Below are 230,686 nucleotides of genomic sequence, written 5' to 3'. Positions count from 1 at the left end.
TATGCAACCATTGGTTCTGAGAGATGTGGCTGAACACCTGAACTTACATGAATCGACCATTTCGCGCGCTACAAACCAAAAGTACATTCAAACACCACGCGGCACGTTTGAATTGAAGTACTTTTTCTCTTCGGGCGTAAGTCAGTACGGCAGTGCCGACCAATCAGCCATTGCAATCAAGGCGCACATAAAAAGCCTTATCGAACAAGAGGATCCTAAAAAACCTCTTAGTGATAGCAAACTGATGGAACTCCTTGAAAAGGAAAAGGGAATCAGCGTGGCTCGAAGAACCATTGCCAAATATCGCGAATCACTTGGCATCCCATCTTCCAGCGAACGTAAAAAGCTTAATAAATTTAAACTTTAACCCTATTTTCTATTGGGTGATTTTTCACCCACATCGCACTATAATCCACACTAATTTAATTAAAATATAATTTTAGCAGGTGTTTTAAACCATGAATCGAGTGAATGTAGAACAAGTTCAACAGGCAGCCCAACAACAGTGGGAGCAGCAAGCAGACTTTAAAGAATATATGTCCGCCGTGAACCCTCCAATGCCTAAAATCGATGTCATTGCTTACCCAAGCAGCCTGCATGAAGAAGGTGAAACTCGAGTCATCCCTTTCGACCTTTCAAAAGCGATCACAACTCAATATCCAGCCACATCACCGAACCTATTGGCCAACTTCATCCGCATCCGTGGAAATGAAACAATTAAAACGGACGCTAAGGCCACATCTCAAATGTTTTACGTTATCCGTGGTTCAGGCAAAACTCAAATGAAACATGGAACCATCGAATGGAAAGCAGGTGACCTGTTTACCCTTCCAGCTGTTCCGGATGCCCTTCACCAGGCATCCAGCGATACCGCTATTTATTGGGTGCACGACGCTCCATTACTGAACTATCTTGGCGCCCAACCAAATGAAGAAAAATTCACACCGGTTCTTTACACCAAAGAAAGATTGGATAAAGAACTTGAAAAAGTCCGTCAAGAAGCGGCTGGCAGAAACCGAACAGGTATTCTTCTGTCTAACCCTAACTTCCCTCTGACGATGACTTTGACACATACTTTATGGTCTCTATACAACGCTTTGCCGGCTGGCGTCATGCAAAAGCCACACCGCCATAACTCGATTGCATTAGACTACTGTGTATCAGCCGGACCGGATACCTACACGTTAATCGGCAAAGAGGTTGATGACGAAGGCAATATCATAGATCCGATCAAAGCGATGTGGACACCAGGTTCGGTATTCATCACGCCTCCGGGCTGGTGGCATTCACACCACAATGAATCGGATCAAGATGCAATCGTATTGCCGATTCAGGACGCTGGTTTGATCATGAATATGCAGGTACTTGATTTCCAATACATCCGTTAATCGAGCTTATCGGGTAGCTTGAATTTTTAGCCGAATCGGCAGGAGGAAGGGTTTTATGCAAAACACAGATTACAAAATCGCAATCATCGAAGACGACCCGATTCAAAGGGAAACCCTGGTAACCGCCTTGGAACAGCAAGGTTTCAGTATTGTCTCTTTTGCTGACCGTCGTTCCGCAGAGTCCTATTTCGACAAAACCCTGCCCGACCTAGTCATTTCGGACATCATTCTTGGACAAGAGATGGATGGTGGATTCGACCTTGCGAAACACCTATTAAGCTACAATAAGCCCATTCCAATCATTTTCCTTTCCGAAAGACAGTCGGAATTCGATATCTACACCGGACACGCACTGGGAGCCATTGATTATCTTCCCAAGCCGATTAGCCTGAACGTTTTGATCGTGAAGGTCAAAAACCTTCTCCGCATCACAACTCCTTCCAAAGAAGCCAATTCAGCCAACGGAGAAAAATCGATAATACCGGACTTGGAAATCGTTCCAAACCAATTCAAAGCGTACTGGCACAATAAACCACTCGACCTGACCGCGACTGAATTTGAAATGTTGAAACAATTCGCCACCAGTGGCGAAGGCGGCGTCGTCACTTACGATACGCTACAATCATCCACACAGGGAGTGGTCGAACGTAACACAATCAACACCCATATCTGCCGTATCCGTAATGCATTCAAAAAAATCACTCCGGATTTCAATTTGATTCACAATGAATACGGACGTGGTTACAGCTGGCAAAATAAAGATGACTGATCACACCATACTTTCCAACACCGAACGCTCGGAAAACTAGACTCCAATGGTTTTCAGACCGTTCAATATCCGTCTATCGATTCGAACAAGATTCTTTATCTTGTTGTTATTTTTGACTTTTCTTCCTTTTTTGGCTTACCGTTTCGCAATCGACCTGCATCGTTTGCTACTTAACAACCAGGCAATCATACAAAAACAGACTGTAGAAAACCTGGCTTTAATTTTGCAAAACCGAACTGATTTATGGGCACTGCAAATTCAATCAGGAAACCCGACTCGCCTGAGTCACCTCAACCTACAGAACTCGGTAATATGGATCGTCAACGAATACGGACGAACGACCTATGTAGTAGGCAACCTGCCAGAAAGTAGCCACACCATCGTTGAAGAGGACCTATTCACCGCCATCGGAAAAAGCCTGATCAAAACGTTCGCTACTGTAATCCCCTATTCGCTTCCATACCCCTACCCTCAGAGCCGAACACCGGAACAGTACCTGATAGTAAACGCCCTTCAGGGTCAAACAATTCAACAATACCGCATGGACAAGGAACACCAACCCATCTCGCTAATGTCCGCCACGCCACTGATCTTCAAAGACAAGATCATAGGTGGTCTGATCCTAGAGGAAAAAATGGAAACCCTGTTCAGTGACTCCCTGGACTATTTCTACCGACTGATGGGGATCGGTGCAATGATTTTTCTAATCGTCACCATCGGCGCCATCTTACATACTGCCTCTGTCTCTAACCGGATACTAAGGTTGGATAATGACGTTAAAAAAACCTTCAACATCCAAGGTCGCCTCAAGGATCACATCTTCCCTGATCGCTATCAACGTTTCTACAATGACGAGCTTTCGGATCTACGCCACCACATTCATGAAATGTTGGGGCAGCTTGGTGCCTATGAACGATACCTGAAACAGTTACCGAAAACACTTCGCCACGAACTGCATAACCCGCTAAACAGGCTCTCAATGGCGTTGACCTTGCTGGAAAAAGACACACAACACACCCAACTTGAATATGCCCAGCACGCTGTACTTCAGTTGAAACAAATCATCGCATCCCTATCAGAAGCCACCAGCATCGAAGACAGCCTGAATCATCAGGAACCGGAACCTTTCCCTATCGGCGAAATGTTGGAACACTATTTGAAAAATAGCGAAACCCTACATCCTGAATACAGCCTCGATTACCACAACCTGATTCCGAAAAACGCCTTGGTACTTGGTGACGGGTTCATGATTGAGCAGCTTATGGATAAACTTCTGAGCAATGCGAAAGACTTCAGCGACGGCAAACATCCGATTGAAGTCATCTGTAGACAAGACGGCCGAAATGCATTAATTTCAGTGCAAAACAGTGGACCTAATCTACCTGCTGGATACGAAAAGCAAATATTCGACGGCATGACATCGATCAGAACACTTAATCAGGATGACCAAGCACACTTAGGATTAGGGCTTTATATCGTCAAGCTGATTACCGACTATCATAAAGGTGAGGTTTACGCTGAAAACATCTTCCTGGATCGTCAGCATAATTTGCCTGGAGTAAGGTTTACGGTTGAACTGCCTCTAATCAGCCAGAAGGCATCGTAACAACTTATAAACCAATATATTCAAAAAGATAAGACAAGATTCTTAGACATGTCATCTAAGATTCAACAAAGGTTTGCGTGATTAATATGAGCGCTATTCCGCTTTAACAACGGTTAACTCGGCTGACATACCCGATATTAGAATTAGGACTACTAAACCGACCAAAACAATCGAAAACCCATCTATTGAAAATAATAGTGCTCTCTAAGTTCAGCCCAGAGTTTGAAACACTCCGAGCCGACTGGCGGTTATTAGATCAAGGAAGCTTTGACGTTAGATCTTTTACTTTTCTCACCCAGGGAGAAATCCCGAACTCCGACTTGATTTCTTTAGCGAGTTTATCGGCATCGGACTTTTTCGCATAACTTCCGGTTACCAGCACGTAACGCTGATTATCACCTCGTTTCTGCAGAACAATACGGGTATCCATCAGACCTTTTTGTCTCACCATCCCCTCCAGCGTCTCTTTTTCAACCATGCTTGCCAATTGCAAGGTATAGTGCTGTGCAGGTTGCTCTAGAAGCCACTTCTCATCGGAGCTATGAGCCTCCAGAGATTTGGTATCGATTTCAGCCGGCTTAGGTTCGGCGATCTCATCAACTAATTTTACAATCGGCTGCTCGATTCTCGGAACATCAAGGCTAGGTGTTTCCGGCTCATTTGGTTGTTCAATTTTCTCATCGGGGACAACCTCGGCTTCTGGTGCCTTCACCTCATCCGGTTTAAGCAACACCTGATCACTCAAATCAATTTTGTCGTCGCCTTTAGTAAGATGCTGCAAAATTACCTCAAGCTTCTGGTCGATACGCTCTTCCAGCTTTGAGGTATAAGTCTTTAATTTCTCTTCCAAAATAGACTCGGTCACCACCTTATCACCATCTTCGGAAACCATGGTTTGCATAACTTTCGACTGGTCGGTTTCCGTTGCGGGCCGAGTTAGCTCAACTTGCTCAGAACCCTCTTCTGAGGCAACCCCAGACTTGGCGGATGCTGCTACTGAAGACGACGGCATAGCTTCCAGTCTGGCAATCAACGCCTGTTGCTGTTGCTGGATATCGTCCAATTGCTTTTCGAGATCCACAACACGCTGCTCAAGTGCCGTAAACATCTCTGGCTTGCCACCCGTAACTAACTTCTGTTGAAGTTCATCCATCGACTTTTGAAGTTGCTGGGTTTCTGCCTGTCCCTTTTCTTTAATTTCAATGACGCTCTGCAATTCTTTATTGATGGTTGTATAGGCTATGTAAAGTACACCCAGAATCGTCAATAACAACGTAAGTAAGATGATGATGCCGAAGAATGAGGTTTTGTTTGGAGTCGGTTTTGTCTTTGTACTGTGTGAACTGCTCGTGGCTTTAGTGGAATTCGATGACGATTTCGTACTGGGCATAACTTCCTCTGCGGCATTTAACCAATCGTGTAATGAGTGGCCTGATTCGTTATTGATATCGCTGGAACGTTGCGACGAGATATTTTGTGCTTGGCTTTCGATCGCTTTTAATAATTCAGCGCGCTCTTTTTCTAGTTCCGAAATTGTTTGGGCCATAAAAATAAGACAATGTCCGAGTCAAAATTAGAATTTATTGTAAAATGCTTTACCGTAAAAAGATACATCATAAACGCAAGGATTGATAAAAAATGCCGGATTTAGAAAACATTGGTTCCGCCCTATTACTGACCCTGAGTTTACTCGGCGTATCGATTGTAGTTGTTGCCATAGCAATGTGGCTGGTGTACCGCTTCTTTCGCCACGATGACACTCCGTCAAATAAAGACAATTAACATCGTCCGACACCAAACCATTTAATTAAAATCCAGACTATTCGAATTCGCCTTCAACGTACACCCAGTGTCCGTTGTCATCGCGTTTAAATTCACTTTTTTCGACCAATTTAAATCGCTCTAACCCGATCTGGTATTCGGCACAAAAGGTCACCCAGCCTTTTTTGTCTTTCTGACGCCCCTTTTTGGTTTTCAAAACCGTCAATTTCTGCCAACTCAACGCTTCTTCAACGTCCATTCCAACAGGCCGGGTAGATTCCGCCCAAGTTCTCAAAAGATACTCATCCAGATGTTTGACGTAAGCCGTATAACGCGAACGCATTAACTGTTCCGCCGTTTCTGCATGGTTTTTCCCCTGGTGAAAAGGTTCGCAGCACTGACTGTAAGGTTTACCCAATCCGCACGGGCATATCTCCGTTCCTAATTCAACCATTGAAGCGCACATCAAACTGTCCTCTCAAGCGTATCGTCAACAGAATCGCGGCCAATAACAATCCCATAACGATCCCAAACCAAAATCCTTGCACGCCCATTGGTGTCTCCGTCAACCAATCGGTAAAGGCTAAAACGTACCCGCCGGCGAGCCCGACCCCCCAATAACTGAAAAAAGTAACCACCATTGTCACTCGTGTATCGTGCAGCCCCCTTAGTCCGCCGGCACAAGCTACCTGAATCGCGTCGAAAACCTGATAATAGGCAGCATAAATCAATAAAGTGCTGGCCAACAAAAGTACTTCATGATCTTTGGAGTACATCGTAACAATCTGATCGCGCAAAAGGTAGGTCACCACAGACAACAAAGCACCGATTACAACGGCAAATCCGATACCGGTATACAAACTCACCAATACCGCCTGACGGCTATTCTCTCCGTACCCTTTTCCAACTCTTACTGTGATTGCCATGGCAATACTCAACGGCAACATGAACGTCAAAGAGGTAAAACTGATCGCCACCTGGTGCCCTGCAATAACAACAGACCCCAACTTTGCAATGAACAAAGCGATAAAACTGAATAGGCTGACTTCAAAAATCAACGCCAAGGCATTCGGCACACCCAAATTGACAATATCAGCAATCCCCTGCTTCCAGACTGGCCAGTCAAACTGTTTGAAATGCACTAAGGAGCGGGTCAGAGGAGCACGAACGGCATAGACAAAGCCGACCACAAACATCAACCACATAACAATCGCGCTGGCGACACCACAACCGGCAGCTCCCATCGGTTCAACCACGCCGTATCCATAAATGAACAAAGCGTTTAAAGGAATATTCACCAGAAGCGCCAGAAAACTGATCCACATGGTTGGCAAGGTCGTCCCCAGGCCTTCCCAAAAAAAACGCAGCGCCTGATAAAGCGCAACACCGGGCAGTCCAAAAGCGATATAGAACAAGTAGTCACTAGTAAGTTTATAAACCGGTTCAGAAAGGTCCAACCAGACCAGAAGCTCATCCAGATTCATCAGAATATACATAGAGAGCAAACCTAAAGGGACAGATAGCCAAAGCCCTTGGTGCAAGTAACGCGTCACAGCCTGCAAGTTGTGTCCACCGAACTGCTTGGAAATCAAAGGCGTTAATGCCAATAGAACACCGGTCGAGAAAATGAATACCGGCAACATGATGCTCGAACCAAGACCGATAGCAGCCAAGTCGTCGGTTCCCACCCAACCGGACATAATAGTGTCGATAAAGCCCAGTGCAGTCAATGCCAACTGAGCTAGAAAGATGGGCAAAGCCAACTTGAAAAGCAATTTGCTTTCATCAAGTACTTGATGAATCATGCTCATACTCAGGATGAGTGGCGATCAGCGCCCGAATCGGCTTTACGGTTAGACTCGCCGGAATCAGGAGTTTCCGCACCGGCCTGTTGGGAGCTCTTAAACGAGTCTAGAGCTTTTTCAGCATTCGACGCTTCATCTTCTTGTTGTTGCCAGTACTCCTCTCCGTATTGAGACTCCAGCTCTTTTTGAAAAGACTCGTCATCCAATGAATCCGTCAAATCCTCCTGGTTTGCAGGAATCACAGCATGAGGAAGCAAATAGATAATAAGTAGCTTGAACAGCCAATAGATGGTCGCATAGACCACAACAGCCAACATCAATACGAGAGGAATGCCGAGCAACAGATCAACCATAACGGCATGACCTTTGAAAAGCTTCAAGACCAGTTCTTTTTCAATAAATGCAAAATAGAGCCAGGCGACCACTCCCAACCAGCTCAACAGAACGACATAACGATTCAGAGCAGGATGGATGTGAGAATTTTTAAATAAACAAAACATAGACTTATCGAAATATCCGTTATTGATTCGAGCTTAATTCGCCCTGTTTCTGCAACAGCAACCACTGCAATGCAATGATGGTACTGGCCACATTAAACTGCCCTTTAAGCAGTTTTTCTTTCGCTTCCGTAAAAGGCAAACGAACGATTTTGATGTCTTCGTGATCGTCGACCAAGCCGGCGTACTCCGGCAATTGCCCACTGTCGACTTCAGCGGCATATAAATAAAGAATCTCGTCACTTCCGCCCGGACTCGGATAAAACTGACAGACATATTCAAGATTATCCAGCTGAACTCCAGCCTCTTCCTGAGCTTCTCGGTAGGCAGCCTGTTCCGCTGTTTCACCCGGATCAATCATTCCAGCAACCGGTTCCAACAACCAGGCCTGCTCGGTTTGTCCGGAAGCATGGGCATGCCCTAATGCGCCGGCGCGACACTGCTCAACCAATATAACTACCTGTTTCTGTAGATCATACAGCAAAACCAATACAGCCTGCCCTCGACCAAACAGTTCGCGTCGGATATTGCTTGTCCATCCACCCTGATAGAGCGTATGTTTGAAATCGATCAAGTCGATCTTAAAAAAGCCGTCGTAACCACTGTCTATGCAATTGATTTCAAAGGATTTATTCTCTAACTGCTGTTCAGACATTCTTTATCCGTTATTGTTTGGATTACTGCACTTCAATGATTGGAACCCTTTGCGTGATACCGCAAAGCAGTTCGTAACCGATGGTACCGGCAAATTCGGCAATCTCATCAACTCCCAAGGATTCATCCCCCCACAATATCGCCTCGTCACCAATACGTACCTGCCCTTCAAGTTCGGTCAAATCAACACAAATCATATCCATAGAAACGCGGCCAATCAGAGAGACCCGCTGTCCGTTGACCAATACTGGCGTGCCGGTAGGTGCATGGCGGGGATAGCCGTCACCATAACCAATCGCAACGATGCCGACATACGAATCCCTTTGCGCCTGCCAGGTATTGCCGTAACCGACATACTCCCCTTTTTTGACTTTCTTTAGTGCCGTGACCTCGGATACCAATTTCATCACCGGCTTTAGTGCTGGACGACAACTTTTACACTGCCCGGCACCGTAGAGCATGATACCAGGACGAACCCACTGATACTGAGCCTGTTTAAATTCTTGAAGCCCCGCGGAATTCGCAAGGCTTTTGGGATACGTATACCCTTTACTGGCGTCGTTGAAACAATTGATTTGCTTTAGAGTAAAGTCTTCCGACTCATCAGCCGAAGCCAAATGTGAAGCCAAATGGATCTGGAAAGGTTTGTCGCTCTTTTCAAGCTGATTAATGACATCAGCTACCTCGTCAGGATGAAAACCAAGACGGTGCATTCCACTATCAATCTTCACCCAAACATTGATGGTCGCTTGGTATTGAGACTCCAGCAGCCATTTAAGTTGATGAAAAGAATGCACCACCAGATCCAACCGATGCTGGTAAACCAAAGGAATTTCCGCTTCGGAGAACAGCCCTTCCAGCAACAGGATTCGGTGTAGAAAACCTTTTTGCCTTAAAATGATAGCTTCGTCGATACAAGCCACGCCATAACCATCTGCAGAACTGAACTGGTGCGCGACGCGATCTATTCCATGACCGTAGCCATTCGCTTTAATTACCGCCAGCACCTTGCTATTAGGCGCCATTGTTTTCACAACTTGAAGATTGTGTCGTAAAGCAGGCAGGTGAATATAAGCTTTAGTTGGTCGATACATGCAACTCTTCTCCCGATTTAATAATGCGCTTCATCAGGATCGAAAGCAGCATGATTTTCAAATCGGGTGTATTCTCCGATAAAGGTCAGGCGTACCGTTCCCAGGGCACCGTTACGGTGTTTACCGAGAATAATTTCAGCAATACCCTTATCTTCACTCTCTTTGTTATAGACTTCGTCACGATAGATGAAAATGATTAAATCGGCATCCTGCTCAATCGCACCAGATTCACGCAAATCCGACATAACCGGGCGTTTGTTCGGACGTTGTTCCAGGCTTCGGTTCAACTGAGACAAGGCAATTACAGGGATCTCGAGCTCCTTGGCAAGCGCTTTCAAACCTCGTGAAATCTCGGAAATTTCATTAACTCGGTTTTCGGCTCCAGCGGAACCACGCATTAACTGTAGATAATCCACCACAATCAATCCCAAACCAGTTACTTTGGAATCTGGATCTTCAACACCTTCCCGAATTGCTTCCTTGCGTTGAAGATCTCTTATATCTTTATCGATACGACGGGCACGGGCACGCAACTCGGTGATCATCAACGCGGGTGTATCATCGATATAAACTTTGGCTTGGGAGAGGACATTGATCGCCTTATTGAGCTTCGGCCAGTCTTCTTGCTGTAGCTTACCGGTACGCATACGTCCGGCATCGATACGGCCAATCGAACTGATCATACGCATCGCCAAAGCCTCGCCCGGCATCTCCATACTGAAGACCGCAACAGGGGTATTGTTCTTGGTAGCGATGTTTTCCGCCATGTTCATCGAGAAGGTCGTTTTACCCATCGACGGACGACCCGCGACGATAATCAAATCCCCTTTCTGCAAACCGGACGTAATTTCGTCGAATTCAGTCAGATGCGTAGCTTGGCCGGTAATAGTCCCTTCTGTATTGAACAGCTCATCGATCTTATTGATGGCGGCTTCAAGAAGGACATCCATCGTTTTGTATTGACGTTCTTTACCTTCACCATGTTCTGCGATCGACATGATTTTAGATTCCGCCACATCCAGCACTTCGCGAATATCTTTTCCTTGAGGGAAATAGGCCGTCTCTGCAACTTCATTACTGGCCTGAATAAGGCTCCGCAAGATGGATTTATCTCGGACGATTTTGGCGTAGTAAAGAATGTTTGCGGAGCCCGGAGTATTCTTGACAAGTTCCGCCAAATATTCCTTATCTCCAGCAAGATCAAGCTGACCGACGGAAGTCAGATATTCAACCACCGTAACCAGATCAAACGGCTTGTTATTGCGACTTAACTCGACAATTGCACCATAAATCGCCTTATGTTGCTGGGTATAGAAATCGCCCGCATTAACAACCACGGCAACGTCTTCAAACACATCATTCGAGAGCATCAAACCACCAAGAACCGACTGTTCGGCCTCTATGGAATGTGGAGGAACCTTAAATAAGGTTTCAGCGGTATTCTGAGTCGAGCCTGAGATTTGCTTAACGTTTGTCGAATTCATATTCACCAGGTAAAGGTAATCACAATAAAGGAATCGTTATTATAGCGGAATGTCTCTCCGAAGTGTTTAAGCTCGGAAAAAATAACCGGACGTACAAACCGATTGAAAAAGATGAAATTTTGACAAAAAAAAAGCGATAGCGCATTGAGCGCTATCGCTTTTTCATCAAGATAAAGTCGAGGAAATTATTCCTGAACAGCTTTGATCTCAACAGTGATTGACGCAACTACATCTGAGTGCAATTGAACATCGATCTCATAAGTACCAACGTGACGCAATACACCTTCAGGCATACGGATGTCACGACGAGCAACTTCGAAACCTGCTGCAGTCAAAGCGTCCGCGATATCCTGGGTACCAACAGAACCGAACAATTTACCTTCATCACCGGCAACCGATTCGATTGTAACAACTTGACCGTTAAGGTTCTCATAAACGCCCTGAGCAACGGCCAATTCAGCTGCTGCAGCCTTTTCAAGCTCGGCACGAATTTTTTCGAACTCTGCAACGTTCTCTTTTGTTGCTGGCTTAGCTTTACCTTGTGGAATAAGGAAGTTACGTGCATAACCAGCTTTTACTGAAACTTGGTCACCCAAAGCTCCTAAGTTTTGTACTTTTTCAAGCAGAATAACATTCATAGCTTAAACCTCTTTATTTATTCTTGCACCCATCGGCTTCTGAAGTTGATCCAAATATCCAACAAACCAATGGTTGCGAGTATCAGCATAGCTTGAGGAAACAGAAATAACAGCACATACAATGCAACCAACCACGCCGTATGGAGTTTTTTAACCGAAACCGTCTGATGCGCAATGGCCAAGCCTTGAAACATCAAACCGGCCACCATCACACCGGACAGATCATAAACAATTCCGTAACCCGTACTCAAAAACAATCCTGCAATCGCCAATACCACGGCGACGTATGCAGTCGTTTTCGGTAACGCCATCTGATAGAAATCAGATTGGAATTGCCCTGGATGATACAACCCGCCTTGCCACCAACGTGCCATAACCAAAATTGAAAACCATAGTGCAACGGCAAACATGGCCAACAGCATGGTTACCATATTTGCCAATGCTTGGATCGCGTCGGATTGATATTCAACCCCTGACGCTTCCAGCAACGGTTTCACTTGTTGGTTAAACAGGTCTAACCACCATTCCGCCGGATTAGGAACGAGCAAATGTAACGCTACTACTCCCAAACCGGCCATAATCATTGCCAACTGTAATGACAAAGCCAATGAATTGGTGTTTCTCAACACCACTGCCATCAGCCAAACCGGCAACATATACTCGATGACCGAAATCCAAGCCGGAAACAAGGTTCCCGTCATGACAAAGGTCAATCCAATGTTTGCCAATATACTCCATACAAGTAGTTTCAATCCGTCGACCACCCCGACTCTCAGGGTTACCAGACCGATCACCGCACCAACGAACATTCCGAAAGGTGCGATCCACACGCTTAGCGCAGAAAATAGAACCGCTGCAATCAGAGCCTGCATCGGCCCTTTCATAACAAACTTTGCGATTCCTAGCATGTGCTACCTGTTAATTCAATTTCTTCAAAATTATTTGTGTTGATCAGTGTATGGCAACAAAGCGATGTAACGAGCACGCTTGATTGCTGTTGCCAATTGGCGCTGATACTTAGCACTTGTTCCAGTAATACGACTTGGAACAATCTTGCCTGTTTCAGTGATATAAGATCTCAAAGTATCTAAATCTTTGTAATCAATCTCTTTAACGCCTTCTACTGTAAAACGACAGAATTTTTTTCTTCCAAAGCTTCTAGCCATCTCTTACTCCTTAGAATCTTTTTTACCAACCATAACAGAAGGCTCAGTAACGGCTTCTTTACGCTTGATAAACATGCTACGAAGAACTGCATCGTTGTAGTAAAAAGCATTCTCAAGCTCATCAAGTGCTTCTTGGTTACACTCGATGTTCATTAGAATGTAGTGAGCTTTGTGTACCTTGTTGATAAGGTAAGCAAGTTGACGACGTCCCCAGTCTTCCAAACGGTGGATTTGACCACCAGACTGCTCGATAAGGGCGCGGTAACGCTCTAGCATTGCAGGAACCTGTTCGCTTTGATCAGGGTGCACTAGAAATACGACTTCATAATGACGCATTCATATTCTCCTTATGGATGATAATACAGTCTCCCGACACCAATAAGGGCACGGTGAGACAAGGAAATTCAAACACTTAGTCTGAAAGGCGCGAATTATAACCGAATAAGCACCCATTTTCAAACACTTAATAAAGCACAAGGCCTTTAATCAATTCAACCGCGTAAATTTAACGGTTAGTAGATCAAACAATACTCTGATTAATCTCTTTCAACACATCAACCGGGCTATCGGAACGAGTAATCGGACGACCGACTACCAAGTAGCTCGAACCCGCTTCAATCGCATCTTTAGGGGTCATGACACGCTTCTGGTCATTAAGATCACTACCAGCCGGACGAATCCCGGGAGTCACCAAGCAGAATGCCCCGCCCAACAAGTTGCGCAATTCGGAAACTTCCTGAGCAGAACATACAACACCATCAAGCCCCGAATCCTGAGTCAACTTGGCAAGACGAAGCACATTCTCTTTAGGAGAACCACTCAAACCCACCTCTTCCAGATCCGCCTGCTCCATACTGGTCAAAACAGTCACGGCAATCAGCAACGGCTTACGCTCCATATCCAGCTCTTCTAAAGCCTGTTGCGCCGCCTGCATCATCTTTCGACCACCCAATGCGTGAACATTCACCATCCAAACACCCAGCTTAGCCGCAGCCTGAACGGCTTTGGCAACGGTATTTGGAATATCGTGATACTTCAAATCAAGAAAAACATCAAAACCCTTAGCAACCAACTGTTTAACAAATTCAGGCCCAGCTACGGCAAATAATTCCTTACCCACTTTCAACCGGCACAAATCAGCATCCAGACGATCGACAAACGCAATCGCTGCATCTGCATCATTAAAATCCAACGCCACCAAAACCTTTGGGTCCACATCTTTACCTTGAATGAAACTCATCTATTAAACCTATTATTTATCATTTTGAATCAATGCATTACGATTCTTATCTAAAGCTGACAATGAACGTGCATGAGTCTTCTTTAACTGAACCACTTGATCCGCTTGTTTCTGGCATTCCCGTTTTTTTTGCGACAACCGCCACTTGAGACGCGTTACCTGAAACAACATAATCACTGATGCCATCAACATCCCGGCAATAAATACGACTGCCATCACGACGCTTAATGCAACCGTCTGCTGAAACCAGAACAAATCAATCGTGACAAGCTGAGGGTTTAACACTCCTAGAGCAACCCCGGCCACAAGAAAAAGTGCGGTTCCTATTAAAGAAATAATTTTGAACATTTGTTATGAAATTCTCTATCGGAAGTATAGGGAAATTATAGAGGAATAATAAAAAAGGGGCTACCAAACGGAGCCCCTTTTTTAAATTAAGCTATGATATCTGTCGTATCTTTAGAAGAATCGACGCGCTCCCTTAAAGTCTTTCCAGGCTTAAAGTGCGGTACGCGCTTATCCGATAACTTGACCGTTTCCCCTGTTTTAGGGTTGCGGCCGATCCTAGCTTTTCTATGATGCAGACTAAAACTCCCAAAACCGCGAATTTCAATCCTCTCTCCTTGAGATAAGGTGTTGATCATAGAATCGAGAATTTTATTTACTGCAATCTCAACATCTTTTTGACTGAACTGAGTCTGCTTTCTTGCAATAAGTTCAATAAGTTCTGACTTGGTCATACGATAATGCTCTTATTATCTTTTTATTCTCGAAAAAGAGAGATTTCAATGAATCTGAGCATTCAATCGAAGAATTGAACACCCAGAAAGACCAAAATGTGACTTTAAAAAATCAAAAGTCACAAACACAACAGCCTAAAAGATTAGGCTGTTACTGCCAGACTACATTTTGTCTTTGAACAAATCACCTAGGGTGCTTGCAGCAGAAGCTTGCTGACCGGTGTAATCTTTGATTGCATCGGCTTCTTCTTGAGCTTCTTTCGCTTTAACAGAAAGAGAAACAGAACGGTTCTTACGATCGATGTTAGTGATCTTCGCAGAAACCTTATCACCTTCCTTAAGCACTGAAGATGCATCACGAGTGTCTTCCAACAATTCAGAAGCACGCAAGTAACCTTCAACTTCAGGAGCTAGATCGATAACAGCACCTTTTTCGTCTACAGACTTAACAGTCCCTTCAACGATGCTGTTTTTACCGTTGTCCGCAACAAACTGACCGAACGGATCTTGTTCCAACTGCTTAAGACCTAGAGAGATACGCTCACGCTCAGGATCGATAGAAAGGATAACAGTTTCTAGCTCATCACCTTTTTTGAACTCACGGATCGCTTCTTCACCAGTCTGATTCCAAGAGATATCAGTCAAGTGAACCAAACCGTCGATACCACCGTCTAGACCGATAAAGATACCGAAGTCAGTGATAGACTTGATGTTACCAGAGATTTTGTCACCTTTAGCATGAGTTGCAGAGAAGCTTTCCCATGGGTTAACAGTACACTGCTTGATAGATAGAGAGATACGACGACGTTCCTGATCAACATCAAGAATCTTAACACGCACTTCCTGACCCAAATGTACAACCTTAGATGGGTGAATATTGCGGTTAGTCCAATCCAATTCAGAAGTATGAACAAGACCTTCGATACCGTCTTCGATTTCGATAAACGCACCGTAGTCAGTGATGTTTGCAACCTTACCAGATGCTTCAGCACCGATTGGGTAACGAGCAACCATATCCGCCCATGGATCTTCTTCAAGCTGCTTAAGACCTAGAGAAACACGGTTACGTTCTTTGTCGAATTTAAGAACCTTAACTTCGATCTCATCACCAACCTGAACGATTTCAGATGGGTGGTTAACACGACGCCATGCCATATCAGTGATGTGAAGAAGACCGTCAACACCACCAAGATCGATGAATGCACCGTAGTCAGTAAGGTTCTTAACGATACCTTTAAGAACGCTGCCTTCTTCCATGTTAGATAGAAGCGCTTCACGCTCAGCAGAGTTTTCCTGCTCGATAACAGCACGACGAGAAACAACAACGTTGTTACGCTTACGATCAAGCTTAACAAGCTTAGTTTCAACTTCTTTCCCTTCAAGGAAACCGAAATCACGAATCGGACGAACATCCACAAGTGAACCAGGTAGGAAACCACGAACACCGTCAACATCAACCGTAAGACCACCTTTAACCTTACCGGTTACATAGGCCATAACCACTTCACCATCTTCCATGGCAGACTCAAGGCGATCCCAAGTCTTAGCACGCTTGGCTTTTTCACGCGACAAACGAGTTTCACCCATACCGTCTTCTAGAGACTCAAGGAAAACTTCTACTTCATCGCCAACAGCAACTTCTAGCTGGCCTTCAGCGTTCATGAACTGGCTCTTAGGAATAGCAGACTCGGACTTCATACCCGCGTCAACCAAAACGGTTTCTTTGTCGATGCCGACAACGGTCCCAACAATTAAAGAACCTGTGTTAAATCTGTCTTGTTCTAAAGACTCTTCAAATAATTCAGCGAAAGATAATTCACTCATGGATAAGTACCAATAGTTGTACATAGCCGACTATCATTTTCGAATTGGGGTTTCCAAAAACAATCGGGTCAGTTAAACAATTGTCGATTTCCCAAACAATCGACAGAAAAAACAAAATCCCTGTTTTGAACACAAAACAAGGATCAGTAAACTCTTTTAATTTCAATAACTTATATTACAAAGTCACTATTCAAGACATTATTTCAAGATGCCTCTATCCCACAGCAGGCTTTCTGCTTTACGACAGACCTGATCGATATCCAAATCACTGGTATCAATGATAATCGCATCATCCGCAGGCTTCAAAGGCGAGGTTGAACGGTTCGAATCACGTTCATCCCTTTCTTTTATGTCTTGAGTAATTTGGTGAATGTTAGCACTAACTCCTTGGTTTTTCAACTGTTTAACACGTCTTTCTGCACGCACTTCCGCCGAAGCCGTCAAAAACAGTTTCACAGCCGCATCAGGGAAAACAACCGTCCCCATATCACGGCCATCCGCCACCAAACCAGGAAGCTCTGCAAAATCCTGCTGGCGAGCCAATAAGGCTGCACGAACCTCAGGAATGGAGGCCACTTTTGAGGCGACTCCCGCAACTTCTTCAGTACGGACCTTTGAAGTGACATCTTCACCTTCATAAAGAATGCTGGTGGCAACGAACTCCACCGGCAACTTTTCCGCCAAAGCCGTCAGAGCTGACACATCATCCAGTGCCAATGCATGCTTTACAGCACCATAGGCCAGAGCACGATAAATCGCGCCGCTATCTAATAGATGGAAATTCGTTTTACACGTCAGATATTGGGCCAATGTTCCTTTCCCGACACCACTTGGTCCGTCAATAGTGATGACCGGAATTGCTTGCTGCTGAACTGTCATTCAATCTTCCTCAACCGCTTCAACCTGCATCCCGACCTGATTAATCAAGTCCAGGAATATCGGAAAAGAAGTATTTACATTGGCACAATCGTCAATCACGATCTCGGAAGCCGCATTCAAACCGGCAATCGTCATCGCCATGGAAATCCTATGGTCGTGATGACTCTGAATCTCGCCCCGCTGGGCACTCTGTCGTCCACCGTTGATGATCATACCGTCCGGCGTAGGCTGGGCATCGACGCCAACCGCGTTTAAAGCATCCGCCATCACCTGAATACGATCCGACTCTTTAACTCTAAGCTCCTCGGCACCAGTCAATATCGTCTGACCTTCCGCGCTGGCAGCTGCAACGAACAACACCGGGAATTCATCAATCGCTAACGGCACCAAGTACTCAGGGATATCGATTCCCTTCAAAGGCGCATACTTGATATGCACATCGGCAACCGGCTCACCACCAACCTCATGTGGATTTTCAAGCGTGATGTCAGCCCCCATCAACTTCAGAATTTCAACTACCCCAGTACGCGTCGGGTTCATACCGACGTGCTCGATCACCAAATCGGAACCTTCCGAAACAGCGGCGGCCACCATAAAGAAAGCCGCTGACGAGATGTCCGATGGTACGTCAATATGGCGTGCGGTCAAACGTCCACCACCTTGCAAACAGGCCTTAGTGCGGCTCTCATCCAACTGGTTCGAGACCACCTCATAACCAAAACCGTTTAGCATGCGTTCAGTATGATCACGGGTCGGCGCAGGTTCTTCCGCACAGGTTCTCCCCTCTGCATACAGGCCTGCCAACAATACACAAGACTTAACCTGAGCGCTCGCCATCGGCAAAACGTAATCGATCGCTTTAAGCGTCTGGCCATGGCCGAATATTTTCATCGGCAAAGTACCACCCTCGGCGGTTTCGATCTTAGCCCCCATCATAGCTAAAGGGTCGGTCACTCGCTTCATCGGGCGTTTAGATAGAGAGGCGTCACCAATTAATTCGCAATCGAAGTCCTGCCCTGCAAGTATCCCCGCTAACAAACGCGTAGACGTTCCCGAATTCCCCATATCCATAGGCTTTTCAGGCTTCTTCAAACCACGCAAACCAACTCCGTGAATGGTCACATTTCCATTATCAGGGCCTTCGATCTGCACTCCCATATCTCTGAACGCCTGTAACGTAGCCAGCGCGTCCGCACCCTCAAGAAAACCGGTTACGGTCGTTGTGCCTTCGGCGATAGCGCCCAACATGATACTACGGTGAGAGATCGACTTATCACCCGGAACTCGGATACGGCCTTGAATACGGCCACCCGGTTGAACAATGAATTTTACGTTTGCCATAAACTTTTACTTTTATCTTCTAATAATTAAATGGTTCGACTGAATCAATCCTTGTTCACGATATGCAGATCACGCGCCTGCTTCGCTTCATTGAAAAGGTGATACAAACTGTCGGAATCTTTCTGCTCGACCATAGTGATCAATTCGGTCAACGACTGCTGATAATGTCTCAACCACTTGGCTATCGCCTCGGAATTATTCACGGCGATGTCTCGCCACATAACCGGGTCGCTGGAAGCGATGCGGGTGAAATCACGAAAGCCACCTGCCGTATACTGGAAAACATTTCCAAGCTCGGGATGCTCGTTCAACAATTCAACCAAGCTGAATGCCAGTAGATGTGGAAGATGGCTGGTTGCTGCAAGTACTTCATCATGATAACCCGGATCCATAGAAACCACATTTGCACCCAATGCCTTCCATAAATTTTCAACGACTTGCAAAGCTTCAATGGAAGTTTCAGCAGTCGGCGTCAGAATCACTCTGTGATCAACAAACAGATCCGAAGTGGCCGCCTCCACACCACTCTTCTCCTTACCCGCAATAGGATGGCCGGCGACAAAATTGGGCGGCAATTCTCCAAACACCTCTTTGACGGCTTCAATGACACTCATTTTGGAACTACCAACATCCGATAGGATGACCGATGATTTCAAGTGTGGCTTCATGGACTCCAACACCGATGACATTGCCCCCAAAGGCACGCCAAGCATAACCAGATCACTCTCTTTCACTGCTTCGGCTATGTCGGTCGAATAAGTATCCAAGACGCCCAATTCAACCGCCTTCTTCAAATTGGATTCATTATGACCGAACCCCGACACCTCTTCGACTAGACCGGCTTCTTTAATTCCTTTTGCAAAAGAGCCGCCAATCAACCCGACCCCTACTACTGTTATTTTTTTTAATTTCATTTAATTCTTTATTTTCCAGGCGACTTTCAAGCCGCACTCAATTCTTTCAAAACGAACTTCAAAGCTTCGATAAAGTGTCGGTTTTCTTCACGGGTTCCAATCGAAATACGCAACGTCTCCGGCATCTTGTAATTCCCCAGAGGTCGAACGATCACCCCTTGATGTAACAAGGCTTGATTGACTTCTCCCGCATGCTCACCGAAATGCGCACAAACGAAGTTGCCGCTTGAAGGGATCCATTCAATACCCAGCTCGGCCAAGGCATCACAAATCTGCTGCATACCTTCGCGGTTAACTTTGACGCTTTGACGCACAAAATCCTGATCCTTAATCGCTGCCATCGCCGCAACCTGGGCATAATGATTAACATTAAAAGGCTCTCTCAACTGGTTGATATATTGAACAACCTCCTTACACCCAACCATATAACCAATCCGCAACGAAGCCAATCCGTAAGCTTTTGAAAAAGTTCTTGATACCAATAGATTCGGATAGTCTGCAATATAATCCATACCGTTCGGATAGCCGTCGAATTCACAAAATTCCAAGTAAGCCTCATCCAAAACCACAACCACTTTTTCCGGAACACGGGAAATGAAACGCTCCCATTCAGTCTTTCCAAAAACCGTTCCGGTCGGATTGTTCGGGTTTGCGATATAGACAATCTTGGTTTTATCCGTGATTGCTTCAAGCATCGCGTCCAGATCATGCCCCCAGTTTTTTGCGGGCACTTCAACAGCCGTTGCGCCTACAACCTGTGCGGAGATCGGATATACCGCAAATCCGTATTGAGAATAGACTACTTCATCACCCGGCCCGGCAAAAACCCGTGCTGCCAACTCCAACAACTCATTAGAACCATTCCCTACAGCGATCTGCTCACTGCCTACAGACAAAAATTCCGACAATTCCTGCTTAAGACGGTAAGCACTACCGTCTGGGTAACGTGCGATCTCGGTAAGCTCGGACTGCACTGCTGCCACTACTCGAGGACTGGCACCAAGCGGATTCTCATTCGAAGCCAACTTTGAAACCCGGGTCAACCCCAATTCACGTTGCACCTCCTCCACCGGCTTACCCGGAATATAAGGGTGAATGCCCAATATCTGAGGCTGTACAGCATCACAAAATTGACCCGAAACGTTTTTCATAATCATCCATTCTCAATATGAGTGTTTATTTCTGACGGCCTTCAAATAAGCCGCGCCTATCAAGCTTCCAGAGGAGAGACTGGAAAAGATCCCAACAACTTGAAGAAAGAAGATTTAGCTTCCACTTCCTGCAAGGCCTGCTTCACATTCTCTTCTTCTTGATGCCCGAGAATATCGATAAAGAACAGATAATCCCATTTCTTATCGGACGAAGGACGTGAAATAATGCGGGTCATGCTGATATTGCGATTCGCAAAACAGGACAGTAATTCCAACAGAGCTCCAGACTTATTCTGAATCGAAACGATCATTGCAGTCTTATCCTGACCACTTGGCTGAGTGGTTTCACGGCCAATCACCCAAAACTTGGTGGTATTGTCGCGATGGTCTTCAATATGAGATTCCAAGATTCTCAAACCGTACAATTGAGCAGCCTGCTCGGAAGCGATCGCCGCCAGAGAATCATCCTCTTGAGCCAGCTTCGCCGCCAAAGCATTTGAGTCAACCGCTTCAAGCTCTGCCCAAGGCATATTATTCTTCAACCAATGCTCGCATTGCCCCAACGCCTGGCTGTGGGCAACGACCTTACGAATCTTTTCCAGGTCTTCACCTTTAGACAGTAAACAGTGATGAATCGCCAAATCCACTTCTCCAGAGATAGTGAGTCTGGTATGAATCATTTCGTTTTCGGTATTCTTTACCACACCTTCCGATGAATTCTCTACCGGAACGATTCCGTAATTAGCATCACCCTTCTCAACAGTGGCAAACACCTCTTCGATTGAAGAGACCGCCAAAGGATGTGCGGAAGAGCCAAACTGTTTAATGACGCTGGCGTGGGAATAACTGCCTTCCGGCCCCAAATAGGCGACCGAAATCGGTTGCTCCAAAGCCAAGCAAGCTGACATGATTTCACGAAACAGACGAGCCATCTCATTATCAGGCAAAAGACTGGTGTTTCGATCTTTCACGGCACGCAAAACCTGGGCTTCACGCTCAGGACGATAAAAGATGGTTTCCACCTTTCCACCCTGGGTTTTGATATCCGCCACTTTCTGCGCACAAGCTGCTCTTTGCCCGATCAACTCCTGAATCTGCGCATCGATCGAATCGATCTGATTACGAATGTCCGTTAACTGCTCTTGCTCTGTTCTCTGATCTGTCATCTTGCCTGACCTGGTCCACTCTCTGAAATTAAAATTAAGCGTTTTCAGCTGCGAATTTGCGCATAAATTCAATCAGCGCATCCACACCCGATTCAGGCATTGCATTGTAGATACTGGCACGCATGCCACCAAATGCCTTATGACCTTTCAAACTCAACAGGCCTGCCGACTTTGACTCTTCCAAAAATTTCGCATCCAAATCCGAATCCTTCAAGCTGAAGGTCACGTTCATCCAAGAACGATTGTGAGGAACAATGCTGTTATGATAAAAATCCGACGAATCAATATATTCATACAACTTCTGAGCTTTCACCTGATTAATCTTGGCGATTTCAGACACACCGCCAATCTCTTTAATCCAGGCAAATACCAGACCGGCCAGATACCATGCAAACGTCGCTGGCGTATTAAACATCGACTCATTATCTGCATAAACCTGCCAGTTCATTAGAGTTGGCGTCATTTCACGAGCTTGACCCACCAAGTCTTCACGCACGATAACGATTGCCAATCCAGCTGGTCCGATGTTCTTCTGAGCACCTGCATAGATCATGCCGTACTTGCTAACGTCGATCTTGCGGCACATGATATTGGATGACATATCCGCGATAACCGGCTTGCCTTGAGCAAACACCGCTTCCAGATCGTCTTCCTGAAATTCAAGACCGGTAATAGTTTCATTGGCACACAAATGGATGTACTTGGCATCCGGACTGAACTTCCACTCCGAACGATCCGGAATCGCAGTCGGATTAGCGCTCTCGCCGCCAGCAACCACATTCACATTCACATAACGACTCGCTTCTTTGATGGCCTTGGTCGACCAGACACCGGTATTGAAATAATCAACCGTGTCGCCTTCCTGAGTCAAGTTCAATGGAATTGCCGCAAACTGAAGTGAAGCGCCGCCATGAATGAACAATACCTTATAATTGTCCGGAATCTCCATAACCTCTCGCAGGTCGGCTTCCATCTGCTGTGCCACCTGCATGTACTCTTTACTGCGGTGACTCATCTCCATAACCGACATTCCGGTATGATTCCAATTCAAAAATTCTTCGGATGCTTTGCGCATCACCACTTCCGGCAACATAGCCGGTCCGGCACTGAAATTGTAGGCACGTGTCATTCTAAATTTGCTTCCTTGGTAACAAAAACAGGGCGGCTCCATAAATGGAGTCGCCCTACCTTATATTAAATTAAAGGGATTGATCAGGACTCTTCGCTGTCGTCCGCCTGCTCTTCAACTGTAGGCGCATCTACACTCTCGTCCGTTACGGTGGCGCCGCTTTCTACATCGGCGCCCTCCAAATCCATATCGTCTTCTTCTTCGATATCGACAACCGCCAGACCGACAACCTGCTCGCCTTTGCCGACATTGATCAGCTTAACGCCCTGAGTATTACGCCCTACTACCGACACCTCGGATACACGGGTTCTCACCAGCGTTCCTTTATTGGTAATCAAGACCATCTCCTGATCAGGAGTTACCGACACGGCTGAAACCACATCGCCGTTTCGATCCGTTGTTTTGATGGAGATAACACCTTGCCCGCCACGATTAATGGTCGAATAATCATCTACCGGTGTACACTTACCGAAACCGTTTACAGTCGCGGTCAAAATCAGTGAATCCGGCTTGGCGATCTGCATACTGATCACATGTGCGCCTTCCGGCAGTTTCATACCTCGAACACCACGTGCGGTACGACCCATGACTCGGACATCACTCTCCTTGAAACGGATCGCTTTACCGATGTTGCTGAACAACATCACATCCTGATTACCATCAGTCAAAGCCGTCCCGACCAGTTCGTCATCATCCAGCAGATCCACTGCGATAATACCGTTGGCACGAGGGCGGGAGAAATCTTTAAGCGCAACACGTTTGACGACCGAGTTACGGGTCGCCATGAACACGACGCGCTCATCATCAAACTCGTCAACCGGCAATACCGAAGTGATATGCTCACCATCTTCCAGAGGCAAAACGTTCACGATCGGCTTACCGCGGCTTCCACGGCTTGCCAACGGCAACTGCCATGTTTTCTGCCAGTACAACTTACCGCGGTTCGAGAAACACAACAACATGTCGTGCGTACTCGCCACAAAAAGCTGCCCGACTTCGTCTTCTTCTTTCATCGCCGTGGCCGACTTTCCTCGTCCACCACGCTTTTGCGCACGGTAGTCGCTTAATGGCTGAGTTTTGATGTATCCATCCTGAGAAAGAGTCACGATACGCTCTTCAACCGCGATCAAATCTTCAGCATCCAAGTCCTGGTAATTGAAATCGATTTCGGTACGACGAGTGTCACCGAAGGACTCGATTACCTCCTGCAACTCTTCTTTGACCACTTCCGTCAAACGATCCGGATTTCTCAAGATTTCAAGGAATTCTGCAATTTTCTCGATCAATCCCTTGTACTCTTCAACAATCTTATCCTGCTCCAAACCGGTCAAACGGTGCAGACGCATTTCCAAAATCGCCTGAGCCTGAGCCGGAGACAATTTATAGACATCCCCGTCAGCTCCGAAACCAGCTGGCAAATCTTCCGGACGGATATCGCTCATATCGACACGTTCAAGGAAGTCGATAACATTTCCAACCGGCCAGGATTTCTCCAACATGCGCTCTTTCGCGACTGCCGGACTTGGTGATGCCTTGATCAACTCGATCATCTCGTCGATGTTATTCAACGCAATCGTCAGACCTTCTAAAATATGTGCTTTTTCACGCGCCTTACGCAGCTCAAAGATCGTGCGACGAGTTACCACTTCACGGCGGTGCTTCACAAACGCTTCAATAATCTGCTTCAAGTTCAATAACTTAGGCTGACCGTCAATCAAGGCAACCATATTGATACCAAACACCGTCTGCATAGACGTCTGCTTGTATAAGTTATTGATAACGACTTCCGGAACCTCGCCTCTACGCAATTCGATAACGATACGCATACCGTCCTTATCGGATTCGTCGCGTAGCGCCGTAATGCCTTCGATTTTCTTCTCCTTAACCAACTCAGCGATTCGTTCGATCAGACGCGCCTTGTTGACCTGATAAGGAATTTCCTCGACGACAATCTGGCTCTTACCACTCTTATCCGTCTCGACATTGGTCTTGGCACGGATCTGGACACGTCCACGACCTGTTTCATAGGCTTCGCGAATTCCTTTGTTACCGTTGATGATACCGTGAGTCGGGAAATCCGGCCCCGGCAAGTACTCCATCAAACCAGCGATATCAATTTCCGGATTATCGATGTAAGCCAAACACGCATTGACCGTTTCATTCAGATTGTGCGGAGGGATGTTAGTCGCCATCCCAACGGCAATCCCGGAAGAACCGTTGATCAACAAATTAGGGATACGAGTTGGAAGAACAACCGGCTCGGACTCGGAACCGTCATAGTTTTCCGCAAAATTCACTGTCTCTTTATCAAGATCGGCTAACAAATGATGGGCGATCTTTGCCATACGAATCTCGGTGTAACGCATCGCAGCGGGAGAATCGCCGTCAACCGAACCGAAGTTACCCTGTCCGTCCACCAACATATAACGAAGCGAGAACGGCTGCGCCATACGGACGATCGTGTCATACACTGCAGTATCACCGTGGGGATGATATTTACCGATTACGTCACCGACAATACGTGCCGATTTCTTATAAGGTTTGTTGTAATCGTTGCTTAGTTCGTTCATCGCATAAAGTACGCGACGGTGAACCGGTTTTAAACCATCTCTTACATCGGGAAGCGCTCGTCCTACAATAACGCTCATCGCGTAACTCAGGTAGGACTGTTCCATTTCATCTTCAAGCGAAATGGGAATAATTTCACGTGCAAATTCAGACATCAATCATCCAATCTATTTGTTAACCAAATTAAAGCCCACATTATACTCAATTTCTTCATTCAAAGCGACATTAATAACAAGCTTTCAACGCCCTTCGGACCACTTTTTGAGCGTTATTCAAGACACTTATAGCCACACAAAGACAACTCTGGAATTTAGGCCGACAAAACACGCTCAAAAAGGTATAATTTTGGACTTATTTTTTCAACACTGTAAGCTGACGTTCGGACCTCGGGAATACGTGTCCGACTAAAGCAAAACAGGTTAGCAAAAGAGACACTATGACCGAATCGACTTTTCACAAAGGCAATGCCGATCAAGCCGAACTGGATAACTTCAACCGATTGTCCAACACCTGGTGGGACACGGAAGGTGAATTCGGTGCACTGCATAAGATCAACCCTTTCCGTCTCGATTTCATCAGACGCCACCAAACGATCGAAAACCAGAGCATTCTGGACATCGGTTGCGGCGGCGGAATCCTGTCGGAATCGCTTGCGGTTGCAGGTGCACAAGTCACGGGAATTGACCTGGCCGATGAAGTTTTGACCGTTGCGAAACTGCACGGCTTGGATTCGGGTGTGAAAGTTGACTACCAGCTGATCGCTGCCGAAGAGTATGCCCAGAGCAACCGTGAACGCCACGACATCGTCACCTGCATGGAAATGCTGGAACACGTACCGGATCCGGCCTCCATCATCCAGGCGGCGTCCGACTGTGTCAAACCAGGTGGCTGGGTGTTCTTTTCCACCCTTAACCGTAATTACAAAGCCTACCTGCTGGCGATTTTCGCCGCCGAACAGGTCATGAACCTCGTCCCCAAGGGCACGCACAGCTATGAAAAGTTCATCACGCCAGCCGAGATGGACGAGATGGCTCGTCAGGCCGATCTGTTCTTGCGCGACAGCAGCGGCATCGAATTCAACCCGTTATTAAACCGTTACGGCCTGAGCGACAAGGTCGACGTCAACTACTTGCTTGCTTATCAGAAAGCGGAATAATCCATGACCACAGAATGTATTCTTTTTGACCTGGACGGCACCTTGCTGGACACTTCTTACGATTTTGCGTATGCGCTCAACCGTACACTGAATGATTTCGAACGCCCTCAACTGCGTTATCAAGACATCCGTAAAACCGTTTCACAAGGCGGTCTGGCTATGACCAAACTCGGCTTCCCGGATTTGGAAGGTGATGAACTGGAAGAAAAACGCCAGCACTTTCTGAAAATCTATTTTGAAAACATCGCCCATCACACCCAGCTGTTTCCGGGATTGCTTCCGGGTCTCGAATTTCTGGCCGAAAACAAGATTCCTTGGGGCATCGTCACTAACAAACCCGGCTGGCTAACGGAAAAACTGCTGTCGTACTTCACATTTCCTAGCCGCCCATTGGCGGTGGTCAGTGGTGATACGCTTGAAGTCCGCAAGCCGCATCCGGAACCGATGTATCTGGCAGCAGAACAGTGCGGCGTCTCACCCGAGAATTGCCTGTATGTAGGAGATCATCCTCGCGACATCGAAGCGGGCATCAATGCCGGCATGAAAACCGGAGCCGCCCTATTCGGCTACCTGCCGGAGTCAGCCGACGACAATAGCTGGCCTGCCGATTATTTCTTCGCAACGCCGTATGAGATCAGCCAGTTTCTGCAAAGCATGAAAACACCCTTCAATACGAAAACAGAAAATTAAGAGTTAAAGTTATGAGTGTATATTTAGTTACCGGAGCCGCCCTTGGTCTTGGAAAAGCCCTGAGCACCCAACTGATTGAACAGGGTCACGACGTCATCCTGCTGGATAAAGACCTTGGCGCTCTCAACAAGCTCTATGACGAACTGGACTCAGAATTAGCGGCACTTTATCCAATGGACTTGTTAGGCGCCAACATCGACCACTACCAGCAGTTGCAGGATATTCTCACTGAAAACTACGGCCGTTTGGACGGTGTTTTCCTGAATGCCGCTACCCTACCGGCATTTACGCCGATCGCGCAATTCGATTACAAACAGTGGTATGAAGTACTGCACACCAACCTCAACGCCAACTTCCATCTGATGCAGGTTACTCTGCCATTACTGCTTAAATCTTCGAAAGGTCAGCTAGTGGCCGTTTCGGATCAAAACATCGAAGAGCATCCTGCGTTTTACGGCGCCTACGGCGTTGCCAAAGCCGGTTTGGAACAAATGATAAAAAGCGTGGCGGCCGAACATAGAGAGTTGCCGCTCGAATGCTATCTGGCCAAGCTTGAGGCGTTTGCCACGGAAGCCCGCGGCAGACTGTTTCCGGGCGAAAATCCTTTAAACCTACCAACACCGGAAGAGATGGCCAAGCACATCATCGACATCGTCCTGCATGGCCTGAATGCAGAGCTTGTCCATAAACACTAAAAATTAAGACGGCCAAACTCTAGACATAAAAAAACCAGCAGGCCTGCTGGTTTTTTTATGTCCGAAAAAGACGGTTCAGCGAACCTCTTCAGGCTTCTTCGTTTTCTTGACCGGCTTATGATTCGATGTCGATGCCACACCGGCAGTCAAAGTGAAACGCATCGCCTCCTCCATGGTCATATCTACCGGCTCAACTGCCGAACGCGGCACCAGCACAGCATAACCGCCGATCATATAACTCAACGGCAGGTAGACCAAAATACTCTCTTCATCATTGAACCCTTGCGGCAACTTGTTCGAATCGTTCTGGGTGATGAATCCCACCAATTTCATGCCATTAAAGGTCACCGACACCACCTGGTCAAATTCCTGCTCTTTTTTAGGCGAAAAGTAATCGAAGAAATCCTTCATCGCCCGGTAGATCGGTTTGACCACCGGCATATTGGAAAATAACGCCTCAAATTTGGAGAAAACCGTTCGCACAATATAGGCGTGCATCAACATACCAATGATAAACAGCACGGCCAAACCGGCAATTACACCCATGCCCGGCCAATACATCTCTTCCGGCATAGTGGCTCGAATAACGCCGCCCAACATCGATTCTGCGGTCACTGCCATCCAATACAGTAGATAAAAGGTCAAAAACACCGGTAAAATCGTAATGATTCCGGTCAACACATTGCGACTGATAAATCCAAACACCATTAATCCTTTAATTCATTATTCATTTCATTCTGTTGAATGCGCCCATCCTTTAGGCTTCTCTCAACGATTCCCGAATCAGCTTCGGTGCTGAACTTAACAATTTCTGCGTGTATTCATGCTGCGGGTTTTTCATCACAGCTTGAACCGTGCCCTGTTCGACGATCTTACCTTGCTGCATCACGGCTACGTGATGCGCAATAGCCGGAATAATAGACAGGTCGTGAGTGATGAACAGATACGACATCTGATACTCTTTCTGTAAATCTTCAAGCAACGCCAGCACCTGGGCACGTACGGTCACATCCAAGGCACTAGTTGGTTCATCACAGATAATCAACTCCGGTTCCACCGCCAACGCACGGGCGATTCCAATGCGCTGACGCTGGCCGCCGGAGAATTCATGCGGATAACGGTGCTTGTGCTCGGCCAACAAGCCAACCTGTTCCAACAATTGTTCGATACGCTTGTCCTGAGACGCCCGGTCTTTCGGTCCGACCTTCAAGCTGTTCATGCCTTCTCGGATGATTTCACAGATGGTCATACGAGGATTCAAGGCCGAAAACGGATCCTGAAAAATCACCTGTACTTTCTTGCGTAACGGTTTCATCTGCTTTTCGCTGAGCTGCGTCAAATCGATCAAGTCGCGACCGTCGTCATGAAAATCGACCGAACCGTCGGTCGCATCCACCAGCTTTAAAATCGCCTGACCAATTGTACTTTTACCACTGCCGGATTCGCCCACCAGTGCCAACGTCTGCCCTTTCTGGATATTTAGGGTCACGCCGTCCACGGCTTTGACATAACCGACCGTTCTTTGGAACAAACCTTTCTTGATCGGGAAATGCACTTTCAGGTCGTTTAACTGCAACAATGTCTGGGTATCCTTGATCGGGCGATAGTCGTGTTTCGGCATCGCATCGGCCAGCAACTTTTGAGTATACGGATGCTCCGGACTCTCGAAAAAATGTGCCTTAGGCGCCTGTTCGACGATTTCGCCGTGCTTCATGACCGCCACTCGATCAGCCATTTCATTGACCACACCCATATCGTGCGTGATAAACAGAATCGACAGACCTCTGGCATCGCGAATCTGTTTCAACAGATCCAGCACCTGGGCCTGAATGGTGACATCCAACGCCGTGGTTGGTTCGTCGGCAATCAACAAGTCCGGCTCACAAGCCAACGCCATTGCAATCATCACACGTTGCTTCTGACCACCGGAAAGCTGATGCGGATACCAGTCGTAACGGTTGCCTGCATCGGGAATCCCAACCTCTTCGAACAGCTCCACCACTTTCTCTCGCGCCTGCTTGCCGGATAAACCCAGATGCACTCGCAGGACTTCGGCAACCTGATCACCCACCTTCATGACTGGATTCAACGAGGTCATCGGTTCCTGAAAAATCATCGCAACCTGCTTACCTCGAACCTTCTGCATTTGGAATTCCGGCAATGCGAACAGGTCCTGACGATTCAAATAGATGCTTCCAGCGGTCACATCCAAGGCTTCCGGCAATAGGCGCATGATCGCCAGACTGGTCAATGACTTGCCGCTACCCGACTCCCCGACCAGTGCGAAAATTTCACCCGCCTGAATATCAAAACTGATGCCTTTGATCAGAGCCGACTGCCCGACGGCCACCTGAAGGTCTTTGACTTCTAATACCGGTTGAGTGGATTGCATTATTTATGCCCTCTTGGATCTAACACTTGCTGCACCCGATCCGAAAACAGGTTGGCAGCCAAAACTAAAATAAACATGAAGAAAAATGCCGAAAACAGCGACCACCAGACCATCGGCTCACGCGCCATCTCCAAACGGGCCTGATTGATCATATTTCCCCAACTGTGCATGGTCGGGTCTACACCGACACCGACGTAAGACAATACCGCTTCCGCCAACACCAAGCCACTGAAATCCAGCACCACAGCAATCAAAACAATGTGCATGACATTCGGCATGATATGGCGGCCGATGATCTTGAATCGACTGACACCGAACGCCCGGGCAGCCGTCACAAATTCTATCTGGCTGATCTTCAAAGTCTCGGCACGCAACAAGCGGCACAGGCCGGTCCAACTGGTCATCCCCAGAATCAGAATCAGAAACAGCAAGCGAACGTCGGCACGCTCTTCGGTGGTACTGAACCAGTCTGGATGATTATTCATCACCACCTGCATCACCAACACGGCAGCGGCGATCAACAGCACGCCAGGAATCGAATTTAAGGTGGTATAGAGGTACTGAATCACATCGTCCACCCAACCTTTGAACAGGCCTGCCGAGATTCCTAGAATCAAAGAAACCGGCAACATCACCAAAGTGGTCAATACACCAATCAAAACCCCTGTTCGAATACTCTTCAGGGATTCATAAAGCACATCACCACCAACCTTGTCCGTGCCCAATACATGATAAGAAAAACTGAGCACATACAACCAACTGAAAAACAGGATCACCACCAATATCGTGGCGTAAGCCGTACGCCAAGGCAATCTCGTCTCCTCGCGCCAGACTTTTAGCGCATAAGCAGAAAAGCCTTCACCATACTGTCGGCTGCGCCACCAAAGGTGCTTGCCGATAAAGACGGTACCAATCAACAAACCCAATACCATCGCCAACAAGGATTGCTGCCAGACGGATGCAGCAGGGTCGATATTCACCAACGGCAGATAGACCTGGGCGACTTCGCCGCTTGGCAGAACCTGCATCGAACGGTTGTACTCAACCGTCGCAAACGGCGCCGAATAGGTGCGTTCCGCGCTATCTGCCAAGTGCGAAAACAATGCATCTAGAATGCTTTGCGAGGCCTGCCCGTTCTGTGAAAAGTGAATCGAGTCCAATAGCGCAATCGACACATAGAAAACCAATAAAATGGCCGCCACCATCGCCACTTTGGATTCAAACACCTGCATCCACTGCTTTCTGACCTGTATCGAACGGCTGATCAAACGACCCCAAGCCGCCAAGGCGATCACCAAGCCCCAGATCATCATATCCGTCCACAATAGCGAGACTGTCATTACTGCAACCTCACTCTTGGATCAAAATAGGTATAGGAGATATCGGTCAGAATCAGACCGACGATATAAAGCACCGAGCCCAGAAACACCATCGCCTTCACGATCGAGAAATCCTGAGCATTAATGGCATCGATGGTATAGCTCCCCAGCCCCGGAATCCCGAAGAACGATTCCATGATCAGACTACCCATGAACAGGGTCGGAATCACCACAACCACACCAGTCAGGATTGGCAACAAGCCGTTTTGAAGCACATGCCCGAACAGAACTTTGATTTCCGATAACCCTTTCGCACGAGCGGTACGCACGTAATCCTTATTAATCTCCTCCAGAAACAGACTGCGATACCAGCGGATACCGCCGCCTAATCCGGCAAATACACCGATCAGAATCGGCAGAATCAGGAACTTGATGCCTTCCCAACCACCTTCATAACCTGAAATCGGTACCCAGTGCCAGACCTTACTGAATACTACCTGTCCGGCGATGATATAGAAAAGACCGGAAATCGACATGATCGCCACCGCAACCATCATCGTCGCCGTATCCAGAACCGACCCTCTGAACAGTACGATCAACAGCGCCAAGGCGATGTTGGTGATCAGACCAATCATGAACGTCGGTAGCGCGATTGCCAAACTCGGCCACATACGTTCGTAGATGTCTGCCGATATCTGGCGCCCCGAATCCGATTGCCCGAAGTCAAATACAAACAGCTTTAAGGACTGCTCAACAAACAAGGTATCACTAATTTTGGACAGGCCTGTCGATTCCGAATTAAAGAACAGCGGTTTATCGTAACCGTGTTCTGTTTTCCACGACTGAATCATTTCGGGTGTGGTCTGCTTGGCACCCAGTTGCGCACGCGCCATATCATCAGGCGTATTGACCATGAAGAACAGTGCGAAAGTGATCAGATTCACACCGATCAGAATCGGAATAGCAAACAGAAGACGTCGAATGATATAAGCAAACATCAGGCCTCTCCTTCAGTCGATTTATTGGTCAAAACTACCGAGCCCTGGCGTGAACGATAAGCCCGAACCAGAGGATAAATCGAACCGAAAACCACTAGAAACAAAATCAACAAAGGCCACATAACCGGTTGATTCCATTCTTTTTGTTTTTCCAATCTCGTTTCAAAATCGACACGCTTGTACTTGATGGTATTGTTCGCCAAGGGATTCGGCCAAACATTATGATACCAGCCGTGATAAAGCGCCAACGACTTCGGATAGAAGCCCCAAACCCAAGGAGCATCCTTCTGGGCGATTTGAACCATTTCTTTGATCAGTCGCAGTCGCTCGGGCGTATTATCCATTGTCTTGATGCGCTCGAACAAACGGTTGAATTCGGGGTTATCGTAGTTGGCACTATTGATTCCGGAACCATTTGTATTGATCACCGCATTTCCGCCATAAAGTAAAAACAGGAAATTCTCCGGATCGGGATAGTCGGCATTCCAACCCCAGACAAACATCTGCGCTTTGGCACCACGTACTTTATCTTGAAAACGGTTGTAATCCGTAGCACGGATTACCAGCTGAATCCCGAGCTTTTCAAACTGTTTGCGATACCAGTTCAACATCGACTTGCTGTCCGGCCCGGTCGCCGGCGTATCAAAATATAGGGTTAAAGCCGAACCATCCGGCTGTCTACCATCCGGATACCCCGCTTCGGCCAACAGTTTCTTCGCGGCTACCATCGATTTTCTCTGCAAAACGCCGTTGTGCCACTCACTTATGTATGGATTGATACCTTCCTCACCTTCCGAATAACCGAAAATACCTGGAGGAATCGGCCCCTGAGCCGCTACTCCCCGACCATTGAGGAAAATGGAAATGTACTCCTCGTAATTGATGGCAATGCTCAGTGCCTGACGAAGTTTTCGCTGTTTCTCGGAATAACCTCCCACCACCGGATCGGCCATATTAAAACCTAGGTACATGATCGTCGGCTGGATGACATTCAGAAACTGAATATCCTTCTGCTTCATCTCATCCGTCAACTGCATTCCGCCACTGGCCGTCACCGCCACAGCTTGGTCGAAACTGTCGGAACTGACACCTGAAGCGTCGTAATAGCCTTGCAGGAATTTATTCCAAGAAGGGACATTCTCTTTTTCCAAGGAGTAAATCACTTCCTTGACCAGAGGTAGCCTCTTACCAGCATCCTGCAACAAAGCCGGATCGGCGCCTTCCGCCAAACCGGATTCCGGGTAATATTCTTTATGAAAGTTCGGATTCGCCAACAGACGCATGCGTTTGTTCGGGTTGTTCTCGGCCAGCATATAAGGCCCGGTACCAACCGGTGATGTATCCAGCGTTAGATTTTTCTCAACCAGACCGGGCTGCTTGTAGAATCGATCCACTTCCCATGCAATCGGCGCGAAGAAGTTCATCGCCAACCAGTATTTGAACTGAGGATAACGACCATTAATTCGAATGGTAAAGTTATATTTATCAACAACCTGAACACCCTTTATTTGAAAACGATTCAGGTCAAAAAAGTGCTGTTTGAAACTGGTCGTGCCGTCCATTTCGGACTGACACGCCGAACTCACCGTATCCGAAAAATCTTTCAGGCCGACGATATAATGATTCATGGTATCCAGAATCGGGGAATGGTTCTGGCGCAACGCCATACGCTTAATGGCATACACATAATCCGACGCCTCAAGTTCACGTGTCGCCGTTTCATTGAAATCCGAAATCTCGTGAATTTTTTCAAGTTGCGCGTCAGATAGGTTGGCGTACTTCTGCTCTCCACTTGTCGTCGTAACAAACGCAGGATGCGGTTGAAAACGGATTCCAGGTTTCAACGTCAGATGGTACTCACTATAAACAGCGGCGCTTTCATCGGTAACCGGATTGCCGCCTGCATCCAGGTAACGGATTTTCGGCATTGTGGTCAACGTCAAAGGCTCAAGTTCATAAGGACGTTTCAAATAGTGATACTGCAAAGGCGGCTCATAGATTTGACCGAGAATGGATGCTTCGTTGGAACTGTAGGAAACGACAGGATCAAGATGTTTCGGCGGTGAGGAAAAAGAGCTAAACAGTGTCGGAGATTCGATTTGCTGGGTACTGTACGGCTGATTCCAAAGACCGGATTGGCAACCGGACAACAACGCCGTCACGACCAAGATAACAGAATAAACACCGCATCTAAGGAAACTCTGTAACCTGAATCCGTTAAGCATAATGTAATGAACCCAACCTCTTACAAACAAACCGTTTTAATATCTTCAAGAACTGTCATTATAGCGAATAAATTCAAGTTGATTAGCGTTATAATGCCACTATTGAATCTTAATGTTAAAACTTAAATCAATCAGCAGAACGGCCGCTGAGAAACCTAATTTTTTATGGGTATACAGTCAAGCCGTCATACATCAAATGGAGAAATCGTGATGGGATTCCTAAGCGGAAAAAAAGCCTTAATCATTGGAGTAGCTAACAATAAATCGATTGCTTACGGTATTGCTAAGCAAATGCAGGAACAAGGTGCCGAAATCGCCCTGACCTACCAGAACGAAAAACTAAAAGGTCGCGTCGAAAAGATCGCTGAAGAACTTGGCTCTTCAATCGTTCTTCCATTAGATGTTGCTAATGATTCAGAAATCGACACCGTATTTGCCGAGTTGGGTAAAACCTGGACGGACGGTTTGGACATTCTAGTTCACTCGGTCGCATTCGCACCTCGTGAAGAGTTGGAAGGCCGCATGATCGATGCTTCAACCCGTGACGGCTTCAAAATCGCCCACGACATTTCTGCATACAGCCTGACAGCTTGCACAAAAGCGGCTTACGAAATGCTGAAGGCTAAAAATGGTTCAGTCATGACCGTCTCTTACCTAGGTGCGGAACGCGCTGTACCGAACTACAACGTAATGGGCATCGCCAAAGCGTCTCTTGAAGCAACTGTTCGCTATCTGGCGGCTGACCTTGGTCAAGACGGCATTCGAGTAAACGCGGTTTCTGCCGGCCCTATCCGCACCTTGGCGGCAGCTGGAATCAAAGACTTCCGCAGCATGCTGGACAAGGCAGCGGCTTCAACGCCGTTACGCCGTAACGTCACCATTGAAGAAGTCGGCAACACGGCGGCATTCTTGTGTTCAGACCTTGCTTCCGGTATCACGGGTGAAATCACCTATGTGGACGGTGGTTACAACATTACGGCTTCCAACTGATCGAAGCCCGTCGACGGTGCATCACCCAATGCACCGAACACCAGAAAAGCCGCATCTATGAATGCGGTTTTTTATGCCTGCCTCTTTCCTAAATGCCTTCTGTTATATACAAACACCTACCTGCCTCTCTTCCAGATAAGACTCTACCTAGAAAGACGACCGTTTTAAACAATACGGACTCAACAGGCCTGCTTAGTTTGAAAGAATTGAATAAAAAAAGACATGCTATAGAAACGAAAAAAGCAGCACCCGATTTTTCGAATGCTGCTTTTCATATAATGGCGGAGCGGACGGGATTCGAACCCGCGACCCCCTGCGTGACAGGCAGGTATTCTAACCAGCTGAACTACCGCTCCTAATTGTATGGTGGGTGATACTGGGCTCGAACCAGTGACCCTCGCCTTGTAAGGGCGATGCTCTCCCAACTGAGCTAATCACCCAGAATAAGACCAAAACGACTTAAGGTTTGCGCTTTGGTTTTATTATTGCAAACTCCTGAAATTTGCAATAAAAAAGGTAGTTTAAAACTACCTTTAAAATTTGGCGGAGCGGACGGGATTCGAACCCGCGACCCCCTGCGTGACAGGCAGGTATTCTAACCAGCTGAACTACCGCTCCATGGTGGGTGATACTGGGCTCGAACCAGTGACCCTCGCCTTGTAAGGGCGATGCTCTCCCAACTGAGCTAATCACCCAGAATAAGACCAAAACGACTTAAGGTTTGCGCTTTGGTTTTATTATTGCAAACTCCTGAAATTTGCAATAAAAAAGGTAGTTTAAAACTACCTTTAAAATTTGGCGGAGCGGACGGGATTCGAACCCGCGACCCCCTGCGTGACAGGCAGGTATTCTAACCAGCTGAACTACCGCTCCATGGTGGGTGATACTGGGCTCGAACCAGTGACCCTCGCCTTGTAAGGGCGATGCTCTCCCAACTGAGCTAATCACCCAGAATAAGACCAAAACGACTTAAGGTTTGCGCTTTGGTTTTATTATTGCAAACTCCTGAAATTTGCAATAAAAAAGGTAGTTTAAAACTACCTTTAAAATTTGGCGGAGCGGACGGGATTCGAACCCGCGACCCCCTGCGTGACAGGCAGGTATTCTAACCAGCTGAACTACCGCTCCGTGGTGGGTGATACTGGGCTCGAACCAGTGACCCTCGCCTTGTAAGGGCGATGCTCTCCCAACTGAGCTAATCACCCAATCAAGCCGCTTCAGAAGGCCTTTCGGCTTGTCTTTAGCGCTGTGCTTAATTGATGTGGCGTATTATAGGTTGTTGGGAGAACTTGTCAATTAAATTTATCTGTTTTTTACAATTTTTTGACAGATTTTAATTAACAGCATCCTTAAGGGCTTTACCAGCTGAGAACTTAGGAACTTTAGCAGCAGGGATTTGCATTTCAGCACCAGTTTGAGGGTTACGACCAGTACGTGCAGAACGCTCACCAACTTTGAAAGTACCGAAACCGATGATCGCTACAGAATCACCCTTGCTCAACGCACCAGTGATTGCAGAAACAGTTGCATCCAATGCACGAGCCGCATCTGCTTTTGTTAAACCAGCTTCTTCTGCAATTGCACTTACTAATTCAGATTTATTCATTTGTTTATCTCCATGAGTACCATTTATTTTGTTTGATTCTAGCTCCAGTCAAGGGCTAGCAACATTTATAGCAATCCTTGCTTCACAGTGTCAAGTAAAAAACAGTGAATTTATCAATTAATGTCGTTTTGTGCCCTTTTCGACCGCTTTACCCTTGCTAGAGCCCGAAAATGCGGGCATCTCATTACTTTCCTTTATAGGCTTAGGCAAAGTTTCTAATGCGACCTCAAACACCTCTTCAACCCATCTAACTGGTCGAATATCAAGTTGCTCTTTAACCTCTTCCGGAACATCAGCTAGGTCACGGACATTGTCGTACGGAATCAATACGGTTTTGATACCACCACGCAACGCCGCCAACAATTTCTCCTTAAGCCCCCCGATCGGCAACACCTCTCCTCTCAGAGTAATCTCACCGGTCATGGCCACATCGGCTCGCACAGGTATCTTCGTCAATACAGATGTAATGGCTGTACAAATGGCTATCCCTGCACTTGGACCGTCTTTTTTAATCGCTCCTTCCGGAAAGTGAAGGTGCAGATCCAGATTCTCGTAGAAGTCTTCATTTAGACCGAGGTCAGCCGAACGGCTGCGTATCACGCTCATAGCCGTGTCCACGGACTCTTTCATCACACTACCCAACTGACCGGTACTGGAATACTTGCCCTTACCTGGCATGGCTGTCGCTTCAATGCGTAGCAAATCCCCGCCGACACGTGTCCACGCCAAACCGGCTACCTGTCCGACACGGTTCATCTCGTCTGCCAAACCGATACGATAACGCGCAACGCCCAAATAGGCCTCCAAATCATCCGGAGTGATGACGATTTTTCCACTCACCTCTGCAGTGACCAGTTTCTTGACCGCTTTACGGCAGATCTTCGCCAATTCGCGCGCCAACAAACGTACACCCGCTTCGCGTGTATAGGTTTCAATGATCGCTTTCAATGCCTCCTCGGTAATCTCCAGCTCTCCCGCCTTCAAACCGTGATCCTTCTCAGCTCTCGGCAGCAGGTGCTTACGGGCGATATTCAACTTTTCCGGCTCGGTATAACCAGAAAGGTTAATCACCTCCATACGGTCCAACAAGGCTTCAGGAATGTCCATCGAATTGGATGTCGCAACAAACATGACGTCCGAAAGATCATAATCCACTTCCAAATAATGATCATTGAATGTGCTGTTCTGCTCCGGATCCAACACCTCCAACAAGGCACTGGCAGGATCACCACGCATATCGCTCGACATCTTATCAATCTCATCCAACAGGAACAGCGGATTTCTCGTCCCGGCCGTACTCATTTTCTGGATGATCTTACCGGGCAATGCACCGATATAAGTCTTACGGTGACCACGAATCTCAGCTTCATCGCGAACACCACCCAACGACATACGAACATATTTACGGTTGGTCGCTTCAGCAATCGAACGCGCCAGGGATGTCTTACCAACCCCCGGAGGCCCGACAAGACACAAAATCGGCCCTTTCATCTTACGTACACGTTTCTGGACCGCCAGATATTCGACAATGCGCTCTTTAACCTTTTCAAGGCCATAGTGCTGACTATCTAGAATATCTTCGGCTTTATGCAGGTCTTTAGAAACACGGCTACGCTTCTTCCAAGGAATATCCAACAACCAATCAAGATAGTTTCTCACCACAGTTGCTTCCGAAGACTGGGCGGGCATCATCTTAAGTTTTTTCAATTCCGACTTGGCTTTAGTCTTAGCCTCTTCGGTCAAACCAACCTCTTCGATCTTCTCTGCAATCTGATCGAATTCACTGGTCGTCTCTTCATCATCACCAGCCAATTCACTATGAATCGCTTTAATCTTTTCATTCAGGTAATACTCTCGCTGAGTCTTATCCATCTGTTTCTTGATACGCGTCGTAATACGCTTCTCGGACTCCAACAACTCTCTTTCGGTCTCAACGACCGTCAACATACGCTCAAGTCGCTCGTTAACCGCCACCAGTTCCAACAGAGACTGCTTCTCACTGACCTTCAAGTTTACGTTAGCGGAAACCAGATCCACCAGACGATCTGCATTTTCTTCCTTTTTAACCGAAGTTATCACTTCAGATGGAATCTTCTTTTTAAGTTCACCATATTTGACAAAACTGTCTTTCAAGGCGCGCATCAACACGACGGTATCCGCTTCATTATCATCAACCGATACAAACTCGGCGATATCGCCCATCAAAACATTCGTTTCATGGTTAAGGCTCAACAATTTAAAACGCTGAACACCTTCCACCAACACCTTAACAGTACCATCCGGCAACTTAAGAAGCTGAAGAATATTCGCCATGGTACCTACGGAGTACAAATCTTCCAAGCTCGGGACATCCAGCTCCGCACTCTTTTGCGTCACCAGAAAAATCTGCTTATCCCCCTCCATTGCTTCATTCAGTGCTTGAATCGATTTCTCACGCCCCACAAACAACGGCATTACATTGCCGGGGAACACCACTACATCACGCAGAGGCAGCACTAATACATTCATTTTCATTGTTACTTGGTCGAGTTCCATGTTTTTCCTTCCTACTAAAAGGGTAAGCGCCAAAAAAAATACCCAGCCAAGCTGGGTATTTTTAAAGGAAATTTGCCGTTCTGCTTATAGTAAATCGTTATTCACTAGAGGCTTTCTTAGGCTCTTCTTCCTTATACACCATCATTGGGGGCTTCTTACCTTGAATCACTGCTTTATTAATAACGACTTTCTCGACATTTTTCAAGCTCGGCAGATCATACATTGTGTCCAACAACAACTGTTCCATAATCGAACGCAATCCACGAGCCCCGGTTTTACGCTCAATCGCAAGCTTGGCGATTTCTAAAAGCGCATCTTTTCTGAACTGCAATTCAGCACCTTCAAGCTCGAACATCTTCTGGAACTGCTTCACCAAAGCGTTCTTAGGCTCAGTCAGAATTTGAACCAACGCTTCTTCATTCAATTCTTCCAAAGCAGAAATCATCGGCAAACGCCCGACGAATTCCGGTATCAAACCGAACTTGATCAGATCTTCCGGCTCGATGCTCTGGAATTTTTCCGAAAGCGTCTTTTTCTTATCCTCTGATTTCACTTCAGCAGCAAAACCGATACCAAGATTGGTTTCCATACGTTGATCGATAATCTTATCCAAACCTTCGAAGGCTCCACCGACGATAAACAGGATCTTGGAAGTGTCTACCTGAATCATATCCTGATTCGGATGCTTACGCCCTCCTTGTGGAGGAACCGAAGCCTGAGTACCTTCAATCAGCTTCAACAATGCCTGCTGAACACCCTCACCCGATACATCACGGGTGATCGAAGGGTTTTCGGATTTGCGGGTGATCTTATCGATCTCATCGATATAGATGATTCCGCGCTCCGCCTTTTCAGGATCGTTATCACAACGCTGAAGCAGTTTAAGAACGATACTCTCAACGTCCTCACCCACATAACCGGCTTCAGTCAAAGTTGTGGCATCGGCAATCGCGAAAGGTACGTCCAACAATCTCGCCAACGTCTGCGCCAACAAAGTCTTCCCGGAACCGGTTGGACCGATTAGCAGAATATTACTCTTGGTCAATTCGACATCGTCTTTGACATGAGCGTTCTGCAAACGCTTATAGTGGTTGTATACCGCTACGGAAAGTACCTTCTTCGCAGAATGCTGACCAATGACGTAATCGTCCAGGATATTGCTGATCTCGTGCGGAGTCGGCAAGTTCTCAAGCTCGAAGTGAGACAACTCTTCCCCACCGAACTCTTCTTGCAAAATGTCGTTACATAACTCAACACACTCGTCACAAATATAGACCGACGGACCAGCTATGAGTTTACGGACTTCATCCTGCCCTTTTCCACAAAATGAACAATACAGTGTCTTTTCATCACTCATCAATCTAATCCTATCGTTGTGTCAATACTTGATCCACCAGACCATACTCGTAAGCCTCTTGCGCACTCATGAAATTATCACGGTCCGTGTCTTTTTCGATGGTCTTGAGGCTCTGCCCAGTATGATCCGCCAAAGCCTGATTTAAGGTATGCTTAATCTTCATGATCTCTTGGGCGTGAATCTGAATATCACTCGCCTGCCCCTGAAAGCCACCCAAAGGCTGGTGAATCATGACGCGGGAATTAGGCAATGCATAACGTTTGCCTTTTGCGCCGGCCGACAGCAGGAAAGACCCCATACTGGCCGCCTGACCGATACACATTGTGCTGACATCCGGCTTGATGAATCGCATAGTATCGTAAATCGCCATACCTGCGGTCACACTCCCGCCTGGAGAGTTAATGTATAAATGGATGTCTTTATCTGGATTCTCTGATTCCAAAAACAGCATCTGCGCTACGATCAGATTAGCCATGTGGTCTTCGACCTGACCGACCATAAAAATAACGCGTTCTTTTAATAAACGAGAGTAAATATCGTAGGAACGCTCCCCACGGCTCGTTTGTTCAATGACCATTGGAATTAAAGCGTTTTGAACCAAATTACTATCCATTCTGTATACCATGCCTCGTTTATTTCAATTTATTTATGTTCTTTGAAAGGTATCTTAGCCTTTTCTAGAGCAAAAAAAAACTTAACCCCGAAGACAAATTAAAAATTTCCTTCGGCAGGTTAAGTTTTCTTTAAAACCGGAACCAAATAAGGCCCGGTTAAAATGTGTGCGGAAAAACCATTAAGCAGCTGTATTAACAACTTCTTCGAATGACTTCTTCACTTCCTTCACTTTCGCTTCAGACAAAATCTTCTCGGCAATAGAGTTCTCAACGATAATTGCTTTGATCTCGTTCATAGCCTGAGGGTTCTGCTTGTACCAGTTAACCACTTCAGATGGATCTTCATAAGAAGAAGCCTGCTCTTGGATGAAAGCGTCAACATCTTCGTCAGAAGCTACAATGTTGTTTGCACGGATGATGTCACCCATAATCAAACCTAGCTTAACACGCTTCTCAGCATCCGCTTGGAAGTGGTCCGCAGACATATTTAGGTCTTCCGGCTTCATTCCTTGCTGCTGTAGGTTTTGAGCCATGTTGTTCATCAAGTTCTGAACTTCTTGGTCAACCAACGATTTCGGAAGCTGAACGTCAACGATCTCCTGCAACGCATCTAGTGCGGCAGTACGGTTTTGGTTCTGAACGGCACGCGCCAGTTCTTTCGCCATGTTTTCCTTGATTTCGTTACGAAGCGCTTCTTCAGTACCAGCTTCGATACCGAAAGACTTAACGAACTCTTCATCAATCTCAGGAAGTTCTTTAGTCGAAATCGAGTGAACAGTGATATCAAAAGTCGCAGTCTTACCTTTCAACTCTTCAGACTGATACTCTTCAGGAAAAGTCACTTCGATCGTTTTCTCTTCACCTTTCTTCATACCGATGATGCCATCTTCGAAACCTGGAATCATACGACCGCTTCCAAGTTCAAGAGGAACGTTCTCGGCAGAACCGTTTTCGAATGCAACACCGTCAATCTTACCGACGAAATCCATAATGACCTGCTCACCCTTCTTGGCTTTCTTAGCAGCGCTCTTAGAAGGCTTCCAAGCCATACGCTGTTCACGCAGACGGTTAATCATGTTATCAACGTCTTTGTCCGTTACTTCGGCAGTGATTTTTTCCGCTTTCACGCCAGAGAACTCAGGAACCGTGATTTCAGGGTAAGTTTCGAAACGAGCGGTGAAAGTAATGGAACCATCCTTGTCATCCAACTCATCAAACATTGGGTAACCAGCCACTTTCAAAGACTCTTGTGCAACCGCATCGTAGAATGTCTGCTGGATTTTCTCGCCCATCACTTCCTGCTTGACCTGTTCTCCGTGGCGTTGTTTGACGACACTTAGAGGCACCTTACCAGGACGAAAACCATCCATTTTCACTTTACGGCGGATTTCGTTTAAACGCTTCTCGATCTGACTGTTCATTTCATCAGAAGGGAATGTGACAGTAATCTTATGCTCAAGACCTTGTTCTGGCTTTTCTACAGTTACTTGCATGTTCTTTTCTCAAAGTTTGGTTATTAAAATAAGCTAGTGTGTATTCAACCACAGTAGCTATAAATAAGGTGCAAAATTATACTTTTTTATTGAAAAAAATTAAAGAAAAACAAATAAAAACAACAAGAAATATTTCTAAACACTTTGTCGAGCACGAAAAAAGTGCTAGAATTTCGATAATTTTTTTGTATAGACCAATCAGATATTTCTTTAAATTCAACCAAGAAATACCTGACAAATTCAAGGACATAGCATGACTATTGAAAAAATCATTTTATTAGTAGCCGGAACCATGGTGCTTGGTAGCTCAATCTTGAGCGTATATCACTCACCTGAATGGATTTACCTAACTGGATTCGTAGGTGCCAACTTATTGTTTGCAGGCATTACCGGATTCTGCCCGATGGTTAAATTCCTTCGTAAATTCGGAATGAAGCACGGTATCGCATTCAAATAAGCGCCGCTTCGTTTCTCCGAAATCAAAAAAGGCCTGAAATTCAGGCCTTTTTTGCATCTGCGAAACTCCGGATATTTAACTAAAAATTCTTTCCGGCTGTTTCAGACCGCTTCCTGCTCTTCAAATTCTTTGGTGATCCGCTCAATCTGCTCCTGGACCTCCAACCATTCCATCTCACTCTCTTCACTCTGCTGTTCGTATTCGGCCTGTAACTTGATGGCTTCGGTCAATCTGGCTTTGTTTTCCGCTTCATACATTGAATTGTCTTCCATCAAAGCGTGCAGTTTAGCCAACTCTGCCTGAGCATGATCCATCTGCTTCTCAATCTTCTTCAACGCCTGATTATACGGTTTAAGCTGAACATCAAGCTGCTTGCGGCGCTGAGCATTGAGCTGGCGCTGCTGTTTTTTATTCTGAACAGGCCTGTCCTCTTTGCTTTTCAACGCTTCCTGTGACTGCTTTAAGGTCTTGAGACGGGTTTGCAGATAAGATTCCAAATCTCCGTGATACAAGCTGACTTCACCCTCGTGAACCCACCAGAACTGATCAGCGATACTGGCTAACAAGTGCTTATCATGCGTGACCAGTATCAAGGCCCCACTGAATTCCTGCAAAGCCATATCCAGAGCGTCACGGGTGTCCATATCCAAGTGGTTGGTCGGCTCGTCGAGAATAATCAGATTGGGCTTTTGGTACACGATCATCGCCAAAGCAAGACGCGCCTTTTCACCACCGGAAAATGAACGTACCGCCGTAAGAGTCTGCTCGTTCGAAAAACCAAACTGTCCCAGAAAATCACGCGCCTGCTGGTCACTTATTTCATCACTTAATGCCAGCATATGCTGTAACGGACTGTGATCCAGATCCAAAGCTTCCAACTGATGCTGGGCGAAATAACCGATACTGACTCCCTTGCTCATCTGAATAGTCCCGGATTTCGGTTTCAACTCACCGACCAACAATTTGATCAATGTCGTTTTACCCGAACCATTCACCCCGACCAGACCGATTCGATCGCCAGCACGCAACACCAAGCTGGCATCTTTCAGAATAGGCTTATCACCATAACCAAATCCGACCGATTCGATTCTCGCCATGGGATCAGGCTGGTGTTTCGGTTCGAAAAACTCGAAATGGAACGGATTGGTCGCCTGAACGGCTGCAACCTGTTCCATACGCTCCAACGCTTTCACACGACTCTGTGCCTGTTTGGCCTTACTGGCTTTTGCCTTAAACCGCTCGATGAACGTTTTCAGGTGCTGCATTTGCTGCTTCTGCTTTTCGTGCAACGCCTGCTGCTGCATCAACTGTTCGTTACGCTGTCTTTCAAATGCGGCGAAATTACCGGAGTAGTAATAAATCTTCTGCTGGTGGATATGAGCGATACCCTGCACCACCTGGTCGAGAAAGTCGCGGTCGTGGGAGATGATCAGCACAGCGCCTTGATAGGATTTGAGCCATTGTACCAACCAGGCGACGGCTTCGATGTCCAGGTGGTTAGTTGGCTCATCTAGCAACAACAAATCGGAACGTTGCATCAAGGCACGACCCAGCTTAAGACGAACCTGCCAACCACCGGAAAATGCTTGAATGGACTTAGTCAGGTCCTCGACGGAAAAGCCCAGTCCGGCCAGAAGCTGCTGCGCTTTTTGCGGAACATCATAACCGGCAATGCGATCCATCTCGTCATAAGCCTGAACCAATGCATCATGATTACCGATCTCTTGAGCCTCATTAATCCGTCGGGTCAACTGTGCATATTGAGTATCGCCGAAACAGACATAATCCAAGGCGCACAGTTCTGAATCCGCAACTTCCTGTTCCACATACCCGATCAACCAATTCGCTGGAATGGATATCTGCCCCTCTTCCAATGGCACTTCACCCATAATCGCTTTGAACAGGGTTGTTTTACCAACGCCATTCTGGCCGATCAAACCGATTTTCTGCCCGGGATGGATAGTCAGACTGGCCCCGTCAAAAAGCGGTTTCAGTCCAGCGCGAATGGAAACACTTTGGATTGCTAACATTAAAACCGAACCTTATTCAACTGGATGCAACAAACCATCCACCAAACTTAGCTGACGATCCATTCGTTTGGCCAAGTCCAAATCATGGGTAACGATCAACAACGCAGTCTGTAGTTCCTGATTCAGTTCCAACATCAATTCAAACACCTGTTCGGCGGTTTCGTGATCCAGGTTACCGGTCGGTTCATCCGCCAAAATGATAGCCGGACGTGTAATCAATGCTCTTGCAATCGAAACTCTCTGACGCTCTCCACCCGACAACTCGCTCGGTTTGTGGTGAATACGCTCTCCCAACCCGACGCGCTTCAACAACGCTTCGGCCTTCTGTTGAGCGGTTTTAGCAGACTCACGTCGAATCTTCAGGGGCACCATTACATTTTCCAAAGCGCTCAATTCAGGCAGCAAATGGTGAAACTGATAGATAAATCCCATATGGCTGTTACGCATATGGCCGCGCTTGATTGCGCTCAAAGTAGAGAACGGCTGCGCCATCAACGAGACGGCCCCTGTGGTAGGCTGATCCAGTCCTGCCAACAGATGAAGCAAAGTACTCTTACCGGAACCGGAAGCGCCTATGATCGCGACCTTTTCACCCGCCGCAACGTCGAGTTCTGCACCATTAAGCACCTGAGTTGAAATCACGCCTTCCTGATAAATTTTCTTCAATCCTTGTGCGGACAGTACCATCTTATCCATTTCCTTATTCATAACGTAGAGCCTCCGCAGGATGCACCTTGGCGGCTTTTCTGGCCGGATACAGCGTGGCAAGCAACGTAAGCAGGAACGCTAATCCTGTTATGTACCAGACATCACCCCATTCCAGCTTGGACGGAACTTGGCTGATGTAATAGACATCTGCCGGGAAGAACTTGAACCCGAGCAGGTTTTCGATAAACGGTACGATCACATCGATATTCAAAGAAAGCGTGACACCGCCCAAAAGGCCGAAAATCGCACCGGTCAAACCGATCACCAACCCCTGGATGATGAAAATTGACTGAATACTGTTCGGTGTCGCCCCCAGCGTTCTCAATACGGCAATATCACTCTGTTTATCGGTGACCACCATCACCATGGTTGAAACGATATTGAAAGCAGCCACCATAATGATCAATGCCAAAACGATGAACATCATGCGCTTCTCCATCTCGATCGCCTTGAAGAAATTGGCGTGTTGCTGTGTCCAATCTCGAACATACAAAGGTCTATCCATATGCTGCGCGATTTCGTGGCGTACCTCACGAACATCGAACATGTTTTTTATGCGGAGCTGTAAAGCACCGACAGCGTCATTGTATTTGAATACTTTTTGCGCATCCTTAATGTGAATAATCGCCAATCCACTGTCGTATTCGTGCATACCCGCGTTAAATAAGCCAATGACGGTAAAGCGCTTAATTCTAGGCACCATCCCTACAGGAGAAAAGGTTCCCTGCGGGGCAATCAAAGTCACCTTGTCGCCGACCGAAACCCCAAGACTGCCGGCCAGTTCGGACCCCAGAATCATCCCGTATTCCTTGGAATGCAAGTCCGCCAGTTTGCCATGCAGCATCTTGCTGTCGATGTCGGCCACCTGATCTTCGTAATCCGGATTAATCCCTCGGATCGCGGCACCTTTCACCTCACGACCACTGGTCAGCATCCCCTGTTCCATAATGTTCGGAGCAGCCCCCTCAACATCCGGCAATTTAATCACCGTTTGATACAGGCTCTCCCAGTCGCGCAGACGCGAATCGCTTTCGGTGAGTGTCAAGTGAGCAGTCATCCCCAGAATCCGATCACGCAATTCCTGTTGGAATCCGTTCATGATCGACAACACCGTGATCAAAGCCATCACACCCAGTGCAATACCGATAATCGATGAAAGAGAGATGAAGGAAATGAAACCGTTACGCCGTTTGGCTTTGGTATAACGCAGTCCTAAAAACAGTTCGTAAGGCAGTTTAAACATAATCAGTTTGAAGTTCCGTTTGATGTGTTTCAGTCATGATCACCACGGTGAACAGGATTGAAGATAGGTAAACTATAGTTGTATACAATAGCCGAAATTCTCATTATCAAAACGACTAAAATCGAAATGGTGATCGCCAACTCCTGACTTTCGATGTTTTGCATAAGTACCAGCAAAACACTCGCCCCCATAAACGATGCGGTCGCATAAATCTCTTTTCGGAAAATCAGTGGCACTTCGCCCACTAATACATCTCGTATCACCCCGCCGGCCGCCCCGGTCATTATACCGGTCATGATGACAATCGGATCGCTCAATCCTAAAGCAAGCGCTTTCTGCGAACCAATCACGGTAAACACAGCCAATCCCAACGCATCCAAAAACAGCAAAAGCCGCATCGGAACAGGTCGGAAACGAGCATAGAAAAACATGAACAGGGCTGAAATGACAATTACATAAATGTAAACCGGCTGGGTAATCCAGAAGACGGGTTGTCCCAGAATGACGTCGCGGAGAGTTCCACCACCGATGGCCGTTACCATTGCGATCACGATTGCACCGAACAGGTCGAGCTGTTTACGGCTTGCCGCCAAAAGGCCGGTAAACGCAAACACCACCGTTCCAAGCAGATCTAGATAATGTAGAGATAGGACAAAACTCATGGGCGTATTATAAAGCAAATAAAAAAAAACACCCTCTAAGTTGAGGGTGTTTTCATCCGGAGTCAAATCACTATCCGATTCGATTCCAGTTCAGGCAGTCAAACGCAATTATTTATCGGACTTCAAGCGGTTGATACCCAACATTTTCATAATGTACTTCTGGTAAATCGGCTCGGAGTTACCGGCTTTCATATTACGGATGAAGTATTTCTCAAATGCAATCTTCGCCAAGTGAACCCACTTACCTTTCTTAGCCCAAGTCAGGTTACGCGGAGGAATCTGAGGCAAGGCAACGAAAGCCGCACCGGAATCACCCATATCCGCCAAACAAACCGTATTCCAAGTTGGTTCCTCGTGAGGCTCCTTACCTTCAAGGTTAGCTTCGATGTTATGACAGATCGCCGTTACCATCGATTCGATCATCAGACCGGTTTTAGGCGTACCACAAGGCACCGGACACTTGGTATCTACCGGAGGAATCGCAATCCCTACACCCAAAGCGTAGATGTTATGGAAAGTCGGGTTACGGCTGAACTTATCTACTTTCACAAAACCTCGTGGATTCACCAAAGGTCCACCCATTTTCTCCGGATCGGCATCAACCATTTCCTGCAAGAACTTCGAGCCCTTGAACGCAGGCAACATCATTGAATATTTGAACGGCAATTCGTGCTGATTGATAACGTCACCCTGGTTATTGTGTTCGTCGACGTACATCATACCGTCTTCAATCTTGGTGACTTTCGCGTTACAAATCCAGTTGATGTGTCTCGCACGCATTTCAGATTCCATCAAACCTTTGGAATCACCAACACCACCAAGACCCAAATGGCCGATATAAGGCTCAGCTGTAACGAAGGTCATCGGAACCTGGCTACGGATTTTACGCTTACGCAAGTCCGTTTCCATGATCATTGCGAATTCGTAAGCAGGCCCGAAACAAGATGCACCTTGAACCGCACCGACAATGATTGGTCCCGGCTCTTTACAAAATTCTTCCCATTGGTCGTAAGCTTCTACAGCATGAGGTGTGGTACAAACCGAAACTGTGTTACCACCATGGCTCTTAGGCCCGAAACCTTCTACTTCATCGAACGCCAAAGCAGGACCGGTCGCAAGAATAAGATAGTCATAATCCATCTCGGTACCGTCGTCCAATGTAATTTTGTTGTTTTCAGGATCCAAACCAGTACAAGTCTGGTTATAGAATTCGATTCCCTTGCGAGTCAGATATGGCTCTAGTTTGAAAGAGATGTCTTCCGGCTTTCTCCAGCCTACCGCTACCCATGGGTTTGACGGAACAAAATTGAACTCGTCAATGGCGTTTACTACTTTGATTGTATGTCCCTTATCCAGATGCTTACGAATATCGTAAGACATTGGTAATCCACCTGTACTCGATCCAACCACAACAACTGTTGCCATGCTTCTTTCCTTCTGATTTTTTTATGCGTTATTTAATTGCGATGTATATTTTCGTTATATTTTTTATCAGTGTTATACATTCTATTAATAGTAGTTAATTAGGCTTACTTATTGACAAGCTCTACTTAACTTCCGTTACAGCATAATGGACTATAGAACCTTAAATTAAAAATAAAATTTACATATCACTAATATTAATTATCTTAATTAATGAACAAATTAATTTTCGATCACCAGAAATCTAACGCACCCTGAACAAAAGGTAAGCCGGAACCAGAAAAAGCGTGATAAACGTGGCAATCACCAAAGCCGCCATCGTCATCAGACTGGCCTGCTGAACCAGCGTCTGCCCGCTGAATAACAGAACCGCCATGCCCAGCATCATAATCCAACTCGTCATCCAAATCGGACGACCGACACTCGCCATTGAGTAACGAACCGCCGACTCGGGGTCGGAAAACAAGCCCTGCTTAGCCCGAACATAGCGTGAAAAGAAATGAATGCCGTCATCCACAATTAAGCCCATTGGCATCATAACCAGCAGCAAAGACAACGATGATTCAGGAGTGAGCAGAACAAATACTAAAATGGAACAAACCAACGCCAACAAGTTCGACAAAGTATTCAATAGCGACAGCTTGACGTCTTTCCAAAACAATGTGAACAGCACCAGCAGCAACGATACCACCCCCCATAACCCGTTAAAGGATGGCAGCGCTTCGTTTTGCAACCACAAAAGAACTGCAAACAATACTGCAAACAAACCCGTAATCGCCTTTACCTTATTCGGCGACGCCTTCATCCATTTGACTACGGAGACATAACCGTAACGGTCGTCACTGTTACCGACCCGGAATTCCAGCAGCCAACTCAATAAAATCATCGGCAACAGAGTCAGCGTCGCCAGATAGCTCATCAAAGCGCCGATGCCGACAATCCACGCCATACCAGCCAGTTCCGGCTCATACCAAGCGGCAAACGCAAACCCGAGCATGGAAGTGAAATTGGACAGAAATATTGGGGAATTATTCAGTTTCAAAGCCTCGGCGACCGCATCGAACTGGAACAGGCCTCTCGCCATCTCACGCAACAGAGTGCTCAAGATGTGAATCAGGTTACTGGTCATGATGGTAACAAGCACCACCAACCCAAGCAGACTATTTGCATCCAACGACTTACCTAGCCAACCAAGCGCGCCGAGGCTTATCGCCAATATGTACAGACTCAATCCGACTTGTAACAGAGCAGTCTTCATCGAATCCAGAAACTTTGCGACCGCCGCCCCCATCAATACAATCGCCAATAACAAGAGGCCCCATGACTCTGCGGAAACCTGCTGCTGTAAATTCATTGCACCGGCAGCAATAAGCAGACTCAGTCCTCCCCAAACAACACCGAACACCACCTTGTTATGTGCAATGATCTGCACCCAGCTAAAAGCCCAATTTCCGTACATAAGGTTCCTTGCTTTGTTATTTATTTCTCTACTGCCACATAAAACTAAGGAGAATTGCAATTCAGTCCCCACGGCTCCAGACGGTAGTTTAAAATATTGAGCTTTGATATTTTTACAGAATTGATCGTTGAACATGAAATCATTGAGATCCCTGCTGGCTCTAGACCCGATTCCGCTTAAAGGCAACCGCTCTTACTGGGCGCCCCTGAACCCGTCGGAACAAACCCTTGCCATCGCAAACCAAAGTCTAAACTCAGCAGGCCTGGTAGTTGTGCTCACCGCCGACTCGCAAACTGCCAACCGCCTCATCGACGAGCTGAAGTTCTTTACTCTTGGCTCGCAGACACTTCTTAATTTTCCGGAATGGGAGACCCTGCCCTACGATCAGTTCTCGCCGCATCAGGATATCATTTCGGAACGCCTCAAAACCCTGTACCAACTACCGGATACGGAAAAAGGCATTCTGATCCTGCCAATCGCCACTTTGATGCAAAGGGTCGTGCCGCACGAATACATCCAGAAGTTCACCTTCCTGTTGTCCGTCGGCGAACAATTGAATATCGAATCCTTCGCCCAGAAACTTGAAAACGGCGGCTACCAGAGAGTCAGTCAGGTCATGGAACACGGTGAATTCGCCATTCGCGGATCGATCATCGACCTCTACCCGATGGGCAGTAAACTACCCTATCGCATCGACCTTTTCGACGACGAAATCGAATCGATCCGCAGTTTCGATCCGGAAACCCAGCGTTCCATCGGCCAGATCGAAGACATCCAGCTATTGCCGGCCAAAGAGTACAACTTCACTCAGGAAGGCATCGACCTATTCCGCCAGAAGTTCAAGCAGGCATTCGGTGACGACAGCCGGACTTCCCAACTCTATCAATCGGTCAGCGAATCCAAAACCGTCAGTGGGCTGGAATATTACCTGCCGCTGTTCCATGAACAGCTCACCTCGCTGTTCGATTACCTGCCGGACAATACCCTGTTCTTCGATTTCGACCAGATCGAAACCACCATCGACCAGGTACAACACGACTTCGACGAACGCTACCAGATCGGACAACACAATCCAGACTACCCGATTCTGAGACCGGAAGAACTCATTCTATCCAAGACGGAGTTCCTGACCGCAATCAAGCCATACCATCGCATCAGCTTGCAAGCGGATAAAAACGATAAGAGCACCACAATTTTCGACACCTTGACCCTGCCACCGCTGAATGTGCAAACCGACAGTGAATACCCTCTGGCTCGTCTGAACGCTTTCTGCGATCAATACAAAGGTCGTGTCATCTACAGCGCGGAAAGCACCGGGCGTCGCGAAACCTTGATGACCCTGCTCGGCAAACACAAACAGCATCCGCAGATTGTCCATAACTGGACCGAAGCGCTTGAGTCGGATCAGCCATATACAATTGTCGTCAGTCCGCTGGAACACTCAATTCATACGCCGGAACTGAGCGTCATCTGTGAAGCGCAGATCTTCGGACAGACCGTCGTGCAGAAACGTCGCAGAAAACGCAAGCACAGCGATTTCGATGCAGCCATCAACAACCTGATCGAACTCGACATCGGCAGCCCGATCGTCCACATCGATCACGGTGTCGGCCGTTATCAGGGACTGGTAACGCTAGAGATTCAAGGTGAATCACGCGAATTTCTGATGATCGAATACGCCGGCGAAGCCAAACTCTATGTGCCGGTAACCTCGCTTCACCTGATCAGCCGCTATACCGGTGCCACGCCGGAGAGCGCACCTTTACACAAGCTCGGCAGCGACAAGTGGGAAAAAGCCAAGCGCAAGGCGGCGGAAAAAGTGCATGACGTCGCCGCGGAACTGCTCGATATTTATGCGCAGCGTGAAGCGCGTCCGGGTTACGCCTTCCAAACCCCAGAAGAAGCCTATCAACGCTTTTCCGCCAGCTTCCCGTTTGAAGAGACACCGGATCAGCAACAGGCGATCGAAGCCGTCATCCACGACATGCACTCTGCTCGACCGATGGACCGTCTGGTCTGCGGCGACGTCGGTTTCGGGAAAACCGAAGTGGCCATGCGTGCTGCCTTCATAGCTGCTTACGACGGTAAACAGGTCGCCATGCTGGTGCCGACCACCCTGCTAGCGCAACAGCACCTTGAAAACTTCCGCAACCGTTTCTCCGACTGGCCAGTTCGGATCGAAGTGCTTTCACGCTTCCAGACGGCCAAAGAACAGAAACAGGTGCTGGCCGATTTGGAAGCAGGCAAGGTCGACATCATCATCGGAACCCACAAGCTGATCCAGAAAGATGTCAAATACGCGAATATCGGCCTGATCATCATCGACGAGGAGCACCGTTTCGGCGTACGCCAGAAAGAACAGCTCAAAAAGCTTCGTACCGAAGTCGACGTCCTCACCATGACCGCGACGCCGATTCCACGTACCCTGAACATGGCGATGAACGATCTGCGCGATCTTTCCATCATCGCCACACCGCCTGCCAAACGTCTGGCGGTGCAGACTTTCGTGCAGGAATGGAACGAAGATACGGTACGCGAGGCCTGTCTGCGAGAAATCCGCCGTGGCGGTCAGATCTATCTGCTCTATAACAACGTCGACCGAATCGAGAAGATGGTCGAAGACATGCAAGCTTTGATTCCGGAAGCCAAGGTCGATTACGCCCACGGGCAGATGAACGAACGCGAACTGGAAACGGTGATGGAGAACTTCTACCACCGCCGTTTTAACATCCTCGTATGTACCACCATTATCGAAACCGGTATCGACATCCCGACCGCCAACACCATCCTGATCCACCGTGCCGACAAATTCGGTCTTGCTCAGTTGCATCAGTTGCGTGGCCGTGTCGGTCGTTCGCACCACAAGGCCTATGCCTACATGTTCACGGCAGGTAAATCCCTACTGACCAGTGACGCGGAAAAGCGTCTGACCGCCATCGCCAAACACGACACCCTTGGTGCCGGATTCATGCTTGCCAGCCATGACCTTGAAATCCGTGGTGCCGGTGAACTGTTGGGAGACGGCCAGTCCGGCCAAATACAGGAAGTCGGTTTCGGACTCTACAGCGAACTATTGGACCGCGCCGTCAAAGCGCTCAAGTCCGGTAAACAGCCCGAACTGGACACCACTTTGCATACCGGCTCGGAAGTTGACCTCGGCGTACCGGCACTGATTCCAGAAGATTATCTGCCGGACATCCATACCCGCCTGGTGTTCTACAAACGCATCGCCAGCGCGGCGGCGGACAATGCCCTGTACGAACTGGAAGTCGAAATGATCGACCGTTTCGGATTATTGCCTCAACAGGTCAAAAACCTATTCGCGGTCACCCAGATCAAGCTGATCATCGAACCGATCGGCATCATCAAACTGGATGGCTCCGAAGCGATGATTCGCGTGCAGTTCAACAACCAACCGAATATCGACCCGATGAAGCTCATCAAACTGATTCAGGCCTACCCGAAAAACTACCAATTAAAAGGCCAGACCGAATTGAAGTTTTTCGATACAATGCCCACTATAGAATCCAGAATCGCCGCCATCGAACATATGATTAAATCGATCAAAGCCGACTGAGATAAAGATGATTTTTAAACCCATGAATTCAACAGGCCTGTCCAAAATGCAAAACCGCTTGGCTAAGTTCCTAAACGCTTCCCTGATTGCCGTACTGTTCCTATTCAGCAGTGTCTTTTCAAGCGCACACGCCGAAGAAGAGATTCCAAACTACACCATCGAAGTGATTATTTTCGAAACCTTTGCTTTGAAAAGCTGGACCGAAGAATACTGGCCGGAAGAGTTCGAATCGCCGGATTACGACAACGCATTGATCCTACAGGACTTGCTTAGCGGCGCCACCGACAGCGGAGCGATGAACATCAAACCGCAAGCCAATGAACTCACTTCCGAAGCCGAAAAATTATCGCCACGCAAAGGTTACCGAATCTTGTACCATCAAACCTGGTCACAAAACACCACGGACGACAAGAACATGCCAAAACTGGCCATCGACAACAGCAACATGGACGGAGCCGGTTCCATGGTCAGCGGAACCATCAAACTCTATAAGAGCCGCTATGCACACGTCGACTTCGACTTGGATTTCGAACGCAAAATTCCGGATCGCGTTAAAGAAGATTTCATGTCCAACCAGAAACTGACGGAAGAAGACATCCTTCCTGAAACCTGGCACTTCCACCTTAAGGAATCACGTAAAATTCGCCCTAACCAACTGCACTATATCGACCATCCGCTGTTCGGTATTCTGGTTCAGATGCGCTATAACGGTCCGGCCTCAAGCACCGTTCAGAACTAATAAAAAGAACGCATATAAAAAAAGCCCTTAACGGGCTTTTTTCTTTTACAACGGCCGAGAGCCGTAAAGTATTCTTAACGCTTGCAACGATAGACGTCAAAAACCATCTGACCGTCTTTGACTGGCGCACGGGCAACGATCGTGTCTCCGCCCATCACTGCCGCCTCGTTCTTGGCCAAAACAATCAACTCCTCGGTCATCTTATCGGCGTCACGCTCGATAAAACCGATCTTATCCTTGACCAGAGAACGCGTGTAACCTAACTTCTTACACATCGTCACCTCTTCATAACCGCGCAACATCACCTGATTTCCCTCTTCGGTGACCTTAACCCAACTGCACGCCGTCAGACTCAACACGGCAACAGACAGTAACACGCCTCTAAGCAACATACCCTCTCCTTATTTTTTAAAAACCGCCGCTAAAGCGATTAGAATAGAATTTAGATTCCTATTTAACCATGTCTGTAGAGAACGATGCAAAAGCCTTACGCCCAATCCAGTGAAGAAAACAAACAGGTCATTTTAGAGGCCATCCGTCCACTTTTACATGATTGCCGCCGGATACTCGAAATCGGCAGCGGTACCGGACAACATGCCATATTTTTCGGCGAACATATGCCCTTCCTGACCTGGCAGACTTCCGAACTACCGGAAAACCATCCGGGAATACTGTTATGGCTTGAAGAAGCCGGGCTTGAAAATGTTCTGCCGCCGATAGAGTTGAACGTCTCCGGAAACGATTGGCCGGAAACAACTTATGATGCCGTCTTTACCGCCAACACCTTTCACATCATGAGCCACCAAAACGTCAGCGACCTGTTCGCAAACCTGACAGGCCTGCTCAATTCAAACGGTTTACTGGTGGTTTACGGCCCGTTCAATTTCAACGGTGATTACACCAGCGACAGCAACCGGCAGTTCGACCAATTTCTGAAGAACCGTGATCCAGATAGCGGTATAAAAGATTTTGAATGGCTCAACGAATTGGCGGCAGAAGCCGGACTGATGTTCAAACAGGACATCGCCATGCCGCAGAACAATCGTATTCTGTGCTGGCAGAAACCCTAAATTAGAGAGGATAGTGAATGGCGCGTTGGTTCATCATCGCAGGGTTGGCACTGGTCGGAATCGGCTTGATCCTGCACTTCGCTCCTTGGATGCTCAACTGGTTCGGCCGACTGCCCGGCGACATCGACATCAAATCTGAAAACGGCCGCGTCTTCGTGCCGATCACCTCAATGATCGTCGTCAGCTTGATACTGACAGTCATCATCAATCTGTTCAGGCATTAAGAAACCAAGTCCGGACACTCACTGAAGTTTTGGCGTTAGCTTGCAGCTAGCGCCATAGATTCAAAAGACTTATGCCTTCAGAGGCTTCACGTTCAGCAAGGAAACGAACAGGGACAGAACGATCGTACCAAAGGCGAAACAGAACATACCTTGCGCTGAAACCAGCAACCAGGTGGTCACATTCGCCGGATCGAACGGCCCGGAAAGCGTAAAGTGGATATTGACGGCTTCAATGAATCCGATCAGGTGCAAACCGCCCAACAGATAATCCGGTACTTCTTCAAACACGCCGATGATCTGGTAAACCGTCGAAAACAGTAGCATCGCGGTAATGTAGTTGACGATTGCCAACACGATTACCCTTCCGGTCGCCGAAATCGCTGCGCCCTCGGTAATTTTACAAATACCGAACAGAATTACCCCGATCTCTTTATTGATGATTCCCAGGATACGGAAGAGCGCCAGTACGGCAATCCAGCCTGGCAGATGGTAGAAAAAGGTCGACACCAACAATCCGGCAGACAGGAACAGCCAACTGACGATATAGAATTCGGACAAGAACAGACGCTTGTCCCTCAAGGCCTGCCATTCGCTTGATTCGGGATGATAGTTTTTTTCACGCTGTTTGTAATAGTGATCTACCCAATAATATGGGGACAACGCGAAAATGAATCGGATCAAATTTTTGACCACTTCGGTAATGTTCACAACCTCTCCTTTAAAGGTTAATTGCCGAAAGCGATACGGTCGCCCTGCCATAGCAAAGGCCAACCATCCTGCTTATATTGTTTTGCATTCTGTTCGTTTAAGCCGTGACCCAGAATATAACGCCCTCTGTCCAGCCACGGTTTCACATCTTCAAAACTCGCATGCCATCTATTCGGTTTCGGGCGGGCATCCATGATGAACACCTCGGCTTCATCCAAAAGCGTATACAGCTCCGGTACTAAAGTTGTATCACCGCTATAGGAAAGCAACGGCTCGCCGTCACGCCGGACCAGAAAACCGCAACTGAATTCGGAATGGCTCCCCGGATAAAATGTAATATCCAGACCATGCGCTAAATCAATTGTCTCCGCCGTTTCCGGAGAACGCCAATCGGCCAGTTCGTCGGCCGTAATCAATTGTAAATGTTCGGCCACTCTATGAAGTTTGAGCTGCTCGGCCACCTCACAATGGGAAATCACTTCAAGCTTACGCCCTTGCGCTTGCTCAACCCTCAATACCACCGGTAATTCACCTGCATGGTCACTGTGATTATGAGTGATGATGATCTGCTTAGGAAATCCGCCGAAAGCCTCCAACACCTGTTGGCCAACGCCTAACCCCAAGTCCACCAGACAAAAAGGCTGACCATCTGCCAGCAACATGAAACCGCTACTGGGCAACGCATTGTAAACGGCCGAGTCTCCCGCCCCGCTTCCCAACACCGAAATTTCAAAGTTCATGTTACTCAAACTGTTGATTATCCAATCAAATAATATGGTTATCAGTTACAAATATAACTGCGATTTCGGTGAATGTCTTCTATTCGATAATTTTTTATCACTAAGCCCGTTAAATCGGCGCCTATTTTAGACAAAAACCCTTTCCTATATAAGAGGGAATTTTACACATTCAATATAAAAAACCCGCTAAATCGCGGGTTTGTATAGAAAGAACTCAACATTCAAACCATGAATCAGAGCATTTCCAAACGATCCTCGAATTTCTCGAGTGCTTCGACCACACAGGCCTCGTCCTTTTCTCCGCCCGGCGCGCCGCTCACACCGACCGCTCCGATGCGAACCCCGCCACTGACGATTGGTACCGCACCCACCATCATCAAAATGCCGTTCACATGATTCAACTCCGGACGGATATCACCGCGCATTTCCCGGAACTGACCCGATTTCAAACCGGACATGATCGTCGCATTGGCTTTCTCTTCCGCGATCTGCAAAGTGAATCTCGAAGCATAATCATCTCGTAGAGCCGCGCGCTGATTACCGTGACGATCAACCACTACGGCACTCACCGAAAAGCCGTTTTTACGACACACCATAATCGCTTCCGATGCGATATCTCGCGCCAGCTCCATGCCGATACTCTTCTCCTGCACCACGTCTTCCGCCTGTACGGAAAAAGCCATGCAACCCATCAAAGCCACTAAACCAAACCGTTTCAATCCAGCCATGCTTCAATCTCCACTCTGAGTTAATCTTGGCTTCATTTTAGACAAGCTTTGGCATTTGTCGAGCAAACAATACGCCCTTATGGTTAAAATGATCACCATATTTAAAACATAGAAAAAAACAAACATGACAACCCAACTTTATACAGTCTGCAAACTTGGTAACGGCCAACTTTCGGTCATGCCTAAACCCGACCACGAACAGATGGAACGCGACGTCCGTCACTACCGTTCCCAAGGCGTCACCAAAGTGATCAGCCTACTGCTTCCTAAAGAAATTGAAGAACTGCAAATGCAGCAGGAACCTGAAGTGTGCGATGCCCATGAGATCGAATTTGTTAACTTCTCGATCAAAGACATGTCCGTACCTGAAATGGATGACCTTCAGACATTTAACACACAACTGAAACAGGATCTGGAAAACGGTCATCATCTCGCTATCCATTGCCATGGCGGACGCGGGCGCGCCGGAATCGTCGCCATCAGCTTGATGGTGGAACACGGCATTTCCGCCGAACAAGCGATTGAAATGGCCTCTAAGGCACGCGGTGACCGCATGCCGGTCAACGAACTACAAACCGAGTTCGTCAAAAATTATCAGCCAGCCTCTTAAAACCGCATAACCGGACAGGCCTGTCCGGTTGTCAAATAACCTTAATTTTTCTCTCTGTATTCAGCCCTGCATTGCGTGTTAGTATTGCCCTTAAATCAATATGTAATGCCCGCTACTATTTTCTTAACAAGAAAAACGAATGTAGATTCATCAACGATCCATTATTGAGGACTATTATGGAACACGCTTACCCGAACCTTTTATCCCCCGTTAAACTGGGAGCGATCGAACTGCCCAACCGTATCGTCATGGCGCCTTTAACCCGTGCCCGTGCAGGAGTTGAACACATTCCAAACGACTTGATGGCCGAACACTATTCACAGCGTGCAAGCGGTGGTCTCCTTATTGCCGAAGCCACCATGGCGATGGAAGGTTGCAGCGCATTCTGGAAAGAACCTGGCATCTATTCCGACGAACAGGTTAAAGCATGGAAAAAAGTCACCGATGCCGTACACGACAAAGGCGGCCGCATCTTCCTGCAAATCTGGCATGGTGGCCGCGCCTGTCATCCAGCCCTAAACAACGGTAAAGTTCCGGTTGCACCGAGCGCCATCGCCATTGAGGACGAAGTTCACACCCCGGACGGAAAACTGCCATACACCGTACCTCGCGAACTGGCTTTGGAAGAAATCCCGACCATCATCGAAGGTTTCAAACAAGCGGCAATCAATGCCAAAGCGGCCGGTTTCGACGGTGTCGAAGTGCACGGTGCCAACGGTTATCTACTGGACCAGTTCCTGCGCGACGGCAGCAATAAACGCACGGACGCTTACGGTGGCCCGATCGAAAACCGCGCCCGTTTGATGCTGGAAGTACTTGAAGTGGTCTGTGATGTTTGGGGCAGCGATCGAGTTGGATTGCGTATCTCGCCGGTAAACAGCTTCAACAGCATGCGAGACAGTGATCCATTGGCTTTAAGTAAATGGCTGAGTGAAAAACTGAACGAATTTGATTTAGCCTATCTGCACGTCATGCGCAGCGACTTTTTCGGCGTACAGAAAGAAGACGTACTTTCAGTTTGTGAACAACATTACCAAGGCAACCTCATCGGCAATATGGGGTATTCCGCAGAAGAAGCCGAAGTGGCGATTGCTGATGGTAATCTGGAAGCCGTCGCGTTTGGTGTCCCTTATCTTGCCAATCCGGATTTACCGGAACGATTCAAAGCGGGCGCGCCATTAAACGAAGCGGATCCAAACACCTTCTACACCGAAGGAGCAGAAGGCTACAACGACTATCCCTTTATGGAAGCGTAAACCTTTCAACAATATAAAACCGAACAGGCCTGTTCGGTTTTATTTCTCTTCCAATTCAAAGCATTACGATTGGTTCTTAACACCTTTAACCAACAAATAAATCGCGAATCCCAACTCGGCGATTAACGGAATCACGTAAACCGGTTCCATCATCGAAGCGTAATCCGGAAAGGCAAACCGCGTGAAGCTCCCCGCCAAATAAACAACTGCCGCGGCAATCAATCCATACCCCAGCAAAGACGGAAAATAATCGGCCTTGATTACAAGGTAACCCAGAATCAGATTAGAAAGCCCGAAGAATAGTAACCCCAAATCATAGCCGTGACTATGCAGCTCCAAAAAGAGCGACGCCATCGCATTCAATTGCGCTGTTTCAAAACCACCTACATAGACACTGCCGTTAAGCAGCAATGCCGCAGCATAGTAATTGAGTAGGTTGAACCCTAGAATTGAAGCCTGTGTCAGCCTGAACGCCGCCGCCATCAACGCCAACGTATTACTGACCGGTTTGAGCAAAACATAGAAAAGCACTGCAATGGCAACATCACTCAACAACATGATCGAATCAGCGACAAAACCGAGTCGGAACAGCGAATCCGACGCCACGATATTCGATGCCGTCGCCGCAGCATCCCCGTCGACAATCAAGCTGGAACGAATGAAAACTTCACTGCCGATGCCACAGACGATGATAATCAAATACAACCACCCCGCCGTTCTGGCGAGGGATGAAAACGATTCCGTATTGATGTTTTGTCCCGTCATTCCAATTCACTCCAATTGTCTTTAGGTTGTACTAAAATAAAATGAAACTCATTGAAAAACAACAAAATATATAATCAATTCAATGCACAGCCAAAACACAAGAAAGAGGATGTTATGAAAACACGAGTACAATCGGCCAAGCCCTCGGGCATCAAAGCGCTCTTACTCGATCTCAGCGGTGTTTTATACGAGGGTGACAACCGCATACCCGGTGCCGACAACACTTTGCAATGGTTGCGGGATCACGGTTATGTGGTTCGCTTCGTCACCAATACCGCCACCGAATCGCACACTCAAATACTGCACAAACTCAAAGGCATGGGACTGGACATTCAGAAACCGGAACTGTTCACGGCACCGCAAGCGGCCAAGAATTACCTGCTTGCTCACGGCATGACCCCTTATTGCATCCTACATCCCAATTTAAAAGAAGAATTCTCTGACCTTTGCAGCGGCGAACCCGATTGCGTGTTGCTCGGCGATGCACAGGATGGATTGAACTACGCCAATCTTAATCAGGCATTTCGCTTACTGGAACAAGGCATGCCGCTTTTTGGCATCGGCAAGAACAAATACTTCATGAACCACGACGGTTTGAAATTGGATGCAGGCGCTTTCCTGCACGCACTTGAATGGGCCAGCGGAACCGAAGCCGTCATCATGGGCAAACCCGACACCCACTTCTTTGCCGAAGCGGTTCGCTCCACCGGATTTGAAATGCATGAATGCCTCATGGTAGGCGACGACGTCGAAAGCGACGTGCAAGGCGCCATCAACGCTGGCTTACATGCCAGCCTGGTAAAAACAGGAAAATTCAAGGAAATGGACTTACAGAAACTGCCCGAACAGGCGCACTTAATCGAATCGATTAAAGCACTTCCCGATCTACTTGGTTCTTAATCTTTTATTTTTAAACCGAACAGGCCTGTTCGGTTCTGAAACGCCCACAAAATCAGGCTCGAGGTAGTCTTTTGAAATCCCCACGCTTCCAACGCCAAGCATACAGCACCATCAAACCGGCGATATTGGAATACCAAACCCAAGGATTACTCCAGGCAACGCCATCGTACACCACATCGGAAAACGGCCAGAAAAGCTGTGTCGGAAAGAATTCCGCTGTATGAAACGGAATATCCAACAGAATATGAAACGGCCACGCCAGCATGACGAAAGCAATCTCCTTACGCCAGAGCGCAACCAGACCGATGATTACAAAAGAAACGATCAAGCTGTGTGAAATGTTGTAGTTGATGCTCACCCAATCGGGGATACTGGCAAGCTCGGGCTTGCCGAATTCAAAGCCATTGGCGTACACCTGTGCGGGAAGCCACAAACCGAACGACACCAGATCGGGTAAAGCCCCGAAAAACATCGCCAGCATGAAGGTGCCCCGCTTACCGAATACACCTCCACCCCACAGAGTATGACTTAAGGTATCCATACAAACCGTCGATTATTAAACCGGGATTATTTTCCCGGCACTTTCCGAAGATTTTAAAACCACAGCCTGAGCGGCAATGACTTCTTTACCGTTGAACGTCAGCGCCGGCGAACCGTAAAGTTCGTAACCTTCTTCAAGCAACTTGGAGATTCTTTCGCAGAAAGTTGAATCGTCCGGCCCGGTGATCAGTTTGTAACCCAATTGTTTTTCCATAGAATTTGATTCCCTTTATTTTCCTAATGATTGCAACGGCATTATCAATGCATCCAATCACATTTTCAGTATATTATGCGCCCCACATTCTTCCAATGGCAATAAGCGGGAGTCTTGAATCGCAGCGCTTCTATGCCCCATTCCAATGAGGTAGGCGTCGTGCGAGGCGAATGCCACAAAACTCTCAAGAGAATTTTGCTTTACCAGCATCACAAGATCCCAATGCTCTTCTTCCGGCCCGATGAAAAACGGACCCCCATTACCGAGTAACAACACTTCACCGCCACTTTCTTTCAAAAACGGCATTGTATGATCAATATACTTTTGAAATGCCTCCCTACCGGAAATCGGTGACGGCGGTGCAATTTCCGGAAATTCCGTGTAATCGGCAACGTCTCTGAAGCGCAGCATATTCAACATGATCACTTCGCCCGCAAGGTTTCGTTTGAACAAAGCGGCTCCCGAAGCTTGCGTGGGTTCGAAATAAGTTCTTTCCATTTTTAAAACACCTTTGAACACAGTTCCAACATTTTCTCTTTCTGAGCCTTGCTTAAACCGCCGACCATCTCCTTGGCGATCTGTTCAAAACTCACTTTTGCCTCACCATAAAGGCGCTCTCCGGTATCGGACAGCTTGACCAGACTTTGTCTGGCATCACGTGGATTCACCACTTTTTCAATGAGATGGTTTTTTTCCATCGGTGCAATAAGGCGCGTAATACCAGATGCACTCATTCCCATAGATTCGGCCAATTCAATTCTGGCCACAGCCTTAAAGTCCGAACTGGCCAAATAATCCATAACCAGATATTCGGTGAAACTGATTCCATGCATACTCAAACGAGTACCCGCCCGCTTCGATAAACTGGATGCCAGTAATGCATTCTTGATTACAAGAGACGCATCTAACGATTCATTCGACATAAAAACCTCAAAATATTTACTTGACTAATCAAGTATATTTCAAGCTTTAATCAAATACAAGCACAAGAATTAAAACACAAAAAAGCCCGCTTTTAAGCGGGCTTTCGTTTTCAACAGGCCTGTAGAACAGAATGCATGATCTAACAAAAATTCAAAGTATCAGACAGAACCTTTATTAATTTTAGAAAGCGGTTCATTCACATCGAATATTTTGGCATTGACTTCATTCACACCAAACGCTCTTAGCCTTGCTGCATGCATTTCAAGATAAGCTCGTGCCGTTTCCTCATTTTCAAACAAGTAGATACCACCCGCTTCTTGCTTCTCTTTATTCTCTGTCCAGATTTTCCAGATCAAACCTGGTTCCTGGTTAATTGAGACCGCAAGATCATGAAGGCCCTCGGCCATCTCCTCTCCAAAAGGTCCTTTAAATTCAAAATCAATTTGCAATAACTTGGGCATATGAATCCATCCAAAAAACGATACGTAAGATTAAGGATGCGAATAGTAAATCAGGCAGCACAAGCATGTCAAACCATATTGCTGATTTATACTTACCAATAAATATCATTTAGAGCGTGTTAAGAATAAAAAAACCCGCTAAAAAGCGGGCAAACAAAGTTAAGAGACTTTTATTTTTATTGTTTGATAATCATCATGATTTTTCTCGGCCAATCATCCGGTAAGCCAAAGCTCCTAATACGCCACCGACAATCGGAGCCAACCAGAACAACCATAACTGTGCTGTGGCCCAATCGCCGACAAATACGGCAACACCGGTACTACGTGCCGGGTTAACCGACGTATTGGTCACAGGAATGCTGATCAAGTGAATCAACGTCAAACACAAACCAATCGCAATCGGTGCAAACCCGGCAGGCGCACGCTGATCCGTTGCACCCATGATGACCAGTAAAAACATCATCGTCATGACGACTTCCGCTACCAATGCCGCGGTTAAGCTGTATCCGCCGGGAGAGTGTTCGCCATAACCGTTTGACGCAAATCCGGCCGACACATCGAATCCGGCTTGCCCGCTGGCAATCACATACAAGACCGCACCCGCCGCGATACCACCCAATACTTGAGCAGCGATATAAGGCAATAATTGGCTGGCCGGAAAACGACCACCCGCCCAAAGCCCAATTGAAACGGCCGGGTTAAGGTGACAACCAGAAATATGACCAATCGCATACGCCATGGTCAATACCGTCAGACCAAACGCCAAAGAAACGCCTAGTAGTCCGATACCAAGCTGTGGAAACGCAGCCGCTAGAACCGCACTACCACATCCGCCAAGCACCAGCCAAAAAGTTCCCAGGAACTCCGCACCATATTTATTCACAACACCACTCCTCTTCTTATTTTTATAAGTACAAATACTCACTACATGAGCAATGTCGCGAAGAATACCAGATAAAAAATACAAAGACAACCGCCTAAAATAAAATAGTCATTATTTTTAGGGTCATAGCCTGAATATGAAAACGAATTAATGGAGTTAGTTACCGCTCACCATGCAGGTACAGTCAAGATAAAATCTTCCGATTATGCTAAAATTCAGCGTTTTTATTCGTAACTCAAAAGGACGACAGCAATGTCAGAAAAATATACTACTTCGGCTGATATCGTCAGCTACAGCCTAGGGCGTCAAATGGGCGACCAGTTCGCGGCAGATCCGTTTGATGGCATCAACCCAAGCGCGATTGCCGAAGGTGTGGTCGACTCTCTATCCGGTACACCAAGCCCGGTCAGTCAAGAAGCCTTGCAACAGGCCTTCCAGGAAATCAACGACATCATGCAGGCTAAAGAAGCTGAAAAAGCGAAAAAAGCCGCTGAAGAAGGTGAAGCCTTCCTAGCAGAAAATGCTAAGAAAGAAGGTATCGTCGTAACCGAATCCGGTCTGCAGTATGAAATCATCGAAGAAGGCACCGGCGAAAAACCTGGAGCGGAGTCTGTAGTTTCAACGCACTACCACGGTACTCTGATCGACGGTACGGTTTTCGACAGTTCTGTTGAACGTGGTCAACCTGCTCAGTTTCCGGTCAACCGAGTAATCGCTGGCTGGACCGAAGCATTGCAGATGATGCCTACCGGTTCGAAATGGCGCCTATACATCCCGCACAATCTTGCTTACGGCCCTCAGGGTTCCGGCGGCAAGATCGCGCCATACTCTGCATTGATCTTTGATGTGGAACTATTGGAAATCGTTTCCTAAAAACAAAAAGCGGGGCTAAGAAACTTAGCCCCGCTTTTTTAATCCTACGTTTATCACAACCTCGCCACAGAACTTCCCGACGATCATTCAGTGGAAGTAATCATTTTCAGCCCTGCTTCACGACACGCCTCCAACAACCTTTCCGCCATTTTCTCATCGGAAAAAGATCTGGCAAGTGCGACACCTCCCACCATCAAAGCCGATAATGCGAATGCCTTGTCGCTGTACGATGAATTCGCCATCAACTTATCCATATAAAGCACGAAGCGTTTATACACCTTGGTATAACTGTCTCGGACAGCTTCGTTTTTGTTCGCAACGTCCGTCGCCAGAAAAGCCAAAGGACAAGACGGATGCTCCGGTTTCAGATGATCCATATCCAGATAAGCCTCAAGCAATTGGGACATAAGATCCAAATCATTGTCGGAACTCTCCGGCAACTTATAGGAAAAACTCTTGCGGGAAGCGGTCTGGAGCGATTCCGCATACAACGCTTCTTTGGAATCAAAGTGAGAATAAAACCCACCGTGAGTCAGGTCGGCATTTTTCATTACATCTCCAATGGAAACCTGATCAAACCCTTTACGAGTAAACAGTTGCGCGGCACTTTCCAGAATTCTCTGACGCGTTTCCTGTCTCTTCTCTGCCGGCCAAGCCATAACCCTTCCTTTTTAAAATATTATCTTGAACATATTGTGATCCCATCTAGCATGAATAGGCAAATAAATTCCATTTTAGAAAGGAACACGATATGACTAATGAAATGATTTTATACCCACTACTGGCAATGGCACTGCTGACGTTTTTCGTCGGATTTTCATTACTGAGATTACGCTTTAAAGCTGTAAAACAAGACAGTTTGAACCCGCGATACTTTCTTTTGAATAAAGGCGGAAAAGCGCCCGAATATTTGGTTAAAACAGAACAACACTATCTGAACCTGTTTGAACTTCCAATCTTGTTTTATCTACTCGTCATCACACTTTACGTAACCCAACAGGTCGATATGGTTCAACTGGTACTGGCTTGGGGATTTGTATTCAGCCGTATAGCCCATACCGTAATCCATTTAACAATCAATCGTTTAGTTTGGCGAATGAGGGCTTTTGTAACAGGCGCCGTAATGTTGCTGCTATCTTGGATCTATTTAGGTTTGAATTTAATCAGTGCATCATAAAAAAGGCTAAAATGCAGCGGCATTAAAAAAGAAAAACCCGCAGAATGCGGGTTAATCATGGAGGATAACAGACAGGCCTGTTCGGTTTCTCGCTCCTTAGAAACCGGAGGTCTTCTGATTAGAATGTAAAGCTCTAACAACCTAGAAGGCTCTAGCAAAACCACTAAGTCTTGATGTATAGATTAACGATTGCCAGGCCGGATTACCAATCAAAATATTTTTTATTAGAGTTTAATAAACACTTGATATAAAAAGAAAAACGAAAACCCTAGAAACCCCTTTAAGTCATAGGATTCCTCTCCTTTTTCTAACCGGTAAACGCTTCCGGAGATGATAAGTATTCCTTTTCATCCGTTGTATTTTCCCGTTCCAAAATCACGTTCCGATGAGGGAAACGACCAAAGCGTCTAATGAGTTCTCGATGGTGACGAGCGAACCGTAAATTGCTCTCCAATCCAGACGCTTCAAACAGGCGTACCGATTCATCCTGATCTCTCAGGTTTTCGCTATGCATCAAGGGCATGTATAGAAACGCGCGGCGATCGACAGGCAGCTCAAGATCCAATCCATTCGAAACCGCATGCCTACTCACCTCCACCGCCTTGTCTTCGGAAGCAAAACCTTTCGCCTCACCACGAAACATATTCAATGGAAACTGGTCGAGAACAATGCACAAGGCCAAACACCCCTCCGCAGTCTGTTTCCACTCGTCCAATCCGCCATCCGCCGCTTTTTCCCATAACGATTCATAACGAGAGCGAATCTGCTCATCAATCTCAGGGGTAGAGCGGAACCAGTGTTTAGTCATGGGTAGTGTGTACCAAAAATCGATTATTTCACCGGGCATGGTCATGATGAATGTCTCTCAATGACAGTAAAAGATTATTAGTGATCAAGCTGTAACGATCCGGTTTTTACCATTCTTCTTGGCGGTATACAAAGCACCGTCCACACGCTTCAAAGTATCTTGGTAAGTCTGGTCTGTCGGCATAATGGTGGTAACACCAATACTGACGGATACATTGGTGCCGCCCTTTCGAAACGACTCCAATCCCTGTTTAAAGTGTTCCATCAGGCGTTCTGAAAACTGAACCGCATTTTCCAGTTCAGTATTCGGAAGGACAACAATGAACTCGTCACCCCCGAAACGGCATACCGAATCATTTTTTCTCAGTTGAGACTGACAGACATCGGTCATAGTGCGAATGGCTTGGTCACCAACATGATGCCCAAAGTGGTCGTTTACCTGTTTGAGATTGTCCAGATCGAACATCAAGATGGAAGTCGGCGTTGAATACCGTGAAAACGTCTCAAAATGCATCGAGAGTTCATGCTCAAGCTTTCTGCGGTTGAAGATACCCGTAAGCTGATCGGTGTCACTCAGCTCACGAAGCTTAATCTCTAATTTATGTCGCTCGGAAATATTACTCGCTACCCAAAGAACCACTTCATCGCCATCAACAAGAAAATCCAAAGCCTGAATACGTCCCTCAAACCAGATCGGTTCTTGAGGTCCTTCGTCCGGCAGACCTTTCACATCCTTATTGCTGAGTTCGTATTCCTCAATCAACAGTTTGCGGGAATCCAAAGCCTCTTCGATTTTTCCAATAAACCAGTTCGCCTTTTCCGTTTCAATCAGATCGGCGATATACAAACCGACCAAACCGCTACCGTCATGATAATAACGTTTGTCTCGACCACCAAACACCGCCACATACTTCCCGCTTCTTGAAAACAAAAAAGCCGGATCGGGCATCGCGTTGAGAACGGCGGACATCTGCTCAAAACTAATCATAGACACTTTCTTCAGGATTCATTCCAGCAACCATCAAATAAAAAACTCACTTACTTTTCATTATCTTAAGAATAGATGTTAAAGAAGCTTAACTCTGTTATGACCTCTAATATCGAGAGCAATAATATCACTACCTGTCTGATTCAATGATCATTTCGAATTATCCGGTCATCAACATTTTCAAAAATAGACAAGCTGCATCAATGTTTATCTGAATTGGTCAACCGATAGATATTGCCCGAATCCGTTCCAACATAAATCCGTCCTATTTCATCTACGGCCAGACTGCGGATTCGTTGATTCAGGTTTTGCAGATAACGGCTTTCAGAAACAGCCTGAAGCTTGTCGTTCAATGTGATACGGTTAAGATGTTGCAGCTTCAAGGCGCCTGTTAACAGATTGCCTTCCCAGTCTTTGAATTCCGTGCCGTGATACACCTGCAAATCGCTGGGGGCGATGGAAGGAATGTAGACCTTTACCGGCTCTTCCATTCCCGGCTTATGATTCACGCCCACATCAATGCTCGAAAAGTACTCCTTGCCCTGGGAAACAATCGGCCAGCCGTAATTCTTGCCTTTCTTAATCAGATTGATTTCATCGCCGCCTTGAGGACCGTGCTCAATCTCCCAAAGCCGATCGGTTTTCAGATCGTAATACAGGCCTTGCGGGTTTCGGTGACCGTAACTCCAGATTTCATCACGCGCTTTCGTATTGCCTACAAACGGATTGTCTTTCGGCACACTGCCATCCATATTCAAACAAATGATCGAGCCGGCATGATTGGTCAGATCCTGTGCGTTGGAACGTTCCCCTCGATCTCCAATTGAGAAAAACACATGCCCTTTACCATCAAACGCAATGCGGCTGCCGAAATGAATGTTCCTGAAACTGGCTGAATCGCTTACCAGCAGATCCTGCCAATCAATCAGCGATGTATTATGAAGCTTGGCTCTCGCCAAGGTGGTTTGTGCTTGAAGCAGATCAGGCTTGCTGTAAGTGAAGTAAATCCAACCGCTTTTGGCATAGTCCGGCGGAATCGCCACATCCAACAAACCGCCCTGACCTTCTGCATGTACTTCCGGCACACCCGAAAGCCAAGTTACCTGATTGTTGGACAAATCCAACAGGCCTGCCTTGCCTTCCCTCTGCGTGAAAATGATCCGGTTGGAATCCACAAAATCCATACCCCAAACCACCCCCAGATTACCGGCAAGTTTCTTTATATTGAACGGTTGTTCGCTTGCGAATGCAGGCTGAATTAAGAAAACGAAAAGCAAAACAAAAGGATGAATGAAACGCATGACTCACTCCTTTCAGAAGAGGTTCCTATCATCCTAACATTTTGAAAACGCACAAGAACGTAAAATAATAAGAAGCGATCGCGAAGTTAACTTAACGTAGCGTAAGTCTCTTTCAGACTGATATAAAGCTGGTCACCGGAGAAACTCGACATTCCGGCAATGATTTCAAACATCACCACATTGTCTTCCTTACCGTTCCACTCTTTGATGTAAGTGCCCTCTTTATAGCCGTGATCTTGTCTGAATTTGTTCAGAACGTTCTTCGCCATATAGATCTGATAAAGCTGCTCGAAGTTCAGTTCAGCGACTTTGCAGGAGTTGAAAAACGCTTCCGCCAGTGCGGCCAGGTACTCGCCCGATACGGCGTCTTTCTGCAAGGCGATGGCCATCATCATTTCATGGATACGCACCTGCTCGATCACTGTGAGTTTATTAAGCTCAAATTCCGGCTCCTCACTGTCCATCAAAGCCTTAGTCAACAATTCTGCCGCCTCTTTCTGCTCAAAATGCTCTAAAGCCAAGCTCAACAGGAAATGCCAGATGTCTACCAGTTCGACACGTACATTTTCCATGTCCGTTTGTGCATCCACGCTTTTCCAGTGCTTCCAAGGATAACTGTCGATCAATTCCGCGGATTCCATCACAATGCAACGACGCCAATCAATTTCCTTACCCAACTGCGTCACGCCGGAACGCCAATCGGTTCCATTGGTCGCTTCGTTCAGCGCATTTTGCATGGAAAGCATTTCATTGATCGAGTCTTGAATGTGCATAGGTATCCTCATTTCTTTTATCATCAAAAACCAAAAAGAATCATAGCATATGCGCAATAAAAAACCCGCTTAACCAAACGGCCAAACGGGTCTTATTTTAAAATGAACAGGCCTGTTCGAATTGGCAGCCTAGTTCGATTTACAGAACGGTAAAAATCTCTTCTTCCGGAAGTCGAGACTTAGGCAACTTGGCGTTAAAGTCGTCCTCCGCACGGTAGCCCAAAGCGACCAAGCCAACTGCGGCAAAACCTTTTTCCAGCAGGCCGAACTCTTCGTTCAGCGCGTCCTTATCCACTCCTTCGATCGGAACGGCATCAACGCCCAACACACCGGCACCCAACAGAATCGTACCCATGTTCAGATAAACCTGATTCTCCATCCAGCTTTGAGTGTCGTTATGTTCTTTTCTATGCAGATCGGCAAAAAAACTACGGACTTTTTTTGCCAGCTCCTTGCCTTCCGGCTGAGGGAAACGGCCGTCCTTGTCTTCGTTATCAATCAAGTGCTCTAGATACTCGTCACTCATATCGGTTTTAACACAGAACAGGATAACGTGAGAGGAGTCCAACACCTTGGCTTCGTTGGCGTTATAGGAACCTTGCGTTCCTTTGGTCAAGCGCTTTTTGGCTTCCGGGTTATCCGCAATGATGAAATGCCAAGGCTGAGAATTCACACTCGAAGGACTTAATCGCAACAACGCTTTAATCTGCGTAAACACATCATCCGGAATACGTTTGCTGCTATCAAATTTCTTAGTGGCATAACGGCTTTTAGCAATTTCTGCTAGATTCATCTTAAACTCCTGTCTAAACGGCTTTTTAATTAAAGCCAAATTAAAATTAAATTTCTTCTTAGGGGCTTAGGCCACCCGCGCTTTTTCTATGTTAATTATCAATCACTGGATGGCACGCTCAACTTCCCTTCTTCTGAAGCCACCAGGTTACAAACATTGCAACTATAGCACCAACAAAAGCCAAAGAAGTATCCTTTTGCGCATCCCATACATCGCCCTGCGTGCCAAGATATGCCATACCCAGTTCGGGGCTGACCACCATCGCCACGGCACTTTCCATCACTTCGTAAAAGCCACTGAAAGCCATCACTACGCACACAGCAAGGAAATAAGAATAAGCCGGCTTAACCTGTGCCTTACGTAACAGAATTTCCCTGAAAGGATAGGCGATCAACAAACCAAAACTGAAATGCACAAGCCGATCATAATGATTACGCTCAAGCTCAAACAACGATTGCATCCAGAAACCAAACGGTACTTCAGAATAGGTGTAATGCGCGCCGATCAAATGCAGACTCATGAACAGGGTAAACAACGCATAAGACAGATTGGAAAACGCAAAGCGTCGATAAGTGAAAATCAACAGCGCGGCATAGAAAAACACCAGCAGATTTTCAACCAGCCAGTCCCGGGGATACAGCGGATTGATGGCTGTGACCAACCAAAGCCCCACCAGCCAGATCAACATGATTTGTAATGGTTTATTAGAACTAAAGGGCTTGGATGTCATAATGTTACCGTCCTTGGTCAGATGCTATGATTAAACCATTATCGTCTTTCTAATGTCGCTAATAATTGCTCTCTGTGGCCTATTCTAAAAGATGGCTGCTCATTTTTACTATTTTACCTAATATCGTAATGGCCATGCGTGACTCAAAGGGTATAAGGTGACACAAAATCTTAAAAAAATGCAGGCGATAAATTGCGTTGCTTTATAATCAGGCCTAATTCTCTTCCATGATTTTCCTCAATTTGCGTACGCCGCACATTGATTGTTCCCAACTCGAGGTTTTACATGTCATTTTCTAAACTTGGATTAAGCGATCCTATTTTAAAAGCCGTTTCCGAGCTAGGCTACAAAACCCCGACGGAGATTCAGAAACAAGCCATCCCCATTATCTTATCGGGTCGGGATTTAATGGCGGCGGCGCAGACGGGAACGGGAAAAACCGCCAGCTTTGTTTTGCCCCTGTTGGAAAAAATCAAAGACTATGACGAACTACGCGGCCGATCTGTTCGCGCACTGATTCTGACCCCTACGCGTGAACTGGCCGTTCAGGTAGAAGCCAATATCGTCGAATATGCTAAGTATCTGAATATCAGTTCACTGGCCGTCTATGGCGGTGTGGATTTGGAGCCTCAAAAACAACGTCTGGCACAAGGCGTCGACATTCTGGTCGCTACACCCGGAAGATTGTTGGATTTAGCCTACCAACGTGCCCTGTTCTTTGATGATCTAGAATTTTTGGTATTGGATGAAGCCGACAGAATGCTGGATATGGGCTTTATTGACGACATCAATAAAATCATCGAACGCTTGCCGGGAGACCGTCAGAGTTTGCTGTTTTCCGCGACTCTAACTGATGATGTTCGCTACCTGGCCGATACCGTCTACGACGATGCCGCCGAAATTTCCGTTTCCCCTAAAACGAAAACCACACCCAAAATCGAGCAGTGGTTAATTACCGTCGACAAAGACACCAAGTCCGCACTTTTGAGTCATTTGATCAAAGAACAAGAGTGGGATCAGGCGCTGATTTTTGTCGAGAAAAAACACTCCGCAGCCAAATTGGTGGAACAGCTCGGCAAGCGCGGCATTATCGCCGACTCTATTCACGCTGGTCGAAGTCAAGCCTCTCGGGAAAAAGTCTGGAACGAATTTAAAACAGGAAAATTACAATTCTTAGTCGCAACAGGCATTGCTGCGCGTGGACTAGACATTAACAATCTAAGCCGAGTAGTCAATTACGACCTGCCTTATCCTGCCGAGGATTATATTCACCGCATCGGTCGTACAGGCCGCGCAGGCAAAACGGGCGAAGCCATCTCTTTTGTCTCCAAAGACGACTTTAAAAACCTTTGCGCCATCGAAAGTCTACTGGGTCATATCATCGAACGCCGGGAAATAGAGGGCTTCCCAGTCAGAAAACCTGTGCCTATTTCAATTCTGAACTACCACCTTCGATAACATTCCGTCATAAAAAAGCCTGCATCTACGGCAGGCTTATTTTGCTCTCCAATACTCTAGGGTTTGTCAACGTAAACCCCATCGAATCCGAACCCGTCGATTTAGACTAGATGCTCAGTAATCAACGTATTCATAAATTTCTCGTCAAAGCTGGAACTCAGTACATCGTCAATCCAAACCGGCTGAGGCTGATACCCTTCAAATAAGGCAAATCCAACTTTATATTCGTCTCCAAAACGCGCAAGCATGAACTTGAACTTATTGCCATTGCTGTTGTTCATCATCACGCAGGAACCATTTTCATCAGCCACGAATTTAATTGAGGCCTGCTCATTTTCTTTCACATACTTTTCAATTTCAGACGTAACCAGTTTATGTAAATCGTCGTAAGTTTCGATCACAGTCATCTCCCGCAATACTTTATTTGACGGAAATTATTATCGTTTATTTGTGAAAAAATCTGAGATAGATTCGAGTGGAAATTCCTATACAACCTATAGGATTTATCAATACATTAAAGGGTTGCTAAAGCCTATAGCATCAACAACCTATGTAAAACATTAATCCGGCCAAACTCGATTGGACGGCATGGCGGTGATTGTTTCCGATTCAGGAACCTCTGGCGTTGCAGGTTTCGTTGCAGACTTAACTTCCGATGCAGTTTCTTCCGCCGGAGTGGCCTTTGCACGGCGTACGCTATTGGCTAATTTTGAACCTGTGGTGCTTCTTGGTTTTGCGGTAGTCATAAAATCTCCTTGATGATTTCATCTATTTCTTGTGCCGCCGTTTCTCCACGCTTGCCGATGCAATATACGCTCAACCCTTCTATGGCCGCATTACGGTAAATCGCCCGACGACGAACACCACCTTGCAAAGCAGGAATATCAAATTCATCCAACGCCTCTTTCATGGCGGTAGACAAAGCGCTTCTTGGTTCCAACTGATTCACCACAATATAAGGTTTGAGAGATCGATTACGGATTCTGGCGTGCTCAATCGCATCCGTGATTCGGATACTCGCCCATAAATCCACCGGAGACGGCAAAACAGGAATCAAAACCGATTCCGACACACTCAAAGCGGATTGCATCACTCCGGTTTCAAGCGTGGGCGGACAATCGATCACAATAAAATCGTAATCCTCGGCAAAACGCCCCACTTCCCGCGACAACTGACCACCAACCGAAATCACCGAAACCGGAAACGGCTTATCGTCCGCAGACGATCTACTCCAATGACTTGCCGAACCTTGAGGATCCGCATCGATCAACAACGCCCGACCCCGTTGCGCCAACCCCGCGGCAAAATTCATACTCAGGGTCGTTTTACCCGTTCCGCCCTTTTGGTTGGCAATAGAAAAAATACGTGCAGACATCAACCTTCCAAACAATTAAAAATCCAAGCAGTTTAAAAGATTTAAGTATTACAGATTCAGAGAGGTTTAACGGAGTTCTTCCAGTTGAATATCGAATTGTTAAGTAGGGGAAGTAGGGAAAGTAGCTATGGATTAACGAATAGATACAGCACAAATAAAAAAGGGCCTCGCCCTTTTTTACTCACTATTTTATAAATATATGTTATAAATCAATTGATATATCAAGTTAACAAGCAAGCCACTTATCAATGTAAATAATGTCAGAGAAATTGATATATATTGCAGCTTGCTCTTTTCACTAATGAAATTATTGTGAACTGCTTCTGAGCGATTATTTATGATGATAAAACTCCCCATATGATAATAATTTATAGTTGACCTTACCCATAAATACAAAAATAAAAAAGGCAACATTACACTGAAGAGGATAATTAACAGCCCTGATGAAGATGTTAAAAATTCTGTTTTAGACTTATCTTTAATAATTTCATTAAAAGTCTTCTTAAGTTCATCACTTTCGATATGATTATCACTATATTTTTTCAAAAATTCAGAATTAAGATTTTGAACCGCCAATATAGCTAAGTTAGAATTATTAGACACTTGAGAATCTTGTAAAGATGCAATTACTTCATAGGAATACTCTTGGGGTATTTCTTTTACATACGATACATATATCATTAATGGGAAAAACAATAATACAAATATAATTGGTAAAGTTTCTTTTTGAAAAAGATACTTTTTAATTTTTAAGCCTGTTGAATATACATTATTGTATTTAATTGTAATTTCAGATGTTTTATCTTTAATTAACGTTAATATTTCATTAGCCCACACTTCATTTGTATGTTCAATTTCTGTGTACACTGCGCCAACTTTAACGCGTTTATACTTAGAGAAATTTGAAATATCTGTAATAAACTTTATACGTATATTTTGATTTTCAATTGTTGGTGAGTTAGGGAAATGTAAAACAATGTTCCAATTCAAAAGAACTTCTTGAGGTAAAACATCCCTCGTTTCATGAAATTTATTTAAATTCTCAATCCCTGTTATCTCTCTACTTGTACCATCATTATAAAAAATAATCACAGTAAAGTGCTCAATTGACGTATGATGCTCTTTTTCAATTTTTGTAGCAATTTTATAATAATATTGTTCAAGGTCATTTAACCTAAGAGTAAAATCAAATTCCTCATAATAATTTAACTCTTGCTTATTACCCAAAAAATCTAATATTATCTTCGCAAAATCTTGATTATTTAGAGCTAAAGACGTCTGACTTTCTGTATCTTTAGCAGTAATTATTTCACTCATAAACCCCTCATACAATTACTAAAATTAAACATTCTCTTGATAAAACTAAATTTCATGATTTTTCAAAAAATAAAAAAACTCATCACTGATTGAAGTTTAGTTACATCAGAACAAGCAACTTTTACAATCGTTATTTCTTTTTTAAAGGCTTAAGGATGCCAATCTTACCTTAAAGCCTTAATTTTGAATTGTTAATATTCTTTATCATTTCAAATTAGTTTAGTCTTCAAACCTCACTGTCATACTTACGCTCACCTTCTTTCAGCAAGTAAGTCTCAAAGCCAAATACCTTACCGGCCCAGATGAACATCAACCATACGAGTAAACCAAACGCTAAATAACCGAAGTAGCCTTCCAACGGCATTTCCGAGAAGATGTGAATGACATTCACATACGGCACGTCATACACTCAATAGTTGGGGTTTGAGATAGGGTCTGTTGGGTGGGCGCTGCCGTAGTTCCACATTTCCCAAAAGAAGCCGTTGAATAAGGATGACAAGGCAATCAGAATCATCGGGCTCCAATTACCTTTTGCCAGTTCACTGATTGGTGACGGAATATTCATGATGGCCAATACCCCGGCGAAAGCCAGCATGACGCCGATCCAAAGCGCCCAGAAGAACGGATATGGGTAGAAAACCATAATCGCCATCAACGCCAAGCCGATGATTAACATCGGGTAACCCGGCAGGTTGATTTTAGGTCCGTCCGAGTATTTCACGGCCAGTTTCGGGAAGGTATGCAACAAGGTGTACCATTCAAACACAGCAGGCCACACCGTAGTGTAAGCAACCAAGAAGAGTATCACAACGGTTGTATGGGACAGTTCCGGAATCAACACCGAATTTGGGTAATACCAGTTGCCTAACGCGAAGTAATCAAAATACTCGAAGTAGTACCAGGCAAACAGTGACACCACGATGGTGATTGCAAAGAGTTTTGGTTTCTTGCTCATGAGCGAGTAACCGCCACTTCTCGAATAAACCACCCCGTCAATCACGGTAATGAAGCCCCACCAAAGCGGTGTAAAGGCAAAGTAAACCAACTCCATTAACGGTTCAGGACGTGCCCACATGAGATACCAGAAAACCAGCATGACCGCCGCTCCCAGCCAAAACCACCAAGGCAATGCCTTGCGGTCGTAAGGTGCCGGTGCCGGAACGGGTTTGAAACCGAATTTTTGCGGGAACAATAAGAAAATGGTCAGGAATATCTCAACGGCCAACAACACAAGAAATACCCAGATACTGAAGCCAGGCGTCGGCGGATCAGTTATCTGCAAGGGAGGAAACACACCAAAGCCCGGTGGCAAGTGATCGGCATAGGCAAACCATGAGGCTATTAGCGGAATGATCGTTAAGAAGACTATCGGTAAGAGCAAACCTTTTTTTGATGCGCGCACAACTATCCTCCTATATTGAACCAGTGATGGCTTTTCGATTTGCGATGCTGTTTGTTTTCGTACATTCGTATATCGGCTAAGTGTTTCAGGTCCGAGGTGTTGGCCGCCTCGTGCATAAAGGCTGAACCCGCACTCACCCCGGCCTGTTCAAAACCGATGTGATGCATCTCATCTATGACGCGGTCGATGAGTTTCTGAACTCTATGCGCATTACCATCCGGACAAGTGACGGCAAATTCATCGCCCCCTACTCGGTAAATGCAGCCATCACCACCCAATCCTTGTTTCATTAGACTGGCAAACATCTTGAGCATCTCATCGCCCTTCGCGTGGCCGTAACGGTCGTTGTAAAACTTCAGGTTGTCCATATCGATATAAGTTAAAGAAGAGTTTTGCTCGAAGGAAGCCAATTCTATTTCCAATGCGTAGCGGTTTGGAATATCTGTAACGGCATCGGTATGAGCCAATTTTTTACTATGATCAAGGCGGAGTAGTATTCTCACGCGCTCACGATAAAGTTCACCGAACTGATAAGTTAGAACCAGCGCAAGCAGAATAACTTCCATTGCGATAGCCGCCAGCCCATAGTGTTCAACATAGATGGTATTTGAACTTAAATGAGTTGGCAGAGTGGCCATGCTGGCAAGCCCAATGAAGACGACCAGAGCGACTAAATACAAACGCGCTACAACGCTCCCCTGGATTGAACGAGCAACACCCGCTATCAGTCCATATAACAGGAACACCCATACGCCAAAACGAGCCATTTCATTAACCCAGTGTGGCGACAACATACCAAATAGCGCAAATACAGCCAGAACCAAAAGGGCCACGATTCCCATCAGATGCAATATTTTGTTCTTGGCCGGATGAATTTCCAAAAGCTTCATGACAAAGAGTACATAAATGAAATTGGAAATAACGATGGGGAAAGAAATCAGGTAAAAATTATGCAGATTAAATAGCTGCGCTAGAACCTGATGTGCACCGGCATTAAACAGCAAATTAGAGAATATGAAGATGGCATACAGCACTTCGGTATTACGCGAACGAGCAAAAGAAAGCGCACCGTAATAGATACCCATGGAAAGAAAAATACCAAGGCCGATCAATACGATGGCGTTACCAAGCTTGATCTCCTGCTGGTAATTGGCAAGCGGATCGACATAGGGAACCGGCTGGGCAATAAAATAGGGAGAAGACACTTCCGCAAGCAACTTATATTGCCCGGCTTTTAAATGAAATGTTCGTCCATGACGAAGAAAAAACGGGTTGGTCTCGGTGCTGCCAATGCCGCCTGAGGCGGTGGCAACCCGTCTGTTTTGTTGATCGTAAATATAAAAGGAAAAAAGGTCTATGGCGGAGGTATTTTTGAAATCGACCACATAAAAGCCTTCCTGATCAATATTCACTTCTCCGGAATAAAGATAGTGCCCACCGGTCAAAGAGATACCATCGACCTCTAATAAGTTGTATTGCGACTCCGGTCGCTGAGGATCAAATTGTTGGAACTTATCAATGCCGTACAGCTTCCATGCTATATTTTCGACTTGAGCAGCTTGAGCATAAGAGTGGCTTGAAAAGACAAGGCCTATTAATAAAAATGTGAACAGCAACGCCCTGTCTATTCGAAAATGTCGGAAGTCGTACACTCTTATTCCTTTAAGAATATTCGGATACAGGGAAAATTAAATTCCCTACACATACACAACGGTAGAGCAGAAACTGTTTTCACTTTATTCAATTCAACCTGTCAAAATTGTGATCATATAACCGCCTTAGCCAATATTCCGCAATGGACTAAAACGACATAAAATTTAGGCATAAAAAAACCCGTGCTTGTGGCACGGGTTTTAGTTATAACAGAATGAGTAATTTTTACAATTACTTTTTTATTTCAATGACTTCAGACCGGTAACTGTTTCACTTCAGCCTCGGTTGATTGTATTCTGAAGAAAGCCATGTCCCGGTTCAGACGTTCGGCCTGCTCACTCATGCTGTCGGCGGCTGCGGCGGTCTCTTCTATTAGAGCTGCATTTTGTTGTGTCACACCATCAATTTGACCGACCGCTTTATGAACCTGCTCAATTCCTTCCATCTGTTGACTGGATGCCAATTCGATCTGCTCTACCACTTCCACAACGTCATCAATTGACTTGTTAATAGCAGAAAGCACTTCACTTGATTCAGATGCCAGTTTCGTTCCTTGATCGATACGGTCGACACTTTCAGAAATCAAGGTGGTGATTTCTCTGGCAGCATCGGCAGATTTTTGAGACAGAGAACGGACTTCACTGGCGACCACTGCAAAACCACGTCCGTGTTCACCGGCTCGCGCGGCTTCAACGGCGGCATTAAGCGCCAATAGGTTAGTTTGGAAAGCGATGCCGTCAATCAAAGTGACAATGTCGGAAATCTTATGACTTGATTCCTGAATAGCATTCATGGCTTCGATGGTTTGCCCCATTACCTTGGAACCGGTATTGGACTGACGTTGTACAGTCCGCACGACATCCGAAGCGTCTTTAGCATGATGTGCATTGTGCTGGACGCTGGACGTGATTTCTTCCATGGTGGCGGATGTTTGCTCAATGGCCGCAGCCTGCTCCTGCACGCGTGAACTTAAATCCATGGCTCCTTGCGCAACTTCTTGTGCACCTTGAGAAACAATCTGCGAAGCTTGAACTGTCTGGTTAATGACACTCGACAGTTTGGCAACCGTATTGTTGACCGTTTGTTTAAACTCGCCCAGTTGGCCTTTGTAATCGCCGGTCACCGTCTTGGTTAGATTCCCCTGCTCGATTTCCACCAACACACCAATGGCTTCATTGAGCGGTTTTACCATACCGGCCAAAATCTGATTGACACCTTCGATCATTCGTTTCCAGTCACCCTGGAACTTATCGGAATTTGCCAACTTATCAAGCTCGCCATCTGCCACGGCCTGAATCAGCATATCGGTATCGGCGGTAATGGCTTTAAGATTACTTCGAACCGTCTCGATGCTTTCGTTGATAAAGGCTTTTTTGCCCGGCAATTTCTCCATATCGGCATCAAAGTCACCATTGCCGAAGGATTTGAATACGGCCATGGATTTTTTATTCATGCTGATATGGTCACTGACCATCGCATTGATCGCAGCCGCCATTTTTTTATAATCGCCTTGGAATTTGCTTTCGTCTACCACAACATCGATATCACCGGCATCATGTTCTTCGGACATACGGTTCATATCGTGCAAAAGCAATTTAATGGTATCCTGCATCCGCTTCATCGAATTCAATAACTGGCCTGTCTCATCCGTCGTATTCGTTTCGATTGTATTGGATAGATCACCCGCTGCAATGGCATTTGCGGCATCGATGGTTTTTTGTAGCTGTCTGGAAATATTTTTAGGAATGGAATAACCAATCCACAGGGCGCCGAGCAGAATCAAACCCAATATAACAATGGCAATCGTTTTGAATTGAGTAAGTTGTTCCTCAAGGCGTTCACGCATCTCAACAGACTTTAATAACGCGGCCTCACCTGCTACATCAAGATTGTCTCGTAATGCAGAAAACTTTTTTTCTTCATCTCTTCTCAGTGCCATGATTTCCGCTTCATCCGCTTGACCGATCGCGGCAACCAGTTTGTCCGATTGATTTTTCCAGGCCTCAAAGTCCGACTTAAAGCCATCCGATTTTGCCAATACATCAGGATAATCTTTCATATGCTCCATATATTTGGCGTAACGATCAGAAACCTGTTGAGCATTCTCAATCCGCGAACCTTCATTTTTCTCTGCCGAGCCGTAGTTGGCCAATAAATTTAACTCGGCTACTTTCGCTTGATAAAGGTCTCGATCCGCATTGAGCGTCAATGAAATGGAGTGAATAAATTTATCCGCCTGTAACTTTATCGAACGCTCCTGCATTTTTAACATCCAGTAAGCGACTACCAGCAAAACGATCATCGAAATCGCTAATGTCACTGTAGGAATCGAACTTTTAATTCGAATACTGTTCATTTTTTTATTTTTATACATAATTCATACCTTCCTTGATACGATCACTATTTTACTCAAAAACAATGGAACTAAACGTCTGTTCCATGTCGTTTCTAATCACTTGTTTTAATGGGACTTTTCATTATTTTTATTCGCCTAGCAATCCCACGATCACCTTAAGAAAATTGACTTAGAAAAAATGAAGAGTTCTGTAATTCAGACATAAAAAAACCCGCTTTTTACGGGTTTTTTCAAAAACTAAAATAAACAGGCCTGTTTATTTTTTCTTCTTCGGAGGCATCAGATCCGTAATGGTTCCTTCTGCCATCTCTGCCGCGAAGCAGATGGTTTCCGATAGCGTTGGGTGTGGGTGGATAGTCAGACCGATGTCTTGCATATCCGCGCCCATTTCAATCGCCAACATCGCTTCGGCGATCAATTCACCGGCGTTAGGGCCAACGATACCGCAACCTAGCAGACGATGGGTTTCAGAACAGAACAACGCTTTGGTCATCCCTTCGTCACGGCCCAAGCTCAAGCTACGTCCGGAAGCCGCCCATGGGAAAGCACCCTTCTCGTATTCGATACCTTCCGCTTTAAGCTGGTCTTCGGTCTTACCGGCCCAAGCCACTTCAGGATCGGTATAGGCCACCGATGGAATACCCATTGGCGTGAAGGCGCTTGGCATGCCCGAAATAACTTCCGCAGCCACTTTACCTTCGTGAACCGCTTTGTGCGCCAGCATTGGCTGACCGACAATATCACCGATCGCGTAGATGTGATCAACATTGGTTTTCTGACGTTCGTCAACTTCGATGAAGCCCCAATCGTTTACTACAACACCGGCTTTCTCGGCATCGATCAATTTACCGTTAGGCGCACGACCCACTGCAACCAAAATACGGTCGAAGGTATCGGTTTCAGGACAGTCTTTACCTTCAAACGTAACCACCAAGCCTTCTTCTTTGGCTTCGACGTTGGTCACTTTCGATTTCAGATAAATGTTTTCGTATTTCTTTTTGATCTTCTTAAGCAACGGCTTGGAGATGTCTTTATCCGCACCCGGGATAATGGTGTCGCCCAATTCGACCACAGTGATGTTCGCACCAAGTGAGTCGTAAACCTGAGCCATTTCCAGACCTATGATACCGCCACCGATAACCAACATGCGGTTTGGAACTTCTTCCAGTTCCAATGCGTCGGTCGAATCCATTACGCGAGGATCGTCATGCGGGATGAATGGCAGTTTCACAACACGTGAACCGGCTGCGATGATGGCGTTTTCGAATGCGATGGTTTTGGTGGAACCGTCTGCCATATCAACCGTAACGGTGTTGGCAGAGCTGAACTTACCGTAACCCTGAACCACTTCAACCTTACGCGCTTTGGCAAGACCTGCCAAACCACCGGTCAATTTACCGATAACGGAATCTTTATACTCACGCATTTTGTTGGTATCGATTTGCGGCTCGGCAAAGGTGATACCGTGCGCACCCATTTCACGGGTTTCGTTCAACACAACAGACATGTGTAATAACGCTTTAGACGGGATACAACCCACGTTCAAACAAACACCACCGATGTTCTCGTAACGTTCAATCATAACCACTTTCTTGCCAAGGTCGGCGGCACGGAATGCAGCCGTGTATCCGCCAGGACCGGAACCAAGAACCAACACTTCGCACTGCATATCCGCAGGTGGAAGATCAGCGGCTGAAACCGCTTGAGGTGCAGTCTGTTCCGCTTTTGGCTCTTCGGCTGGTGCAGCGGTTGCAGAAACGCTTTCTTCCACGTTGGCGGCAACGGTGTCGCTGTCTGCGATTTCCATGGTACCGATAATCGAACCTTCTGAAACCTTGTCGCCTACTTCCGCTGTAAACGTAACCAGTTTACCGGCGAAAGGCGCAGGAATTTCCATCGTGGCCTTGTCGGATTCCAATGTCAGCAGTGAATCGTCCTGTGCAACCTCTTCACCGGCGGCAACCAATACTTCAATGACTTCAACTTCTGCGAAATCACCGATATCAGGAATTTTGATGTCTACAATCTTGCTCATCCCAAACTCCTATTAAAGAATCAATTGACGCAGGTCAGAAAGATACTGGCCGACTGCGGTTGTGAAACGGACACCTTCGGCACCGTCAATCGCACGGTGGTCGTAAGAGACACTGAACGGCATGATCAAACGAGGAACAAATTCAGAACCGTTCCAAACCGGCTGCATCTTAGCCTTAGAAAGACCCATGATCGCTACTTCAGGCGCGTTAACAATCGGCGTGAACTGAGTACCGCCGATACCGCCAAGGCTAGAGATGGTGAAAGTACCGCCGGACATGTCGGCAGGCCCCAGCTTACCGTCACGCGCTTTGGCAGAGATTTCCATCAAATCGCGGGACAACTCGTAGATGCCTTTTTTGTCGACGTCTTTGACCACAGGAACAACAAGACCGTTCGGCGTATCCACCGCGATACCGATGTTGTAGTAACCTTTCTTGATGATCGATTGCGCGTCTGGAGACAAGGATGCGTTGAAGCTCGGGAACTCCTGCAAAGCTTTAACCACGGCTTTCATAACGAAAACAAGTGGAGTCAGTTTGATGCCCTGCTTCTCAGCCGCCGCTTTCTGATCTTTACGGAACTGATCCATTTCAGTAATGTCACACTCGTCAAATTGAGTGACATGAGGTACGTTCAACCAGCTTGTATGCAGGAACTTACCTGAAATCTTCTTGATGCGGCCTAGTTCTACGGTTTCAGTCTCACCGAATTGGCTGAAATCAATCGTTGGAACAGGAGGAATGCCCGCACCACCCGCAGCTTGCCCAGGAGCAGCCGTTTGACCACTCATGACCGCTTTGATTGCCGCTTCAACGTCTGTCTGCTGGATACGACCCTTTGGCCCGGTACCAGATACATTTGCCAGATCCACACCCAATTTACGTGCGAATGAACGAACCGATGGAGATGCGTGGGATTTCGCGCCCATAGACTGAGCGTTAACCAATTTGCTTGCCGCCGGAGCAACCGGAACCGGAGGCGCCGCTTGCGGAACTGGCTCAGGCTTAGGCGCTTCCGCCGCTGGCGCTGGAGTTGGTGCAGCTGCTTTTTCAGCCGGTTTCTCTTCTGCCGGAGCAGGCACTGCCGCATCACCAGACACTTCGATGTCCATGATGTAATCGCCTTCGGAAACTGAATCACCGATCGACACCGCCACTTTCGTGACCGTACCGGAAACCGGAGATGGGATCTCCATGGTGGCCTTATCGGATTCCAAAGTTAAAAGAGAGTCGTCCACGGAAACCGTATCGCCCGCAGACACAAGGATCTCGATGATTTCAACCGAATCGAAATCACCGATATCAGGAATAGTAATTTGCTGTGTAGCCATTGTTCAAACTTCCTTTGTAAATTCTATGTATCGGATTTTGCCCGAATTTAAAACGACTTGAATCTGTATGAAAAAGCCGCTGACTCCACCTTGAGTCAGCGGCTTTGACATTAAGCGTGAACCGGATAAGGTTTCTCGCTGTCGATACCGTATTTCTCGATCGCTTTAGCAACCACATCAGCTTTGATGCTGCCAGCATCTGCCAGTGCCTTAAGCGACTGAACCACCACATAGTAGCGGTCAACTTCAAAGAACTTACGCAGTTGTGTGCGGGTGTCGGAACGACCGAAGCCGTCCGTACCCAATACATAGTATTCACCAGGAACGTATTCACGGATACGCTCAGGGTAGTCACGGATGTAATCCGTTGCCGCAATAAACGGACCTTCTGCACCTGAAAGAGTTTCAGTAACATAAGGCTGTTTTTGCGTTTCATTAGGATGCAACATGTTCCAACGCGTGGTTTCGACACCGTCGCGACGCAACAGGTTGAAACTTGGCGCACCCCAGATGTCTGCAGCGACATCCCATTCGTTTTCAAGCATTTCAGCCGCAGCGATGACTTCACGGAAGATTGTTCCAGATCCCATCAACTGAACTTTATTTTTGTGCTTGGCTTCAGACTTCTTGAACGAGTACAGACCTTTCAAAATGCCTTCTTCGGCACCTTCAGGCATCGCGGGATGCGAGTAGTTTTCGTTCATAGCCGTAATGTAGTAGAACACATCTTCTTTTTCATTGAACATGCGCTTGATACCGTCACGGATGATGACCGCCATTTCGTAAGCGAAGGTTGGGTCATACGTCATACAGTTAGGAATATGGTCGAACTGAACAAGGTTATGACCATCCTGGTGCTGTAGACCTTCCCCTTCCAGAGTCGTACGACCAGCCGTACCACCCATAAGGAAGCCGCGTGCACGCGAATCACCCGCCGCCCATGCCAAGTCACCGATACGCTGGAAACCGAACATTGAGTAGTAGATGTAGAACGGAATCATGCTTACGCCATAGTTGGCGTATGCGGTCGCCGCAGCCACCCAGTTAGCCATCGCACCGGCTTCGTTGATCCCTTCTTCGAATACCTGACCGTTTGCGGATTCTTTGTACCACATCAACTGGTCAGCATCCATTGGCTCGTACAACTGACCGGCCGGATCGTAGATACCTACCTGACGGAACAGACCTTCCATACCGAAAGTACGCGCTTCATCCGGAATGATTGGAACAACACGTGGACCAAGGGTCTTGTCACGTAACAGGATGGAGATCAGACGAACGAATGCCATGGTTGTCGACATTTCACGATCGCCTGTACCGTCGGTCAACATTTTGAAGGTATCCAATGATGGAACCGGTAGCGGCTCAGAAACATCCTGACGGGACGGCAAAGAACCACCCAATGCTTCACGGCGCTCACGCATGTACTTCATAACGTCAGAATCTTCATCCGGACGGTAGAAAGGAACCGGTCCTTTTTCCAACTCTTCATCAGAGATTGGAATCGAGAAACGGTCACGGAAATATTTGTAACCTTCAACGTCCAACTTTTTCTGCTGGTGCGCTGTGTTAGCCGCTTCACCGTAAGCACCCATACCGTAACCTTTAACGGTTTTCGCCAGGATAACAGTCGGCTGACCGACGGTTTCAGATGCACGCTTATAAGCGTTATAAATCTTACGTGGAGAGTGTCCACCACGGCTAAGTTTAAAGATTTCGTCGTCGGTCATGTCTTCGACCAACGCCGCGGTTTCAGGGTATTTACCAAAGAAGTGCTTACGTACGAACGCACCGTCTTTCGCTTTATAGGACTGGTATTCACCGTCCACTACTTCACCCATACGCTCGATCAGCTTACCAGTCTTGTCTTTGGCCAACAGACGATCCCAACCGGAACCCCAGATGACTTTTGTGACTGACCAACCCGCGCCACGAAACACACCTTCCAATTCGTCGATGATACTTTCGTTACCACGAACCGGTCCATCAAGACGCTGTAGGTTACAGTTGATGACGAAAACCAGGTTATCCAGCTTCTCGCGCTTGGCCAACTGGATCGCACCACGTGATTCCGGCTCGTCCATTTCACCGTCACCCAGGAAAGCCCAGACTTTACGTCCTTCTGTTTGAGCCAAACCGCGTGCTTCCATATATTTCATGAAACGCGCCTGATAGATCGCCATAAGCGGACCAAGACCCATCGAGACCGTCGGGAACTGCCAGTAGTCATCCATCAACCAAGGGTGAGGATACGAAGACAGACCGTTGCCGTCCACTTCTTGTCGGTAGTTTCTCAATTGTTCTTCGGTTAAACGACCTTCCAAGAACGAACGCGAGTACATACCCGGTGAAGTATGTCCCTGGAAGAAAACCATGTCGGCACCCTGTTCATGCTTTGGACCTTTGAAGAAATGGTTCATCCCCACTTCATACAAGGTACAACTTGAAGCATAAGAGGCAATGTGACCACCCACACTCGTATTTTTATTAGCGCCCGATACGGTTGCCATCGCATTCCAGCGCAAAATAGCGCGCAATTTCTGCTCAAGTCCCATGTCGCCTGGGTAGTTGACTTGCTCTTCTTCAGAAATGGTATTGATATAAGGCGTGTTTGCCGAATAAGGAATGTCGATGCCGTGAACACGGGCTTTTTCGATTAAGCTTGCGATGATGTGTTGCGCTTTGTCCGTGCCTTCAAAATCGACAACGGCTTCTAGCGCATCGATCCACTCTTGTGTTTCTTGTGGATCTTGGTCTACAAAATTTTCGCTCATGATGTGCGTACCTCATGGGTTGGATCATTTAACCTTCAGGAGCTGGGTATGCCTGAAGCAAAGTCAGTACAGATAGGTCATATCCGTACCGCCAACAATATTAAACGTCTAGGGTTCCAGCTACTTAGTATTCCAAGACGCTGAACCCTCGATTCGATACGCCATAAAAGGCGTATTTAACCGCGCCGAGGGCTCAAGAAATTCGAAGCATAATAACATTTTTTAATGTATTTTTACATTTAAAGCGGCCTGAACAGGCCTGTTCAAAGGCTATCAGAATGCTAAGCGATTGAAACCATTGTAATTACACGTAAAAAAAATGCGACCTTTAGACATAAAAAAGCCCCGAAACCGGGGCTTTAAATGAACTTTTATCAGGTCAAAAACTCGATACAAACAACCTACCTTGGAAGCCAGAATTTATCCAGCGTCTCTTCCAGCTCGGTCAATGCTTGGTGGTAAACCGCCTGCTTGAACGAAACCACTTCCTGAACCGGACGCCAGTAGTCAACCCACGTCCAATCTTCGAATTCAGGACTGTCGTGCAAGCCTAGATTTATTCGCTCGGCATCCCCTTCCAGCCCCAACATGAACCAGATCTGCTTCTGACCGATGCAGACCGGTTGACTGTAGTGGCGAATGAGATGCTTAGGCAAGTCATAGGTCAGCCAATCTTCGGTACGCCCTAAAACGCGGACATCCGAAGGCTCTAGACCGACTTCCTCCTTGAGCTCCCTAAACACGGCTTGCTGAGGGGTCTCGTGTTCGCGAATCCCGCCTTGAGGAAATTGCCACGCATCCTGCTGGATGCGCTTTCCCCAAAAAAGCTTACCTTCCTTGTTTACAATTATAATACCGACATTCGGCCGATACCCATCTTCATCTATCACAAAAAACCTTAAATCTTTCAATATAAATATCGGTTATTATTGCCTGAGTTTTGTAATTTTTTCAATCTTAAATTTCTGTTTGTTACCAGATAACGGTTCTTTGCAAATTTCGTGCAGCGCTACTTGTCGCAACGCAATCAATGGTTTAGGATTGTGCCCCAATTCAATATTCGGATCAAAACGGCATGGCATTAGCGATTTTCGACTTGGACAATACCTTGATTGCAGGCGACAGTGATTACCTGTGGGGCGAGTTTTTAGTACAGAACGGCCTCGTGGACGGTGGCGCCTTTGCCAAACAGAACGACCAGTTCTATGAAGATTACAAAGCCGGAACGCTCGACATCATGGCTTATCAGCGCTTTGCACTCAAACCGTTGAGCGAACAGAGCATGGAAACCCTGGCGGATTGGCACAATCAGTTCATGAAAGATTTCATCGAACCCATCTTTCTACCAAAAGCCCAGGCTCTGGTAGACGAGCACAAAGCCAAAGGCGACCGCGTTATCATCATCACCGCCACCAATACCTTTATCACTCGTCCGATTGGAGCGCGCTACGGCATCGACGAGCTATTGGGAACCGAGGGCGAAATCGTTGACGGCCGGTATACCGGAGAAGTTGCCGGCATTCCTACTTTTCAGCAAGGCAAAGTTACTCGTCTTAAAGAATGGCTGCAGCAGGAAAATGAAACACTTGAAGACAGTTACTTCTATTCGGATTCACACAACGACCTGCCGTTGCTTGAGATTGTCGACCACCCGATCGTGGTCGATGCCGATGACAAATTGAAACAAGTCGCAGAGCAGAACAACTGGCCTGTAATCAGCCTGCGTTAAAATACAATTTTCAAAACCCAACAGGCCTGTTGGGTTTTTCGGCACTGTTTTCAAGACCGTTTTACAAATATTCAGGCATAAAAAAACCGCATTTAAGCGGTTTTTTATTCAGGGTAGCAAGCTTGAAACCGTTTAAAGTTCAAACTCTTCCTTGACCTGCTCAACCCAATCATTGACACGCTGCTCGGTCAATTCCGGTTGCTGATCTTCGTCGATACCCAGCCCAACAAAGAACTCACCGTCTTCCGTAATCGCCTTGGATTCGTCAAATTCGAAACCGTCGGTTGACGTATAGCCTGCCGGAATTGCGCCGTTTTCGACAGCCACATCGTGCATCAGCCCCATCGCATCCAAGAAGTACTCAGCATAATCCGCCTGGTCGCCCAAACCGAAACAAGCCACCGTCTTCCCGGTAAAATCGATGCCTTTGAAGTCTTCCCAGAAATCGTCCCAGCTACTTTGAAGCTCACCGTAATACCAAGTTGGTTGACCTAGGATGATCTTGTCGTACTTGGCGAAATCATCGGCACTGGCGGTTGCGATATCATGGACTTCAACCAGGTCTGCACCCATCTTTTCCATAATCATATCCGCAACACGCTCGGTGTTACCTGTATCCGTCCCGTAGAATAGGCCAACTTTACTCATGTCTATACCCTTTTAAATCAAATGAAAGTAAAATGAATTCTGTTACTAAAAGCCTCAAAGGCCATAAAAAACCTTATACAGCATAACTAATACTTATATATTGCGCATCATAGCACAACCTTTTTGAGAATTAATTCACTAAATTTTATAGTGCTTTATGAAAAAAACTAATTCGATCGACTGCTTTAAATGCCGGCATTTCTACATCACTTGGGACGCCAACCAACCGCGTGGCTGCAAAGCATTCGGATTCAAAAGCAAACGCCTTCCAAGTCAAGTGGTTCTGGAAACCTCTGGCGAAGCCTGCAAGAAATTCTCCCCCAAAGAAGAACCACCGAAGAAAACGCCACCAAAGACTGGATGGATTGCCTAAATTAACATTCCGGTTTCAATCAAACCTTTTTTGACGACTCTTCCAACATACGCTCCAAAGATGCCCATTGAAAATAGGCTCCCGGATCGGTTTTTCTACCCGGCGCGATGTCGCTGTGCCCGACTACCGGATTGGATTTTAATTCGGGATAAGCCTGCCAAAGCCCTTTAATCAGATCGCTCAAAGTATGGTACTGACTTGAGGTGTAACAGGTTTCATCGGTACCTTCCAACTCAATCCCGATTGAAAAATCATTACAGCGTTCACGCCCCTCAAAATACGAAAGGCCTGCATGCCACGCACGGAAGTGGAAAGGTACATATTGAATCAGTTGACCGTTACGGCGAATCAACGCATGTGCGGAAACCTTCAGCCCGTGAATTTTTTCAAAATAAGGATCTTCTTCCGGATTCAGACGATTGGTGAAAAGCTGGGTGATCGCGTCACCGCCGAATTGCTTGGGAGGCAGACTGATGCCGTGGATCACAATCAATTCCGGACGGCTTCCTTGAGGACGTTCATCATAGTTCGGACTTTCAATAAATTCCGCCTGTTTGCACAGGCCTGATTCCACATCCACTTGATACACTCAAAACTCCCTTAGAATAGGTTATAGCTTAGGCCTTTACTCCCCTCTCGTTGAGGTATAATACAGAAACCAAGCGATTTACAATATTCTTAATTATACCCCTAATTATTTAACAGAAAGTTCTATGCGCGAAATCAACTACTTCCAAAACCTGACCGAAACCGTTCGTATTGCACTTGACGAAGATGTCCGTGAAGGCGATTTGACCGCCGACCTGATTCCGGAAGCCAACCGCGCTACGGCCAACATCATCAGCCGTGAATCAGCCGTTGTTTGCGGACGTCCGTGGTTCGACGAAGTGTTCAGACAAGTCGATCCCGCGATAGCGATCAACTGGGTGGTAAAAGAAGGTGAAACCGTTGAAGCGGATCAATTACTGTGTACGCTTGAAGGGCCGGCCCGCTCCATTCTGACAGCCGAACGCACCGCATTGAATTTTCTGCAGACACTCTCTGCCACGGCAACCGTCACAGCACGTTATGTTGCCGAGTTGAATCAATCCAAAACCAAACTGCTCGACACCCGTAAAACCATACCTGGACTCAGACTGGCGCAAAAATACGCCGTCGCCTGCGGCGGTGGCACGAACCATCGCATTGGTTTGTACGATGCGATTCTGATCAAAGAGAATCACATCATGGCTGCGGGTGGAATTGCCAATGCCGTCTCCACCGCGAAAAGTTATCACCCAAACGTCACAGTGGAAGTCGAAACCGAAAATCTGGACGAAGTCAGCCAAGCGGTTGAAGCCGGTGCAGACATTATCATGCTTGATAACTTTACACTCGACATGATGCACCAGGCCGTTCAATTTGTAGAGGGTCGCGCGAAACTGGAAGTTTCGGGTAACGTCGAAATCGGTCAACTCGCCACATTAGCGACCACAGGGGTGGATTTCATCTCAACGGGTGCGATCACCAAGCACGTTCAGGCAATTGACCTGTCAATGCGCTTTCAAAACCTGTAATAAAACCTATATTTTTTAAGGTTAAAGGCTACTCTAAAACATTAAAATACTTTATAGTTAATACGACGTAGTTAATATTACTAATCAGAATTGAAATTTACCTTAAAAAACCAGCATCAACTCGGATAACCAAGGAACCCAGTGAACGACCACCTGCTGCTACATATCGTCTTACTCTTAGGGATTGCGGTCATCACCGTATCAATCTCCCGCCGTCTGCACTTTCCGCCGATTTTAAGCTACATCATCGTCGGTATCATCGTCGGGCCGTATGGCTTCGGCTGGATTCAGGAAGAGAAGAACATCAAGCTCCTCGCCGAACTAGGGATCGTATTCCTGCTGTTTTCGATCGGCCTCGAGTTTTCCCTCTCGCAGATGCTAACGATGCGCAAGCAGGTATTCGGCCTGGGAAGCATGCAGGTATTCAGTACCGGTATTATTATCTATATCATCGGCTGGTTCGCCGGCTTGGATAATAACACCAACATTGTGGTGGCCTCCGCCTTTGCATTGTCTTCAACCGCTATCGTCATCAAGCAGTTGACAGAGCAGGCCGAAATCCAATCCCGCCATGGACGTTCGGCAATCGGCATCCTGATATTCCAGGACATCATGGCAATTCCATTGCTGATTCTGATTCCCGCTCTGGCGATGAGCGAAGGTGAAAACGCACTCACCATGTCACTTGTAAGTGCTTTCGTGAAGGGTATCCTGATCGTCGTCGTCATGCACGCAATCGGCCGTTATCTTTTGCGTCCGCTCTTCCATGAAGTCGCTTCCGCAAAATCTTCCGAGCTTTTCACCCTGACCGTACTGCTGGTAGCCTTGAGTTCGGCCGCCCTGACTGAGGAAATGGGGCTTTCCATGACACTGGGCGCTTTCCTGGCCGGTATGATGCTGGGTGAAACCGAGTACCGCCACCAGATCGAATCCGACATCCGCCCTTTCCAGGACATCCTTCTTGGGTTGTTCTTCGTCACCGTCGGGATGCTCATCTCCATCGAGCGGTTACTGGAACATTTCTGGATCATCATCGCCGTCGCGGTAAGCATCATTCTTGTCAAAGGCGTAGTCATCTACGCGGTTGCCCGTCTATTCAACAAAGAGCCCGGTGTCGCCATGCGCACATCCATTTCTTTGGCACAGGTCGGTGAGTTCGGTCTGGTATTGATGACCCTCGCCTTTACCTATCGCCTGCTGCCGGAAGAAGAAGGTAATATCCTACTGACAGCAGCCGTCATCAGCATGGCAATCGCGCCGCTATTGGTCAAATTCAATGGCAACATCACCCGCTTCATTAATCGCGGCAGTTATGCGAAAAGCCAAAGCGAGATGGAAAAAGTCATCGCCCAGGAAAACATCTATCTGTCCAACCACATCATCCTTTGTGGATTCGGACGTGTCGGACAGACCGTCAGCCGCTTCCTGCATAAGGCTCCGGAAAACTTCGTGGCACTCGACATGGATATCCGCCGTGTTACCGAAGCAAACAATGCCGGCGAACGCGTCTACTACGGTGATGCCTCCAAAGAGCGAATTCTCCATGCAGCGGGAATCGACAAGGCGAAAGCGGTCATCATCACTTTCAGTGATTACCATGCTTCGATGAAGATTCTTCACACTATCCGCCACATTTCTCCGGACATTCCGGTTCTGGTTCGTACCATCGACGACTCGCACCTGAATGAACTGCTAGAAGCCGGTGCAACCGAAGTGGTTCCGGACACCTTCGAATCAAGCATCATGCTCTCCTCGCACCTGCTTCTGATGGTCGGCCAACCACCAAGCAAAGTCTTGCGGGAAACCCGTGAGATCCGGAAAAACCGTTACAAACTGCTGGAGAACTTCTATCCGGGTCAATATGACAACCCGTTAGATGAGCATCAGATCATGAACCGTGTGATTCACACGGTACTGATGTTGGATAAGGACTACGCCGTCGGAAAAAAAATCAAACAGTTACCATTTGACCAGTTGAACGTCAAAGTGGATGCCATCGCCCGCGGCCATGTCAGAGGTGAAAACCCGGACGTCGAAACCCGGATTCGCGTGGATGACCGAATTGTCATCTCAGGCTTGGCCGAAGACGTGGAACGTGCCGATTACTTTCTAAAAACAGGTAACGGGCTTTAAACAGAATCCAGATTGCCGAAGTCAATCGGCAATCCAGATCAAAGATGCCATGCGACCGGTCTGACCGTCACGACGGTAAGAATAGAAATCTTCTTGATTCTCGAATGAGCAGAGACCGCTGTCGTAGATGTGTTGGACGCCTAAATCCAACATTTCCGATTTAACCAGGCCTGCCAAGTCTGCCAAATACTTCTCGGCGCCCTCTTTACTCAACGGCTGAAAGTACTGCTCGTTCTCAGCTTTAAGTTTCACAAAGGCTTCGAGAACATCCTTGCCGACCTCAAAATAGTCTTGACGTATCGCCGGACCGATCCACACCATCAGATTTTCCGGATTTTCCGGCAAAGCAAGCAGGCTTTTAGTCACAATCCCTTCAGCCGCCCCTTTCCAACCGGCATGGATCGCCGTCACCAAGGTCCCTTGGAGATTCGTAACTAAAATAGGAAGGCAGTCCGCTGTCATGACCACTGCGACATGGTTCGGTAAACTACTCCAAGACGCATCCGCAACCACCGGTTCCCAATCCGATACATCCGAGTCATCCAGACAAATCAGTGTCTTGGTATGCTGCTGGTCAAGCCAAAAAGGCTCGGAAGGCAAGTCCGCCAAGCGTTTCAACAATAAACGGTTTTGTTCAACGTCGTCCGTTTGGTCGCCGACATGAGTGGCAAGATTGAAACTATCATAGGGAACCTTGCTGACACCGCCCTTTCGGGTAGTGCACAAGGCTTTGATCTGTTTAGGAGCAGGCCAGTCGGGATGGATAAACATAAGAAAGTATCTAGTTACTCGACTTACAGTGACTGGTTATTGAAATGCCAAACGGCTCAATCCGGAATATCGTCATCGGTCACCCATTCCACTTCAACACCGTAATCGTAATCGAATTCATCGTAGCCGGCATGTTGAGCTTCAAACTCGTCCATATCGTCACGAAGCATATCGATCAAGTTCAGCATATCTTCCGGCATATCGACCTTCCACTTCATCGTTTTACCGGTTACTGGATGAGTCAGGCTTAGCGCCCCTGCATGTAACGCCTGACGCTTGAAGCTTCTCAGAGTTTCCACGAACTCTTCAAGCATCTGCTTCGGAATCCGTAAACGTTTACCATAGACCGGATCACCGACCAAAGGAAAACCAACGGAAGCCATGTGAACACGAATCTGATGAGTACGACCGGTTTCCAACTTAACACGCACACGGGTATGTTCACGGAAGTGTTCAAGGACACGGTAATGGCTCACTGCAGGCTTACCGCCCATCAGACGAATCGCCATTTTCTTGCGGTCCTGGGAACTGCGCCCGATCGGCTTATTGACCGTGCCGCCGGAAATCATTTTGCCGACCACGACCGCATCGTAAATACGTTCAACTGCGTGACGTTGCAACTGCTCGACCAAATGGGTCTGTGCCGGAACGGTTTTCGCCACAACCATCAAACCGGAAGTTTCCTTATCCAAACGGTGTACGATTCCCGCTCTAGGCACTTCACGCAAACGCTTATCATGGAACAGTAATGCGTTCATCAACGTCTGATCCGGATTGCCGGCACCCGGGTGAACCACCAGGCCTGCTGGTTTATTGATGACCATGATGGCATCATCTTCATAGATGATGTCCAGCGGAATATCCTGCGCTTCCAACGAAGTTTCTTCTTCCAGCTCTGCAGTCAGTTCGACTTTTTCTCCGCCCAAAACGGCTTGACGGGGTTTGGTCCAAACTTCTCCGTCAACGGAGACCTTACCCTCTTTTATCCACTGCTGAATACGACTTCTGGAATAGTCTGAAAACAGTGGCGCGATCGCCACATCCAAGCGCTGTCCGATAGAAGATTGGGGAATTTGTGCGTTTAATATCTGCGTACTCAATTGATAGCCTTAAAATACTGTGAAGCGGTTAAACTATGATACAATTTTGATCTTATTCAATTTATGTATTGTAACCTAAGAAACATGAAAAAATCGCTGTTATCCGTTGCGCTGGTCCTGACATTTTCTTTACAAGGTTGTTCCTCCCTTCTTGAGAAACCCGATTCGGAGATGACTGTTGAAGAATTCTACTCCGAGGCCACTTCAGCGTTTGAAAACGAGAGCTGGGATACAGCCATTCAATACTATGAAAAGCTAAAAGCTTATTTTCCCTACGGTAGCTATGCCGAACAATCCTATCTTGAATTGGCCTACTCCTATTACAAATACGACGAACCGGAATCGGCCATCCGTGAACTGGATGAATTCATCAAACTCTATCCGAAGCATAAGAGCTTGGCTTACGCTTACTACCTAAGAGCGATCGCAGCGGATTCCGTTGTCAAAAGCTGGTTGGATCCTTTCATCACGGATCCGGCACACCGTGACATGAAGTCCAGTAAGCGTGCTTTCAAATTTTATGAAGAACTGGTCAAGCGATTCCCTAACACGGACTATGCGAAAAACGCCATGCAGCGCATGATCATTATTCGTAACCGTATGGCAAGGCACGAATTTCAAGTCGCCCAGTATTACTATGATAGAAAAGCGTATTTGGCCGCTGCAAACCGTTGCCGCGTGATCATCGAAGACTATCCTAGTGCCGTCATCAACATGAAAGCTCTCGAGCTGATGAAAGACAGTTATGCTGCATTAGGTATGAAGCAAAACTATCAGGACACCCTGAAGGTGTACGAGTACAACCAGAAGATTCAAGAGCAGGCGGCTCAAGAAGCTAAGGAAATTGAACCCCCCTTCAAAAACAAAGATTCCTGGTGGGACAAAATCATGGATGCAATCTAATCACCCTTAGCCCCATACTTCTCAAAATAAAGACAATAAAAAAGGGAAGCCCGTACGATACGGGCTTCCCTTTTTTAATTCATATTTAAATTAATGGCAGCTTATTCAGAATAGCCACTGGTGATCGGGTAACGACGGTCACGCCCGAATGCACGATGGGTGATTTTAATCCCCGGTGCCGCTTGACGACGTTTGTATTCACTGCGGTCGATCAATCGAATCACGCGGCGTACTTCTGCTTCGTCATAACCAAGTTCGCTAATCTCTTGCGGCGTCTTGTCCTGCTTGACGTAGGCCTTGATGATCGCATCCAACACTTCATAATCCGGCAAAGAGTCCTGATCTTTCTGATCTGGGCGTAATTCCGCCGACGGCTCACGCGTAATTACACGTTCCGGAATCACTTCCGATATTGTATTGCGGTAACGAGCCAAACGGTAAACTGTGGTTTTAGGAACATCCTTAAGTGGTGAAAAACCGCCGACCATATCGCCATAAAGAGTGGAATAACCAACGGCCACCTCACTCTTGTTACTCGTAGCCAACACCATCTTACCGGTTTTGTTAGAAAGCGCCATCAACAAGGTACCACGGATACGTGCCTGAAGATTCTCTTCAGTCACATCTTCCTCATAACCCGCAAACGCTTCCGACAAAGTTGTCTCGAAAGCGTTATACATCGGTTCAATTGGCATGACGCTGTATTTAACACCCATGGTGTTAGCTTGTTTTTCGGCATCTTCGATACTGATTGCGGCTGTATAGCGGAACGGCATCATCACGGCCTCAACCTTGTCCGCACCCAGAGCATCCACCGCGACCGCTAACGTCAGCGCCGAATCAATGCCGCCCGACAACCCCAGAAGCACCCCAGGGAATCCATTTTTACGGACATAGTCCTGAACGCCGAGAATCAAAGCCTGATAGATGCGAGCATCCCGGTCATGCAAAGGCGATATTTGCCCTGGAAGTACGGTCACGATACTGTCCGTTTTTGAGAATTCAACGGCAACCAAAGACTCTTTGAACTCTTCGGCCTGCGCCATTACCTCACCATCGGCAGACATCACAAACGAACCGCCGTCGAACACCAACTCGTCCTGACCGCCAACCTGATTCACGTAGACCACCGGCTTTTTCACTTCGTCGACTCGCCGAGTCACAACATCAATCCGGTCCTGATGCTTCTCAAAAGAGAAAGGCGATGCATTAAGGTTCAGCAACACATCCGCTCCCGCCTCGGCAGACTGTGCCGCAGGCGAGATCTTCCAAATATCTTCACAGACTAAAACACCAAACTTAATGCCTTTGAACTCTACCACGCAAGGCTGATTTCCGGCGGAAAAGTACCGGTATTCATCAAACACGCTGTAATTTGGAAGATTCTGTTTTATGTAACTTGCCTGGATCAGACCATCTTCAATCCAAGCTGCCATATTGAAACGCTCTCCAAGGTCGTCCATCATCGGATAACCAATCACCATAACCACATCTTTAACACGTTCGCAAAGTGTCGACAACGCCTTATTGATCTGCACATACAGACCTTCGCGCAGCAGCAAATCCTCCGGTGGATAACCGGTTAGAGTCATTTCCGGAAACACCACGATATCTGCATTCAAATCCTGTTTAGCCTGTTGAGCCGACTCAACGATTTTCTCGACATTTCCCGAGATATCACCCACAACCGGATTAATCTGTGCCATCACGACGGTTACATTTTGCGTCATATTCGTCTCTTTTCAGCCATTCATGAAAATAGCGGGTTGAAACAACCCGCCGTTATGTCCCTTAGGACAACTGTTCCAACATCGCAGAACCTAAATCGGCAGGTGAACGTACGACCGTCACACCAGCAGATTCCAATGCAGCAAACTTGGCTTCCGCTGTTCCTTTCCCACCGCTGACGATTGCCCCGGCATGCCCCATGCGCTTGCCTGGAGGTGCCGTCACGCCAGCGATGTAAGCTACAACCGGCTTAGTGACATGTTCTTTAATGAAGGCGGCGGCGTCTTCTTCCGCTTGCCCACCAATTTCACCTACCATGATGATCCCTTCGGTTTGAGGATCTTCCTGGAACAAGCTCAGACAATCGATAAAATTCATTCCCTGAATCGGGTCACCACCGATACCGACACAAGTCGACTGACCCAAACCGTTTTGCGTGGTCTGATGAACTGCTTCATAAGTCAGCGTTCCGGAACGCGATACGACGCCGATCTTACCAGGCAAGTGGATATGCCCCGGCATAATCCCGATCTTGCAGCCGTTACCGTCATTGCCAGGAGTGATCAGTCCCGGACAGTTCGGACCGATCAGATAAGCGTCCGATTTTTCAAGAACCGCTCGAACTTTCAACATATCCGCAACCGGAATTCCTTCGGTAATACAAGTAATGACTTTGATGCCCGCCGCAATCGCCTCAATGATCGAATCTGCTGCAAATGGAGGTGGCACATAAATCATCGACGCTTCTGCACCGGTCTGCTCAACCGCTTCACGAACGGTATTAAACACTGGCAGGTCAAGATGTGTCTGGCCGCCTTTCCCCGGCGTCACGCCGCCAACCATTTTGGTTCCGTAGGCAATTGCCTGTTCGGAGTGGAAAGTCCCCTGTTTACCGGTGAATCCCTGACAAATTACTTTGGTGTCTTTGTTGATCAAAATACTCATTATGCTGATACTCCTGCTGCTTCCACCACTTTCTTAGCAGCATCCGCCAAACCATCTGCGGTGATGATACTCAAACCGCTTTGCGCCAATTTTTCTTTACCCAATTCGACGTTGGTACCTTCCAAACGCACCACAACCGGAATCGTCAGTCCGACTTCTTGTACCGCTTGAATGATTCCATCCGCAATCAAATCACAACGAACTATTCCGCCGAAAATATTCACCAGAATCGACTTCACTTCCGATGAGGAAAGAATCAGCTTAAAAGCTTCCGAAACGCGTTCAGGCGTAGCGCCGCCACCAACATCCAGGAAGTTCGCAGGTTCACCACCGTTCAGCTTAATCAAATCCATAGTTGCCATCGCCAGACCGGCTCCGTTCACCATACAACCGATGTCGCCGTCCAGGGCGATGTAGTTCAACTGGTGCTCGGACGCCTTAGCTTCACGTTCGTCTTCCTGTGAGAAATCACGCATTTCTACCAGTGCAGGTTGACGGTACAAAGCGTTGGAGTCGATATTCACTTTTGCATCCAGAGCAACCAATTCATTATCCGCCGTACGGATCAAAGGGTTGATCTCGACCTGGGAGACGTCTTTATCCAATGCCAACTGATAGAATCGCTGCATCAACTGACCGATCTGCTTGAACGCGGTTCCCGTCAGACCCAACGCAAACCCGATCTCACGGCATTGGTATGGCATAACGCCGACAGTCGGGTCGATATGCACGCTCAAAATTTTCTCTGGAGAAGTTTCGGCCACCTCTTCGATATCCATACCACCTGCAGCGGAAATGATGAAAGTGTGCGTACGGCTGACACGGTCCACCACCAGACTCAGATACAGTTCTTCTTCAATCGCTAACGTCTCTTCAATCAACAGACTGTTGATCGGTAATTTCTTACCGGCAGTCTGAATCGTCGCCAAAGAACTTCCCAATAGTTGCGAAGATACTTCGTGTGCCTGTTCACGGCTCTTGACCAACTGTACGCCGCCCGCTTTACCACGGGCACCCGCATGAATCTGAGCCTTGACGACCCAAGCCTCTCCTGGCAATGCATCCAACGCCGCGTCCAGTTCGCTCAACTGGGTAATCAACTGCCCTTTCGGCACGCCGATACCATACTCTTCAAATAAAGACTTGGATTGATATTCGTGTAAATTCATTTAAAAAAACGTCTCCGGTTTCCCGTCCACCCTGACCGCTATCGACAGCCTTTTTGAACGATAACTAGTAATGAGCCTTCAAAAATCACGAGATCATCACGTGTCTTTTTCTTAAAGGCTTATAGCAAGATAAAAATTGCTTTTATTGTATGATTTTTGGACAATGATTGCACCAACAATTCATTGTGAGAGCGCCGTGAGAGCCATTGTTTTTCTGCTATTTGTAATTCTTGTTTTCCTGATCCTGAAATTCACCCTGAACCGGGTTATTGAAATCCGCCAACGCAACCGCGAAGCGGAGCAGAAAACCGATGGAAAAAAACCGTCCGATTCAGACCCGCAATCGATGGTTCGCTGCGCCGAATGCGGCATCCACCTACCACAATCCGAAGCCTTCTACGATGGCAAAGACACATTCTGTAGTGAAGGCCATATGCGTGACTTCCATAAAAAACACGGAGCCGACCGTACTTTCGACGACACCTCCGACTAAGAAACCCTATGAGCTGCCGTGTTCCGGTTAAGAGTGGATCGCGAGAATCTTAGCCTTAAAAATCACCGTCTGACCGGCAAGAGGATGATTGAAATCGATAATGACTTTGTCGCCGTCGACTTCATGAACCTTTCCGGGAATCTCTTCGCCGGTCGGTGTATTGAAACCGATCACATGCCCTTCTTCCAAAGGCATATCCGCCGGAAAGTCGCTTTTCGACATTGTCTGAAGGTTCGCCGGATCCGGCTGCCCAAATCCCTGTTCAGGCGGAATGGTAAAGGTTCCGGTGGTTCCTACTTCCAAACCGATCAACAGTTCATCCAGTTTATTCAAAAACGTCCCGTCACCAATGGTAAAACGGAAGCTTTCGCCCTCTCCGGTCTCCTCGACGACCACGCCATTAGGCATGGATAACTGAAAACTAATTTCTACGTCGCTATTTTCCTGAACCAACGGCGGCGTATCGCCATTAAGCTGATTTTGTGTTTCGTTTGCGGATTCTTGCACTTTTTTGTCCTTTCTTTAACGCTTGTTCGCTCGGATCTCCGGCGACCACCACACGGTTACGCCCCAACTCTTTGGCTTGATAGAGCGCCTGATCGGCCGCCTTAATAACTTCTTCCGGCGTTTTCATCTCTTTGGTCTTCTGAGCCACCCCCATACTCACGGTCACCTTGGTTGAGGTTTCCTTACCGTTATGTTTAAAGCTCAGATTGGTCTGCTCGACCTCTTTTCTCAACGCATCCATAACCGGACGCACCTGTTCCGGCGTCTTACCGACAAACAGCACCGTAAATTCCTCACCACCGAAACGGAACGCTTTCCCTCCGGAACCGACACCGTTCAGTACACGGCTGACTGTGCGTAAAACCAAATCACCGATATCATGCCCGTAGGTATCGTTGAACTTCTTGAAATGGTCAATGTCGATCATCACCACCGTATATTTTCGCGTCAGCCCCATGAACGATTCGAACAAGGCTCGACGTCCAGCCATACCCGTCAACTCATCGGTATAGGCAATCTTATGCGCATCGAACACCAGTGAAAGCATAATCATCAGACCGGAGATCGTCGCCATCCATTCCAACACGCCGTATTCGCCCGGCTGGTTCAGGCCATATGCCATCAACACCAAAACGAACAGGACAACGACATCCAGCACTTTCGCTTTGTGCATCATCGCCAGACGGATCACCAGAATATTCGCCACCAACAAGATCACCACACTGCCAACCATCGGAACCTTGATCGGGAAAGTCGGATCGATACTAACTGGCGTCGTCAGATGGGTGACGAACTCAACCGGCATATTCTGCATCACCCAGTAAATACCTGCTGCCTGAGCGGCGAAGCCCCCTAATAAGAGCAAGTTGTAGACATTATGCTTGACCCCTTTTTCAGGAACCAGCACCCACAGCAGCAGGTTAAGCGGAAGAAGTACACTTAATAAAGGGAATACCACTTGCATCGACGGGTCGGTCAACTGGGTTGGAACGAAATAGCTTAACGCCAGAACAACGATACTGACACTGACCAGCAACAAGACCGCCTGCATACGATTGAGGAAAACACTGATGAAAGCACCGATACCTGCAACCGCATAAGGTGCATAGAAGAGCAGGGATTGCCAGCCTAAAGGCCAGGATTGGATACTAGAGGCCTGCCAGATTGCGAAGCCGCTCAATAAAATCAACCAGATATAGTGTCGAACCAAACCAAGCACCTTTTTTAATAAGAATGAATGTTCAAATCAAAGCCGAACTTTACCATTTTCGGAACATTTCCGCTAAGGTTTGAAGGGATAAAAAACCACAATTTTGAAACACTAGGAATATTTCGTTCGTCTCAAAAACAAACAGGCCTGGAGGTTAGAACCAACCAGGCCTGTTCACTTTCAGAACACGTTCAACTGTACCAAAATAGAATTAACCGAAATCAAACGACCTTAACTCTTACCGAAGAACGAGAACTTCTCTTCCGGTTGGTCGGTACATTTGATTCGCCACTCCAAGGCGTACTCGCAATTCTTGCCGCCGATGCATTCAAAATCCTGCTTGGCGAATTCGGAAGACTTTCCGGCCTTACGTAATAGATATTTATAACCCGTCGGGCACAGGTCTTTTGCTTGACGTCTTAAAGACCAGCTGTCGTAACTGGTGAATGGCTCATGGTAAAACTCAGTGAGAAAAAAAGTTTCTTTATCAATCTCTTGGGTTTGTACCGTTGAACAGGCCGACATTGTCAGAACTGCCGCAACAATTGTGAACAGGCCTGTCAGTTTTAAAATTGGTTTCATCATCAAGACAATCTACATGTTTGGGTTAAAATTATTCGATTCAATGCCGCACAAAAAAGCCGACAACATCACATTCCGGCCGACGGCAACGTCGTAGGCAAAGGCTCTTCCTTAATGCCTTTTTCGGAAATAATATAACACATATTGGTGTGTAACTTTTTGCCGTTCACCAACAAAGAAGCACCGTAATTGTCTTCCGGGTTCAAACGGATATCGCCCTTGTAGACTTTCAACAACTTACCGCTCATACAACTGTAAACTTCAACCGTACGATTCAACCCGATCCAGTCCGACTGGATGTTCTTGGCGCTATTGGTCACCTTCTCGCACCCGGTCGTTCCCACTGCCAACATGGCAACGGCAGAAATCAAACCCACACCCTTGATTACATTCGATAACATCATCCTGTGTTCCTACTTATGGATTAATCTTGCGGAATGCCCGCTTCGTCTTCAGGCGCTTTATTCGGGTTTTTGGCCGAATGCTTCAGGCCTTCCCAAGCGTTGGTGTAGGTTTCCTTATCACCCAGTTTCTTCGCTTTCTCATAACCGGTCTTACTACCGTCGACCACATCATCAGCAACACCAGAAGCGGTTTCCTTGGTCGATTCCCAAGCTTTCGCGGCATCCTCTTTGATATTTTCCCAAACACCCGCCTGAGCGCCAGTCGCCACTTGAGTCAGCATCAAACCGCTAAAAACCAATCCAATCCACTTTGATTTCATATTTTCTTTCCCTTCTTTGGAAGCATCTAATAACAATGGTTAAAGAATAAGGCCAAAAGCCCGAATTTCAAGTCCCCAAAAACTACATTTCAATGCCGTCTTGCGCCTTGATACCCTTTTCAAATGCATGTTTTACCAATTTCATTTCAGTCACCGTATCCGCCACTTCAATCAATTCCGGCGGCGCACCTCGACCAGTAATCACCACATGCTGCTGATGAGGCCGGTTCAAAACGTCTTCTTCGATGTCGTTCCAATCCAGATAACCGTAACTCAAGGCGATGTTCAACTCGTCGAGAACCACCAGATCAAACGATTCGTCCTGCAGGTATTTACGCGCCTCATTCCAGGCAATGCCGCAAATCTCGATATCGCGGCTACGATCTTGAGTATCCCAGGTAAAGCCTTCGCCCATCGCCTTGAAGACAACCTCGTCCGGAAAACGCTTGAAGAACTTCTCTTCGCCTGTCGTCATCGCCCCTTTAATGAACTGGATAACCGCCACCTTCATGCCGTGACCCAGCGCTCTGGCCACCATTCCAAACGCCGAACTGCTCTTGCCCTTGCCGTCGCCGGTATTGACCACCAATACACCACAATCCTGGTCAGACGCAGAAATCCGACTATCCATATAAGCCTTTCGGCGTTTCATGATCTGATTATGCTTTTCATCCGTAATCGTAACGGCCATGGCTTTCTATCCGCTTAGAGGTCTGTTGAAAGGCCTCAGTTTAACACGTCGGCCGAAAACCAAAAACGCTATACTATGCAAAATACTCACATCTTGAGACTGATGAAAAGAAAGCTATTGATTATCGGCTATGTCTGGCCGGAACCTAAATCCTCCGCCGCCGGAACCCGCATGATGCAACTCATCGAGCTGTTTCAACGGCACGACTGGCAGATTACATTCGCTAGCCCGGCGGCCTTGGGTGAACACAGGGAAGATTTGAACACCCTGGGCATCGACGAACAACCGATTGAACTCAACAGCGCCAGTTTCGACGTTTTTGTCAGCCAACTCCAACCGGATACGGTTGTGTTTGACCGCTTCATGATGGAAGAGCAGTTCGGTTGGCGCGTCGAGAAACATTGTCCGAATGCTCTGCGGATACTCAATACCGAAGACCTTCACAGTCTGCGCGAAGCCCGTCAGCAACGCCTGAAAAACTTGCTCAAAAAAGAGAATGAAGACCTGTCGCCCTTATGGGACAACACCGCCGAAACCCTGTTCGACATAATGGCGGACAACGACTTGACGCAAAGGGAAGTCGCCTCCATTTTCCGCAGCGACCTGACCCTGATGATCTCCGAATTCGAAACCAGACTTCTACAACAGGCCTTCCAGGTTTCACCTTCACTGCTATTCACACTGCCGTTTCTGTACGATAGCGACCGTTTGCCGGAAATGCCGGACGATACACAACGCCAACACTTCGTTTTCATCGGTAACTTTCGCCACGCCCCCAACTGGGACGCCGTACTCTGGCTGAAAACGGCTATCTGGCCGAAAATCCGCCAAGCGTTACCGCAGGCAGAACTGCATGTCTACGGCGCTTATCCCGCTAAAAAAGTCACCGACCTGAACAACCCAAAACAAGGTTTTCTTGTCAAAGGCTGGGCCGAAGACGCTTTGCTGGTTCTCAGCCAGGCCAGAGTATGTCTAGCACCTTTGCGATTTGGAGCCGGCATCAAAGGCAAATTGGCAGAAGCCATGCTGTGTGGCACACCCAGCATCACTACTCCCATCGGAGCGGAAGCGATGCTGCCTCAAGATGCCAGCCGATCGGATTGGCCGGGATTGATTGCAACCGATGAAGACGCCATCGCTGAAGCCGCAATTGAGCTTTACCAAAACCAGACTTTATGGCAAAAAGCGCAATCCAAAGGCAAATCACTCGCTAAAGAACGTTACTGCAACGCCCAACAGGGCGAAGCTCTGATTGAACGGATCGAAGAAATACTTGCTGCCTTGGAAAGGCATCGAAAACAAAACTTCATAGGCTCGATGCTGCGTCATCACCAACATAAAAGCACTCAATACATGGCACAATGGATTGAAGCGAAAAACAGAAAACCGGAATGAAAACAGATGACTCAAGAAGATAAAACGGACAAACAGTCAGACAATACGCCGAAACGCCCGCAACCCAACAACCCGTTGCACGGCATCACACTAAAAGAAATCGTCACCCAATTACATTCGCAATACGGTTGGCAAGAGCTGGCGGAACGCATTCCGGTTCGCTGTTTCCAGAACAACCCCAGCATCAAGTCCAGTCTAACGTTTTTAAGAAAAACCCCTTGGGCACGGGAAAAGGTTGAGGAGCTCTATATCCAGGCCAGTCAAAACTGGGGCAAATACAAAAAACAGGGCAAAAAATAAAGAACTTACGAAGCCTCAAACATTCTAAAAGACAATAAAAAAGGGAGTTCGTTTAAACGAACTCCCTTTTTCTTTCCCCCTCTTAAAAAGCAGAGGTTCTCTTACGACTTATTTGAATTAAAGCGTCGAGATGTAGTCGGCAACCGCCTGAATATCATCGTCGCTCAAGCCGGACGCCATCGGCGCCATCATTGCAGTCATCGCGCCCATCTGCTCACCGGCTTTATACTTAGCCAACTTGCTGGCAATGTCCGCTTTGCTCTGACCAGCCAATTTCGGTCCTACACCACCTTCACCGTTCGGACCGTGACAGCCGACACAAGTTCCATAGATGCTCGAACCGTTCTTCGCCGCACTGACAGCTTCTGTAGCAGCCGCCTGAGCTTCTTGCTTAACCTCTTCTACCTTATCCGCAACCGGAGCAGCCGATTCAGGCATAGGTTCCGGTTCAGGCATGGCTGCTGGAGCTGGAGCCGGTTCAGGCATCGGAGCCGGAGCCGGTTCAGGCTGTTTTACATCCGCCGCTTTAGGCTGATCCGGTGCAGGAGCCGATACGCCAGCTCCGCTGTCCGATGAATAACTTCCTTCCTCATCACTTGAACAGCCCGTCAAAGCCAATGCGGAAACCATGCCAATCGCCAAACACAATGGCTTGATAGACGAACGATTCAATAAAGCGCTTAATTGTTCCATGTTCCTTTTCCTTCCTGGTTATTATGAATGGAGACCTGAAATAGGTTATATCTTGCAGTCATTATGCAGAAAACTGCCTCAAATTGTAAATCAATAATTCTAATTACGTATCAATTTAGATTTTGATGCCTATTTATTCTCTAGAAAGAATCCACCTTCTCCATTCAAAGCACTCTTACTCAAACCACTTTGCAACGACGTCTTTAGTCGGAACTGAACCGGAATGCACAACCTTTTCATCAATCACGACCGCTGGCGTCGACATAACACCGTAAGCGGCGATTTCAGCGAAATCTTCAACCTTAACCAGTTCGATCCCAACACCATGCTCAGAGGCTGCCCTCTCAATGAGCTTGGCAGTTGCATCACAATTCGCACAGCCGCTTCCCAAAACTTTGATGACTAGTTTATCCGACGAGTCGGAACCACAGCATCCCGTTCCCGACACACCTTTCTTAGAATCACCGGAACAACAAGCGCTCTCTTTTTCTGCAGGCGCAGACGAGCAACAAGAATCTTTACTCTCTTCACCACAACAACTGCTTTCAGTCGTGCAACACGATGCACCTTTTCCATCTTTATTGAAAAAGTTCGCTGGAGGGCACCACCCAGTGTATGTGGATTGTAGAGCGTTTAAGCCCGCCAACAACGTCAACCACAACCACGTCGGCTTTGTCAGATCCACTTGCCCTGTAAAATGCGCCAAGATCAGCGGAACCAAAATCATCAACGCCAACAGGCGCATCATTGCATTACCTTTCATTTTTTTACTCCTGAATAGCATCAAGCTAAATAAAAATTAAACAACCAACCCACCAACGTAAACGACACAGCCAGAATACCAATGAAAATCGCCAACGCAGGCCATTGAATCACTTTGCGAAGAATCAACAATTCCGGCAGAGACAGAGCTGCAATACTCATCATCAACGCCAGACTGGTACCGATCGGAACGCCTTTGTTTAGCATCGCTTCGATGACCGGAATCACCCCCGTCGCATTCGAATACAAAGGAACCCCCACCACTACCGCTGCCGGAACCGTCCACCAACTCTCCGACGAAGACAACGTTGATACGATCCACTCTTCCGGGACGTAACCGTGAAACCATGCACCGATGGCAATACCGATCAATACCCATTTCCAGATGCGTTTCACAATCTCTTTCACTTCAGACAGAGCGAAAGAGTGTCGCTGTGGCAAAGACATTTTTGAAGAGGCCTGTCCATTTTCGTCTGTCTGGCGGCTCTGGATATTCCAGACATAAGACTCCACGTAACGTTCCAGTTTGAAAAAGTCCATTATCCAAGAACCGACATAAGCCACCACCACACCGGCCAATACATACAACAATGCGACTTTCCAACCCAAAATACTCGCCAAAATCACCACGGCCACTTCATTGATCATTGGACTCGCAATCAGAAAAGCAAACGTCGTACTCAAAGGAATGCCCGCTTCAACGAAACCGATAAACAATGGAACCGACGAACAGGAACAGAACGGTGTCACTGCCCCCAAACCGATTGCCAAGCTTTTGGACATCCATTTGGGCTTACCTTTAACGATGTCGCGTACTTTTTCCGGCGATACCATTGCACGCAACAACCCCATCACATAAATGATCACAACCAGAAGAACGAAGATTTTCACAACGTCCATAACAAAGAATTGCACGGCCTGACCCAACTGCGATCCGGCATCCAATCCGATTACCTGATAAGCGATCCAGTTACCGAAACTTTCGAACATAACCCTGCTCTCCTTTGCTAGATTTCGTCAAAGGCTCTGAATGAATCATCACCTCTCTACCTTTATTATATTTGCTTAAACAAATATAATAAAGGGCGCGGATTTAAAAAAGCTTTCAATAAAAAACCAAACCGCAAAAACGCAGCGACGAAACCTAAAGAATCAGGTCACCAAATCCCCAGATCAACGTTCCGGCCACGACAGTAACATGTGAAAGAAACACTTTTTTTCTATGCCATTTGGACGGCGTCAAGTCCGGCATATCATCGTCCGCTTCCACTTTCTCCAAACGCTGGTAGAGCACATCCAACTCACCGTGCAATAACGCATACTCGCTCATCACTGAAAACAACACCACCAGACTCCCGAAGCGCGCAAACCACAATGGGTCCAAAACCACACCAAAAACCAGGCCGGTCAACCCCATCAGCCAGGCGATGACCAATAACAATCCGCTTTTCTTACGAAACATAACATCCCCAACCCCATTTTCAAACCCCGGCAGGCCTGCCCGGATTTGAAATGAGTTGTTTAAAAGTACAACAACTTGATTAGATTTTACCTTGAACAAATTGAAAAGTAAGGAATTGTGAAAGAATGTTGCCAAAGTTTATGGAGCAACAATCACGCGATTTCTGCCGGTTTGTTTTGCAACATAAAGAGCTTTGTCAGCCATATGCTCGACCTGACTAATGGTGCTGTGGTAGGACTTATACTCACAAATTCCGATACTGACACTGACTTTGATTTCCTGGTCTGCAACCTGAATGTTCGTCTTTTCTACAATGGCCCGGATTCTCTCAGCTGAAATTCTGGCCATTTCCTTACCCGTACCAGGAAACAAAACTAAAAATTCCTCCCCTCCCAAGCGGAAGACATAATCACTCTCTTTAACGGAATTTTTGATAATCCTTGCCACCCGTTGTAAAACGACATCCCCCGCTTGATGACCGTATGTATCGTTAACCTGTTTGAAGTGATCTATATCAAGCATCATCGCACTCAAAACAACGTCAGTACCTTTCATATCTCCTGTCATTTGGTGACACACTTCATCATAAGCACGGCGATTCATCAGACTGGTTAAAGGATCTGTTCTTGCCGACACTTCCGCAATATGACGTTCCTTTTCGTTCTCCTTCACACGATCAATTAGAGCAAAAGCCAACAAAATAGAATCTAAAACCATGCTGAACTCAATCGCCCTAAAACCAAGTACCGTATAAGGCATAACCGCTGTTATTGACAGCACTGTAATCACACCGCCAGTCATAGCCAATATTTTTCCAAACAGAACAAAACGCGAAGAAAAGTTTCCTTTCAAAAACGACAGCCAAGATACCAACAAACAATAGAAACCAAACACTAGTGCCAATATGATCGCAACCAAAATATGGTAGGAATAGCCTGATAAAAGAGTAATCACATAGATAATCAAAAACATGACAATCATCGTGTTTACCACTTTATGCGCCCACGGAATGGTATTTTTAAGGCTCAAAAACGATCGATAGAAAAACAACCCGGCGATAGAAAATGCAAAGATGGTGAAAGACAACATCCAATTCTGAACAGTTGGATAATCATTCCAAAATAACTCAAAGGTATAACCGTTATAGGCTGCGTTCATCAACAAAAACAACATCAAATACAGCACATAAAAGCCGTAATAGTTCAATCGAATAATGATAAAAATCACAAGATGATACAAAATCATCACAAAAATCATTCCGTACACGAATCCTGTCACAGTCGAATCTTCCGCCTGTTTTTGTAACAGGCTCTCCCGATCCAGAACCGAGATCGGCACAACAAACGGATCATGGCTTTTAACTTCCAGATAGACCGTCGATATTCCGGTTGCGAAATTATGTTCAATGTTCGGGAAACGACTCTCTACCGCTCGATTTTCAAAACGATATGCGTCTCCCGTTTTATATTTATCCACCCTGCCTGACGGCGATTCGATTCGAACCTTAATACTATCCAGCCATGGCATTTCAAAGACTAAAAGACGTCTAACAGGCTCTTCTTCATGATTCACAAGTCTGAAACGAAAATAAAATGTTGATGATGTAAAACTGCGTTCAAACACAGCACTGCCTACAGGCTTAAAAGACGATTCAGGCAAATAAGAAACTGTATTTAGATCCAACTGGTTATCAGTCTCTTCCAGATAATTGACTGATTTTCCGATATGATATTGCGGCTTTGAAATATCCAGTGCAATTTCAGAGGCTGAAACGCTACCTGAAAAAAACACAAAGAAAAGAATCAACACTTTCAAGAGGTTAAACATCAAAGCAACTACGACTTATTGTTAATGTGGTACGCAATATTACCACATAATTTTTCTGTATAAATCCTCTAAATTCTCTCCCTCCTTCAATAAAACTTATAGAAAAAACCGAAATACACTGTTTTTCATATTGAAAAACAAAGTGTTATGGTAGGTTTTTCTATAATTCCTTCTTTTTAAAAAAAACATAAATTTTTCTAATTAGTCACAAAAATCCATAAAAAACATCAGCTCTAGAAATTTGACACTTATTTTCCATTCAAATAGCATGGATTTGAGAATGGCTTACGACCGAATCATCTGACCACAATCAAAAACGGGAGATTCACCATGAAAAAATGGATTTCAATACTTTTCTCGACTCTCCTATGGCCTCTATCCATCTCAGCCTCTCCCCCGACTTACATCCAAGGTGAATCAATTTTTATAGAAACCGGTGTCACGCAACCCGACCGCACACCCACCTGGTACGCACCGATGGTTGCCAAACCCTATGCTCCAGTGTTCGAGATGCTGGCCACGCGAGGAACACGTGGCAGATACAATGCCTATACTTATGCCGTCACCATCAAAGACATGATCAAATGGCACGGTCACGACTGCGAAGGCACCTCTCATGCCGCTGCCGCTGCCAAGGTTGCATTCGGAATATTGTTTCCCGACGGTATCATTGATCGCAGTGTTCTTTGGGGAATCAGCGGTACCTCGCCTTGCTGGTCGGATGCAGTGGCGTTCTTGACCGGCGCTCGGCTTCAATACGGTAATTTGGGCTATTTCAAAAACAAGGATTACGGCCACGCCATCCTCCTCTACCGGGAAGATACCAATATGGCGGTTCTGGCAACCTGGAAGCAAGGCATCAATAACATTCCGGGCGAACCCGTCGTTTTGCCTGGGAAAATAAACTGGAAACCTAAAATAGACATGCAAAAGGTGATCGATTTGAAAAAAGAGGTCAAAAAAGCGGGAGGCAAACCCGACCCTTATCAGGTCGACCAGTTACGGTATTACCAATGGGCTCACGTCAACGACGTATTGAGCCACCCTTTGGAAGACAGCTACCAAGCCAAAATCATCAAAAACTTTAAATGGGAAGACTGGATAGATCCCAAGAAAGTGATTGTTTCACCACATAAAAGAGGCGACATTCCCCTTAAGAACTACCCATACCGTGATCGTCCAATCCAACAACCACCGGCTTCTGAATAGCCAAACGGATTCAACATAAAAACCCGACAGGCCTGCCGGGTTTCTAATTTCTCGGCTTGATCGAACGCCCGGCCTTTTCCAGCAAAGGCTCTTCCGGCCAACGATGTTTCGGGTAGCGACCGCGCATCTCCTTGGCGACCTCGAAGTAGGAACTTTTCCAAAAATTCTCCAAATCCGAAGTCACTTGAATCGGCCTTCTTGCCGGAGACAACAGTTCGAATGTTAAAGGCACCGCCCCCCAAGCCAATCTCGGCGAGGCCAACTCTCCGAAGAGTTCCTGCAACTGAACGGACACCGTCGGATTCTGGCCGACAGCGTAACGAACCGCCACCTTCTTGCCGGATGGTGCAACATAACGTTCCGGCGCTTCCTGCTCCAACACCTGCTGCATCTCATAAGGTAACTGCGCTTGCAGAATCGAAAGCAGATCGATTTTCTTCAAAGCCTTGACGCTGTCCACACCCGCCAGATAAGGCCCCAGCCATTCCTCAAGGTTTTCGAGCAACCAGGCATCCGAGAAATCCGGCAACCCTTTCTCACACGCTCCGTCCTGTGATGCCAGCCAACGAACACGGTTCAACCAGGCCTGGTTGGTTTCATTCCACGGCAAAAGCGATAGCTTTTTGGCTTTAACCGTTTCCAACAAACATTGCTGAAGAGCCGCTTCGTCTTTTTCCTGTAACCGCTCTTCCGCCAGGACCAACGCCTGATAACGACGCTGCACAGAACCGATGACCTCATTGCGCGCCTCGTCATACTGGTACACCGTTCCCTCGTCGATGTGCCCGGCGAACAGCGTTTCAATCTCATTCTTATCAAGTGGTGCCGCCAGAAACACCCGCCCTTCACGTGCCTGACCGTCGATATTCGCAACTGCCAGACAAGATTCCCGGCTCAACGGATCGGACTCTTCCAGAGTAGCGCCTCGACCGTTGGAAAGCAGATAACGATGCCCGCCCTTTCGCTGCAACGCCACGCGATCCGGAAACGCTTGCGCCACCAATTTTCCAACTTCGTTTTGCAGGAACGCCGAATCGTATTCTTCGGTCTTGCCACTCAAGCCCAACTGCCTCTGCCAGTTACGACTGTTCAACAAGGCCTGTTCCATGGCGGAAACCAGAATCGGGTATTCACGTTTGGCCCGGTTACGGTCGTCACGGTACGCCTGCATGGCCAAAACCCGGATGGTCAGGTCGGCACCGGAATCCCGGTCTTGCAGCACGTCCCGTTCCGACAGCAAGGCGGCGACATCGCACGCCAAACGTGTTATCTGTTCGGATTGCGTCTTCTTGGCAGCCAACAACAGTTTCGCCAACCTTGGTGAACAGGCAAACGCCATCGCCTGTTCACCCAGATCAGTGATCTGGCCTTTGTCATTCAGCAGATCCAACTGCGCCAGCAGTTGCTGTGCCTGCTGGAAATGCGTCGCAGGCGGTTCTGTCAGCCAACGCAATGACTTAACATCGTGCACGCCCCATTGCGCCAGCTCCAGACACAAATCGGACAGGTCTGTGACCAATATCTCTTCGGCTTCAAAAGGTGCCAGTTGAACTTGCTGAGATTCGCTCCACAAACGGTAACAGACACCGGCATAAAGACGCCCGGCACGTCCTTTTCGCTGTTCGGCCGAAGCTGCTGAAATACGCTGTGTCTGTAAACGGCTCATGCCGCTGTTCACGTCATAGAACAATTTGCGCGCGAATCCAGAATCGACCACGCAGTCGATGCCCTCTATGGTTAAACTGGTTTCGGCTATATTGGTGGTGAGGACGATCTTGCGTCGTCCTTTCGGATCCGGTTGAATCGCCTGATCCTGCTGTTCCGGCTTCAAACCGCCGTACAGCGGTAAAACCGTAAATTCGTTTTCATTGAGCGATTCCTGCAAGGCCTGCTGGGTTTGTTTGATTTCGCCCTGGCCTGCCAGGAATACCAACATGTCCTTTTCAGACTGTTGAAGCGCCTGCAAAACCGAACTCTTCAGCAAAGGCAGAACATCCCATTTGAATTTCGAATTGCTTGGCAAGGTTTGCGGCAGGTAATGCGTCGCCACCGGATAGGCTCGTCCTTCAGAACGAATGACCGGCGCACCGTCCAGAAATTCGCTGACCGCTTCGGTGTCAATGGTGGCCGACATCACCAGCATTTTCAGCTCTTCGTTCAAAGCAGACTGGCTGTCCAGACACAAAGTCAACGCCAAATCGGCGTGGATCGAACGTTCGTGAAACTCGTCAAAAATCACCAAAGCGACATCACCGAGTTCCGGGTCAGATTGAATTCGGCGAGTCAGAATCCCCTCGGTGACGATCTCCAAACGGGTCTTTTCGGAAAGCACCCTTTCGTTACGCACCTGATAACCGATCCTCTCACCAACCTTCTCACCCAACTGTTTGGCTAAGTAACGGGCGATCGAACGCACCGCCAGACGACGCGGTTCCAGCATAACGATTTTCTTGCCCGCATTTTGTTCGGATTTGAACCAGTCGGACAGCAAAATCGCCAGTGGAACTGCGGTCGATTTCCCGGCACCAGGATCAGCCTGCAACACCACATTGGAAGACGAAGCTACAGTGGAAACGATTTCGGACAGTAACGGTGAAATGGGTAGATTATTCATAAGAGACAAAGTCTTAGATCACATTCTTAAACTGCTATAACGCTTTCAACTGCTTTTCAAGGCGCTGAATCGAAACCGGTTTCAGGGTTTTCAACGGCTGCGCGAACATCGAAATCCGCAGCTCTTCAATCAGCCAACGGACTTCAATCAGCCCCGGATGATTATGATAGGCTTCGTTATGCGCAAACTCCGCATAACGATCCAATAACGGTTGAATCTGACGGATCGCCACCTGATCTTTACTCGGATCCTGATCGATCTTTTCAAGCCGCTTCTCCAAAGCCGTCAGATAACGCGGCAATTGCGACAGCCACTGCGACGGCGTATCCGCCACAAAATCGGGAGTGATCAAACCGGACAACTGGGTTTTGATATCACTGATCGACGCCAGCCAGCGTGGATTGACCTTGCCATTCACCTGTTTGGCGATCTTTTGATGGGCGGTTAGAATCTCGTTCACAAGTTTGGAAAGCTTCTGCGCCTCGGCCACCCACTCCGATTTCAATAATGCCGAAGCCTCCTCAAAGCCCTGTTGGGTTCGGATCTTCTGCGGCTCCGGCAACAGTTGGTTCAACGCCCGGTCGATGATCTGATCTTTCAAATGCTCACAGGTGCCGTAAGGGGCGTAAATCAAACACGCCTTTTGCAATGGCAACTGCTTCTTCAGGTATTTGACCTTGTCGTTCAAAATCTGCTTGAGCAAGTAGACCACCGCCCGGCTGTGACTTTCGTCCGCCTGTTCCGGATCGGACATCAACGTCAGGAACAGTTCGCTCCCTTTCTGCAATTCCAGACACGGATAGGCCACTAACTGGTTGCCGTTGGCTTTCAGTGACTGCTGATCCGGCAAGTCGCCAAAATCCCAATCGGTCACCCGACGCTTCTCGAAACCGCTTGTCTGCTCACGACTCTGCTGTTGGATTTTCTCGTCCACCAGATGCTGGTATTTAGCTTTCAGACTATCGAGCTCGTCGCTCTCGGCAATCTTGTGGCCCTTCTCGTCCAGCAGGATGAAATACGGTTTCAGATAAGACGGCAAATCCACTTCGCCGAAATCTACTTCACTGACTTTCTGGTTGGCGCGACGATTCAGCCCCAAGACCAACTGCGATTCAAACCGCCCCTTTTCACGGCTGTTATTCTGCTCCATCCATTCGATTACCGCATCGGCAACCGGCGGCACCGGCACAAACTGCTTTCTAAGTTGTTTAGGTAACGCTTTGATATAGAAAGCGATCTTCTCTTTCAAAAATCCAGGCGTCAGCCATTCAAACTGTTTCGACTCCAAAAGATTCAAGCCGTGCAACGGCACCTTGAACACCACACCGTCCTGAGCCTTGCCGGGTTCGAACTTGTAATCGATCTTAAGCGGTAACTGGTTTTTAAGCTGGATTTTGTCCGGGAACGCCTTGCTTAAATCCTCGTCAACCGACTGCTTCAACAACTGTTCTTCGGTCAAATAAAGCGATTTCTCGGTTTCCGGATCGACTTTCTTCAACCAGCTCTCAAACGCCGGCTGATTATAGATGTGCGACGGAATCCGCTCGTCGTAGAAACGGTACAACACTTCGTCGTCCACGAGATAGTCCGGACGGCGCAGTTTGCTCTCCAGCTTCTCGATATCGCCGATCAGCTTCTGGTTATGACGGAAGAATTTGGCGCGGGTGTTCATCTCGCCCTGAACCAGAGCGTGACGAATGAAAATCTTGTGCGATTCCTTAGGATTGATCGGCCCGTAGTTACATCGGCGGTTATTGACGATTGGCAGACCGTACAAAGTCACCGATTCGTAAGCGCCAACCTGACCGGCTTTCTTCTGCCAATGAGGATCGTTGTAGTTGTGTTTGATTAAATGTTTAGCAAGCGGTTCAACCCAACGGATATCAATCGTCGCGTTATTCCGCGCATACAGCTTACTGGTTTCGACCAATTCGCCGGACAGCATCCATTTTGGTTTTTGCTTGAACAGACTCGAACTCGGATGGATATACAATTTTGTATTGCGTGCGCCCAGATAGGATTTATCGTCTTCACGCATCGACACATTTCCGAGCAGGCCTGCTAATAATGACTGATGGACGGCAATACTGTGCATATCGCTCAAACGCTCTTTGGTTTCCTTGCCCTGTTTAACTTCTTCAAACAGATGTAACGGCGACACCTTGATACCGGTGCGCTTCAGACTTTGCTCCAACTGAACGTAAAGTTCGTGCCACTCTTTCATGCGCATATAAGACAGGAAATTGGTTTTGCACAACTTGCGCAGCTTGTTTTGCGTCAAGTGACGGCGCTGGTGCTCGTAGAAGTGCCATAGATTAAGGAAAAACAGGAAATCCGAACGTTCGTCTTCAAACGGCTTGTGTGCGGTACGAGCCGCCTGCATGTTGGCTTCGTTGATATCTCGCGGGTCTTGAATACTCAAAGCGGCGGCGATCACCAGAACTTCCGCCAGAACGCCGTTCTTGTCCGCCTGTATCACCATCTTGGCGATACTCGGATCGACCGGAAGCTTGGCGATCTGGCGACCTTCTTCGGTCAAACGACGTTTGTCGTCCAAGGCTCCAAGTTCGTGCAATTGACGGAAACCGTCGTTTACCGATTTGTCGCTCGGCGCTTCGATGAACGGAAAGTGTTTTACCTCGCCGAGTTTCAACTGCGCCATTGTCAGGATGATCGACGCCAACGAAGTTCGGTGAATTTCCGGATCGGTGAATTCCGGACGCGCCTTGAAATCGTCTTCCGAATACAAACGGATACAAATCCCTTCGCTAACACGTCCACAACGCCCTTTTCGCTGGTTGGCCGAGGCTTGGGAGATTTTCTCCACGGGGAGGCGCTGAACCTTATTGCGCACGCTGTATCGGCTCATGCGAACCAATCCCGGATCGATCACATACTTGATACCCGGAACAGTCAATGAGGTTTCAGCCACGTTGGTACTGAGAATGATGCGGCGCTTCTGTGAAAGCTGGAATACTTTGTTCTGCTCGGCCATCGACAGACGCGCATACAGAGGCACCACTTCGGTATTCTTTAGATTACGCTTGCGAATCGCCTCGGCCGTCTCCTTGATATCGCGTTCCCCCACCTGAAATACCAGCACGTCACCAAACGGATCTTCATGCGACAGCTCTTCCAGAGCATCCAGAATAGCGGTCGGCATATCCTGCTCGATCTCGTTGCCCGCATCGTCTTCATAACTGACCAACGGGTTGTAACGAACTTCCACCGGATAGGTACGGCCGGACACCTCCACAACAGGAGGTTTGACGCCGTTCATTGCAAAATGTTCCGCAAAACGCTGAGTATCGATGGTAGCCGAAGTGATGATGACTTTCAGATCGGGACGTTTCGGTAGCAACTGCTTGAGAATTCCCAATAGGAAATCGATGTTTATACTGCGTTCGTGTGCCTCGTCGATGATGATGGTGTCGTATTGGCTCAAGAAACGGTCATTCTGTATTTCCGCCAGCAGAATCCCATCGGTCATCACCTTGATCAGACTCTGTTGGTGTACCTGATCTTGAAATCGAACCTGATAACCAACCAACTCGCCGATGTTCGAACCCAACTCTTCGGCGATACGTTCGGCCACACTTCTGGCGGCAATACGACGCGGCTGGGTACAACCGATGCGCCCGAATACGCCTTGCCCCGCTTCCAGACAGATTTTCGGAATCTGGGTGGTCTTACCGGAACCGGTCTCCCCAGCAATCACCACCACCTGATGGTTTTTGACCAATTCGACCAGTTCGTCTTTTTTAGATGCGACCGGCAAGGCCGTGTCGAAATGAATCGGTTCCGGCACCGCCATACGGTTGCTCTTTACCGCTTCAATTGACGACTGCAAACGGTCACACCATTTCACCCAGGCCTGCTGGCTTTTCGACGCTTTTTCGGATTGCGACTTTCCACTTACGTCAGCCGTAATTTCCTCAGTAATTTCAGTGACTTCTTCAAGATTGATCACCTTCAAATCGCGCATCAAACGATGCCGATCCTTAATCAAACATTGGTCGATAAATGAGGTTAACTGATTCTTATTTCTGGGAAAGTTCATATTGACGGGGCAACTCAAATCTGCATAATGTCTATAAATTAGAAAACACTTATATTGATATAAATTTTATTTATATGACGTATAAGATAAGCCTATTATAACAAACTACGCGAAAGGTCTTTGCATATGAAAATCCGCCAGCTATTCGATTACGACACCTGGACATACACTTACTTGTTGTGGGATGAAGCCACCAAGGAAGCCGCGGTCATCGATTCGGTACTGGAGCAAGTGGATCGCGACATGCAACATATCGAAGAATTAGGTCTGAAAGTCAAATACCTGTTGGAAACGCACATCCACGCCGACCACATCACCGGTGCCGGACCGATCCGTAAACGCACGAACGGTAAAATCGTTGTTCACACGAACTCCGGTTCGGAATGTGCCGACATTCTGGCTGAAGAAGGTGATGTATTCAAATTGGGTGAACAGGAAATCCGTGTCATGCACACTCCTGGACACACCAACAACGACATCACTTACCTAATCGACGGAGCAGCTTTTACGGGTGACACTCTGTTCGTACGCGACTGCGGCCGTACCGACTTCCAACTTGGAAGCAACGAACAAATGTATCACTCCCTAACAGAGAAGCTGTTCAAACTGCCTGAAGACACAATGGTCTTCCCTGCGCACGACTACAAAGGGTTGACGCAGTCTACCATCGGTGAAGAAAAGCAGTTCAACACCCGTGTGGGATCAGGCAAAACGTATGAAGATTTCAGTACCATCATGGACAACCTGAACCTGCCGAACCCGAAACGTCTGGATATCTCGGTACCGGGTAACTTGAAGTGCGGTGATCTGGACGATTGATTCCAGCTGACTACAAAATTTATCCAATAAAAAAGCCTCATAAGAGGCTTTTTTTGTATCCGAGGTTAGCTGTGCACGCAGTGAGCGATTCTCGCTTTAGTCGATTGACTCGTCTTCTCGCTTATAGCATAGGACAACACCTTTAAAAGGTGCTACCCCCTCTTCCGTTTCCAAATCGGGCTTGTGCTGGCTATGGTCAAACTCCATTTTGACCATCTCCTTACTGAATTTAGCATGATTGCCACGACCGGGATCAACCAGAATCACTTCCGCATTCGGATTAGCATGCCGTTCAATGAATTGCGACAGTAACTCGATATGATTGCGTTCATAAAGTAAATCCGAACCGATAATCAAATCAAAACGCCCAATTCCCGAGTGCTCGTCTTTCCAATCGGTTCTTAAAAAGGGAATCGCGTCCCCCTGATTAAGACGAACATTTTCCGCCAAAAACTTTCCCGCTTCCGGATGGTAATCGGTGGCCGTGATATCCGCATTCCTCGCATTCAACAACAAACTGGACAGCCCTAAACCGCAACCAATCTCCAAAATGCGTTTTCCTTCGATATTGAAATCCTGCATTTTTTCGGCAAGAACCCGGCTAGACTGCCAAAGCACACCAAACAACGACCATTGCGCTGATGAAATACCTAAACGTTCGGCTTCGCCAAAGGGATCATGAAATTGCTGTTTGTCTTTTAAACTGCGAAGATGGATATCAAATTCATCGAATTCGATTGTCTGGTAGCGAATACGCGGTAATGCCATAAATTAAACCTTGGATTGCGTTAAAAAATAAAACGCAACAAGTTCAAGCATTTAAATCGCTACGCGTAGAATGGTGATTATACTCTTTATCCACACCAATGTCAGGTTTAAACACGCCTTTCGCGACCCAGACAAATGACCAGAGACACAAAAAAGTCACTATATTTCAGTTAATTACAGACCTGTCTACTGGGTATTTCTTAATAGATTACAACGAATCAATAACCGTCAATCACGATCAATTTCAGGGTATTCTTTGAGGAATCGCAGCCAATCCTTGACCACTTTGTATTTTGGAGGTTCTTCCCCTTTTACGACGCGAACAAATCTTTCCTGTTCCGGATAGAAAGGTTTGAGGATTCCCTTAGAAACTGCCATCCAATATTTCCCCATGGTATGGATGACATACTGACTTTGCGGGCTATAGTCGTCTGTTAATTTCACATCATAGCCACCTTGGCGAAATACCGCCAAATGAGATTCCGGAAAGAAGTTCTTCACCTGATTCATACGAGTAAAGAGAGAATCGATCATCTCTTCATTTTTCAAAATCCCCATATGACTACTTTCAAAACCAAGCTGTCCTGTCGCCTGCTGCTGTGCCTCAAGACGCAATTGGCTAGAAAGCGGCACAACACCATCGCTGTTTTTGCTGATTTTCAGTGCCGCTGGATTGTCATAAGCATAGAACAGTTGATGCTCGACTGTTTTCGGTAAAGGCTTCCTAAAGAGTTCTTTAATGAACCGACTGTCCGGGTTTAAGTCTCGCCATGAAGGCAATACAATCAACCCATGCTTTTCGCCTAAAGCCGCTGACGGGTGTCCGCCGAAGGGTGAGGCAATCGTAACCACCAGACCTATCTTGTTCTCCTTCTGGCCGCTCTCATATTTATTCAGAGCCTCTCTTACGACCAGCCCTCCCATACTGTGTGCGACAATAATCATCGGCATCTTATTCAGTTTAATGACTTTTCCGGATAGGAATATCCTATGGAAGAATTCTGCCAATTGGTTCAGATCACCACCGGAAGGATAGTAGAAAAACCAGGGTTTATAGCGTTCACGATCGAGCCGGTTAACAATCGTTTCAAAGTCTCTAACGGAACCGTTAATACCATGCACAAATACCACCGGAATCTTATAGGCAAGATCCTCTTCCAGGGCGTAAAACATGGTTGGTGCCTTTTCCAGAAAAGACGCTGGATCGTACATACCTAGCGTCGCCATGTTTTCAGAAAACAGAGGATCATCAAGACTGCATATGCTTCCGGTTGGAAAGTATAAAGATTGTTTAGGCTCGGCAAGGTTAGGCTTTGAAAACGCCATGGCCCAGTCAACGCGCTGGGGTGAAGATAACGGAACTTCAATTCGATCCAGTACCTTTTCAGGAGACGACACTTGATTCAAGGAAATCGTCTTCTGACCGACCACTTCCGTCGGATCAAAAACCTTATTGTTGTCACTGTCGGCAAAAACCAGCAGCTGATAATCCCCTTCAGGCAAATTCAACCCAAAATGGGTTCCAGCTCCAGCAAAGTACATCGTATCGACACGTTCGTTTGCTTTGTATTTGCTCGAATAGGCGGCTACGGCAAGGGGAATGTTGGTATATCTGGCTTTTCTATCGATAGTTTGACCAATAACAAAATAGGTCTGCCTATCAATCATATGCTTCAAGTTGACCTGCCCCGGATCCGCCTGTTGAATCTGAGCGTATTCAGCCTGAATCGAAGCATTCTTCATGTAGGAACAGGAACTGAGGGCAAAAAGCGTGAAAAGTACAAACAGGGATACCAAGATTTTTTTCACACTGAACTCCCTTCTCCCCAAATAACCACTCTAAAAACAAAAAACAACCTTATGAATACTACTTAAATATCCCTCTTTTTTCTAGAGCACAATCTGATATACAAGGTAATAACAATATACAAATGAACATTGTTATTTTAATAGGGTAGTTTTTATGAAATGTAGAGTATTTAAGACAATAAAAAAGCCTCACTAGGAGGCTTTTTTATTGTTCAGGTATCGGATAAACAATCAATCTACCGTAAGCACTTCCACTTTGTAATCCAACGTCTTACCGGCTAGAGGATGGTTACCGTCCAGATAGACTTTATCTTCACTCACTTCGGTGATCTTGAAGGTCAAAGTATTTCCGTCAGGATCTTCGGTCTCAACGGTTGAACCGACTTCGATCTCAACGTCGTCGTCGAAGTTTTCAGGACCGGCGAATACCAACAAATCATCGTTAACCGGACCGTAAGCTTTTTCTGGTTCCAAAGTCACTTTCGCTTCAAAACCGGCTTCTTCGCCCTGCATCAATTCTTCCAAACCTGGGATGATTTCACCTTCGCCCTGAATGTAGATAACCGGTTCACCGCCGAAAGTGGTGTCGATTACTTCACCGGACTCATCACGCAGTTCGTAATGAAAGCTAACGCGGCTGCCTTTTTTAATTTTCATATCTGTCCTTTCTATCAAATTTTGCTTTAGAATAAGTTGCAAATATTTTACAGCAAAGAGAAGTGGAATGCGTCAGATTATATTGGATACGGAAACCACCGGGGTTGAACCGCAAAACGGCGACCGCATCATCGAAATCGGTGCGGTGGAAATGATCAAACGCCGTTTGACCCACAACAATTACCACCAATACATTCAGCCGGAACGTGAAGTCCCGCAAGAGGTCATCGAGGTTCACGGGATCACCAACGAATTCCTGGTAGGCAAACCGGTATTCGCGCAAGTCGTCGACGAATTCATGGAGTACGTCTCAGGTGCGGAACTGATCATTCACAACGCGCCGTTCGATGTCGGCTTCATCAATAACGAACTCTCTCTGCTTCCCGACAATAAATGGGGGCGTCTGGAAGACCACTGTACCATCACCGATACTTTGAAAATGGCGCGTAAGATGTATCCCGGGCAGCGTAATTCCTTGGATGCTTTGTGTAAGCGTTTGATGGTGGACAACTCCAACCGTACGCTTCACGGCGCCCTGCTCGACTCCGAGATTTTGGCCGACGTATACCTGAACATGACCGGTGGGCAAACCAACCTGATGCTGGGTGCCGAAGAGAACGAAGGCGGCGAACGCGATGCTTCGGCACATAAAATCAGCCGAGACCGTCTACCGCTTAAAGTGCTTTACGCATCGGACGACGAACTGGGACGACATCAAGCGAAATTGGAAGAAATCACCAAGAAAAGCGGTGTTGAATTGAACTGGTAACCGATTAATTCTCGAATCCAAAAACTGAACAGGCCTGGTGGGAATCATTCCCACCAGGCCTGTTTAGTTTCAATTCGTTTAAATTGTTTTGAAATCTACTACTTATTGGACAGCAACTCGTCGATCGCTTCGTTCGCCAATTCATCCACTCGTTCGTTTTCCGGATGACCTGAATGCCCCTTAACCCAGAACCACTCAACCTTATGGCCGTCTAAAGCCTTGTCGAGTCGCTGCCATAACTCCTGGTTCTTAACCGGTTTGTTGGCGGCCGTTTTCCAACCCTTCTTCTTCCAGTTCGCCATCCATTGAGTGATGCCGTTCTTAACGTATTGTGAATCGGTCGTCATTTTCACATGACAAGGACGCGTCAAAGCTTCAAACGCCTGAATCGCCGCCATCAGTTCCATCTGATTGTTAGTCGTATTGTCCTGAGAGCCTTTCAGCTCTTTAACGTGTTCGTTGTAACGCAACAAAGCACCCCAGCCACCCGGCCCCGGATTGCCTCGGCAACCGCCGTCGGTGAAGATTTCTATCGTTTGCAATTTACATCCTCTTTCACTTTTATCTTATGGTGTTTGGCGCCCATGCGACCGGATATGACCTGCGCCGGTTTGGCGAATTTCAGCCAGCGCGCCCGTTGCCAGCTCAACCCGACCATACGCGGCGCATCGACGCGTTTGCGGGCAACAATACAATAGACATTACCGAACTGCAATCCGATTCGGTTCAAATACCCTTCAAATCGCTCCAGAATGCGCCAACCAAGCACGGAATCGGACTTGGTGGTTCCCGCATAACAAGAGATGGTGCTGTATTCGACCTTTTCGATGTCGTACCCCAAAACTTCAAGCCATTCAATCAGTCGGCCGCTGCGAACCAGATTCGCTTCCCGCAGCATCTTGTTCTCTTTGGAAAGCCGGCTCTTAACAATGGCGCAGGCGTAAGGGTTGAATCCGGTCAAGACCAGATGCCCTTCAGGCACCAACATTGCATCCACCTGACGCAGCAGGTAATGCGGGTCCTGAACCGTTTCCAGGGTGTGTGGAAGCATGACTACATCGGCGGATTCTTTAGCAATCGGCAGATAATCCAAATCCGCTTTCACCCAATGAACGCAAGTTTTGTCGTTTTGACTGCTCGACTCGTCGACACACCCTTTTTTTACCAGGTCGTAATCCAGTTGGTCGTCCAGAATCAGCTTATTCGACACCCGGCTGTACTTCACCCAGTCGTGCTCGGCAGTGCAGCCAAGCTGTACAAAGAAATAACCGAACAGATTCGTCACCGCGCGTTGAATCAAATGATGCTCCTGCTTGTAAAGCTGGTGACCGCTTGAGGTTCTGTACCACTGCTTCAAAAACCGCTGAAAACCTTGATTCACCGTATTTCTCCGGGGTTCATTTACCTGATAATTAAAGGATAATTTTGTTAGAATAGCTTCAATTATATCAACTCAATACGCAAAGAAAGACAAGGTTATATGAAGATCATTGGAATACCTGCCCTTGTCGGCAGTTACGACAATTACATCTGGGTACTGCATCAAGGGCGCAACGCCTGGGTTGTCGACCCCGGACAATCCGCTCAAGTTCTCGACTATCTCAGACAGCACGATCTTTCTTTGCAGGGTATTCTCATCACCCACTTCCACCACGACCACGTGAACGGCATTGCCGACCTTAAAGCGGATTTCCCGGATTGCGTGGTCTACGGTCCTGAAAAAACCGACAATGCGTTCATCCAAAACCGAGTCAAACAAGGCGATACGGTTCGATTGAATTCTGAATTGGAGTTCAAGGTATTGGATACGCCAGGCCATACCGATGACCACATCGCCTACTACAATGCAGACATGCTGTTTTGCGGCGACACATTATTCACAGCCGGTTGCGGTCGCAAATTTACAGGCACTTTCGTGCAGTTCGCGGAATCGATCCTGAAACTGCGCGAACTGGACGACAGAACCGGGTTCTACTGCGCACACGAATACACAGTGAGCAACCTGAAATTCGCCTATCTTGTGGAACCGGAAAATGCAGATTTGAAACAACGCATTCTCAACACTCATATCCGTTATCCGGAACTTCATGACGGTGCGCAATCGACAATGGGTGAAGAGAAAGCGACCAACCCGTTCATGCGTTTCGACACGCCGGTTATCAAAGCCAAATTGTTGGCTCGCGGTGCAGAAGATAATGCCGAAAGCCTATTCAAAACGTTGCGCCTTTGGAAAGATGAACTGGATCAGTCCGGCGAATTGGACAACATCGACCTGATGTCAATGGTCAACCCATGAACCGGCCGAACCGAGCGGATTAACAGAATAACAAAGACAGAGCTAACCAGAAAACCATGAAGTCCTTAAGACAGCACGCCAGAACCGCAATCCACTCAGTAGAAGCCCAACGGTTTATGAAACCGTTCATTGCGGGTTGTTGCTGTTTGGGGCTTCTAAGCGGGTGCGCCCTGACTCAAACGACGTCGCAGACCGATGACGCCATTCAGCTGACTCCGGCCTCACACTCGGACACCGTGACAAACACACAGGTTGCCCTTCAAACGGAAAAACCGCATGTCGACGTCCACGTCACCAAAGACTTGAATCTGCTGGACACTCCGAAACCGGCCATCACCCACTACGACAACCTATGGGACGAAATCAGCTCAAAATTGACGTTGGGCGATAACCATCTGGACGCTTTCGACAACTACCTCAACTTCTACTTGAGAAACAACAAACACCTGACTCGTGTATCAAAACGCGCCAAACCTTATCTGCATTACATCGTCTCGGAAGTCAAAAAGCGCAATATGCCTTACGAGATCGCTTTGTTGCCGGTGATTGAAAGCGGCTTCGTTCCGGAAGCGAAATCACACCAGAGCGCCGTCGGGTTGTGGCAGTTCATTCCACAGACCGCCCATCTTTACGGACTTAAGAAAAACTGGTGGTACGACGGCCGACAGGACATTGTGCAAAGCACACAAGCGGCGCTGAACTACCTGCAAAAACTCTACAAGCTCAACGATAACGACTGGTTACTGGCATTGGCTTCCTACAACGGCGGCATAGGGAATGTCTGGAAAGCGGTCAAACGCTACCAGAAAAAACACCCGGAAGACAATTCACCGGACTTCTGGAAAATCCGTCACTATCTGCCAAAAGAGACACAACACTATGTACCGCAACTATTGGCGGTGTCTTACATTGTCAAAAACCGAGACGAATACAACATCGCTCTCGAAGAGATCGAGAACAAGCCTTATTTCAATATCGTCGAACTCGATAAGCAGGTAGCATTGGACACGGTCGCTGACCTGTCCGACACCCCCAACAAACTGCTTGCACAATTGAATCCCGGCTATTTAAGACCGGCTACACCGCCTAACGGGCCATTCAACATTGTTTTGCCGCTCGAAAACCACATGCAGTTTGAGCACAAACTCAGTCAAGACGACTCGATCTTCGACATCCAATGGACCGAACACAAAATCAAAAACGGCGACACCTTAAGCGAGATTGCTCAGAAGTACAAAACTTCGACCAAAGCCATCAAAAAGCTCAACAACATGAAGAACAATTCGATTCGTGTCGGCAAGACTCTGATGATTCCAATTCCGCAGCACTACGCCAAGGTGTTCGCACAACAGGAAAGAACAAAATCCACCTACAAAGGACCTAAGTCCTACCATACCGTCAAGGCCGGAGAATCGCTGTGGACCATTGCACGCTATTACAACATCAGCACCCAAACCCTGTGCAGATGGAACCGTCTTGACGTTCGAACTCCTCTGAGTAAAGGTCAGCAGCTGGAAATCCGTTCCGACCAATACGGCTACAAGACCGAATACACTTTGAAAAACGGTGACAGCCTATGGACGGTGGCCAAAAAGTTCAACGTTTCGACCAGTGAATTAAGCAGCTGGAACAGAATCAAGCGTAGCCAAGTGCTTCAACCGGGTATGAAGCTAGTAATCTGGTTGCCGGATTCGGTTCAAACCAGTCGTAGTCCTGGCGCAAAATTCCGCAAGTATGTGGTCAAATCCGGTGACAGCCTTTGGGAAATCGCCAGAGCGAATAACCTTTCGACAAAAACCATTGCGCGTTACAATCAAATCACGGAAAAAGCCTTTTTGAAACCGGGTCAAATTCTGAAAATACCTTATGATCATGAAACCTGATACAACACTGGCACAGCCGCCCTATCATTTCAGGGTGCGGTTGCCTGCTGTCTTAGGGTTTTTCGTTTTTCTGCTTCAGCTGCCAGCCCTATTGCTGGGATTTTCACAACCTGCTTTAGCATCCGACAACCTCAGTACGGAACAGCAAGCCTTTTTGGATGCCTATCAGGCCATCAAAATCAATGACCGAAAAGCCATCGCCAAATACAAGGCACAACTCAGACATTACCCGCTGTACCCGTATGTGCTATACCATGATTACCGCCTGCACTTCGACCACACGCCAAAGTCACTAGTCCTCAAGTTCATCAAGGACAACAGTGACAACTACCTGGGCGACCGACTCTATACCAAATGGCTGTCTTACCTTGCAGAGAACCGCCAATGGAGCCAATATCTTAAACACTACAAACCGCAACAGGATCGCGACCTCCAATGTTATTTCGCACAAGCTCAGGCCAACCGCGAACAACTTGAACCCGCTTTAAACTCTGCCCAGAAACTCTGGCAGACCGGTCGCGAACTCAGCAAGGCCTGCGCTCCGCTTGACGGCCTTCTAAGAAAACATAAGCGACTTACCGGCCCGATGATCTGGAACCGTATTCACTTGGCGATGCAAAAACGCCGCACACAACTCGCGTCAAAACTCTCCAAAGACCTATCACGCAAAGAACGCAATATGGTCAAACACTGGCTTGAAGTATTCAAGAACCCAGAGTTAATCCAGAAGCCGCTTCCTAAAGAGATCAGTGCGGTCGTCAAAAAACAGATATTCATGCAAGCGGTAAAACGCCTGGCAAACAGCGAGCCGAATCAGGCTCTTAAAAGCTTAGAACGTTTTCATAATCAGTATGGTTTATCGGAGAAACAGTATCAGAGTTTGCAGCAGAGCATCGCCCTGCGAAGCGCCTACCGTTATGATCCAAAAGCAAGCGAATACCTACAGGAGGTCAACGGTAAAGGGGCTGCAACGGAAACCAGTTTACGCTGGCAGGCTCAGATCGCTTTGAAAAACTCCAACTGGCGTCTCCTGCTGGATACCATCGAACTAATGGACCACGAACAGCAATCGGAAAAACAGTGGCAGTATTGGAAAGCACGTGCTTTAGCGGCCTCAGGCCAAGAAAAACAAGCCAATGCCATTTACCGGAGACTTTCGAAACAACGTAACTTCTATGCATTCCTGTCCGCCGACGTATTGAAAACTGCCTATCAATTCAATCCCGATCCCGTCAAACCGATCGACAGCAAGGCATTAATTAAAAAGTACCCGCAACTGCAACGTATGCAGGAACTACTGGCCATTGACTGGACGGTCAGTGCCAAACGGGAATGGTACAGTTTACTGGATCGCCTCGAACCAACGGAACTGCACGCGGTCGCCATTCTGACCGACCAGTGGAACCAACACGCCATGGCCATCACGACCGCTGCCAAAGCACAAAAGTGGAATGATCTTGCCATCCGTTTCCCAACTCCACATAAAGCGCCAATCATGCAAAGCTCTGAAAAACACAATGTGGATCCGGCATGGGTCTACGGCGTAATTCGCCGTGAAAGCGCCTTTTCCGAAGACATCCGCTCGTCTGCAGGTGCCATCGGGCTGATGCAGTTAATGCCCAAAACCGCCAAATACATCGGCCGTAAGATCGGGATCAAGCGAACCAATTATTCCGAGCTGATCAAACCGGAGTCCAATATAGAACTGGGTAGCGCGTATTTAAGCTACCTTTATAAAAAATACGACGACAATAAGGTTCTGGCGACCGCCGCATACAACGCCGGGCCGCAGCGTGTCGACTCATGGCTCCCTAAAGAACATCCCTTGCCAGCGGATCAATGGATCGATTCCATTCCGTTTTCAGAAACCCGAGCCTACGTAAAAGCGGTGCTTGAATACACCACTATCTTTAAATCCCTGCTCAACAAGAAATACGACCGTCTAGAAAATGTCATGCCTTTGATCAGCCCGATGAAAACGGATGAAGCCGACAATGAAAATAATGAAAGTCGTAAAACTAGAAAGTCCCGCTGAAGCAAATCCAAACATCTCGTTGGATTTAGGATAAAAGCTAAAAACCTCGACCCTTTCACAGAACTAGATTCTTCTCTAATAGAACGTCTTTAACAACACGCTCCAATCTAAAATCCATTGAAACAAAACTGGTAGAAACAGTGTCGGAGAGATGGGTATAAATTTTGGACAAAAAAAACCCCGGTGGACAACCGGGGTTTAAACATTATCTCATATAGAAATAATCAGAGGAGGATACTCATGAAGAAACATGAATGGACGCATTATATTAGCGTTTTCTAATTTCGTCAACCCCTTATATTTATTTTTTTAAAATAATTTACGTTTTTTCAAACAGTTACAAAACATAAGGATATTAGCGTATTCTGAAATAGGTGCGGCTACGCAATAAACCTACCCCCTACGCCAAGTTGTCCCCTCTGCCGAATCCAATAGTTCGATGCCTTGTTCAAGCAACTGATCGCGAATCTCATCAGAACGTGCAAAGTTCTTTTCGGCACGTGCCTGTTTACGTTCTTCAATCAAAGCTTCAATCTCTTCGTCGCCCAACTCCGAGTCAGACGGTTGTGATTTGAAATAGCTTTCTGCATCTTCCATCAACAGACCAATCTGATTGGCCAACTTCACCAATAAACCGGACAGGCCTGCATCTTTCTGTTTATTGACCTCTTTCGCCAAATCAAACAGAATCGCCATCGCCTTAGGCGTATTGAAGTCGTCGTTCATCACATCCATAAAATCCGTCTCAAACTTCGAACCACTCACCGGCTCGCCCGGAGCAACCGCCTCGATGGCCGAATACAAACGCCCGACACTGGCTTTGGCCGCTTCCAGGTTTTCCTGAGAGTAATTGACCGGACTGCGGTAATGGCTCGCCAACAAGAAGTAACGAATGACTTCCGGATGATACATTTTCAATACTTCGCGAATGGTGAAGAAGTTGTTCAACGACTTAGACATCTTCTCGTCGTCGATGCGTACGAAACCACAGTGCATCCAAGTGTTCACATAGTGTTCGCCAGTCGCACATTCCGACTGCGCGATCTCGTTCTCATGGTGCGGGAAAGACAAATCCATACCGCCGCCGTGAATGTCGAAATGGTTACCCAAACACTTGGTCGACATCGCCGAACACTCGATGTGCCATCCCGGACGCCCGCCACCCCAGTTGGAATCCCAGGCCGGTTCATTTTCTTTAGACGCTTTCCACAACACAAAGTCCATAGGATCCTGTTTGATTTCATTGACCTCAACACGAGAACCGGCTTCCAACTCATCCAGATTCTTGCCGGAAAGACGACCGTATTCCTTGAACGATTTCACTTTGAAATAGACATCACCGTTTTCAGCCGGATAAGCGAATCCTTTGTCGATTAACGTCTGGATCATGTGTTTGATCTCATCCATGTATTCGGTCGCTTTCGGCTCCATATCCGGACGCAAAACGTTCATGGACGCTTCGTCGGCATGCATTTCCGCAATCATGCGTTTCGTCAGCTCCTGAATCGATTCGCCGTTTTCCAGAGCACGCTTGATGATCTTATCGTCGATGTCGGTGATGTTACGCACGTAATTGACATCGTAACCCAAGCTTCTCAGATGGCGCACCACCGTATCGAACACCACCATCACTCGGGCGTGACCGATGTGACACAAGTCATACACCGTGACACCGCACACATACATACCTACCTTGCCTGGGTGAATCGGAGTGAACGTCTCTTTTTGACGGGTTTCGGTGTTATAAATCTGCAATGCCATAATGCTCTCTATGCCTGTTCTTCAAGTTGGTCAAAGTGTATTCAAGACGGATTCGACAGGCCTGTCGACCGATCCGTAATCCAATCCTTGCCACAGCCACTAAGGAACAAAACGGCGAATTTCGCCAAAATTTTGCCGCGCAGTGGTTGCACCAAGGACACTAATGTTAGAATGTCGCCTATTGTACCTTAAATGACATTTTATTCGGAGTGAATCAGACATGACCAGACGACTATTTTTAGCGCTTCAGATCGCCCTTTTGGGGTTGTTTTTAAGTCCGGCCGCACACGCGGAATCGGAAACAGCTAAAAAGACAGAAAACCCTCAAGTTCTGCTTGAAACCAATATGGGTAATATCCTGATCGAACTGTATCCTGACAAAGCGCCAAAAACCGTCGAGAACTTCCTGGCTTATGTTCACGAAGGTTTCTATGACGGCACGATCTTCCACCGCGTCATTCCTAACTTCATGATCCAAGGTGGCGGTTTTACAGAAAGCATGAACAAGAAAATCACCCGTGCGCCAATCAAAAACGAAGCGGATAACGGACTACGCAACCAGATCGGTACCGTTGCCATGGCTCGTACCAACGATCCTCATTCCGCTACGGCGCAGTTCTTCATCAATGTCGCACAAAACAGTTTCCTGGACTTCCGTGAAAAAACCGCCCGTGCTTACGGTTATGCCGTATTCGGCCGTGTAATCAAAGGCATGAAAGTGGTCAACCAAATCCGCCAGGTCAAGACCGGATTCAAGAACGGCCACGGCGATGTGCCGGTTACAGCAGTCGTGATCGAAAAAGCGCGCCAGGTCAAATAACAACCAAATATCAAAAATAAAAACACATTAATAGGAGCTAGAATGCCTAAAGTCATTATTCAAACCACCATGGGTGACATCACTGTTGAGCTGGATGCGGAAAACGCACCGATCGGTACCGAAAACTTCATTCACTATGTAATGGAAGGTTTCTTTAACGGCACCCTTTTCCACCGCATCATCCCTGGCTTCATGGTTCAGGGTGGCGGAATGCTTCCGGGCATGGAAGACAAGCCTTCCGGCGATCCGATTGAAAACGAAGCCGACAACGGTTTGAAAAACGACCGTGGAACCATCGCCTACGCACGTACTATGGACCCGCACTCTGCAACGACTCAGTTCTTCATCAACCTGAAGGACAACTCGTTCCTAAACCACACAGGTAAAGACATGCAAGGTTGGGGTTATGCGGTATTCGGTAAAGTCGTAGACGGCATGGATGTCGTCGATGCCATGGCGAAAGTGGAAACCACCAGCCGTCGCGGTCATCAGGACGTTCCGGTGGAAGATGTATTGATCACCAAAACGACATTGATCGAAGACTAAACCTTCGTCAAACCGCTACTGCGGTGAAACGTTTGAAAACCGACAGAGTCCCAACAGGCCTGTCGGTTTTTTTATACCCTGTTTTTATGTCTTGTTTACAGCATAAAATACATTACGTTCAGCCACTCCGGCTTCGAGCTCTGGTAAAATCACCGCATGAGCACACATACCCTATTCATCGCCGACGTTCACCTACAGCTGGAGAACGACCATCCGATCAACTCGGCATTCATCAAATTCTTGTCCCAAGAGGCGCCGAAGGCGGAAGCCATCTATATCCTCGGCGACCTATTCGAAATGTGGGTTGGCGATGACGTCGGTATTCCACAATATAAAAGCGTCATCGAACGTTTCAAACAGCTAACCGACGGTGGCATCCCGATCTACCTGTTGTTCGGTAACCGTGATTTCCTGATGGGCAAACGTTTCTGGAAAGCGACTGGCATCCAACCGATCAAGCAATTGGAAGAACGCTCGATCCACGGGGTGGATGTACTGGTGATGCACGGCGATACCCTCTGCACAGACGACCGCGAATATCAGAAGATGCGCAAGATTCTGCGCCACCCGATCGTCACATGGTTGTTTTTGAGACTGCCGCAAAAAAAGCGTTTGCAGATCGGCCATAACATGCGCGAGAAATCCAGAAAATACAGCCAGAACAAACCGGAAAACATCATGGATGTGAACGCTCAGGCCGTACAAACGCTTTTTACGGAATATCCGCACGTAAACCACCTGATTCACGGTCATACCCACCGTCCGGCGCATCATGTGGTTGAAGTGAATGGAAAGGAAAAGCACCGCTGGGTGCTAGGCGATTGGCGCCCGGAGACAAAAATCATCAAGCTTTCCGGGGAAAACGGCATCGAATTGCTCGACTACCCCTCAGCCCTGTAAAGCCTTTAAAAATAATCCGGAATCAGATATCCAGCTTCAGGAACTTGAAGTGCAACTCACCGTTGTCATCCACGGTGAAACGCACTTTCTCTTTAACGCGTCCCGACTCCTGCGTACCCGAACAAGTCCAGGCGATCTGCCAGTCGTAAGAGTAGTCGCAACGATATAGATTGTCTTTAAGATAGACCACGTCATCCACCGTCATATTACCCGCAAAACTGGCTGCCTGGCTGATATGGGACATATCCTGAACGAACTCACTCTGTAATTCAGACAAATGCGATTCAATGCTGTTTTTCAACGTTTCAGCCAAAGCCTCGCCCTGCACCATTCCCGAATTCGCCAATTCTGCAAATACGACCTTCATATTTGATCTTTCCTAAAACTGAACAGGCCTGCTCAAAACCTGAAAACCTCAAAAATTAAAAATTCTTAGACACCAAGACGTCTTTTTCGCCTTCCGATTTGGCAATCACAACCGCACCGACCGAATCACTGAATATGTTCACAGCGGTTCGCATCATATCCAGTAAACGGTCGACGACCAACAGCAGACCAATCGCTTCGGCCGGCAATCCAACCGCCACAAGGATAATACTGATTGCCACCAGACTAGCCGAAGGAATTCCTGCCACCCCGATTGAAGTCGTAAGAGCGATAACCACAATCAACAACTGAGTGCCAAAATCCAAAGGCACGCCGAACAACTGTGCGATAAACACCGCTGCCACACACTCATACAACGCCGTACCGTCCATATTCACGGTAGCGCCAAGTGGCAAGACAAAACTGGTGATACGATTGGACACACCTGCACGATTCTCCAGAGAACTCATCGAAACCGGCAAGGTTGAAGAAGAAGAGCTAGTCGAAAAAGCCGTCAACAAGGCCGGTGCCATCGCCTGGAAATGCAACCAAGGGTTCTTGACACCGCCTACGAAACGCAAAATCAACGGCATCACCACCAACAAGTGTACAGCCAATGCCAATGTTACCGTCATAAAGAACAGCGCCAAATTGCCAAACTGGTCGAATCCGGTTTTGGCCACCGATGCAGCCACCAGGCCAAACACCCCGATCGGAGCAAACTTCATAATCCAGGAGGTCATCAACATCATCACATCAAACACGCCCTGCCAGAAATTCATCAGGGTTTCGCGCGGCCCGCCTTTAAGCTGAGTCATGAAAAATCCGAACAACAAGCTAAAGAAAATCAATCCAAGCATCTGCCCTTCTGCCGCTGCATTAACGATGTTGGTCGGGATCATTCTCAGAAACACCTCAACCACATCACCGGCTGACTTACCTTCCACCGCTTTGGAAACATGCTCGTTCGCCTCAATGACCGGCGGCGGATTGTCCGAAACACCCGGCTGGATGATATTGACCAGCACCAGACCGACCATGATGGCGATGAAACTGGTGGCTACATAATAAGAGAGGGTTTTTCCGCCCAATCGCCCGAAACCGCCTTGGGTTCCAATGTTTCCTATCCCCGTGATGATTGCAGACATCACCAAAGGCACCACGATCATCTTCAAAGCGTTCAGGAATAAAGTTCCGATAAAGGTGTACACTGCCAGCCAATGCATTCCCAGAATCGTACCTTCCGTTCCGGTATAGCTCCCCATTGCGGCCGCCAGACCCAGTGCGATTAAAATTTGCCAATGCAAAGCCAGCTTCATGTTCTTTCCTTTATTTTAAATCCGATAACCCAATACAAAAAAAGCGCCGTAGGCGCTTTCAAAAAAATACATTTACAACGGATTAAATATCCGGGCACTGATTCCATGCCATGAACGAACCAAGGTTATAAACCTCTTCAAAGTTCTGTGACATCAAAATCTGCATTGCCATATGCGAACGCTGTCCTGAACGACAGAATACGATTACCGGCAAATCCTTATCCAAAATACTCTCACCAACGCGATCGATATCCTGCAATGGAATATTAATTGCACCCGGCAACTTGCTCATCGCAAATTCTTCCGGAGTACGAACGTCCACTAATTGTGCATTTTTTTCTTTAATTAGACGCTTCGCGTCATCGCAAGGAATAAACATCTTTTATTCAAACTCCCACATACACTGATTTAACGTGCGGATAAATATACAGTACCGTCTTTAAAACAACCAATTCAAACTGATTGTTGATGCCCAAATAAATCCTATGGCAACAAGCGCAGCCAGTACATCATCCAGCATAATACCAAACCCGCCAGAGACCGATTTATCGGCCCAGCTAATCGGCCAAGGCTTGGCGATATCAAAAATTCTAAAGGCTATAAAGGCAAACAACCAATACCAGCCGGTCTGTTCGGGCAAACACAACAATACCAGCCAAATTCCGACAAATTCGTCCCAGACAATTCCACCGTGATCGTGCACTCCGAGCATCTCGGAAGAACGACCGCAGATCCAACTGCCTGTCACCGTCGCAAGCGCCAGAATGACCCATGCCAGTGTTTCACTCCAAAGCAAAACCGGCAGAAACAACAGCAACCCCAACAAGGTTCCAACTGTCCCTGGTCCCTTTGAAGCAAGACCGGAGCCAAAACCAAAACCCAGTAAAAGTACCGGGCTTTGAATCAGCTGTCTGAATGTCGGCGTGGATTGTGCCATAACCTTTTTAAAAAATTATGAACGTTTTTTTGCAGCGGTTCTCAAACGCAGTGCATTCAGCTTGATAAAGCCTTCCGCGTCCTTATGGTTGTAGGCGCCACCGTCTTCTTCAAACGTAGCAATCGCTTCGTCAAACAAGCTATTTTCAGAAGTACGGCCTACTACAACCACGTTTCCTTTGTACAACTTCAGACGCACGTTACCGGATACATTCTCTTGAGATTTGTCGATTAACGCCTGCAACATTTCCCTTTCTGGTGCAAACCAGAACCCGTTATAGATCATTTCGGCATAACGAGGCATCAATTCATCTTTAAGGTGCGCCGCGTTACGGTCCAAAGTCAAAGATTCCATCGCACGGTGCGCTTTCAACATGATAGTACCCGCTGGGGTTTCATAACAACCACGTGCCTTCATACCGACAAAACGGTTCTCGACGATGTCGTCACGGCCGATACCGTTGGCACCGCCAACCTTGTTCAAGTATTCCATAACGGTCGCAGGGGACATTTTCTCGCCGTTGATCGCAACGATATCACCCTTCTCGAATTCGATGTCCAGGTAAGTCGGCTCGTCCGGAGCGTTTTCAGGAGAAACCGTCCACAACCACATATCTTCTTCAGGCTCGTTAGCCGGATCTTCGATAACGCCACCTTCGTAAGAGATGTGAAGCAGGTTCGCATCCATCGAATAAGGCGACTTCTTACCTTTTTTCTTCTCGATCGAAATGTTGTGCTCTTCGGCATAGGCCATCAACTTTTCACGGGAAAGAAGATCCCACTCACGCCAAGGCGCAATGACCTTAACATCCGGCATCAACGCATAAGCGTTCAATTCGAAACGAACCTGATCGTTCCCTTTACCGGTCGCACCGTGAGAAATCGCATCCGCGCCGGTTTCTTTGGCGATTTCAACCAGACGCTTGGAAATCAAAGGACGGGCGATTGAAGTACCCAGACGGTACTCACCTTCATAGATGGCGTTAGCGCGCATCATCGGGAAAACGAAATCACGTGCAAACTCTTCACGCAAGTCTTCGATGTAGATCTCTTTGATTCCCATCGCTTCCGCTTTGGCGCGAGCCGGTTCAACTTCTTCACCTTGCCCGATATCCGCCGTGAACGTCACAACTTCACACTTATATTCTTCTTGTAGCCACTTCGCAATAATGGACGTATCCAGTCCACCGGAATAAGCTAAAACAACCTTTTTGACTTCAGACATAATTGTTTTCCTCAATGCGTTCTATTATTTGCGCGAATTATACATTAAAATCCATTCTTTAGATTAATTAAAAGAACGCCAAACATGAAGATATTCGACTTTTTCAAGGTCGCTCCGCAGTATCTGATCCCTAAGCATTTTCTCTCGCAGTTAATGCATTGGTTCATGCAGGTCGAAACCCCGTGGATTAAAAACACCACCATCAAAGTGCTTACCAAAATCTACAAGATTGATGTGAGCGAAGCACTGGAAGAAGACATCAACACTTACCCACACTTCAATGCTTTTTTCACCCGTGCCCTAAAACCTGACGTCCGTCCGGTGGATTACAGTTCCGATGTCTGGGTCAGCCCGGTCGACGGTCTGATCAGCCAGTCCACCCCGATCGACGGCAATCGCATCATCCAGGCCAAATGCCATGACTACACGGTAGAAGCCCTCGTCGGCGGCGACATCGAATACGCCAAACAGTTTCAGGACGGTGAATCGGCGGTCATCTACCTTTCGCCGAAAGACTACCACCGCATCCACATGCCGACCGATGCCAAACTTTTATCCATGACATACGTTCCGGGTGATCTGTTTGCAGTGAACCCGGCCACGGTCCGAAACATCGACGGCCTGTTCGCGCGTAACGAGCGTTTGGTGATCCGTTTCGAGAACGAACACGGGCCTTTCTGTCTGGTGATGGTCGGCGCGATTTTCGTGGGAAGCATGGAGACTGTCTGGGAAGGAAAAATCACTCCGGAATACGATCCTGTGCTACGTCATTGGGATTATAGCGACCGTAATTTGCATTTTGAAAAAGCAGATGAAATTGGGCGCTTTAATATGGGCTCAACCGTGGTATTATTAACACCAAATGGTCAATTACCGGAACTCGGGCAAATTCGCCAGAACACTCCCATTAAAATGGGAGAGAAAATTGCAAGCTATCCAACAAAAACAATAACAGACACTGACAACGATTATTCAACTGAGGAATAAATATGAAACAGATTACTGCCATTATCAAACCGTTTAAATTGGACGATGTACGTGATGCGCTACATGATATCGGCATTCATGGTATGACGGTTACAGAAGTCAAAGGTTACGGTCGTCAGAAAGGACACACTGAAATGTACCGTGGAGCCGAATATGTTGTCGACTTTCTGCCAAAGTTAAAACTTGAAATTGCAGTGTCTGCCTCGGTTGTAGAGTCAGCTGTTGAAGCGATCATCAATGCCGCTCAAACCGGTAAGATTGGTGACGGTAAGATCTTCGTTACAGAAATCGAACAGACTATCCGTATTCGTACGGGTGAAACAGGTGAAGAAGCGCTATAAGCACAATACATTTCATCTGAATGTCTTAACGCCGCTTCAATGCGGCGTTTTTGTATCCATCAACCGAAGTTATTTATATTCTTAGGCTTTGTTAGTCTTTTGATTTGTCCGTCTTAGGTGACTTCGGCTTACGACTTTTCCCAGCCTTCTTCTCCTTTTCGTTTGCAGGTTTTTTAGACTCGGCGAATTTTTCCCGCAATTCCGTCAACTTACGGATCTGCTGCTCGATTCTCCAATTCAGACTTTCTTTCGGATAGTCTCCGTTTTCATCCGCCTCGCCAATCTCCAAACCGGTCAACAGTGCCATCACCTCATCGATACTCGTCACACCGTAAACCGCGAACTTACCGCTTTCCACCGCCTCGACCACAGACGCTTTCAGCATCAGATGCTTTACATTCGATGCCGGTATGATCACGCCCTGATCTCCGGTCAAGCCGCGTGCTTCACAGATGTCGAAAAATCCTTCGATCTTTTCGTTAACCCCTCCAATCGCTTGAATCTCGCCGTGCTGATTCACCGATCCGGTCACGGCCAGACTCTGTTTCAACGGCACGTCCCCCAAGGCTGAAAGCAAGGCACACAGTTCAGCCGCAGAAGCACTGTCGCCTTCAATCATTCCATAAGACTGTTCAAATGCCAGACTGGCCGACAGCGCCAAAGGACGTTCCTTGGCATAACGGTAAGCCAAATAAGACGACAAAATCATCACTCCCTTGGAGTGAATGGCGCCGCCCAATTCGACTTCGCGTTCAATGTCGATTACCTTGCCGCTGCCCAGTCGAGCCGTCGCCGTAATTCTGGAAGGCCTGCCGAATGCGTAATCATCCAGCTGGATCACACTCAAGCCATTGACCTGCGCCACCGTCTCCCCACTGGTATTCACCAGATAAGTTCCACGTAAAATCGCTTCCTGAACCCGCTCGCGAATCTGATCCATGCGGTAAAGACGGGTATCGATCACTTTCTGGACGTCTTCACGGGTAATGCTCTCACGATCGGACTCCTTCGCCCAATAATCGGATTCCTTCAATAAATCGGCCAAGTGCCCCATGTGCAGCGAGACCTTTTCGGAATCCTGCGCCATGCGTGAAGCCTGTTCAATAATCCGCTCCACCGCTCCTTTATCCAAAGGCAACAAATCATTCTGCTTCTGTAAGGCAGCGATCATGCGTGCATAAAGCTCCATCGAAGCATCATCACGATCCATATCTTCGGCGAAATCGACCGCCACCTTAAACAGCAGGTCGAACTCAGGATCGTACTGTTTCAAAAGGTAATACAGCAGACGACTTCCGGTCAGCACAACCTTAACGTCCACTGGAATCGGTTCCGGTTGCAATGACGTGGTGCTGGCCAGACTCAATACCTGTTCCAATGATTCGATCTTGATCTCCCGTGAACGCAGTATCCGCTTCAAGCCATCCCAAGCATAGAGCGAGGTCAACACTTTACGTGCGTCCAACACCAGATAACCGCCATTAGCCAGATGTAACGCCCCTGGTTTGATCAAAGAGAAATCGGTCAGCAAGGTTCCGAACTGAGCGATATGTTCAATTCGTCCGATGAGGTTCTGATAGGTAGGATTGTCCTCGAAGATGACCGGTGCGCCTTCCGTTTTACTGTTATCCACGAGTACATTGACCTGATAACCGGTAAACTCAGGCGGTAACTTGTTTGACGTCTGACCGCTGGATTTCTTTTCAGCGCCGAATTTACGAAACAGCTCAACATTGTCGATGATGTCCTGCTTGGCGCTTTTAAGGAACGCCTTCACCTCTTCTTCCGTGTAATTGGCCTGAAGATCGTCCGCGTAATGCGTCACCGTCAACTGGGTGATTTCGCGGTTGAGTTCCTTGACCTTGTCCCGTGTCTCTTTCTGCCAAACCGGAATCTTCAACAACAACTGTTTCAAGTCATCTTGCATCTCTTCCACCACACGGGTGATGACCTGCTTCTCTTCTTCGGGAAGTTGCTCGAACTCTTCCGGGTGCATTGCTTTGCCGTCTTTATTCTTAGGCCCCAAATTCCAACCGGTTGAAGTGCGAACCATGATGATGTTGTTGCGCTCGGCCTTGGCTGCAATCTCTTCCAACGCCTGATCTTCACGCCGTACATATTCGTCGTGAAGCGCCTGAAAAGCCGTATTGTATTCGTCACTCTCAAACGCCGCCGGAATGGCAGCCAGAATATCAAACACGAACTGCTGCATATCCTGTTGCAACTTGCGGCCGACGCCTTTGGGTAACTTGAGAACAAGGGGTTTATGAGGGTGTTCGAAATTATTGACGTAACACCAGTCAAATGGTGCTTCAGCCTGCTTGGACTCTTCTTCAAGCAGCTCTTTGACCGTGGTGTGCTTTCCCAGTCCGGTGGAGCCCAGAACAAAAAGGTTATAACCTTCGTGTTTGATATCAACGCCGAATTTCAGCGCTTCCATCGCGCGCGACTGGCCGATGTGTTCGGTAATTTCTTCAAGCTCGTCCGTTGTGGTAAACGCCAGGTTTGAAAGATCGCAGACATGGTACAAATCGTCTTGAGCGATTTGATATGCTTGTTTATTTCCAGCCTTACCTTCTTTCATAACACCTCGATTCCCTTCAACGCTGTGAGATTATCGATACGAAACTGAGTCAATTTCGTACGGTTTGTTTCGAATGAACATGGATACAATTTAACGCTGTTTAACCATCATGTAAACAAGGGCATAAACTCAAAGAGAAACTATTTGTTACAAATCAAGAAAAGGTCGATGTCATTCCAACTTAAGGGCGATAGCCTTGCCCGATTCCAAATTCAGGGACAGGCCGAAACGACGGCACTCACGGTTAAGCACCTCATCAATCCAGTCCACATCTTTACAGCTCGGATAAACCAATTGAAAACGTTTCATCTGTAACGGCACCAGTTTAAATCCAAGCAGGTTGCCACTTTCAGGGTCCATATCCAAGAAATACATCAGCGCCAGATCGCCCCTGTAACTATCGTGACCGCTAATGCCTTCATAATCGTTTATAAAATCGCCACATCCGTAAAGGATCAGCTTACCCAGATAGACTTCCAGACCCTTAACATGATGCGAAGAATGACCATGTATCACGTCCACCCCCGCCCGTTCAATTAAACTGTGAGCAAACTCGATTTGTTCATCCGAAATCTCATACCCCCAGTTACCGCCCCAATGAATCGAAAATACGACAATATCATTGGGCTGTTTGACCGACCGAACCTGTTTGGAAATTCGCTCTACCGCCTGAGGCGAAAGCGCTTCCAAGAAATTAACCCCCGCCCGATTTGAACAGGCCTGCCAGGAATCCGGAACGCCGCTGGTCGGCAAGGCGTAGGACAATACAATCACCCGCCCTTTTTCACCGACCTCCATAATCACGGGTTCTCGGGCTTGCGATAGGTTTTCACCTGCTCCGGAACACTTCAAACCGGCTGATTGCAAAGCATCCAATGTTTGAGTCAGGCCTTTATATCCCCAGTCCAATACATGATTGTTAGCCAATACACAACAGTCTATTTTTGCCGCTTGCAGACAACCAACATTCTTCGGGTTCATCCGATAATGAATGCCCTTCTCTTTCCAATAATCCGAACGTGTCGTAACGGAGGTTTCCAGATTGATGATTCTGACATCCGGCTGATAGCGTTCAAATTCCGCCATGGCATCACCCCAGATGTATCGGTCGTCTACTTGACGGGGAATCGGGCCGTTAACGAGTTCGGCCAGATTGACATAATCGCCTGCGTTTCTGACGTAAGGTTCATGAAGTTTGGGATTGCATGGATGAAGAAGGATCTGGTCAATGCCTCTTCCGGTCATCACATCTCCGCAAAGAAACAGCCTGAGAGATTGAGAGGCTTGAGGCAAACGATTGGAATCTGAAGCGTTTTCGACCATGATGCACTTCTCGTTTTTTAAATAAAATCAAATTGATAAATTCGATTTTAAAAAGGTTTTTTAAACTGAACAGGCCTGTTCAAAACCATCAGAAATAGATCACTGAATGTTAAATCGCACTGTCTATAAACAGAACCGCCGCAACGGTCACGATAGCGATTAGCAATGTTCTTAAACCCGACCACAACCAGAAAGTCTGGCTGATTTTGCCTAAAAACACACCCAGAATGAAAATACAGACCATCGCTACGGCTATTGATCCAAGAAACGGAGAAAACGGCAGCTCGTTAAACCACTGAGCCCAAAACAACGGCGTTAGAATCAAAAGCGACAGAATGAAAGGTGAGAAACCGTTTACCAAAGCCACCAGAATCGGAAGATAACGGCTCGCTTCACCGTAATCGCTTTGCTTCAGATCAGTCACCAATGCCTGTTCAAGATCGTGCAATTCCTTCTTGCGTTCGGCCTTCTCGCTCAAATAGGCACTGCTGATCCCGCTGATGAACAAAGCGATCGTCGCACCCATGCACGCACTCAAAGCCACCGACAAATCGGTCATGCCACTGATGTAAAACCCCGTCACCATTCCAAGCACCGTTAAGGCACCATCAAAACCGTTAGTGACCATGTAGCGCCGGGCGATGCTTCTCGCCCGCAACAGGTGCAGCATTAAGTGCGGTTTATTCTCAGTGTTCATAAGAATGGAATTCCGTCGAATTCATAGGAATGAAAAAACCGGTCAGGCCTGTTCAGAACCGATGACTTCCACTTCGTCGATACTGTGGATGGAACCGCCCATCTTTTCAATGGCGGCCGACAAATCCTCAAAATGGATATCGTTTCCCTCGATCGTAATGACCGTGGTTTCCGTCTTCTCGTCCACCTCTGTAACATCCAGGTTCACCCAATAGTCCGGAGACAAGTCCGCCAATGTCGAAGCAAACGCAATGGCGTTAGGCTGATGGGGTTTGAGTACATCTAAAACCAATCTGCGGATTGTAGCCATGTTTCATCCTCAAAAATTACATTCTCAACTCTTAGTATTAGCGATGCCAAAAGGTATATGAACCATCGGTATATCACCGGCATCTGATTCCAAGTGACTCCTTTGATCATCAAAAAACATATGGGGTTTAAATGTATTTAAAATTCTATTTTTTGCCATTCCCCCAAGAAAAAACACTTCATTTGCACTAACCCCCCAATCTTCCAGTGTAGTAATAACACGTTCATGGGCCGGAGCATTTCTAGCAGTCACAATAGATGTCCTAATTATTCTTTTATAATCCCTATTATTTTCGACTTCTCTATCTTCCAACTTCTGTAAAAAAGATAATTTTTTAAACAAATCCGCTAAAGGTCCTGGCTTATGGGGAACATCTGATTTTGACATTTCATATTCATGAAATTCGGGTAAATTACCACCTTTAAAAACCGCTTCAGCTTCATCGTCAGCAATCACACCATCAAAGTCAAATGCAATTCTTAACTCTTCGTGATCATCATCATTGACAATCTTGCTTGGCAATACCACTCCTGCCGGATAATTTGAATCTATTGCTTTTTGAACATCCTCTTCATTAGCGGATAAAAATAAAGATGCATTAAACGCTGGAACGTATTCATATGGAGAGCTTCCCTCCATAAATGCCGCTCTCGATATATCTAAACCATAATGCCTAATTGAGCGAAACACCCTTTTACCAGTTGCAGCAGAATTTCTAGACAATAAAACTACCTCTACTGGGAGTTTATCTGGAAAGCGTTTATTAATTTCTAGGAATCTTTTAATAAAAGGAAATGCAACCCCCTTTTCAAGAACTACATCAATATGTTCTTCTTGAAACTCTTTATATGCTTTAGGGCCTTTCTCAACAAAAACAGCATGTGATTTTGATAAGTCAAACAGTGCACTTGATGAAACTGCAATGACAAGCTTCCTTTCGATTGGATACGGCATACTATTCCCTTAGATTTTTATCTTAACCGGTTATTTCCGAATGTCTCATTTGCAATCTAAAAACTTTATTAAAAATCAATTATACACACAATTTAATATCCCAAGCCTACCCCCCCAAATTTTAAACAAGCCTATCTGTTTTCCTAGCAGAGCCAACTATGAATGGTTATGATGAACCTGCGGTAAAACCAAATTCTCCACCGACAAGTGAGCTGAAATGCATAAAGCGCGCGATTTGATTGCGGAAATCAAACGACTCGAAGCCGAGTTACTTCAAGAAATTCAAAAGCAGGAAGAAAAATTCCTCTACAAAACTGAAAACCATAAGGTGATCTTCGATAAATCCACCTTGAAAAAACACAAAGCTCAAGCGACCAATCTATTTGCTTACTTGATGGATGTACCCATTTTGAACCTGCTCACCTTCCCGATTATCTGGTTCGGTATTTTTCCGGCGATGTTCATGGATTTAGTGGTGAGTATCTATCAATCCATCTGTTTTCGAGTGTATGGCATTCCAAAAGTTAAACGTAGCGATTACATCGTAATCGACCGTCATAGCCTTCGTTATCTCAACTTGATAGAGCGTATGAACTGCATGTATTGCGGATATTTCAACGGTTTGATGGCATACGTTCAGGAAGTGTCGGCGCGTACGGAACAATATTGGTGCCCGATAAAACATGCCACAAAACTCAAAAGCATGCATAATCACTATCATAAGTTTGTGGAATTTGGCGACTACGAAGATTATCAGAACAAACTGCTAGAAATCCGCAAGGATTACGAAGAGCTGAAAGCTAATTCCGAAAAGACTGAACACAAACCGACTTGAAGACGAATCGCCTGTAAACGCGGTTCCCGATTTTGAGGAGAGTGATATGGCTAAGCGCATCTTAATTATTCAAGGTCATCCGGATCCGGATAAAAATCATTACGGTCACGCTTTGGCGGAAGCTTATGCCAAAGGCGCGCAGGAAGCCGGACATGAAGTCGAATGGGTTTCCGTGGCGGATCTGGAGTTTCCGATTCTACGAACGGACAAGGATTTCGAAGAAGGCGAAGCGCCTGATTCCATCAAGGAAGTGCAGGAGAAAATCCACACGGCGGATCATCTGGTTATGTTCTACCCTCTGTGGATGGGTGATATGCCTGCTCTATTTAAGGCATTTCTTGAACAGACACTACGCCCCGGTTTCGCCTTCAGTTATGAAGGTGCCAACGGCTGGCCCAAAAAACTACTCAAAAACAAAAGCGCCCGAGTGGTCATTACCATGGGCATGCCGGGCTTCATTTACCGATGGTTCTATTGCGCACACAGCCTGAAAAACCTTAAACGTAACATTCTGGCTGCTAGCGGTATTTCACCGGTCAAGCACACGCTTGTGGGTATGGTGGAAGGTATGAGTGACGCCAAACGCGGCAAATGGTTGAATAGACTCGAAGAGATGGGGAAAAAAGGACTCTGATTCAAAGAATCGAAACACCGACCCGGTTAACCTGACTGTAATGTCGCGAGGCCTCGCCAAGCGGCATTATCTGCCAATCCCACTCTTTCTGAGTTTCCGGTTTAAGCACATCTCCCCAAGGATCGAATTCCTTGATGAGTTGACCATTCTTATCGAAACGTTGTACCCAACGATCGGAAATCAAACATATTAAAGGATTATCCCGCGAGTCGGCATGCTCGCTGAACTGTTGCAGATAGTGCAAATGCGCGGCCATCAGCATCTGTCCCAAATCGTCCGCTTCAACCTCGTCCAGTTGAAAGTGTGATTCCAACCATTTAACAGGCATCAACGGCAACTGAGTCATCAAGTTGAGAGAAACGACCAGATCAACACCAAAATCGTTCAACCACCTTTTGGGGATAGCAACATAATGGTTACCATGATAAAGATCATCCAACGATTCGGTCACATCGTATTCGATCAATTGAACGTTTGTATAAGCCGCCGCCTGATTACGGGCATCCGGCAGAAAAACCAAATCAACCAGTAATACCTGATCAAACAACTCACTAAGGGCGTCCAGAGGAATATCCTGTAAAGAACCGGCACCGAAAATCAAAACCTTACGTTTTTCCTCGCAAAGTTCTGCGATTTCAAGAATGGCATCCTGACAGGCCTGGTAGTGAGGTTGCCAAGTGGTTTGACAACGTTTTGCCCTGGCGGCCATGGCAATCGACTCTTTTACAAACCCCATCGGCTTGGCATAGTGCAAGGCCGTTGGAGTATTTAGATACTGCCAGATTTCCCAAATCATACCGAACTCCGATCAGGCCTGTCGGGATTAATCATCCAGGCCTAAAGCCTGAGTTTTACGAGTCAGGGTATTTCTTCCCCAACCCAGCAATACTGCAGCCTTCTGACGATGGTTATGACTTGCTTTGAGTGCTTCTTCGATCAAAACCTTTTCAAAGATCGGTTCCGCTTCGGTATGCACACCCTCTTTACCGGAAAGCAGATAAGCTTCGGCCCAACGACGCAAAGGTGCTTCCCAATCGTCACCATCGTCATCCGGAGCTTTGAATTCGCTCGGATTTCTCAAATCCAAAGGCAGGTCTTCCATGTGAACGGTTTTATCCGGCGCCATGATCGTCAACCAGGTACAAAGACTGCGCAACTGACGGACGTTACCCGGCCAAGGCAAACTGCTCAGGAAACGTTCCACGTCTTTACTTAGATGCTTCTCTTCAAGTCCTAACGATTTCGACTCCTTGTCGAGGTAAAAACGCAGCAGAAGAGGAATGTCTTCACGGCGTTCTCTCAGAGCAGGGACTTTGATACGAATAATATTCAAACGGTACAGCAAATCTTCACGGAAACTGCCGTCACGCACTAACTGTTCCATATTCTGGTGGGTTGCCGCAACGATACGTACATCGGTTTTGATCGGGTTTTTTCCACCCACGCGATAGAAACTACCGTCATTCAAAACACGCAACAAACGGGTTTGCAAGTCGACCGGCATATCCCCGATTTCATCCAGAAACAGGGTTCCACCGTTGGCTTGTTCAAAACGTCCGATACGCTGGGAATGTGCGCCTGTAAAGGCACCCTTTTCATGACCAAACAGCTCCGATTCCAATAATTCGCGTGGAATTGCGGCGGTGTTGAGAGCCACAAACGGATGTTCGGCTCGCGGGCTGAGTTCGTGCAAGGCTTGCGCGACCAATTCTTTACCTGTACCGGTCTCACCGTTGATTAATACGGTAACGTCCAACTGAGAAACTCGACCGAGTACGCGGAAGACCTCCTGCATCGCCGGAGCGACACCGATGATGTTCAACGGCTGCTTGTCATGCGCACGCTTTCGGCGGCTCTTCTGAACACCGCCGGACATCTTGCGCTTAATGGCACGCTCGATCAGGCCGGTAGCCTCGTCGATATCAAACGGTTTCGGCAAGTATTCGAAGGCTTTACTCTGATAAGACTTAACCGCTGTATCCAAGTCAGCGTGCGCGGTCATGATGATGACCGGAACATTCTTGTCACGTTCGTGAATGGCTTCCATGAATGTCAAACCATCCATATCCGGCATACGCACGTCACTGACGATGACTGTCGGCTGCATATCGTCAAATGCCTGTAACGCCATCAGAGGTGAATCGAACGCTTTTACAACATAGGGTTTATCTTCCAATGCCGTTTCCAATACCCAACGAATCGAGGCATCGTCATCAACAATCCAAACAACCGGCAATTCTTCTTCATTATGTTCTTGCACTAACTTCGTCCTCTGTTTTTATAACGGCAAATAGACGTTAAACACCGTCTTGCCCGGTTCACTTTCTGCCACAATCAAGCCGCCATGCTGACGCAATACGCTCTGCGCAACTGGTAACCCGAGACCGGTACCTTCTTTTTTACTGCTCACCATCGGATAGAAAATCGAATCGAACACCTCTTCCGGGATCCCCTCACCTTCATCCATAATACTGATGACGGCAACCAGCGGGAAGGTTTTGGTGCCCAAGGTGAACTTACGCTCTACTCGAGTCTTGATGGTCAACATTCCGCCATGTTTTTCCATGGCTTGAATCGCATTTTTGACCAGATTCAATACGGCTTGAACCATCGCTTCGAAATCGATGTCCACTTCCGGAATACTGGGATCGTAATCAAGTTTGATATAGACGTTTCCAGGTTTTTCGCCTTCAATGATCTGCAACACATAACGAATCAATTCGTGAATGTTATGTGGCTCTTTTTCAGCCGTCTGTTTCGGCCCGAGCATTCGGTCCACCAGGTTCTTAAGTCGGGAAACCTCTTTGGAGATAATGTCCAGAAAAGCCTGTTCTTTGTCTTTGGGCGAGTAACGTTTCTGCAACAGCTGGGCGGCACCTAAAATCCCCGCCAAAGGATTCTTCACTTCGTGCGCCAGAGTACTGACAAGTAGGTTACCAGCTTCATACTGGTGCCAGCGCTCGTCCTCTTCGACGATACGGTGGTGACGTTCTGTATTGAATATCTCCATCAACCAGCCCTTCTCACCATTCACCTCATAAGGCGCAAGCGTACAACTGACGCGAACCTTGGAGAAGTCGGGCAACACCAAAGCGTATTCATGGATGGTCAGTTTCTGTTCATCCGCCTTATGGACGTCTTCAACCAGATCCGGTAGGATCGCCGACCAATGTACGCCGACGATTCGGCTGGTACTGGTCTGGAACAGCTCACCTGCGGCGATGTTCATATAACCGATGGATTCGTCGCTGCGTATCCAGACCACCGCCGTGGTCAAACCTTCCAGCAGGTCTATAAACGTTTGTTTACTGTTCGTATCTGTCATTCGGATGGACTCACCATTATCGCCATCGCCAACCTATAGTCGATGGCATGAAATTTATTGCCGCTCACTTCAATCAGTAAAGGACCGTTCAAAGGCGCGATGTTCTCAATCGCCACCGAAACCCCGGTGGTCAGACCGATGGATGCCAAGTAGCGTAATTCTTCCGGACTGCGGTTCTTGATTCTTCTAACCTCCACCCACTGGTGCAGTGGAATCTCGATCAAAGGTACCCAGTCGTGCTGTTCCACTTCACCTTCAGGGGAAGGAATCGGGGAACCGTGGGGATCGTGGGTCGGATACCCCAAGTCTTCCCACATTCGGTTCACCAGCTTATCCGAGATGGAATGTTCAACCACTTCCGCTTCCGCATCCACTTCGTCCCAGGAATATCCAAGGCGCTCGACCAGGTACAGTTCCAGAATCCGGTGTTTGCGAACCATGTTCAAAGCGATCTTGCGGCCTGAGTCGGTCAGGCTGACACCATAATAAGGTGCGTATTCAATGTAATCCTGCTCGGCCAACTTCTTCAGCATATTGGAAACCGAAGCCTGCGAGATTGAGAGACGTTCGGCTATGGCGGAAGTTTGAACACCTTTACCTGCCGGAACCTTGCCTTCCAGCTTATAGATAATTTTCAGGTAGTCTTCTAACGCTTTGGACACCATGACTTTTAGTTGGTCTCCGTCATCATCTGTCGAATCACATCGGCTTCGGGAAAGGCAAAGATATAAAGGATGGTAAACAGGATGAGAAACACAAAGCGCCCGATTCCCTGAAACTTAATGACAGGATGGCACAATACAGCAAACGCCAACGCAGACACCACACCACCAATCGAACCGACTGTTCCCGCTAGCATCGCCATCAATGCACCAAAAGCCATGCCGTAATAGTGCCAGGTAAATTTTGCTTTTTGCTGTTTCACTGCTAATATCCTGTGCTATCAAATTTGAAAGCTATTTTATCAATAAAATCACAGCAAAATTTCCATTTTGGTGCAAAAAAATAAAAAAGAGGTCAAACAGATGAAAGATCCTATCATTGTGATCGGCTTGGGCGAGCTTGGAAGCGTCTTTGCCAGAGGGTTTCTAAGAACAGGACACCCCGTTTTTCCCGTTACCCGTGACATGGATATTCAATCCAGTGCGGACGCCTACCCGACTCCGAAAGCGGTACTGGTTGCCGTCGGTGAAGCAGACATCCATACAGTATTGAATAACTGTCCTGAAAAATGGAAAGACAAACTGATTTTGCTTCAGAACGAATTACTGCCTCGCGACTGGCAAGCCGCCAACATTTCCGATCCAACCGTGATTTCTGTCTGGTTCGAAAAGAAAAAAGGCATGGACAGCAAAGTGGTGTTACCGTCTCCGATCTATGGTCCAAACGCCCGTTTGGTCTTCGACGCCCTGGCCAGTCTGGACATTCCAAGCTACCTGGTCGACAGCGAAGAAGAGTTGAGCTATGAACTGGTTCGCAAAAACCTCTATATTCTGACCACCAACATTGCCGGTCTGGAAGTCGGAGGGAATGTAGAAGGTTTGATGAACCAGCACGCCATGGTCATGCAGACAGTCGCCAGCGACGTTTTGGACATTCAGGATTGGCTTACCGGAGAACAGAACAACCGGGAACGTCTGATGGAAGGTTTGATTGAAGCCATCAACGGCGACTTGGAACACGGTTGCATGGGACGTTCCGCACCGGCACGCCTGACCCGTGCGCTCGGTTTTGCGGATGAAGCCGGACTGGAAGTCTTCACGTTGAGAGAAATCGCTTCGAAACACCTGAAATAAGGTTATCCAGCTCGCACATCAAAAACACCTGTCCGGTGACGATCTAGAAACCGGACAGGCCTGTTTGAAAAGCAAAACAGTAAGCTTGTCGAATACCGGAAAATAAAAAACCCCATGGTGCGTCTGCAACATGGGGTTCTTAAATAATGGTGGGTCGTGAGCGATTCGAACGCTCGACCAATTGGTTAAAAGCCAACTGCTCTACCGGCTGAGCTAACGACCCAAACAAGTTTTCAGTGTTGCATCATCTGCAACGGTTCCCACAACTACCGGTAATCAAGCTGGGGAAAATTACCTGACGATTGTCAATTCAATCAAATCAGGCAATCCAGAATATGGTGGGTCGTGAGCGATTCGAACGCTCGACCAATTGGTTAACAGCCAACTGCTCTACCGGCTGAGCTAACGACCCAAACAAGTTTGCAGTGTTGCATCATCTGCAACGGTTCCCACAACTACCGGTACTCAAGCTGGGGAAAATTACCTGACGATTGTCAATTCAATCAAATCAGGCAATCCAGACTATGGTGGGTCGTGAGCGATTCGAACGCTCGACCAATTGGTTAAAAGCCAACTGCTCTACCGGCTGAGCTAACGACCCAAACACGTTTTCAGTGTAGCATCATCTGCAACGGTTCCCACAACTACCGGGCATCAAGCTGGGGAAAATTACCTGACGATTGTCATTTCAATCAACTAAGGCAATCCAGAATTTGGTGGGTCGTGAGCGATTCGAACGCTCGACCAATTGGTTAAAAGCCAACTGCTCTACCGGCTGAGCTAACGACCCGTTTCGGAATGGAGCGTATTATACAAGGCTGACCGATCTGTGCAAGCCTTTTTGAGGACTTTTTACAGTTTTTTTACGGACTCGCCGAATTTCAAGAACTTAGGGTTGATAGCGGGTCGGATCTTCGATTCCCGCATCGGCAAAGCCCTGCTTTCTCAGACGGCAGGAGTCACAAACGCCACAAGCACGCCCTTGGTCGTCCGCCTGATAACAGGAAACCGTCAAACCGTAGTCAACACCCAACTGAGTACCTGTTTGAATGATCTGCGCTTTGGTCAGATCAATTAATGGTGTCTGCACATGAAGCTTTTCCCCTTCAACACCGACTTTAGTCGCCAGATTCGCCATCTTTTCAAACGCCTCGATGAACTCCGGGCGGCAATCAGGATAACCCGAATAATCAACCGCATTGACGCCGATGAAGATATCGTTGGATCGGATCACTTCCGCCAACGCCAAAGCGTAGGATAAAAACACGGTGTTTCTGGCCGGAACATAAGTCACAGGAATCTCACCCGCTTCCACACCCGTTACCGGTACATCGATCGAACTATCGGTCAAGGCCGAACCACCGATTTGCGTCATATCCACCTGCACCACACGGTGCGACTTGGCATTTTGCTGTGCCGACAGGGCTTTAGCAAAATCCAATTCGGCACGGTGGCGCTGACCGTAGTCGAAGCTGATGGTATGGCACTCATACCCCTGCGAGGTGGCGATGGCAAGAACGGTTGCGGAATCCAACCCGCCCGAAAGTAAGATGACGGCTTTTTTTGGCATTATTTCACTGCTTTTACAAATTTCTTTTATTACTGATTACGGCAAGATACGTTTTTTGGCATTCTGAGCGGCTCGAGTCTCAGGGTAGTCGTTCATCACCTGTTTATACAAGGCGTTCGCCTCTGCACGCTTATCCAAGCTGACCAGACTGTCTGCGGCACGCAGCATAGCATCCGGAGTTTTGTTTGAATCAGGGTAGTGCTTAAACACACGTTCGAAAGAAGACAACGCCTTGGCGTAATCCTTAAGGATCAAATAACCCTCTCCCGCCCAATAGCTCGCATTGCTCGCCAGACTACTGTCAGGCGACTGTTTCAAAAACGCCTCGAAATCCTTGATCGATTCTTCGTATTTGGCGGCACGCATCAAAGCAAACGCTTTCTGATATTGTGCGTTTTCCTGAGCCGTTGCAGGATGAACCTTGATGGTTTCACCTGCAGTAGCTGCTGCCGGAGCCGGGGTTTCGGCCTGACCAGTCACTTCGGGTGTGACAGGAGGTGCGCCAGCACCAGGCCGAACAGAAACGGTGACACCTTGCTTTAACTGCTGTTCAAGCTCACTGATTCGCTGATCGGTTTCGGCATAACGCTGCTTAGCCTGATCAAGAAACAGTCGCTGATCGCGTTTCATGCGATCAATGGTGTCGTGCAACTGTTGAATTTCGCGTTGTTGTTGCGCCAAACGCTGACTAAGTTGCAACAACACCGGGTTATCCGCCATGCGCTCCAGACGTTGAATGCGCTCTTCGATCGAACCGACCGGTGCTGCATTGGCCATGGAAGTTGAAAACAACAGGGAACTGACTATCGCAATTTGAATCGTTTTTTTCATCATTCGACTGGTCTTTCTTGGTTCGTGAATCGGTTAGTGGATTTTGATCTCAACTCGGCGGTTTTTCATCCAGGCCTGTTCATCATGAGCCAACTCAGCAGGCTGCTCTTCACCGTAGCTGATGGATTCGATACGGTCGGCCTGAACACCAAACAGCATCATTACCTGAGCAACGGCCTTGGCACGACGCTCACCCAAAGCAAGGTTGTATTCCGGCGTACCTCTTTCATCGGTATGACCAACAAGGCTGACGGTTCTGGTTGGGTTATCCAGCAAAACTTGCGCATAATGTTTGACCAGCGCGGTGTTTTCGTCAGACAAGTTCGACTGATCGTAACCGAAATAGACGATCGGCTGATAGGTTGTAGCACCGTCAATCGACGTTCCATCGCCGAGGTTGCTGCCTTCGATACCTTTATCCAGCTCGACACCCTGAATTTCAACACCCAAATCCAAATCACTGCCATTTTGACCGGCACCCTGACCGGCTGCCCCTTCCACTGCCAATGGATCAAGATCGGTGTTCTTGGAACGGTCAATATCGTCGGAAGGCGTGCTGCTACAAGCTGTCAGGCCAGCAACTAAAGCCAAGGTGAAGAGAGATTTTAAATGCTCCATCAAAGTATCCTTTATTGTTATTGAAAAACGGGGTCTCTACTCCGTTCCCGGTTTATCGGCTGAGGAAAGGTCCCCAGGCCGGCTCTCTGACCTGCCCGTCCTTGACACTCAAGGTCTGGGAAGTGTTTCCGTCCAGCGAAACGACCGCCAATTTACCCTTATCGTTCTGGTTCATCGCATACAAAATCATTTCCCCGTTAGGCGAAAACGTTGGCGACTCATCCAGGAAGGTATTGGTTAAAATATTAAACTGATTTGTCTGAAGGTCAAGCAGACCGATGTGGAAACCACCACGCCCGTGAACCATTGCCAAATAGCGGCCGTCTGGTGAAATTTCAGGGTTGGCGTTATAAGGTCCGTCATAAGTCACACGCTGAACCTCACCGCTGTCCAGGAACACCTGAAATACCTGCGGCTTGCCGCGGCGGTCCGAATTAAAAAACAGAGAACGGCTGTCCGGCGCCCAAACGGATTCGGTTTCGATCGACCAGTTACTGGTCATACGTTTCAGATTTCTTGTTTTCAGATCCATCACATAAATATCCGCACTGCCGTCTTTGGACAAAGTCATGGACATCTTCGTACCGTCCGGCGACCATGCAGGCGCACCGTTAATACCTTTGAAACTGGCGACCGTCTCACGGGTTTTGCCGTCCAAACTCTGAACGATAATATAAGAACGCCCTTTCTCAAACGAGACATAAGCCAACTTCTTACCATCCGGCGACCATGCAGGCGACATAATCGGCTGCGGCGATCTCAAGATTGGCTGTGGGTTGTAACCATCTGCGTCCGCAACTTCCAAAGTATATCGGCGCTTGCCGTTAACATTTTTTAAGGTGACATAAGCGATCTGAGTATTGAACGCTCCACGAATACCGGTCAGTTCCTTATAGATCAGGTCACTCATGATATGAGCGATCTGGCGCAACTGTCTGCCCGGAATATTACTCCAACGCTTACCGATAATCTGAGTCTTACGCAACACGTCCAAAAAACGCATCTCGATCTGGTAACGGTCGTTCCCCTGATCGGTGACTTTACCGATCAGAATGTTATCGACATCCAGAGTACGCCACTTATCAAAATCCACTTCTTCCGGCAGACTTGGCAGAGCCGGCATCAATGTTGGAGAAACCGGCTTGAACTTGCCACTGCGTCGCAAGTTCTGGCGAATCACTTCCGAAAGATCTACCGGTGCCTGTTGCGCCTGCCCCTTCCAAGCAAGCGGCACGATAGCGATCGGCAACGCATTCTCGTAACTTTCGTTGATTTCGATGGTCAACTGCGCCTTGGCAGACATCGGCATGACAACCAAACCGAAAACCAACAGGCCTGCCCAGAACGAGGAACTCAGTAAACGTGATTCTTTTAGAACTCTAAACATAATCTTTCTCTAAACCTTTAGGGTTTGTTTGGGGTTTGAATTCAGGGTTTAAATACAAACTTGATATTACGTTCGAACAATTCGGGTACCGGCGGTTTCGGCAGAGGCTCGGAACGATATACCGCCTTTTCCGCCGCTTGTTTGAACTGTTCATTGGCAAACTGATTACAGTTGACCACCTTGACGCTGGTGACACGACCACCCGGCGACTGAGTGATATCCAGTTCGCACTGCGCCTGCTCCGAAATTCTGGCCGGAGTACGCCAGTTGTCTTTTACCTTGGCGGCAATCGAAGAAATATAGGTCTCTTTCAAAGAAAGCAACTGCTGACGTTTCTGTAGTTCACGCTGCATCGCTTCTTCAGCGGCCATCTGCTGTTGCAGTGCCGCTTTCTGCTGAGCCTGTTCCTGTTCCATCTTAGCCTGCAAGGTTGCAGCCTGAAGCTTCTCTTTTTCAGCCGCTTTTTTGGCGATTTCCGCCTCGATAGCCTTACGTTTGGCTTCTTCCGCCTTACGTTGCTGCTCGGCCTTGGCGATCTGCTCTTTGGCTTCCTGCTTTTTCTTCTCGGCTAACTGAGCTTCTTTGCGCAACTTCTCGGCTTTTGCCCTTTCCGTTTCGGCGCGTTTTTTCTCGGCTTCGACACGCTGTTTCTGAATATCGGCAAGACGCTTGGCTTCGTCGGCCTTACGTTTTTCAGCATCAGCTTTACGTTTTTGCTGTTCGGCAAGACGCTTGGCTTCATCGGCACGCTTCTTCTCGAGTTCCTGCTGTTTTTTCAGTTCGGCCAGTTTGCGCTTCTCTTTTTCGGACAAGGCCGCCAAACGTTTCTGTTCAGCCTTCTTCGCCTCTTCCTGTTCTTTAATCTGAGCCAGCTTCTCTTCCACAGCTTTGGAATCCACTGCGAAGGTTTTCATCTGCTGCATCTGTTTAACCGACTGAGTTGTTTGCGGCGTATCACCCTGACTGCTGATCTTGATCGCGTGCGGCGTCGATTCCCATTGGACAGCGACCGCAACGACAACGACAATGTGGATCAAAACCGCAAGTGATACCGAAACCGGATGTCTTAGAATGAATTGGATCATGACTTATCCTCCAATTCCGGTTCGGTCATCAAGGAGACATTTTCCACACCGTTCGCTTTTAAAAGCGTAAACAGGTGTACGACCTTACCGTATGGTGCGGCACGGTCACCTTGAATGTAGAAAGGTTGGTTCGCATTCAATTGCGCACGTGCGACCACCTCGGTCACCAGATCGGCCAACTCTTTGTTGCTCAACACCACGTTTGGCTGTTCGGAGGTTTTGTAAAGACCGTCACGTGTCACCGTAATCACGAATGGGGTCGGCTCTTGCGCTTGTGATTTGGAAGATGTTTTCTGCACGATTTCAGGCGTCTGAGGCAAATCGACCGTAACCGCCTGCTGAACAATCGGTGCCGTGACCATGAAGATGATCAGCAAAACCAAAGTGACGTCAATGTAGGGAACCACATTGATCTCCGCCATCAGACGCCTTTTCTGGCGTGAACTTCTAAAACCGTTACTCATACTTGCTACCCATCCACTCTTAAGCGTCGGTTGTCGATGAGGCAGCCGGTTTGTTTTCCAGGCTGTGGGCCTGTCTCTGCATGATGGTCAAGAAGCCTTCGGCAAAGTTTTCATATTCACCCAATAAACGATCCACCTGGTTGCTGAGACGGTTATAAGCGATAACCGCCGGAATCGCCGCAAACAGACCGATGGCGGTTGCAATCAACGCTTCCGAAATACCCGGTGCAACTGCCGCCAGCGTGGCGTTCTGAACATGCCCCAATGATTGGAAAGCGTGCATGACCCCCCAAACCGTTCCGAACAGACCGATATAGGGCGCAGAAGAACCGACCGTCGCCAACAGCGACAAACGGTTTTCCAGAACTTCGGACTCTTTGGAAAACGCGATTTTCATCGCACGCTGCGTGCCCGCAATCAAATCGGAAGTGTGTGCTACGCCCTGTTTTCTAAGGCGAACGAATTCTCTAAACCCGGCTTCAAAAATTGATGCCATGCCTTTGGATTTTTCTCCGCTCTGGGAAACCTGGTTGTATAGTGATGTCAGTTCCTGTGTCTGCCAGAACACTTGATCGAACTGTTGAGCGACCTTGCTCGCCTGACGGACCTGATGGGACTTGGCAATCGCCACCGCCCATGCGGAAATCGACATGATGGCCAAAATCACCATCACAGCTTGAACAACCGGACTCGCCAATAAAACAATATCAATTAAATCACTATTCATACTAATTACCCTTTTGCGGATAGATTCTTCCTAAATGCTCATACGCGCGACGTGTCGCCATACGTCCACGAGGACTTCTGATGAGAAAACCCTGTTGAACCAGAAACGGTTCAATCACGTCTTCAATCGTGCCACGTTCCTCACCCAGCGCCGTTGCCAGGCTGTCAATTCCGACCGGGCCGCCATCGAACTTATCAATCAAAGTCTCCAGATAACGTCCGTCCATTTTGTCCAATCCCAACGGATCGACTTCTAATAGATTCAGTGCTGCATCGGCGATTTCCGCCGTGATAATACCATCCCCTTTGACCTGCGCGTAGTCACGCACACGACGTAAAAGACGGTTAGCAATTCGCGGCGTACCGCGCGACCGCTTTGCGATTTCCAAGGAACCGGATAGCTCGGCATGCGTACCGAGAATATTCGCCGAGCGGCTGACGATCTGCGTCAACTCTTCATCCGAATAGAACTCCAGACGCTGCACCAGACCGAAACGATCGCGCAAAGGCGAAGTCAGCAGGCCTGCCCGTGTCGTCGCCCCCACTAGAGTGAATGGCGGAATGTCGATTTTGACACTCTGAGCCGCCGGACCGTCACCGATGACGATATCAATCTGAAAGTCTTCCATCGCAGGATAAAGCACTTCTTCTACAATCGGACTCAGGCGATGGATTTCGTCTACAAAAAGGACGTCATGCGGTTCCAGACGGGTCAGAATTGCGGCCAAATCACCCGGTTTTTCCAGGACAGGCCCCGACGTCTGACGCAAGGTCACGCCCATCTCCTGAGCGATAATATTTGAAAGTGTGGTTTTACCCAGCCCCGGAGGGCCGTACAACAATACATGGTCGAGATGCTCGCTGCGCATCTTAGCGGCGTCCATGGACAGCTGCAATTGCTCGCGAACGGCCTGCTGACCTATGTATTCGTGAATCTGTGTAGGGCGAACCGAAGGCTGTGTATACATATCATCTTCAGTTTCCTGGTTTCCTACAATGCGATCGGTTTCAATCATTTACAGTTTAATTCCTTGCAGCGCACGTTTAATGACCTCTTCCAAAGACAAGCTTTCGTCAAACACCGCTTGCACCATTTTCTCAGCCTGCTGCGGTTTATAGCCCAAAGCCACCAACGCATCGCAAGCCGACTGTTGTACGCTGTTCAGCATTGCCGGAGCATCTGCCGAAGCTCCCCCTAATCCCGTCATTGGTTCAAAACCGAACAGACCGGATTCCATAATCGGTTTCAAACGGTCCCGCATCTCGATCTGTAACCGTTCGGCGGTTTTTTTACCGACGCCGGGGATGCGGGTCAAAGCGGTTACGTCACCGGCATCGACATAAGAGCAGAACTCGTTCACCGACATTGCAGACAAAATCCCCAATGCCATCTTAGCTCCGACCCCGTTCACCTTAATCAGAGTTTTGAACAAAGTGCGTTCCGCCTCCGAAGCAAATCCGAACAGCAACATAGCGTCTTCACGCACATGCATATGAGTCAGGATCGTTACGGCTTCATTGGTATTTTCAAGCTGATAAAAAGTCGACATCGGTGCTTCCACTTCATATCCGACACCCTGTACATCCAACACCAACATCGGCGGTTGCTTCTGAACCAAAGTGCCTCTCAAAAATCCAATCATCCATCAATCCTTAAAACTTCGTGCCCTTCGAAAGGCTTTCGGGGTCAATCCCCAATGTCATATAACGGTCGTGGCACAAGGCGCACGCCAATGCATCGGCGGCATCTTCCTGAGGCGATTCCGTCAGCTTCAAAAGGTTTTGAACCATATATTGAACCTGCGTTTTGCCCGCATGACCTTTACCGACGATGGTACTTTTAATCTGTGTGGGAGTATATTCCATAATCGGAACATTTTTAATGGCCGCCGCGCATAAAATGACACCGCGGGCCTGTCCGAGTTTGATAGCCGAGTTGGGGTTTTTATAAACAAACACCTTCTCGATCGCCATAACGCTTGGTTGGTACTGATCGATAATTTGACAGACCGATTCGAAAATCGTTTTCAGGCGTTCCGCCCCCGACAGTTTCTCAACCCGAATCACGCCACTTACCAAATAATTGGGATGATAACGACCTGATTCAATCAGACCGAATCCGGTTTTTCTCGACCCCGGATCAATCCCTAACACACGTTTTATGGCGCTCAAAACAAACCTCAAACTTTAGTAAACCGACAGGTCTGGTTGCGTCGATGCCATGGCAAAACCAAACTTGCCAAACCCATCTAGCATTCTACAGAATAAATTGAGTTCTTACCTACCCAATATCGAAGTAATTCCGTTAATTAAATAGATAACAATTGGGACATCCGCTGATTCTTCCTTGAACGTGCGAATGCATAAGATTATTTTGATGCGTTGGCTGCAACCAAGCCCTGTTCACGTGAAAACGTCAACATGCGCTCGACCGACTCCAATGCTTTAACACGAACCTGCTCATCCAACACGATCTCGCCGGTCTGCTTCTCCAGACACTCGGCAAGATTCTTCAGGTTGTTCATCGCCATCCACGGACAATGTGCACAGCTGACACACTGATGCTCACGATCCGCGGTCGGCGCAACGATCAAGTTCTTCTTCGGCGCCGCTTGCTTCATCTTGTAAAAGAGTCCGTAATCGGTGGCGACGATAAAGGTATCGTCCGGCATGGTGGTCACCGCATTAAGCAGTACCTTGGTCGAACCGACAACATCGGCCATGGCGACAACTTCGGCCGGTGATTCCGGATGCACCAGAACTTTGGCTTCCGGATGTTGCTTGATCAACTGCTCAAGTTCATAAGCCTTAAATTCGTCATGGACGATGCAGTGACCTTGCCAACGAAGCATCTCAATCCCGGTCTGCTTTTCGATCCAATCACCCAAATGTCGGTCCGGCGCCCAAATAATCTTTTCACCTCTTTCTTTAAGGTGACTGACGATCTGCAAGGCGTTACCTGAAGTAACCACCCAATCGGCAAGCGCTTTAACTTCCGCACTGGTATTGGCGTAAACCACCACCGTGTAATCCGGATGTTCCGCGCAGAACTCACCAAACTCCTTGGCCGGACAACCGATATCTAAAGAACAGGTCGCTTCCAGATCCGGCATCAAGACGGTTTTCTCGGGACTCATGATCTTGGCGGTTTCACCCATAAAACGGACCCCGCAAATCACCAGTTCTTTGGCATCGGACTGTGCACCGAAGTTTGCCATTTCCAGGGAATCAGCAACAATCCCTCCGGTCTCTTCCGCCAAGGCTTGAAGATCGGCATCCACATAATAATGGGCAATCAGTTGCGCATTGTGTTCTTTCAGCAAACGCTTGATCTTCTCGCGAAGTGTCTCTTTTTCAGATTCGCTCAAAGGCGGCAGGATATTGGCATTCTCTGCAAGTCGGTTGATTCGAGTCTCCAAGCCGACAGGAATGTCATAAGATTGTTCAGACATGACTGACCTCACAAATTTGATGAAGGGGCACTATGGCCCCTTTTAAAATCAAGCTTTTTCTTGACCGAATTTTCTGAAGCGCAATGCCAATTCCGCCAACTGGGCATCGTCTACCATGCCCGGTGCCTCGGTCAAAGGACAGGCCGCCGATTGCGTTTTCGGGAAGGCAATTACGTCACGGATCGAATCGATCTTACCAAGGATCATCACCAAGCGATCCAAGCCGAACGCCATACCCGCATGTGGAGGACAACCGTACTTTAAAGCATCCAACAAGAAGCCGAATTTATCCTGAGCTTCTTCGTCAGAAATACCCAATAACTTAAAGACCGCCGCCTGCATGTTAGTATCGTGGATACGCACGGAACCACCACCAACTTCAAGACCGTTGATAACCAAGTCATACGCTTTGGAAAGCATCTGATGCGGTTCGTCGTGATTCAAAATCTCTTCCGTTGTTGCTTTTGGCTGCGTAAACGGGTGATGGATTGCTGTCATACGAGCCGTTTTCTCGTCTTCTTCAAACATCGGGAAGTCGACAACCCACAATGGCTTCCACTCACCTTCCAACATACCAAGATCTTCACCGATCCTAACACGCAACGCACCTAACGCTTCGTTAACAACTTTTGCCGTATCGGCACCGAAGAATACAATATCGCCATCCTGTGCCCCAACGCGATCCATGATTTCCATCACCTGATCCGGGAAGAACTTCACAATCGGTGACTGCAAGCCGTCAATACCGGCTGACAGATCATTAACCTTAATGTAAGCCAAACCTTTCGCACCGTAGATTCCAACGAATTTGGTGTATTCATCAATCTCTTTACGAGACATAGTGGCGGCACCCGGAACTTTCAAGGCTGCGACACGACCCTTAGGATCCTTAGCCGGCCCTGCAAACACTTTAAAGTCGATATCCTGTAGTAGATCAGCCACGTCCACCAATTGCATATTGATACGCAAATCAGGACGGTCGATACCATACTTCTGGATTGCTTCGGCATACGGCATACGAGGGAATTCATAATCAAATTCAACACCGATGGTCTCTTTAAAGATGGTTTTAGTCAAACCTTCCATCAAGTTCATAACCGCATCTTCGTCCATAAAGGAGGTCTCGATATCCAACTGGGTGAATTCAGGCTGACGGTCTGCACGCAAATCCTCATCACGGAAACAGCGCGTAATCTGATAGTAACGGTCAAAACCGGACATCATCAACAACTGTTTGAACAACTGAGGAGACTGAGGCAAAGCAAAGAATTTATTTTCGTGGGTACGGCTCGGCACCAGATAATCACGCGCCCCTTCCGGAGTAGATTTAGTCAGGATTGGCGTTTCGATATCCATGAAATTGTTGTCATCAAGGTAACGGCGCATCGTACGGGTAACCTGGTAACGCAACATCAATGTCTTCTGCATCTCTTCACGACGCAAATCGATATAACGGTATTTCAAGCGGGTCTCTTCACCGACGTTCTTTTCGTCCAACTGGAACGGAATCGGCTCTGCCATACTTAACACGTCCAAATCAGTCGCAACGACTTCGATCTTACCGGTCGGCATATTCGGATTGATGGTTCCTTCCGTTCTTGGAATGACCTTACCGGTGACTTTCAATACACATTCCACACGCAGGCGTTCCGCTTTAGCAAAAATCTCAGCCGTATCCGGATTCACAACGATCTGTACCAAACCTTCACGGTCACGTAAATCGATGAAAATTACCCCACCGTGGTCACGACGGCGATGAACCCATCCGGCTACCGTGACTTGCTGATCAATTAAAGCTTCCGTTACTTGCCCACAATAATGTGTACGCATAATATTTTTTACCTTTTTACTCAAAATGACTCTAATGTCGTTAATTTACTGCTCACAACCGCCGCACAACTTATTCGTGTGCTTCGTCTGTCGATAGCTTTTTCGGCTCGATAGCTTCCGAAGGAACTCTCGAGCGGTGATATTCCTGTTTTTTCAGTTCATCCCACGGCGGCACAACCACTCCGCCGGAGATCACCATCTTAAGAGCTTCATCCACACTTAAATCAAGCTCGATAATTTCGTTTCTGGACGCCATGATAAAAAAACCGGAGGTCGGGTTCGGTGTCGTCGGCACGAACATATTCACCACCTCGTTCAATCCGGTTCGGGCCTGCGCCTCCCCCATTTGGGTGCTGGTCTGGAACGCCAAAGTCCAAAGCCCTACTCTTGGGTACTGAATCAGGTAAACCTTCTGAAAAGTCTGCTCACCCGACCCGAATACCGCTTCGGAAATCTGCTTAACCGCCGTATAGATTGACCTTACCAGCGGAATTCTCGCTAGAAGCGACTCCCACATACTGATCATCTTACTGCCCAAAAAGTTGGCCACCAACATCCCGGTCAGAATGATCATCCCTAAAGAGAGCAAAATCCCCAGTCCCGGTATATTGAAGCCAATCAACGCTTCCGGGCGATAAGCCTCCGGCAACAACAACAAGCTCCGGTCGAAGAAATTCACTAGAAAAATCAGTGCCGCAATGGTTACGCCCAACGGCAGCCAAACCAAAAGCCCCGCAATCAGATAACGCTTAAGGATTGTCATTGCCCATTTCCACCCACATTTGCCATGCCATTAATCATGAGACCAAACGCAGTATTATAAATGAATTTAAAGGAGATTTGATACCGAAAGTAATGGAAAAACCGAGACAAAAACAATAAGAACCTAGGAAAGGAATAGCCGGGCAAAACAGACAGGCCTGTTTGCTTTGCCCGGTTTCATAAAAATGCTGTATAGCAGGCGCACTCGGCGGAGCGCTTAGGAAACCGTCACGACCCGGCTGATCTGGTGTTCGTTACCCAGATTGTCAATCACTTTTAGCGTAATCAGATAGGTACCGGCGCTGGTGATCGGCAGCACAGTCGTCGCCGATTCAACCGTCAGACGATAGATCACCGCATCGGTTTCCGCACCCACGGTGGAGACTTCCCAAACGTAATGATTGACTCCGGCGGCAACCGTACTGGAAGAAGCATCCACACCGATATTGACCGGAGCGGTACCCGAAATGGTTGCACTGAAATCCGCCACTAGAGTGTTCGCGGTATCGACCGAGAACATCTTCTCAGTAGTGGCCGTCTGAGACCCCGCGTCAACAACAGTCAGCCTGACCACATAAATTCCATCCTGATTCACAGTCACAGTAGTCACAGGGCTAATGTTCGGGCCGACCGTACTCACCAAGCTTTCATTACCGTCATCCTGCTTTAGACGAATTTGCCAGGTATAACTGACGATATCGCCGGTTTCGCCTTTGGTAGACGATGTAGCATCCAAATAAACATCGAACAGATTGGCTAAATCCGTGCTGGTCGTAAAATTGAAATTCGCGCTCAGATAAGGTGTATCCGAAATCGCCGTAGGTATGGCAATCACGAACTTCTGATCCTCTGCCACCTTGGAGTTGGCATCGGTTGCCGTTAATTTCACGCGGTAAACGCCGGCGCCACTATACAAATTAAAGTCTTTTGCACCACAACCACTGACCGTTTGAAGATTAGAAAAATCGGTAGCAACCGCCGACTTATAATCAAAACTGATCGAACAGGTCACACTGGAGCCTAAAGAGCCTACCGCGCTAGCGTTGACGGTCAAAGTGCTTCGTTCATTGTAATAACCGGAACTGTTTGCCTCAGGCGTCGAACTGACCACACTGACTGCGGCTGTCGGTTCGGCAAGATTCGATGATGAATCACTGCCACCATCGGCACTGTTTGCCATGTTGCAACCCGACAAAAGCGACACACTCGCCAAACACAGCGCCGCCAACCCCATAAACACGCGATTTTCCATACATTCCTCAATCGTCTTTATTCAGTATATTTCTCTTAGAACATTGACAAAGCAACTAACATGCCGCAAAACCTCCGCCCTTTTAAATCAACCTTGAGGAGAACATTGGTCTAACGTTGGCCTTAAGGATTGTTTTACTTTAGACTATCCGCTCTATCAAACAAGCTGATCCAACTCTATGAAACGTTCACTTTTGCCGCCCAGCAGCATCTTAATCACAGGCTGCTCCACCGGAATCGGTCATCATTGCGCACTGACCTTACATAAAATGGGCTACCAAGTCATCGCCACCTGTAGAGATCCGGAAGACGTGGAACGCCTAAAACAAGCAGGCCTGACCAGTTTTCAACTCGATCTGGCCGACAGCGACTCAATCCGGTCGGGTCTGGCAAAAGCCCTGGAAGCGACCGGAGGCACAATCGACGCGCTCTTCAACAACGGCGCTTTCGGCTTGCCGGGTGCGGTGGAAGACCTCAGCCGTGACGCGATGCTCCACCAGTTTCAAACCAATGTATTTGGAACTCAGGAATTAACCAACGCCGTAGTGAAAATCATGCGCTGGCAAGGCCACGGCAAAATCCTCTACAACAGTTCGATTTTAGGATTTGCCGCCATGCAATACCGAGGCGCCTACAATGCCAGTAAATTCGCCGTAGAAGGTTTCGCCGATACCTTGCGTCTGGAAGTCAAACGGGACAACATTCAAGTCAGCCTGATCGAACCGGGTCCGATCCTGTCGGATTTCAGGAAAAACGCCTACGAACAGTTCAAGCGTTGGATTCAATTGGAAGGCAGTGCGCATCAGGCACAGTATCAATCGATGATCGACCGATTAGAGACGGTAGGACCGAGCGCGCCGTTCACCTTAGGGCCGGAAGCGGTCACCGACTGCGTGATTCACGCTTTGCAGAAACCGCAAGCCAAGATCCGTTACCGGGTCACAGTGCCGACTAAAGCGTTTGCCGTTCTGAAACGCATCCTGCCTAACCGTTGGCTCGATCGTTTATTGATCAAAGCCGGCGGCGACGGCAAGCGTTAAGAAAAAGGTTAGGAGAAACGTTTTCCGTCAGTCGGAAAACATCATGGAATAAGGTCGTGCCAGATCCTGCATGACCTTTTGAAGACTGAAGCTGCGCACCTCTTCGATAAAACGTTGACCGGTGAAGTACACCTGAAGAGTCGGCAAGGTGAAGATGCTGTTCTGGGAGCAGATGTCGGTCACCACATGGCAATCCACATACACCAGTTTCACTTTCGGATAACTCTCCCCCATCAACTCGATCAGTTTTGGCTTGATCGAATGGCACACATTACACTCCTTGCCTCCGAACAACACCAACAAAGCGTCTTCCGACTGCTTCAACTGTTCCAACTCTTCAAGCGTTTCGATATTTTGCATCACAGAATTTCCACCATTCGTCTATTCGGTTTTCTCTGGACGCAAAGCATACTGGGCAAGTGCAATTTACACAAGCCCTACTGCATCCAAGCAATATCTCCAATCAATTGACAGGTGGGACGAGTTTAGGTGGATACTGAGCCATCACCTTACCCACCACTGCATTGACCAGCTCGGTGGTTTTCGCCGGTGTTCCCTGCTCCACCAGATAAGTGTTGCTCGAACCGCGCCACAACAAGTTTCCATCCAAATCGATAATATCGATAATCAAAGTACCGTCTTCATATTCATAGATTTCCTGAGGAGTGTGGAACATCACGCCTGTGTGATGCCCCCAGAAGCCAAACCCGAAAGTTGGCGAGACCGGATCGGAACGCAGCATTTTTTTAATCACCATGTGGTAGGTGATGTAAGCGTCTGCCTTACCCGGCGCGAGAATCATCCCTTTTGACGACAAGTTCGCCGCAATCGCATTCTCGATCCGCTTGGCAATCAGTGGATTCTGTTTGGCGTACTCGCTGGCCTTGGGAATACTTTGCTGAGATTCCGGCAACCATTGAAGAATTCGGATTTTGCTGAAATCCGCATTGACGTCGTAATCCTGATTGACCGGAATGCCACTGCACCCGAACAATACCAGTGTTAAAAACAGCGTTGAAATAATCAAAAACGTTTTATGGAAAAATTTCATGGCCCTTACCTCTAAAAGTAAACTTCAGCCATTTTATTCCTTTTCAACAGGCCTGTACAAATACGCTTAATACTTAGTCATCATTTATCAACACTCATCTGTTTCTTCGCCCTCCTCCTAATTTCATGTAAGGACAGACAAAGTTAAAAATCAAAAAAATGTGATAGCATGTCTAGCATTCAACTTGTTCCCTTTAAAAGCGAGTTTTGTTATGAATCCATCTTCCGACCCGACAGGATTACTCCACGCCTTTCTTCTGGACGGCCAAGGAGGAGGACGTTTTTTGACCTGGGATGAAGTCCAGAACTGGACTCCGGAACAAGGCCGAATATGGCTGCACTTCGACTACACCGATCCATTTTCATGCGACTGGATTACAAATCATAGCGGTTTAGAACCTTTAATTACCGAAGCCCTACTGACCGAAGAGACACGTCCACGCGTAATCGGCATCCGAGACGGCCTATTGATTGCGTTCCGCGGGGTCAACAAAAACCCAGGCGCGGATCCGGAAGACATGGTCTCTCTGCGCATCTGGGCCGACAACGAACGCATCATCAGCAGCCGAAAACGTAAACTGCTTTCAATCGGCGACATGCTTGAACAACTGCAAAAAGGGAATGGACCGGCCGATTCCGCCGAATTCATCGTTAGTCTGGCAGACCGCCTGGTCTGGCGCATGAGTGACACCGTCGACCTGTTCGAAGACCGCGTCGACGAACTTGAGGACATCGCTCTGTCGGAAGAGCGTTCTACCCTGCGTTTCGAGCTGGCCAATCTGCGTAGACAGACCATCACGTTACGCCGCCACCTCTCGCCTCAACGTGAAGCCTTCGCCCGTTTATTGGTCGAAAAAATAAGTTGGTTCGACGACACCAACCGCATGCGTATGCGTGAAGTCAGCGACCGACTGATTCGACACATTGAAGACATCGATGCCGTTCGTGAACGCGCCGGCGTTACCCATGAAGAGTTATTGAGCCGAATGTCCGAACAACTCAACGAGCGGATGTATGTCCTGTCGATTGTGGCGGCCATCTTCCTGCCGCTTGGTTTTTTCACCGGCCTGCTGGGAGTCAATGTCGGCGGAATCCCCGGAGCGGAAAACCCCTGGGCGTTCCTGATTTTCAGCTTGATATTGATCGCCATAGTTGTCGTGCAAATAGCCGTGTTCAAATGGAAAAAATGGCTATAATCGCAACATTGAATCCACGTGACTCAACAAACGGTCGACTTTTCAAAAAGTCGTCTTTCCCACCTCTTTAATGTAGAAACAAACATGCTTGGTGACGACTTTATCGATTTACTTAAGGCGCTGATCCGCCAACCCAGCGTCGTGGGTGCAGAACACTCTTTTTTCAGGGTCTTGCAACGTGAATTAGAAGAACGCGGTGCCAAGGTCACATGGTACGAAGGACTTCTGGTCGCCCAAGGCAATAAACCATTCAGCACCATGTTCTCGGCACACATCGACCGTCACGGCTTGGTCTGTACCGGACCGAACGAATTCCAATATGCTGCGTTCATTGCCGCTAACCGAACCGACCTGCTTGACAGCGCCGTATCCGAAGAACTGATGTCTAAAATTACCGAACGCTTTCAGTCTGTCCCCGTGTTCGCCTACGAGCCCTGGTCGGGAAGTTACCGCGGTAAAGGCTTCATCAACAACTCTTACATCTGCGAATTCCGCAACAACCTGATTTTTGAAATTGACGGACTCGACAGTGTCGTCGCCGGAACGCCTGTCGCCTTTGAAGACAAACTCAGAATCAAGGACAACCGTTTGGAAGGACAATTGGATAATGTGCTGACCGCTGCGGCAATCGTCTATTTGTTCAGCCAAGGCTTTCAAGGCACGGCATTTTTCACCGCACAGGAAGAAGCGGGTAAAAGCTGGCGCTACCTTTTAGAGTGGTTCCGCCGTTTCGGAGGCTCGACCAACCGACTGTTCGTGGTGGATACCAGTCCGTTCCCGAACATTGAAGCGGCCGATAACCAGCTTGTCGTGCTGAGGGAAAGAGACGCCAACGCTTCCTTCAACCCGCAAGCCACAAAACTGATCGAGGATTTGTGCAAACGCCACGATTTGAGTTTTCTATACAAAGACCGTTACGTGGAAGAAGAAAACGCCAAACTGATCGCCCAAGGAAAAATGCCGCATTCGCTCGGAAGTACCGAAATGGGTCGCATCATCGCTGCTTCGAACGGTCTGGTAGACGGAACGACGATCCAGATTCCCACCACCGGCTATCACACCATGGCGGAATCGGCATCCATTGAATCGGTTGAGGCGTTCATGAAGGTCCTGAGCGCGTTAGCAAGTGAATTTGACTGATTTGTTTTCAATCGGTTATTTTAACTTCCGTAAGGAATATTCGAGTGAACCTAAGGCAAGCGTAAACCTTTGGTCCGCTCCATTAAACAGGTAAAAGCCATGTCACACTTCACCCAAGAAATGCTTGAAGAACATCTTAGTGCAGAACACTACAGCCATCGTATGGGTTGGCTAAGAGCCGCAGTACTGGGAGCCAATGACGGTATCATCTCCGTCGTCAGTCTATTGGTCGGTGTCATCGCATCAGGGGCTAGCAAAGATGACATCTTACTGGTCGGCGTTGCCGCTCTCGTGGCTGGTGCCTTGTCGATGGCCGCCGGGGAATACGTTTCGGTCAGCTCCCAGGCCGATACCGAAGCCGCCGATCTGGAACTGGAAAGAATCGCGCTGGAAGAAGACTGGGACACCGAACACGCCGAATTAGCCAGAATCTACATGGAGCGCGGTGTCAGTGAAGAAACGGCACACAAGGTGGCACTGGAACTGATGGAACACGACGCCTTGGGCGCCCATGCTCATGACGAACTCGGTTTGACCGAAGTGCACACGGCCCGTCCTTTGCAGGCCGCTTTCGCTTCGGCCGCTTCATTTATCTCCGGTGCCGCAGTTCCGGTTCTTCTGGTCGCATTACTACCGATGGAAAACCTAGGGTATATCGTCGCCGGAAGCTCACTGGTTCTTCTTGCTGTTTTAGGTGCACTCGCCGCTAAAACAGGTGGCGCCAACATGTTCAAAGGTGCATTGCGCATGTCTATTTGGGGCTGTTTGGCTATGGCATTGACCACTTATGTAGGCCTCGCATTTGGAGCTGTAGGCTAAGCCGTACTCTAAAACAATCGCTAACAGAACCCACCGCAAAATGAACAGGCCTGTTCATTTTGCAACTCACCTTCTTTCACTTTCCATCCCACTTTTCATTGACTGAAAATTCCCACAAAAATCGAATTGACGTACCCCTACTATTTATATAGGATATTTTCTAATCACGTAAGTAAAACACAGATTTAACAAGATTAATTTTGTTGGTCGGAGAAATATGAGTGAAGCAACTTAAACGATTTCAAATATCCATCCGACTGACGGTACTTACAGTTTTCATTCTTGCCACCGCATTCACCGCCTTAATTGCCATCGGTCTTCAATATTATTTCAGCCAATCGATGGCCACTGAAAACGCTCTATCCAAATACCAGCTCACCGCATCCAACACCCGAGACCATCTCACCGCCATCGACGACAAAGCCATCCAGGCAACCAGACTATTATCAAAATACCCTAACCTTATCGAACACAACTGGATCAATCCGAACGCCCCGGAACTGTTTACTGAGATGATGAAGAACAACCCCCTGTTCTACGCAATTTATATCGGGTTCGATAACGGTAACTTTTATGAGCTGGTGAACTTAAACACCAATCACGCGGTCAGGCACCAGCTAAAAGCCTCCCTTTCCGATCGTTGGGTAATCATCACGGTCTCGGGCAAAGGAACGGAACGGTTCCGCCGGTTTGAATATTACGACGAACACTTTAACCTAAGGGTCTCACGCCAGGAACAGAGCGATTATGACCCGAGAAAACGGCTTTGGTTCACCAATGCGAAAACAGGCCATGTCTATAAAACCAAGCCCTATCTGTTCCAACACCTTCAAGCACCCGGACAAACCTATGCCACTGTCGTACCCTCTACTAACGCCGTGTTGGCGGTCGACATCGCTCTGTCTTCCATCTCAGATTACCTTTACCAACACCCCCTTAGCAACGACAGCGAAATCTATCTTTATCAAAAAAGCGGCGATCTTATTGCCACTAATCAGATCGATGACACGCAAAACAGCTTGCCTTCCGTACCTCCGCTTAAATTGAACGATCAACAGAAGGCCTACATCCAACAGCTCGGACGGATTCGCATTTCAAACGAAATAGATTGGCCACCGATCGATTATTCAATTGCCGGAGAACCAAAAGGCTACGCCGTCGATCTGATAAAAGTCATCGCCCAAATGACAGGAATGAAAATTGAGTTCGTAAATGGCTATAAATGGACGGAATTAGTGGATCAATTCAAAAACGATGAGTTGGAGATCCTGCAACCCTTGTTCCGCACTCCCGAAAACGAGCAGAACGGTCTGATGAGTCAAGCAATTCTCAAACTTCCGTACTCCGTCATCACTCGCCCTCGTCGACCCAAAATTGAATATCTAAGTGACTTGATTGGTAAATCCGTCGCCATCCCCAAAGGGTGGTCTATCATCCCGATCATCCGTCATAAGTTCCCCCTAATCAACATTGTAGAAGTAGAGTCCACCAGGCAGGCGATTCAAGCCGTCCAACAAGGGAAAGTCTATGCGACCTTGGATAGCGGCGTTATTTTGCACCACACGGCTAATCAATACTTCGTCAAGAACATCCAATTCCATGACAATATCAATACTTCGGCCGTGGACCTGCCCGACGAATTGCATGTAATGGTCAAGAAAGGAAACGAAGAACTCGTTCAAATCATCAATCTTGCGCTCAAAAATATCGGTACTAAACCAATACAGCAGCTGCAGGCGAAATGGTTGGATGGTTCTTTCAAAACCTCTACCGTCAAAGCTAAATCCACGGTTCCTTATCCACAACTGATCGAACTGCTCAAGCACCCTGAATCACAAAATAAGCTGCAAAAAACAATCATCAACGGAAAAAAACATTTCGTGTTCATCACGGATCTGTCGTCTAACCAAGACGGACAGGAATATTTTGCAGTCGTGGTTCCCAGTAAAAAAGTGCTTGCCGAAAGCCTCAATAAAGTGAAAATCTCGATTCTGATCACCGCAATCTGTCTGCTATTGCTATTACCGATTTCCTGGCTGTTCGCCTCACCGATCGTAGCGCCGATTCGCAAATTATCGGACGAAAACGAAAAAATCAAGCATCGTCGCTTCGACGACGTCGAACTCATCCCAAGCCACATTATAGAAATCAACGACCTCTCAAACTCGATGGTCGAAATGTCCCTAGCTATGAAACAACATGAATTCGAGCTGAAGGAACTGATGGACTCGTTCGTCCGTCTGATCGCCCAGGCCATTGATGACAAGTCTCCTTATACAGCAGGCCACTGTGCAAGAGTTCCCGAACTGGCCATCATGATTGCCAAGGCCGCTTCGGATTCCAACAACAAGCCGTTTGATGAATTCGCTTTCAACTCCGAAGAGGAATTAAGAGAGTTTAGCATCGCAGCGTGGCTGCACGATTGCGGAAAAATCACAACGCCCGAACACATTGTCGACAAAGGCACCAAACTCGAAACGATCTACAACCGAATCCACGAAATTCGTATGCGCTTCGAAGTACTATGGCGGGATGCCGAAATCCATTATTGGCAACAGTTGGCAGAATCCCCGGAAAAAGAGGGACAATTAAAAGACGAACTGAACCAAAAGCATGCTCGTCTTGTTCAAGACTTTAAATTCGTCGCCCGCTGCAATGTGGGACAGGAGTATATGGAAGAAGCCGACGCTTCTAGACTTAAACAACTGGCTAAAACGACATGGCAACGCCACTTTGACGATCGCATTGGTCTGTCTCCGGTTGAAGAGGATCGCATTAACGAACCACCTAAAACCTTGCCGGTCGATGAACCCCTGCTCAGCGATAGACCCGAACACATCATCCCGCGTACTCGAAATGGTCACTACGATCCGAAACTTCATATCAAAATGGAGATTCCGGAACATCAGTACAATTTAGGCGAACTCTACAATCTATCCATTTCCAGAGGCACGCTCACGGCAGAAGACCGGTTTAAAATCAACGAACACATCATCAGTACCATCAAAATGCTGGAAAACCTGCCTTTCCCATCCGAACTCGCCCGCGTACCGAAATACGCCTCCAGCCATCATGAAACACTGGATGGAACAGGGTATCCAAGAAAGCTAAAAGCATATGACCTATCCATACCGGAACGGATTCTTGCTGTAGCGGACATCTTTGAGGCTCTGACCGCCGCAGACAGACCTTATAAAAAAGCCAAACCGGTCAGCGTGGCCATCGACATCCTTTACCATATGACGCTGGAGCACCACATCGACTACGACATCTTTAAACTGTTCCTGACCAGCGGTGTATATCTGGAATACGCCAAACGTCACCTGACGCCGGAACAGATCGACGAGATCGACATAAAACGCTACCTTTTCAATTCGCCATCCTAAAAATCAACAGGCCTCGGTTCCGATTCAGCCCGATATGCCTAAAAATTTGCAAAACCACCCGGTTAAATGTTTAACTTAACAGAGTGGTTTCCAACCTAAAATTGCCTTTCCACCCAGCTGAAAAGCCAAGGAGGATGTATGCAAACCCAATCCGCTCAATCACACCAGCATGCCCATTCGACCCACCAACATGAAGGGCATCTCGGCCACCATCACTCTGCCTCGCAATCGGATGAGCATGGTCACGGCCATAATCACCACCATCACGATCACACAGCGCATCACAAAATGATGATTGTGGATTTCCGAAAACGCTTCTGGATTTCGTTAATTATCACCTTGCCGATATTGGTCTTATCTCCTCTGGTTCAAAGCGTACTTGGATATAAAGTCGACTTCATTGGCGCTAACTATGTTCTGTTCGGCCTTTCCGTGGTGATCTACTTTTACGGCGGTTGGCCATTCCTGACAGGCCTGTTCAATGAAGTAAAAAGCAAACAACCCGGCATGATGACACTGATCGGCGTCGCCATTAGCGTCGCGTTCGGATACAGCTCTGCAACGACTTTCGGACTGCAAGGAAAAACCTTCTTCTGGGAACTCGCGACACTGATCGACATCATGTTACTGGGCCACTGGATTGAGATGAAATCGGTTCTGGGTGCATCCAGCTCGTTACAGAAATTGGTCGAAATGATGCCGACCGAAGCTTACCGACTGGAAAACGGGAAACCGGTACAGGTCTCTATCGACCAATTAAATGCCAATGACCTCGTTCTGGTGCGACCAGGCGAAAAGATTCCTGTGGACGGTTCCATCACCGAAGGCGAAACCAGCATCAATGAGTCGATGGTCACGGGTGAGTCTAAGCCGGTCAAAAAAAGCACCGGAGAAAAAGTCATTGGCGGAACCATCAACGGCAACGGTTCAATTACGGTACTCGTCCAACAGATCGGTGAAGAAGCCTATCTGCATAAAGTCATCGACATGGTACGCCAGGCACAGAGTGAAAAATCAAAAACCCAACACCTGGCAAACCGCATCGCCTTTTGGCTGACTCTGATCGCACTGACCGTCGGTTTCGGTACGCTGGCTTCTTGGCTTGCACTTGGCAAACCGTTCGTCTTTGCACTGGAACGTATGGCCAGTGTCATGGTCATCACCTGTCCACACGCCCTTGGCCTGGCGGTTCCATTAGTGGTTGCCATTTCCACGGCGGTCTCGGCTCAACGCGGCCTCTTGATACGCAACCGCACCGCTTTCGAAAACAGTCGCAAAATCAGTCTAATGGTCTTCGACAAAACTGGCACCCTGACACAAGGCGACTTTGGCGTCACACGATACGCTTCGGTAGACGAGCAGTTCAACGACCGCCAGATTCTGGAAATGGCCGCTTCGCTGGAATCCCATTCGGAACACCCGCTTGCTCTGGGCGTCTTGCAAAAAGCCAAAGACGAAAATATCGAACCCGAACCGGTTCAGGATTTTCAGGCGCTGACGGGTAAAGGCATATCAGCCAATTTGGGAAGTCTCCGGATCAAAGTCGTCAGTCCGGGGTACCTGAATGAAAACGACATAAAACCACCTGAAGAATCCACCGGCAATTCCGCAGAAACGGTCATCTACCTTCTTGTAGATGAACAAGTGGCGGGCTACATTGCCATGGCGGATAGAATTCGCCCTGAATCCTATGAAGCCGTCAAAAACCTCCAAGAGCAAGGTCTCAAAGTTTACATGCTGACCGGAGATAACGACGCAGTTGCCCGCAGCGTCAGCGAAGAGTTAGAGCTGGACGGCTATTACGCCGGCCTGCTGCCGGACCAGAAACTTCAAAAGATCAAAGAACTGCAAAACCAAGGAGAGTTTGTCGCCATGACCGGTGACGGCATCAACGATGCTCCGGCCTTAGCTACCGCGGACGTCGGTATCGCTATCGGATCGGGGACAGACGTCGCAGCGGAAACGGCCGACATCATTCTTGTTAACAGCAACCCAAAGGATATCGCCTATCTGGTCTTTTCCGGCAATGAAACCTACCGTAAGATGATCCAGAACTTTGTATGGGCGACCGGTTACAACGTGATTGCAATTCCACTCGCCGCCGGAATTCTTTACAGTTCGGGCATCGTCATCAACCCGGCATTAGGTGCCGTACTGATGAGTCTGAGCACCATCATTGTTGCCATTAATGCACAACTATTGAAGTTGAAACTGCAAAACCAACCTACTTCGTTTTAAACAGGCCGGTTAGGTTTATAACCGCTTCGTGAGTTGATATAGTGACCGATACAACTATCTCAATTTAGAAGAACAAACCATGAACAAAAAACGATTACTGCTTTTACCGCTATTTTTCTGGGTGGTGTCCGTGCAAGCGGCGGACGGCGTGACTAATGTACCAAGCCAGTTTAGTGTGGAAGAAACGGCGAATCGCATGGAAACCATCCTGAAACAAAAAGGGATGACAATCTTCAACCGGATCAGACATTCCGACGGCGCCAAAGCGGTCGGTATTGACCTGAGAGATACTCAACTTTTGATCTTCGGCAATCCAAAAGTCGGTAGCCTGCTGATGCAGTGTCAGCAGAGCGTGGCCATCGACCTGCCGCTTAAAGCGCTGGTTTGGCAAGACGAAAACTCGAAAGTTTGGATCAGTTATAACCAACCGGCCTATTTACAGCGAAAACATCAAATTAAAGGGTGTGCGGATACTTTAACCAAAATGGAAAAGGCCTTGGCTGGCATTACCCAAGCCGCTGCAAATAAATAATGCTGTTGCCAATCTCAACAGGCCTGCTCAGAAACAAAAACAGAAAATCCAAACAATAAAAAAGCCGTCATTTGACGGCTTTTTACTTTTCTAAATCCAAAGGCGATTAAAAATCTTCCCAATCACCGGAATCATTCCTTTCTGTCATCGGTTTTAAAGGTTTAGTCGTTTGAACCGGTTTTTCAGGTTTCGATTCTTCTTCAACAGGCTTGGTTTCCTTCTTGGTTTCAATGGCAACCGGCTTAGGTTTTTCCAAACGAACCGCTTCATTTCGAACCACTGATGCCGAAGACATGCTACTTTCGGCCTCCTTTTGGAACCCATCAAGAATACTGAACTGCTGCATACGTGCTACCAGCTGCTCGGATTGTTTAGCAATGGTTTGTGCACTGCTTGCAGACAATTCAACCAAATGTGCATTTTCCTGAGTATTGCGATCCAAAAGCACAATCGCCTGATTCACCTGCTCAATTCCTTGCGACTGCTCAACCGAAGAGGCCGCCATTTCGGAAACCAGTTCGGTTACCTGAGAAATCGCCTGACTGATTTCAGACAATGCGTTACCCGACTGCTCTGCCAGTTTGGTACCCTCGTGCACCTGATGCGTCGAGCGTTCTATCAATCCTTTAATCTCTCTGGCCGCATCCGCCGACTTACCGGCCAGACTCCGAACCTCGCCTGCGACCACGGCAAACCCTCTACCGTGTTCACCGGCTCTGGCTGCCTCAACCGCAGCATTCAACGCCAACAAATTGGTCTGGAATGCGATCGAATCGATTAGTCCGATGATCTGTTCGATTTGCTCGCTCGATTCCCTGATGCTCGACATCGCTTGAATGGTCTGTTTCATGACCTCGGCGCCTTCCGTCGTCTTATGGCTCGCTTGAACGGACACTTCATTAGCCTGCTGAGCACTTTCCGCATTGCTACGCACCGCTGCTGTCAACTCTTCCATGGTTGAGGCCGTTTCTTGAATGGACGCCGCCTGCTGCTGAATGCGCCCCGACAGATCCGTATTGCGCTCGCTGGTACTCTGAATATCACCGGAAATCTGACGAATGGCGACATTCACCTGCGCCAGAATACTAGATAGATTGTCCAAAGAGCCGTTGATGGCGTCCTTCATTTCGCCAAGACCCGCTTCGTAATCCCCTTCGACTCGTTTGGTCAGATCACCCTGCGCCAAAAGCTGAATGACGTTCGAGATATTCAAGTTTGCTTCAGAGATTGAAGACGTCATCACGTTGATCTGTTCGCCCAGGTCGTGTACAAAACCATCCAGTACGGAAACGTCGATCTGCTCGCCGATATCTCCCTTGGCGGCTCGCTCTACGATCACTTTCAGGTTCTCTTCAACGTTTTTCTGCATCCTTTCCAGCTTCACCGTTTCGCTGACGTCTTTCCATTCGGTCACATAACCGATTCGTTCACCATTCTGACCCCAAATCGGGTTAACGATGATTAACAGATTCAACTCACCCAGGTTTAATTCAGCCGTATAGGTTTCTGTCAGGTTCCCCAATAAGTTGCGCTGATGTTCGGGACGCACATGGAAAATATCGATATTCTGTCCGATCAGATCATCCGCCGAAAAATGCGGCAACATTTTCTGAATGTCTTTTTCGACTTTTTTCAATGTATTGAGAATGGATTCATTCATGTATGTGATGGTCAGATCGGCATCCGCCAACATAATATTGGAACTGCTTTGATCCATAACCGTTTTCACCGTATTCAACTGATCAACCTGATCGTGAATCCGAACCAACATGCGTTCCAATAAAAATTCCATCTGCTTCAGTTCACGCGAACCTTCAAGTACGATTTTGGTCGACCAGTTCACGTCGGAAGGATCTTCACACATGTGAAGGAACGAATCCTGCAAATGCGTAATCGGCGTGACAATAGCGCGGCGAATGAAAAACTCGAAGGCAATCAAACTGACAATTAAAGAAACCAGAAAGACTGCAATGACGTTAATGATTTCCGCTCTAAACAATTCTTCATTAAGCTGTTTATTCTTTTCATCCGACACTTTTTTCAGATGCGCATACCATACTTTCAATGCATCCATGGCTTTACGGTCATCCACGATCACCTTGCTGTCGATCTGCGCAACAGACAAACCTGCTTGACGTAGTTTTTTCACCTCCGCTACACGGCTCACATACTTACTAACCACCGCTTCCATCTCATCAAGGCCTTTTATTTCAACCTCACTAAGATTTCCGAACTTACGGTATGCCTCGATATCTTCTAGAATCGTCTTTCCATTTTGCTCAACTTCTTTCGAGTAACTCTCCGTTCGGTAATCTTTCTCTCCACGAATTACGAAATTTTTGAAATTATGAATGAACTTTCCATACCCTAATTGAGATTGAATCTCGATCAGAAGCGCCTCTTTCTGGTTCATTTCTTTTTTCAAATTATCGAATTTATCTTCATACTTTACTTCAAGATAAAGATAGGACATGAAGCCGATTCCACTGATTAGAACCAGCATCAAAAAATAGATTCCGACATTCTGAAACGTCGTTCTTCCACGGATAGACTGTGCAGGCATAAATCCTTTAAACCTCTGAGTTATTATTTTTTTATCACTGTAGCCTAAAACCAAAACTAATCCATACAAAAATAGACGAATATAATCCGTACTAATTACGATAAAACTGCCTAAGAAAATATTTACTATCAATCAAAAAAAACAATAATATCAACAACAAAACATACAAATCTAATCAGAGTTATTTTTTTCACTCGCATATAAAAATTTAAAGCTGCCCAGTTGAGAAGTTTTTATGGCCAGATCTGAAATTTAAAAATTCAGGATGCGAAATCACTCAGGGGAAACAAAAGAACACCTAAGACATTGCCAAAATCACGTCTAATCCGCTATTGCAACGTTAGTGACCTTGTGAATTTAAAGGATAAGAAATGCAGACTATCGTTTGGTTGTAAACGACGTTAAAGAAAGGATAGAACCCAATTCAAGAGTTGAATAAATCGATTTTGAAAACTCCCGCTTTGTAAGAGGGAGTTAATTGCTTTCCTTTTGGGAAAATTAACCAGCGTTAAGCTTTGAAACACTCATACGTCTAGGCTGACAATCTCAGCAACTGATTGGCGCCGCCGTTTCCGTAAATGCTTTGCTCAATCTCCTCTATGCATTGAACAACTTGTTCAGATAAACGGTCAATCTCAGGCAATAAAACATACGCAGATTCTGTATCGCCACTATTTTTATACTCTATGGCTTGAGCGATTTTTTGGTGGAATTCTTCATGCACCAGATCCAACCTACCCATTTGTGGTAAATGATTATAAGCCTGCCCTTCTGTGTCCCGCCATTCTCCTAATGCACATAGATGATGATTTCTAACCGACTCAACATCATCGATTTGCTCAACGCCGGAAACCACATTCGCAATACGAATTCGCCAATTAAAATGCGCCTGTTTGTACTCAGCCAAAGGTGAACGCCCTTTTCTACTCACTTCCTGTCCTTCTGGAGACAATGAGAACGTGGCGGATAATTTGTTCATGTAATCTGCTTGTTCGGCCACGTGACGAGAAGACGAAGCAGCCTCTTTAACCAAGGCTGCACTTTGTTGAGCCATTTGATCCATCACCTCGATAGATCTATTCACTTCTAGAATGTCGGCTTCTTGTTCCTTTGACGCTTCTGAAATCTGCATAACCTGCTCACGCATCGTTTCAACCAAGCCTCTAATAGAGACCAGTTCGTCTCCCGTTTTTGTCACCAACTGAGTACCTTCATTAATTTGCGAAACCGACTGTTGAATCAAAGCTTGAATATCTCGCGAAGCTTCAGCCGATCTCTGAGCCAATGTGCGAACCTCACCGGCCACAACTGCAAAACCTCGCCCTTGTTCTCCCGCTCGTGCCGCTTCTACAGCCGCATTCAACGCCAACAAGTTGGTTTGGAAAGCAATACCATCGATCATACTGGTAATTTCGGCTATTTTTTCTCCGGATGACTGTATTTGATTCATCGACTCAATCGCTTGAAGCATCACCTGCGAGCCCTGCCCGACCTTTGTAACGACGCTGTTAGCCAACTCACTGGCCCGATCAACAATTTCATCGTTAGAGCGAACCGAAACAGCCATTTTTTGCATCGCAGAAGAGGTTTGTTCAATCTCAGACGCTTGCTGTTGAATCTTGCCTGCAAAATCGTTCACCCCGGCGGACAACTCTTGAGTCGCGACCGTCACCTCGTTAGAGTTAAACTGAACCTGACCGATGACTTCGTTCAAACTCTTAAAGGAAAGGTTGATGGCATTTTGCATTACTTGAAACGCCCCTTTATACTCACCTTCCATACGGCTAGAAACTCTCGAAAAGGCCAATTCACCAATCGCACGTCCCGTTTGAGACAGGGCTTTTTCCAAATGGAACACCATGTCATTCAGATTTTCGCCCATGCTTTTTAGAAGCGGTTCTTCAATATTGTCGGTTTGGATTCTCTTATTAAATACACCGTTAGCCGCGGCTTCAACCAATCCTGAGATCTCTTGCTCGATGGCAACCTCTTCCGATTTGTCTTCCCACTGCACCACCGTACCGTAACGAACACCGTTTTGCTCAATCGGAATGATCTGTAGGACCAGATGCATATTATCCAAATTGATCTTAGCCTCGTAGGGTTCCTTCAAACCATCAATCAACTGTCTTTGATGATCCGGGTGTTTATGAAAAACATCGATCGATGAACCGACAATTTTTGCTACATCAAAGTCCGGTAAATGGCTTTTTAAAGTCCCCTCATTGCGTTTCAAAAGAGAAATGACCATTGGGTTAGCGTATTGAATCACATGTCGTGCATCCGCAATCATGATTCCAATGGAAGCCGATTCAACCGCTGTTTGAACTTTGGAACTTTGACCCAACAAAGCTTGTATTTGATCCAGATTATTTGCCAAGTTGGATTGTATGATTCCAACCATTGCGCCCAATTTATCAACCGGTGCTTGCTTCATAAGCGAATGGCTAGGTGAGAAATCTACATTTGTATTAAAGTCTTCTTGAGACACCGCCAACAAAGAATCCGCGTAATCTTTTAATTTACGATTCATTTTTTGGAGTTTCCAAGCACCCACACCACCTAATAAAACGCCACCGGCCATCAAGCCACTGACAGAAGGTGTATAGATGCCAAACGCATCCAATAAGCCGATTACACTGGCGCCCGCCAGCATGAATGCCACTAAGTGTTCTGCTCTAGCCTTATAGATCGGACACTTATGCCACCAACGTACAGGCTTGCCACCCCAAATCTTAAAATCACCTCGTTTTAATTTAGGATAATTTTCTTCCGCCCAACTTACCTGCTCTCGGCTCGGCGCGTAACGAACAGATAAATACCCGGTCACCTGGTTGTCTTCATAGACGGGGGCAGCTCTCGCAACAACCCAATAATAGTCCCCGTTCTTTCTACGGTTCTTAACCAATCCAGACCAAGGCAGTCCTAGCTTCAAGCTACGCCACATATCGGCAAATGCGGCTTCAGGCATATCTGGGTGGCGCAAAATATTATGCGGTTCCCCAATCAATTCATCCTTCTCATAACCGGATACTTCGATAAACGCCTCATTCGCATAACGGATCGTCCCGTGCAAATCGGTTTCCGATACAAGAATTCTTTCATCTAAAACATATTCATTACGAGTAACTGGTTGATTATTTCTCATCTTTAAATACTTTCCTGCTAAATAATATAAAGAGGCGTTTCTAATAAGCAACCTCTTACCTAATGCTTTGATTTAATGAGCTTTCTCTATCGCTATGAATCAATGCATCAAAATCGTTGTTCACACTCGTTAAAAAAGGGAATCCTTTCTGAACGCATTCGTTTAATTATCAAAACCTACCCGGATTACACGTTGGTTCTCTGAACCTTATGGCCTAACTCAATCTCCATTAGCACATCTAATCCCGAATGTTTTTTAAGTCCATATGCATAACGCCCCCCGAAAGCTTTATGAAAACGGCTTAGCAATCCCTTGTCTTTGACAAATTATTAAGGCAAAGTCATTCAACTTTTCACCTAAAACTAATTACTCACTATGTGAGTAAAAATACTAATAATGTTTTTTGTGTGGTTATTCTATATGAAGTAAGAAAAATATTCTAGTAGATACGTAATTTTATTTACATTTGTGATTTTGAACTGGAATTTAGAATGTTTCCGAAACCCGAAAACAAAAAAACCGACCATAGTGGTCGGTTTTAATACATGACTTGAATTGATGCTTTAAGAGTTGAGGCTACTTGCTCGCTTTGACTTCTGACCGGTGAGAGGCGTTATCTGCTCTTTTTTTGGAATGCCAGGATCTAGAAGGTTTTTTGTCGGCGCCTTCGGGCTTTTGCCCTCTATGGCTGCTACCCGAACGAGCCCCATCTTTCCGGTCTTCACGTGGTTGCTTCGGTTTCTTAGGTTTTTTAGGCTTAATAGGACGAGTATCCAAACGTGAAGCCGGAACGCCTTCTACCGGCTCGAAGCCTTCAATCACTTTACGAGGCAATAAGGCCCCGGTCAGACGCTCAATGGCAAACAACAATTTAGCCTCTTCTGCGCAAACCAACGACAATGCTTCACCACTGGCGCCGGCTCGTCCCGTACGGCCAATGCGATGTACATAATCTTCGGCCACATTCGGCAACTCGAAATTGACAACATGAGGTAACTGATCAATGTCCAGACCACGGGCGGCGATATCTGTCGCTACCAGTACTCGGATTTCACCATTTTTGAAGTCGGCCAAAGCACGTGTTCTGGCGCCCTGACTTTTATTACCGTGAATCGCAGCAGCTTTAATACCGTATTTCTCAAGCTGCTTAGTCAAACGGTTGGCACCGTGCTTGGTTTTGGTGAAAACCAATACTTGCTCCCAACGGTTTTGGGCAACCAACTGAATTAACAATTCCGGCTTACGTTTTTTATCGACAGGATAGACCCACTGCTCAACCGTTTTAGCTGTCGTATTGGCTGGAGCCACAGAAATCTCAACCGGATCATTAACCAGACCTTTGGCAAGCCTGCGAATGTCATCCGAGAATGTCGCGGAGAAAAGGAGGTTTTGACGATTCTTGGGAAGCAGAGCCATGATTTTCTTGAGGTCATGAATAAAGCCCATGTCCAACATGCGATCCGCCTCATCCAGCACCAACACTTCCAGCTGGTCAAACTTCACGGCATTCTGGTTATACAGATCCAACAATCTCCCCGGTGTTGCAACCAGAACATCCACACCGGAACGCAAACGCATCATTTGAGGGTTAATTTTCACCCCTCCAAACACCACCGTCGATTTAAGAGGCAAGTTTTTACCATAAAGCTCTACACTTTCGGCAACCTGAGCTGCCAACTCGCGCGTTGGAGTCAGAATCAACGCTCGTGCCTGATTCGATTTAGCTCTTTGCCCTTTAGAAAGCCGTTCCAAAATCGGCAACGTGAAACCGGCAGTTTTTCCGGTTCCGGTCTGGGCGGCAGCCATGACGTCTTTGCCTTGGATAACCGCTGGAATAGCTTGTGTCTGAATTGGAGATGGCGTTTCGTAACCCTGTTCGGCTACAGCTTCAAGGATAGGGGCGGATAACCCCAGGGAGGCAAAGCTCATAAATGTGGTGTCTCTTTTATAATTATATTGTGATTGCGTCTTGCTTAAGGACTCGGAACACCTATAAAGGTATTCGAAGGAAAGGTGGGTAGCTTACAGTAAGTGGTTGATAATTACTATCTTTTCCTCTTCTTATTTGCAAATAGTCATCATCCATTCATCATCGCCCCCCTCTTTGCGTTTTTTTACTGTTAAAATTGCTAATCTTCCTAGGTTTTGTAGAATCGAACCAATAACGGCATTAAACGTTATTTTTTCTTAAATTCAACATGATAGGCATAAAGACGATATGAAAATCCCACTCAAAAAAACGCCCGCGATTCATCGCCCGCGCAACAAAGTTCTGGGCGTTCCCGAACTGATTGCGATTGCCTTGGGTGGCATGGTCGGAGGCGGGATTTTCACGATTTTAGGGATTTCGGTCTCCATGATTGGTGTTTATACCCCGCTTGCGATTGCCCTCGGTGGGATAGTCGCCGCCATGGCTGCTTATTCGTACATCAAACTCGGCGTCTACTATAAAGACGAAGGTTCAACCTACGCATTTTACAAAAAAACCTTTCCCAAATCGCCGTTTGCAGCCTCACTGATCGGATGGTGGGTGATTTTCGGTTACATCAGCACCCTGGCACTCTACTCCTACACCTTCGCCTCTTATGCGATCAGTGGATTTACATTCGCGGACAATGAATGGATCCGTAAACTGGTTGCCGGCGGCATCATTAGCGTATTCACTCTAGTCAATATCCTAAGCGTCAAAGGAATGGGAAAAATAGAAGACCTTATGGTCTACACCAAACTGGTCATTCTGGTGGTGATCTCTTTCGTTTTGATTAACAACAGCAACACCACCCTTCCGACACTGATTGAACATAACGGCACCATCTCAATTCTTGACATCATGATCGTTGCTTCCATTACATTTGTCGCCTATGAAGGGTTTGAGCTTGTCATCAACGCAGTCAATGAAATGGAAAAGCCGGAAAAGAACATTCCTCGCGCCATCTATGCCGCGATTTTCCTGGCGATCCTGATCTATCTGGTAATTGCCTTAGGCGCAATTCTCACCATTCCGTTCGCAGACATAATCCAAAACAAGGAATATGCACTGGCTTCCGGAGCCGATAAGATATTGGGACACTGGGGAACCGAACTGGTTATTATTGGCGCCCTGCTGGCGACGAGTAGTGCAATCAGCGGCACCGTTTTCGGTGCTTCGCGGCAAATGTCAGCCATCGCTGAAGATCGTTACCTTCCGGCCTACTTGACCAAACATTCACGCCGGATTCCAGTCTATGCCGTCCTGACTCTGTCCGCTTTGGCCTTTGTTCTGGTCTTATCCGGCTCCCTGCAACTCATCCTCGAATTCGGAAGCGTGACTTTCCTGATTATCTCCCTACTCATGGCTTTTGCCAACTTCCGAATCCGGCACCAAACGAATTCATCCGCTTTCATCACATTGACCTCCCTGTTCGGATTGGCAGTTGCAACCGTCCTTGTCTTCTACTCTGAGATCAGCACTCAACCCGTGCAGATGGCACTCATTCTCGGAACCTATATTTTATTGACCATCGGCGCCTGGCTTTACGCAAAAAAAGTGCGTCGGAAAAACCGATTGGGGGTATTGGGCTAGACCGTCCCCCAACTAAAAACCTATTAAAAACAAGGACTTTCTTTTTAATCGTTTTATTGACCACATTCCACGCATGGATTAGCATGTGGAAAGTATCAGAGAAACCCGTCACTGGAGGTGAATCATGTATTACGTAGTGGAATCAGACAAAACTTTCGAGCAAGCTTCAAACGACTTGGATGCCGCAGTCAAAAACAATGGCTTCGGTGTCCTTCACGTTCACGATCTGGGGGAAACCCTGCGCAGCAAAGGCTTCGACTTTACGGAACAGTGCCGTGTCTTTGAGGTCTGCAATCCCGGACAGGCATCAAAAGTACTGGCAACCGATATGCGACTTAACATGGCGCTTCCGTGCCGCATCTCGGTTTACACTGAACAAGGCAAAACCAAGATCGGGCTTATCAAACCTGCGGAGATGTTGGCGACTTTATCACTGGATCCTGCTTTAACTCAAATCGCTGGAGAAGTCGAAGCGAAAACGATACAGATGGTCGAAGAAGCCAAATAAACATCAGCGCAACGGAGTCCGAACATGAAACGTGTACTCACCTCGATTAGTACAGTACTCACCTGGCTGGCATTGTCATCAACGCAGGCACTTGCCACCTCCGGAGTCGTTAACATCACCCCCCTGGGAAGTCAAAAAGGGGAGTTCTGTACCCTTGACCGAGCCATGATCTTCGAAGATCCGAACGGTACCCGAATTTTATATGATGCGGGCCGAACCGTTGCCGGAGCGAACGACCCTCGACTCGGAAAAATCGATATCATCCTGGTCAGTCATGTACACGGCGACCACATTGGAGACAAGCACATCAAAGCCCTTGATGCCGGGAGTTGCGCCAAACCCGACGTTTCAGTCAGTGACACTCCAGCCTCTAACAGCGTCAAGATCGCCATCGCCAAACACGCTAAAATCGTGACTGGAAGTGAAATGCCGAGCCTGTTCGCGGCGAAACTGAAAGCCGCCGGCGGAGATCCCAAAGATTCCTTGTTGGTTCGTTTCGGTGCTATGAAAACCGTTGATGGTGTTGGCATCACCACGGTTCCTGCTATTCACAGCAATGGCCTTTCACCCGACATGATCGAAGGTTCGCTAGGCGAGTTCATGAAAGGTGCTGGACTCACAGCACACGTCGGCCCTGCTACAGGCTACATTCTGAAGTTCAGCAACGGCTTGGTCGTGTACCTTTCCGGCGATACCGGTATTACTGCGGAACAGGACATCGTGGTTCGCCAGCACTATGGCGCCAAACTGGCGGTCATCAATATCGGCGATACCTACACTACCGGCCCGACTGAAGCGGCCTATGTGATCAACGATCTAGTCAAACCGACTTCGGTGATTCCCTCCCATGCAAATGAAGAGGCAACCCTCGATGGAAAAGTCCTTCCGCACACTCGAACCAAAACCTTCATTGAGGCCACTGACGTTCCGGTTCACGTCCCTTTTAGTGGTATAACGATGTCTTTCGACAGCAACGGAAAATGTATTGCCGGCTGTTGATCCGAATTAAATTACGGATTTAACTATTTCATTCGCATGATTTTTCTTAATTTAAAACCATGCGAATTCAGTCAATCCATTCCTGAAAGCTCGTTGTAGAATTCAATGTAAACTCAACAGGCCTGTTGAGTTTCAACTCGCTAAAACCACGCGAAACCGTTACAAAAATGCTATGCTGATAGCCGTTTTCAGACAACAACAAAAGACATTTCGATGAAGATATGGGTAGATGCGGACGCTTGTCCGGCAGTCATCAAGGAAATTCTGTTCCGGGCAGCGGAGCGCTCTCAGGTCACGACGACGCTGGTCGCCAATCACAGCTTACGCATCCCGCCATCGCGCTTCATCCATTTTTTGCAGGTTACCAAGGGATTCGATGTCGCTGATAATGCCATCGTCCAGCGCATGAGTGCCGGAGATCTTGTCGTGACCGCCGACATTCCACTGGCTGCAGAAGTCATTGAAAAAGGCGGTACTGCCTTGAATCCTCGCGGCGAGCTCTATACACCGAGCAACATCCGGGCAAGGCTCAATATGCGCGACTTCATGGAAAGCCTGCGTTCCAGCGGCGTGGATACCGGCGGGCCATCCTCCATGAGCCAGAATGATCGGCAGGCATTCGCCAACCAACTGGATCGACTATTGACCCAATACACCAAAAAGCTCGATCAAACCAAACGGGATGCTTTATGAAAAAAATCAGTCCGGAAGAATTGGAACGGGAACACCGTCCCGAGGTCATCGCCGAACGGCTGGTTCAACCGCCTAAAACCCAGAACATCTCGGATGCCGTCCTGGGAGGAATTGACGGTTGCGTGACCACTTTTGCGGTGGTTTCGGGCGCTTTCGGTGCCGGGTTTTCTCCGATGGTTGCCTTGGTTCTGGGATTTGCCAACCTGTTCGCCGACGGTTTCAGTATGGCGGTCAGCAATTATGAAGCGAATAAGGCCCAAAAAGAATTCACCGACCAACTTCGCCAACTCGAAGAAGAACACATCGAAAGAATCCCTGAAGGCGAACGGGAAGAAATCCGTCAAATTTTCCAACAAAAAGGATTCAAAGGCGCGGTTTTGGACGAAATAGTGGAAACCATCTGCCTAGACCGTAAACTCTGGGTGGATACTATGCTAACCGAGGAGCACGGGGTACAGAGACATGCACCCAATGCCATTCGTGCGGCATTAACGACTTTTTTAGCATTTGTGTTTGTCGGCTCCATTCCTTTGATGCCGTTTCTGGTCTTGTCGTGGGAGATGAGTACGCAATTCCTGATCAGCGCAATACTAGCGGGAATCATGTTCTTTCTGATCGGTAGCCTCAAGAGCCTGTTTCTATTCAAACCCATTTTCCGTTCGGGCTTAAGCACCCTGCTTACAGGTGGTGCCGCTGCAAGTCTGGCATTCCTGACAGGCTACATACTACGGGAACTGTTTGGTATTGTGTGAAACCTTGCCGCTACTAGTGCAACAACGTGTTAAACACCCCAAAGCATCGTATAATGAATTCATCGAATTCGGAAAAGGTCAAAGTTGATTTCCGACTCTGAGACGAATGTCCGATTCAAGCAGGCCTGCCGACTTGCTATCCTTGAGGGAAATAATCATACATCGAAGTAGGTGCTATTATGCATTCAGCAAACCAAATCAAAGTCTGGGACATCGCGGTGCGGATTTTCCACTGGTCCCTTGTCCTGCTGTTCTTCACCTCCTATCTTACGGGCGATGACGAAAGCACGATCCATGTCTATTCCGGTTACGGCATCATAGGCTTACTGGTGTTTCGAATCCTCTGGGGGCTAGTCGGAACCAAGTATGCCCGCTTCAGCAATTTCATATATGGAAAAGAAGCCACGATCGAATACGCCAAATCAATGGCGACCCTCAAACCGAAACGTTATCTTGGTCACAATCCCCTCGGCGGCTGGATGATTATAGCTCTGATTATTTCATTAATTGCGACGACCTGGAGCGGTTTGTCCGTCTATGGTTCAAAAGGGCACGGGCCTCTTGCGGGCAATTTCGACATAGTGATTTCAAGCGCCATGGCTGACGATGACGAACATGAACACGAGTCCGGTGAAGGTGACGAATTCATGGAAGAAATACATGAGTTCTTCGCCAACTTCACCCTGTTTCTAGTATTCGTGCATATCGGCGGTGTGTTGATTTCCAGCCTCATTCACCGAGAGAACCTGGTTCGATCAATGGTCACCGGACTCAAAGACAAAGACGATACCTGAACCTCAGAGCGCAACCGTTAAGCAACCTAAATCTACAAAGGAAAGTCGTACAGATGGAATTAGAAGAACCACTCAACGTCTTTGGAGAGCCGCTTAAAAGTTGCGGTAACGACCCTTTGACGGGCTTTTACCGTGACGGCTCATGCAATACCTCTCTTGAAGATTTAGGTTCGCATACCGTTTGCATTCAAGCCACTTCCGAATTTTTAGAATATTCACGCTTCAGAGGCAACGATCTTTCTACGCCGGTTCCCGAATTCGGCTTTCAGGGTTTGCAGCCCGGAGACACATGGTGCCTCTGCGCAGCCCGTTGGCTGGAAGCCTACCAGCATCAAATGGCTCCCAAAGTCTTTCTGACCAGAACGCATCAAAAAGCACTTGAAGTGGTTCCACTGGCACTTCTCAAAGAGCACGCCGCCGATTTGAATTAACGACGGCTAAAACTCTAGAGCCAGGCGGCACCCCGGACTCCGCTGGAGTCGCCGTATACGGGCGGAACCAAGCGGGTATCGACAAGGTCACTGAACACCCAATCTCCCCATAACTCGGGGACATCGGAATACAATCGCTGGATATTGGACATGCCGCCGCCCAATACAATCACATCCGGATCCAAGACGTTGATTACACTTGCCAACCCTTTGGCCAACCAGAGCGTATAGTCCTGCATGATTTGTTCAGCAACTGCATCTCCTCGTTCACTCAAAGCGACAATCTCTTTCGCGGTTTTGAACAGGCCTGTTCGTTTTTGATAATGCACCTGCAAGCCACTACCGGACAAGAATGTTTCATTACAGCCTTTCAAACCACAATAACAGTCCATCTGAACATCATCCGCACTCGCCCAAGGCAGAGGATTATGCCCCCACTCTCCGCCAATGGAATTGATGCCATTAATAATCCGGCCGTTGACGACTACACCGCCGCCGCACCCCGTACCGATGATTACACCGAACACCACTTCCGCACCTTTTCCCGCACCGTCCGTCGCTTCCGATAAAGCGAAACAGTTGGCGTCGTTAGCCAATCTTATCTCACGATCAAGCCGCTGCTGAAGGTCACCACTTAAATCCTGACCGATCAGCCAGGTAGAGTTGGCATTTTTAATGCGACCGGTTTTACGAGACACCGCACCCGGAATGCCAATGCCGAGCGATCCCTTTTGACCCAACTCCGTTTCAGCACCTTTCACCAAACCGACTATCGCATTCAGAGTTGCCGCATAATCCCCTTTCGGAGTATCAACCCGTTTACGGTAAAGACTCTCTCCAGCTTCATCCAAAGCGATGATTTCGATTTTAGTTCCACCCAGATCCACTCCTAAACGCATGATCGTCTTCTCACTGTTTTTCCAAATAGACCGTAAAGTCGTTTTCCAGATAATCGTCCGCCCAACGAACTTTTACAGCAAAGGTTTCGCAGTATTCGACGATCTCTTCAGGCATGAAACTCTGCAAGTCTGGACGGCTTTGAATCCACGGATGACGAGCATCCAAGAGATTGAAAGCCACACCACGACGGCAAGTATCGTACATCTTGCGAATCACGGCCTTGGCGTAACGCCCACGGTACTGAGCGGTACCTTCAATTTCGGTTTCCACGACTTCATTCAAAGCACCAGACAAAAAAACATAATCGTAGGCATTATCGGCAGGATCAAAATCAAAGAGATCACCTAGACTGACCTGAATATCGGGACGTTGAAATTGTGCGCTCTCAACCATGGTTTCACTAAGGTCGATACCATGGTAATCGATTATGAAGCCTTGCTCCTGGAGAAAGCCTTTGAGATCACCAAACCCACACCCAACATCCAAAACCGACCAGACTGCGATATTGCCTCCCTCCAGCTTATGGTTCAAAGGAAGAATTTCACTGAGCTTACGGAAACGGATCTGTTGGATTTCCCGATTACTCCAATATAAGGCCTGAGGTTGATAACCAAACTTTTCAACGGAATCCTTGTGTCGAGTCTGGATTCGTAAACGCTGTTTATCCGATAAGAGTTTTGTCATTCAGTTATCCTTCTACAAGGTTTTTAGCCACTGAATCTCTTCTTCTGAAAAGCCAGCCTGAGTGCGGGCTTCATAATTGAAAGGTCCGCGTAGATCACCGTGGAAATAATTTTCGATAATAGACTGAAACTCCGTGAACGGATTCACGCCTTTTTCGGCGCACAGATAACGGAACCAACGAGTTCCAACCTCGACATGACCAATCTCATCACGCAAAAGAATCTTCAAAATCTCCACGCCGCGCTTATCACCGATCGCCCGTAACTTCTGAATCATCGGCGGCGTCACATCCAAACCTCTGGCTTCAAGCGTTCTGGGTACCAATGCCATTCGTACGATTGGATCGTGATCGGTTTCGTAGGTCGTCAACCAAAGGCCGTTATGTGCCGGCATATCCCCGTATTCATGGCCCAAATGGTTGAGATGCTCACGAATCATCTGAAAATGGAACGCTTCCTCTCCGGCAACACCCAACCAATCACGATAATACTCATAAGGCATATTCTGAAAACGATAAACCGCATCCAATGCAAGATTAACGGCATTGAATTCAATATGCGCAATCGAATGCATCAGGGAAGCATGTCCCTCCTGCGTACCTAATCCCCTACGCGGCAACTCCTTAGGAGAAACCAACAACGGGCGTTCCGGACGACCCGGATCGGGAATACGCTCAATGCTTTCTGTCGGCGTGAAATCAAATCGATTCTCCGACCAATCTTCCTGTAGCTGTGCCAATAGCTGAACCTTACGATCAAGGTCCTTTTCCATAAGGCACTCAAAAGTTGATTCAAAAAGATTCTTTTTCATTCACACAACCGCCATCTTTCCATTTTTGCATCCATAGAAAACAAAAAAGCCGGTAAAAACCGGCTTCTTCGTCAAAGGTGAATTACCAATTAACGGTAGTAAGACGCCATGTTGTAACGAGTACCAGTAAATTTCTTAGCATCGATAGCGTCAAAAAGCTTAGCCCACTTAGCACGATCTTCTGGAGTCATTACTGAAGAAGGGTTCAAGCCTTTAGTTTTGTCACCGTATTTAGCTTCGATTGCGCTTAATTCTGCCATGCAAGCTTCAACAGTTGTTTTTTGCTCAACGTCACGTGCAGCAGGACCACCGTCCTTCTTAGCTGTAGCAATAACAGTTTCTGCGTCTGCCAAGCACTGAGCGTAAGTATCGTCAGCTGCTTGAACGTTTAAAGATACTGCAGCAAAAGCAGAAATGAATAAAGCTTTAAGTGTTAAGTGTTTCATTAATAAACTCCAGGTTTGGTTTGTCTCTATAACGGGTCAATTTTGACGTTTTTCATCTTAAATTGCAACCCATATGACGTTAGAAAATAATTAAATGCTTATAAACTTTTTTTATCAATAGATTGGCGACCTAAAAACAACTTATTGAGGTTCAAAACTGACCAAACTACGAGAACTAGTATAAGAGCTAAAAAAACCAGTTGATAAACGCCGTGCAGGGTCATAAAGGTTTCCCATTGAGGCGAGGTTTTAGAGAGTCCCAGAGGGTACTGCTCTTTGATCACCTGCATCTTAGGAGACAACCAGAATTCACTCACACAAATTAAAATCACACTTAATACGAGTAACCCATTCGCAATCAGCCATTTAAAAACCAACCATCTCGCCACCAGCAAACCGAACAGGCCTGCCAACAATACGATATTACTGATTGAGAGCAACATACCTACCAGGTTGCCTGCCTTAAGCGGATCCAATTCTGAAAACAGCACTGGAGCAACCAAATAACCGATGACGGCCAGCCAAGTGGCAAAAATCAAACCGAATCCGGACACCAGCCCCATCATGCTCGAAAGAATCACGTTTTTTCTCATCGACACCGCTACAATCCCCTTAAATTGAAAAGCCTGCAAATCCGGATGGATGCAGGCTTTTCAAATTGGCTTCCGGACAAAACTCCGGTGCTTAGATATATTGGACCTCGATGATTTCGTAATCGATGTTACCACTCGGTGCGGCGACTACGATTTCCTCACCCTCTCCCTTACCGATCAACGCACGAGCGATTGGAGAGTTGACCGAAATCTTGTTTGCAGAGATATCCGATTCTTCATGACCAACAATCTTATAAGAGACCTCTTCGTCTGTGTCGATGTTCAGTACTGTTACGGTTGCACCGAACACCACCTTACCGTTGGGATTTAACTTGGTTACATCAATGATCTGGGCATTCGATAAAGTCGCTTCAATCTGTTTGATGCGCGCTTCCACCAGGCCTTGCTGTTCACGTGCGGCATGGTATTCAGCATTTTCTTTCAAATCACCGTGTTCGCGAGCTTCTGCAATCGCTTCGGTAATACGCGGACGGTCTTCTTTCTTAAGTTTATTCAATTCCGCCTGAAGGGCCTCGGCCCCTTCTTTAGTCATTGGATGCTTGTTCATACATCTTCTTCCTTTGTAAGCGTTACTAATTTAACACTCTATCAAAACACAAACGCCAAAGTCCATATTGAACGGACTTTGGCGTTATAAAAAACTAAATCGTAGATTACAAGTCTTGCAGACGGGTTACCGGCTGATCTTCCAGGAACTCCATGGCCGCAACCATTGCAAACGCACCGGCAATTGTTGTGGTGTAACAAGTTTTGTGCATCAAAGCTTCACGACGGATGCTTGAAGAATCCTGAATACTGACCGAACCATCTGATGTATTCACAATCAATGCGATCTCTTCATTGACGATCGAATCGACAATGTTAGGACGACCTTCCGTCACCTTATTGACAACTTCACACTCGATGCCTGCTTCACTCAAAGAGCTCGCTGTTCCGCGAGTCGCAACGATATTGAATCCTTTGGCGATCAACTGCTTAGCCAGTTCGATGACACGCTGACGGTCCGCTTTGCGCACGCTCAAGAATGCCGTTCCAGACTGAGGTAAGACAGTACCCGCAGCCAACTGCGCTTTCGAGTAGGCCTGTGCGAAACTCTCGCCCACACCCATAACCTCACCGGTCGACTTCATCTCAGGCCCAAGAATCGGATCCACACCCAAGAACTTAATGAATGGGAACACCGCTTCCTTCACAGAGTAATGCTTTGGTCGAACTTCAGTCGTAAAGCTCTGCTCTTCCAGTTTCTGACCAACCATGCAACGCGCTGCAATCTTCGCCAACGGTTTACCGATCGCTTTGGAAACAAATGGTACCGTACGCGAAGCACGCGGGTTCACTTCAAGAACGTAAATCTCGTCGCCCTTGATCGCAAACTGGGTGTTCATCAGACCGACAACGCCAAGTGCCTTGGCCATCTTCTCGACCTGAACACGAATCTCGTCCTGAATTTCAGCCGAAATACTGTATGGAGGCAATGAACACGCCGAGTCACCTGAGTGAATACCGGCCTGCTCGATATGTTCCATGATACCGCCGATCACGACTTGTTCACCGTCACAAATCGCATCAACATCCAACTCTACCGCATCGTCAAGAAAACGATCCAGCAATACAGGAGAGTCGTTGGAAACTTTAACCGCTTCAGTCATATAGCGAGACAAATCAGCATCCGAATAGACGATCTCCATCGCACGACCACCCAAAACATAGGAAGGACGGACAACCAACGGATAGCCAATTTCATTCGCCAAAACAAGCGCCTGGTCTTCGCTACGCGCAGTACGGTTAGGCGGCTGCTGCAATTCCAAAGTCTGTAACAACTGCTGGAAACGCTCACGGTCTTCCGCCAAATCGATCGATTCAGGCGAAGTCCCGACAATCGGCACACCCGCTTCTTCCAACGCTTCAGCCAGTTTCAATGGAGTCTGACCACCATACTGTACGATTACGCCCTTAGGCTGTTCGACTTCAACGATTTCCAATACGTCTTCCAACGTTAAAGGTTCAAAATACAGACGATCCGAGGTGTCATAGTCAGTCGATACGGTTTCAGGGTTACAGTTGACCATAATGGTTTCGTAACCGTCTTCACGCATCGCCATCGCAGCGTGTACACAACAGTAGTCGAACTCGATCCCCTGACCGATACGGTTCGGACCACCGCCCAATACCATGATCTTGTCTTTATCGGTTGGGTTCGCTTCACACTCATCATCGTAAGTCGAGTACATGTAAGCCGTCGACGTTTCGAATTCGGCCGCACAAGTATCCACACGCTTGTAGACAGGACGAATATTCAAGGTGTGACGGAACTTACGGATAAACGCCGCATCGGTATTCAACAACTGAGCAATACGGTTATCCGAGAATCCTTTACGCTTCAACTGACGCAATGAATCCTCGTCAAGCGCATCCAGACCACGCTGTTTGACGTCGTCTTCCATTTCGATCAATTCTTTGATCTGTGACAGGAACCATGGATCGATCTTCGAGCTGTCGAAAACGTCTTCCAAGCTCCAACCGGCACGGAACGCGTCCGCAACATACCAAAGACGCTCAGGACCAGGATTGCGCAATTCCTGACGCAAAATATCCTTAATCTCTTTCTCTTCCATCGTCGCCAACGGCATGATTTCGTCGAAACCGTTCTTATCAGTTTCCAAACCACGCAATGCTTTTTGCACCGACTCCTGGAAGTTACGACCCATAGCCATGACTTCACCAACAGACTTCATCTGTGTAGACAGACGCTGCTGCGCTTGCGGGAATTTCTCGAACGTGAAACGTGGAATTTTCGTAACCACGTAATCTATTGTTGGTTCAAACGAAGCCGGAGTCGCACCGTTAGTGATGTCGTTCTGCAACTCATCCAATGTGTAACCGACAGCCAGTTTCGCAGCAATCTTGGCGATCGGGAAACCGGTTGCTTTAGATGCCAATGCCGACGAACGCGATACACGCGGGTTCATTTCGATGATGATCATGCGCCCTGTTTCAGGATTGATGGAGAACTGTACGTTCGATCCACCGGTTTCGACGCCGATTTCACGCAATACCGCCAAAGAGGCGTTACGCATGATCTGATATTCTTTATCCGTCAAAGTCTGGGCCGGAGCAACGGTAATCGAGTCACCCGTGTGTACCCCCATCGGATCCAAGTTTTCGATTGAACAGACGATAATGGCGTTATCGTTCTTGTCGCGAACCACTTCCATTTCGTACTCTTTCCAACCCAGGATCGATTCTTCGATCAATAGCTCTTTGGTAGGAGACAAATCCAGACCGAATTTACAGATCTGTTCGAACTCATCCTTGTTATAAGCGATACCGCCACCGGAACCACCCAAAGTGAAGGAAGGACGGATAACCGTTGGGAAACCGACTTGCTTCTGGATCTCCCAAGCCTCTTCCATATTGTGGGCAACTGCAGAAACAGGCATATCCAAACCGATCTTAGTCATCGCCTGACGGAAACGGTCACGGTTTTCTGCTTTATCGATCGCATCGGCATTCGCACCGATCAATTCAACATTGTATTTTTCAAGGATTCCACGATCATGAAGATCCAACGCACAGTTCAAAGCAGTCTGACCACCCATAGTTGGCAGGATGGCATCCGGACGTTCAGTCGCAATGATGCTTTCAACCGTTTTCCACTCAATCGGCTCGATGTAGGTCGCATCGGCCAATTCAGGATCGGTCATGATGGTCGCAGGGTTCGAGTTAACCAAGATAACGCGATAACCTTCTTCCTTAAGCGCCTTACACGCCTGCACACCAGAGTAATCGAATTCACAAGCCTGACCGATAATAATAGGGCCGGCACCAATGATCAGAATACTTTTAATATCATTTCTTTTTGGCATTTCTTACTTTTCCTATCTATTATCGTTAAGCTTTTTTGTAAGCTTGAATATTGGCAATGAACTGGTCGAACAGAGGAGCCACATCATGTGGTCCCGGGCTCGCTTCAGGATGCCCTTGGAAGCTAAATGCCGCTTTATCGGTACGCTGAATACCCTGCAATGAACCATCAAACAACGACTTATGCGTTGCTACCAGGTTAGAAGGCAGGCTATCTCCATCCACAGCGAAACCGTGGTTCTGAGAAGTGATCATGACGCGCTTGCTGTTCATGTCCTGAACCGGGTGGTTGGCACCGTGATGACCAAACTTCATCTTCATGGTCTGTGCACCGCTTGCCAATGCAAGCAACTGGTGTCCTAGACAGATACCAAACACAGGAATTTCGGTTTCGAGCACTTCCTGAATCGCTTGGATAGCGTAATCACATGGTTCCGGATCACCAGGACCATTCGACAGGAAAACACCGTCCGGGTTCATTGCCAACACGTCTTTGGCAGGCGTCTTGGCCGGAACAACGGTCAACTTACAGCCACGGTCGGCCAACATGCGAAGGATATTCAATTTAACACCGTAATCGTAAGCGACAACATGATAATCTTGATTGGCGGAACAATCTTTGTGCCCCTCACCCAGAACCCAGGTTCCTTCGGTCCAGGTATAAGTTTCGGAAGTGGTGACTTCCTTTGCTAGATCCAAACCTTTCAAACCGCTGAAAGCCTTAGCTTGTGCAACGGCCTGATCGGCGTCGATGTTGTCACCGGCTACGATCACACCTGACTGGGCACCTTTATCACGTAGGATACGGGTCAGCTTACGGGTATCGATGTCGGCAATCGCCACCACATTCTGCTCTTTCAGGTAATCAGGCAGCGTCTTTTCCGCTCTGAAGTTACTCATCAGAGCCGGGCAATCTTTAACGACCAAACCTTGAGCCATGATGCGTGGAGATTCTTCATCTTCCGCATTCACCCCAACATTACCGATATGAGGGTAAGTCAAAGTCACAATTTGTTTGAAATAAGAAGGATCGGTGAGAATCTCCTGGTAACCAGTCAAAGAGGTGTTAAAAACCACCTCGCCCACGGTTTCCCCTTCTGCACCCAGTGAAGTACCCCAGAAAAGAGTACCATCTTCTAAAGCCAGTAAAGCCTGTGTCATGTAATGTGTCCGCCCAAGATAGAATGTCTGCTTCAAGACTAAAATCAGATCCGGTTGTTCGCGGCTAAAATGTTTCGCACATAAAAAAACGGAGCCAGCCCCCTCTCAGGGACTCACTCCGTTTCTAGTTGGCTAAATGACGATCAGTCATCTTTGCGAAATACCTCGTAAACAACCACTAAACATCTAATTTTAGTCGTAAATTTTAATTACGCGGATTTTACTTGATTACACCCTTAATGTCTAGGATGAAATCACCCTAAATTTCCTTAATGTCTTGAGTTCTCGCCTAGTCCGACCTCAACAGGCCTGTTCAATTTTGAAAGTTAAATCCTGTTCGGTTTTTTAAGAGTCAAACTTCACTCTTTTCAATGCAAATAAACGCATTTATAGACTTTTTTAAATATAGGGATTTAAAACGAATTAAATTTACTTAAAGAACCTTTCCAGCCTAATAAAAACAAAAAAGGCGTTCTTTTCAAAGAACACCTTTTTATTCAAACATCTGAATTGCGATTGGGCTTAACGTAAGTTCAATACATCCTGCATATCATACAGGCCAGTTGTCTTGTCCTGAATCCAGTTACATGAACGTGCCGCGCCTTTAGCGAAAGTCATTCGACTGGAAGCCTTATGCGTAATCTCGATACGCTCACCTTCCGTCGCGAATAATACAGTGTGGTCACCAACGATATCGCCGGCACGAACTGTCGCGAAACCGATGGTGTTCGGATCACGCTCTCCAGTAATTCCTTCGCGTCCGTAGACAGCACAAGCTTTCAAGTCGCGTCCAAGCGCATCCGCAACCACTTCACCCATTCTTAAAGCCGTACCAGACGGCGCATCCACCTTGTGTCGGTGATGCCCCTCGATCACTTCGATGTCGTAACCTTCATTCAAAACCTCGGCCGCCTGCTTCAACAGTTTCAGACACAGGTTCACTCCAACACTAAAATTAGCCGCGAAAATCACTGCGATCTTTTCTGCTGCACGATCAATCGCGGCAAGTCCCACATCGTCAAACCCGGTCGTACCGATAACAATCTTTTTGCCGTGTTCAACACACACATCCAGATTATGAACCGTCGTGGCCGGCGTCGTGAAATCGATCAACACATCAAAGTCGTCGACTGCAGATTCGATTGAACCGACGATAGATACACCCAATTTTCCGATACCGGCCAATTCACCGGCATCCGCGCCGATCAAACTGCTTTCCGGGCGTTCGATCGCTGCAGAAACCTTCAAACCTTCTGTCTGATCCACCGCAGCAATCAGATTCTTACCCATACGGCCTGAAGCGCCGATAATCGCAACTCTGTAATCACTCATAATTCTTCTATCCTTCTTCCTTTAAAACCGGGCGATCAATCGTTCCATGGGCCATTATCATCTTTTTTAGATGATTTACCACTCTCGTCTTCGCCAGTGAAGAACGATTTAACTGAATCAAAGAAAGAATGGGATTTTGGACTGTGCTGCTTATAGTGCTTACCTTGCAAGCTCTCTTCAAACTCCTGCAACAGTTCTTTCTGGCGTGTAGTCAGCTTAACCGGCGTCTCGATATTGACCTGTACAACCAAGTCACCCGTGTAAGAGGAACGCACCGACTTCACCCCTTTACCGGAAAGCTTGAAGCGCTGACCGGATTGAGTTCCCGCCGGGATTTTCAGACTGGCTTTACCGCCCAGTGTCGGCACTTCAACCGAACCACCCAGCGCCGCTGTCGTGAAGCTCAACGGCAACTCACAATATAAGGTGTTGCCGTCACGTTCAAAAATCGGATGCTGCTTGACGCGGATACGAACATACAAGTCACCACGCGGCGCGCCGACTTCACCGGCTTCACCTTCACCCTGAAGACGAATGCGATCGCCATTATCAACACCGGCCGGAATCTTGACCGAAAGGGTTTTATTACTATGCGTATAACCTTCGCCATGACACTTCTTACAAGGCGTCTTGATGATTTTACCTTGACCATGACAGGTTGGACACGTACGGTTGACCGCAAAGAATCCTTGCTGCATGCGCACTTGTCCCGCACCGTGACAGGTTGGACATGTCTGCACGTCCGAACCCGGTTCGGCTCCAGTGCCGTCACAGGCATCGCAAATATCCTTGGTCGGAATACGGATATCCACCGTAGTACCGGCCACCGCTTCTTCTAAAGAAATTTCTAATTCGTACTGCAAATCATTCCCTGGCTGAGGACCACGTTGACCGCCGAATCCACCGCCAAACATCTCACTGAATATATCACCGAACGCATCACCGAATCCGCCCCCACCGAATCCGCCATGACCACCACCGTGACCGCCTTCAAGTCCGGCGTGGCCGAACTGGTCATAGGTCGCACGTTTCTGGGAATCCGACAAGATTTCATAAGCTTCGGATGCTTCCTTGAACTTGTCCTCCGCTTCCTTGTTATCCGGATTACGGTCAGGATGATATTTCATCGCCATCTTACGGTAAGCTTTTTTGATTTCGCCTTCTGAAGCGGTCTTGGCCACACCCAGGACTTCGTAATAATCTCTTTTGCTCATAATAGTTATACAGTACTTGTTATCTTGTTAGATTTAAAAATTACCATTCAAAATCCGTCAGACCCAACAGGCCTGTTGGTTTTTGAATGGCAACTTGAAGACATAGAAAAACGGGCAACTCGAAGGAGTTGCCCGCCTGATTCAACGACGCATTATAATGAGATACGTCGTTTAATGATTACTTTTTAGAATCATCAACTTCTTCAAACTCGGCATCAACGATATCGTCGTCCGCCGCTTCTGCAGAACCTTGCTGCTCGGCTTCGGCACCACCCGCTTGCTGCTGGGCTTGTGCTTTCTGCGCAATAGACTGGCTTGCTTCCGCCAACTTCTGAGTCTTCTCTTCAATGACAGCCTTATCGTCGCCTTTGATCGCTTCCTCAAGGTCTTTGATCGCCGCTTCAACCGCTTCTTTCTCAGCCGCATCCACCGCATCACCAGCATCAGTCACCATCTTACGAGTTGCGTGAACCATCGCATCCGCCTGGTTGCGCGCTTCAACCAACTCTTTCATCTTGGCGTCTTCAGCCGCATGCGCTTCCGCATCCTTGATCATCGCTTCCACTTCTTCTTCTGAAAGACCAGATGAAGCCTGGATCGTGATGTGCTGTTCCTTACCGGAGTTCTTGTCTTTCGCAGATACGTTCAAGATACCGTTAGCATCAATATCGAACGTAACTTCGATCTGAGGCATACCACGAGGAGCCGCAGGAATCTCATCCAAGTTGAACTGACCTAGAGACTTGTTGCCTGAAGCCATTTCACGCTCACCTTGAAGCACGTGAATGGTTACCGCAGACTGATTGTCTTCCGCAGTCGAGAACACCTGAGACTTACGAGTAGGAATCGTGGTGTTCTTTTCGATCAACTTAGTCATAACGCCACCCATGGTCTCGATACCTAGAGACAGAGGTGTGACGTCAAGAAGAAGAACGTCGTTTACATCACCGGACAATACACCACCTTGGATCGCCGCACCCATTGCAACCGCTTCATCAGGGTTAACGTCTTTACGTGGCTCTTTACCGAAGAACTCTTTAACCGCATCCTGAACCATTGGCACACGAGTCGAACCACCAACCAAGATAACATCGTCGATTTCAGAAGCTGAAAGCCCTGCATCTTTTAGCGCTGTTTTACATGGTTCGATTGAACGCTTAACCAACGCTTCAATCAATGATTCGAACTTGGCACGGGTAATTTTCATGTTCAAGTGCTTAGGACCAGTCGCATCCGCTGTTACGTATGGCAGGTTGATGTCAGTCTGTTCACGTGACGAAAGTTCGATCTTCGCTTTCTCAGCCGCTTCACGCACACGCTGTAGAGCCAACTTGTCCAATTTAAGGTCTACGTTCTGGTCTTTCTTGAATTCTTCCGCGATGTAATCGACGATCACGTTATCGAAGTCTTCACCACCCAGGAAAGTGTCACCGTTGGTAGACAGTACTTCAACCTGCTTCTCACCGTCCAGGTCAGCCACTTCGATGATCGAGATATCGAAAGTACCACCACCCAAGTCGTAAACCGCGATCTTGCTGTCGCTGGTTACCTTGTCCATACCGTAAGCCAACGCCGCCGCAGTCGGCTCGTTGATGATACGCTTAACTTCAAGACCTGCAATCTTACCGGCATCCTTAGTCGCCTGACGCTGAGCGTCGTTGAAGTAAGCAGGAACCGTGATAACCGCTTCAGTCACTTCATGACCAAGATAATCTTCTGCCGTCTTCTTCATTTTCATCAAAGTACGCGCAGAAACTTCCTGTGGAGACAACTTCTTGTCACCAACCTGTACCCATGCATCACCGTTATCAGCAGCAACGATTTCGTAAGGAACCATATCCTTATCTTTCGTTACAACCGCATCATCAGCACGACGACCGATCAAACGCTTGATCGCAAACAAAGTGTTGGTAGGGTTCGTCACTGCTTGACGTTTTGCAGAATCCCCAACCAAAACTTCACCGTCAGCCGTGTAAGCAACAATCGATGGTGTGGTGCGCGCACCTTCGGCGTTAGGAATAACCTTAACGTCTTTACCTTCCATTACCGCCACACATGAGTTTGTGGTTCCTAAGTCAATACCAATAATTTTTGCCATTTCCATTTTCTCCAGAATAATACTTAAAACTTTTTAACCGTTGTTTCGTTTATAGGGCTGCGGTTTTGCTTTTCAAGCCTAATTTGAATTTAATTTGGGCTTATTTGAATCGATTCGCAAAAAAAACAGCGCAACCCTTTGAAAAAGCTTACTGTGCGACGATGACTCGAGCCGGACGAACCAAACGTTCATTCAAGGTGTAACCTTTCTGAATCACATTCATGACCGTATTCGATTCATGATCCGGCGAAGGCACCATGGTCATCGCTTCATGCAACTGAGGATCGAACTTCTCATTCAGAGGATCGACACGCTCTACATTGAACGATTGCAAAATATCCAGCAATTGCTTGAAGGTGATCTCCACACCTTCACGGATGCTTTCAACCGACGCCTCTTCTTTAAGAGCCGCTTCCATACCCATTTCCATCGAATCCATCGCCGGAATCAAGGCATCGACGAATTTCTCCAACGCGAACTTATGGGCGTTCTCCACGTCCAAACGAGTACGGCGGCGCAAGTTCTCCATATCGGCCTGTAGACGCAGTGCCATATCTTTATGGGTAGCCGCCTCTTTACGCGCTTCTTCCAACAAAGCTTCAATATCGCCTTGTACGGCTTTTTCCGCTTGTTCTAAAGCCTCTTCCGCTTGCTCTAGAGCCTCTTCTGCGGTCGGGATGTTTTCTTCCTGCTGATTTTCCGTTGCTTTATTCTCTGCCACGACACTTTTCCTATTAGATAAAACTTTAAATGAAACTAAACTGATTTAATAAATTCGAATTCTAAGTAACTAAGAACACCCTATTATTTTTTCAAGAGCGAACTTAAAATTTTTGCCGTCACATCAACCTTAGGTACGACTTTCTCATAATGCATTCGGCTCGGACCGACCACTCCTAACACACCAAGCACCTCGCCGTCGACTTCATAAGACGTTGTGACGATACTGCAGTCGCTATAGATCTCATTGCCGCATTCGTTGCCGATAAAAACCTGTACCCCTTTGGCCTGCATACTCTTATCCAAAAGGTTCAACATATCCGAATGTTTTTCAAACGATTCGAACAGGGCTCGCAACTTTTCCGAATTCGCCAGTTCCTGATAATTCAACAAGTTTGTCTTACCGGAAACCAGATAAGGCAACTTCTGTTCCAACTGCTGACTCAGAACTGAATCGGTCGCTTCAACCACTGACAGCATGAGATTATTCACACTTTGGCGAATCGACTGCATGCGCTCTACCAACAACGATTTGGCTTCCGCCAGATTTTTACCGACAAACTGTTCATTGAGGAAATTCGCCGCCTGTTGCAATTCAGAAGCCGAAACCGGTTCTTCCAATTCAATTATACGATTCTGCACATCCTGATCGTTGAAGACCAACACCACCAGAACACGTTTACCACCCAAGTTCACGAAATCGATGTGCTTCAAGATTTCGCGCTCTTTATTGGGCATCAACACCATACTGGTCAGGCCAGTGATTCCGGAAAGGACTTTTGAGGCGTGTGCCAACAACTCATCCTGACTGAACGTCGGTGAAAGTTGCTGCTGGATGGTTGCGATATTTTGCTTCGAGATCGGTTGATACGTGACCAGAGAGTCGACAAAAACCCGGTACCCCATTTCCGTCGGAACACGGCCCGCCGACGTATGCGGCGACTGGATCAACCCCATGTTTTCCAAGTCTGCCAAGACGTTACGCACCGTTGCCGAACTCAATCCGATTTCTGGCAATTTCGCAAGTGTTGTAGAACCTACCGGTTTACCTTCATTCAGGTATAATCCCATTAAGTTTTTAAACAAAAGTTGTGAACGGTCGTTTAACATTTCAGCACTCTCATGGTTAGAGTGCTAAATTATAAGATCGAAAACAGGTTATTCAAGACCCGAAGCGACTTTTCTTGTATGGGTAGCATAAGAGATGTTTCAAAAAATCGGTATTTTTGGCAAATATTCAGGAGCTCAATGTTGGGACAATATTGAGACCTTAATTCAGTTTCTACAGTCGAAATCCAAAACCATCTACCTAGACGACACCTCGTGCCACAATTTCCCAGGCGAAAAATACAACATCGAGATCGTACCGCGTGAACAACTCTCCAAGAAAATCGACTTGGCAATTGTCGTCGGGGGGGACGGAACCTTCTTGGACGTAGTTCGCTGCATTGTCGAGGACGAAGTTCCGATTCTTGGAATCAACCTGGGACGCCTCGGCTTCCTGACTGACATCTCACCGGAAAATATGATTACCGCGTTAGACGAAATCCTGTCTGGCGTCTACGAAGAGGAACGACGCAACCTGTTGAAGGTCTCCATCATCGATGAAAATGGTGACGTCGTCTTCGAACAGCGCGCCTTTAACGACGTGGTCATCCACAAAACCGACTCGCCGCGAATGATTGAGTTCGAAACCTTCGTCGACGGCCGTTTCCTCAACAGCCAGCGTTCCGACGGTATGATCATCTCCACGCCGACCGGTTCAACCGCCTACGCGCTTTCCGCCGGCGGTCCGATCCTGGATCCGGATCTGGATGCGATCTCTTTGGTATCGATCAACCCGCACACCATGAGCACACGTCCTTACGTGATTTCGGGAAAAAGTCAGGTCGAACTGCGTCCACACGAGGACTGCAACGGCGTCGCTCAGATCATCTGCGACGGTCAGATCACGCACGACATCTCGGCGGTCAACCGTACCTTTGTGACAAGAAACCCGAAGTTCATTAAAATGTTACACCCTAAAGGGCATGATCACTTCGAACTACTCAGAGCCAAACTTCGCTGGGGCGATAAACTATAGGAAGCTACCCATCCATGCTGCAAGAACTTTCGATTCAGAACTTAGCGTTAATTGAAAAACTTACGCTGAACTTCAACAACGGATTCAGCACACTCACAGGGGAAACCGGTGCGGGTAAATCGATTTTATTGGACGCACTCGGATTGGCACTGGGCGAACGCGCCGACAGCGGACTGGTTCGCCACAACACAGACCGTGCCGACGTGAGCGCCCTGTTCGATGTGGAACATCTACCACACGTTCAGGCCTGGTTGGTCGAACAGGACCTCGACGACGACCAGCTGTGTTACCTGCGTCGAACCGTCACTTCGGAAGGCCGTTCCAAGGCTTATATCAATGGTCGCCCGATTCCGGCAAGCCAATTGAAAAGCATCGGTAACCTGCTGATCGACATCCACGGCCAGCACGAACACCAGTCACTGCTCAGTACACACAAACAGCTAGGACTGCTGGACGCCTATGCCGCTCATCCGGAACTGATTGAACAGACCAAAACCCATTACAAAAATTGGCAAAGCCTCAAGCAACAGCTTGACCATCTATTGGAAGATCAGGCGGACTACCAAAGCAAACTGGAACTGCTGCAATTTCAATTCAACGAATTTGAAGAAACCGCTCCACTGGAAGGCGAATTCGCCGAACTTTCGGAAGAACAAAGCAAACTGTCCCACGCCAGTGAAATCAAACAGGCTTGCCAGCATGCTTATGAAGCCATCGAGGGTGAACAAGGGGCGACCGACGGGCTGAACCAGGCCATTCACGCCATCGAGAACATCATCGATTTCAGTCCTGCACTGGAAGCCACCCTGGCTCAACTCAACAGCGCACTGATTGAAGCGCAGGAAGCCGCCAGCGAGATTCAGAGCCACGCCGAGTCGGTCGATATCGATCCTCTTTATCTACAAACCATCGAGGAACGCTTATCGCAACTGTTCGCACTGGCAAAGAAATACAACATCGATCCGGAAGAACTGATTGAAAAACAACAGCAAATCAAACAGTCTTTGGAAGACCTGGAACAGTCCGACCATTCGATCGACGAGCTGAAATCGCAAATCGAACAGGCCTGGTCAGATTATGAAAAAGCGGCCAAAGCGCTCAGCGCTTCACGAAAAAAGGCCGCCACCAAACTTTCCAAGATCGTTACCGAAGGCATGCAGCAACTGGGCATGCCGAACGGCCAGTTCTCGGTTGAACTTAACGATAACAACGCCAGCGTCAACGGAACCGACAAAGTGGAATTTCTGGTCACCGCCAACAAAGGCCAGCCATTACAGGCTTTAAGCAAGGTCGCCTCGGGCGGTGAATTGTCGCGTATCAGTTTGGCGATCCAGGTTGCGACAGCCGAAGTCGCCAGCCTACCTACTCTCATCTTTGACGAGGTCGATGTCGGTATCGGCGGCGGCATCGCCGAAGTGGTCGGCCAGAAAATGCGCCAGCTTGGCGAGCACAAACAGATTCTATCCATCACCCACCTGGCTCAAGTCGCTTCTCACGGCCACAGCCATCTGCACATTTCCAAGCAGACCGAGGGTGAACAGACCTTCACCCAAGTCGTCGAGTTGGACGAACAGGGCCGTGTCGAGGAGCTGGCTCGCATGATGGGCGGATTGAAAATCACCGATCAAACCCTAAGTCATGCGCAGGAAATGCTCAAAGACGCACAACAAAAAAGCGCTTAAACGGTTCAAATCACGATTCAAGCCACCTCTGGCTTGAAGCACAAAATGCCCTTCCAAAAACAAACAGGCCTGGTTTTAACCCAGGCCTGTTTAGTTTTCAAACTCCGAAATCCAGCTGTTTTTAGAACAAGCCTGTAATGACTCCGTCGTCGGAAATATCAATTTTCTCGGCCGTCGGCACTTTCGGCAACCCCGGCATAGTCATCATATTGCCGGCAATCGCGACAATGAAACCGGCACCGTTTTCAAGTTTGACCTCACTGATCTCGACAGTGTGATCATCCGGCGCCCCTTTGGCTGTCGGATCGGTTGAGAAAGACATCTGCGTCTTCGCCATGCAGATCGGCAAGTCGCCGTATTTCTCCTGCAAACGGGCGATTTCATCGCGCACCTTAACACTGGCAGTAATCTCTTTCGCACCGTACAAACGTGTAGCGATGGTTTCAATCTTCTCCCAAATCGGCAACTCATCGTCGTACAGGTATTCAAAGCCCGGCTCTCGATTATCAACAATATCGATCACTTCGCGCGCCAGCTCCTCGGCCCCGGCTCCGCCTTCAGCCCAGTGTTTGGAAACCACGCACTTCACGCCCAGAGCTTCACACTTCTTCACTAATAACGCGGTCTCTTCGTCCGTGTCATAAGTGAAGTGATTGACACATACCACTGCCGGCAAACCATAGTTAACGGTAACGTTACGCAAGTGGCGCTCAAGGTTTGCGAAACCGATCTCCAACGCTTCCAAATTTTCCTGATTCAGATGGTCCTTGGCGACGCCGCCGTGATATTTCAAAGCACGCACTGTCGCGACCAATACCACGGCCGACGGCACAAGCTTGGATGAACGACACTTGATATTAAGGAATTTCTCCGCCCCCAAATCGGCACCAAATCCGGCTTCGGTCACGGCATAGTCCGCCAGTTTCAGTGCGGTTTTGGTCGCAGTCACCGAGTTACAGCCGTGGGCGATGTTGGCAAAAGGCCCGCCATGAACAATGGCAATATTGTTTTCCAAGGTCTGAACCAGATTCGGTTTGATTGCGTCCTTCAACAAAGCCGCCATAGCCCCGTGTGCTTTAAGATCACTGGCATAGACCGGCGTCACACCATCCGTTTTGTAACCGATGATGATTCGACCGAGACGCTCTTTCAGGTCGGCACGATTGGTCGCCAGACAGAGAATCGCCATGACTTCCGAAGCGACTACGATATCGAACCCGTCTTCACGCAGGAAACCGTTGGCCGGTCCGCCCTGACCAACAGTAATGTCTCTCAGTGCACGGTCATTCATGTCCACAACGCGCTTCCATTTGATTCGGCGTAAATCGATTTGCAAGGCGTTACCCTGATGGATATGGTTATCGATCATTGCCGCCAATAAATTGTGAGCGACGCCGATTGCGTGGAAATCACCGGTGAAATGTAGGTTGATGTCTTCCATCGGCACCACTTGCGAATAACCGCCGCCAGCGGCCCCGCCCTTCATGCCGAAACACGGTCCTAAAGACGGTTCACGCAGACACATGATGGTTTTCTTGCCTATGCGATTCAGGGCATCTCCTAAACCGACCGTGGTCGTGGTTTTCCCCTCTCCGGCCGGCGTAGGACTGATGGCGGTCACCAGAATCAGCTTACCCTCTTCCTGACGGTGCGAAAGGTTATCGACATAGTCCAACGACAATTTGGCTTTGTAATGACCATAGGGGTCCAAGTGCTCTGCGGGAATCCCGAATGACTGGTGCGCCAATTCGATGATAGGTTTCATGTTTGCGTTTTGTGCAATTTCAATGTCCGACATAAATCTTCCTTTGTAGCCTTGCTTGCTCGATCCCCGATGATCGAGTGTAATCTTTCTTACTCAGCCTCCAATGACCGAGTGAAATTCTTCATTCCAAGAGCATCCGGATTCATTCGAAGTTTACCAAGTTCCGAACTTTCGAATCCGATGATTTCGTGAATGTTTTATAAAAGTTCAATCCAGTGCTTGACCGGAGTATTGGTCCCATTCTGCAGATGCATCAGGCAACCGATGTTTGCGGTGACAATCACATCCGGTTCATCCTGCAACAGATTGTTCAGCTTATTGTCACGCAACTCGTGAGAAAGTTTCTTCTGGGTAATCGAGTAGGTTCCGGCGGAACCGCAGCATAGATGCGAATCCTGAACCGTTCCAAGCCTGAAACCAAGATCGATAAGCGTTTTTTCAACCACGCCCGAGAGTTTCTGACCATGTTGCAGCGTGCACGGCGACTGGAACACGATCTTATCACCCAACTGTCGCTTGAAGATGCTCAAGTCCTGATTCAGCAGGTACTCGGAAATGTCCATGGTATGTTCGACCACACGCTTCGCCTTTTCAGCATAGACCTTATCGTCCTTCAATAGGTGAGCGTAATCCTTAATCATCACCCCGCAGCCGCTGGCATTCGAAATAATTGCCTCTGCACCGTGATCCAACTCCGCCAGCCAGGCGTCGATGTTGCGCTTGACCTTAGCCAAGGCGTCTTCCATTCCCGAAAGGTGGTGATCCACAGCACCACAGCACTGCTCTTGCGGAGTTTCGATCACGCCGATCCCCAAACGGTGCAGGACATTACGCGTCGCCAGATTAATGTTCGGTGCCAAGGTCGGCTGAACGCAACCGGAAACCAGCAACACCTGCTTTGGATGCGTTTCCGCTTTTGCAGCTTCTAACAGTTGTTCAAGTTTTAGATCGGCTTTGGAGTGTTTCGCAAACGGCCATAACGCAATCAAAAAGTTGAACAACTTCGGTGTCGTCAACGTCTTACGTAGCGTCCAGCGGAACAGTCTCTGAGGCAAAGGTCGAGGGCTTTTCTCTTCGATGAATTCACGCCCGATGTCCAACAAATGACCATACTCCACACCCGATGGACAGGTAGTTTCGCAGGAGCGACAGGTCAGACAACGGTCTAGATGAACCAAAGAGTTGGCAGTGACCTGCTTGCCTTCCAAGGCATTTTTGATCAGGTAGATGCGGCCTCGCGGCGAATCGAGTTCATCCCCAAGGATGCCGTAGGTCGGACAGGCCGATAGGCAGAATCCACAGTGCACGCACGAGCGCAGAATCTGGTCTGCGGTTTTGCCCGTAGGGGTTTTCAATAAATCGACTGGAATATGAGTTTGCATAAAAATTGAATATTAAAGAGGTTTGAACACATTATGTGGATCAAACACCTGTTTTAACCCTGCTTTAATCTTTGAAATCGGAGCGGTGTCGTTATGACGTGGCGCGAAATAACTCTGCCACAGTGTTGAGTATGGTGCCGGCGCTTCATCGCTGACCACCCAGCGGCGCTGTCCGCACATACCGACAGCTATGGTGTTTGGAATCGACGGCGCAGGGCCTTCGGTATCGACTCGCCATAGCTTCTGCCCAGCTTCAAGCTTAGGCTGAAACGGATTTAACGTCAGCCAGACACTGTTGTCGCACTGGATCGCATCCTGTTTGGCATGCTCCCCGAACACACGATAATAAAAGTAACCTTCATAGTACGCACATCCGGACAACGGCAAGGTCGTACCCGCCATCTTGTTCATGAGAATGATCGCTTCGTCTTCCGGCATCTCTTTACAGTAGGTGACTTCTTCCACCAACGGAATCACCTTCAGGCTTAATTCGGTGATCACGGCCATTGATCCTTTGGAACCCGCCATCATTCTGGAAACGTCATACCCGGCGACGTTTTTGATCATCTGTCCGCCGAACCTCAATTGCTGGCCGCGCCCGTCAATCATTTTGGTGCCGAGCACAAAATCACGCAATACACCACGGAACGGACGTGACGGTCCGGTCAAGGCACAGGCATAGGTTCCACCTATGGTCGAATCGCCGTAATCCGGCGGCTCAAAGCCCAGCATCTGGTTACGCTCGGCCAATATCGCTTTCAAATCGGTCAGTTTGGTGCCCGATTTAACCGTTACCACCAGTTCGGACGGCTCATAAGCGACAATACCGGCATTGTCGGCCAAAGAGATCTCCTCAGCACCTTCCGTCAACGGCACCTTGGTCTTATTACCCGTAATCTGCAAGGTGCGCTTTTCGGACACCGCCTGTTTAATCTGGTCCGACAATTGATTGCTAAACGAATCGCTCATTAAAAACGCTCCAACTCCGGGAAAGGCAACTGATTGTTATGCACATGCATTTGCCCCACTTCCGCACAACGGTGCAGGGTCGGCACAGCCTTTCCTGGGTTCATCAGTTCGGTGTCGTCAAACACCCCTTTAATTGCATGAAAGATTTCCAACTCCGGCGTCGCAAACTGGTGGCACATCGAATCCAACTTCTCGACACCTACACCGTGTTCCCCGGTAATGGTTCCGCCAACATCCAGACACAGCTTGAGGATTTCGGCTCCGAACTTTTCAGTTTCCTCCAATTCACCCGGCTTGTTCGCATCATAAAGAATCAGCGGATGCAAGTTACCGTCACCGGCGTGGAAGACGTTCGCCACTTCGAGCTCATACTTCTGAGAAAGCTTTTCGATCTGCTCCAATACATAAGCCAGTCGCTTACGCGGGATGGTTCCATCCATACAGTAATAATCCGGAGAAAAGCGACCGACTGCCGGGAAGGCATTTTTACGCCCTTGCCAAAGCGCGATGCGCTCCGCCTCGTTATGCGAAACCTTGATTGTGGTCGCCCCGCTTTTTTCGAGAATCTTGGCGATTCGCTGAGTGTCCACCTTCACCTGGTCGAAACTGCCGTCCACTTCGCACAACAACAAAGCTTCGGCGTCCAGCGGATAACCGACACGGGCATACTCTTCGGCCGCTTTGATGGAGAACTTGTCCATCATCTCTAAACCAGCAGGAATGATTCCGCGTTCCAACACACTGGTCACCGCGTCGGCACATTCCGTGACCGAGTCGAATCCGGCCATGACTAATTGTGCGGTATCCGGTTTAGGAAGCAGCTTGACCTTGACTTCAACGATCACACCAAGCAACCCTTCCGAGCCATTCAGCAACGCCAACAGATCGATGCCGTCGTCTTTTTCGTCAAGTACCAGAATATCGCCTTCCATATTCACGACAGTGATGGACAGGACATTATGAACGGTCAAACCGTATTTAAGACAGTGTACACCGCCGGAGTTCTCGGCCACGTTACCGCCAATTGAACAGGCGACCTGAGAAGACGGATCCGGTGCATAATAAAGGCCATAAGGTTCAACGGCCTGGGTCACCGAAATATTTCGAACACCGGGCTGAAGCACGGCAGTACGCGCCAGATGGTCGATATGCAGAATACGGTTCATCTTGGAAAGACCAAGCACGATTCCGTCGGAATGAGGCAAAGCGCCGCCAGCTAACCCGGTTCCGGAACCGCGGGTAATGACAGGCGTTTTATGTTTTTTGCAAATTCTCAAAGCGGCCTGTACTTCCTCTATATTATTAGGAAGCACGACTGCGAGTGGTTTCTGTCGATAGGCCGACAAACCGTCGCATTCATAAGGCGCGCATTGCTCTGTGTCCGCAATCACGCTACCGCTCGGTAACGTTTGTATCAGTTCTTGTATAACACTCATGGTTGGGATTATAATTGATTTAAATCAAGTTTCACCCAATTTTTTATTCACTCTACTAAATAGATAGTAAGAACCTCAAATTAAGGAAAAATTGAACGCTATGCAATCATTCAATCCACCTATCCGAACTTTAATGGGGCCTGGCCCTTCCGATGTCCACCCACGAATTCTTTCAGCCATGGCTCGTCCGACTATCGGTCACCTGGATCCTGAATTCGTTCGAATGATGGACGAAGTAAAAACCCTGTTAAAGTATGCGTTCCAAACTGAAAACGAAATGACTATGCCGGTTTCGGCTCCTGGTTCCGCCGGTATGGAAACCTGTTTCGCCAACCTGGTCGAGCCGGGCGATAAAGTAGTGGTCTGCATCAATGGTGTATTCGGTATGCGAATGAAAGAAAACGTCGAACGTACTGGCGGTATCTGCGTTGAAGTACACGACGACTGGGGAACTGCGGTTTCTCCTGAGAAAGTCGAAGCAACATTGAAAGAGCATAGCGATGCAAAAATCGTTGCATTCGTTCACGCTGAAACCTCAACCGGTGCTTGTTCAGACGTCAAAGCGATCTGCGACATCGCTCATAAATACGACTGCCTGACCATCGTCGATGCAGTAACATCACTGGGTGGTGTTCCTCTTAAGGTAGACGAATGGGGAGTCGATGCGATCTATTCCGGTACTCAGAAGTGTCTATCCTGTACTCCGGGCCTTTCTCCGGTAAGTTTCAACGAGCGCGCTTTGGATAAAGTCCGCAACCGTAAGAGCAAAGTACAGAGCTGGTTCCTGGATTTGAACCTTGTTATGGGCTACTGGGGCCAAGGCGCCAAACGCGCCTATCACCATACGGCACCAATCAACGCACTTTACGGATTGCACGAATCGTTGGTGATGCTTAAAGAAGAAGGTTTGGAAAACTCGTGGGCACGTCACGCTGCGATGCATGAAAAACTAAAAGCCGGCCTTGAAGAAATGGGCATCAGCTTCGTGGTTGACGAAGCGATTCGCTTGCCGCAGTTGAACTCTGTCTGGATTCCGGAAGGCTTCGACGACGCAGCGGTTCGTTCGGAACTGTTGAATACCTACAACTTGGAAATCGGTGCCGGTCTTGGCGATTTCGCCGGCAAAGTATGGCGTATCGGTTTGATGGGCTTCTCGGCTAAAGAAGAGAATGTACTATTCTGCTTGTCTGCCTTGAAAAAGGTATTGGGCAAATAAGCGTTCCCGCTTGACCTAAAAACCCGTTCAAATAAACCGGACAGGCCTGTTCGGTTTCAAAAGACGGGTTTTGTAAAGAACCGCTCCTCCGCATTGCATGTTAATTCGGTCGAGCGGTTTTTTTATGCCCGAACTCTTGCCTTTAAGCGCTCCGGGACCTACTCTGACGGCACACAATGAATCAGGTTCAACAGCCTGGCCCGAATAATCCAAGCAGGAAATGCTTCAATATGATCCAACTCACCGATTCCATAAAAGCCTGGAACTCCGCCGATTTCAAACCTCGGTTTATTGCGGAAGTACAACGACTGGACGGCACAAAACTGCCGTTACAGGCTGGTTTGTCTTTATCGAGCTATGCATTGTTCGATGATTTTAAGGTGGTTGTATTGAATACCGACGAGGATGCAGACAGTATTTTTGTAAAAGCGGGACTCTTTTACACCGGCATCATTTCCGGTTGCAGTTGTGCCGACGACCCGACACCACAGGACGAACAAAACGAATATTGCGAGGTCATGTTCAACATAGAGAAGAATACGGGCTTCACCAGTGTCTCTTTGATTGACACCTAATCTGATTACGCCAAAAACAAAAAAGCAGCCAGTGGCTGCTTTTTATGCTGTTCTCATTGTGTGTCAAACCGAAGCTTATTCCGGCAAGGTTCCGTAAATCACAAGATTATGGCCGGAAAGCTCGTAACCATTCTCTTTGGCAATCTCTTTGATGCGCTCCTCGATCACCGGATCCACAAACTCTTTGACCTTGTCGGTTTTCAAGCAAACCAGATGGTCATGGTTGTCGCCGGTATCCAATTCAAAAATCGAGATATTGTTCTCGAAGTTCAAACGTCGAACAATTCCGGCCTGTTCAAATTGCGTGAGTACTCGGTAAACCGTCGCTAAGCCGACTTCTTCCCCCTGATCCAACAATATCTTGTAAACGTCTTCCGCGGTCAAGTGATGATCTTCACCCGCGCTTTCCAAAATCTCAAGAATCTTCAATCTCGGCAAAGTGACCTTCAAGCCCTTTTTCTTCAGCTCTGCTCCGCTCATTTGAACCTCAATTCCTTATACGTTATTATTCTGTTTTCGACGCATCCACATCTCACGGATAGCGTGTATAATAAACCATTTTTGAGCCAACTAGAATATTAATGAAAATGACTCCTATCATGAACTCCGTTCTTAATGCGGCTCTACTTAGCGCCCGGAAACCTTTTAAATTGTTTTTAGCGCTGAGCTTGTCAGGTAGTGTTTTAACCGGCTGTTCGATCCTATCGCCTTATAAGGCCACCTTGACGCAAGGCACAATCATTTCGCAAGAATCCGTCGGACTGCTTCAGGAAGGTCTGACCAAAGACCAAGCCAGACAGCTGTTCGGACCGCCAATTGGTGAAGATCCATTCAACCCGAACCACTGGAGTTATGCGTTTTATACCACTGACGACAACTTCCATCCGGATGCCGTCAAGCGCCTGACGATCAACTTTGATGCCGACCAGATGATCGAGTCATGGGAAATCTCCGACGAAGCTTTCCCCTTCAACGGCAGCTAACCTCTAGATGCCTGTTACCGTGACGCTTCAATCGTCACGGCAACAAAAACATCCTAATCCTCTTTTTTCTGACGCCGCTCATTTTCAACCTGCTGACGTCTTCTGTCGCGCGGATCGACTTTCAAGGGACGATAAACCTCAATTCGATCGCCTTCACGCAAAACCGTCTCCAACGGAACCTGTCTGCCGAAAATACCGACCTTTTCGATATTCAAATCCGGAAATTCCTGCAAAAGTTTGGAAGCCTTAAGCGCCTGCTCGACGGTACAGCCTTCTTCTACCTGCTGCTCGAATAAATATTGCTCTTCCGGGAGAGCGTAAGCCACTTCTATTCGCATAACCTCTCTCCGTTCAGGCATAGACCTGCTTAGCACGTTCACAAAACGCGTCCACCAAAGTATTGGCAATTTGCTCAAAAATCGGACCGATCGCCGCATTCAACAGCCCGCTATTCACTTCGAATTCAACTTCAAAACTGATCTTACAGGCATCAACGTCCAACACTTTAAACTGCCATTCGCCTTTTAAAGCTTTGAAAGGGCCATCCACCAGATTCATCTCGATTCGCTCTCCCGGAACCAGATGATTACGGGTTGTGAATGTCTGCTTGATGCCCGCTTTGGCAATAGTCACCTTAGCCTCCATCTCCAGTTCGGTTTGCGAAATCACCTCAGCACCACCACACCAAGGTAGAAATTGAGGGTACGAAGCCACATCATTGACCAGATCGAACACCTGTCGTGCCGAATAAGGAAGTAAGGCCGTTCTTGTGATTTTTTTCATATATTGCAGCTGGTTTCATTTAAAAAGGTTTCACAATTTAATCGCCGGAGTCCATCGTAAAGCCCTCCACTCATCACATGGCGCTTCGACAGACGGCGAAATCCGAATAGCAGGATTATACCAAAGCTAAGCCGGACGACTCGAAGAGTGTGGCCGTGAAATATTCGAATATTACGCTATAATCGATCAAAGACTTATGAAACCACTTCAATGTAGAGAGGGTCGACATGAAACATCTGATTGCCATTGGCTTATTATGTAGTGCATTCAACGCCGTAGCCGGCGAGTATCAGGAAATCGAAAACCCACCCGAATCGGGCGGCTTGATTAAAGACAGTTTCGTGGTCAACTACACCGCCGACGACTTCACCGACAAGATCGACGAAGCCAAAATTCTCTACATCCCCAAAGACTTTTCAAAACAACCGGCCTTTCTTCTCCGCTGCCGCCCCTACTACACCAACTTCAGCGTGCAATATCTCGAACAGGAAGACAAACTCAAAGATTCCGATGAAACCTTAGCCAACGCCGCCGCTTCTTTCGCCAAACACGGTTTTGTCTACAACGCCAAACACGATCTTAAAATTTCCACCGATGGCAAAAGCAAACGCATGGAAATACTGGTCGGCGGACAGAACAACCATCTAACCAAACTCTTCAAAACCGACGTTGAAAAGTCACCAGGCCTGTTGGGAATGAGTTTCTACTTCACCTTCAATTATCAGGAAATGCCGAGCTTCCGCGGTGCCACCAACACCGACGAATCCGAAGACACCTTCGAACTTTTGAACCGAGCATTGCAAAACAGCCAACCGCTTCGAATGGAACTTGACGGTCGCAACGCGCCCGACCGGGATTTTGAGCTGGACATCAAACGGATGCAACAAGCCGTTCCGGAATCCGTGATCGATTTCTGCCTGACCGGTAGAAAACTAATCGACTAATCATAAATTTAACGCTCGGATTGTAGACTGATATAATACGCACCCATTTAAAGCAGAATTTAATTTACGGTTGTTTTACCCACTATGGCGAAAAAGAGTTCGAACAAAAAAGATAATTCCAGCCAGATCGCGCAAAACAAAAAAGCGCGTCACGACTACTTCATCGAAGAAGTGCATGAAGCGGGACTGTCTTTGGAAGGCTGGGAAATCAAAAGCATCCGTGCCGGAAAAGTTAACATCAAGGAAAGTTACGTCCTTTTAAAGAACAACGAAGCGTACCTGTTCGGTGCCCAGATCACTCCGTTAATCACGGCTTCGACTCACACTGCACACGACCCGTTACGTCTGCGTAAGCTACTGTTGCACCGCCGTGAGTTGGACCGTCTAATCGGACAGGTTGACCGCGGCGGTTACACCATCGTGCCACTGAACATGCACTGGAGCAGCGGCGGCAAGGTCAAGTGCGACATCGGACTGGCGAAAGGTAAGAAACTGCACGACAAACGCGCAACCGAAAAAGAACGTGAATGGAACCGAGACAAACAAAGAATCTTGAAAACCACACGTTAAAACCCTATATAATACACAGCCTGATCAAACGGCGATCAAACGGCGATCAAATCGCGGTCGAATCAAGCAAACGCTCTTTTAAAATCTGGAAACCTTAAATTTTAGGTTTCTCTCTTTCAAAACAGACCGTCCTTTCATTTTGAACAGGCCTGTTGGTTTTGAACAACGTCAAATTGACGTATTTCTCTATTCGGGGATGTACTGGTTTCGACGGGGAGACTGAAGCTTAGGATGCATGTCGTGCCCGAACAATGCACGTAAATCTTAGTTCAAACAGTTATAGTTGCAAACGACGATAACTACGCTCTAGCGGCTTAATTCCCGCTTGTGCAGCTCAGGCCCGTTGCCTATGGCCCCTGTTGCTGTATCGACTTACATAGGATCGCGTAAGGTACGTGTTTGGGTGCCTGGCGTTAAACTTTACAAACTCGCTTAGCGTGATCCCTGCTGGTCGGGCAGCACTAAGTTAAATTAATAGACCAAATAAACATGTAGAGTTCTAATTGGATGCTTTCCGGACGGCGGTTCGATTCCGCCCATCTCCACCAAATACAAATTAGTTGAATACATCAGCTAAACACAATTCTTCATTATCCATCACTTGCATGACGACTATTTAGCCAAACCCGGCTTTCTACTTTTATCCGTAAACGTATATTTTTCAAAATAAACATGGACTTGTATCTTCTTTGCGTTATAGTTTTCTAGACAGAAGAAGAACAATGAAAACAATGTTCCGGTCTTTTCAGCGAAAGTCAGATAACAAGGAATAGAATGGATTCTAATTCCTGGCTCTATTGAAGGATTAATAACGTGTTGAAATTCATAAAAAGCCTATTTTCGTCATCCAAACCCGAGTTGAAAGTGGAAACACCCGCTTCCGCTAACAGCACTCCAACTACCAACGAATCAGAAAACACCACGAAAGAACTTCTAAAACAGGCCACCTCGCTCAAAAAAGAAAATAAATACGATTTAGCCTGTGAAAAGCTACAGGAAGCCTATCAAGCGGAAGGTGCGGAAAATCTGACCATCAAAGAACGTCTTAGACTGCCTATGTACCTACAGCTGGCAGAACGTAATGAAGAAGGTTGGAAAGAACTCAATCGCTTAACGCTCAAATATATAGACGTTTTTTCCCAAGTGGAAATCGCCAATCAAATGCGGATATTTCTACAAAACGAAAAAAAATACATGGAAGCGGTCGAATTTGCAATTTGGACCCTGTGCAAAGAGATTGAAAGAGACCGGTTTAATCTGGAGCCAAATGAATCACTTAACACAGAAAACATGACACCGGAAAGCATCGAACCCAGAATTGCCGCGCTATTGAAAAAAGCCAAAAAACCACATTTGGCGGAAATAATTTCAAAACAGGTGTCAGATTACCTTCATTCCACCCAACACTATGACCCACGAGCCATCAGGGACTTACTACGAAACGATGGAATAGACGTTATATAAAAGGCGGCTGGTGATTCTCTTAAAATTCAAACCGTCTTGAAATGGTTCCAAGAACCTTCGTGGTAACGGATGATGTTAATCGGCGAAACAAGTTGTCGTTCACTTTCGTTCCACTGCATCGGAATATCCAGATCATGGCCGATATTACTGGTTTCACGCAATTTTCGGTTCAAGTATTGTGAAACGGTCAAGTCACCACCTTCTTCGTGAAAACCTTGCAATAATGGCAGCCAGACCTCTCCGGAAATAAAGCCCTCTAAAGAGATCGTATTCACGTACCGGCTGGCCACATCCATTCCGGCTTCCTCCAGGTTTTCACGAAACTTTCTGGCAACAGGCGTGTCGCTTTTGATGTCCGGTATCGGCGTACTCAAGAAGACGTTCTTTTGCGAATCGGACAGCAAGTTCTGCATCCCGCTCGGACTGATTAGGGAGATACCGTAAAAATAGGCCGTTGGCTTCAATTTTTGATATTTGTTAACCACACTTGAAAGCAGTGCGTGGGAGCCAATCACCAGCAGGTTATCAACGTCTTTCTTCTTCAAATCCTTAAGAAAGTCATCGCAGGTGTGCATTTGGTTATGTTTGATGAAGTGCATGTTCTTCATTTGCTTGGCCGCATGGTTTTTCAATCGATTGCCGACGATGGTTGGCGGATAGATCATGGCACAATCGCCGCCCTCTTTTTCCATCACTTGAAGAATCGCATCCAATTCATCCAGATAGCTCGCCTTACTGTTGAAGATATTCGTATAGCCAGACTGGCGGAGCAAACTGCAGCCTGCATAAGGAGAAAGCATCGGCTTTCGAGTTTGGTTCAGTAACCGAACCACCCGTTCCACGTCGCCCAACGGAAAAATGCACCCCATCAGTCCCATACTCTTTTGGGAGATGGTCTTCTTAGTCAACTGCACCAGTCGATCCGTTTTGGAATTGGTGTCATAGACTTCAAAATCCAGGCTCCGTTCGGAATTGGCATTATTGTATGCACTGATACTGGTCCGCAACCCGGTAAGCAAACTCTGGCCAACCATTGCAAGAGGCCCGGTCAGAGGCAGCAAAATGGATATGACCGGATCATGGTAAAGGGTCGAAATATTGCCCGGATTCTGAATCAACTGATCAATCACTTCCTTGAGTTTCGTATCCTCAGGTTGATCGGGTTTCAAAGTCACCAATTCGGCCGTCTTGATGTCCAATTCCCGATAAATACTGGCTTGGTTGTTGTGATCGCTTTGCGTCAAGGATTCAATCAGTTCCTGCAATGGTAACGGCCGGGAAAAATAATACCCTTGTGCAAGATTGCATCCGGCCGATTTCAGGTATTGGACCGTCTCCCAATCTTCCACGCCTTCGGCCACCACGTCCATGTTAAGACCGTGTGCAATCTCAATGGTGTTTTTGACGAGCAGTTGATTTTTATAGTTACTCAATAGATTATCGATGAACGACTTGTCAATCTTTAACTCCGTAAACGGAAAACGCTTGATATAGTCGAGCACCGCTGCGCCGGTACCAAAATCGTCAATAGACAGCTTAAAGTTTTTTAACCGCAAACGGGTCAGAATATCCAGATTGGTCTTCTCGTCGGAAAACACACTGCTTTCGGTGATTTCCACCACAATGTTTCTGGCATCGATATCACGATCCTTAACGGCCTGATTCAAACGATCCGGAAAATTCAGATCCTTAAGGTTCAACGCAGACACATTAATGGAAACCGTCACCGGACCAAATTTCTTTAGCTCACTCGAATAATCGTCCAACACCTGCTCAATGACGATTTCAGTTAGCTGGTCAATCAATTCAGACTGTTCAGCCGTCAGGATAAAGTGGTCGGGGTAGACGAGCGCTCCCTCTGTATCGACCAGACGTACCAACGCTTCAAAACCGATAACCTGATAGGTTTTCAGTGATACCTGAGGCTGATAGTGCATTATGATACGGCCTTCATCAATCGCCGCCTGAAGCTCTTCCGGGGGCAAAAGAGCAACCACTTCCGAATTCAGGTCAACGCCGTGGTCAGCGTTGGCCGGACTGAGGTTTTCATTATTGAATACATCGACAATCTGCTGCATCCTAAACGGCTTTGTCAACGGCTCCCTCAAATTGAGTCCATGCTTTTCCGCCAACTCGTGCGCCGTTGAGAGTACCGCCTCATCAAAACCACTCATCAAAACCACGCCGCCCTGATAGCCCTGATCCGACAGAACCCTCAACAATTCGATGCCGTCACGCTCCGGCATATGAAGATCAAGAAACACAAGCTGAACATCATCAGTCATCAACTCCTCGAACTGATTACCATCTGTCGATGCCACGGCTTTCAGATTCATCGATTCCGCAATGTCCGAAATCAATTCGCCATATTCACTCTCATCATCCATGATTAAAACTTGAACATTCATCTTCCCACCTCTTGTTATCAACAACTTAAGTGCTTACTCAAACTGCAATGCTCAACAGCTCCTTAACCGCTTCCACTAACTGCTGTTTTGTAAAGGGCTTATGTATTAAGATAAAGCCACTATTTTGTACTCGGTCATGTTGTAAGTCCAAAAGGCTTTCAGAAAAACCGCTGACAAAAACGAAAGGAAGCCCAATTCCCTCTTTCTGCATTTTCTTCATCAATTCAAAACCGTCCAAATGTCCGGGCATGATCACATCCGAAACGACAAGATCAAAGCGTTCGCCATTTTCCAGAATACCCCATGCCTCATCCGCACTCCGTGCGGTCACACACTGGTAACCCGCCTGACTCAAATAGGCTTCAGTCACTTCCAGCAGATCTTCTTCATCATCAATGACCAGAAGTCGCCTAATCCCCATCTCCTCCTCTGCCAGAATCGATTCCAACATGACTTCTTCTACCGGCTTATCAAACGATTCCAATTTCGAATCCGCCATTACCGGTAAATAAAGATGGACTGAAGTACCTTTACCTTCCACACTTTCGATACAAAGATGTCCTTTTACTTGTTTGATAAGGCCATAGACCATCGACAACCCCAACCCGCTGCCCTTTTCTTTCGGTTTGGTTGAGAAAAAAGGCTCCAAAATCCGTTCTAATATGGATGCCGGAATCCCGGTGCCGTTGTCAGCCACTTCGATCGAAACATAGTCCCCCGGCAAGATCGCTTCATCAGGCCCCTGTGAACAGACTTCACCAGCCCCGACGACTTCCGCCCCGATATAGATTTCCCCACCGTCCTGCAAGGCATCTTTGGCATTCACCGCCAGATTGATCAAAGCATTGACCAACTCACTGGAGTCTGCTTCAACAATCGGTAGATTTTCGGCGATTTCCGACTGAATCGTGATGTGATCTTTCATGGTACGATGCAACATGTCGACCACATCATCCAGCAACTCATTGAGGTTAACGGGTTCGAATTTCAACGCCTGTTTTCTTGAGACGGCCAACAGTTTCTGGGTCAGGTCTGACGCCAATAACGCGGCCTTACGAACCTTATTCACCCTTCCGATCGTTTTTTCACGATCGTCAATACCTCTCTCCAAAAGGTCAAGCTGACCGATGACGATACCCAGTAAATTATTGAAATCGTGCGCCACACCTCCGGTCAACCTTCCTAAAGATTCAAGCTTCTGCACTTGCCTGAGCTGATTATCGGTTTTAATCTTTTCGGTCAAATCCCGGATCAATACTAAAACCATAGGTTGATCTTCAATCTCCACTGAAGAAACAATCATTTCCAGCAATCGCTCATCACCTTTCGAGCGCTGATAACGCAATATGCCGTCGCCTGAATCTTCTATCACCTCACCTTCACTTTTCAAACGCCCCTCAAGCGACTTGAACTTCGCCTGCATGTTTTCGGGCATAATATTTCGATAATCTTGACCAACCAGCTCCTCAGGCTTTTTTTCAAACAACTTACGAGCCTGATGGTTGACCATCTCTATGATCCCTTGAGGGTTAACGATGCAAATACTGTCCGGAGCAAAATCAAATAAGGTCCGAAATGTGTTTTTGCTCTGCTCTAAAGCACGCTCCCGATTTGCCAGACGTTGGACGGTATTCGACAAACGACTCGAAACCACAAAAGAGAGAAAAGCCACAACGAACAAAAGTGCGGCTACGATAAAAGGCCATTGCTTCTGCCATGTAAAATCCGAACCATAAACCCAATTCGACTCAGATTTCGCAACAATGAACCAAGGCAAATCCGATGCCTTGAACGGAATGCCCAATGAGGTGTCATTCGATTTCAAACCGCACTTGTTCTCTGAACAGATCCGCGTAAAGGTATACAGTTCCTTATGCTTTTGAGTAACGAACCCCTCTGTCTTTTCATTAATTTCGGACCATAAGTCAGGGTTTTGTTTACTCATATTATTCTGAGCATTCATCTCACCTTGCATGAACCCCCAATTAAAACGGTCCTCCGAAGCACCGTACAAAAAGTAACCGTCTTTATTGAGCATGAAAAGCGAAGAACTCGAAGTACTTTCGGACAACTTACGTAAATTTTGAAGCAGTGCCGAACCGTCATAGTTGAAAACCATGTAACCGATTATTTCGCCTCCATACCCCAAAACCGGGGTTACAAAACGAATGGTCGGCTTATACGGAATCACAATTTCACCGTGTTCTACATTCAAGTCAAAAGGCGATTGAAATACCTCACCAACATTAAGCTTTTCCGCTTCACGAAAGTAATAACGGTCGGATTTATTCTGTAGCTTGTCTGAATTAACTCGAAAAGAATGGTCGTTTTCACGCTCTATGCGTACGATTTCCTGACCAAATACATCCAGAAGGCGAATCTGGGAATAATGTTTTTCATCTTTGGAAAAAGTCAGATATTCTTGGCATAACTCACTCAAAGAAACGTCGGGAAGATCAAGAAGAAAGTCTTTTGCCGTGCTCTGCTGGCTAAGGTAATGCAGATCGGCGTAAACCTCGTTGATGTCATTGACAATCGATCGTGCAGCGTCTTCCACCAATTGCTTCTCTAGGGTCTTCTGCTGCTCAAAACGCAATTCACGATCAATATAAAATACCGTCGCCATCAGAATCGCAAGGACAGCAAAAACCAAAAATAACATTAACCGAGAGGTTTCTATCTTCTTATACAATTTTAAGAGCCATCCTTGTTACTTAAAACGCAATGTACAACGGCTTGTGTTTAAAGGCCTATTTTCGGAAACCAGTGGAAAAGTTCTGCCTCTTCAGTTTTCAACACGAACAAGTAAATAAGAAACTTATCTATACTTGCCATAAAACAGATAGATAAAAATCAATCTTTTTAGCACACAATAATCAATATTTTTTACAAATACCACATTTATTTCATTGTTTTCAAATAAAAAATTTTATCCCAATTCACCAATTTCATGGCCAGTAAGGGCTTACGGAGAGATTGTTAAATATACTATTCCGCTAATAACAAAGCCTATGGTATGATGCATGATAAGAAACTTATTCCATACAAAGGAAATGGAAATACCAAGGTGTGACGAGCCATTCCTTTTAAACCCTAAAAAGACCGCTTAACATGATCAAAAAAATTGCCCTCTTTTTTAGTATCGTCCTTCTTCTGACTTCCTGCTCCTCAAGTCAACCTGAAAAACTTAAAATTTCAGCGACAACCTGGATCGGTTACTCCCCTCTTTACTACGCTAAAGAAAAAGGTTGGCTAAAGCCTTTAAACATAAAGCTTCTTCATGTTGTCTCTCTAAGCGAAAACATGTACCTTTACCAGTCCGGTAACTCCGATGCCTACGTCGGTACACAATATGAATACAGTATCCTGTCCCCACAAGACTCGTCCTTGTTACCGATTATGATGTTCGATCGCTCTTATGGCGGAGACATCATAATGAGCAACGTTTCCATCGAGGCTTTGAAAAATACCGATGAAACAATCGACGCCTACCTTGAAATGGATTCCATTAACAGCACCTTGTTGAAAGACTTCATCAAGCTGCACGGACTGTATGAAAAAAACATCAACTACATCAACCAGGATCAGGCAAACATTTCAACGCTCGAAGCTAAGAACACCAAAAGACCCAGCCTCATCATCACCTATAACCCATACAATATCGATTTAGAAAAACAGGGATTCAACGAAATCGCCTCCACCAAAAATGGACTGGACCTGCTGGTTGTAGACGCTCTTTTCACGACCGAAGATGTTCTCCACAAACACAAAGACCAGTTCATCCAGTTGAAAAAGCTGGTCAGCGATGCGGTCGACGTTCTCAAACAAAACCCGCGCGAATTCTACGAAACCGTCAAACCTTATATGCTGGAAGTCAGCTACGAAGAATTCCTACACTCTCTGAACGACATCATATGGATCAACCAAAGCATCGATCCAAAACTGAAAGAACGTATGCGTGAAGCCAACTTTCCGACAAGAGGGCTGATCTGACATGCTTCTGAACATTAAGCAGTTCATACTGCTGATTATTTTTCTTTTGCTAGGCGTTTTATATTCGATTTTCTCAGACTACTACCTTGATCAACGTGAACAAACCGCTTCGGTGATTCTGGGAACACTTCAGGACGATATGTCCGAAATCAGTTACGTCTTATCCAAGAACATCACCGAAAAACAAAATATCCAAAGTTCACGCGCATTTCTTGACCGGGCAGCTTCCAACAACGACTTCATCAAAGCCATCATCATTCTTGACGACGAAGAGGTCCTACTGACGACGGATCCGCATTACCGAAAGGCCATAACCAAAAGCCCTCTATACAACCATCACGCGAAATCCGCCTATGAACAATTGACTCAAAAAGTCGGACTGGAAGGCATCGTCCGCTTCTACGAAGGTGAGCACCTGAAGAAACTATCCCTTCTCTTCCTGCTGGATCAAGACGAGATCGAATATTCTCTCAGCTACAATAAAACCAAATTTTTCACCTACTTTGGAATTTTACCGGCGCTAAGCATCTTCCTCATCTGGATCATTCTCAAGCTGTTTATCGGAAACCCTTTGGAAAAATTGCGCCAATACGCCTATTACCAGAGCTTCATTCCAAAAGCGTTTAAAGTCAAAGAGCTGGAAGCGATCCGTTCATCGATGGTTCAAACGTTCACTCGCCTGGACGCGGAGCAGAAAGAACTCTATAAAATGGCTCGTACCGACTCCTTGAGCGGCCTTGCCAACCGAAACGCATTAAACGAACATCTCAAAAGACTCATTGCCAACGCATCGCGCACCAACAAGGAATTCGCTTATCTGTTTCTGGACCTGGACAACTTCAAAACCGTTAACGATGCTTTAGGACACCATATCGGGGATGAACTTCTGCAAAACGTCGCTTCGACCATTGCTGAAGTGTTGCGTGCCAATGATTTCGTTGCGCGTGTCGGCGGTGACGAGTTCGTTATCGTGCTTGAAGAGTATCATTCGATGAGCGAGCTGACCAACATCATCGAACGAATTCAGAATCGATTAAGTATCACCTGGGTGGTTCAAACCCATCCGATCAACATTACGAGCAGTGTCGGTATTGCCTTCTACCCGAAAGACGGAACGGACATCATTTCCCTGATGCAGCATTCCGACATCGCCATGTATGAAGCCAAGAAAAAAGGACGTGCTCAATACCACTTCTTCACAGAACGCCTGAACGCCGAAGTCAAAAAGAGCATCGCCATGGATAAAGCCATGCGCCGGGCACTCGAACATGAAGAATACCAGCTTTACTATCAACCTAAGATAGACATGAAAACGGGTGAGATTGTCGGAGCGGAAGCCCTGATCCGATGGCAGACACGCACTGACGGCATCATCCCGCCTAACGACTTCATTCCACTTGCGGAAGAGAACGGCTTCATCGTCGAACTCGGCTTATGGGTCATGCGCGAGGCGATGTACCAGCAAAAAGCCTGGCAGGCCAAAGGGATCGACATTTCAATTGCCATCAACGTTGCCACGCAGCAATTGCTCGATGACAACTTTGAAAAGAAATTCAAAGCGTTACTGGAAGAAACTCAAGTCGACCCAGCCAAAATCGAATTTGAAATCACCGAATACCTGTTCCTGGATCAGACCAATAACAACCTGAATACCTTGAATATGATTCACGACAACGGTATCAGTATTTCTCTGGATGATTTCGGAACCGGTTATTCCTCGCTCTCCTACCTCAAGAAATTCCCGATCGACAGCATCAAGATAGACAAAACCTTTGTGGACGACTTCAATACCACCGAAGGAGCCATCTTCCTTGAAACCATCGTAAAAATGGGACAAACCCTCGATATGGACGTCATTGCGGAAGGGGTAGAAACCAGAGAACAATCTCTCTACCTCAAACAAGTAGGCTGTAAGCTTTGTCAAGGATACTACTGTTCAAAACCGCTGCCAGTCACCGACTTTGAAGGCTTCTACAAAACACACCAAGCCGACGTTTGCAAAATAGCCAACTGGAACGACTAAACCTTTACTTCCAATCACACGCCAACCTTTTCACCCTAAACTGAACAGGCCTGTTCGTTTTTCTAACAGAATTTCCGGACAATAAAAAAGGGGCATTAAGCCCCCTTTCAAGTT

Annotated in this window: 216 protein-coding genes, 12 tRNA genes and 1 other RNA gene (1 of these 229 cut by a window edge); 67 read left to right on the top strand and 162 right to left on the bottom strand. The window is 47.4% G+C overall.

The annotated features are described in order from the left end of the window. The 4 genes from QCB45_RS01145 to QCB45_RS01130 form a co-directional block, all read left to right on the top strand. Positions 1-367, top strand: partial view of an RNA polymerase factor sigma-54 gene (locus QCB45_RS01145; protein WP_279418706.1) — the 3' portion only. Its footprint begins 1,130 nt before the window's first position; the window shows 367 of its 1,497 coding nt (coding positions 1,131-1,497); its start codon lies off the left edge, out of view; it ends in the stop codon at positions 365-367. A gap of 91 nt (positions 368-458) precedes the next feature. Further along, positions 459-1,388, top strand: a complete 930-nt coding sequence (locus QCB45_RS01140; RefSeq protein WP_279418705.1) for a hypothetical protein — start codon at positions 459-461, stop codon at positions 1,386-1,388. Between the two features lie 55 nt (positions 1,389-1,443). Beyond that, a complete protein-coding gene (locus tag QCB45_RS01135; RefSeq protein WP_279418704.1) occupies positions 1,444-2,157 on the top strand; it encodes a response regulator transcription factor in 714 nt (237 codons plus the stop codon). Positions 2,158-2,257: 100 nt separating this feature from the next. After that, positions 2,258-3,763 carry an ATP-binding protein gene (locus tag QCB45_RS01130; protein WP_279418703.1) on the top strand — a complete coding sequence of 502 codons (1,506 nt, stop codon included), beginning with the start codon at positions 2,258-2,260 and terminating at the stop codon, positions 3,761-3,763. Positions 3,764-4,019: 256 nt separating this feature from the next. Here QCB45_RS01130 and QCB45_RS01125 read toward each other — a convergent pair whose 3' ends face one another. Continuing rightward, positions 4,020-5,309: an SPOR domain-containing protein gene (locus QCB45_RS01125; protein WP_279418702.1), complete on the bottom strand. Its 1,290-nt coding sequence runs from the start codon at positions 5,307-5,309 to the stop codon at positions 4,020-4,022. 92 nt (positions 5,310-5,401) lie between these two features. Here QCB45_RS01125 and QCB45_RS01120 point away from each other — a divergent pair, with 92 nt between their 5' ends. Then, complete coding sequence (locus QCB45_RS01120; protein ID WP_279418701.1) at positions 5,402-5,545, top strand: hypothetical protein; 144 nt, start codon at positions 5,402-5,404, stop codon at positions 5,543-5,545. 37 nt (positions 5,546-5,582) lie between these two features. On the opposite strand, the gene QCB45_RS01115 is transcribed toward QCB45_RS01120, so the two are convergent. The 21 genes from QCB45_RS01115 to gyrA form a co-directional block, all read right to left on the bottom strand. Then, positions 5,583-5,990: a YchJ family metal-binding protein gene (locus QCB45_RS01115; RefSeq protein ID WP_279418700.1), complete on the bottom strand. Its 408-nt coding sequence runs from the start codon at positions 5,988-5,990 to the stop codon at positions 5,583-5,585. Further along, on the bottom strand, positions 5,971-7,329 hold the full coding sequence (locus tag QCB45_RS01110) for an MATE family efflux transporter (protein WP_279418699.1): 1,359 nt from the start codon (positions 7,327-7,329) through the stop codon (positions 5,971-5,973). The genes QCB45_RS01115 and QCB45_RS01110 overlap by 20 nt, the downstream gene beginning before the upstream one ends. An 8-nt stretch (positions 7,330-7,337) precedes the next feature. After that, positions 7,338-7,829 (bottom strand): hypothetical protein, encoded by a 492-nt coding sequence (locus QCB45_RS01105; protein ID WP_279418698.1) that lies wholly within the window; start codon positions 7,827-7,829, stop codon positions 7,338-7,340. A 19-nt stretch (positions 7,830-7,848) separates the two neighbouring features. Beyond that, entirely contained in the window at positions 7,849-8,481 is a 633-nt protein-coding gene (locus QCB45_RS01100) for an NUDIX domain-containing protein (protein ID WP_279418697.1), read from the bottom strand. Positions 8,482-8,503: 22 nt separating this feature from the next. Next, entirely contained in the window at positions 8,504-9,574 is a 1,071-nt protein-coding gene (alr, locus tag QCB45_RS01095) for an alanine racemase (RefSeq protein ID WP_279418696.1), read from the bottom strand. Between the two features lie 17 nt (positions 9,575-9,591). After that, entirely contained in the window at positions 9,592-11,058 is a 1,467-nt protein-coding gene (dnaB, locus tag QCB45_RS01090) for a replicative DNA helicase (RefSeq protein ID WP_279418695.1), read from the bottom strand. 185 nt (positions 11,059-11,243) lie between these two features. Next, complete coding sequence (gene rplI, locus QCB45_RS01085; protein ID WP_279418694.1) at positions 11,244-11,696, bottom strand: 50S ribosomal protein L9; 453 nt, start codon at positions 11,694-11,696, stop codon at positions 11,244-11,246. A gap of 17 nt (positions 11,697-11,713) precedes the next feature. Next, the gene (locus QCB45_RS01080) at positions 11,714-12,604 is read right to left on the bottom strand and encodes a DUF2232 domain-containing protein (protein ID WP_279418693.1); all 891 of its coding nucleotides are present in this window, start codon (positions 12,602-12,604) and stop codon (positions 11,714-11,716) included. Between the two features lie 30 nt (positions 12,605-12,634). Further along, positions 12,635-12,862, bottom strand: coding sequence for a 30S ribosomal protein S18 (rpsR, locus tag QCB45_RS01075; RefSeq protein WP_279418692.1), 228 nt, complete (start codon positions 12,860-12,862; stop codon positions 12,635-12,637). A 3-nt stretch (positions 12,863-12,865) separates the two neighbouring features. Then, positions 12,866-13,198 (bottom strand): 30S ribosomal protein S6, encoded by a 333-nt coding sequence (gene rpsF / locus QCB45_RS01070; RefSeq protein WP_279418691.1) that lies wholly within the window; start codon positions 13,196-13,198, stop codon positions 12,866-12,868. 184 nt (positions 13,199-13,382) lie between these two features. Beyond that, positions 13,383-14,102, bottom strand: a complete 720-nt coding sequence (pyrF, locus tag QCB45_RS01065; protein WP_279418690.1) for an orotidine-5'-phosphate decarboxylase — start codon at positions 14,100-14,102, stop codon at positions 13,383-13,385. A 12-nt stretch (positions 14,103-14,114) separates the two neighbouring features. Next, positions 14,115-14,450: a LapA family protein gene (locus QCB45_RS01060; RefSeq protein WP_279418689.1), complete on the bottom strand. Its 336-nt coding sequence runs from the start codon at positions 14,448-14,450 to the stop codon at positions 14,115-14,117. A gap of 86 nt (positions 14,451-14,536) precedes the next feature. Then, positions 14,537-14,842 (bottom strand): integration host factor subunit beta, encoded by a 306-nt coding sequence (locus tag QCB45_RS01055; RefSeq protein ID WP_279418688.1) that lies wholly within the window; start codon positions 14,840-14,842, stop codon positions 14,537-14,539. Positions 14,843-15,004: 162 nt separating this feature from the next. Further along, the gene (gene rpsA, locus QCB45_RS01050) at positions 15,005-16,666 is read right to left on the bottom strand and encodes a 30S ribosomal protein S1 (RefSeq protein ID WP_279418687.1); all 1,662 of its coding nucleotides are present in this window, start codon (positions 16,664-16,666) and stop codon (positions 15,005-15,007) included. Between the two features lie 198 nt (positions 16,667-16,864). Continuing rightward, positions 16,865-17,545 carry a (d)CMP kinase gene (cmk, locus tag QCB45_RS01045; RefSeq protein WP_279418686.1) on the bottom strand — a complete coding sequence of 227 codons (681 nt, stop codon included), beginning with the start codon at positions 17,543-17,545 and terminating at the stop codon, positions 16,865-16,867. Then, positions 17,546-18,886, bottom strand: a complete 1,341-nt coding sequence (gene aroA, locus QCB45_RS01040; protein ID WP_279418685.1) for a 3-phosphoshikimate 1-carboxyvinyltransferase — start codon at positions 18,884-18,886, stop codon at positions 17,546-17,548. A gap of 44 nt (positions 18,887-18,930) precedes the next feature. After that, positions 18,931-19,800 carry a prephenate dehydrogenase/arogenate dehydrogenase family protein gene (locus tag QCB45_RS01035; protein WP_279418684.1) on the bottom strand — a complete coding sequence of 290 codons (870 nt, stop codon included), beginning with the start codon at positions 19,798-19,800 and terminating at the stop codon, positions 18,931-18,933. A 26-nt stretch (positions 19,801-19,826) separates the two neighbouring features. Beyond that, entirely contained in the window at positions 19,827-20,951 is a 1,125-nt protein-coding gene (gene hisC, locus QCB45_RS01030) for a histidinol-phosphate transaminase (protein WP_279418683.1), read from the bottom strand. A 59-nt stretch (positions 20,952-21,010) separates the two neighbouring features. Further along, on the bottom strand, positions 21,011-22,117 hold the full coding sequence (pheA, locus tag QCB45_RS01025) for a prephenate dehydratase (RefSeq protein ID WP_279418682.1): 1,107 nt from the start codon (positions 22,115-22,117) through the stop codon (positions 21,011-21,013). 34 nt (positions 22,118-22,151) lie between these two features. Next, complete coding sequence (gene serC / locus QCB45_RS01020) at positions 22,152-23,246, bottom strand: 3-phosphoserine/phosphohydroxythreonine transaminase (RefSeq protein ID WP_279418681.1); 1,095 nt, start codon at positions 23,244-23,246, stop codon at positions 22,152-22,154. 83 nt (positions 23,247-23,329) lie between these two features. Beyond that, positions 23,330-25,969, bottom strand: a complete 2,640-nt coding sequence (gene gyrA, locus QCB45_RS01015) for a DNA gyrase subunit A (protein ID WP_279418680.1) — start codon at positions 25,967-25,969, stop codon at positions 23,330-23,332. A 281-nt stretch (positions 25,970-26,250) separates the two neighbouring features. Here gyrA and ubiG point away from each other — a divergent pair, with 281 nt between their 5' ends. From ubiG to QCB45_RS01000, 3 genes are read left to right on the top strand one after another with little or no spacing between them, the layout of a single operon-like run. Next, positions 26,251-26,970 (top strand): bifunctional 2-polyprenyl-6-hydroxyphenol methylase/3-demethylubiquinol 3-O-methyltransferase UbiG, encoded by a 720-nt coding sequence (gene ubiG / locus QCB45_RS01010; RefSeq protein ID WP_279418679.1) that lies wholly within the window; start codon positions 26,251-26,253, stop codon positions 26,968-26,970. A gap of 3 nt (positions 26,971-26,973) precedes the next feature. Continuing rightward, the gene (locus tag QCB45_RS01005) at positions 26,974-27,660 is read left to right on the top strand and encodes an HAD-IA family hydrolase (protein ID WP_279418678.1); all 687 of its coding nucleotides are present in this window, start codon (positions 26,974-26,976) and stop codon (positions 27,658-27,660) included. Positions 27,661-27,671: 11 nt separating this feature from the next. Beyond that, positions 27,672-28,355, top strand: coding sequence for an SDR family NAD(P)-dependent oxidoreductase (locus QCB45_RS01000; RefSeq protein WP_279418677.1), 684 nt, complete (start codon positions 27,672-27,674; stop codon positions 28,353-28,355). A gap of 75 nt (positions 28,356-28,430) precedes the next feature. Here QCB45_RS01000 and QCB45_RS00995 read toward each other — a convergent pair whose 3' ends face one another. From QCB45_RS00995 to QCB45_RS00975, 5 genes are read right to left on the bottom strand one after another with little or no spacing between them, the layout of a single operon-like run. Continuing rightward, the gene (locus tag QCB45_RS00995) at positions 28,431-29,060 is read right to left on the bottom strand and encodes a DUF502 domain-containing protein (protein ID WP_279418676.1); all 630 of its coding nucleotides are present in this window, start codon (positions 29,058-29,060) and stop codon (positions 28,431-28,433) included. Positions 29,061-29,112: 52 nt separating this feature from the next. After that, on the bottom strand, positions 29,113-30,747 hold the full coding sequence (locus QCB45_RS00990; RefSeq protein ID WP_279418675.1) for a dipeptide ABC transporter ATP-binding protein: 1,635 nt from the start codon (positions 30,745-30,747) through the stop codon (positions 29,113-29,115). Continuing rightward, complete coding sequence (locus QCB45_RS00985) at positions 30,747-32,087, bottom strand: ABC transporter permease (RefSeq protein ID WP_279418674.1); 1,341 nt, start codon at positions 32,085-32,087, stop codon at positions 30,747-30,749. The genes QCB45_RS00990 and QCB45_RS00985 overlap by 1 nt, the downstream gene beginning before the upstream one ends. Further along, the gene (locus QCB45_RS00980) at positions 32,087-33,064 is read right to left on the bottom strand and encodes an ABC transporter permease (RefSeq protein WP_279418673.1); all 978 of its coding nucleotides are present in this window, start codon (positions 33,062-33,064) and stop codon (positions 32,087-32,089) included. The genes QCB45_RS00985 and QCB45_RS00980 overlap by 1 nt, the downstream gene beginning before the upstream one ends. Further along, on the bottom strand, positions 33,064-35,289 hold the full coding sequence (locus tag QCB45_RS00975; RefSeq protein WP_279418672.1) for an ABC transporter substrate-binding protein: 2,226 nt from the start codon (positions 35,287-35,289) through the stop codon (positions 33,064-33,066). The genes QCB45_RS00980 and QCB45_RS00975 overlap by 1 nt, the downstream gene beginning before the upstream one ends. 210 nt (positions 35,290-35,499) lie before the next feature. Here QCB45_RS00975 and QCB45_RS00970 point away from each other — a divergent pair, with 210 nt between their 5' ends. After that, positions 35,500-36,279, top strand: coding sequence for an enoyl-ACP reductase (locus QCB45_RS00970; protein WP_279420001.1), 780 nt, complete (start codon positions 35,500-35,502; stop codon positions 36,277-36,279). A 279-nt stretch (positions 36,280-36,558) separates the two neighbouring features. On the opposite strand, the gene QCB45_RS00965 is transcribed toward QCB45_RS00970, so the two are convergent. The 13 genes from QCB45_RS00965 to tig all read right to left on the bottom strand — a co-directional run bounded on the left by QCB45_RS00965 (position 36,559) and on the right by tig (position 43,884). Further along, positions 36,559-36,635: transfer RNA gene (locus tag QCB45_RS00965), tRNA-Asp, on the bottom strand. A gap of 8 nt (positions 36,636-36,643) precedes the next feature. Continuing rightward, positions 36,644-36,719: transfer RNA gene (locus QCB45_RS00960), tRNA-Val, on the bottom strand. 101 nt (positions 36,720-36,820) lie between these two features. Next, positions 36,821-36,897, bottom strand: a tRNA-Asp gene (locus QCB45_RS00955). 1 nt (position 36,898) lies between these two features. Then, positions 36,899-36,974, bottom strand: a tRNA-Val gene (locus QCB45_RS00950). A gap of 101 nt (positions 36,975-37,075) precedes the next feature. Further along, positions 37,076-37,152, bottom strand: a tRNA-Asp gene (locus QCB45_RS00945). A 1-nt stretch (position 37,153) separates the two neighbouring features. After that, positions 37,154-37,229 (bottom strand) — tRNA-Val (locus QCB45_RS00940). Between the two features lie 101 nt (positions 37,230-37,330). Continuing rightward, positions 37,331-37,407 (bottom strand) — tRNA-Asp (locus QCB45_RS00935). 1 nt (position 37,408) lies between these two features. Next, positions 37,409-37,484, bottom strand: a tRNA-Val gene (locus tag QCB45_RS00930). Positions 37,485-37,612: 128 nt separating this feature from the next. Next, a complete protein-coding gene (locus QCB45_RS00925; protein ID WP_279418671.1) occupies positions 37,613-37,885 on the bottom strand; it encodes an HU family DNA-binding protein in 273 nt (90 codons plus the stop codon). A 117-nt stretch (positions 37,886-38,002) separates the two neighbouring features. Beyond that, positions 38,003-40,420, bottom strand: a complete 2,418-nt coding sequence (lon, locus tag QCB45_RS00920) for an endopeptidase La (RefSeq protein ID WP_279418670.1) — start codon at positions 40,418-40,420, stop codon at positions 38,003-38,005. A 97-nt stretch (positions 40,421-40,517) separates the two neighbouring features. Further along, complete coding sequence (gene clpX, locus QCB45_RS00915; RefSeq protein WP_279418669.1) at positions 40,518-41,777, bottom strand: ATP-dependent Clp protease ATP-binding subunit ClpX; 1,260 nt, start codon at positions 41,775-41,777, stop codon at positions 40,518-40,520. 10 nt (positions 41,778-41,787) lie between these two features. Further along, the gene (gene clpP / locus QCB45_RS00910; RefSeq protein ID WP_279418668.1) at positions 41,788-42,390 is read right to left on the bottom strand and encodes an ATP-dependent Clp endopeptidase proteolytic subunit ClpP; all 603 of its coding nucleotides are present in this window, start codon (positions 42,388-42,390) and stop codon (positions 41,788-41,790) included. 180 nt (positions 42,391-42,570) lie between these two features. Then, positions 42,571-43,884 (bottom strand): trigger factor, encoded by a 1,314-nt coding sequence (gene tig / locus QCB45_RS00905; RefSeq protein WP_279418667.1) that lies wholly within the window; start codon positions 43,882-43,884, stop codon positions 42,571-42,573. Between the two features lie 253 nt (positions 43,885-44,137). Between tig and QCB45_RS00900 the strand changes: the two genes are divergently transcribed. Continuing rightward, positions 44,138-44,341: a DUF2892 domain-containing protein gene (locus tag QCB45_RS00900; protein ID WP_279418666.1), complete on the top strand. Its 204-nt coding sequence runs from the start codon at positions 44,138-44,140 to the stop codon at positions 44,339-44,341. Between the two features lie 101 nt (positions 44,342-44,442). On the opposite strand, the gene QCB45_RS00895 is transcribed toward QCB45_RS00900, so the two are convergent. From QCB45_RS00895 to QCB45_RS00870, 6 genes are all read right to left on the bottom strand, one after another. Next, complete coding sequence (locus QCB45_RS00895) at positions 44,443-46,371, bottom strand: ATP-binding cassette domain-containing protein (protein ID WP_279418665.1); 1,929 nt, start codon at positions 46,369-46,371, stop codon at positions 44,443-44,445. A 12-nt stretch (positions 46,372-46,383) separates the two neighbouring features. Continuing rightward, the gene (gene lolD / locus QCB45_RS00890) at positions 46,384-47,079 is read right to left on the bottom strand and encodes a lipoprotein-releasing ABC transporter ATP-binding protein LolD (RefSeq protein ID WP_279418664.1); all 696 of its coding nucleotides are present in this window, start codon (positions 47,077-47,079) and stop codon (positions 46,384-46,386) included. Beyond that, a complete protein-coding gene (locus tag QCB45_RS00885; RefSeq protein WP_279418663.1) occupies positions 47,072-48,322 on the bottom strand; it encodes a lipoprotein-releasing ABC transporter permease subunit in 1,251 nt (416 codons plus the stop codon). Before QCB45_RS00885 ends, lolD begins: the two co-directional genes overlap by 8 nt. A gap of 29 nt (positions 48,323-48,351) precedes the next feature. Next, positions 48,352-48,984 (bottom strand): trimeric intracellular cation channel family protein, encoded by a 633-nt coding sequence (locus tag QCB45_RS00880; RefSeq protein WP_279418662.1) that lies wholly within the window; start codon positions 48,982-48,984, stop codon positions 48,352-48,354. 108 nt (positions 48,985-49,092) lie between these two features. Beyond that, the gene (locus tag QCB45_RS00875; RefSeq protein WP_279418661.1) at positions 49,093-50,409 is read right to left on the bottom strand and encodes an FAD/NAD(P)-binding oxidoreductase; all 1,317 of its coding nucleotides are present in this window, start codon (positions 50,407-50,409) and stop codon (positions 49,093-49,095) included. Between the two features lie 241 nt (positions 50,410-50,650). Further along, a complete protein-coding gene (locus QCB45_RS00870) occupies positions 50,651-51,865 on the bottom strand; it encodes an MMPL family transporter (RefSeq protein WP_279418660.1) in 1,215 nt (404 codons plus the stop codon). Positions 51,866-51,998: 133 nt separating this feature from the next. Here QCB45_RS00870 and mfd point away from each other — a divergent pair, with 133 nt between their 5' ends. Continuing rightward, entirely contained in the window at positions 51,999-55,442 is a 3,444-nt protein-coding gene (mfd, locus tag QCB45_RS00865) for a transcription-repair coupling factor (RefSeq protein WP_279418659.1), read from the top strand. 7 nt (positions 55,443-55,449) lie between these two features. Continuing rightward, positions 55,450-56,181: a peptidoglycan binding protein CsiV gene (locus tag QCB45_RS00860; protein WP_279418658.1), complete on the top strand. Its 732-nt coding sequence runs from the start codon at positions 55,450-55,452 to the stop codon at positions 56,179-56,181. 74 nt (positions 56,182-56,255) lie between these two features. Here QCB45_RS00860 and QCB45_RS00855 read toward each other — a convergent pair whose 3' ends face one another. Next, a complete protein-coding gene (locus QCB45_RS00855; protein WP_279418657.1) occupies positions 56,256-56,573 on the bottom strand; it encodes a DUF4156 domain-containing protein in 318 nt (105 codons plus the stop codon). A gap of 84 nt (positions 56,574-56,657) precedes the next feature. Between QCB45_RS00855 and QCB45_RS00850 the strand changes: the two genes are divergently transcribed. Both QCB45_RS00850 and QCB45_RS00845 read left to right on the top strand, forming a co-directional pair. Next, positions 56,658-57,251, top strand: coding sequence for a DUF938 domain-containing protein (locus tag QCB45_RS00850; RefSeq protein WP_279418656.1), 594 nt, complete (start codon positions 56,658-56,660; stop codon positions 57,249-57,251). Between the two features lie 17 nt (positions 57,252-57,268). Then, positions 57,269-57,475, top strand: coding sequence for a DUF2905 domain-containing protein (locus QCB45_RS00845; protein WP_279418655.1), 207 nt, complete (start codon positions 57,269-57,271; stop codon positions 57,473-57,475). Positions 57,476-57,544: 69 nt separating this feature from the next. Here the strand turns inward: QCB45_RS00845 and QCB45_RS00840 are convergent, their stop codons facing one another. The 3 genes from QCB45_RS00840 to QCB45_RS00830 form a co-directional block, all read right to left on the bottom strand. Next, positions 57,545-58,183 carry a hypothetical protein gene (locus QCB45_RS00840; RefSeq protein ID WP_279418654.1) on the bottom strand — a complete coding sequence of 213 codons (639 nt, stop codon included), beginning with the start codon at positions 58,181-58,183 and terminating at the stop codon, positions 57,545-57,547. A 17-nt stretch (positions 58,184-58,200) separates the two neighbouring features. Then, positions 58,201-58,923: an MBL fold metallo-hydrolase gene (locus QCB45_RS00835; RefSeq protein WP_279418653.1), complete on the bottom strand. Its 723-nt coding sequence runs from the start codon at positions 58,921-58,923 to the stop codon at positions 58,201-58,203. A gap of 233 nt (positions 58,924-59,156) precedes the next feature. Continuing rightward, positions 59,157-59,651, bottom strand: coding sequence for a heme-binding protein (locus QCB45_RS00830; protein WP_279418652.1), 495 nt, complete (start codon positions 59,649-59,651; stop codon positions 59,157-59,159). Between the two features lie 124 nt (positions 59,652-59,775). Between QCB45_RS00830 and QCB45_RS00825 the strand changes: the two genes are divergently transcribed. Together QCB45_RS00825 and QCB45_RS00820 are read left to right on the top strand one after the other, a co-directional pair. Next, positions 59,776-60,261, top strand: a complete 486-nt coding sequence (locus tag QCB45_RS00825; protein ID WP_279418651.1) for a hypothetical protein — start codon at positions 59,776-59,778, stop codon at positions 60,259-60,261. 176 nt (positions 60,262-60,437) lie between these two features. After that, on the top strand, positions 60,438-61,517 hold the full coding sequence (locus QCB45_RS00820) for an alkene reductase (RefSeq protein WP_279418650.1): 1,080 nt from the start codon (positions 60,438-60,440) through the stop codon (positions 61,515-61,517). Between the two features lie 63 nt (positions 61,518-61,580). Here the strand turns inward: QCB45_RS00820 and QCB45_RS00815 are convergent, their stop codons facing one another. Then, positions 61,581-62,282 carry a DUF4386 domain-containing protein gene (locus tag QCB45_RS00815; protein ID WP_279418649.1) on the bottom strand — a complete coding sequence of 234 codons (702 nt, stop codon included), beginning with the start codon at positions 62,280-62,282 and terminating at the stop codon, positions 61,581-61,583. A 114-nt stretch (positions 62,283-62,396) separates the two neighbouring features. Between QCB45_RS00815 and QCB45_RS00810 the strand changes: the two genes are divergently transcribed. Next, positions 62,397-63,182, top strand: coding sequence for a TIGR01458 family HAD-type hydrolase (locus QCB45_RS00810; RefSeq protein ID WP_279418648.1), 786 nt, complete (start codon positions 62,397-62,399; stop codon positions 63,180-63,182). A gap of 52 nt (positions 63,183-63,234) precedes the next feature. Here QCB45_RS00810 and QCB45_RS00805 read toward each other — a convergent pair whose 3' ends face one another. The 6 genes from QCB45_RS00805 to aqpZ form a co-directional block, all read right to left on the bottom strand. After that, entirely contained in the window at positions 63,235-63,723 is a 489-nt protein-coding gene (locus QCB45_RS00805; RefSeq protein WP_279418647.1) for a hypothetical protein, read from the bottom strand. Between the two features lie 15 nt (positions 63,724-63,738). After that, positions 63,739-63,936: a DUF1737 domain-containing protein gene (locus tag QCB45_RS00800; protein ID WP_279418646.1), complete on the bottom strand. Its 198-nt coding sequence runs from the start codon at positions 63,934-63,936 to the stop codon at positions 63,739-63,741. A 57-nt stretch (positions 63,937-63,993) separates the two neighbouring features. Further along, a complete protein-coding gene (locus tag QCB45_RS00795; protein WP_279418645.1) occupies positions 63,994-64,434 on the bottom strand; it encodes a hypothetical protein in 441 nt (146 codons plus the stop codon). Between the two features lie 2 nt (positions 64,435-64,436). Beyond that, positions 64,437-64,859, bottom strand: a complete 423-nt coding sequence (locus tag QCB45_RS00790; protein WP_279418644.1) for a MarR family transcriptional regulator — start codon at positions 64,857-64,859, stop codon at positions 64,437-64,439. 159 nt (positions 64,860-65,018) lie between these two features. Further along, the gene (locus tag QCB45_RS00785) at positions 65,019-65,321 is read right to left on the bottom strand and encodes a monooxygenase (RefSeq protein WP_279418643.1); all 303 of its coding nucleotides are present in this window, start codon (positions 65,319-65,321) and stop codon (positions 65,019-65,021) included. Between the two features lie 193 nt (positions 65,322-65,514). Beyond that, positions 65,515-66,204 carry an aquaporin Z gene (aqpZ, locus tag QCB45_RS00780; RefSeq protein WP_279418642.1) on the bottom strand — a complete coding sequence of 230 codons (690 nt, stop codon included), beginning with the start codon at positions 66,202-66,204 and terminating at the stop codon, positions 65,515-65,517. Positions 66,205-66,456: 252 nt separating this feature from the next. On the opposite strand from aqpZ, the gene QCB45_RS00775 reads away from it, so the two are divergent. After that, a complete protein-coding gene (locus QCB45_RS00775; RefSeq protein WP_279418641.1) occupies positions 66,457-67,077 on the top strand; it encodes an FKBP-type peptidyl-prolyl cis-trans isomerase in 621 nt (206 codons plus the stop codon). 83 nt (positions 67,078-67,160) lie between these two features. On the opposite strand, the gene QCB45_RS00770 is transcribed toward QCB45_RS00775, so the two are convergent. Then, the gene (locus tag QCB45_RS00770) at positions 67,161-67,736 is read right to left on the bottom strand and encodes a TetR/AcrR family transcriptional regulator (RefSeq protein WP_279418640.1); all 576 of its coding nucleotides are present in this window, start codon (positions 67,734-67,736) and stop codon (positions 67,161-67,163) included. A gap of 92 nt (positions 67,737-67,828) precedes the next feature. Between QCB45_RS00770 and QCB45_RS00765 the strand changes: the two genes are divergently transcribed. Continuing rightward, entirely contained in the window at positions 67,829-68,254 is a 426-nt protein-coding gene (locus QCB45_RS00765; protein ID WP_279418639.1) for an MAPEG family protein, read from the top strand. A 307-nt stretch (positions 68,255-68,561) separates the two neighbouring features. Here QCB45_RS00765 and QCB45_RS00760 read toward each other — a convergent pair whose 3' ends face one another. From QCB45_RS00760 to QCB45_RS00735, 6 genes are all read right to left on the bottom strand, one after another. Beyond that, positions 68,562-69,101 (bottom strand): DUF924 domain-containing protein, encoded by a 540-nt coding sequence (locus QCB45_RS00760; RefSeq protein WP_279420000.1) that lies wholly within the window; start codon positions 69,099-69,101, stop codon positions 68,562-68,564. A gap of 45 nt (positions 69,102-69,146) precedes the next feature. Next, a complete protein-coding gene (locus QCB45_RS00755) occupies positions 69,147-70,049 on the bottom strand; it encodes a GGDEF domain-containing protein (protein ID WP_279418638.1) in 903 nt (300 codons plus the stop codon). 200 nt (positions 70,050-70,249) lie between these two features. Continuing rightward, positions 70,250-71,350, bottom strand: coding sequence for a PQQ-dependent sugar dehydrogenase (locus tag QCB45_RS00750; protein WP_279418637.1), 1,101 nt, complete (start codon positions 71,348-71,350; stop codon positions 70,250-70,252). Positions 71,351-71,436: 86 nt separating this feature from the next. After that, on the bottom strand, positions 71,437-72,123 hold the full coding sequence (locus tag QCB45_RS00745; RefSeq protein WP_279418636.1) for a dUTP diphosphatase: 687 nt from the start codon (positions 72,121-72,123) through the stop codon (positions 71,437-71,439). A 139-nt stretch (positions 72,124-72,262) separates the two neighbouring features. Then, complete coding sequence (gene nfsB / locus QCB45_RS00740; RefSeq protein WP_279418635.1) at positions 72,263-72,916, bottom strand: oxygen-insensitive NAD(P)H nitroreductase; 654 nt, start codon at positions 72,914-72,916, stop codon at positions 72,263-72,265. 118 nt (positions 72,917-73,034) lie between these two features. After that, complete coding sequence (locus QCB45_RS00735; protein WP_279418634.1) at positions 73,035-73,646, bottom strand: DUF2238 domain-containing protein; 612 nt, start codon at positions 73,644-73,646, stop codon at positions 73,035-73,037. Between the two features lie 285 nt (positions 73,647-73,931). Between QCB45_RS00735 and QCB45_RS00730 the strand changes: the two genes are divergently transcribed. Beyond that, the gene (locus QCB45_RS00730; protein ID WP_279418633.1) at positions 73,932-75,104 is read left to right on the top strand and encodes a DEAD/DEAH box helicase; all 1,173 of its coding nucleotides are present in this window, start codon (positions 73,932-73,934) and stop codon (positions 75,102-75,104) included. 101 nt (positions 75,105-75,205) lie between these two features. Here QCB45_RS00730 and QCB45_RS00725 read toward each other — a convergent pair whose 3' ends face one another. The 12 genes from QCB45_RS00725 to QCB45_RS00670 form a co-directional block, all read right to left on the bottom strand. Further along, positions 75,206-75,511 carry a hypothetical protein gene (locus QCB45_RS00725; RefSeq protein WP_279418632.1) on the bottom strand — a complete coding sequence of 102 codons (306 nt, stop codon included), beginning with the start codon at positions 75,509-75,511 and terminating at the stop codon, positions 75,206-75,208. 153 nt (positions 75,512-75,664) lie between these two features. Further along, on the bottom strand, positions 75,665-75,850 hold the full coding sequence (locus QCB45_RS00720) for a hypothetical protein (protein ID WP_279418631.1): 186 nt from the start codon (positions 75,848-75,850) through the stop codon (positions 75,665-75,667). Continuing rightward, the gene (parA, locus tag QCB45_RS00715; protein ID WP_279418630.1) at positions 75,847-76,479 is read right to left on the bottom strand and encodes a ParA family partition ATPase; all 633 of its coding nucleotides are present in this window, start codon (positions 76,477-76,479) and stop codon (positions 75,847-75,849) included. The genes QCB45_RS00720 and parA overlap by 4 nt, the downstream gene beginning before the upstream one ends. Positions 76,480-76,668: 189 nt before the next feature. Then, positions 76,669-77,796, bottom strand: coding sequence for a hypothetical protein (locus QCB45_RS00710; protein ID WP_279418629.1), 1,128 nt, complete (start codon positions 77,794-77,796; stop codon positions 76,669-76,671). Between the two features lie 226 nt (positions 77,797-78,022). After that, entirely contained in the window at positions 78,023-78,196 is a 174-nt protein-coding gene (locus QCB45_RS00705) for a hypothetical protein (RefSeq protein WP_279418628.1), read from the bottom strand. A gap of 9 nt (positions 78,197-78,205) precedes the next feature. After that, a complete protein-coding gene (locus QCB45_RS00700; protein WP_279418627.1) occupies positions 78,206-79,198 on the bottom strand; it encodes a hypothetical protein in 993 nt (330 codons plus the stop codon). Positions 79,199-79,200: 2 nt separating this feature from the next. Next, positions 79,201-80,850 (bottom strand): GGDEF domain-containing protein, encoded by a 1,650-nt coding sequence (locus tag QCB45_RS00695; protein WP_279418626.1) that lies wholly within the window; start codon positions 80,848-80,850, stop codon positions 79,201-79,203. 254 nt (positions 80,851-81,104) lie between these two features. Continuing rightward, positions 81,105-83,225 (bottom strand): methyl-accepting chemotaxis protein, encoded by a 2,121-nt coding sequence (locus QCB45_RS00690; RefSeq protein ID WP_279418625.1) that lies wholly within the window; start codon positions 83,223-83,225, stop codon positions 81,105-81,107. Positions 83,226-83,463: 238 nt separating this feature from the next. Further along, positions 83,464-85,242, bottom strand: a complete 1,779-nt coding sequence (lpdA, locus tag QCB45_RS00685; protein WP_279418624.1) for a dihydrolipoyl dehydrogenase — start codon at positions 85,240-85,242, stop codon at positions 83,464-83,466. A gap of 12 nt (positions 85,243-85,254) precedes the next feature. Further along, positions 85,255-86,574 carry a dihydrolipoyllysine-residue acetyltransferase gene (aceF, locus tag QCB45_RS00680; RefSeq protein WP_279418623.1) on the bottom strand — a complete coding sequence of 440 codons (1,320 nt, stop codon included), beginning with the start codon at positions 86,572-86,574 and terminating at the stop codon, positions 85,255-85,257. Between the two features lie 110 nt (positions 86,575-86,684). After that, positions 86,685-89,348 (bottom strand): pyruvate dehydrogenase (acetyl-transferring), homodimeric type, encoded by a 2,664-nt coding sequence (gene aceE, locus QCB45_RS00675; protein ID WP_279418622.1) that lies wholly within the window; start codon positions 89,346-89,348, stop codon positions 86,685-86,687. 401 nt (positions 89,349-89,749) lie between these two features. Further along, positions 89,750-90,238: an RNA pyrophosphohydrolase gene (locus QCB45_RS00670; RefSeq protein WP_279418621.1), complete on the bottom strand. Its 489-nt coding sequence runs from the start codon at positions 90,236-90,238 to the stop codon at positions 89,750-89,752. 185 nt (positions 90,239-90,423) lie between these two features. Here QCB45_RS00670 and QCB45_RS00665 point away from each other — a divergent pair, with 185 nt between their 5' ends. After that, positions 90,424-91,077: an HAD-IB family hydrolase gene (locus tag QCB45_RS00665; RefSeq protein ID WP_279418620.1), complete on the top strand. Its 654-nt coding sequence runs from the start codon at positions 90,424-90,426 to the stop codon at positions 91,075-91,077. Between the two features lie 132 nt (positions 91,078-91,209). Here QCB45_RS00665 and QCB45_RS00660 read toward each other — a convergent pair whose 3' ends face one another. Further along, entirely contained in the window at positions 91,210-91,725 is a 516-nt protein-coding gene (locus tag QCB45_RS00660; protein ID WP_279418619.1) for a flavodoxin, read from the bottom strand. Positions 91,726-91,882: 157 nt separating this feature from the next. On the opposite strand from QCB45_RS00660, the gene QCB45_RS00655 reads away from it, so the two are divergent. Next, positions 91,883-92,098: a uracil-DNA glycosylase gene (locus QCB45_RS00655; RefSeq protein WP_279418618.1), complete on the top strand. Its 216-nt coding sequence runs from the start codon at positions 91,883-91,885 to the stop codon at positions 92,096-92,098. Positions 92,099-92,117: 19 nt separating this feature from the next. On the opposite strand, the gene ampD is transcribed toward QCB45_RS00655, so the two are convergent. Then, positions 92,118-92,687 carry a 1,6-anhydro-N-acetylmuramyl-L-alanine amidase AmpD gene (gene ampD, locus QCB45_RS00650; RefSeq protein WP_279418617.1) on the bottom strand — a complete coding sequence of 190 codons (570 nt, stop codon included), beginning with the start codon at positions 92,685-92,687 and terminating at the stop codon, positions 92,118-92,120. Positions 92,688-92,811: 124 nt separating this feature from the next. Here ampD and nadC point away from each other — a divergent pair, with 124 nt between their 5' ends. Beyond that, positions 92,812-93,654, top strand: coding sequence for a carboxylating nicotinate-nucleotide diphosphorylase (nadC, locus tag QCB45_RS00645; protein ID WP_279418616.1), 843 nt, complete (start codon positions 92,812-92,814; stop codon positions 93,652-93,654). Between the two features lie 141 nt (positions 93,655-93,795). Further along, positions 93,796-95,787 carry a monovalent cation:proton antiporter-2 (CPA2) family protein gene (locus QCB45_RS00640; protein WP_279418615.1) on the top strand — a complete coding sequence of 664 codons (1,992 nt, stop codon included), beginning with the start codon at positions 93,796-93,798 and terminating at the stop codon, positions 95,785-95,787. Between the two features lie 21 nt (positions 95,788-95,808). On the opposite strand, the gene pgeF is transcribed toward QCB45_RS00640, so the two are convergent. Further along, a complete protein-coding gene (gene pgeF / locus QCB45_RS00635; RefSeq protein ID WP_279418614.1) occupies positions 95,809-96,558 on the bottom strand; it encodes a peptidoglycan editing factor PgeF in 750 nt (249 codons plus the stop codon). A gap of 56 nt (positions 96,559-96,614) precedes the next feature. Further along, the gene (gene rluD / locus QCB45_RS00630; RefSeq protein ID WP_279418613.1) at positions 96,615-97,658 is read right to left on the bottom strand and encodes a 23S rRNA pseudouridine(1911/1915/1917) synthase RluD; all 1,044 of its coding nucleotides are present in this window, start codon (positions 97,656-97,658) and stop codon (positions 96,615-96,617) included. A gap of 63 nt (positions 97,659-97,721) precedes the next feature. Here rluD and QCB45_RS00625 point away from each other — a divergent pair, with 63 nt between their 5' ends. Then, entirely contained in the window at positions 97,722-98,561 is an 840-nt protein-coding gene (locus QCB45_RS00625; RefSeq protein WP_279418612.1) for an outer membrane protein assembly factor BamD, read from the top strand. Positions 98,562-98,662: 101 nt separating this feature from the next. Here QCB45_RS00625 and QCB45_RS00620 read toward each other — a convergent pair whose 3' ends face one another. The 3 genes from QCB45_RS00620 to sucC all read right to left on the bottom strand — a co-directional run bounded on the left by QCB45_RS00620 (position 98,663) and on the right by sucC (position 102,403). Then, the gene (locus tag QCB45_RS00620) at positions 98,663-100,291 is read right to left on the bottom strand and encodes an NAD+ synthase (protein WP_279418611.1); all 1,629 of its coding nucleotides are present in this window, start codon (positions 100,289-100,291) and stop codon (positions 98,663-98,665) included. Between the two features lie 61 nt (positions 100,292-100,352). Next, positions 100,353-101,234, bottom strand: a complete 882-nt coding sequence (gene sucD, locus QCB45_RS00615) for a succinate--CoA ligase subunit alpha (RefSeq protein ID WP_279418610.1) — start codon at positions 101,232-101,234, stop codon at positions 100,353-100,355. Then, positions 101,234-102,403: an ADP-forming succinate--CoA ligase subunit beta gene (gene sucC, locus QCB45_RS00610; protein WP_279418609.1), complete on the bottom strand. Its 1,170-nt coding sequence runs from the start codon at positions 102,401-102,403 to the stop codon at positions 101,234-101,236. The genes sucD and sucC overlap by 1 nt, the downstream gene beginning before the upstream one ends. 196 nt (positions 102,404-102,599) lie before the next feature. Here sucC and QCB45_RS00605 point away from each other — a divergent pair, with 196 nt between their 5' ends. Next, positions 102,600-102,896: a PP0621 family protein gene (locus QCB45_RS00605; protein WP_279418608.1), complete on the top strand. Its 297-nt coding sequence runs from the start codon at positions 102,600-102,602 to the stop codon at positions 102,894-102,896. A gap of 27 nt (positions 102,897-102,923) precedes the next feature. On the opposite strand, the gene QCB45_RS00600 is transcribed toward QCB45_RS00605, so the two are convergent. From QCB45_RS00600 to cobO, 6 genes are all read right to left on the bottom strand, one after another. Continuing rightward, positions 102,924-103,403 (bottom strand): peptidylprolyl isomerase, encoded by a 480-nt coding sequence (locus QCB45_RS00600; RefSeq protein ID WP_279418607.1) that lies wholly within the window; start codon positions 103,401-103,403, stop codon positions 102,924-102,926. Beyond that, complete coding sequence (locus QCB45_RS00595) at positions 103,366-104,613, bottom strand: GGDEF domain-containing protein (protein ID WP_279418606.1); 1,248 nt, start codon at positions 104,611-104,613, stop codon at positions 103,366-103,368. Before QCB45_RS00595 ends, QCB45_RS00600 begins: the two co-directional genes overlap by 38 nt. A 231-nt stretch (positions 104,614-104,844) precedes the next feature. Further along, positions 104,845-105,198, bottom strand: a complete 354-nt coding sequence (locus QCB45_RS00590) for a hypothetical protein (protein ID WP_279418604.1) — start codon at positions 105,196-105,198, stop codon at positions 104,845-104,847. Positions 105,199-105,263: 65 nt separating this feature from the next. Beyond that, positions 105,264-105,599 carry a hypothetical protein gene (locus QCB45_RS00585; protein ID WP_279418602.1) on the bottom strand — a complete coding sequence of 112 codons (336 nt, stop codon included), beginning with the start codon at positions 105,597-105,599 and terminating at the stop codon, positions 105,264-105,266. Between the two features lie 20 nt (positions 105,600-105,619). Then, the gene (locus QCB45_RS00580; protein ID WP_279418600.1) at positions 105,620-105,919 is read right to left on the bottom strand and encodes a hypothetical protein; all 300 of its coding nucleotides are present in this window, start codon (positions 105,917-105,919) and stop codon (positions 105,620-105,622) included. A gap of 82 nt (positions 105,920-106,001) precedes the next feature. Beyond that, the gene (gene cobO, locus QCB45_RS00575) at positions 106,002-106,610 is read right to left on the bottom strand and encodes a cob(I)yrinic acid a,c-diamide adenosyltransferase (protein ID WP_279418598.1); all 609 of its coding nucleotides are present in this window, start codon (positions 106,608-106,610) and stop codon (positions 106,002-106,004) included. A gap of 102 nt (positions 106,611-106,712) precedes the next feature. Here cobO and QCB45_RS00570 point away from each other — a divergent pair, with 102 nt between their 5' ends. Together QCB45_RS00570 and QCB45_RS00565 are read left to right on the top strand one after the other, a co-directional pair. Next, positions 106,713-108,005, top strand: a complete 1,293-nt coding sequence (locus tag QCB45_RS00570; protein WP_279418596.1) for a glycosyltransferase — start codon at positions 106,713-106,715, stop codon at positions 108,003-108,005. Positions 108,006-108,011: 6 nt separating this feature from the next. Next, on the top strand, positions 108,012-108,305 hold the full coding sequence (locus QCB45_RS00565; RefSeq protein WP_279418594.1) for a VF530 family protein: 294 nt from the start codon (positions 108,012-108,014) through the stop codon (positions 108,303-108,305). Between the two features lie 117 nt (positions 108,306-108,422). Here QCB45_RS00565 and QCB45_RS00560 read toward each other — a convergent pair whose 3' ends face one another. From QCB45_RS00560 to QCB45_RS00540, 5 genes are all read right to left on the bottom strand, one after another. Next, positions 108,423-108,998 carry a c-type cytochrome gene (locus QCB45_RS00560; protein WP_279418592.1) on the bottom strand — a complete coding sequence of 192 codons (576 nt, stop codon included), beginning with the start codon at positions 108,996-108,998 and terminating at the stop codon, positions 108,423-108,425. Positions 108,999-109,173: 175 nt separating this feature from the next. Beyond that, a complete protein-coding gene (locus QCB45_RS00555; protein ID WP_279418590.1) occupies positions 109,174-109,761 on the bottom strand; it encodes an MTH895/ArsE family thioredoxin-like protein in 588 nt (195 codons plus the stop codon). Between the two features lie 20 nt (positions 109,762-109,781). Beyond that, the gene (locus tag QCB45_RS00550) at positions 109,782-110,750 is read right to left on the bottom strand and encodes a permease (RefSeq protein WP_279418588.1); all 969 of its coding nucleotides are present in this window, start codon (positions 110,748-110,750) and stop codon (positions 109,782-109,784) included. A 154-nt stretch (positions 110,751-110,904) separates the two neighbouring features. Next, positions 110,905-111,222 (bottom strand): hypothetical protein, encoded by a 318-nt coding sequence (locus QCB45_RS00545; RefSeq protein WP_279418586.1) that lies wholly within the window; start codon positions 111,220-111,222, stop codon positions 110,905-110,907. 138 nt (positions 111,223-111,360) lie between these two features. Beyond that, positions 111,361-113,031 carry a sensor domain-containing diguanylate cyclase gene (locus tag QCB45_RS00540; protein ID WP_279419999.1) on the bottom strand — a complete coding sequence of 557 codons (1,671 nt, stop codon included), beginning with the start codon at positions 113,029-113,031 and terminating at the stop codon, positions 111,361-111,363. 348 nt (positions 113,032-113,379) lie between these two features. Between QCB45_RS00540 and QCB45_RS00535 the strand changes: the two genes are divergently transcribed. After that, complete coding sequence (locus QCB45_RS00535; protein ID WP_279418584.1) at positions 113,380-114,258, top strand: FmdE family protein; 879 nt, start codon at positions 113,380-113,382, stop codon at positions 114,256-114,258. A 43-nt stretch (positions 114,259-114,301) separates the two neighbouring features. On the opposite strand, the gene hrpB is transcribed toward QCB45_RS00535, so the two are convergent. Both hrpB and hrpA read right to left on the bottom strand, forming a co-directional pair. Further along, the gene (hrpB, locus tag QCB45_RS00530) at positions 114,302-116,872 is read right to left on the bottom strand and encodes an ATP-dependent helicase HrpB (RefSeq protein ID WP_279418582.1); all 2,571 of its coding nucleotides are present in this window, start codon (positions 116,870-116,872) and stop codon (positions 114,302-114,304) included. 34 nt (positions 116,873-116,906) lie between these two features. Continuing rightward, positions 116,907-120,857, bottom strand: a complete 3,951-nt coding sequence (gene hrpA, locus QCB45_RS00525) for an ATP-dependent RNA helicase HrpA (RefSeq protein ID WP_279418581.1) — start codon at positions 120,855-120,857, stop codon at positions 116,907-116,909. A 201-nt stretch (positions 120,858-121,058) separates the two neighbouring features. Between hrpA and QCB45_RS00520 the strand changes: the two genes are divergently transcribed. After that, positions 121,059-121,751, top strand: a complete 693-nt coding sequence (locus tag QCB45_RS00520; protein WP_279418579.1) for an MBL fold metallo-hydrolase — start codon at positions 121,059-121,061, stop codon at positions 121,749-121,751. A 96-nt stretch (positions 121,752-121,847) separates the two neighbouring features. On the opposite strand, the gene QCB45_RS00515 is transcribed toward QCB45_RS00520, so the two are convergent. The 3 genes from QCB45_RS00515 to QCB45_RS00505 form a co-directional block, all read right to left on the bottom strand. Then, the gene (locus QCB45_RS00515) at positions 121,848-122,519 is read right to left on the bottom strand and encodes a methyltransferase domain-containing protein (protein ID WP_279418577.1); all 672 of its coding nucleotides are present in this window, start codon (positions 122,517-122,519) and stop codon (positions 121,848-121,850) included. A 228-nt stretch (positions 122,520-122,747) separates the two neighbouring features. Next, a complete protein-coding gene (locus QCB45_RS00510; protein ID WP_279418576.1) occupies positions 122,748-124,328 on the bottom strand; it encodes a hypothetical protein in 1,581 nt (526 codons plus the stop codon). A 231-nt stretch (positions 124,329-124,559) separates the two neighbouring features. Next, positions 124,560-124,985 (bottom strand): peptidylprolyl isomerase, encoded by a 426-nt coding sequence (locus QCB45_RS00505; protein ID WP_279418574.1) that lies wholly within the window; start codon positions 124,983-124,985, stop codon positions 124,560-124,562. Positions 124,986-125,052: 67 nt separating this feature from the next. Here QCB45_RS00505 and dnaQ point away from each other — a divergent pair, with 67 nt between their 5' ends. Further along, positions 125,053-125,754 carry a DNA polymerase III subunit epsilon gene (gene dnaQ, locus QCB45_RS00500; RefSeq protein ID WP_279418573.1) on the top strand — a complete coding sequence of 234 codons (702 nt, stop codon included), beginning with the start codon at positions 125,053-125,055 and terminating at the stop codon, positions 125,752-125,754. A gap of 98 nt (positions 125,755-125,852) precedes the next feature. On the opposite strand, the gene rnhA is transcribed toward dnaQ, so the two are convergent. Next, a complete protein-coding gene (rnhA, locus tag QCB45_RS00495; RefSeq protein ID WP_279418571.1) occupies positions 125,853-126,296 on the bottom strand; it encodes a ribonuclease HI in 444 nt (147 codons plus the stop codon). After that, complete coding sequence (locus QCB45_RS00490) at positions 126,284-127,135, bottom strand: methyltransferase domain-containing protein (RefSeq protein ID WP_279418569.1); 852 nt, start codon at positions 127,133-127,135, stop codon at positions 126,284-126,286. The genes rnhA and QCB45_RS00490 overlap by 13 nt, the downstream gene beginning before the upstream one ends. 99 nt (positions 127,136-127,234) lie before the next feature. On the opposite strand from QCB45_RS00490, the gene gloB reads away from it, so the two are divergent. The 3 genes from gloB to QCB45_RS00475 are packed head-to-tail and all read left to right on the top strand — an operon-like array spanning position 127,235 to position 131,968. Further along, complete coding sequence (gene gloB, locus QCB45_RS00485; RefSeq protein WP_279418568.1) at positions 127,235-128,050, top strand: hydroxyacylglutathione hydrolase; 816 nt, start codon at positions 127,235-127,237, stop codon at positions 128,048-128,050. Between the two features lie 56 nt (positions 128,051-128,106). Beyond that, positions 128,107-129,933 carry a LysM peptidoglycan-binding domain-containing protein gene (locus tag QCB45_RS00480; protein WP_279418566.1) on the top strand — a complete coding sequence of 609 codons (1,827 nt, stop codon included), beginning with the start codon at positions 128,107-128,109 and terminating at the stop codon, positions 129,931-129,933. Next, positions 129,917-131,968 (top strand): transglycosylase SLT domain-containing protein, encoded by a 2,052-nt coding sequence (locus QCB45_RS00475; protein ID WP_279418565.1) that lies wholly within the window; start codon positions 129,917-129,919, stop codon positions 131,966-131,968. Before QCB45_RS00480 ends, QCB45_RS00475 begins: the two co-directional genes overlap by 17 nt. A 393-nt stretch (positions 131,969-132,361) precedes the next feature. Here QCB45_RS00475 and cysS read toward each other — a convergent pair whose 3' ends face one another. Continuing rightward, positions 132,362-133,729 (bottom strand): cysteine--tRNA ligase, encoded by a 1,368-nt coding sequence (gene cysS, locus QCB45_RS00470; protein ID WP_279418563.1) that lies wholly within the window; start codon positions 133,727-133,729, stop codon positions 132,362-132,364. A 220-nt stretch (positions 133,730-133,949) separates the two neighbouring features. On the opposite strand from cysS, the gene QCB45_RS00465 reads away from it, so the two are divergent. The 3 genes from QCB45_RS00465 to QCB45_RS00455 all read left to right on the top strand — a co-directional run bounded on the left by QCB45_RS00465 (position 133,950) and on the right by QCB45_RS00455 (position 135,995). Next, positions 133,950-134,549, top strand: a complete 600-nt coding sequence (locus tag QCB45_RS00465) for a peptidylprolyl isomerase (RefSeq protein ID WP_279418561.1) — start codon at positions 133,950-133,952, stop codon at positions 134,547-134,549. Between the two features lie 42 nt (positions 134,550-134,591). Next, positions 134,592-135,095 (top strand): peptidylprolyl isomerase, encoded by a 504-nt coding sequence (locus tag QCB45_RS00460; protein ID WP_279418560.1) that lies wholly within the window; start codon positions 134,592-134,594, stop codon positions 135,093-135,095. A 156-nt stretch (positions 135,096-135,251) separates the two neighbouring features. Beyond that, positions 135,252-135,995, top strand: a complete 744-nt coding sequence (locus tag QCB45_RS00455; RefSeq protein ID WP_279418559.1) for a UDP-2,3-diacylglucosamine diphosphatase — start codon at positions 135,252-135,254, stop codon at positions 135,993-135,995. Between the two features lie 22 nt (positions 135,996-136,017). Here QCB45_RS00455 and QCB45_RS00450 read toward each other — a convergent pair whose 3' ends face one another. The 5 genes from QCB45_RS00450 to QCB45_RS00430 all read right to left on the bottom strand — a co-directional run bounded on the left by QCB45_RS00450 (position 136,018) and on the right by QCB45_RS00430 (position 139,841). After that, complete coding sequence (locus tag QCB45_RS00450; protein ID WP_279418557.1) at positions 136,018-136,362, bottom strand: hypothetical protein; 345 nt, start codon at positions 136,360-136,362, stop codon at positions 136,018-136,020. A gap of 55 nt (positions 136,363-136,417) precedes the next feature. Further along, the gene (locus tag QCB45_RS00445; RefSeq protein WP_279418555.1) at positions 136,418-137,680 is read right to left on the bottom strand and encodes a dicarboxylate/amino acid:cation symporter; all 1,263 of its coding nucleotides are present in this window, start codon (positions 137,678-137,680) and stop codon (positions 136,418-136,420) included. A gap of 82 nt (positions 137,681-137,762) precedes the next feature. Further along, positions 137,763-138,059, bottom strand: a complete 297-nt coding sequence (locus tag QCB45_RS00440) for a rhodanese-like domain-containing protein (protein ID WP_279418554.1) — start codon at positions 138,057-138,059, stop codon at positions 137,763-137,765. A 60-nt stretch (positions 138,060-138,119) separates the two neighbouring features. After that, positions 138,120-138,617, bottom strand: a complete 498-nt coding sequence (locus QCB45_RS00435; protein WP_279418552.1) for a phosphatidylglycerophosphatase A — start codon at positions 138,615-138,617, stop codon at positions 138,120-138,122. A 15-nt stretch (positions 138,618-138,632) separates the two neighbouring features. Further along, on the bottom strand, positions 138,633-139,841 hold the full coding sequence (locus QCB45_RS00430) for an argininosuccinate synthase (RefSeq protein WP_279418550.1): 1,209 nt from the start codon (positions 139,839-139,841) through the stop codon (positions 138,633-138,635). Between the two features lie 84 nt (positions 139,842-139,925). Here QCB45_RS00430 and asd point away from each other — a divergent pair, with 84 nt between their 5' ends. Continuing rightward, entirely contained in the window at positions 139,926-140,828 is a 903-nt protein-coding gene (gene asd, locus QCB45_RS00425) for an archaetidylserine decarboxylase (protein ID WP_279418549.1), read from the top strand. A 2-nt stretch (positions 140,829-140,830) separates the two neighbouring features. Beyond that, positions 140,831-141,169, top strand: a complete 339-nt coding sequence (locus QCB45_RS00420) for a P-II family nitrogen regulator (RefSeq protein ID WP_279418548.1) — start codon at positions 140,831-140,833, stop codon at positions 141,167-141,169. A 91-nt stretch (positions 141,170-141,260) separates the two neighbouring features. On the opposite strand, the gene QCB45_RS00415 is transcribed toward QCB45_RS00420, so the two are convergent. From QCB45_RS00415 to QCB45_RS00395, 5 genes are all read right to left on the bottom strand, one after another. Further along, positions 141,261-143,753: an ATP-binding protein gene (locus QCB45_RS00415; RefSeq protein WP_279418547.1), complete on the bottom strand. Its 2,493-nt coding sequence runs from the start codon at positions 143,751-143,753 to the stop codon at positions 141,261-141,263. Between the two features lie 171 nt (positions 143,754-143,924). After that, positions 143,925-145,076 carry a CapA family protein gene (locus QCB45_RS00410; protein WP_279418546.1) on the bottom strand — a complete coding sequence of 384 codons (1,152 nt, stop codon included), beginning with the start codon at positions 145,074-145,076 and terminating at the stop codon, positions 143,925-143,927. 109 nt (positions 145,077-145,185) lie between these two features. After that, a complete protein-coding gene (locus QCB45_RS00405) occupies positions 145,186-145,773 on the bottom strand; it encodes a hypothetical protein (RefSeq protein WP_279418545.1) in 588 nt (195 codons plus the stop codon). Between the two features lie 42 nt (positions 145,774-145,815). After that, positions 145,816-146,082: a DUF211 domain-containing protein gene (locus QCB45_RS00400; RefSeq protein ID WP_279418543.1), complete on the bottom strand. Its 267-nt coding sequence runs from the start codon at positions 146,080-146,082 to the stop codon at positions 145,816-145,818. A gap of 24 nt (positions 146,083-146,106) precedes the next feature. Next, positions 146,107-147,036 (bottom strand): 5'-nucleotidase, encoded by a 930-nt coding sequence (locus QCB45_RS00395; RefSeq protein WP_279418542.1) that lies wholly within the window; start codon positions 147,034-147,036, stop codon positions 146,107-146,109. A 217-nt stretch (positions 147,037-147,253) separates the two neighbouring features. On the opposite strand from QCB45_RS00395, the gene QCB45_RS00390 reads away from it, so the two are divergent. Further along, positions 147,254-147,871: a hypothetical protein gene (locus QCB45_RS00390; RefSeq protein ID WP_279418540.1), complete on the top strand. Its 618-nt coding sequence runs from the start codon at positions 147,254-147,256 to the stop codon at positions 147,869-147,871. 46 nt (positions 147,872-147,917) lie between these two features. Beyond that, entirely contained in the window at positions 147,918-148,505 is a 588-nt protein-coding gene (locus QCB45_RS00385) for an NAD(P)H-dependent oxidoreductase (protein ID WP_279418537.1), read from the top strand. A 1-nt stretch (position 148,506) separates the two neighbouring features. Here QCB45_RS00385 and QCB45_RS00380 read toward each other — a convergent pair whose 3' ends face one another. From QCB45_RS00380 to QCB45_RS00360, 5 genes are read right to left on the bottom strand one after another with little or no spacing between them, the layout of a single operon-like run. Next, positions 148,507-149,301 carry a hypothetical protein gene (locus QCB45_RS00380; protein WP_279418536.1) on the bottom strand — a complete coding sequence of 265 codons (795 nt, stop codon included), beginning with the start codon at positions 149,299-149,301 and terminating at the stop codon, positions 148,507-148,509. A 27-nt stretch (positions 149,302-149,328) separates the two neighbouring features. After that, the gene (ntrC, locus tag QCB45_RS00375) at positions 149,329-150,765 is read right to left on the bottom strand and encodes a nitrogen regulation protein NR(I) (protein WP_279418534.1); all 1,437 of its coding nucleotides are present in this window, start codon (positions 150,763-150,765) and stop codon (positions 149,329-149,331) included. An 18-nt stretch (positions 150,766-150,783) separates the two neighbouring features. After that, positions 150,784-151,830, bottom strand: coding sequence for a nitrogen regulation protein NR(II) (gene glnL, locus QCB45_RS00370; protein ID WP_279418531.1), 1,047 nt, complete (start codon positions 151,828-151,830; stop codon positions 150,784-150,786). Then, the gene (locus tag QCB45_RS00365) at positions 151,827-152,495 is read right to left on the bottom strand and encodes a metal-dependent transcriptional regulator (protein ID WP_279418529.1); all 669 of its coding nucleotides are present in this window, start codon (positions 152,493-152,495) and stop codon (positions 151,827-151,829) included. The genes glnL and QCB45_RS00365 overlap by 4 nt, the downstream gene beginning before the upstream one ends. 5 nt (positions 152,496-152,500) lie before the next feature. Then, a complete protein-coding gene (locus QCB45_RS00360) occupies positions 152,501-152,755 on the bottom strand; it encodes a hypothetical protein (protein WP_279418527.1) in 255 nt (84 codons plus the stop codon). Between the two features lie 100 nt (positions 152,756-152,855). Here QCB45_RS00360 and QCB45_RS00355 point away from each other — a divergent pair, with 100 nt between their 5' ends. Next, positions 152,856-153,626 (top strand): hypothetical protein, encoded by a 771-nt coding sequence (locus tag QCB45_RS00355; protein ID WP_279418525.1) that lies wholly within the window; start codon positions 152,856-152,858, stop codon positions 153,624-153,626. A 147-nt stretch (positions 153,627-153,773) separates the two neighbouring features. Here the strand turns inward: QCB45_RS00355 and QCB45_RS00350 are convergent. From QCB45_RS00350 to QCB45_RS00265, 18 genes are all read right to left on the bottom strand, one after another. Then, positions 153,774-153,849 (bottom strand) — tRNA-Lys (locus tag QCB45_RS00350). A 113-nt stretch (positions 153,850-153,962) separates the two neighbouring features. Further along, positions 153,963-154,038, bottom strand: a tRNA-Asn gene (locus QCB45_RS00345). Positions 154,039-154,151: 113 nt separating this feature from the next. Further along, a tRNA-Lys gene (locus tag QCB45_RS00340) sits at positions 154,152-154,227 on the bottom strand. Between the two features lie 113 nt (positions 154,228-154,340). After that, positions 154,341-154,416: transfer RNA gene (locus tag QCB45_RS00335), tRNA-Lys, on the bottom strand. Between the two features lie 99 nt (positions 154,417-154,515). Next, positions 154,516-155,196 carry a 7-cyano-7-deazaguanine synthase QueC gene (gene queC / locus QCB45_RS00330; RefSeq protein ID WP_279418523.1) on the bottom strand — a complete coding sequence of 227 codons (681 nt, stop codon included), beginning with the start codon at positions 155,194-155,196 and terminating at the stop codon, positions 154,516-154,518. A 36-nt stretch (positions 155,197-155,232) separates the two neighbouring features. Beyond that, positions 155,233-156,030 carry a tol-pal system protein YbgF gene (gene ybgF / locus QCB45_RS00325; RefSeq protein ID WP_279418522.1) on the bottom strand — a complete coding sequence of 266 codons (798 nt, stop codon included), beginning with the start codon at positions 156,028-156,030 and terminating at the stop codon, positions 155,233-155,235. Positions 156,031-156,060: 30 nt separating this feature from the next. Further along, positions 156,061-156,645, bottom strand: a complete 585-nt coding sequence (gene pal, locus QCB45_RS00320) for a peptidoglycan-associated lipoprotein Pal (protein WP_279418521.1) — start codon at positions 156,643-156,645, stop codon at positions 156,061-156,063. 52 nt (positions 156,646-156,697) lie between these two features. Then, on the bottom strand, positions 156,698-158,032 hold the full coding sequence (gene tolB, locus QCB45_RS00315; RefSeq protein ID WP_279418520.1) for a Tol-Pal system beta propeller repeat protein TolB: 1,335 nt from the start codon (positions 158,030-158,032) through the stop codon (positions 156,698-156,700). A 41-nt stretch (positions 158,033-158,073) separates the two neighbouring features. After that, on the bottom strand, positions 158,074-159,117 hold the full coding sequence (tolA, locus tag QCB45_RS00310) for a cell envelope integrity protein TolA (protein ID WP_279418518.1): 1,044 nt from the start codon (positions 159,115-159,117) through the stop codon (positions 158,074-158,076). Continuing rightward, the gene (locus QCB45_RS00305) at positions 159,114-159,581 is read right to left on the bottom strand and encodes an ExbD/TolR family protein (RefSeq protein WP_279418515.1); all 468 of its coding nucleotides are present in this window, start codon (positions 159,579-159,581) and stop codon (positions 159,114-159,116) included. The genes tolA and QCB45_RS00305 overlap by 4 nt, the downstream gene beginning before the upstream one ends. A 19-nt stretch (positions 159,582-159,600) precedes the next feature. Beyond that, positions 159,601-160,308, bottom strand: a complete 708-nt coding sequence (gene tolQ, locus QCB45_RS00300; protein WP_279418514.1) for a protein TolQ — start codon at positions 160,306-160,308, stop codon at positions 159,601-159,603. Between the two features lies 1 nt (position 160,309). Next, positions 160,310-161,323, bottom strand: a complete 1,014-nt coding sequence (gene ruvB / locus QCB45_RS00295; protein ID WP_279418513.1) for a Holliday junction branch migration DNA helicase RuvB — start codon at positions 161,321-161,323, stop codon at positions 160,310-160,312. After that, the gene (ruvA, locus tag QCB45_RS00290) at positions 161,324-161,950 is read right to left on the bottom strand and encodes a Holliday junction branch migration protein RuvA (RefSeq protein WP_279418511.1); all 627 of its coding nucleotides are present in this window, start codon (positions 161,948-161,950) and stop codon (positions 161,324-161,326) included. 10 nt (positions 161,951-161,960) lie between these two features. Continuing rightward, the gene (gene ruvC / locus QCB45_RS00285) at positions 161,961-162,479 is read right to left on the bottom strand and encodes a crossover junction endodeoxyribonuclease RuvC (RefSeq protein ID WP_279418510.1); all 519 of its coding nucleotides are present in this window, start codon (positions 162,477-162,479) and stop codon (positions 161,961-161,963) included. A 197-nt stretch (positions 162,480-162,676) separates the two neighbouring features. Next, a complete protein-coding gene (nadA, locus tag QCB45_RS00280; protein ID WP_279418508.1) occupies positions 162,677-163,759 on the bottom strand; it encodes a quinolinate synthase NadA in 1,083 nt (360 codons plus the stop codon). 48 nt (positions 163,760-163,807) lie between these two features. Continuing rightward, a complete protein-coding gene (gene aspS / locus QCB45_RS00275) occupies positions 163,808-165,589 on the bottom strand; it encodes an aspartate--tRNA ligase (RefSeq protein WP_279418506.1) in 1,782 nt (593 codons plus the stop codon). Between the two features lie 70 nt (positions 165,590-165,659). Further along, positions 165,660-166,352 (bottom strand): DUF502 domain-containing protein, encoded by a 693-nt coding sequence (locus QCB45_RS00270; protein WP_279418504.1) that lies wholly within the window; start codon positions 166,350-166,352, stop codon positions 165,660-165,662. 216 nt (positions 166,353-166,568) lie between these two features. After that, entirely contained in the window at positions 166,569-167,603 is a 1,035-nt protein-coding gene (locus tag QCB45_RS00265; protein ID WP_279418502.1) for a hypothetical protein, read from the bottom strand. A 178-nt stretch (positions 167,604-167,781) separates the two neighbouring features. Between QCB45_RS00265 and QCB45_RS00260 the strand changes: the two genes are divergently transcribed. Beyond that, on the top strand, positions 167,782-168,642 hold the full coding sequence (locus tag QCB45_RS00260) for an SDR family NAD(P)-dependent oxidoreductase (protein WP_279418494.1): 861 nt from the start codon (positions 167,782-167,784) through the stop codon (positions 168,640-168,642). Positions 168,643-168,669: 27 nt separating this feature from the next. On the opposite strand, the gene QCB45_RS00255 is transcribed toward QCB45_RS00260, so the two are convergent. Both QCB45_RS00255 and QCB45_RS00250 read right to left on the bottom strand, forming a co-directional pair. Next, entirely contained in the window at positions 168,670-169,002 is a 333-nt protein-coding gene (locus QCB45_RS00255) for a thioredoxin family protein (protein ID WP_279418487.1), read from the bottom strand. 103 nt (positions 169,003-169,105) lie between these two features. Continuing rightward, the gene (locus QCB45_RS00250; protein WP_279418485.1) at positions 169,106-169,693 is read right to left on the bottom strand and encodes a DUF4136 domain-containing protein; all 588 of its coding nucleotides are present in this window, start codon (positions 169,691-169,693) and stop codon (positions 169,106-169,108) included. 211 nt (positions 169,694-169,904) lie between these two features. Between QCB45_RS00250 and zntB the strand changes: the two genes are divergently transcribed. The 6 genes from zntB (at position 169,905) to QCB45_RS00220 (ending at position 179,003) form a co-directional block, all read left to right on the top strand. After that, positions 169,905-170,888, top strand: a complete 984-nt coding sequence (gene zntB / locus QCB45_RS00245) for a zinc transporter ZntB (RefSeq protein ID WP_279418484.1) — start codon at positions 169,905-169,907, stop codon at positions 170,886-170,888. Positions 170,889-170,906: 18 nt separating this feature from the next. Further along, positions 170,907-172,028, top strand: coding sequence for a peptidase M42 (locus tag QCB45_RS00240; protein ID WP_279418482.1), 1,122 nt, complete (start codon positions 170,907-170,909; stop codon positions 172,026-172,028). A 99-nt stretch (positions 172,029-172,127) separates the two neighbouring features. Beyond that, positions 172,128-172,847 carry a VIT family protein gene (locus QCB45_RS00235; RefSeq protein ID WP_279418479.1) on the top strand — a complete coding sequence of 240 codons (720 nt, stop codon included), beginning with the start codon at positions 172,128-172,130 and terminating at the stop codon, positions 172,845-172,847. 221 nt (positions 172,848-173,068) lie between these two features. Further along, positions 173,069-176,233 (top strand): HD domain-containing phosphohydrolase, encoded by a 3,165-nt coding sequence (locus tag QCB45_RS00230; RefSeq protein ID WP_279418477.1) that lies wholly within the window; start codon positions 173,069-173,071, stop codon positions 176,231-176,233. Between the two features lie 138 nt (positions 176,234-176,371). Beyond that, positions 176,372-178,471 carry a copper-translocating P-type ATPase gene (locus QCB45_RS00225; protein ID WP_279418475.1) on the top strand — a complete coding sequence of 700 codons (2,100 nt, stop codon included), beginning with the start codon at positions 176,372-176,374 and terminating at the stop codon, positions 178,469-178,471. 79 nt (positions 178,472-178,550) lie between these two features. Then, positions 178,551-179,003, top strand: coding sequence for a DUF302 domain-containing protein (locus tag QCB45_RS00220; protein WP_279418473.1), 453 nt, complete (start codon positions 178,551-178,553; stop codon positions 179,001-179,003). 106 nt (positions 179,004-179,109) lie between these two features. Here QCB45_RS00220 and QCB45_RS00215 read toward each other — a convergent pair whose 3' ends face one another. The 3 genes from QCB45_RS00215 to QCB45_RS00205 all read right to left on the bottom strand — a co-directional run bounded on the left by QCB45_RS00215 (position 179,110) and on the right by QCB45_RS00205 (position 186,643). Continuing rightward, positions 179,110-181,566 (bottom strand): methyl-accepting chemotaxis protein, encoded by a 2,457-nt coding sequence (locus QCB45_RS00215; protein ID WP_279418472.1) that lies wholly within the window; start codon positions 181,564-181,566, stop codon positions 179,110-179,112. Between the two features lie 532 nt (positions 181,567-182,098). Next, on the bottom strand, positions 182,099-184,714 hold the full coding sequence (locus tag QCB45_RS00210) for a methyl-accepting chemotaxis protein (protein WP_279418469.1): 2,616 nt from the start codon (positions 184,712-184,714) through the stop codon (positions 182,099-182,101). 576 nt (positions 184,715-185,290) lie between these two features. Further along, positions 185,291-186,643, bottom strand: a complete 1,353-nt coding sequence (locus QCB45_RS00205) for a DEAD/DEAH box helicase (protein WP_279418466.1) — start codon at positions 186,641-186,643, stop codon at positions 185,291-185,293. A gap of 289 nt (positions 186,644-186,932) precedes the next feature. On the opposite strand from QCB45_RS00205, the gene QCB45_RS00200 reads away from it, so the two are divergent. The 7 genes from QCB45_RS00200 (at position 186,933) to QCB45_RS00170 (ending at position 192,453) form a co-directional block, all read left to right on the top strand. Then, positions 186,933-188,276 carry an APC family permease gene (locus QCB45_RS00200; RefSeq protein ID WP_279418462.1) on the top strand — a complete coding sequence of 448 codons (1,344 nt, stop codon included), beginning with the start codon at positions 186,933-186,935 and terminating at the stop codon, positions 188,274-188,276. Positions 188,277-188,400: 124 nt separating this feature from the next. Beyond that, a complete protein-coding gene (locus tag QCB45_RS00195; protein WP_279418461.1) occupies positions 188,401-188,784 on the top strand; it encodes a DUF302 domain-containing protein in 384 nt (127 codons plus the stop codon). 24 nt (positions 188,785-188,808) lie between these two features. Next, positions 188,809-189,783 (top strand): MBL fold metallo-hydrolase, encoded by a 975-nt coding sequence (locus tag QCB45_RS00190; RefSeq protein ID WP_279418458.1) that lies wholly within the window; start codon positions 188,809-188,811, stop codon positions 189,781-189,783. A 213-nt stretch (positions 189,784-189,996) separates the two neighbouring features. Beyond that, positions 189,997-190,476 (top strand): YaiI/YqxD family protein, encoded by a 480-nt coding sequence (locus QCB45_RS00185; protein ID WP_279418456.1) that lies wholly within the window; start codon positions 189,997-189,999, stop codon positions 190,474-190,476. Continuing rightward, entirely contained in the window at positions 190,473-191,228 is a 756-nt protein-coding gene (locus QCB45_RS00180; RefSeq protein ID WP_279418454.1) for a VIT1/CCC1 transporter family protein, read from the top strand. Before QCB45_RS00185 ends, QCB45_RS00180 begins: the two co-directional genes overlap by 4 nt. A gap of 179 nt (positions 191,229-191,407) precedes the next feature. After that, complete coding sequence (locus QCB45_RS00175) at positions 191,408-192,022, top strand: cytochrome b/b6 domain-containing protein (protein WP_279418453.1); 615 nt, start codon at positions 191,408-191,410, stop codon at positions 192,020-192,022. Between the two features lie 53 nt (positions 192,023-192,075). Further along, positions 192,076-192,453: a DUF2237 domain-containing protein gene (locus tag QCB45_RS00170; protein WP_279418450.1), complete on the top strand. Its 378-nt coding sequence runs from the start codon at positions 192,076-192,078 to the stop codon at positions 192,451-192,453. A 14-nt stretch (positions 192,454-192,467) separates the two neighbouring features. Here the strand turns inward: QCB45_RS00170 and QCB45_RS00165 are convergent, their stop codons facing one another. The 13 genes from QCB45_RS00165 to hrcA all read right to left on the bottom strand — a co-directional run bounded on the left by QCB45_RS00165 (position 192,468) and on the right by hrcA (position 207,406). Further along, complete coding sequence (locus QCB45_RS00165) at positions 192,468-193,352, bottom strand: ROK family protein (RefSeq protein ID WP_279418448.1); 885 nt, start codon at positions 193,350-193,352, stop codon at positions 192,468-192,470. Positions 193,353-193,362: 10 nt separating this feature from the next. Next, positions 193,363-194,037, bottom strand: a complete 675-nt coding sequence (locus QCB45_RS00160; RefSeq protein ID WP_279418445.1) for a class I SAM-dependent methyltransferase — start codon at positions 194,035-194,037, stop codon at positions 193,363-193,365. 12 nt (positions 194,038-194,049) lie between these two features. Continuing rightward, entirely contained in the window at positions 194,050-194,808 is a 759-nt protein-coding gene (locus QCB45_RS00155; RefSeq protein ID WP_279418440.1) for a ferritin-like domain-containing protein, read from the bottom strand. A 128-nt stretch (positions 194,809-194,936) separates the two neighbouring features. After that, complete coding sequence (locus QCB45_RS00150; protein WP_279418435.1) at positions 194,937-195,293, bottom strand: hypothetical protein; 357 nt, start codon at positions 195,291-195,293, stop codon at positions 194,937-194,939. A gap of 98 nt (positions 195,294-195,391) precedes the next feature. Then, the gene (locus tag QCB45_RS00145; RefSeq protein WP_279419998.1) at positions 195,392-195,886 is read right to left on the bottom strand and encodes a DUF4149 domain-containing protein; all 495 of its coding nucleotides are present in this window, start codon (positions 195,884-195,886) and stop codon (positions 195,392-195,394) included. A 91-nt stretch (positions 195,887-195,977) separates the two neighbouring features. Continuing rightward, on the bottom strand, positions 195,978-196,454 hold the full coding sequence (gene greA / locus QCB45_RS00140; RefSeq protein ID WP_279418433.1) for a transcription elongation factor GreA: 477 nt from the start codon (positions 196,452-196,454) through the stop codon (positions 195,978-195,980). A gap of 106 nt (positions 196,455-196,560) precedes the next feature. Next, the gene (gene carB / locus QCB45_RS00135; RefSeq protein ID WP_279418432.1) at positions 196,561-199,773 is read right to left on the bottom strand and encodes a carbamoyl-phosphate synthase large subunit; all 3,213 of its coding nucleotides are present in this window, start codon (positions 199,771-199,773) and stop codon (positions 196,561-196,563) included. Positions 199,774-199,798: 25 nt separating this feature from the next. After that, positions 199,799-200,932, bottom strand: a complete 1,134-nt coding sequence (gene carA, locus QCB45_RS00130; protein WP_279418430.1) for a glutamine-hydrolyzing carbamoyl-phosphate synthase small subunit — start codon at positions 200,930-200,932, stop codon at positions 199,799-199,801. 522 nt (positions 200,933-201,454) lie between these two features. Beyond that, positions 201,455-202,264, bottom strand: coding sequence for a 4-hydroxy-tetrahydrodipicolinate reductase (gene dapB / locus QCB45_RS00125; RefSeq protein WP_279418428.1), 810 nt, complete (start codon positions 202,262-202,264; stop codon positions 201,455-201,457). 35 nt (positions 202,265-202,299) lie between these two features. Continuing rightward, positions 202,300-203,478 (bottom strand): molecular chaperone DnaJ, encoded by a 1,179-nt coding sequence (dnaJ, locus tag QCB45_RS00120; RefSeq protein WP_279418427.1) that lies wholly within the window; start codon positions 203,476-203,478, stop codon positions 202,300-202,302. Positions 203,479-203,656: 178 nt separating this feature from the next. Next, positions 203,657-205,576 carry a molecular chaperone DnaK gene (dnaK, locus tag QCB45_RS00115; protein WP_279418426.1) on the bottom strand — a complete coding sequence of 640 codons (1,920 nt, stop codon included), beginning with the start codon at positions 205,574-205,576 and terminating at the stop codon, positions 203,657-203,659. 148 nt (positions 205,577-205,724) lie between these two features. Then, entirely contained in the window at positions 205,725-206,297 is a 573-nt protein-coding gene (gene grpE / locus QCB45_RS00110) for a nucleotide exchange factor GrpE (RefSeq protein WP_279418424.1), read from the bottom strand. 83 nt (positions 206,298-206,380) lie between these two features. Next, on the bottom strand, positions 206,381-207,406 hold the full coding sequence (gene hrcA / locus QCB45_RS00105) for a heat-inducible transcriptional repressor HrcA (RefSeq protein WP_279418423.1): 1,026 nt from the start codon (positions 207,404-207,406) through the stop codon (positions 206,381-206,383). Positions 207,407-207,500: 94 nt separating this feature from the next. Here hrcA and QCB45_RS00100 point away from each other — a divergent pair, with 94 nt between their 5' ends. Both QCB45_RS00100 and recN read left to right on the top strand, forming a co-directional pair. Beyond that, the gene (locus tag QCB45_RS00100; RefSeq protein ID WP_279418421.1) at positions 207,501-208,379 is read left to right on the top strand and encodes an NAD(+) kinase; all 879 of its coding nucleotides are present in this window, start codon (positions 207,501-207,503) and stop codon (positions 208,377-208,379) included. A gap of 14 nt (positions 208,380-208,393) precedes the next feature. Continuing rightward, entirely contained in the window at positions 208,394-210,061 is a 1,668-nt protein-coding gene (gene recN, locus QCB45_RS00095) for a DNA repair protein RecN (protein WP_279418418.1), read from the top strand. 121 nt (positions 210,062-210,182) lie between these two features. Here recN and QCB45_RS00090 read toward each other — a convergent pair whose 3' ends face one another. The 4 genes from QCB45_RS00090 to QCB45_RS00075 all read right to left on the bottom strand — a co-directional run bounded on the left by QCB45_RS00090 (position 210,183) and on the right by QCB45_RS00075 (position 215,613). Then, positions 210,183-211,859: a formate--tetrahydrofolate ligase gene (locus QCB45_RS00090; RefSeq protein WP_279418414.1), complete on the bottom strand. Its 1,677-nt coding sequence runs from the start codon at positions 211,857-211,859 to the stop codon at positions 210,183-210,185. A gap of 164 nt (positions 211,860-212,023) precedes the next feature. Next, entirely contained in the window at positions 212,024-213,208 is a 1,185-nt protein-coding gene (gene glcF / locus QCB45_RS00085; RefSeq protein ID WP_279418413.1) for a glycolate oxidase subunit GlcF, read from the bottom strand. A 12-nt stretch (positions 213,209-213,220) separates the two neighbouring features. Beyond that, entirely contained in the window at positions 213,221-214,177 is a 957-nt protein-coding gene (locus QCB45_RS00080; protein ID WP_279418412.1) for an FAD-binding protein, read from the bottom strand. Then, positions 214,177-215,613 (bottom strand): FAD-linked oxidase C-terminal domain-containing protein, encoded by a 1,437-nt coding sequence (locus tag QCB45_RS00075; RefSeq protein ID WP_279418410.1) that lies wholly within the window; start codon positions 215,611-215,613, stop codon positions 214,177-214,179. Before QCB45_RS00075 ends, QCB45_RS00080 begins: the two co-directional genes overlap by 1 nt. 100 nt (positions 215,614-215,713) lie before the next feature. On the opposite strand from QCB45_RS00075, the gene QCB45_RS00070 reads away from it, so the two are divergent. Continuing rightward, complete coding sequence (locus tag QCB45_RS00070; RefSeq protein ID WP_279418409.1) at positions 215,714-216,829, top strand: alanine--glyoxylate aminotransferase family protein; 1,116 nt, start codon at positions 215,714-215,716, stop codon at positions 216,827-216,829. Positions 216,830-217,059: 230 nt separating this feature from the next. Continuing rightward, the gene (locus QCB45_RS00065; protein ID WP_279418408.1) at positions 217,060-217,404 is read left to right on the top strand and encodes a hypothetical protein; all 345 of its coding nucleotides are present in this window, start codon (positions 217,060-217,062) and stop codon (positions 217,402-217,404) included. A gap of 75 nt (positions 217,405-217,479) precedes the next feature. Here QCB45_RS00065 and fur read toward each other — a convergent pair whose 3' ends face one another. After that, a complete protein-coding gene (gene fur / locus QCB45_RS00060) occupies positions 217,480-217,884 on the bottom strand; it encodes a ferric iron uptake transcriptional regulator (protein ID WP_279418405.1) in 405 nt (134 codons plus the stop codon). A 101-nt stretch (positions 217,885-217,985) separates the two neighbouring features. Here fur and bamE point away from each other — a divergent pair, with 101 nt between their 5' ends. Next, positions 217,986-218,387 (top strand): outer membrane protein assembly factor BamE, encoded by a 402-nt coding sequence (bamE, locus tag QCB45_RS00055; protein ID WP_279418404.1) that lies wholly within the window; start codon positions 217,986-217,988, stop codon positions 218,385-218,387. A 53-nt stretch (positions 218,388-218,440) separates the two neighbouring features. On the opposite strand, the gene QCB45_RS00050 is transcribed toward bamE, so the two are convergent. Together QCB45_RS00050 and QCB45_RS00045 are read right to left on the bottom strand one after the other, a co-directional pair. Continuing rightward, positions 218,441-218,725, bottom strand: a complete 285-nt coding sequence (locus tag QCB45_RS00050) for an RnfH family protein (protein ID WP_279418402.1) — start codon at positions 218,723-218,725, stop codon at positions 218,441-218,443. A gap of 13 nt (positions 218,726-218,738) precedes the next feature. Continuing rightward, on the bottom strand, positions 218,739-219,170 hold the full coding sequence (locus QCB45_RS00045; protein WP_279418400.1) for a type II toxin-antitoxin system RatA family toxin: 432 nt from the start codon (positions 219,168-219,170) through the stop codon (positions 218,739-218,741). 227 nt (positions 219,171-219,397) lie between these two features. On the opposite strand from QCB45_RS00045, the gene QCB45_RS00040 reads away from it, so the two are divergent. From QCB45_RS00040 to QCB45_RS00025, 4 genes are all read left to right on the top strand, one after another. Next, positions 219,398-220,114, top strand: a complete 717-nt coding sequence (locus QCB45_RS00040; protein WP_279418398.1) for a hypothetical protein — start codon at positions 219,398-219,400, stop codon at positions 220,112-220,114. Between the two features lie 84 nt (positions 220,115-220,198). Then, positions 220,199-220,684, top strand: a complete 486-nt coding sequence (gene smpB, locus QCB45_RS00035) for an SsrA-binding protein SmpB (RefSeq protein WP_279418397.1) — start codon at positions 220,199-220,201, stop codon at positions 220,682-220,684. Positions 220,685-220,876: 192 nt separating this feature from the next. Then, positions 220,877-221,232, top strand: a transfer-messenger RNA (tmRNA) gene (ssrA, locus tag QCB45_RS00030). A gap of 316 nt (positions 221,233-221,548) precedes the next feature. Continuing rightward, positions 221,549-222,148: a hypothetical protein gene (locus tag QCB45_RS00025; protein WP_279418396.1), complete on the top strand. Its 600-nt coding sequence runs from the start codon at positions 221,549-221,551 to the stop codon at positions 222,146-222,148. 26 nt (positions 222,149-222,174) lie between these two features. On the opposite strand, the gene QCB45_RS00020 is transcribed toward QCB45_RS00025, so the two are convergent. Then, entirely contained in the window at positions 222,175-224,556 is a 2,382-nt protein-coding gene (locus tag QCB45_RS00020) for an EAL domain-containing protein (protein WP_279418394.1), read from the bottom strand. Between the two features lie 37 nt (positions 224,557-224,593). Continuing rightward, positions 224,594-227,218, bottom strand: a complete 2,625-nt coding sequence (locus QCB45_RS00015) for an ATP-binding protein (RefSeq protein ID WP_279418391.1) — start codon at positions 227,216-227,218, stop codon at positions 224,594-224,596. Between the two features lie 449 nt (positions 227,219-227,667). Here QCB45_RS00015 and QCB45_RS00010 point away from each other — a divergent pair, with 449 nt between their 5' ends. Together QCB45_RS00010 and QCB45_RS00005 are read left to right on the top strand one after the other, a co-directional pair. Further along, positions 227,668-228,549, top strand: coding sequence for an ABC transporter substrate-binding protein (locus QCB45_RS00010; RefSeq protein ID WP_279418390.1), 882 nt, complete (start codon positions 227,668-227,670; stop codon positions 228,547-228,549). 1 nt (position 228,550) lies between these two features. Further along, a complete protein-coding gene (locus tag QCB45_RS00005) occupies positions 228,551-230,572 on the top strand; it encodes an EAL domain-containing protein (protein WP_279418388.1) in 2,022 nt (673 codons plus the stop codon). Positions 230,573-230,686: the final 114 nt, after the last annotated feature.

The sequence above is a fragment of the Thiomicrorhabdus sp. ZW0627 genome, assembly GCF_029767005.1.
Taxonomy (GTDB): Bacteria; Pseudomonadota; Gammaproteobacteria; order Thiomicrospirales; family Thiomicrospiraceae; genus Thiomicrorhabdus.
Note: the sequence above shows the minus strand (reverse complement) of the source record. Positions and strands in the feature narration are given on the sequence as shown.

What these genes read in the sequence shown, in the direction of transcription:
- QCB45_RS00270 (WP_279418504.1), bottom strand. Translation starts at nt 166,352, where the DNA reads ATGACAATCCTTAAGCGTTATCTGATTGCGGGGCTTTTGGTTTGGCTG.
- QCB45_RS00420 (WP_279418548.1), top strand. Translation starts at nt 140,831, where the DNA reads ATGAAACAGATTACTGCCATTATCAAACCGTTTAAATTGGACGATGTA.
- QCB45_RS00255 (WP_279418487.1), bottom strand. Translation starts at nt 169,002, where the DNA reads ATGCAAAATATCGAAACGCTTGAAGAGTTGGAACAGTTGAAGCAGTCG.
- sucC (WP_279418609.1), bottom strand. Translation starts at nt 102,403, where the DNA reads ATGAATTTACACGAATATCAATCCAAGTCTTTATTTGAAGAGTATGGT.
- QCB45_RS00885 (WP_279418663.1), bottom strand. Translation starts at nt 48,322, where the DNA reads ATGTTTAAACTGCCTTACGAACTGTTTTTAGGACTGCGTTATACCAAA.
- rpsF (WP_279418691.1), bottom strand. Translation starts at nt 13,198, where the DNA reads ATGCGTCATTATGAAGTCGTATTTCTAGTGCACCCTGATCAAAGCGAA.
- tolB (WP_279418520.1), bottom strand. Translation starts at nt 158,032, where the DNA reads ATGTTTAGAGTTCTAAAAGAATCACGTTTACTGAGTTCCTCGTTCTGG.
- QCB45_RS00185 (WP_279418456.1), top strand. Translation starts at nt 189,997, where the DNA reads ATGAAGATATGGGTAGATGCGGACGCTTGTCCGGCAGTCATCAAGGAA.
- QCB45_RS00805 (WP_279418647.1), bottom strand. Translation starts at nt 63,723, where the DNA reads ATGGATACCTTAAGTCATACTCTGTGGGGTGGAGGTGTATTCGGTAAG.
- QCB45_RS00625 (WP_279418612.1), top strand. Translation starts at nt 97,722, where the DNA reads ATGTATTGTAACCTAAGAAACATGAAAAAATCGCTGTTATCCGTTGCG.
- QCB45_RS00590 (WP_279418604.1), bottom strand. Translation starts at nt 105,198, where the DNA reads ATGATGAAACCAATTTTAAAACTGACAGGCCTGTTCACAATTGTTGCG.
- QCB45_RS00845 (WP_279418655.1), top strand. Translation starts at nt 57,269, where the DNA reads ATGGCGCGTTGGTTCATCATCGCAGGGTTGGCACTGGTCGGAATCGGC.
- gyrA (WP_279418680.1), bottom strand. Translation starts at nt 25,969, where the DNA reads ATGTCTGAATTTGCACGTGAAATTATTCCCATTTCGCTTGAAGATGAA.
- ruvA (WP_279418511.1), bottom strand. Translation starts at nt 161,950, where the DNA reads ATGATTGGATTTTTGAGAGGCACTTTGGTTCAGAAGCAACCGCCGATG.
- QCB45_RS00150 (WP_279418435.1), bottom strand. Translation starts at nt 195,293, where the DNA reads ATGAAACACTTAACACTTAAAGCTTTATTCATTTCTGCTTTTGCTGCA.
- QCB45_RS00655 (WP_279418618.1), top strand. Translation starts at nt 91,883, where the DNA reads ATGAAAAAAACTAATTCGATCGACTGCTTTAAATGCCGGCATTTCTAC.
- QCB45_RS00690 (WP_279418625.1), bottom strand. Translation starts at nt 83,225, where the DNA reads ATGTATAAAAATAAAAAAATGAACAGTATTCGAATTAAAAGTTCGATT.
- QCB45_RS00440 (WP_279418554.1), bottom strand. Translation starts at nt 138,059, where the DNA reads ATGTTTATTCCTTGCGATGACGCGAAGCGTCTAATTAAAGAAAAAAAT.
- QCB45_RS00580 (WP_279418600.1), bottom strand. Translation starts at nt 105,919, where the DNA reads ATGAAATCAAAGTGGATTGGATTGGTTTTTAGCGGTTTGATGCTGACT.
- ruvB (WP_279418513.1), bottom strand. Translation starts at nt 161,323, where the DNA reads ATGATTGAAACCGATCGCATTGTAGGAAACCAGGAAACTGAAGATGAT.
- nfsB (WP_279418635.1), bottom strand. Translation starts at nt 72,916, where the DNA reads ATGAATCTAGCAGAAATTGCTAAAAGCCGTTATGCCACTAAGAAATTT.
- QCB45_RS00265 (WP_279418502.1), bottom strand. Translation starts at nt 167,603, where the DNA reads ATGGAAAATCGCGTGTTTATGGGGTTGGCGGCGCTGTGTTTGGCGAGT.
- bamE (WP_279418404.1), top strand. Translation starts at nt 217,986, where the DNA reads ATGAAAATGACTCCTATCATGAACTCCGTTCTTAATGCGGCTCTACTT.
- nadC (WP_279418616.1), top strand. Translation starts at nt 92,812, where the DNA reads ATGCGCGAAATCAACTACTTCCAAAACCTGACCGAAACCGTTCGTATT.
- QCB45_RS00160 (WP_279418445.1), bottom strand. Translation starts at nt 194,037, where the DNA reads ATGACAAAACTCTTATCGGATAAACAGCGTTTACGAATCCAGACTCGA.
- lon (WP_279418670.1), bottom strand. Translation starts at nt 40,420, where the DNA reads ATGGAACTCGACCAAGTAACAATGAAAATGAATGTATTAGTGCTGCCT.
- aroA (WP_279418685.1), bottom strand. Translation starts at nt 18,886, where the DNA reads ATGGCAAACGTAAAATTCATTGTTCAACCGGGTGGCCGTATTCAAGGC.
- lolD (WP_279418664.1), bottom strand. Translation starts at nt 47,079, where the DNA reads ATGAATAAGGAAATGGATAAGATGGTACTGTCCGCACAAGGATTGAAG.
- QCB45_RS00795 (WP_279418645.1), bottom strand. Translation starts at nt 64,434, where the DNA reads ATGGAAAGAACTTATTTCGAACCCACGCAAGCTTCGGGAGCCGCTTTG.
- aceF (WP_279418623.1), bottom strand. Translation starts at nt 86,574, where the DNA reads ATGGCTACACAGCAAATTACTATTCCTGATATCGGTGATTTCGATTCG.
- QCB45_RS00725 (WP_279418632.1), bottom strand. Translation starts at nt 75,511, where the DNA reads ATGACTGTGATCGAAACTTACGACGATTTACATAAACTGGTTACGTCT.
- QCB45_RS00970 (WP_279420001.1), top strand. Translation starts at nt 35,500, where the DNA reads ATGGGATTCCTAAGCGGAAAAAAAGCCTTAATCATTGGAGTAGCTAAC.
- QCB45_RS00380 (WP_279418536.1), bottom strand. Translation starts at nt 149,301, where the DNA reads ATGATTTGGGAAATCTGGCAGTATCTAAATACTCCAACGGCCTTGCAC.
- QCB45_RS00730 (WP_279418633.1), top strand. Translation starts at nt 73,932, where the DNA reads ATGTCATTTTCTAAACTTGGATTAAGCGATCCTATTTTAAAAGCCGTT.
- QCB45_RS00195 (WP_279418461.1), top strand. Translation starts at nt 188,401, where the DNA reads ATGTATTACGTAGTGGAATCAGACAAAACTTTCGAGCAAGCTTCAAAC.
- QCB45_RS01055 (WP_279418688.1), bottom strand. Translation starts at nt 14,842, where the DNA reads ATGACCAAGTCAGAACTTATTGAACTTATTGCAAGAAAGCAGACTCAG.
- rpsR (WP_279418692.1), bottom strand. Translation starts at nt 12,862, where the DNA reads ATGGCTAGAAGCTTTGGAAGAAAAAAATTCTGTCGTTTTACAGTAGAA.
- QCB45_RS00850 (WP_279418656.1), top strand. Translation starts at nt 56,658, where the DNA reads ATGCAAAAGCCTTACGCCCAATCCAGTGAAGAAAACAAACAGGTCATT.
- QCB45_RS00880 (WP_279418662.1), bottom strand. Translation starts at nt 48,984, where the DNA reads ATGAGTTTTGTCCTATCTCTACATTATCTAGATCTGCTTGGAACGGTG.
- QCB45_RS00075 (WP_279418410.1), bottom strand. Translation starts at nt 215,613, where the DNA reads ATGAGTGTTATACAAGAACTGATACAAACGTTACCGAGCGGTAGCGTG.
- QCB45_RS01005 (WP_279418678.1), top strand. Translation starts at nt 26,974, where the DNA reads ATGACCACAGAATGTATTCTTTTTGACCTGGACGGCACCTTGCTGGAC.
- QCB45_RS00005 (WP_279418388.1), top strand. Translation starts at nt 228,551, where the DNA reads ATGCTTCTGAACATTAAGCAGTTCATACTGCTGATTATTTTTCTTTTG.
- dnaB (WP_279418695.1), bottom strand. Translation starts at nt 11,058, where the DNA reads ATGAATTCGACAAACGTTAAGCAAATCTCAGGCTCGACTCAGAATACC.
- cysS (WP_279418563.1), bottom strand. Translation starts at nt 133,729, where the DNA reads ATGGCATTGCAGATTTATAACACCGAAACCCGTCAAAAAGAGACGTTC.
- QCB45_RS00760 (WP_279420000.1), bottom strand. Translation starts at nt 69,101, where the DNA reads ATGCCCGGTGAAATAATCGATTTTTGGTACACACTACCCATGACTAAA.
- QCB45_RS00430 (WP_279418550.1), bottom strand. Translation starts at nt 139,841, where the DNA reads ATGTCTGAAGTCAAAAAGGTTGTTTTAGCTTATTCCGGTGGACTGGAT.
- QCB45_RS00225 (WP_279418475.1), top strand. Translation starts at nt 176,372, where the DNA reads ATGCAAACCCAATCCGCTCAATCACACCAGCATGCCCATTCGACCCAC.
- QCB45_RS00570 (WP_279418596.1), top strand. Translation starts at nt 106,713, where the DNA reads ATGAAAAGAAAGCTATTGATTATCGGCTATGTCTGGCCGGAACCTAAA.
- QCB45_RS01110 (WP_279418699.1), bottom strand. Translation starts at nt 7,329, where the DNA reads ATGATTCATCAAGTACTTGATGAAAGCAAATTGCTTTTCAAGTTGGCT.
- QCB45_RS00825 (WP_279418651.1), top strand. Translation starts at nt 59,776, where the DNA reads ATGACAACCCAACTTTATACAGTCTGCAAACTTGGTAACGGCCAACTT.
- QCB45_RS00400 (WP_279418543.1), bottom strand. Translation starts at nt 146,082, where the DNA reads ATGGCTACAATCCGCAGATTGGTTTTAGATGTACTCAAACCCCATCAG.
- QCB45_RS00560 (WP_279418592.1), bottom strand. Translation starts at nt 108,998, where the DNA reads ATGGAACAATTAAGCGCTTTATTGAATCGTTCGTCTATCAAGCCATTG.
- QCB45_RS00020 (WP_279418394.1), bottom strand. Translation starts at nt 224,556, where the DNA reads ATGAATGTTCAAGTTTTAATCATGGATGATGAGAGTGAATATGGCGAA.
- QCB45_RS00815 (WP_279418649.1), bottom strand. Translation starts at nt 62,282, where the DNA reads ATGACGGGACAAAACATCAATACGGAATCGTTTTCATCCCTCGCCAGA.
- QCB45_RS00200 (WP_279418462.1), top strand. Translation starts at nt 186,933, where the DNA reads ATGAAAATCCCACTCAAAAAAACGCCCGCGATTCATCGCCCGCGCAAC.
- QCB45_RS00550 (WP_279418588.1), bottom strand. Translation starts at nt 110,750, where the DNA reads ATGTTCGAAAGTTTCGGTAACTGGATCGCTTATCAGGTAATCGGATTG.
- QCB45_RS00180 (WP_279418454.1), top strand. Translation starts at nt 190,473, where the DNA reads ATGAAAAAAATCAGTCCGGAAGAATTGGAACGGGAACACCGTCCCGAG.
- QCB45_RS00565 (WP_279418594.1), top strand. Translation starts at nt 108,012, where the DNA reads ATGACTCAAGAAGATAAAACGGACAAACAGTCAGACAATACGCCGAAA.
- QCB45_RS00385 (WP_279418537.1), top strand. Translation starts at nt 147,918, where the DNA reads ATGGCTAAGCGCATCTTAATTATTCAAGGTCATCCGGATCCGGATAAA.
- QCB45_RS01035 (WP_279418684.1), bottom strand. Translation starts at nt 19,800, where the DNA reads ATGAAATTAAAAAAAATAACAGTAGTAGGGGTCGGGTTGATTGGCGGC.
- QCB45_RS00235 (WP_279418479.1), top strand. Translation starts at nt 172,128, where the DNA reads ATGTCACACTTCACCCAAGAAATGCTTGAAGAACATCTTAGTGCAGAA.
- QCB45_RS00410 (WP_279418546.1), bottom strand. Translation starts at nt 145,076, where the DNA reads ATGGTCGAAAACGCTTCAGATTCCAATCGTTTGCCTCAAGCCTCTCAA.
- QCB45_RS00070 (WP_279418409.1), top strand. Translation starts at nt 215,714, where the DNA reads ATGCAATCATTCAATCCACCTATCCGAACTTTAATGGGGCCTGGCCCT.
- hrpA (WP_279418581.1), bottom strand. Translation starts at nt 120,857, where the DNA reads ATGCGCGATTTGAAGGTGATCAATCTTGAAGAAGTCACTGAAATTACT.
- QCB45_RS00555 (WP_279418590.1), bottom strand. Translation starts at nt 109,761, where the DNA reads ATGAAAGGTAATGCAATGATGCGCCTGTTGGCGTTGATGATTTTGGTT.
- alr (WP_279418696.1), bottom strand. Translation starts at nt 9,574, where the DNA reads ATGTATCGACCAACTAAAGCTTATATTCACCTGCCTGCTTTACGACAC.
- QCB45_RS00900 (WP_279418666.1), top strand. Translation starts at nt 44,138, where the DNA reads ATGACTATTGAAAAAATCATTTTATTAGTAGCCGGAACCATGGTGCTT.
- gloB (WP_279418568.1), top strand. Translation starts at nt 127,235, where the DNA reads ATGAAGATCATTGGAATACCTGCCCTTGTCGGCAGTTACGACAATTAC.
- QCB45_RS00355 (WP_279418525.1), top strand. Translation starts at nt 152,856, where the DNA reads ATGAAAGATCCTATCATTGTGATCGGCTTGGGCGAGCTTGGAAGCGTC.
- QCB45_RS00155 (WP_279418440.1), bottom strand. Translation starts at nt 194,808, where the DNA reads ATGGAAAAGGACCTTGATCGTAAGGTTCAGCTATTGGCACAGCTACAG.
- clpP (WP_279418668.1), bottom strand. Translation starts at nt 42,390, where the DNA reads ATGGATAGTAATTTGGTTCAAAACGCTTTAATTCCAATGGTCATTGAA.
- parA (WP_279418630.1), bottom strand. Translation starts at nt 76,479, where the DNA reads ATGTCTGCACGTATTTTTTCTATTGCCAACCAAAAGGGCGGAACGGGT.
- QCB45_RS00465 (WP_279418561.1), top strand. Translation starts at nt 133,950, where the DNA reads ATGACCAGACGACTATTTTTAGCGCTTCAGATCGCCCTTTTGGGGTTG.
- glcF (WP_279418413.1), bottom strand. Translation starts at nt 213,208, where the DNA reads ATGCAAACTCATATTCCAGTCGATTTATTGAAAACCCCTACGGGCAAA.
- QCB45_RS00415 (WP_279418547.1), bottom strand. Translation starts at nt 143,753, where the DNA reads ATGAAAGAAGGTAAGGCTGGAAATAAACAAGCATATCAAATCGCTCAA.
- sucD (WP_279418610.1), bottom strand. Translation starts at nt 101,234, where the DNA reads ATGAGTATTTTGATCAACAAAGACACCAAAGTAATTTGTCAGGGATTC.
- fur (WP_279418405.1), bottom strand. Translation starts at nt 217,884, where the DNA reads ATGAGCGGAGCAGAGCTGAAGAAAAAGGGCTTGAAGGTCACTTTGCCG.
- QCB45_RS00990 (WP_279418675.1), bottom strand. Translation starts at nt 30,747, where the DNA reads ATGCAATCCACTCAACCGGTATTAGAAGTCAAAGACCTTCAGGTGGCC.
- QCB45_RS01105 (WP_279418698.1), bottom strand. Translation starts at nt 7,829, where the DNA reads ATGTTTTGTTTATTTAAAAATTCTCACATCCATCCTGCTCTGAATCGT.
- QCB45_RS00520 (WP_279418579.1), top strand. Translation starts at nt 121,059, where the DNA reads ATGAAAATCCGCCAGCTATTCGATTACGACACCTGGACATACACTTAC.
- QCB45_RS00050 (WP_279418402.1), bottom strand. Translation starts at nt 218,725, where the DNA reads ATGCGAATAGAAGTGGCTTACGCTCTCCCGGAAGAGCAATATTTATTC.
- QCB45_RS00660 (WP_279418619.1), bottom strand. Translation starts at nt 91,725, where the DNA reads ATGAGTAAAGTTGGCCTATTCTACGGGACGGATACAGGTAACACCGAG.
- QCB45_RS00515 (WP_279418577.1), bottom strand. Translation starts at nt 122,519, where the DNA reads ATGGCATTACCGCGTATTCGCTACCAGACAATCGAATTCGATGAATTT.
- QCB45_RS00395 (WP_279418542.1), bottom strand. Translation starts at nt 147,036, where the DNA reads ATGCCGTATCCAATCGAAAGGAAGCTTGTCATTGCAGTTTCATCAAGT.
- QCB45_RS00750 (WP_279418637.1), bottom strand. Translation starts at nt 71,350, where the DNA reads ATGCGTTTCATTCATCCTTTTGTTTTGCTTTTCGTTTTCTTAATTCAG.
- rpsA (WP_279418687.1), bottom strand. Translation starts at nt 16,666, where the DNA reads ATGAGTGAATTATCTTTCGCTGAATTATTTGAAGAGTCTTTAGAACAA.
- QCB45_RS00895 (WP_279418665.1), bottom strand. Translation starts at nt 46,371, where the DNA reads ATGTTAGCAATCCAAAGTGTTTCCATTCGCGCTGGACTGAAACCGCTT.
- dnaQ (WP_279418573.1), top strand. Translation starts at nt 125,053, where the DNA reads ATGCGTCAGATTATATTGGATACGGAAACCACCGGGGTTGAACCGCAA.
- glnL (WP_279418531.1), bottom strand. Translation starts at nt 151,830, where the DNA reads ATGACAGATACGAACAGTAAACAAACGTTTATAGACCTGCTGGAAGGT.
- QCB45_RS00985 (WP_279418674.1), bottom strand. Translation starts at nt 32,087, where the DNA reads ATGACAGTCTCGCTATTGTGGACGGATATGATGATCTGGGGCTTGGTG.
- QCB45_RS00435 (WP_279418552.1), bottom strand. Translation starts at nt 138,617, where the DNA reads ATGGCACAATCCACGCCGACATTCAGACAGCTGATTCAAAGCCCGGTA.
- QCB45_RS01060 (WP_279418689.1), bottom strand. Translation starts at nt 14,450, where the DNA reads ATGTTCAAAATTATTTCTTTAATAGGAACCGCACTTTTTCTTGTGGCC.
- QCB45_RS00800 (WP_279418646.1), bottom strand. Translation starts at nt 63,936, where the DNA reads ATGGAAAAACAATTGGGTTACAAACTGATCACCGGGCCGGACGATTCA.
- serC (WP_279418681.1), bottom strand. Translation starts at nt 23,246, where the DNA reads ATGACACGTGCCTACAATTTCAGTGCCGGACCGGCTATGTTGCCGGAA.
- QCB45_RS00250 (WP_279418485.1), bottom strand. Translation starts at nt 169,693, where the DNA reads ATGAAATTTTTCCATAAAACGTTTTTGATTATTTCAACGCTGTTTTTA.
- smpB (WP_279418397.1), top strand. Translation starts at nt 220,199, where the DNA reads ATGGCGAAAAAGAGTTCGAACAAAAAAGATAATTCCAGCCAGATCGCG.
- QCB45_RS00975 (WP_279418672.1), bottom strand. Translation starts at nt 35,289, where the DNA reads ATGCTTAACGGATTCAGGTTACAGAGTTTCCTTAGATGCGGTGTTTAT.
- QCB45_RS00835 (WP_279418653.1), bottom strand. Translation starts at nt 58,923, where the DNA reads ATGAACTTTGAAATTTCGGTGTTGGGAAGCGGGGCGGGAGACTCGGCC.
- QCB45_RS00455 (WP_279418559.1), top strand. Translation starts at nt 135,252, where the DNA reads ATGAGCACACATACCCTATTCATCGCCGACGTTCACCTACAGCTGGAG.
- QCB45_RS00820 (WP_279418650.1), top strand. Translation starts at nt 60,438, where the DNA reads ATGGAACACGCTTACCCGAACCTTTTATCCCCCGTTAAACTGGGAGCG.
- asd (WP_279418549.1), top strand. Translation starts at nt 139,926, where the DNA reads ATGAAGATATTCGACTTTTTCAAGGTCGCTCCGCAGTATCTGATCCCT.
- pyrF (WP_279418690.1), bottom strand. Translation starts at nt 14,102, where the DNA reads ATGAGTTTCATTCAAGGTAAAGATGTGGACCCAAAGGTTTTGGTGGCG.
- carA (WP_279418430.1), bottom strand. Translation starts at nt 200,932, where the DNA reads ATGACACAGGCTTTACTGGCTTTAGAAGATGGTACTCTTTTCTGGGGT.
- hisC (WP_279418683.1), bottom strand. Translation starts at nt 20,951, where the DNA reads ATGAAAAACGTTTCGGGTCAATTTTGTGATGCTGTACAGCCTCAGATA.
- QCB45_RS00980 (WP_279418673.1), bottom strand. Translation starts at nt 33,064, where the DNA reads ATGTTTGCTTATATCATTCGACGTCTTCTGTTTGCTATTCCGATTCTG.
- tolQ (WP_279418514.1), bottom strand. Translation starts at nt 160,308, where the DNA reads ATGAATAGTGATTTAATTGATATTGTTTTATTGGCGAGTCCGGTTGTT.
- QCB45_RS01140 (WP_279418705.1), top strand. Translation starts at nt 459, where the DNA reads ATGAATCGAGTGAATGTAGAACAAGTTCAACAGGCAGCCCAACAACAG.
- QCB45_RS00220 (WP_279418473.1), top strand. Translation starts at nt 178,551, where the DNA reads ATGAACAAAAAACGATTACTGCTTTTACCGCTATTTTTCTGGGTGGTG.
- QCB45_RS00765 (WP_279418639.1), top strand. Translation starts at nt 67,829, where the DNA reads ATGACTAATGAAATGATTTTATACCCACTACTGGCAATGGCACTGCTG.
- QCB45_RS00170 (WP_279418450.1), top strand. Translation starts at nt 192,076, where the DNA reads ATGGAATTAGAAGAACCACTCAACGTCTTTGGAGAGCCGCTTAAAAGT.
- QCB45_RS00450 (WP_279418557.1), bottom strand. Translation starts at nt 136,362, where the DNA reads ATGAAGGTCGTATTTGCAGAATTGGCGAATTCGGGAATGGTGCAGGGC.
- QCB45_RS00585 (WP_279418602.1), bottom strand. Translation starts at nt 105,599, where the DNA reads ATGATGTTATCGAATGTAATCAAGGGTGTGGGTTTGATTTCTGCCGTT.
- QCB45_RS00040 (WP_279418398.1), top strand. Translation starts at nt 219,398, where the DNA reads ATGAAACATCTGATTGCCATTGGCTTATTATGTAGTGCATTCAACGCC.
- QCB45_RS00215 (WP_279418472.1), bottom strand. Translation starts at nt 181,566, where the DNA reads ATGCCTGCACAGTCTATCCGTGGAAGAACGACGTTTCAGAATGTCGGA.
- pal (WP_279418521.1), bottom strand. Translation starts at nt 156,645, where the DNA reads ATGGAGCATTTAAAATCTCTCTTCACCTTGGCTTTAGTTGCTGGCCTG.
- cmk (WP_279418686.1), bottom strand. Translation starts at nt 17,545, where the DNA reads ATGACAGTTCAGCAGCAAGCAATTCCGGTCATCACTATTGACGGACCA.
- zntB (WP_279418484.1), top strand. Translation starts at nt 169,905, where the DNA reads ATGAATCCATCTTCCGACCCGACAGGATTACTCCACGCCTTTCTTCTG.
- QCB45_RS00785 (WP_279418643.1), bottom strand. Translation starts at nt 65,321, where the DNA reads ATGCCCAAGTTATTGCAAATTGATTTTGAATTTAAAGGACCTTTTGGA.
- clpX (WP_279418669.1), bottom strand. Translation starts at nt 41,777, where the DNA reads ATGAGTGATGAAAAGACACTGTATTGTTCATTTTGTGGAAAAGGGCAG.
- QCB45_RS00810 (WP_279418648.1), top strand. Translation starts at nt 62,397, where the DNA reads ATGAAAACACGAGTACAATCGGCCAAGCCCTCGGGCATCAAAGCGCTC.
- QCB45_RS00475 (WP_279418565.1), top strand. Translation starts at nt 129,917, where the DNA reads ATGATCATGAAACCTGATACAACACTGGCACAGCCGCCCTATCATTTC.
- dnaK (WP_279418426.1), bottom strand. Translation starts at nt 205,576, where the DNA reads ATGGCAAAAATTATTGGTATTGACTTAGGAACCACAAACTCATGTGTG.
- rplI (WP_279418694.1), bottom strand. Translation starts at nt 11,696, where the DNA reads ATGAATGTTATTCTGCTTGAAAAAGTACAAAACTTAGGAGCTTTGGGT.
- queC (WP_279418523.1), bottom strand. Translation starts at nt 155,196, where the DNA reads ATGCCAAAAAAAGCCGTCATCTTACTTTCGGGCGGGTTGGATTCCGCA.
- QCB45_RS00205 (WP_279418466.1), bottom strand. Translation starts at nt 186,643, where the DNA reads ATGAGCTTTGCCTCCCTGGGGTTATCCGCCCCTATCCTTGAAGCTGTA.
- QCB45_RS00080 (WP_279418412.1), bottom strand. Translation starts at nt 214,177, where the DNA reads ATGAGCGATTCGTTTAGCAATCAATTGTCGGACCAGATTAAACAGGCG.
- QCB45_RS01100 (WP_279418697.1), bottom strand. Translation starts at nt 8,481, where the DNA reads ATGTCTGAACAGCAGTTAGAGAATAAATCCTTTGAAATCAATTGCATA.
- QCB45_RS00210 (WP_279418469.1), bottom strand. Translation starts at nt 184,714, where the DNA reads ATGAGAAATAATCAACCAGTTACTCGTAATGAATATGTTTTAGATGAA.
- tolA (WP_279418518.1), bottom strand. Translation starts at nt 159,117, where the DNA reads ATGATCCAATTCATTCTAAGACATCCGGTTTCGGTATCACTTGCGGTT.
- QCB45_RS00535 (WP_279418584.1), top strand. Translation starts at nt 113,380, where the DNA reads ATGAAAAAATGGATTTCAATACTTTTCTCGACTCTCCTATGGCCTCTA.
- hrcA (WP_279418423.1), bottom strand. Translation starts at nt 207,406, where the DNA reads ATGTTAAACGACCGTTCACAACTTTTGTTTAAAAACTTAATGGGATTA.
- QCB45_RS00405 (WP_279418545.1), bottom strand. Translation starts at nt 145,773, where the DNA reads ATGAACACTGAGAATAAACCGCACTTAATGCTGCACCTGTTGCGGGCG.
- pheA (WP_279418682.1), bottom strand. Translation starts at nt 22,117, where the DNA reads ATGACAGATCAGAGAACAGAGCAAGAGCAGTTAACGGACATTCGTAAT.
- tig (WP_279418667.1), bottom strand. Translation starts at nt 43,884, where the DNA reads ATGCAAGTAACTGTAGAAAAGCCAGAACAAGGTCTTGAGCATAAGATT.
- QCB45_RS00620 (WP_279418611.1), bottom strand. Translation starts at nt 100,291, where the DNA reads ATGACGCAAAATGTAACCGTCGTGATGGCACAGATTAATCCGGTTGTG.
- nadA (WP_279418508.1), bottom strand. Translation starts at nt 163,759, where the DNA reads ATGTCTGAACAATCTTATGACATTCCTGTCGGCTTGGAGACTCGAATC.
- QCB45_RS01080 (WP_279418693.1), bottom strand. Translation starts at nt 12,604, where the DNA reads ATGCTAGGAATCGCAAAGTTTGTTATGAAAGGGCCGATGCAGGCTCTG.
- QCB45_RS00665 (WP_279418620.1), top strand. Translation starts at nt 90,424, where the DNA reads ATGGCATTAGCGATTTTCGACTTGGACAATACCTTGATTGCAGGCGAC.
- QCB45_RS00175 (WP_279418453.1), top strand. Translation starts at nt 191,408, where the DNA reads ATGCATTCAGCAAACCAAATCAAAGTCTGGGACATCGCGGTGCGGATT.
- QCB45_RS00735 (WP_279418634.1), bottom strand. Translation starts at nt 73,646, where the DNA reads ATGACATCCAAGCCCTTTAGTTCTAATAAACCATTACAAATCATGTTG.
- QCB45_RS00165 (WP_279418448.1), bottom strand. Translation starts at nt 193,352, where the DNA reads ATGCGTTTAGGAGTGGATCTGGGTGGAACTAAAATCGAAATCATCGCT.
- QCB45_RS01120 (WP_279418701.1), top strand. Translation starts at nt 5,402, where the DNA reads ATGCCGGATTTAGAAAACATTGGTTCCGCCCTATTACTGACCCTGAGT.
- QCB45_RS01135 (WP_279418704.1), top strand. Translation starts at nt 1,444, where the DNA reads ATGCAAAACACAGATTACAAAATCGCAATCATCGAAGACGACCCGATT.
- cobO (WP_279418598.1), bottom strand. Translation starts at nt 106,610, where the DNA reads ATGGCCGTTACGATTACGGATGAAAAGCATAATCAGATCATGAAACGC.
- QCB45_RS00460 (WP_279418560.1), top strand. Translation starts at nt 134,592, where the DNA reads ATGCCTAAAGTCATTATTCAAACCACCATGGGTGACATCACTGTTGAG.
- QCB45_RS00260 (WP_279418494.1), top strand. Translation starts at nt 167,782, where the DNA reads ATGAAACGTTCACTTTTGCCGCCCAGCAGCATCTTAATCACAGGCTGC.
- mfd (WP_279418659.1), top strand. Translation starts at nt 51,999, where the DNA reads ATGAAATCATTGAGATCCCTGCTGGCTCTAGACCCGATTCCGCTTAAA.
- QCB45_RS00090 (WP_279418414.1), bottom strand. Translation starts at nt 211,859, where the DNA reads ATGTCGGACATTGAAATTGCACAAAACGCAAACATGAAACCTATCATC.
- QCB45_RS00445 (WP_279418555.1), bottom strand. Translation starts at nt 137,680, where the DNA reads ATGAAGCTGGCTTTGCATTGGCAAATTTTAATCGCACTGGGTCTGGCG.
- QCB45_RS00480 (WP_279418566.1), top strand. Translation starts at nt 128,107, where the DNA reads ATGAAGTCCTTAAGACAGCACGCCAGAACCGCAATCCACTCAGTAGAA.
- QCB45_RS00100 (WP_279418421.1), top strand. Translation starts at nt 207,501, where the DNA reads ATGTTTCAAAAAATCGGTATTTTTGGCAAATATTCAGGAGCTCAATGT.
- QCB45_RS00045 (WP_279418400.1), bottom strand. Translation starts at nt 219,170, where the DNA reads ATGAAAAAAATCACAAGAACGGCCTTACTTCCTTATTCGGCACGACAG.
- QCB45_RS00145 (WP_279419998.1), bottom strand. Translation starts at nt 195,886, where the DNA reads ATGAGAAAAAACGTGATTCTTTCGAGCATGATGGGGCTGGTGTCCGGA.
- QCB45_RS00755 (WP_279418638.1), bottom strand. Translation starts at nt 70,049, where the DNA reads ATGATTAGTTTTGAGCAGATGTCCGCCGTTCTCAACGCGATGCCCGAT.
- aceE (WP_279418622.1), bottom strand. Translation starts at nt 89,348, where the DNA reads ATGAGCGAAAATTTTGTAGACCAAGATCCACAAGAAACACAAGAGTGG.
- aspS (WP_279418506.1), bottom strand. Translation starts at nt 165,589, where the DNA reads ATGCGTACACATTATTGTGGGCAAGTAACGGAAGCTTTAATTGATCAG.
- ybgF (WP_279418522.1), bottom strand. Translation starts at nt 156,030, where the DNA reads ATGATGAAAAAAACGATTCAAATTGCGATAGTCAGTTCCCTGTTGTTT.
- QCB45_RS01115 (WP_279418700.1), bottom strand. Translation starts at nt 5,990, where the DNA reads ATGTGCGCTTCAATGGTTGAATTAGGAACGGAGATATGCCCGTGCGGA.
- hrpB (WP_279418582.1), bottom strand. Translation starts at nt 116,872, where the DNA reads ATGAATAATCTACCCATTTCACCGTTACTGTCCGAAATCGTTTCCACT.
- QCB45_RS00505 (WP_279418574.1), bottom strand. Translation starts at nt 124,985, where the DNA reads ATGAAAATTAAAAAAGGCAGCCGCGTTAGCTTTCATTACGAACTGCGT.
- QCB45_RS00010 (WP_279418390.1), top strand. Translation starts at nt 227,668, where the DNA reads ATGATCAAAAAAATTGCCCTCTTTTTTAGTATCGTCCTTCTTCTGACT.
- dnaJ (WP_279418427.1), bottom strand. Translation starts at nt 203,478, where the DNA reads ATGAGCAAAAGAGATTATTACGAAGTCCTGGGTGTGGCCAAGACCGCT.
- QCB45_RS00365 (WP_279418529.1), bottom strand. Translation starts at nt 152,495, where the DNA reads ATGGTGTCCAAAGCGTTAGAAGACTACCTGAAAATTATCTATAAGCTG.
- pgeF (WP_279418614.1), bottom strand. Translation starts at nt 96,558, where the DNA reads ATGTTTATCCATCCCGACTGGCCTGCTCCTAAACAGATCAAAGCCTTG.
- carB (WP_279418432.1), bottom strand. Translation starts at nt 199,773, where the DNA reads ATGCCAAAAAGAAATGATATTAAAAGTATTCTGATCATTGGTGCCGGC.
- recN (WP_279418418.1), top strand. Translation starts at nt 208,394, where the DNA reads ATGCTGCAAGAACTTTCGATTCAGAACTTAGCGTTAATTGAAAAACTT.
- QCB45_RS00860 (WP_279418658.1), top strand. Translation starts at nt 55,450, where the DNA reads ATGATTTTTAAACCCATGAATTCAACAGGCCTGTCCAAAATGCAAAAC.
- QCB45_RS00745 (WP_279418636.1), bottom strand. Translation starts at nt 72,123, where the DNA reads ATGCACATTCAAGACTCGATCAATGAAATGCTTTCCATGCAAAATGCG.
- QCB45_RS00190 (WP_279418458.1), top strand. Translation starts at nt 188,809, where the DNA reads ATGAAACGTGTACTCACCTCGATTAGTACAGTACTCACCTGGCTGGCA.
- QCB45_RS00710 (WP_279418629.1), bottom strand. Translation starts at nt 77,796, where the DNA reads ATGAGTGAAATAATTACTGCTAAAGATACAGAAAGTCAGACGTCTTTA.
- dapB (WP_279418428.1), bottom strand. Translation starts at nt 202,264, where the DNA reads ATGAGTGATTACAGAGTTGCGATTATCGGCGCTTCAGGCCGTATGGGT.
- QCB45_RS00790 (WP_279418644.1), bottom strand. Translation starts at nt 64,859, where the DNA reads ATGTCGAATGAATCGTTAGATGCGTCTCTTGTAATCAAGAATGCATTA.
- QCB45_RS00015 (WP_279418391.1), bottom strand. Translation starts at nt 227,218, where the DNA reads ATGTTATTTTTGGTTTTTGCTGTCCTTGCGATTCTGATGGCGACGGTA.
- lpdA (WP_279418624.1), bottom strand. Translation starts at nt 85,242, where the DNA reads ATGAGCAAGATTGTAGACATCAAAATTCCTGATATCGGTGATTTCGCA.
- QCB45_RS01000 (WP_279418677.1), top strand. Translation starts at nt 27,672, where the DNA reads ATGAGTGTATATTTAGTTACCGGAGCCGCCCTTGGTCTTGGAAAAGCC.
- QCB45_RS00925 (WP_279418671.1), bottom strand. Translation starts at nt 37,885, where the DNA reads ATGAATAAATCTGAATTAGTAAGTGCAATTGCAGAAGAAGCTGGTTTA.
- greA (WP_279418433.1), bottom strand. Translation starts at nt 196,454, where the DNA reads ATGAACAAGCATCCAATGACTAAAGAAGGGGCCGAGGCCCTTCAGGCG.
- QCB45_RS00305 (WP_279418515.1), bottom strand. Translation starts at nt 159,581, where the DNA reads ATGAGTAACGGTTTTAGAAGTTCACGCCAGAAAAGGCGTCTGATGGCG.
- QCB45_RS00875 (WP_279418661.1), bottom strand. Translation starts at nt 50,409, where the DNA reads ATGGCAACAGTTGTTGTGGTTGGATCGAGTACAGGTGGATTACCAATG.
- QCB45_RS00870 (WP_279418660.1), bottom strand. Translation starts at nt 51,865, where the DNA reads ATGTACGGAAATTGGGCTTTTAGCTGGGTGCAGATCATTGCACATAAC.
- QCB45_RS00830 (WP_279418652.1), bottom strand. Translation starts at nt 59,651, where the DNA reads ATGGCTGGATTGAAACGGTTTGGTTTAGTGGCTTTGATGGGTTGCATG.
- QCB45_RS00775 (WP_279418641.1), top strand. Translation starts at nt 66,457, where the DNA reads ATGTCAGAAAAATATACTACTTCGGCTGATATCGTCAGCTACAGCCTA.
- QCB45_RS00545 (WP_279418586.1), bottom strand. Translation starts at nt 111,222, where the DNA reads ATGTTTCGTAAGAAAAGCGGATTGTTATTGGTCATCGCCTGGCTGATG.
- ubiG (WP_279418679.1), top strand. Translation starts at nt 26,251, where the DNA reads ATGACCGAATCGACTTTTCACAAAGGCAATGCCGATCAAGCCGAACTG.
- QCB45_RS00390 (WP_279418540.1), top strand. Translation starts at nt 147,254, where the DNA reads ATGCATAAAGCGCGCGATTTGATTGCGGAAATCAAACGACTCGAAGCC.
- QCB45_RS00770 (WP_279418640.1), bottom strand. Translation starts at nt 67,736, where the DNA reads ATGGCTTGGCCGGCAGAGAAGAGACAGGAAACGCGTCAGAGAATTCTG.
- QCB45_RS00065 (WP_279418408.1), top strand. Translation starts at nt 217,060, where the DNA reads ATGATCCAACTCACCGATTCCATAAAAGCCTGGAACTCCGCCGATTTC.
- QCB45_RS00720 (WP_279418631.1), bottom strand. Translation starts at nt 75,850, where the DNA reads ATGACTACCGCAAAACCAAGAAGCACCACAGGTTCAAAATTAGCCAAT.
- QCB45_RS01125 (WP_279418702.1), bottom strand. Translation starts at nt 5,309, where the DNA reads ATGGCCCAAACAATTTCGGAACTAGAAAAAGAGCGCGCTGAATTATTA.
- QCB45_RS00855 (WP_279418657.1), bottom strand. Translation starts at nt 56,573, where the DNA reads ATGTTGCTTAGAGGCGTGTTACTGTCTGTTGCCGTGTTGAGTCTGACG.